Source organism: Chitinophaga sp. NPDC101104 (genome assembly GCF_050277495.1).
Taxonomy (GTDB): domain Bacteria; phylum Bacteroidota; class Bacteroidia; order Chitinophagales; family Chitinophagaceae; genus Chitinophaga.
This window is the reverse complement of sequence record NZ_JBNNSF010000001.1, coordinates 1-229,187: the sequence shown is the minus strand read 5'-3', so window position 1 is coordinate 229,187 and position 229,187 is coordinate 1. Positions and strand designations below refer to the sequence as shown.

Here is a 229,187-nt window from a genome sequence, read left to right as displayed (position 1 = left end):
CCTGTGAGCGCGTTCCCCAGGGTGGGCGAGGAACTTTTGCTCAGCTCGGTGCCTTTCACGCTGGACACGGAAGACGTCATGTTCTTTTTCGACTGCCGTCCGTACCCGACAACAACGGCTTCGTTCATATCGATGGAGCGCGATTCCATGCGGATGTTCAGCACATCGCCGGAAGGCACTTTCACCTGGTTGGATAAATAACTCATGTGCGATACGAGCAGCACGCCGCTGTTGCCTTTGAGGCGCAGCTCGAACTGGCCGGCGAGGTCGGTCACCGTTCCGTTCTGCGTGCCCTTTTCCTGGATGGTGGCGTTTACCACCGGCTCGTTGCCGGCGTTCACGACGGTGCCTTTCAGCACTTTCCCGCTTTGTGCGAGCAGCCGTGCGCCGCAGAGCGAAAGGATAAATATGATTAAAGCGATCCGCTTCATAACATTCGAATTTTAGGTGGATTACCAGTTGGGATTTTGACCGAGTGCGGGCGTTTTCTGCACTTCCGACAGCGGTACGGGATAGCGGTACATGCGGCGCGCATCGAAGGAAACGGTTTGAATGGCCGTGCGCTCGTAGGTAAGCGCACCGTCTGCCGCTTTGGTGATTTTCATCCCGTGCAGCGATCCGTTCAATACGTTCTCGGCGATCTTCCACCGGCGGATGTCCCAGAATCGTTGCTCCTCGAACGCCATTTCTATCCGCCGTTCATTTCGGATGAATATGCGCATGGCGGCTTTGTCGGCCACGTCAGGAACACCGTACTTTCCGTCGGCGCCCGCTTCGATGCCGCCGCGCCTGCGGATGTCGCGGAGCAATGCGAACACTCTTGCCACCGGGCCCTGGGCTTCGTTGGTAGCCTCCGCGCAGTCGAGCATCACCTGCCCGTACCGGAAAATCGGGAAGTTGTGGTTGGCGTTGGAATAGGAAGACGCGCTGCCCGACGAGGTCATGAATTTCCGCATGTAATAACCGGTCCGCGTAGCGGCGATACCGTTGCCCGGCTTATCGCGCCCGCCTTCGAACGTTTCGATGGGCCGGCCCAGCCAGCTCATTCCGTTGTGGAAAACCGTGAGGTAAAAACGGGGATCGCGGTCTTTGTAGGGATCGGAGGCGCTGTAATTGGAAGCCGGGTCCGAAATCGGGAGACCGTTTTTCATCGGGAACGCGTCCACCAGTTCCTGGGTTGGACTGGTAATTCCGCGCCCGCCACGCTGGTAGCCGATCGGCTCGTTCTGTCGCTCGACGTTCGAGTTGGCCGCCTGCTGATATGCGAGAATGATCTCGGGGCTGTTGCGCGTGAGGAATACGTCGCTGAATTTAGCTTCCAGCCGGTGTTGCGGAATGGCAAGCACTTCCTCCGCCGCGCTGGCCGCGGCCTGCCACTGGGCGGCGCTGGCGGAAGGGTTCATGGACGGGCTTGCCGCGTACAGCAAGGTCCGCGCTTTCAGTGCCAGCACGGCGGCTTTGGTGATGCGGCCGAGGTCTACGTCGTAATACAGTTGCGGGCGAACGAGATCTTTAATGGCGTCGCATTCCTTCGTGATATAATCGGCCACTTCTTCCGCGGCATTGCGCGGTATGTTGAAATTGTCCGTGGTCTGGAGAACGCGGTCGCCGAGGAGCACCGCGCCGCCGTACCTTTTGTACAGCTCGAAGTAGCTCATAGCCCGCAGGAAGCGGGTCTCGGCCTTCCAGTACCGGTTCAGGGAATCGGCAACCGGCACCACGTCGATGTTGGCGAGGAAAATATTCGCCTTGCGGATAACGGCGTACTGGCGCGCCCAGGTATCGTCCGGGTTGTTGTTATTGGTCAGTCTTCCCGTTTTGAAATATTCGATGGTGGCGTTCATTTCGGAAGACATGGCATCGTCCGATCCGGCATCCAGCACATCGCCGCCGATGCGGTTGTATCCGTTGGGCAGGTAGGAGTAGAGGTCCGAAAGGTAGGAATTGGCGCGCTGGCCGAGGGGATCGGTTTTATCGAAGATGTAATCTTCCGTCAGCAGTTCCAGCGGCCCGTCTTCCAGCGACTTTTTGCAGGAAGCGAAGCCCAGCGCCACACAGGCCAGGCCCATCCATATATATTGACTGTTCCTTTTCATCATGATTGTTGGCTTTGGCGATTAGAATTTGATGTTGAGGCCGGCGTTGAAAACGCGCATGTTCGGATAACCGAGCAGGTACGATTCCGGGTCGAGCTCTTTCAGTTTGGAAGAAGTGAGGAGATTGTAGCCGGAGAGGAAAAGGCGGGCTTCCTTCAGTTTCACGGCACGAAGCCAGGATTGCGTGAAGGTATATCCGAGCTGGAGGTTCTTCAGGCGGACGTAGTCGCCGTTCTTGATCCAGAAGGAAGAAGCCGTGTGATTATTGGGATTGGTGCCGGCGGAAAGCCGCGGATAACTGGCCGTGGCGGCCGTTTCGGGCGTCCAGCGGGAAAGGTGCTGCGCGAAAACGGGCGACCCCGCGCCCTGGAATTCCCAGTAGGTACCACGCCCCATATTGAGCGTGCGGTTTTGCGTTCCATACAACACCGCGCTCAGGTCGAACCCTTTCCAACCCAAACCGATCGTTATGCCATAATAATATACGGGCTTCAAACGGTCGATCTGCACCTGGTCGTCTGCATCTATGATGCCGTTCCCATCCTGGTCCTTAAATTTCAAATCGCCGGGAACGGGCGTGTAACCCGCTACGGTAGGTGCTTTCGCTGTAATATCGGCTTCCGTCATGAAACCGACGGATTCGTATCCGAATTGGGAACCAACGGGTTTGCCGGTGCGCTCCAGCCAGGGATACGGCCGGGCGATCTCGTCCTGGAAAATTACTTTCGAACGTTCGGAATACAGGTTGGCGGTAATATTATAATGCACCGCGCCGGCATTGTTCCTGTAACCGGCGTACGCCTCGAATCCGCGATACTCGTTGCGGCCGAGGTTCATCGGCGGCCAGGTATTGCCCAGCATCGCGGAACTGTTGCCCGGCAACTGGATCAGGTCTACATACCGGTGGATGAAATAATCGGCCCCCAACTGGAAATGCTCGTCAAAAAAACTTCCATCGATGCCGATATTGAATTTCCGGCCGATCTCCCAATCGCGCCGCGGGTTCGCCAGCGTGCCTTCCGTTACGCCGCCGGATGTTACGGGCGATTGACCGAACGTATATCCGCCGGTAGACACGTACGACTGGTTATAAGCGAAATACCCCGCATTCGCATTGGCCGTAAGCCCGTACGCCACGCGCGGCTTCAGTTGGGAAATGATATCATTCCCCATCCAGCCCGTCTTCATCACGTCCCACGCAACGGAGGCCGAAGGCAGGAATACGCGGCGCGTCACGGACGGGAGGTAGTTGTAGCTTGCCCACATGGCGTTCAGCTGTACGTACAATTGTTCCTTCCAGTTATAATCTCCCCGCGCACCGTACTGCCACATTTCGGAAGGCAGCTCCGTGCCGTTGGTGTTCTGATCGCGGTGGGCGAGCAGCAGCCCGGAAATGTTGTGTTGGCCGATGGATTTATCGTACCCCATCATGAACTGCGTGAAAAACTGGCGGTTCACCAAAACCACGTCCGGGTTCTTTTGCTGCGCCGTCTGATCGCCGAATTTCTGGTAAGTGGTGTCTCCCGCGCTGCCGATGTCCATTTTGAACACGGGGAAATTCTTGCTGAAGTTCACGTTTTCGAAGTAGGAAGAGAAGAACGACACGTTGGCCGCTATGTACAATCCTTTGGTAATGAAAGGCAAATATCTTTTCACGCGCCCATCCACCGCCAGGTTCCGCGTGCTGCCCGTCCGGTAGCCGGAGCGGTTGACCTGCGCGAAGATGTTGTTACGGAAATCGCTGTTCCCGCCGAGCGAACCGTCCGGGTTGAAAATAGGGTACGCATTGGGCGGGGTACCGGCCATGTTCTGAAAGAGCTGCCCCGTAAATGCGCCGGGCTCCTGGGTGTTGCCGAGGTTCCCCAGCACGTTGATCCCCACTTCGGTATCGCGGTCCAGCTGAATATCGAGCCCGGCCGTGAGGTTATAGCGTTTGAAATTCGCGTTGGTATTGTAGGTGTTGGACCCGTCGGTCTTGAAAATTCCCGCCTGGTCGAGGTAGCTGAGCGATGCGAAGTACGATGCCTTTTTCGTGCCGCCGCGCATGTTGAGGTTGAACCGGGCGAACGGCGCGGAACGTTTCAACACTTCATCGTACCAGTTTACGTCCGGGTACCGGTAAGGATCGCTGTGGGTGCGGTAAGCTTCCAGTTCCTCGCCGGAATACAGCGGCGCACGCCCGTCGTTCCGCAGGGCTTCGTTGTACAGGGAAGCGTAGTCGTAGGCATTGAGGAGCTGCGGCAGTTTGGTGGGTTCCTGTACGCCGTATTGCGCCGTGAACGAAACCACGGGCGGGGCATTCACGCCGCGCCGGGTCTTGATCAACAACAGGCCGCCCTGCGCCCGGGCGCCGTACAAAGCCGTTGCCGCCGCGTCTTTGAGCACGGTTACCGACTCGATGTCGTTCATGTCGATGTCGGTAAAATTGCGGGGGATGCCGTTGACGAGGATCGTGGGCTGCTGTCCGCGGAGACTGAAAATGCCCACGTCGAACCCGGGCTGGCCGGTGCTTTGGAGGAGATACAGCCCCGGGAAGCGCCCGGAAAGACTGTTGGTGACGTCTGCTACGGGCGCCTGTGCCAGCACCTGGCCGGCCACGGAATACCCCGAAAGCGTAGCCGTCTGCCGCAGCAGCAGATCGGCCGTGTCGAGGTGAATGACGCCGGCCGGGGGAAAGAGGGTGTCCGGCTTCCCGCCTTCATAGGCATAGGCGGCCGTGCAGAATCCCATACCTGCCAGGCAGCATAGCGTAATGCTTTTCATTTTTACCATTGTTAGTTTGTTCTTCCTTGGTTAAAGTTTGCGTGGATGCAATTGAAGTCGTTCCTGCATTTCAATCGATTTCAGAGTAGCTGGTGAAGCGTCACTTTGGTTGATACGCCGATTAGATTTGTCCCCTGTCTGTTGTGGAATGATGATCGTTGCTGGTTGACTACATACGTCCGGTTGCCGGGAGTAAATTTAGCCGGGATGAATGGGGAAGATACCGGTGGGAAAGATCAAAAACACCCGGGAAATGTAACTTCCTGCAGGTGGAAAGGGTGATCCATATAACAGAACTGATATTTTTATTTAGCTGATGGACAGCTAATTGCTTCGCCCGCATTGAAAAAAACATCAAAGCAGGTGAAAATCGGCCTGCCGCTATGAACAAGCGTGGCGAATGATTAATTTAGGCGGACTATGATCATACTTATTCAATCGAAAGACCGTGTTGGCCTGGTGGCGGATGTATCGGCGATACTGGCCGGGGCAGGACTGAACATCGTGTCTTTGCGGGAGTTCGTAGACAAATCGGACAACCGTTTTTTCATGCGGATAGCGGCCGACAATGAAACGGACCCTTTGGCCCTGGAGTCCGCCATCCGGAAGGTGCTTCCGGCAGACGCGCTGGTGAGCATCAATCCCCGGCCCGATAAAAAGATCGTGGTGCTGGTAACGCGGGAGTACCATTGCCTGGCAGACATCCTCGTCCGCAATCAGTTCAACACCCTGGGCGCGACCGTTCAATGCGTTATCGGCAATCATCCCCACCTGGAAAATATCTGCAAGCGGTTCAATATACCCTTTCACCTCGTTTCCCACGAAGAGGGCGACAAATCCCATTTCGAAAGCAGGATCCGGGAACTGATCGACGCGGAAGGGCCGGATTTCATTGTGCTGGCCAAGTTCATGCGGATCCTCAGCCCGGAGTTCGTGGCTGCTTATCCCGAGCGGATCATCAATATCCACCACTCGTTCCTCCCGGCGTTCGCGGGCGGGCATCCTTACCGGCAGGCATTCGAAAGAGGGGTGAAACTGATCGGCGCTACCTCGCATTTCGTGACCAACCAGCTGGACGAAGGGCCTATTATCGCGCAGCAGGTGATCCCTGTCAATCATAATTATACGGCCGCAGACATGATGAAAGCCGGAAAGGAAATCGAAACGTCGGTACTGGCGCATGCGCTGCAACTGGTGTTCAGCGACCGGGTGTTCGTGTATCACAATAAAACCGTGGTATTCGAATAAAAAAAGGCCGGATCGCTCCGGCCTGCCGGCGATGGCGGGCGCCGTGGAATAATTTTCCCCGCCAACCCATCCCTCCCGCGGCGATTGCGGCAACTGCGGGCAGGACGGGGGCAGGGATGGGAAAGGGATGATATCTTAAGCTACAGGGATAACGGGATGGTAGGTATCTGTCGTAATGCCGGCGGGTTGGGCGCTTCTTCTATTTTCGTAATACCACTGCCGCAGTGGATGGGTTTGTAAGCGATCACCACCAGCGTATCCAGGCGATAGTCCTTTCGCGATGCGCTTATTCCCCGGGCGTTTCTTTCACTTTTTCTGCAGGCGCTTTCACCGGCAAATGGGGCGGCGGTGGCGGAGGGATTTCCCGGTTATGCTCGTCGTCCGGGTCTGCGATGCCGGAAACTTTCTTGCCGGCGGCAGGCTTCTTAAATTGGACGGGAGGCGGCGGGGGCGGGATGTCCTTCACTTCCTTCCCGTTTTCGTCCAGCACTTTTCCACCGCCGGACGCGTCTCTCACGAACGTCACTTTTTTCGTTCTGGGGGATATTTGCCCGGTGATGTCTTTGTTGTTCGCATCATACACTTTCACTTCGCCGGTGGCTTCATTCACTTTTACCTTTTTGATGATGGATTTCTTTTGCTGCCCGTCTTTCCGGACCACGGGCGGGGTGAATTTCACGACCGGTTTGCCGTCCAGCTTGTCCCGCTCTATTTCTGCGGCGGATTTCGGGGGAGGCGGGGGTGCAAATTGCACTTTCGGAGGATGGGAAGTATCTTTTTTCTGCTGCTGATAGCCGCTGGCGGCGGCGATCTGTGCCACTCGGACTTCGCGCATGGCAACCTCGCGGGCGTCTTCTGGCCTTGCCGGAGCGCAGGCGGTGAGCAGGCCGGCCAGGATCACAGGAATGTATTCTTGCATAACGGGGAGGATTTGAAGCTAAGATGCCGCGTCCCCCCGGATTCCATAAAATCCGGCAAGGAAATTTCTTCCGGCAGCGTTATCTTTGTCGGCTATGGAGCCAATCGTGCAACAAATAGAAGCTTATAAACAGGAAATTGCGGCTTTCCGCCCCGAAAACGCGGAACAGCTGGAGCAGTACCGTATCAAATTCCTCGGCACCAAAGGGATCGTGAAGGCCCTTTTCGGGGAGATGAAAAACGTTCCGAACGATCAGAAGAAGGAATTCGGGCAGGTCCTGAACGCTTTCAAACTGGCAGCGGAAGCGAAATATGCCGAATTCGAGCAGTTGAAGGATGAAGTGGGAAGCGCGGCCGACCAGCTGGACCTTACCCTTCCCGGCGAGCCTTATCGCCTGGGTACCCGCCATCCCATCAGCATCGTCCGCAACAAAGCCATCCGCATCTTCGAGCGGCTGGGCTTCACCGTTGCCGAAGGGCCCGAAATCGAGAACGACTGGCACAACTTCACCGCCCTTAACCTCGCAGAAAACCATCCGGCCCGCGATATGCAGGACACTTTCTACGTGCACAACAACCCCGACTGGCTGTTGCGCACCCACACCTCTTCCGTTCAGGTAAGGGTGATGGAAGAAGGAAAGCTTCCCATCCGCATCATCTGCCCGGGCCGCGTATACCGTAACGAAACCATCAGCGCCCGCGCGCACTGCTTCTTCCACCAGATCGAAGGGCTGTACGTGGCCGAAAACGTTTCGTTCGCCGACCTCAAGCAAACGCTGTATTACTTCGTGCAGGAGTTCTTCGGCGAGAATTTCAAAATCCGTTTCCGCCCTTCGTACTTCCCCTTCACGGAGCCCAGTGCGGAGATGGACATTTCCTGCCTCATCTGCGGCGGCGAAGGCTGCAGCGTGTGTAAACATTCCGGCTGGGTGGAAATCCTCGGTTGCGGGATGGTGCACCCGCAGGTGCTCGAAAACTGCGGTATCGACTCGTCGAAATACACCGGCTTCGCGTTCGGCATGGGCATCGAAAGGCTCACGATGCTGAAGTACCAGATCAAAGACCTTCGCCTTTTCTCCGAAAACGACCTGCGCTTCCTGAAACAGTTCCAGGGCGCACGATAAACATATCGCAACACGGCCGCTCCACTCCGGGGCGGCCGTTTTCTTTTTCGCTACGCTCCCCAAAACGATCTTCCTTATGTTACAATCCGTATCCGACATCAGACAGATAGCAGTTTGCGGCGCCGGCACCATGGGAGCCGGGATAGCACAGGTTTCCGCCGCAGCGGGGTTCCCCACTTTGCTTTTCGACGTGAAGCCCGAAGCCGTTTCTGCGGGGATGGACATGGTCCGCAAAAACCTCGGCAAAGCCGTGGAAAAAGGCAAGCTCAAAGCGGAAGACAGCGACGCCACGCTCCAAAGGCTCACGCCCTGCCACCAAATCGCCGATTGCCGGGCCGATCTCATTATCGAAGCCATCGTGGAAAAGGTGCCCGTGAAAGTTTCGCTCTTCCGCGAACTGGCGCAACACAATCCCGCTACCACCATCTTCGCCTCCAATACCTCATCCTTATCCGTTTCCGCTATCGCCGCTGAAATTCCCCATCCGGAAAGGGTGGCCGGTATGCACTTCTTCAACCCCGCGCACCTGATGGCGCTGGTAGAAATCGTGTCGGCCGGCCAAACGGATCCCGCCATCGCGCAGCTGTTGTACCAACTCGTGCAACATATGGGAAAAACGCCCGTACATGTAAAAGACGCGCCCGGTTTCATCGTGAACCGCGTGGCCCGGCATTATTACCTGGAAGCGATGGAGATCGCGCAATCGGGCACGGCAGACCTGCAAACGATCGACCGCCTCCTGGAAGCCGCGGGCTTCCGAATGGGGCCATTCGCGCTGATGGACCTTATCGGTAACGACGTCAACTTCGCCGTTACGAAATCGCTCTACGAAGCCTTCCATGAAGCACCGCGGTTCAAGCCCGGCGCCCTGCAGGCAGCACTCGTGGAAAAAGGGGAACTGGGCCGCAAAACCGGCCAAGGATTTTACAAGTATTGATTTACATTTGTGACTTCATTCACAATTCATTCTACATGATCCTTGTCACAGGCGGAACGGGTTTTCTGGGAAGTTATCTGCTGCGGGCGCTGGTGAAGGCCGGGAAACCGGTGCGCGCCCTCTATCGCAGCCGCATACCCGGCCAGGTGCAGGATATTGCCGACAAAGTAGAATGGTTCCAGGCCGATGTGCTCGACGTTTGCGCCCTCGAAGACGCATTCGCCGGCATTACAGAAGTCTATCACTGCGCCGCGGTAGTTTCCTTCCAGCCCGATAAGCGCGATGCCATGATGAAGAGCAATATCGAAGGCACCGCCAACGTCGTGAACATGGCCATCGACGCCGGCGTTCGCAAGCTCGTTCATGTCAGCTCCGTAGCATCGCTGGGCCGCGCAAAACAAAACCAGGAGCTGTCGGAAGACGCGCAGTGGGAAGAAAGCGCCAACAACAGCAATTACGCCATCAGCAAACATCTCAGCGAGATGGAAATCTGGCGCGGCATCGCCGAAGGGCTCGACGCCGTCATCGTAAACCCTTCCATCATTCTCGGCAGCGGTTTCTGGCACGATGGGTCGGGGATGCTGTTGAAAAATGCGTGGAAAGAGTTTCCGTATTACACTGAAGGCGTGAACGGGTTCGTGGATGTGGAAGATGTGGTGGAAGCGATGGTCAGGTTGATGGACAGCGATGTTTCCGGTCAGCGCTTCATCCTCAACGGAGAAAACTGGCCGTACCGGCAACTCTTCAACGAAATGGCCCGCCACCTCGGCAAAAAGCCCCCGCATATCGCTACCAAACCCTGGATGGCGGCGCTCGTGTGGCGGGTGGAAAAAATCCGCGGCATGATCACCGGCAAACGGCCGCTGCTCACCCGCGAAACCGCCCGTACGGCACAACTGAAAGTCTACTACGACAACAAAAAGATCCTGGGAGCACTCCCCGGTTTCCGGTTCCGCCCCCTGGCAGATACCATTGAGCACATCTCGCTCGCCTTCCTCCGGGAAAAAGAATCCAACCCTTCCTGACGTCGCATTACTGCGGCCTGAACAGCAGGCCGAGCATCACTGCCGCCAGCGTTTCGCGCAACGCGGGATCGAGCTCTTTCTGCAGCCAGACGCGCTGGTCTTTCCCGGTCAGCACCGCCGCCACGGCGATCCCTTTCCACTGGAATTCATAACAGATTTTGTCTGCGCTGTTCACCGCACCGTAACGGTTGTGCGCCGTCACTTTCAGCTCATCGGTAGGGGAGCGGAGGACGCCGGTCACTTTATTGTCGTTCAGCTCCAGGAACGCGATGTTCCTTTTCACGATCAGCTCCCAGCTTTTGAGGGGGTCTGCCGCGGTAGCGCCCACATGAACGTACCAAAGCGGGGCGTCGCTGCCCATGTTCGGGAACCAGCCGGGAAAATTGCGCGCAGAGAAGGTGATCCGCGGCGTGCTCAGCACCTGCACCGGCACTTGCGAACTGCCATTCTTCACCGTGAAATAATAAGCATCGGAAACGTTTTTCCATTGTTTGGCGGGTGCGCCGGAAGGGATGCCGTTCGTTCTCGACGAAGTCGTGAAATCGCCGATGGAGATCGTTTTGGCGGAAAACCATCCGTCGTCGGTTTTCACCGCAAGTTCGTTGGCGGAGGTATATAGGCCTGTCGGGGAAGCAGGTTTCGTAACACCGCAGCCAGCCAGGAGAAGGCAGGCTGCGGCGAACCCGGTGAGGGATTTTATCATGACTTGGAAATTATCCTTTGAGTTTGTTCCACATTTCGGGGATCCTTTTGATCCAGGCGAGCTCTTTCATCTTGGTGCGCGCTTCTTCCACCGGCGAACCGAAGTAGTTTTTCCCGCCTTCGATGGAATCTTTCACGCCGCTTCCGGCGAAAACGACAGCTCCCTTCCCGATGGTCAGGTCTTTGTTCACACCTACCTGCCCCCAGAGGATGACGTTGTCTTCGATGATGGCTTTGCCGCCTACGCCCACCTGGGCGGCGAAGAGGCAGTTGCGGCCGATGATGGTGCCGTGGCCGATGTGGACCATGTTATCGAACTTGGTGCCCTGCCCGATGATCGTATCGCCACTCACACCTTTGTCTACGGTGCAAAGCGCCCCGATCTCCACGTCGTTTTCGATGATGACGCGCCCGCAGCTCACGAGTTTGTCCCACATCACTTCGCGGGTTGCCCGTTTCTTGAAGTAGAACGCATCCGCCCCGATCACGGTGCCGGAATGGATGATGACGTTGTCGCCGATCTCGGTATGTTCGTAAATGGTGACGTTGGGGTGGATGACGCAGTTGCGGCCGATGGTGACATGGTGGCCCACCACTACGCCGGGAGAGATGACGGTCCCTTCCCCGATCACCGCGCTATCGCTCACGGCCTGCGTTTGCGGAACGAAGGGGCGGAAGCGTTTTACGAGGCCCACGTACGCGGAAAACGGATCGTCGGTAACGAGGATCGCTTTGCCGGGAGGAACGTCCACATCCTTGTTGATGATGATAATGGTGGCCGCCGAGTTGAGGCAGGCGCTGTAATACTTCTCGAAGTCCACGAACGAGATGTCGCCCGGTGTAACTTTATGTATCTCGTTGATGCCCGTAGCCATCAGCGTTTCGTTGCCTTTCAGCGTTGCGCCGGTAAGCGCTGCTATTTCCGTAACCGGTATCGGTGTGTCAAACTTCATATGTACATCGTTAAATCGAAGCAAAGTTAGGGGGCGTTATCCACAATTTTTTTTTGCTTGTGAATAAAATTTCTTGTAAAATTTTTCTTTTGTGATGAAATTCTTTTTAATATTGTGTAGGGAAATTTATTTCCCTGTACTTACTAACCCATTCAAATACTAAGAAAGTCTGATTGTTCTCGCAGTCAGACTTTTTTAATTCCCCCTGAAAGCCTTTCCACCACAGCGTTTCATCAATCACATCAACACACGTGCATCAACTTGCGCCGGTTTACGGGGCGTTATATTTCGCGTTCCGGACGTGGATGGGTAGATAGTCGGCGGGACGGGTTTCCGTTCATTTTCGGCTTTTAAATGCCTTTTGCGGTCAAAACTTCGGGATGTAAGGGAATCAATCCTGGAGATTCGCCATTTTGATGAGTTGCTGCAGGCGGAGGATGCGGATTTTTTTCCCGGCGAGGTCGATCACTTTCTCTTTCCTGAATTCGGAGAGGAGGCGAATGGCAGATTCGGTAGCGGTGCCCACGAGGTTGGCGATCTCTTCCCTCGACAGCATCACGTTGATGGTTTGCTCATCGTCTTCCAGCCCGTACGTTTCCTTCAGCGTGAGCAACGTTTCGGCGAGGCGCTCACGGACCGGCTTCTGCGCCAGGTGCGTGATCTTCTGCTCCGCTCTCCGCAACTCGCTCGAAAGGATCTGCATCATGCGCAACGCAAGCGTGGGATCTTTCTGCAACAGGCCGAGGAATACTTCCCGCGGGATGAAACAAACCGCGCTGTCTTCCAGCACGGTAGCCGTAGCCGTATATGGTGCATTGCTAATGAGCGCCTTATACCCGATGAGATCGCCCGGCTTCACCAGGCGTACGATCTGCTCGCGACCTTCGTCGCCGCTGTGCGACAACTTCACTTTACCCGAATTCACGAAATAGATGCCGTAAGGATGCCCGCCTTCCTGGAATATGTCTTGCCCTTTACGGTAGATCTTGCAGGTTTTGGCGTTGGAGATCTCTTCCACATGTTCAGGCGTGGCGGCGGAAAAGATTTCGCCCAGGTATTTGCCGCAGTACGGGCAGGGAGATGGTTCGCTTAACATGTCATATGCCATAAAATCGCTAAGGATGCGGCAAAATTACTAATTTACAGGCCCTTAACCAAAGCAGTGCGCGTGAGCCTTTCCTATTTTGCCGTTTACAAGCCGTTCCAGGTATTGACCCGTTTCGGGAAAGAGGGCGACAAAGCCGTTTTGTCCGATTACTTCGACGTGCCCAAAGACGTGTACCCGGTAGGGCGCCTCGATTATGACAGCGAAGGGCTGCTGATCCTGACGAACGACAAATCCCTCAACCAACGCCTGCTCCATCCCGCACAGGCACATGAACGGGAATATTGGGTGCAGGTAGACGGGGCGATAACGCCCGAAGCGGTCCGGCAACTGGAAGCAGGGGTGACGATCACGGTGGATGGGAAACCCTTCCGCACAAAACCCGCGAAGGCATCGATATTCACCACACCGCCGGAAGTGCCCGACCGCAACCCGCCCATCCGTTTCCGGCAGCACATCCCCGCGCCCTGGATACGGCTCGTGCTCAGCGAAGGCAAAAACCGGCAGGTACGGAAAATGACCGCGGCAGTGGGTTTCCCCACGTTGAGGCTCATCCGTTACCGCATCGGCCGCATCAACGTCAAAAACATGCAGCCCGGCGATATGGTCATGATGGGCAAAAAAGAGATCGAAGCCGCACTCTTCCGCTAACACGCTGGCCCTCCGGCCGAAATATGACAATAATTGACTAGGTTTGTCACATTAAACAGATAATATGCTGAAATCCATGACCGGCTTCGGCCGTGCGGAAGTAACCCGGGGAGAAACAACCATTGTGGCCGAGATCAAATCGCTCAATGGAAAGCAGTTCGAAGTGAACCTCAAACTCTCTCCCTTACTGAAACCCTACGAATTCGACATCCGTAACATCCTCCAGCAGGAGTTGCAGCGCGGCACCCTCGACGCCACGATCAACATCAAACAGAACGGCGCCACCCGCCCCGTTGTCATCAACACCGAACTGGCGCGGTATTATCATGAAGCCATCTCCGGCATGGCGCGAGACCTCGCCATCCCCCAGGAAGACATGCTCAACGTGCTCATGAAACTCCCCGAAGTCGTGTCTCCCGCCAGCGAACAGATCACCGAAAATGAATGGAACGAAGTAGCCGCCATCGTCCGCAAAGCCGTCGCAGAAATGGACGCCCACCGCGTAGACGAAGGCCAGATGCTCGAAAAAGACCTGCTGCTCCGTATCGATAATATCCTCCTCTACACCGAGAAAGTCCGCGAACTGGACCCGCTCCGGAAAGATAAAGTGCGCACCCGCCTCGAAACCCTCCTCGCCGAATACGTAGGCAAAGAGAATGTAGACGGCAACCGCATGGAACAGGAACTCATTTTCTATTTGGAAAAACTCGATATCTCCGAAGAGCTCGTTCGCCTCCAGAACCACTGCCGCTATTTCAAAGACATCCTGGGCGAAGCGGAACCCGCCAAAGGCAAAAAACTCGGCTTCGTGCTCCAGGAAATCGGCCGCGAGATCAACACCACCGGCTCCAAAGCCAACGACGCAGGCATCCAGCAATGGGTGGTAATGATGAAAGACGAACTGGAGAAAGCCAAAGAGCAGGTGCTCAACGTACTCTAATACAGCATATGACCGTAAAGACGATATCTCGCTTCGCCTGCCTCGCCTTCGGCCTGCTCGCCTTCGCCTGCAAGCCACCGAGGCTGGATACCTTCGAAAAAAACAGGGACATCCCGCAATCCAGCTGGAACAAGTCCTTCAAACCACAATACGAAGTAACGCTTGGCAATGAAGACACGGCGTACTATTACAACCTGTACGTGAACGTCCGCCACAAAGACGCTTACCCGTACAACAACATCTGGCTGATCGTCAGCACCCAATTGCCGGGCGACAGCCTCCCGCAATCCCGGAGAGTGGAGCTGCCTTTGGCAGACAGCTACGGCAAATGGCTGGGCAGCGGCCTCGACGATATCTTCGAGCACCGCATCCCCATCCAGCAGAACGCCATCCTCCCCAGGGCCGGCACGTATCGTTTCACTTTCGAGCAGAACATGCGACAGGACCCGCTGCCCGATATGCTCAGCGTTGGCCTCCGCGTGGAAAAAGCCGCTCCGCGTAAATAAGGCATGAAGAAACAGTCGACCACAGCAGCCCTTCCGGGCAAAAAGACGGTCACCGCCATTTACATTTTCGTACTGGCATATACCGTGGTCCAGCTTTTCTGGTGGGGCATCCTGCTACACCAGCAATCGAAGGAGATCGCCTATTACGAACAGCTGGAACTGACGCACCGGGTGCACCTGTTGCGAGAACCGTCCGAATTCATGCGGGAGATGCAGCGCCATCATCACGAACAGCGCATGCGCACCCTCAAGTACATCGGCGAAGGCACCATTTTTCTCATCATCATCCTCGCCGGCGCTTCCATCGTATACCGCGCCGTGTGGAAACAGATGCGCCTGCAGCAGCAACAGCAGAATTTCATGATGGCCGTCACCCACGAGCTGAAAAGCCCCATCGCCATCGCCAAACTCAACCTCGAAACGCTCCGTAAACATAAGCTCGACGAAGAAAAAGAGAAGAAACTGCTCGACGCCACCATCCGGGAAACGAACCGGCTCGACCAGCTCTGCAACAACATCCTCCTGGCGTCGCAGTTCGAACATCAGAACTCCCAGCCCTTCCTGGAGCCGCTGGACCTGAGCCAGGCCCTGGGCAATGCGCTGCAGGAGCTGCGCGACCGGATACAAAGTCACGACATACTGGCAGACATTGAGCCGGGGATCGGGATGGAAGCGGATAAATTTATGATCACGCTCATGCTGAACAACCTCGTAGAGAATGCGGTGAAGTATGCGCCGAAGGGGACGAAGATCGAAGTGAGCCTGAAGACGGAGCAAAACGACCTGCTGATGCGGGTTTGCGACGAAGGAAGCGGCATTCCGCAGGAGGAGAGAAGCAAGATTTTCATGAAGTTTTACCGCATCGGGAACGAGAATACCCGGAAGTCGAAGGGCTCCGGACTGGGCCTCTACCTCACCCGGAAGATCGTGGAACAGCACGGCGGGACCATCTCCGTGCGTGACAACTTGCCGAAAGGCACGTGTTTTGAGATCAAATGGCAGGATTATTCCCTCCAACCTGTATAAAATTAACCGGTTGTACGTAATTTTATAGGCAATAACCGGAAAAGCATTTTACCGTTCACCATTCACCCAATGCATTTATGAAGGAAGCGACGAAAGCATCAATTTTGTTGGTAGAAGACGAAGAGAACCTGCAGGAGGCATTAAAACTCAACCTGGAGCTGGAAGGTTATGAGGTTACGGCGGTAGATAACGGCACCAGCGCCCTCAAAGCCGTCAAGAACGAATATTTCGACCTCATCATACTCGACATCATGCTGCCCGAGATGGACGGCCTGGCGGTTTGCGAGAACATCCGGATCCAGAACAACGAAGTGCCCATCCTTTTCCTCAGCGCCAAGAACAGCAGCGCCGACCGCGTGCTGGGCCTCAAGAAAGGGGGAGACGACTATATGACCAAGCCTTTCAACCTCGAGGAACTGCTTCTCCGGGTAGAAAAGCTCATCGTCAAAAACAAAAAGATCCAGGATAAGGACAGCGTGCCCAACGTATACCGTTTCGGGAACAATATGATCGATTTCGCCGCGCAGGAATGTGTGGGCAAAGACGGTAAGCACCACGAACTGTCCAAAAAGGAGACCATGCTGCTGAAGCTCCTCATCGAGAACAAAGGCGAAGTGGTTACCCGCGAAAAAATACTCCAGGTGGTTTGGGGCTACAACGTATATCCGACCACCCGCACGATCGACAACTTCATCCTCAATTTCCGCAAATACTTCGAGGAAGACAGCCGCAATTCCCGCTATTTCCACTCCGTCCGGGGCGTTGGCTACAAGTTTACCGACGGCTGATAAAGCCTTTTGCCAGATAACCCCGCTGTGCCGCCGATTTTCCGGCGGCGCCCGCCAGCTATGACTTCCCTCTTTTCCGGAGCCGGGCCGCAGATTATATTTGAGCGGACTAGAACTCGATATGATTAACCCCGCTAATGCCACGGTTCAATCGCATGCTTATCCAACGGTTGCCGCGCCGGAACCATCGTTTTTCCCGGGTACCGCTGTATCGCTGACCATCCTTTTCTTCCTCGCAGGAGCCCTCGTGGCAGGTGCGTTCTGGTGGCGGGAAAGAAGGATGCGCCGCCGCATGCAGGCCCAATACCACCTCCAGGGCGGCAAAGCCTCGCTGGAACTTCACACCATCCAGACGCAGATGAACCCGCACTTCATCTACAACAGCCTCAATGCCATCCATAGCTTCATCCTTTCCTCCAGCACCGACATGGCCTCTTCCTACCTCACCCGCTTCAGCCGCCTCATGCGCATGACGCTGGAACACAGCAGCCGCGAATGGATTTCCCTGGAAGAAGACCTCGAAACCCTCGATCTCTACCTCCAACTGGAATCCCTCCGGTTCGACGGTCAGTTCGAATACGACATCCGCCTGCTGCCCGGCCATCCGCCCCTCAACGTCCTCATCCCCCCGTTCCTCATCCAGCCATACGTACAAAACGCCATCTGGAACCGCCTCCTGCAGCGCGAAGAAGGCAAAGGATACATCCAGGTCGAAATCGGGAAAAATGACGACGGCATGTTCGTCAGGCTGGAAGACAACGGCATCGCCCGGCATGGCGCGTTCCATCTCCATCAACAGAAAACGCCCGCCATCGCCGTAGCAGGGGAGCGGCTCCACTGGATCAACCACCGGTACCATACGCATGCCAACATTACTTCCGGCCACCGGTACGACGAGCATCACCAACGCATCGGCACCTATACCCTCATCCGCCTGCCAGACGTGACCTACGACGAGGTGGCGCATGAAGAAAGGATTTTTAAGTAAATTTGGATACCCCGAAGTTGACCGGAATACACACCGCCATATCTGTACCCCCATGAAAACGATCATTATAGACGACGAAGAGCACTGCCGCGAAGTATTGCGCATGCAATTGAACCGATACTGCCCGCAACTGGAAATCGTTGCCTGCAGCGGATCGGCGGAAGAAGGGCGCGCCGCCATCGAGCGCAGCCAGCCCGATCTCGTGTTCCTCGACGTGGAAATGCCCGGCGCCGACGGTTTCTCCGTCCTCGAAAACTGCTCCTGGCACCGGTTCTCCGTCATCTTCACCACCGCGCACGACCGCTACGCCATCAAAGCCATCCGCCACAGCGCGCTCGATTTCCTCCTCAAACCCATTGGTAAGGAAGAATTGGTACAAGCCGTGAACAAAGCCGCAGAACTTCACCCTGCGGCCCAGATGCAGGCAGACACGGTCCTGCGCCTCCTGCGCGAACAAATGCCGCAGTTCGGGCGCGTGGCACTGCCTACCTTCGACGGGCTCCGCATGATCCCCGTGAAAGATATCCTGTATTGCGAATCGGAAGGAAGTTACACCCGCATTTTCCTGCACGAATCCCCCAAACCGGTCATGATTTGCCGGCCACTGCGGGATGTAGACGATACGCTGCGCGACAAGGGATTCTTCCGCACGCATAACAGCTTCATCATCAACCTGTCCCACATGTTCAAATACATCAAGGGCGATGGTGGGGATATCGTAATGGCCGACGGGCGCACCGTGCCGCTGGCCCGCAACCGCAAACAGGAATTCCTGGAAAAGATCGAGAAATTATAACCGCTTGATCTCGTTCACCGGCACCCAGCCGGTTTTCCCGTCAGACAGTTGCACTTTACCAAACTGGCTGGTGGCGTCGAGCACTTTTACCTTCATGCCTTCCTTCAGCTCAAACAGGTCTTTGGCCCCATCGTCGGGTGCGGATTTGGCCTTCACCGAATTGTTCATCACGATGGCGTCGTTGCTGTTGAAGGATTGGCTGTGCATCCACGCGGCCATGGAAAAATAGCCGACGAGGAAGATGCCGGTAACGGCGAGCGCCCAGCGGATGTATTTTTTTCCCGGAACGGGAAAGAAGAAGTAAGCGATGATGAGCGCGGAAAATATCCAGCTCCAGGCGATGCTCCAGTTGGCCCATCCTGCGGGCGTGTGCAGCTGCTGCCATTGCAGCCACCACCGCTCAAAGAAAAGCAGCGGAAGCGTTTCCACGTTGCTGCCGACCTTCTGGTTGGCCAGGGCAAGATTGTGCTCGATGGCTTCGTCGCCGGGCTGGAGGCGGAGCGCTTTTTCGAAGCTGTAAACGGCCATGGCCGTCTGGCTGGATTTGTAGTAAGCGTTCCCCGCGTTGAAATACAGGTCTGCCACCTGGAACCCGGAATCGATCACTTGCTGGTATTTGGCGGCGGCTTCGGCGAACTGCTGCTGTTCGTAGAGCCGGTTGGCTTCATTGAAGGCGGCGGGCTCCTGGGCTTTGACGGCAGTTGCGGCAAGCAGGAAGACGAGGAGGAGGCGGGCGCAGTAAGAAATGAATGGTTGCATATAACTGTTTTTCCGGCGTGGTTTACGCCCGTCCTTTGATTTCGTTTTCGATATTGGTGATCACTTCAACGGCTTCCTGGTAAGCGCCCTGGCGCAGTTCCACAGAGTCTCCCGGCGCGTAGAGCGCCCGTTCGCAACGGTCTGTCAGCGCGAAGAGTTTTTCTTTGGCGGCATCGCTGAGGCGAAGTTTCGTCAATTTATCATCCACCCGCTGTTTCGACATTTCGGCCATGGGGATGCGGAGCTTATGGCTGAGGTAGCCCCACAGCGCGCGCGACGTTTCTTCGTAGAAAGCCTTGTCTTTTCCTTCCTTCAGATAACGTGCCGCCAGCTCCAGGCGTTTCAGGGCCACCTTGTTGGCGTGTCGATGGCGAAGCAGCGCGGCATTGTTCGTGTTGTACTGCTCGCGGCGGCGGTAATACGCCACCCCGGCAATGGCCAGCACCGGCAGCAGGAACAGCACCCAGAACAGGGGCTTCCCGAAAAAGAACGGGCGCTGCTTGCTCCATTTCGTACCACTGGTACGGATGCCCGCCAGGTCTGTTTGTCCGCCGAAATCGGCTTTTTCTTTCTTCACTTCCTTCCCTTGCACCACATGAACGCTGAACGGCGCGGATGTGATGGTTTTATAAGCTTTCGCCGCGGGATCGAAGTAGGAAAACTCGACCGGTTTCAGCGTGTAATCGCCTTTCTGCTGCGGCATGAGCGCATATTGGAACGTGCGGCTGCCGCTGAGGGGATTGCTGTTCTTTTCGATATTGTCGGTAACGGTAGGATCGTATTTTTCGAATGCGGCCGGAATGTCCAGCGGCGGAGCGTTCAACAGGTTCACGTTGCCACGCCCGCTGATGGCCACTTTCAGCGAAAGTGCATCGTCGGTGCTCAGTTGGTCCTTATCCAGCGTAGCGTTCATGGTGAATTGCCCGACGGCGCCATTGAAACTGGCCGGTCTGCCTTCCGCCGGCAGCGGCTTCACCTGCACTTTCACCACGGGGCTCTGGATCCTGTAGGGAACGATCTCGGCTTCAGGTTGGTCGAAGAAGGGATCGTCTGCGAATAAATCCTGGAACGGATCGTTGGTTTGCGCGCGTTTGCGCTGGCCGCTGCCGCCTACTTTCACGAAATGGACCTGGTTATCCACTTCCGCGGGGTCCAGTTCCAGCTCGCCGGATTGCAGGGGGAACAGTAACGTTTTGCGGATCACGAACACATTGAAAGGCACGCCGTTCACCATTTCTTCGGTTGGCCGCGGCGGATTGGGAATGTCCATGTCTTTGGCGGAAAACCCTTTGAACGCGGGCACTTTCGTAACACTGGAGTTCGTCGGCAGCCGGGTATACAATTTATAGGTGGCGGTGATCTGTTCCCCTTCGAATACGTTCGTTTTATCTACTTCCACCCGCACGAACACGTTTTTTCGCAATTGTTCCCTGGCATCGTCGCCCGGGCGGAGCACGCCGGGATGCGCTTCTCCGGGATACCGGCGCTGCGGGTAATTCGGCTGTACGGGTTGCTGCGCCTGCGGCTTCACGGGCGTTCCGGCTTTCGTCACTTCGATGGAAACGGGATTGCTGCGTACCGTTCTTCCATCCACCCGCGCCGTGGCGCCGGGAATGGTGAAGTTGCCGGGCTGCGTAGGGGCCAGGGTGTATGAAAATGCATAATAGGTGGTGACACGCCCGTTGTCGTTAGACATGCCCTGCTGTTGCGAAGGCCCCTGCACCACTTCGAAGCCCTTGAACGAGGGCGCCTTGAATTCGCTGAGGTTCGTGGGGTTGATGAGCGTAAACTGGACTTGCACATATTCATCCTGCGCAATCACGTTGGTGTTGACTTGCGCGGTGAAGCGGAATTCCTGGGCGCTGGCGCCTGCCGCCGTCAGCAGTACGGCGAAGAGCAAAACGAGATTTTTTCTCAATCTGGCGATATAAAACTTCATCTATGACAAATTTAACCAATGCCTGGCCGGCCTTTGCCGCGGACAAGTTAAAAGTAAGTTAAAAAAGCAGCTTGAAAATGGCTACAGTAAAGGATTTGGGGGTCATCCCACATTTACCCGAGGTCCCCGAGCTGAGGGCGCATCAGGATGTCTTCGATCACCGCCTGGGCGCTGAGGTTATATGCCGCCCAGAGCATGGACGCCACGTCTGCCGGCTCCATGAGCCGGTCTTCCGGCCCGTCGAACCCTTCCCAGGAAGCGGTGAGAACGGGGCCCGGGCTGATGGAGGTGACTTTCACGCCGTGGGGCTTCATTTCTTCCCGCAGGTTTTTCGAAAACCCGAGCAGGGCGAATTTGGTGATGCTGTACGACCCGCCGTTGGGGTACGCCTTGTGGCTGGCCGTGGAACAAAGGTTGAAAACATGCCCTTTCTTCGCCGATTTCATGGCGGGGATGAAGGCACGCGTGAGGTGATAGGCGCTGTAAAGGTTCACGGCCATCATTTTTTCCAGGTGACCGTCTTCCTCCTCATGCACCGCCCCCGGCACGAAGATGCCCGCATTGTTGACGAGGATGGCCGGTGCGTCGCCGAACTCGCGGCGAACGGCGTCGGCGAAAGCCAGCACAGCCTGCTTGTCGCCCATGTCCACCGGCAGCGCCAGCACCCTGGCAGCGGGACTTTGCTCCCGGATGCCGCGCGCCGTTGCTTCCAGCTCCTGCACGCCCCGGGCGCAGATCGCCACGTCAAACCCTTCCGCCGCCAGCTTTTCCGCTACCGCTTTCCCGATGCCTTTGCTGGCGCCTGTGATGATTGCATACATACCCTTGTGTGTCTTGTTGTTAATACGCTTTTAATACGGCAAAATAAGGGAAAAATGGATTTGTCGTACCTTTGCCTTTCACCACTTTAGCCAACGAACGGACCCATCATGAGATATAAACATATTTTTTTCGACCTGGACCATACCCTTTGGGATTTCGAAGCCAACTCCAACGCCACCCTGCAGGAACTTTTTTACGAGCATAACCTTGCCGGCAAAGGCATTTCCTCCTACGCAGATTTCTTCGTGGTGTATTCGGAAATCAACGATAAACTGTGGGACCGCTTCCGCAAGGGCTTCATCAACCGCAACGAGCTGCGCATCAAACGCTTCACGCAAACTTTCCTCGCGTTCAAGCTGTGCGACGACAAACTGTGCCAAACCCTCAGCGAGCGGTTCCTGGAAATCCTCCCCACCAAAACCGCGCTCTTCCCCGACACGGTCGAGGTACTGGACTACCTGCGCGATAAACAATATCCCCTCCACCTGATCACAAACGGGTTTGAGGAAACGCAGAAACTGAAGCTGCAGCACTCCGGGATCGGTCATTATTTTACGCATATCGTGACTTCCGAGAGCGCGGGCTCGCTGAAGCCGCACCGCGAAATTTTCGATTATGCGATGAAATTGTCGAACACCACGGCGGCAGACAGTATCATGATCGGCGATACGCTGGAGGTAGACATCCTCGGTGCGCAGCAAGCGGGGATGGACCAGGTGTATTTTGCGCCGAACCTCGTACAGCAGGGCGTTTCCCCGACTTACACGATCAAAAACCTTTCCGAGCTGAAGAACATATTGTAGGCACAAAAAAATCCCGGTAACGTAATGCTACCGGGACTTCCCAATATAATGGCTGCAAAAAGTCAGCTTTTGTCCGCAGTTTTCTTTTTGGCGGCCGAGGCTTTGGCGGCGGCTTGCGAGCGGGAGGGCATCGGCATGCAGCAGGATTTGCCTTTGGCGGCGGTCTCTTTTTGGCAGCAGGATGCGTCTTTACCCTTGTGGCAGGCTTCCTCTTTATTGGCGGGAGCCTTTTTCGTCGCAACAGGCTTTTCCTGGGCGAGTGCCGGGCCGGCGAGCAGTGCTACGGCGGAGAGCGTCAAAAAGAATTGTTTCATGCGGTGTGTCTTTGTATGATTGAAGATACGGTTTCCCTTTTGAAAAGAAACGTTAAAATCATCAGGCCAATTCAGCGATCACGGTTTGGCCGCCGCGGACGATCTGTTCGAGGTTCACGTTCACTTTGGTGCCGATGGGCAGGTACAGGTCTACACGGGAGCCGAATTTAATGAATCCCATTTCGGTGTTCTGCTTCACGTCCATACCGGGTTTCAGGTAATTGACGATGCGGCGTGCGAGGGCGCCGGCGATCTGGCGCACGAGGATGTCGGTTTTGCCGTTGCCGATCACGACCGTATGGCGTTCGTTCTCCGTAGAGGCTTTCGGGTGCCAGGCCACGAGGTATTTGCCGGCGTGGTACTGGCTGAGTTTCACGCTGCCGCTGATGGGGTTGCGGTTCACGTGCACGTTGGCCGGGCTCATGAAGATCGACACCTGGAGGCGCTTGTCTTTAAAATATTCCGGTTCGTAGGTTTCCTCGATCACGACGATCTTCCCGTCTGCCGGGGCGATCACCTGCCGTTCGTCGAATTTCATTTCGCGGGAGGGGATGCGGAAGAAGGAAACGATGAACAGGAAAAACACGATGGAAATACCCAGCAGCGTATAGCACAGTACCGGCGTATCGAAAAGGAAATAGAACACTGCGATGTTGAGCAGCGCCAGTACGGCGAATGTTAGGGCGATGGTAGCGGTGCCCTCACGGTGGATCGTCATGATTCAGTAGATTTTATCTGGCCTTTTTAATAGAGGCGGTACGAAGGTATGAAGAAAAATGTTTATCAGAAGAAGAGCCGCATGTAGATCCAGGCGATGGGGGCGGCCACGAGCAGGGAATCGAACCGGTCGAGGAAACCGCCGTGCCCCGGCATGATGCTCCCCGAATCTTTTACGCCTGCCAGCCTTTTGAGCCGCGATTCCAGCAGATCGCCCGCCGTCCCGAAGACTGCTGCGATGGCCGCGAAGGCGATCCAGTGTTGTAACGGCATCCACTGATACCCCCAGAAATGACCGAACACGCCGGCTGCCGCCACCGCGAGGATCATCCCGCCAACCGTCCCCTCGATCGTCTTTTTCGGCGAAATGGCCGGGGCGAACGGGGTTTTCCCGATGAGGGAGCCTACGATATAAGCCATGGTATCGTTGATCCAGATGGCGCAGATCAGGGTGAGGGGGTACAGCCAGACGTACTGCTGGCCGAAACCAGGCACTACGTCCTGTGAAAAGCTCATATCCACCAGCATCCCGAAGGGGACGGTCACGTACAACAGCCCCAGCAGCGAATATCCGATCGTTTTCAGCGAAAAGTTCTTGCCCATGAGGATTTCCCCCAACGGCATCACCAGCAGGAAAATAAACGTCAGCACCCAGCCGATCTCGCCCAGTGAAAACCCTTCGTACCCGAACCGGTCGCCCGCAATGGACATAAACAATGCACATCCCGCCACCAGCACACCGTTGCGATGCCAGGGCGAAATTTCCGTGTAGTCGGGATCGATATGGCGCACCAGGCTAGCATATTCCCGCAGCGCAAAGAAATTGATGATGAAAAACAGGGCGAAAAAGGATAGTCCCGACCATAAAATGCCTCCCAGCATGATGGCCACGAAAAACAGGGCGGTGATGGTCCGCGTAATGAAAGTCTTCATGTGTTGATTTAAGTTGAACCGGTGGTTCCCGGTTTATTCCGTTTTCCCGGGCTCGGGGCGGCTTTCTGCGATGAGCTGTTTGGCCTGCGCCTCGTTGGAGACGTGCACATATACTTCGTCCATTCCCGGAAGCATGGTCACGAAAGATGAATCCTGCCGGGGGACGATCACGGCTTCGATCCCGTTTTCGTCGAGCATCCCGCGGATGATCTCGGATTCGTAGGCGATGTTGCTTGCGTACACTTTTACCCAGTCTTTTTCCATAATGTTAGTTTTTTGGTCCCGCCAATGCCGTTTTCCAGTTGTACCCCGCCTGTTTGGCGCGCTGCTGGAGCCTCCAGATGAGGAGCCCCGTGATGACGGCGCTGAAAATGGCGAGATACAAGGGCACCGTTTCGTCGGCGGAAGGGTCTTTGCTGATGAGTTTGTTCTGGTAAAGATAAAACAATACCACCTGCATGCCGTTGTTGAGAAAATGGGCCGCGATGGCCAGCCAGAGGTTCCCCGTTACAAGGAACACCGCGCCGATCGCGAAGCCCAGCACTACACGGGGCAGGAAGGTGAGGAATTGGAAATGAAAGGCGGAAAACAGGATCGCGGTCACGATAACGCCCAGCCAGGCATTCCGCAACAGCTTCTGGATCAAAGGCTGCATACACCCGCGGAAAAATACCTCTTCGGCGATGGCCGGCATTAGCGCCATCAAGAACAGATTCCGGACCAGCGACCAGGAATCATCCATCTGCACGAGGTATTTCGTGAGCTTTTCCTGCATTTTTTCCATATCATGGAACCGTTGGGGGAGGGGAATCGCTTTATTCCATTCGGCCGAAGCCGCCACCAGCTGCAGCGAACAGAGGAGGATCAGCAAGGCCAGGATCAACTGGAGGAAAGGTATATTCCGCTTTAACCCAAGAAACTGCCCCGGCCGGCCCATAGCCCAGGCGAACAGGAATCCGGGAACGAGGAACAACCAGAACGTATAGAAAAATTGCATTATCCGAAAGGCGGATGCGACGGAAGGTATTGCCATAACAGCGGGGTCCTGGGCATGCATTACCGTATAGCCGCCGCTGATAGCCGGGAAGACCATCAGCATCACCACACTGTACCCCAGGTAGCAGACCGACATCAATCCCAATAAAATCGCCAGTTGTCCGAACGGGGACGCCTTCCGTATAAAGTCCATCATACTTTCGCTGTGCTAAATTTGCGTAAATTTACAGGGCATTTATCAGTTTTGTCAGAATAAATTCTAACCGGCAGCAATTATATGGTGAAAATTGGAGATATAGAACTGGGTGAGTTTCCGCTTTTGCTGGCCCCCATGGAAGATGTGAGCGATCCGCCGTTCCGCGCGGTATGCAAGCGCGAGGGGGCAGACCTGATGTATTCCGAATTCATTTCCTCGGAAGGCCTCATCCGCGACGCCATCAAAAGCCGGATGAAGCTGGACATTTTCGATTTCGAGCGCCCTGTCGGCATCCAGATCTTCGGGGGAGACGAAGAGCCCATGGCCATGGCCGCCCAGATCGTGGAAGCCGCCAACCCCGACCTGCTCGACATCAATTTTGGCTGCCCCGTGAAGAAAGTCACCTGTAAAGGCGCCGGCGCCGGCATTCTGAAGGACATTCCCAAGATGGTCCGCCTCACCGAGGCCGTCGTAAAGGCCACCAAGCTCCCCGTTACCGTCAAAACCCGCCTGGGGTGGGACGATGATACCAAAAACATCGAGGAAGTGGCGGAGAGGCTGCAGGATGTGGGCATCAAGGCGCTGACCATCCACGGCCGCACCCGTACGCAGATGTACAAAGGCCATGCAGACTGGACGCTCATCGGCAAAGTCAAGAACAATCCCCGCATTAACATTCCCATCTTCGGCAACGGAGACATCTGCACGCCCGAACAGGCGGTGGCGGCGCGGGAAAAATACGGGGTAGACGGGGTGATGATCGGCCGCGCGGCCATCGGGTACCCCTGGATTTTCAATGAGATCAAGCACTTCATCCGTACGGGCCAGCACCTGCCACCGCCCACGGTTTCCGAGCGGGTAGACGTCTGCAAGGAACACCTCCGCCGGTCGATCCAGTGGAAAGGGGAAGTGGTCGGTATCCTCGAAATGAGACGGCATTACACGAATTACCTGAAAGGTCTGCCGCACATCAAAGAATTCCGTGCACAATTAGTAACTTGCACTACGGCCCCCAAGATCGAGGAGGTCCTGGATGCCGTAGCATATCAGTACAAAGATCATATATTTGAGAGGACGATGGCCCCAATGGCTGGCATAGAAGCAACAGCGAATCATCCGGAGAGAGAACTGAGTTGTGAAGTTCCGGACTGAACCCCAGAAATGAACCATATAAATTGCTTTCACAATGGCCACAATCAAAAACTTGAAAAATGAGGTCTGGAAAGACTTGCAGATCAAAAACAAATCTGCCCTGCGTAAACGCTACGCGGTTTCCAATATGGGAAGAGTGATGAGTTACCAGGAAAGCAAGGAAGACGGGAGGCTGCTCAACGGCTCTACCGTGGAAGGCTATACGGTGCTCAACATCAAGCCGGCCGACACGTACCAGTCGCTCTACCTCCACCGCGAAGTGGCGCGCCTGTTCATCCCCAAAACCAGCCGTTCGCAGAAATACGTCATCCATCTCGATTACGACAAAAAGAACAATAAAGTCTCCAACCTCCGCTGGGCCACCAAGGAGGAAATGGAGCAGCACCAGCAAAACAGCCCGGCGAAGCTCGCTTACAAGGAGCAGCAGCGCCACCGTACCAAAGGCCTGAAGCTGAACATCGCCAAGGTGAAGAGCATCAAGCGCCTGTTGCACAAGCCGGGGCGGAAAACGATGAAGCAGATCGCGGAGCAGTTTTCCATCAGCGAAATGCAGCTGTACCGGATCAAAAGCGGCGAAAACTGGAGCCACGTAACATTGGATTAACGCCTGAGTCATCAGGAATGGTCATATTTTTTGATGTTGTCTGACGAAAGTCTCCGGCTTGCCGGGGGCTTTCTCATTTTTGGCGGGGTTTGCAGGAACGGGGGTTTTACCGTACCTTACTCTTCCAAATCAGTAGACTATGTCAGGCAAGAAAATCGCCATCATCGGCGGCGGCAACCTCGGTTCCGCCATCGCGGAAGGCCTCCTCAAAAGCGGGTTCTCCCAGGCCGGAGAAATCACCGTCACCAAGCGCAACGTCGCAACCCTGGCCGCATTGCGCGAGCAGGGCGTTCATGTGGAATCAGATAACGCCAAAGCCATCCGCGAAGCAGACGTGGTGGTAGTGGCCCTCAAACCATATAACGTTAAGGAAGTCCTCACCGAGCTCCGCGCCAGCTTCGATGCGGATAAACAACTCCTCATCTCCGTGGTGACCGGCGTACTGCTCGACGATCTCGAAAAGATCACGCTGCCCGGCCTCCCCATCTTCCGGGCCATGCCCAACACCGCCATCGCCATCCAGGAGTCCATCACCTGCATCTGCGGCCGCAACGTCACCGAAGAACAGACGGCCTTCGTGAAGGAAATGTTCGACCAGCTGGGCGTTACCGTTTCCATCGACGAAAAGCTCATGGACGCCGCCACCGTGCTCGGCGCCTGCGGCATCGCCTACGCCCTCCGTTTCATCCGCGCCTCCATCCAGGGCGGCATCGAGATCGGGTTCGACGCGGCCACGGCCAACCTCATCGCCGCGCAAACGGTGAAAGGCGCCGCCGAACTGCTCATCAAAGGCAACCGCCACCCGGAAGCCGAGATCGACAAGGTAACAACCCCCAAAGGCTGCACCATCGCGGGCCTCAACGAAATGGAACACCAGGGCTTCAGCTCCTCGCTCATCAAAGGGATCACCAGTTCGTACAACAAGATCATCAAGGGCTAAAACCCCTCACATACTTGCATAAAAAACCAAGGCCGGGATAAGATTATCCCGGCCATTTAGTTAAACCTACAACTGTTACACTGTTTGTAACACTATTATCACTTATGCAAGTATTTTATCAGTTCATCATCGAAGCGGATTGCAGGTCGCGCGCTTCGATCTCCTGTTCCGTAGGCGCAACCATCCGCTGGCGGATGTAACGTTTCTTGGAAATACGTCCCATACCGAACTTCGCCATCGCCTTGTCTACCACATAATAAATGACGGGCACCACGATCAGCGTGAGGAACATCGAGGTGATAAGACCACCGATGATCACCCATGCCAGGCCGTTCTTGGTCGAGGCCACACCACCCGTTGCCAATGCGATCGGCAACATACCGATCACCATCGCGATGGTGGTCATGATGATCGGACGGAGACGGGCGTGGTTGGCGTGGATGAGCGCATCGTACGTGCTCTGGCCTTCTTCCTTCATCTGGTTGGTAAAGTCGACGAGGATGATCGCGTTCTTCGCCACCAGACCGATCAGCATGATCATACCCAGGATGGTAAAGATGTTCAGCGTATTGTTGGTCAACGCCAGCGCCAGCAAGGCACCGATGATGGCCAGCGGGATGGAGAACATCACCACGAAAGGATAGATGTAGTTGTCGTACAGCGCCACCATGATGAGGTACACCATAATAATGGAGATGAGCAGTGCCACACCGAGGGTAGAGAACGAGTCGCCCTGGTTTTCGGCGTCGCCGCCCAGCACAAAGCTTACGCCCATGGGTTTCGGCAGCTCGTTGAGCTTTTTCACGAATTCCTGGGTTACCGTACCTGCGGGCTTGCCCATTACCTGGCTCTGGATAGACACCGAGGTGCTTTTGTCGCGGCGCTCGAGGCGGCTCGGGCCGGAACCTTCGGTGATGGTGGCGAATTGCGCCAGCTTCACCAGCTCGCCTTTGTCGTTCTTGAAATCGATATTGGAAACGTCCTGGATGTTGCGGCGGTTGAAGTCGCCGAAACGGATGTTGATGTCGTATTCATATTCTCCCTGGCGGAATTTCACCTTCGAGTCGTCGGCCGTACCGCTGAACGCGGTCTGCATCGTACCGCCCACGTTTTCGAGCGTGAGGCCGAGTGCCGACATCTTGTCGCGGTCCACCTGCACGTTGATTTCGGGGTTTCCTTCTTCCACAGACAGTTTCACTTCTGTAGCGCCTTCGATCTTCTGCAGCTCTGCCATGCCCGCTTTCGCGAATTTGAACACCGAGTCGAGGTCGGTACCCATCACGATCACGTCGATGGGTGCACGCTCTGCCGTACCCATGATGCTCACGGAGGTGGTTTTCACCTTCACGCCGGGGAGGGCCGCTTTCAGCTCTTTCTTCACGCGGGTGGCGATGAGGTCTGCCGCTTCACGCTGGTGCAGATCTACCAGTTGAACGGTGATTTCCGATTTGTAGGCGGTAGACTGGGAAGTACCGAAACCGTCTTCCGAAGTCTGGCCCACGGTGGTGATCAGCGAAGTCACTTCCGGTTTTTTCTCCAGGAAGGCTTCCGCTTTCAGGGTAGCCTGGTTGGTTTGTTCGAGGGATGCATCTTTTGGCATTTCGAGCATCACGATAAACTGGCCGCGGTCGCCTTTCGGGATGAACTCGCCGCCGATGTACCCCCGGCCCACGAGCTGGAAAGAAGCCAGCAGCAGCACAACGGAACCAACGAGGGTGATCGTTTTGTGTGCCAGTGCCCATTTCAGCATGCCGGTCATCCAACGGGTGAATTTATCCAGCTGTCTTTCAAACCACAGAATGAATTTCTCGAAGAAGTTCTTGCCGGTGAGATGCGTGAGCTTACCGAACCGGGAAGCCAGCAAAGGCACGATGGTGAACGATGTCAGCAGCGACAGCATGGTCGATATCATCACCACCACACAGAATTCGCGGAGGATCTTACTTACCAGTTCGTTGGTCAGCGAGATCGGGAGGAACACCACCACGATCACGAGGGTAATGGAGGTTACGGTGAACCCGATTTCCTTTACCCCGTCGAACGCCGCGCGCACTTTGTTTTTGCCCATCTCCATGTGACGGTAGATGTTTTCGAGCACCACGATGGCGTCGTCCACCAGGATACCTACTACCAGCGAGAGGCCGAGCAAAGACATGAGGTTGAGCGAGAAGCCGAACAATTTCATCCCGATGAACGTGGCGATGAGCGACGCGGGGATGGAGATCATTACGAAAATGGCGTTGCGCAGGCTGTGGAGGAAGAGCATCATCACAGCGGCCACGAGGAGCACGGCGATGATGAGGTCATGGATCACGGAGTCGGCAGACTCGAGGGTGAACACGGAGTTGTCGTTCGCGATCTTGATCTTCAATCCGGCCGCTTCATATTCCTTTTCGATTTTGGCGATGGATTTGTGGATCTCTTCGGAAACGGTCACGGCGTTGGCGTCTGATTGTTTCTGGACCATGAGGGCGATAGACGCGTTGCGGTCTACCCGCGCCAGGCGTTCCGCATCTTTCTGCGCATCCTGCACATCGGCCACGTCGCCCAGGCGCACTTGTGTGCCGGAGGCGGTGGTGGTGAGCACGAGGGCGCGGAGCTGGTCTACGTCTTTATATTTACCGGCCAGGCGAACGAGGATCTGCTGATCGGTGGTTTTAACCTTACCGGTCGGGAAGTCGAGGTTGGCGTTGGTGACGATCTGGCGTACCTGCATGATGGAGAGCTTGTACGCTTCGAGTTTTTTCGGGTCGATGTTGATCTGGATTTCCCTTTCCTGGCCGCCGATCAGGGAGATCTGGGCCACACCGGGCAAGCGGGACAGCATGGGCTGGATGCGCTTGTCGATCAGGTCGAAGAATTTCCGGTCGTCCATTTTCGCCGTGGCGGCGAGGGTCATGATCGGAAGGTCGTCGAGGGAGAATTTGTTGAGGGACGGCGGTTTGGCATCGCCCGGGAGGTCGGCCAGGATGGCGTTCACCTTCCTTTGCGCGTCTTGCAGGCCGATGTCCTCGTCGGCGTCGTTATTCAGTTCCACCGTAACCAGGGAGAGGCTTTCGGAGGATTTGGAGGTCAGTTTCTTGATGTTTTCCATGGAGGCCACGGCGTCTTCAATTTTCTTGGTGACGGTGGATTCCACTTCCGAGGGCGAAGCCCCGGGGTATACGGTGGCGATGGTCACGATGGGCGACGAGAACTTGGGCAGCAGCTCATAGTTGAGCGCCTTGTAGCTCATGAGCCCGAGCAGCGTCAGGATGGTGAATAGCACCACCACCACCGTTGGCCTTTTTATCGATACTTCTGTAATCTTCATTGTGTCGGTTTGTTAAGTCAAGCAAATCGTTACTGTGCCTGCACGGCTACTTTGGCTCCGTTGGTCAGGTTGATCTGGCCGCTGGTGATCACGGTTTCACCGTCCTGCAGGCCTTCACGGATTTCGACTTTATCGCCGAAGATGCGGCCGGCGGTCACTTTGCGCAATTTGGCCACGCCGCCTTCCAGCACATAGATCTGGTTGCTGTTCACACCGCCCACGAATGCGTTGCGGGAGATGAGCATGGTGGGTTCCTGCTTCGGCATTTCGAAGTTGGCGGTCCCGTACATGCCGGCTTTGAGTTGCTTGCCGTTGATATTGGTCACTTCCATTTCTACCGGGTAGCTGAGCGTTTGGTCGCCTTTGGCGGCAATGAAGGTGATTTTTCCGGTATACTGGATCTCGGGGTATACGTTGGTGGTCACGTTCACTTTGTCGCCCAGGTTGAGGTTGACAACCTGCATTTCCGGAACGGTAACGCGGAGTTTGAGGCGGCTTACGTCTACGATGTCGAACATTTTGGTGCCGGCGGAGAGGTAAGTTCCCTTTTCCACGTATTTGGCGTTGATGAACCCGGAGATGGGGGCTTTCACGTACGTATCGTTGACTTTGCGGCTGGCGGCTTCGTAGCGGCTAACGGCAAGGTCGTACTGGAGGCGGGCGTCGTCCATTTGTTTCTGGGTTACGCCGCCGGTCTTGAAAGCGGACTCATACCTGTCTTTATCTACTCTCAGTTGTGCGAGATTGGCTTTTGCGGAAGCCAGGTCGGTACCTACGATCTCATCGTCGACCCGCGCCATGATCTGGCCTTGTTTCACGTAGCTGCCTTCGTCTACGAGCAATTGATTGATGCGGCCGGAGGCTTCAGCGAGGTAGGTCAGTTCCTTGAACGGCTCGAAGTTGCCGTTGGCGGCGAAGTGTTGATCGAAATCCACACGGGTCGCCTTTTCGGTGAGCACGGGAATTTCGCCGGAGTTGCTTTGTTTCACGAATTCCGTCTTGGCGACGTTGGCTGCCTTGTTGGCGTTGAGTTTCCAGACGATGGCCGCGAGGGCTGCTATAGTTAAAGTGCCGTAGATTAAAACTTTCTTCATGGCTTGCATTAGTTTAAGAGTGAGGGCAGGTTACCGTGTGATTTGATGAGGTCGAGCTCTGCGAGTTTGTACTGGAGCAGGGCTTCGTTATAGCTGTTCTGGGCTTCGGCGAGGGAGGTCTCCGAGTTGAGGAGGTCCGTCAGGTTGGCGAGGCCCAGGTTGTAGTTATTTTGGGTGGATGCGTACACCTCGTCGGCGAGGGCTACGTTTTCCTTTTGCGACTTGATGGTACTGAGGCTGTTCAGCAGGCTGAGCCTTGCGTTCTCGAACGCGGTGGTCAGTTCCATTTTGTTGGCATCCAGTTTTTTGGCGATCTGCTCCAGGGTGTAATTGGCCTGGTTCACGCGGCTGCGGCGGGCGAAGCCGTCGAAGATGGGGATCTTCAATGTCAGCCCGATGGAAGCCATGCCGAAATTATTGGCGGTGCCGTTGTTGCCTTTGAACATGTCGAACTTGTCGCTCAGGCTGTTATAGGAATACCGGCCGTTGAAGGAAAGGCTGGGGAAGTATTCGGCGATGTACGCTTTCTTCTGGAATTGTTGCAGCTCTTCGTTTTTCTTCAACAGTTTGTATTCGGTACGGTTAGACAGGTTGAATTCCCCGAAATCCGTCGTCACCGCGGCTTTCTGTTCGATATCGCTCAGGGCGAGGGGAGGGAACTCGAGGTCTTCGGTTACCGGCATGCCCATGGCTTGTTTCAGCTTGTTCTCGTCCACTTTCAGCTGGTTGATCAGCTGGCTTTTCTGGGTCTGGTAGTTCACCAGGCTCACTTTGATGCGGTCGAGATCGATCCTTTTGGCCAGGCCGTTATCGAGCTGGCTTTGGGTGGTTTCGACGAGTTTGGTCATCTTGTCGATATTGCTTTGCACTACGTTGAGTTTTTCCTGTTTTACGAGGAGGCTGTAGTAAAGCGCCGAAACATTATAGATGACAACTTCTTTCGTTTGTTGCGTTTGGAGGGTGTAATATTCTTCACCGGAGCGGGCGGCCTGGAGGCCGGTGAAAACGCTCTGGTTGAACAGTTGCTGGTTCAGTTCAGCGGTGGCCGAAGCGTTCCAGGTGGTACCTACGGGGAGCGCCACCGGTTTGCCGGGCTCGTCGCGGTTGAATTCTCCGGGGAGCACCATCACCTGTTTCTTGATGTTGTCGGTGATGTTGGCGTTACCGGTGATCTGGGGGAGGGCCTGGGCGCGGACTTCCAGGGTTTTCTGCTTGCCGATCTGCTCTTCCAGGCGGCTGACGGCCAGCTGCTGGTTATGATCCAGCGCAAAACGGAGGGCCTCCTGCAGCGACAGCTGTTTCGTTTGTGCGTAAACGTTCGTGGTCCAGGCGGAAGAGAGGAACAGGAACGGTATGATCCATTTTTTCATGCTGTGTATTGTGACGATAGTGTTATGCGGTGATAGCGGAAGGAAGGTATGTTTCCAGCAGCGCCTGTCCTTCCGGGGTGGCGATGCCGTTGATATAATGAACGGTGAGCTGGTACATGACGTCGTGCAGTTCGAACTGCGCGGCGGGGAAATGCATCGGGTTGAAGAGCGAATCCATCTGGAGGAGCCGCAGGTGCACCATGATGTCTGTCCGCAGGTTGTGCCGGTAGAGCCCTTCGCGGATGCCTCTCTCCAGGTTGCCGAGCACGGTGGCCGCCATTTCATCCTGTTTGAAATGCTGCACCCGCTTCCAGGCGGAGGGGTGGTATTTCTCCAGTTCGAAGAGGAGGATGGGGTTGGTGCTCCGCGCCATGTGCTCGGTGTGGTTGATAGACATCACGAGCTCATCGATCGCGTTCTTTCCGGCGTTGTGACATTCGGCGAGCCGGTCGCGGTAGGTGTCGGTCATATAGCCGGTCACTTCGTCGATCAGTTCGTTTTTGTCGGAGAAGTGTTCGTAAACTGTTTTCTTGGAGATACCGCATTCCCGGGCGATGTCTTGCATCGTGATGCTTTTCACCCCGAAAGTTTTGCACAAGCGCAGCGTTGTTTCCAGAATCCTGTCTCGCATCTTACTTTTTTAATGAATTGATGAATATGTCGGCCAGTTGCACCTGCCACTCCCGCACCCTTTCAAATTCCTCGTCACTGATCTCTTCACTTAAATCCTTGCTAACCAGTGACAGGCGCAAGCCGATCATAGCATGCATATACAAGGCGGCGACCTTTGCCGGGTCTGCGCTTACCATTTCTCCACGGTCGACGCCTTTTTCGATGATGTTTGTGATGATACCTATTTCCCGGTCGCGCGCGGCTTCGAAGGCTTTGTTCGCGATGCGCACCAGGTGTTTGTCTTTCAACACTTTAAACAATTCGAGCCGGCAAAACCTGCGGGCGAATTCGTGCCTGGTGGCGATGAGCTCCATGAAGGCCTGGCGGGCGGTTACGGCCTGGTCGGCTTTTTCCTGGAGATCGTGGAAATAGGTTTCCCCGGCTTTTTCGAGCACGGCTACGTGCAGTGCCTGTTTGTCGGGGAAATAGTAATACAGGGATGCTTTGGAGCAATGGAGGTCTTCCGCGATTTCGTTCATGGTCGTTTTGGAGGCGCCATAATACGTGAACCGTTTCAGTGCCGCATCGATGATGCGTTCCCTTGTTTCATCCCTGTTTTCAGTTAACATTAACTTTCTGACTTTTTTAGTTATAAAGTCAAAATTAGAAACTTCTGTTGAATTTAGTAAGCACAGTTGACCATTTAACGCATTTTTAACGATTTGGTGACAGATGGGAGTTTAGGGAGTTTCCTGGGTTTGAGGGGATTGCAAGTGTTTGAGGATGAATTGGACGGAAACCGGTCGAAAATCAATTTAAATTGATAATCAACAACTTAATATATTATTAGCCATTTTACACAAAAGACGCTTTTTAAATTACGCATTAAAACCTTTTGTGTAAAAGTGTAATTAATAGGGTTTTAGGCGATTTGAGGCGATGCATAACGATATGGGGCTGCCTATCAGTTAAAATATTTTACCCGACAAAACGGGCTGATTTTCAATCGGATTTTTCCGGAAGGCGATGGATAATTTATGTGGGCATTCCGGTGGAGCTTTCATTTTCCGGGAAAACCTGTCCATCGCGCTTTCAGTTTTCCGCAATTACGCATTAAAAATATTTGTGTAAAATTATCATTAATAGCGGTTTAAGCTGCATGAATGCCTGTCTAACGTGCAGGGTGGCCATATCAGCGAAAGTTAAAAGTGATTGATTTTCATTGATTTGCATGTTACACTAAAGCCGCGCCGGGTTAAAAAGAAACGGCCCCGGTGTGGAGCGCACCGGGGCCGGGTATTGTTACCATTATATATATGGTATGGCTTATTTCAGTTTCTCAAGCGCAGCTTTGAGGGCGCTCAGCATTGCGGGGATCTCTTCCTTCACGCAGGTACCCACGCTCAGGCGATACCAGGGAGAAGTACGGTCGGACCCGAACGCGTAGAACGGAACTACCGCCAGTTTCGCCTCGTCGAGGATGTAGCTGGTAACGGCGCCCTGGTCTTCCAGCACTTTCCCGTCGGCAGTGGTTTTGCCTTTCAGGTCGAGCTTGATGGTCAGGTAAATCGCTGCCTGGGGAGCGATGGCGTCTACGGCGTGGCCGGCTTTCTTCAGCGCGTCGAACCCTTCGTAGATTTTCACGAGGCGTTCTTCCACTTCGCCTTTGAAAAGAGCGAGGTATTTATCGACGTTTTCTTTCTGCACGAGGTACTTGGCCGCGGCTTTCTGTTCTGCCATGGGGCTCCAGGCGCCAACGTGGGAAAGGATGGATTTCATTTTGCTCATCACGTGCTTGGGACCGAGTGCCCAACCCACGCGCACGCCGGTACCGGCGAAAGCTTTGGACATACCGTCGATGAAGATGGTATAATCCTTCATTTCCGGACGGAGGGAAACGGGGTTGTAGTGCTGCGTATCGCCGAAAGTGAGTACCCAGTACATCTGGTCGAACAGTACGTAGAGGGGTTTTTCACCGGCGGAGCGGCTTTTATTTTCTTCCAGTACCATGTCGCAGATCTCTTCCAGTTGTTTTTTGGCGAAGGTGGTGCCGGTCGGGTTCTGGGGAGAGCAGAGGGCGAGGAGGGTAGCGCCTTTGAGGAGGGGCTTCAGTTCGGCCGCGGTAGGCATGAAGTCGTTTTCCACTTTGGTTTCGAGCACCACGTGCTCGCCTTCCAGGAAGTGGGTGTAGTGGTTGTTGTTCCAGGACGGGGTAGCGTAGATCACTTTCTCGCCGCGGTCAACGATGGTGCGGTAAGTTGCGTAGATGATGGGGCGGCCGCCGCAGGAGATCACGATCTCGCTCAGCGGGTCGTAATCGAGACCCTCGCGCTCGCTGATAAACTGGCCTACCGCTTTGCGGAGCTCCAGGATACCGTCTGCCGGAGGATAGTTGGTGTATTTATCCCGGTATGCCTGGCAGATTTCGTTTTCGAACTCCAGGGGGATGGGGAAAACCTTGGGATCGAAATCGCCAATGGTGAAATTATAGATCTTTTCACCCTTAGCCTGCTTTTCCTTGATCTCTCCTGCAAGTTTGATTATTTCGGAACCTATCAGCGTTTCGGCTAAATGAGACAGTTTCATATCCCTTGATTTTGATTTTAATGAAATGATGTTTTTTGCGCCCGCAAAATTAACCGATTTGACAATAATTTAAAAGAACCGGTACATTGTTTTCAATATTTTCAATATACAGGCATTTTCCCGGATATTTATTCAAGAAATGACGATTTAACTGCATTTTTGACAAGCAGCATTCGTCTTTCGCATTTTTGTTTGTTGCCATGCGATGTGGAAAAGCCGAGGGTGGATCATTGGCGAAACTTTCTATCTTTGTTTGCCTTACATTTGCAACAATTATTAAGTAACCTTATGAAGTTTATCGTTTCTTCCTCCACTTTACTGAAACAATTGCAACAGATCAGCGGCGTGATCAACTCCAACACCGTGCTGCCCATTCTCGAAGATTTTCTTTTCCAGATCGAAAAGAATGAGCTGACCGTTGTGGCCACCGACCTGGAAACCGTGATGAAGGTGAAACTGGAGGTAGAGGCCAAGGAAAGCGGCCGCATCTGTATCCCGGCCAAGATCCTCATGGATTCCCTGAAGAACCTGCCCGATCAACCGCTGACCTTCAACATCGATCTCAATTCCTTCGCTGTCGAAATCACTTCCGACAACGGTAAATACAAGGTGATGGGCGAAAACCCGGAGAACTTCCCGAAAGAGCCCGCGGCAGAAGACGCCACCAATTTCACCATGATCTCCTCTGCACTGCTCACGGCCATCAACAAAACGCTGTTCGCCGTTAGCAACGACGATCTCCGCCCACAGATGACCGGCGTGTTCTTCGAGCTCCACCCGGACAATATCACTTTCGTGGCTACGGACGCGCACCGGCTGGTAAAGTACGTTCGGACGGACGTGAAATGCCCGCAGGACGATACTTTCATCGTCCCCAAAAAGCCGCTGAACCTGCTGAAATCCGCTATTCCCGATAACGAAAGCGAGATCCGCATCGCCTACAGCAGCAACCACTTCTTCGTTTCCCACGAGAACGCACAAATGATCTGCCGCCTGATCGACGCGCGTTTCCCCGATTATAAAGTGGTGATCCCGAAAGACAATCCGTACCGCCTCACCCTCGTGAAAAGCGATTTCCAGAACGCCCTGAAGCGGGTGAGCGTGTTCGCCAACAAGAGCACCAACCAGGTGGCGCTGAGCATCAGCGGCTCCGAGCTGCAGCTTTCCGCGCAGGATGTGGACTTCTCTTTCGAAGGTAACGAGCGCATGAGCTGCCAGTACAGCGGCGAGGACATGCAGATCGCTTTCAACGCCAAATTCCTCATCGAAATGCTGCACGCAGCAGAGGGAGACGAAATCACCATCGACCTGAGCGCGCCGACCAAGGCCGGCATCCTCCGCCCGGTAGAAAAAGCCGAAGAGGAAGACCTGCTCATGCTGGTGATGCCCCTGCTGATGAACAACTGATCATCGAACGAATCCGCATAGAAAAAGCCGCCCGTCAAAAGGCGGCTTTTTTATTTCCCATGGAAAACCATTATATATTAAACAATTCCGGCATTCTTCTCCCAAACCCCATTTTCTCTCCACGCTTAATTTTTTCTTGTTATATAAATAAATCTATGAATGAAAACCTTCCTTCAGCCGTAAGAAATATATGGGCTGAAACCCGCCACTATTGGGCAAAATGTCGTAATTTCTAAGTGATAACAACCGTAAGGATTCATAACTGGTCCGCTTACACGACCCGAAACGCTGGTACGAATGATGGAGTTTTTCGAACATATACCATCACACTACCGCACCGCGATGCTGGTAGCTGGGCTGGTGCTCCTCTGGGTGATCGAAGGCGTGATCCCGAGGATGCGGTTCCGGAATAACCGGTTCAAACATGCGGGCACGAACCTGTTTTTCACGCTGACCACGGCGCTGGTAAACCTGGGGTTCGCTTTTTTGATCGTAAGTGTGTCTGACTGGACGGCCAGCAAGCCCTTCGGGCTGTTGTACCTCTTCGGGATGCCGGTTTGGCTGCATTGCCTGCTGGCGGTAATGATGATGGATTTCATCGGGGCCTGGCTGGTGCATTGGGTACAACACAAAACGGCGTGGATGTGGCATTTCCACAAAATCCACCATACAGACACGGCGGTAGATGCCACTACGGCTTTGCGGCATCACCCGGTGGAGAGTGTTTTCAGGGTGGGCGCGCTGCTGTTGGCCATTTTCACGATGGGCGTGCCGATGTGGATGGTGATGTTTTACCAGTCGCTCTCCGCATTCATGAGCCAGTTCAACCACGCCAATATCCATTTGCCGCAGGCGGTGGACAGGGCGCTGAGCTGGGTGATCGTTTCGCCGGACATGCACAAGGTGCATCACAGCCGTTATCAACCGGAGACCGATTCGAATTACGCCAATATATTTTCTATCTGGGACCGCCTATTTGGCACGTTCGTGACCGTGAAAGATACGACCCGTCTTCGTTATGGGTTGGATGAGTACCTGGATGAACGATATCAGCAGATCGGGCCCTTGCTGAAGACACCGTGGGAAGATGTGCCGGTCGCGGACCCGCAACATCAACAGACAGGATTGCACCAATAGCCAATTTTTTGATCACTTATAATTCGTACACAATGCACCACCCAACAAGTCTGCCCAAGATTGCAGGTTTTGCATCCATTTTCATCGGCGTAGTTGCCGCTGCGTTCGCTTTCATCACTAAATCGCCCGAAGCATCGGTTTACATGGGCTCGGCGGGAGTTGCGCTTTGCGTGGTTTCGGCCGTTATTGCCCGCAAGAATATTGATGAATTGCAAATGACCGTTGCCGGTTTGTTTTTAGCGATCGTAGCCACTGCGATCGGGATCTGGCAAATGTATAACCTGTAAACAGCGCAAGCTGGACCGCAAGTTCCTCTCTTAGGCGATGGTGAAAACCATACCCGCCTGATGAAGAACCTCCCGAATCCTGAACGGGGAACTTGCGTTACTATCCTGTTGACTCCCTGGCCGAAGCGACCCTTTGTAACCCGAAAGGCCGGTCCTCCTATCCCGATATCCATGAAACAACGCTGATGATGCAGTCGCCACCTGGAAAGGTAGCCGGCGGATGATTTTCTTTCCTTTTACGGGCAAACGGAGCATTTCCGGCGAAATTTTCGCCGGAAGGGGTTGTTCTTTGCTTTTGCGTCCCGTTGCCCTTAATTCCTGCTTTCTTGCTGCCAAACGCGGTCAACTTCCCCTGAAAACCTTTACCATGGCTGATCCATCCAATCCCATCCTGCATTGCGCGGGAAAGACCGGCCTGGGTTTGCTGACCTTTTACCGTTCCGATGCATAAATGGATTTGCGTCACTTCGCCCTAAAACCAGCGGGGAGGATTTCCCGGAAAAATGTTTTTGGCGGAATTTGCAGAAAGCTTGCTGGCGTGGTGTTTCCGGGAATTAAGCTGGTGGTTACCTGCGTTTTTTGGAACCGGTGGAGGTTTGGCGTTTGAACGTTTCGATATGGCCTTCTGCGGCGTTTACGGGGTGGACGCGGAGGGCGGTATCGGAGAGTTCCCGGATGAGGAGGGTGTCTGTCTGCAGGAAGATAGTGTCTGCTTTGGAGTATCCGGCGAGGCCGTGGAGGAGGAGGGTGTCGTTATGGATGCTCCAGGATTGGTATTTGAGGGATTCCAGCTGGATGGAGGAGGCTTTGCCTCCTTTTTTGAGTTGAAACCCGAGGAGGAGGGTGTCTACCCCTTCGGCGGGCTGTACCCAGCGGCCGGGGAGAAGAGTGGAATCGACATGAACAGCATCCAATGCCACGGCGGGCTCCAGCGGCCGTTCGATGAAGATGGTGTCGCTTCCGGTAACGGCTACACTGTCTTTATGCGCCTCACCTTCGCCGTTGTTACAAGCGGCGGCGAGGAGGAGGATCGCTGGCAGGAGGATGCGGGTCATACGAATGGTTGTTTAATGTATCCTATCAAAGATAATGCTAAACAGGTGGTTGTGTCCCGATCGCGCGAATAATCCGTGCAGGATTGCCGCCGACCAGAGTGTTCGGGGGTACGTTTTTCGTCACCACCGCTCCTGCGGCTACTACCGAGTTTTCACCGATCGTTACTCCCCCGATGATGATGGCGCCTGCCGCGATCCAGACATTGCTCCCGATCACGATGGGTTTCCCGATGGTGATGGCGCGGCGGGCTGTGGGGTCTACGGGGTGGCCGGTGGTAATAATGCTGACGTTTGGCCCGATCATGACGTCGTCGCCGATATCGAGGCCACCGAGGTCATAAAACGTACAGTTCTGATTGATGAAAACATTGCGGCCTACGCGGATTTCGTTCCCTCCGGCGGTGTAGAAGGGCGGGATGAGGATGAATTTTTCGTCGACCGTCTGCCCGATCAGCTGACTGAACAGTTCGCGGACCTGGTCGGCGTCATTGAACGTTAGCCGGTTGATGGCTGCGGTGAGGGTCATGGCGCGGCGGGTGTTGGCTACCATCGCGGAAGATTCCGGAGTTTGCCGGTGAATGATCTTGACTTCGGCGTTATTTAATGCTTCCATAGGGATAAAGTTAGTGGAATGATGGATGTTGATGCCTTTACCGGAATACTTTAATTATTCCCAATAGTTCGTTCGGTTAAATGATGGACCGTCCCAATACGCTCCATGAAGTCCATGGCCATTTCCGGGAAACGATGCTTTCCTCTATCGACAAGGCTCTTGGCAAATTGGGCAAATACTGATTTTGGTGAATGCCAATGGTGAAAGTTTTTACGAGTGCTTTTTTCTATTGTTTTTGCCTATGAAAAATTTATCGTGGTTTTTAGATTGCGTGGGGAACTTTTATGTTTTGCGCTTCTATTCAAAACGGATGAAGCTGACACGAGTTTTACATACCATGAACATCATCCGTGTATCGGTGTGGACAACTTCTCGTCAAATTCGTATTAATATCGTTACAAGTTCGGCTTTCTTTCTCCGGAACTAGGGTGCCAGGGCGTGCTTTATTTTGGAAGGATCGGCGACTAAGGAATTTCAAAGAGCATTCTCACTGTAGCGATGCGAATTTCGCGTCATATGAATGTGTGTGTTTTATCCAATTTGGAAATTGGCCCTTCATCGCTTAGATTTGTAATCACTTTAGGGGTGTTTTCCCGGAAACGGGAAAACTGAGATGATACCCTCAGTACCTGATGCAGTTCACACTGCCGTAGGGAAAAGTAATACTGAACTCCTTCTCTCACATCCTTAAAGTTTATTGTTTCACTTAAATTCCTTGCAAACATGGAAGTGCTTGTAAACAATAAACTTTATGCGGTGCAGCCGGAAACCTCCGTTACTGCGCTCTTACAGTTTATTCAGCTTTCAACCGGCAAAGGTATCGCCGTAGCGGTGAACCGAAGGGTCATACCCAGGCCAGACTGGCCCAGTACCCTGCTTGTGCCAGACGATCAGGTGACCATTATCCAGGCCACCCAGGGCGGATAATGGGGACTGCGTCAGCGATGCGCGCTATTGGTACGGTTTTCATTTCGAGATCCCAGACGGTTTCGCGTTCAGTGGGCAGGTTCCGTTTGATGCCTGCATACTCCGGAGCACAATCAATCACCCTCACATAAAATGACGGTGTTGAATGGTTCAACCGGCAACACTTTATAACGTGTTAAATCGTCGTTCATAGATTGAAATTGATTACGCATCATCACTGCCGGTCATTGGCAACGGTGACCAGTGTTGCTTCCATGTTCCATTGCCGGGAATTGCCGGGAGACCAGGCAGGAATACGCGCCTTTGTTGGCAATAACGTCTGGCTACCACCAGATTGCTTTCCAACGAAGCCATCCACCATCGCTGACTGACACAGGAATCCGCATCGTCATCGTCCATTAACAAAGACGAAGGCGCAACAACGCTTCCGGCGTAGCTGCCCGCAATCGCTGATCACGGCACATCAATTATTATTTACCGGCATCCGCACCAATCACAAGGAGCCGGACGAGCTTTTGCGCCTCCCGGGGACGTAAGGCCCTCTTCATGCCCATTCGTAACCTTTTATCTTTTTCAACATGCAACACCGTATTACCCGCACGCCATTTCCTGCCTCACAGAAGATCTATGTCGAGGGTTCCAGGCCAGACATTCAAGTAGCCATGCGCGAAATCTCCCAGACAGACACGCGCGCTCATGGCCGCCAGGGCGCTTCCACACCGAATCCTTCCGTTACGGTGTACGATACCAGCGGCCCTTATACCGACCCTTCCATTTTCATAGACCCCGCGAAAGGGCTGCCCCGATTCCGCGAAAACTGGATCGACGAAAGGGGAGACGTTCTTACGCTGCCAGCCCTGACTTCCGACTACGGCCGCGCCCGCCTCGCAGATCCTGCCCTGGCGCACCTCCGCACGGGTGAACCGCCGCTGCCGCGCAAGGCGCGCGCCGGCTCCAACGTCACCCAACTGCACTACGCCCGCAAAGGCATCATTACTCCTGAGATGGAATACATCGCTATCCGGGAAAATCAACGGGCAGACGTCGCTTTCCGGGACGGAGACCCGCTCTGGCAACAACATCGCGGTACGGGCAATGCGCCCAGGCTTATAACTCCGGAGTTCGTCCGCAGTGAAATCGCCGCCGGCAGGGCCATCATCCCCGCCAACATCAATCATCCGGAAAGTGAGCCCATGATCATCGGGCGCAATTTCCTCGTCAAAATCAACGCCAACATCGGCAATTCCGCCGTCAGCTCGTCTATCGAAGAAGAGGTGGAAAAGGCAGTATGGGCTTGTCGCTGGGGAGCAGATACCATCATGGACCTCAGTACCGGCAAAAACATCCATGAAACCCGCGAATGGATCATCCGGAACTGCCCTGTCCCCCTCGGGACCGTCCCTATTTACCAGGCGCTGGAAAAAGTGAACGGCAAAGCCGAAGCCCTTACCTGGGAAATCTTCCGCGACACATTGATCGAACAGGCCGAGCAGGGCGTCGATTATTTCACGATCCATGCCGGTGTGCTGCTCCGCTATGTTCCGTTGACCGCCAAAAGGATGACGGGCATCGTTTCGCGCGGGGGTTCCATCATGGCGAAATGGTGCCTCGCCCATCACCAGGAAAACTTCCTCTACACGCATTTCGACGAGATATGCGAAATCATGAAAGCGTACGACGTCTCCTTCTCCCTGGGCGACGGCCTCCGCCCCGGCTCCATCGCCGATGCCAACGATGCGGCTCAGTTCGGGGAACTGGAAACCCTCGGCGAACTGACCCACCGCGCCTGGAAGCAGGATGTGCAGGTAATGATCGAAGGCCCGGGACACGTGCCTATGCACCTCATCAAGGAGAACATGGACAAACAGCTGGAACATTGCCACGAAGCGCCTTTCTATACGCTCGGCCCCCTCACTACCGACATCGCCCCGGGATACGACCATATTACTTCCGCTATCGGCGCGGCGATGATCGGCTGGTATGGCACGGCCATGCTGTGTTATGTTACACCGAAGGAACACCTGGGCCTCCCCGACCGGGATGACGTAAAACAGGGCGTGATCACCTACAAACTGGCGGCACATGCGGCAGACCTGGCGAAAGGACATCCGGGCGCGCAGCACCGGGACAACGCTCTCAGCCAGGCGCGCTTCGAGTTCCGTTGGGAAGACCAGTTCAACCTATCGCTCGACCCCGATACTGCCCGCAGTTATCACGACGCTACACTTCCGGCGGAAGGCGCGAAGGTGGCGCATTTCTGCTCCATGTGCGGCCCGCAGTTCTGCTCCATGAAGATTTCGCAGGAAGTCCGCGAGCACGCAGAAAGAGATGCTGCCATGGCCGAAAAAGCAAAAGATTTCACCGCCAGGGGAGGGGAGATCTACGCATGATCTGGCTCATCACAGCACCGGAGTTTCCTTTGCCGGAAATGTACCAGGAGCAGGAAAGGTTAACAACGCACCTCCCTGAATCGGCCGGGCACTCGATGCCTGGGCACGAGGTAATTACCCGCGATCAGGAAGAACATACAACACCATTCCCAGGATCGGCCGGGCACTCGATGCCTGGGCACGAGGTAATTACCCGCGATCAGGAAGTGCGCACTACACTATTCCCTGGTTCGGCACAACGCTTCAAGTCTGGGCACCAGAGAATTCCCCGCAATCAGGACGTGCGCACAACACAATTCCCTGAAGCGGCCGGGCACCTGTTGCCTGAACACGAACTAAACCTCTGCGATCAAGCATCTCGCAAAACGCCGTTCCCTGAAGCCGCCGGCCACATGCTGTCTGAACACGAAGTCATCCAATCCGCGTTCGATGCAGGATTGGAAACCCTCCTGCTCCGTAAACCCGGCTGGAACGAAAGCGACTACGCCCGGTGGTTGGAGGGCCTGCCCAGTCAACATCGCGCCAAAGTTATCGTTGCTACTTTCCCTTCGCTGGTGGAAACGTTTATGCTGAAAGGCGTTCACCTCAGCGAAGATGCCCGTGCTAAAACTGCGCCCTACGAAATCCGGAAACTCCGCGAGGCGGGCAAATGGGTCAGCACTTCCATTCACCACGATTCAACGGTCGTTTCCGGATTCGATTTCGTGCTGATGGGCCCCGTGTTCGACAGTATCTCCAAACCCGGCTACAATGCACGGCCCTGCCAGTCGATCCCTCCGAACGCCATTGCCATCGGCGGGATCCATGCAGGGAATATCGCAGCAGCCCGGGCAAAAGGGTTCTGCGGCGCAGCCGTATTGGGCGCGGCCTGGGGGGAACCCGAACGCATGAGCGAAATAATTTCCACTTTGATAACCGCATGGCCTTCTTCAAAAAATTCAATTCACCCATTTAAACCCGACTCACCATGCCTTTTGCCATGAGCCTCGCCGGCCTCGACCCCTCGGGAGGAGCAGGCCTCCTCGCCGATATCAAAACCTTCGAAGCCTGGCACCTCCGCGGGCTCGGCGTTTGCACCGCACTCACCGTTCAAACCGACACCGAATTCCTTGGCGTGGAATGGGTCAGCGCCGATAATATCATCGCCCAGGCATTGCCACTCGTGCAGCAATACCCCGTGGATTATTGTAAAATCGGCATCGTTTCGCACCCCGAAACGATCGCGGAAGTAATTGCCGCACTGCGCGCCGTCCGGCCCGGCATCGCATTCGTGCTCGACCCCGTGCTGCGCGCCTCGGCTGGTTATGTTTTCCATAACGCCATTCACGCACATTGGGCGTCCGTACTTCCCTCGCTTACTTTGCTCACACCGAATTACGATGAAGCCGTAGCCATGAGCGGCCTTCCCGATGGAGAAGCCGGCGCCAAAGCAATGGCGCATCATTGCGCTGTGCTGCTCAAAGGCGGCCATCGGCCCCTCAAACCCGGTGTAGATACCCTCTTTCACCAGGATTCCGCAACAGACTTCGCTCCGCCCGCCAGCAATGCCTTCCCGAAACACGGCTCCGGCTGCGTGCTCTCCGCCGCCATCACCGCCGCCATGGCCAGCGGATTACCATTGAAAGCCGCCTGCAGCGCGGGAAAGGATTACACCTACCGCTACCTGATGAGCAGCCCGGAACTGGTAGGATGGCATGCGCCGGAACGAAAGCATATTAGTCAAATTCCGGATTGAAAAATCAGGGGCGTGTTCGTGCTCCGAAAAACGGAGGTTACCATAATACCCTTGAAAACAAACGCAGAACAGGGTTATAAACATTCCGCCCGATAACAAAAACCGAGAAATTCTCCGAAAACATGATGAAGTTGGAACGACTACTTTACATTTCGCAACAAACCGCCACCGCATCGCACGCCGATAATATCCTCTCCGCCTGCGAAGCCGGCTGCCGCTGGATACAGCTCCGCGTGAAAAACGGCGACGCTTCCGCAGCGGCATTCCAGGCCATGGACATCTGCCGCCAATACGGCGCCACGCTCACCATCAACGATCATCCCGACATCGCAAAAGCCGTTGGCGCACATGGCGTCCATGTTGGATTGCAGGATATGCCCGTTGCCGAAGCCCGCGCCATCGCCGGGCCACAGGCCATTATCGGCGGCACCGCCAATACACCCGAAGATGCGCTCGCTCACGCGGCAGCCGGCGCGGACTACGTCGGATACGGCCCCTTCCGGTTTACGACCACCAAAGAAAAACTCAGTCCAGTCCTCGGTTTGGCCGGATACAACAGGCTGATGGCCGCCCGGCCCAACGTGCCCGTCATCGCCATCGGCGGCATTTTATTGACAGACATTCCCGCGCTGCTCGACACGGGCGTTTACGGCATCGCCGTATCCGGACTCATCACCCACGCACCGGATAAAAAATCCCTCGTACAACAAATCCTCGATAGCATATGGACGAACTCATAATCGCCGGCCAGGCCTTCACCAGCCGCCTCTTCACCGGCACCGGAAAATTCGGCGACCTCTCCAGCATGGAACAAGCCCTCCTCGCATCGGGCTCCCAACTCGTGACCGTTGCCCTCAAGCGCGTAGACGCTGGCCATCAGCCCGACAACCTGCTCGCACACCTCCGTCACCCGCAATTCCGGCTGCTGCCCAACACTTCCGGCGTCCGCAACGCCCGCGAAGCCGTGTACGCCGCCGAACTTGCGCGCGAAGCACTGGAAACCAATTGGTTGAAACTGGAGATCCATCCAGACCCGCGCTACCTCTTGCCCGACCCCGTTGAAACCCTCGCCGCTACGGAAGCCCTCGCTGCCAAAGGTTTCATCGTACTGCCCTACATCCATGCCGACCCGGTGCTCTGCAAACGCCTGGAATCTGCCGGGGCCGCAGCCGTGATGCCGTTGGGAGCGCCCATCGGCTCGAACCGGGGGCTGCGGACGAAAGATTTCCTCGAAATCATCATCGAACAAAGCAACGTGCCGGTAGTGGTAGACGCGGGCATCGGCGCGCCCAGCCACGCCGCCGCCGCCATGGAGCTCGGCGCGGATGCCGTGCTCGTGAACACCGCCATCGCCGTGGCCGGAAACCCCGTGGCCATGGCAGCCGCTTTCGCAGCGGCAGTCCAGGCGGGAAGGAGCGCATACCTCGCCGGACTGCCCGCCGCCGGTACCCGCGCACAGGCCAGCAGCCCGGTCCTCGCGTTCCTGGATGAATCCGTAGAAAATAACGTAGCCGACTAAACGATGCAAACACATTCTTTCGAAAATATTTTCCGGCAATACGATTGGGACACTGTTAAAAACGCCATTTACGCCAAAACGCCGGCCGACGTGGAAAATGCCCTGAACAAGCCCCGCCGCGGGCTCGACGATTTCATGGCCCTCGTGTCTCCCGCCGCCGCGCCTTACCTGGAACGGATGGCCGCGCTCAGCATGCAGCTCACGCAGCAACGCTTCGGCAAAACCATCCAGCTGTACGCACCGGTCTACCTTTCCAACGAATGCCAGAACATTTGTACGTATTGCGGTTTCAGCCTGAACAACCCCCTCCGCCGCAAAACCCTCACCGGCGCCGAAATGCTCCGCGAAATAGAAGCCGTAAAAGCCATGGGGTTCGGGCATGTGCTGCTCGTGACCGGCGAAGCCTGGCAAACCGTGGGCATGGATTATTTTTCACGCGCGCTTCCCGTTTTCAAACAGCATTTCCCGCAGTTATCGATCGAAGTGCAGCCGATGGAAGAGGAAGACTACCGTGCGCTGAAACCCCTGGGCCTGCATTCCGTGCTCGTTTACCAGGAAACCTATCACGAAGAAGATTATAAAAAACATCACCCGAAAGGACGGAAATCAAGCTTCGGATGGCGCCTCGAAACACCCGACAGGCTCGGGCGGGCTGGCATCCATAAAATCGGGCTGGGTGTGCTGATCGGGCTGGAAGACTGGCGGACCGACAGTTTTTTCACCGCGCTGCACCTCGATTATCTCCAGCGGACGTACTGGCAAACCCGGTACAGTATTTCGTTCCCGCGGCTGCGGCCCTTTTCCGGCGGGTTGCCGCCAAAATCCATCATGAGCGACCGGCAACTGCTGCAGCTCATCTGCGCCTACCGCCTTTTCAACCCGGACGTGGAATTAAGCCTTTCCACCCGCGAAAGCCCCCGCTTCCGCGACCACCTCGTTCCCCTCGGGATCACCACCATGAGCGCCGGCAGCAAAACCAACCCGGGAGGTTATGCGGTAGCACCCTCGTCGCTGGAACAATTCGAGATTTCGGACGAGCGCAGTCCAGCCGTGGTGGCCGATATGATCAGGAGCCACGGCTACAGCCCCGTCTGGAAGGATTGGGACGACTTTGGGGCGTGAAAAGCGGGGCGGTCGACAATTTTCTTTGACAATCGGTTGGAATTGCTTCGCGGAGGCTAACTTTGCGGTATGGATCAGTCGAGTGGGAAGATTTACACGCTTCAATTCGGGTTGCTTTGCCTGAGCAACCTGCTTTTCTCCGCCAGTTTCAACATGATGATCCCCGAATTACCGGCCTACCTGACCAGTTTGGGCGGCGCCGACTATAAAGGCTACATCATCGGGCTTTTCACGCTCATGGCCGGTCTGAGCCGGCCTTTCTCCGGAAAACTGACAGACACTATCGGCCGGATCCCCGTGATGGTTTTCGGTTCCGTGGTGTGCGTGATCTGCAGCCTGTTGTACCCGCTGGTGAGCAGTGTGGGCGCTTTCCTGCTGCTGCGCTTCTTCCACGGCTTTTCGACCGGCTTCAAGCCCACCGGCACATCGGCCTACGTGGCAGACATGGTGCCTTTCAACCGCAGGGGCGAGGCCATGGGCATGGTAGGACTGGCCAGTACGATCGGGCTTTCACTGGGGCCTTCCATCGGCGGCTCCATCGCCAACGCCTGGGGCATCGTGACCATGTTCCAGATTTCGGCGGTTTTTGCGTTATTGTCGGTCGTGATCCTCATCGGTATGAAGGAAACGCTGCACAACCGGCAGAGCTTCCGCCCGGCGCTGTTAAAAATTTCCCGTCACGAGATATTCGAACCTGCCGTGATGGCGCCTGTGGTCATTACTTTCCTCACTTATTTCAGTTACGGCGCGTTGCTGACCATTATTCCGGATTTCAGCGCATTCCTGGGCTTGCAGAATAAGGGGCTTTTCTTCACTTTCTTTACCGCCAGTTCCATCGGCATCCGGCTGCTGGCCGGCAAAACCTCCGACCGGTTCGGCCGTGTCCCCATATTGAAAATCTCGGCCACGCTCATGGCCATTTCCATGGTGGTGATCGGCGTGGCGCATACGCCGGCGGTGCTGTTGACGGGCGCTTTGCTGTACGGGGTTTCGCTGGGATTGAATTCTCCGGCCGTTACGGCCTGGACGATCGACCTGGGGCTGCCCGAGCACAGGGGCCGCGCGCTGGGCAGCATGTACATCGCCCTGGAAGCGGGCATCGGGCTGGGGGCGTTCTTCTCCGCCGAATGGTACGGCAACGATCCTTCGCACTTCTCCAAAGTATTCTACATCATGGCCGGCGTCACTTTCCTCGCCACAATTTACCTGTTTCTCGTCTATCGCAACAAATACGTCCGTTTCGCGCGGAAATCCATCAAATCACATTACCGCAACCGCTAAAACCGGACGGCCGATTCCGAAACCCGCTGCAGCACGAACTTCACTTTATCCACCACATCGCCTTCGCGGCAGGCGTCGATATGCACGGGAATTTGAGCGGGAACGGCCGCCAGGCCGAGCTTCTTCAATTGCCCGGGGTCTGGCCTAACGATGTAATCGCCGGGCGGCAAGCCGAGGAAATTGTAGAAACCGTCCTGCTCAGACAGTACCGATGTGAAAACGGTCCCGTCTTCCCGGAGGAAATCCACACGGATACGGCCCATTCCCCGGCGCCGGTCGTGGTCCTGGAACAAAACATGCCCCGTCACTTCACCCACCACCACCACGGGCACCTCTACCAGCTTCACCTGGTTAGGCTCGGCCATGACGCTGATGATGGGGTTCCTGATCTTCCAGGAAATATTGTCGAAACTGCTTCTGCCGAGGTCCATCACGTACCGCGCATAGGGTTCCATTTCCATAATGAGCACCGCCGTGTCTTCCAGCCGCGGGATGAGCCTGCCGCCGTTCACAGACATCCGGAGCCCCTGCACGCGCGGCTCCCCGTTATCCCTTTTGCTGTTGCCGTTCAGGTCGAGGAAAGCGCAGAGGAGCAGGCCGCCCGTCCCCACCTGGCTGCGGTTGCTGAAAGCCGTGTAGCCCGTTTTTCCTTCGTGCACGAAGCTTCCCCGCATCGATGCCACTCCCGTAGTGGATTTATTGCCTTTTAAAATGGACAGGCCCATCTGCCCGAAAGCAAAATCCCACCGCAATCCCGCCTGGAACAGGCGAACGCCCCCTCGGAAATTCTCTTCGTACGCCACGTTGAGATATCCCCGCCTGAAAATGTAACGGCCTACTTCGCAACGCGCGGAAATGAACCTGCCGTCGGTATAGCCATACTGGACCTGCGGCATCACCAGCAAATTGCCGGGCAGCCGGAGCGAAAGGCCGAAGTTGCTGTATATGAAAGGATCGGTATCCCGCACCCAAACGGCGTAGTTCGAAACGCTCACGCCCACTTTCCCTACTGCGCCGGAAAGCAGCAGCTCGGTCGTGGAGTAACGGGTATATTCTGAAATAAGCTGGTTGAAAGTGAAGCGCGAAAAAATGGACATGCCTTTCGTGAAAAACGGCTTCGCGACCGAGAGCTTCCTTTCCTCCCGGAAATTGTAAATGATCGCGCGCTGGTCTTTTTTGTAGCGCGTATATTCCGCGTCTATCTGGATATTGGCGGGCAATCGCCACGACAGCAGGCCTTTTCCGCGCACTTCATGCGCATATTCCCCGCTCAGCAGCAGGTTGTTGGCCAGCCGCACCGAGGTGGTCACGAAGGGGATGGTATTGTTCCCGGGAATGGTGCTTTTGTATTCCACGCCCGCGCCCATCGTGAGGAACTTCGTGACGCCATATCCGCCCTGCGCGCGGGTGAGGAAACTGTGGACGGAATCTTCCACATATCCCGCGCTGGCAGTGTATTCGAATTCGTTTTTGGGAAGGAAGCTGAAGGGGATGCTCACGTTTTCTTCCAGCATCCTTTCCTCGCCCCAGGGGCCGTAAAAACGCAGCCTCACCTGCGAATTCCCGTACACGAGCGGCACCTGGAAGGAATATAATCCATTGGCATCGGCGGTCGTGTAATCCACCAGCGCGTTATTGACGTACAGCTCCACCGTCCAGCCGGGTTCGGTGACATTGGAAAGGGTATACGTACCGAAAGAGCGGCGGTAAGTGGTGGGCGCGTTCGTCACCTGCACGCCGACCACGGGGTCGAACAGCGAGGAAATGGTGGGAATGAATATTTTGCCCAGTATCACCTGCCGCAGGGCGCGCTGGTCGTTGTCTACGTACCGCCAGCGGTAATATTGCTGCCGGTGGTCGAAGGGCTTGATGATGTTGCTGTTTTTGAAATCGTCGCCCTGTTGCTTTGCGTAGTTGTTGTAATTGAGCGAAACGGTGGCTTCGCCGCCGGCGACCGTTGCGCCCGCGCGGAGATTAAGCCAGGTGTCGTTGCCGCCGGGGTCTCGCTGGTTGGTGATGACCGACCAGTCGGCCATTCCGAACCGGAACAGGGGCCACGACCGTTTGATAACTGTATCCGCCTTCAGCTCGCCCCGCAACTGCCGCATGTTTTCGCGCATCTGCTTTCGCTTGAGCTCCCTCACGGCCGGCAGCTCCACCGTCGCGTTCATGTGAACGGAAAGGTTGCGGAAATTGAATTTCGAGGGAAGGCCGAACACGGAACCGAAAAACTCGAGCCGTAAATAAAAACCGGTTTCGGAGCGGATCACGTCGTATTGATGAAGAAGGAAATGTTTGTCCTGGTAATGGATCCGCTGGCCGGTCATATCGATGACGTAGGGATTGTTTTCCGCGACGAAATATCCCATCAGAGAATCCCGCATCGAAGAATAACCGTGTTTGACCTTGAGAAAATCGAACACGTCGGTAACGGAAAGGTAGGCGGTGTCTTCGTTCACCAGTGCCGGCACTTCTATCCCCCCGATCCCCTGTACCACCAGGTAAACAGACGTTTCGTACAGCACTGGAGGGTCGTCTTTCCCCTTATCCCTTGCCGCCGCCGGCGATGCGAGCCATATCGGAAGCAGGAGCCCCAGGCACCGGAGCGCCCTCAGCAGCAAAACGATATGACGGCATCCGGTCATTCCTGGATAAAGGTTAATTGAAACGTTCCGCTGTAGGCGCCAACCGGGTTGGCCGACGGGCTGCCCACGGTGAGGATGCCGCCTACCCGCACAAGGTTCCTCGTTGGCGGCTGCGCCGTTGTGATGAATTGATCGCCGGTACTGAGCGTGCCGATCCGCATCGTCATGGTACCGCCGTTACTGCCGGTAAGAATGGCGTCTGGCCCGCGCATCACCTGGATGAGCGTTCCCTGGTTCGCGAGCACTTCGAAGATGGCCGGAGAAAACGGGTATCCCAGGTTAGCGCCCACGATGCTGCCCATGATCACCCGCGAGCCATCCGGGTTGATGGTGACCGTTCCGCCGCTCGCGCCGAGGAAGAACGCGCCGAAGATGAGCCCCTGCCCGGGTTCCACATGCACGGAAATGGGCCGCGGCGGCGGCTCCTGCGCCCGCGCACCCGCCATCATGGCCAGTTGGGCCGCCATGATCGCGATCGCGGTAAACAATTGCCGTATGTTGCCGATTGCCCTTTTCATGCCGGTCATTTTTTGATCATTACTTTTCTGTTCTCCGTTCTTTCGCTTGTCCAGAAACTGACGATGTACATCCCGCCGCTGTACCCGCTGCCTAACGCGTGGCGGCCTGCGCCGGAAAGCTCTTTCCGGTACAGCTCCTGGCCCAGCATGTTCGTAACGGTAACGGTACAACGGTCTCCCGGCGCATGGGAGAAATATCCGAACAGCTGTCCGCCGGAAACATAAGCGTAATAAACTCCTTCCTGTTCGCCCGTCCCCACTGCGCCCCGCGGCGCGAACACCAGGTAAAAACGTTCTTTATGGTCGCCCGAAGGCAGATCTAGCCGGTACTGCGTGCCAGGTACCAGCTGCAGACTTCGTTTCATGGCCGAATCGTAGAGATAGATGTTCCTGCCGGCCGGCATCCGTTCCAGGTTTTCGACGCGGAAGGTGATCATGCCGCTTCGTTCGGTAACGAGCCGCAGCGCGATCACGTCTGCCGTATCGATGAACACGGGCCAGGATTTCACGGAAACTTCCCGCTTGTCTGCCATCTGCACGAACAGGTTGGGCACGCGCTTGTCGGTATTGTAAATCTTGAGCGCGTCCTGTTCTTTGTCGAACCCGCGAACGCCGGCCGTATCGAAATACAGGACGGCCGGGTCAGACGGCTGCCCTTCGTCGGCAAAGCCGGCCGACAGCCGCAGCAACGGTGCGTTTTTCGGGTATTTCCGATGGAATACGGGCGTCAGGTTGTTGATCCTCACCGCATTGGTGGTGCCCAATGTCCCCGTCACCGGAAAAGTTCCGTCGGTGACATGCACGAAGAAGCCCTGCATGGCGGGGATCACATTGTTCGCCACCCCATCGCTGGAAATCCCGTTGATGAACGAACTGTACGTTCCGCCGTACTGATCGGTGGCGCTGGCGTTGAAGTAATAAATCGCATCGTCGATATTGGTTTTGGTCCATCCTGTAGCCGCATTCCAGTCGATAGGCGAGGGGTAGGGATTGCCGGCGAGCTGGAACCCTTTGGTATATGGCCGGTTGTTGTTTTGCAGCGTAAGGCTCACCGCGCCGTTGTTCACCGTTCCCGCCACATCGATCGTAACGGGCGAGGCAGACGTTCCGAGATTGGCGGTATACCCGCGCATCGGCACCAGGGGCGATGCGGCGGTCGTATAGGCCGTCCAGCCGGAAGAAGTTTTATTCTCATCGTACCGGTACAGCAACGGGAATGTGGACGCGAGGTTCACTTCGTCGGCCAGCTCATTGACGGTAGCATTCTGGAAGGGCGATGCGAGATATTTGTAACCGAAGCCGGTTGGCACATACCGGAGCATGGTAACGGTGCCGGTAACCTGCCCGCCGCCCGACCCGTCGATGAGCGCCGTCCTTGCCGCGGTAGAACCGAGCGTGAGGAAGCTGCCGGCGGAAAGTTGCCCGGTCGTGATTTTCAGGATACCGTTGACGAGGAGCGTTCCGCCGAGGGAAACGCCCGCGGCATTATTGACCGTCAGGTTCCGGATTTCGTTGCCGGCGAATATGCCTGCAGGGATAGTTTGCGCCGTGGCCCCGTTCAACTCGATGCTGCCGTCGTTTACGGAGAATGTTCCCGAAGAAGTCATCGCGCCGCTGATCCGCAGCAGCCCGGAGCTTACCGTCACGGACGCCCCGGTTTGTATGGACAGATCGTTCGCCGTGGCGGTGCCGGTGGTAATATTCGGATAATTGGGCCTGCCAGCAGGAATTACGACGTTGCTCGTTTGCAGGGGCACCACCCCGCCCGTCCAGTTGCCGGTGGTGTACCAGTTGGTGCTGAGATCGCCCGACCAGTTGATGCTGGCGATCAGTTCCGCCACGGCCATCGTTCCCAAAGCCCCGATGCCAGACACGGCGATAGACGTGGTGGTGGCCGAGTTAACTACCGGTAAGGTGCGCGATGCGCCGGCCACGTTCGTTACGCGCAGGTTCGCTGCATTAACGCCCGCGTCCACATCGGCGGTGTTCCAGTTCAGGGTTGCGGCTACCGAGGTGAAAACGGTGCCCGCGTTCGTGAAAACCCAATACCGGTTCACGCTCTTCGCGGCGTCCATACCGGAAAGGTTCAGGTCCGGCAGGTCCGCGCCCACCGTTTTGGCGGTTACCGTTCCTGCCGTGCCCACGCTGGCGAAAGTGAGCGTTGCGGGGGCGTACCGGAGACTGTCGCCCACTTCGAGCGTGCGCGCTACGCCGGTGCCGGTTGGTACCGGTTTCCGCAGATTGCCGAAAACCCAGCCCGTGGCCTGGGCGGCGCCGGTAACGTTGCTACCAGTGGGCATAATAACGGTCATGTCTCCCGTCCGGATGTTTTTCGCCAGGAAATTCAGTGTTCCGTTCACCGTGACGTCAGTCGCCAATTGCACGAACCCGGCCGCTTTATTCACCGTGAAATTGTTGAATGGCGCGATGGTAGACACCTGTTGCGTTCCCGTGCCGGCGAACACCATGGTAGACCCGGTATTGGTGAACGTTCCGCCAGACATGGTCCAGTTGCCGCCGATGGTATCTGCGAAAGCCCCGGGAATGAAGGTGCCGGCCGTCAACGTAAAATCGTTCATGATATGGAGGATGGCGGAAGCTGTTTTGTTACCGGCCGCGGAAATCACAAGGTTGCCGTATTCGGTGGCGGAAGATATCGCCTGTGTACTGCCCGCGTACTCCACGGTACTGAGCGTATCTACACTGTAATCCGTAAATGCCGGTAGCGAGTTGGTGCCACGGATAATGAGGCGGCCGCCGTCTTCCAGCGTCATCAATCCCGCATTTTCAGTAATGGTATTGGCGCCGATGTCGAAAATCCCCTGCGACACGTCCATCGCTACAACGCCCGTCAACGGTTTGCCGAGGGTGACGATGCCGCCGGGGTCTTTCAGGATCGTAAAATAAGCCAGGTCGAAAGACGCGAGGGAAGCGCTGGTGATGGTACCCGTGACAGGGCCGGTCATGGTCAGCGTACCGGGCTCTCCATTGTAGGAGCCGTTATTGGTAAAGTTATGGCTGACGTTGTAGTCCGATTCGGCGGAAATGGTCCCGGTGATGACGAGGTCGTAAAAAGTGGTACCGGGCGAGCCGGATATATTGCCTTGTCCGGAGGTGGAGGTCATGTTGAAAGTGGACGTTCCGCCGTTGAGGGTGCCGTTGCTTTCGATGTCTTCGCCCACGGTGAAGGTATAGCTGCCTGCATTGAAGATGGCGGTGTTGGCGATCTGGAAGCTTCCCGTCATGCTCCAGTTGGCAGACGGCGTTACGCCGCCGGGATTCGAGATAACGACGTTGTTCATCGAAGTGGGCGATCCGGTTACGCTGGTGGCGCCCGTACCGCCGAATACCACGGTGCCGGTGCTGGAGAACCCGGTGCCGGATAATTGAATGGTACGCGGCACGGCAGGCAGGAAATTGATCGTGCCGCCGCTGGTCACGGTGCCATTGTTCGTAAAGCTGCCGTAAATGTTGTGCGTGCCGCCGCCCGAGTTCCAGGTGGCGCCGCTGGAGATGTTGAAGGCGACGAATACGTCCCACCCCACGCTCGCCGTTACGCCGGCCGTGTTGTTGATATTGAGCGTTGCGTAGGAGGGCCGGCTGGTGGAATTTAATACCGGCGCTACGTTGCCGTTAAAATTGATGATACCGGTGGAATTGGATGTAACGGCGTTGATGAACCGGATCGTCTGCAATTGGGTGCCGGAGAAAGTGGTAGTACCGTTGCTGACGAGCGATCCGCTGTTCGTAAGGTCTCCGTTAACGATGGCGGTTCCGCCGCCGGCGTCGTAGGAGCCGGTGGCAGTGATGTTGAGCAATCCGTTATAGGTGATATCTCCTCCGGCCACGGTATAGCTGCCGTACACGGTTACGCGGTTGAAAACGTTGTTCCCGGAAATGGTTTTGCCGGCGCCGTTCAGGGTAAGCGTGCTGGTACCGGGAGTGAAGGTGCCGCCATTGATCCAGTTCCCGGAAAGGTTGATGGTATAGTTACTCCCGGCAAGGGTGGCCCCGCTGTTGATCGTCAGGTTCCCGCCCACGGAAATGGTATTCTGTAACGTCTTGGCCGCGCCGCCGCCGTTGCTGAACAGCAGGTTCCCGTAAGTGATGTTCCCCGCCACGCTTTGCGCTACGGCCCCATCGTACGTCACGGAGCTCGCCGCATTCAGCGCGTAAGAAGAAAATCCGGACGGAAAATTGTTCGCACCGCCGGCATTCAGCGTAGTGCCGCTGGCCATGGTCATGGACCCGCCTGCGGCGGTCCGGTTGGCGGTAAACGTTCCGAGGACGAGCCCTCCGCTAGTAATTGCAAGATTTCCGCCCAGGGTGATGTTTCCCGTCAACGTCGCAACGCCGGAAGACTTACTGACCGTAAGATTATTGAAGGCCGTCGCCGAAACGTTCTGCGGATTGGCGCCGGAGAGCACCACCGTTCCCGACCCGGGCACAAATGTCCCGGAGTTGCTCCAGTTGCCGGAGGCCGTGATGGTGGAGGTGCTTCCCTGTACGGTGGCGCCCGAGGCGATCGTTACGTTGCGCGCGGAGAGGTTGAAACCGCTCACGTTGAACTCCCCGGAACTGACCGCCAGGTCGCCCGTCATGGTGGAAGCCGCGGCCAGCAACGCGGCACCCGCCGGTTTCTGGATCGTGAGGTTATTGTAATTCAATCCCGCAACGGTTTGCGTGGCACTACCGTTGTATGTCACGGTCCCGCTCCCCGCAGAGAACGTTCCTCCGGAATAACTATAATTCCCACCGATCGATATATTGCCGCTTCCGGTAACGGTCACCGCTGCATCGCCGGCCTGCGTAACGCCGCCCGTCACCGCCAGGTTGCCATTGCCGACATTCATGTTGATGGAATGACCGGCCGTACCGTCAGACAACTGAAGATCGCCGTTCACGGTGATGTTCTGGTTTCCCGCATTGATGGTGTGTGTCGCATTGAGCGTCCAGACGCCGGCGATGTTGCCGCTTGTGGTCAAAGATCCGCCCGTCATATTGATGGTGGCCGCTTTTACGCTGCCGAAGTAAAGCCCCTGTACGCTTACCGCTGCCGAAATCACCGGCTGGTTGACGAAAGTGGTGTCGCCCACCACCGCGATATCGTTCGGGCCGGGCGGTAATGTAGGCGTACCTTGCACCACCGACCAGTTGCCCGCCGTATGCCAATCGCTGCTGATTTTCCCGTTCCACCGGGCGATGTTCACGGAGCCGGAAAGCGTGTAACGGCCGTTCAGCGTCAGCAGGCTGGTCTGCTCCACGTAATTGCTCGTGGTGCTGTTGCTGCTTTTTCCCAGTGCCGCCCAGGTGCCGGCGTTATTCCGCCAGATGCCCAGCCCCGCTTCGGGGTTGCCGTTCAGCTCATCGTCTTCGTAATGCAGCCGCATGGTCACCAGGGCAACGTTGAGCAGTCCTTCGGAAGTGACGGTGTATTCGCGGTTGACGCTCGCACCGGCGGGGAAGTCGGATACAGTGGTGCGGCGGACGGTTACGGTGATAGACGTAAGGGAATTGACGCCGGTCAGGGTGATGAGGTTGTTCGGGCTTTCGAAGGCGTAGGCCGTTCCGATCGCAAAACTATGCAGCCGCTTGATGGAGCCGAGGATGATGCCGGAATTGTTGCGGGTTGTGGTGATCGTGACGGTGTTGGCGCCGGTATTCATCCAGCCGCTTGTCATATTCAGCGTTGCCACGGTCGTGTTGCTCAGGAGGTTGACGGCCGTGGTGGCCGCGGCTTTGTTGACCGTGAGGATGTTGAACGTATTGTTGCCGCTTACGTCTGCAGGCTGCGTGCCGTTCAGGGAAACGGTGCCGCTTCCGGCGGTGAAAGTTCCGAGGTTCGACCAGTTCCCGAAAACCGTGTGCGTATTGGCGCCGCTGCTGAAGGTGCTGCCGGCGAGGATGCTGAGGTTCCCGTTGGCCGTGGTGGCGCCCAGCGCCGTCTTCGTTCCCCCGCCGCCCAGCGTCAGGTGATGATAGGTACCGGCCCGTACGTTCTGTGCGCCCGTTCCGTTATAAATTACGGTATTGGGTATGTTGGTGGTCACGTCCACCGTTCCAGCGGTTACGGTGTATGCGCCAGCCACGCCCAGCACGGCGTTGGAGTTCATGGTGAAAGATGTGCCGTTCACCGTAGCGTTGAAAAGGTTCGCCGTGCCGCGCAAACTGCTCGCTGCCGCGAAAGTGACTGTTCCTGCTGTAGCCGTAAAAGTTCCGCTCACGTCCAGCGCGGTGTTGACGGTAAAGGAGATGGCGGTGGAAACGGTACCCGATGGAGAAAGGCTTCCGAAAACGATGGTGCCCGTTCCCGCGATGGATTTCGACGCGCCCGACATAATGATGTTGCCGCCCGTTCCCGTGAACGTCCCGTTCACCGTCATATTGCCTCTCACTTCTATGGTTGCGGCGCTGCTGACGGAGCCCGTCACGGAAAGGTTGTCGAAAATAAGGTTGGGGCCGGTGATCGATTTGCCGGTGCCCGACATGGTAAAAGTGCCGCCGGTAGCATGCGTGAAAGCGCCCGGCTCCACGCTCGTCAAATCCCCCGAAACATTCACCGCCGCCTCGGCCCCGGCGGTAATGCCCGTTGCCGCGAAGGTGAGGTTGAAATAATTATGCGTGCCCGCTCCGCCGATCACACCGCCGGCTCCTGCCATCCGGATGGTACTGGTACCGCCCGTCAACACACCCGTCACCGTCAGATTTCCTGAAAAATTATGGATGAAGCTACCGCCGTTGAAAGTGGTGCCTGTTCCGATACTTACGCTTCCGTTCACCGTAATGGCCGATGCGGCGGTAAAACTCACCGATGTGGCCGTGCCCTGTGTGCTGGTAAGATTCCCCTCCACCGTGAAAGCCGTGCCCGGCATCGTTTTGACCGCCGCGCCGGAGTTGCCGGTCAGCGACAGGTTACCATAAGTTTGGGCCGACACGGTTTGCGCCCCGCCGTAATATTCCACCGTGCTCGTAATCCGCAGATCGTTCGCCGCGAAACCCGTCGGGTAGTTCGAAGCGCCCGATAACCGGAGCGTCGCGCCGTTGAACAACAGCAGGCTTCCACCGGCCACGGTCGTCCCGCGGTTGGCGGTAAAAGTGGACAGGTCCAGCGTGCCCGACTGCACCTCGATGCGCCCCGCCGCCGAAGTGGTGGCGTTCAGCGTATTGAGGTTCCCCGCCAGCGTTTTGACGGTGGATGGGCCGATGATCCGTAATGTGGAATACGTCAAATTGTTCCGGACGGTCTGCGCGCGCGTGGTGGCGCTGTAGGAAACGACGGACCCCGCAGCCAGTGTTGTGGTGCCCGTATTCGCATAATTGCCCGCGTAGGTAGCCGCTGTAACGTTCAGGATGCCGGTAGCATCTACCGTCAGCGTGCCGCTACCGGAAACCACCGGGGGCGTGGCCTCCGCGGGCGTGAAAGTACCGCTGACCGTCATGGCGACATTCACCGCGATGTTCGACTGAAGGGTGACCGTGCTGCCGGCGTTGATACTCAGTCTGCGGAAAGTAGGGGTAACCGTGGCGCTGATGGTTTGCGCCGTTCCGGCGAAATTCACGCGGGAAGACGTGGATGTTCCCGTATACGATCCCCCGTTCGTCCAGTTGCCTTTTACCGTAAGCGTAACGCCGCGGTGCGACACCGATCCGCCTGAATTGATCGTCAGGTTCCCGTTTACCGTCAATGCTTTGGCGATCGTCAGAAGGGGTACGTTCGTGGCGCCGATCGTGAGGTTTTTCGTGGCGGCGCTGGAGCTGATGTAAGGGTCCCACAGGCCGGTGAAGCTCGCATCCCCGATCACTGCATCCGTAGTGGCGTTGGGCACACCGTTCGTCCAGTTCGCGGCGTTCGACCAACTGGTGCTGACCGTCCCTTTCCAGCTGGTGGTTTGCGCATGGGCAATGCGCGGCCCTGCCATTGCGGCTATGAGTATGATCGCTAAAACTACCTTATTGTAAACGGTTTTCATTCCATGGAGTTAATTGCCGGCAGGCGGGCCGCACAGCCGTCGATACTATCTCAGGGGAAGCGCCGCCCGCGCCAGCGGCGGGTCCGTGGTTTCTTCCGGTCCATAACTTATTTCCAGCCGGCCTTTCGTGTAATCGGGCCCTTTTTTGAGCGGCAACAGGATGCTCCGCCGCTCGTTCGGCGTATACACCGCCACACCTTTGGCGAGACCGGCGCTGCTGCGCTTCCCGTCCGGACTGATATGTTCTACCCGGATGTCGCCATACACGGAAATGTTCCCGCTTCTTTTGAAAGTGACTTTCAATTTCGCGGTATCGCCTTTCCCGATCACGCCCAGGCTGTCGATCGATACATCCGCATGCTGATCGCCGTTCCGGACGATGACGGGGATGGAAATACCGAATACCGGCGTCAGTTTGATGGAAATCCCTTCCGGATCGGCCGGCGGTTCGTCCGGCTCGCCAAGGGCGGGCTGGTTGGGCTCTGCGCGCAAATAGAGATGGGAACGGTATTCGCCATTGTCCAGTTCGCTGGTATTGTACAATTGCAATTTTACGACCTGCGCTTCGCGGGGCGGGAGTACAACACTGCGGGGGAAAAAGCGGATGAACGGGCTGGCGAACCGCTGTCCCGTATCGGCGCTGGTGATCTGCTCGAACGTTCCGTTATCTTTCATGCGGATTTCGATCAGTGAAATCAGGTACCGTGCGGTATCGTCGCCTGTATTGGCGAGGTTCACTTCCTGCACTTTCTTTTTACCGTCAAATACGATGCGCATCGGGGTGATCAGGAGGTTGCCCTGGGCCCGGAGCGCGGGGGGAAGCATAAAAATGCAGGAAAACAGACCTGCGAAAAATAAGCGCATAGAGATTTGGTGATTGTTGTTGGACATTCATTCCCGGGTTTAGAAAATGCAAGGCCCTGACCGGCGATATGCGGCCACAGGTTTTTCAAAGACGGTTCGGTCCTGTTATAGGCTGGCTGTTAACGGAAAGGATCAATCATAATTCACCGTTACGGCGAAAGGGGTTGCGGAAACATAAGTTCCAGGCGCTTGCGCGGCGGTCACGTTCAAGGTGGCGCCAACGGTGAGCGTTTCCGATCCGCCGGTCAGCGTTCCCTGGCCGGAAGGGGAGCTCGTGAAGGCTGTCACGGTCATCGTGTTGCCGCCGGTATTGGTGATCGTTACCGGAGCCGTGGGCAAGGTGATGCTGTAGGTGTAGCCATCCACGCCCGTTACGGTAAAAGATGCAGCGGCTACGGTACCTGTGGTGGTCGGGAGGGTTACTCCGCCCGTGGTACTCCGCACGCCCGCAGGGGTCATGACCACTGTGCCTCCGGTGGACGACTGCACGGCCACGTTCCCGAAATTCATGTCGATATCTTTCGTGATCGTGATCGGCGCAACGATCGTAGCTGTTACCGTGGCGGTAGCCGATTCCTGCGCGCGGGAGGGCAGGGAAAGGACCGCAATGGCTGAAATGGTGAATAAAAGCGTGGACGTTTTCATAATTCCAGTTTTTCGGTTAATACATGAGGATAATAGTAAGGGAAACAACCAATCCGTTGTTGTCAGAGAATAGTTGATCTTATTTCCATTAACAATAGATTCCGGGGAAAAGTTGCATACGCAAAAATGCTCTGTTCCGGACAAAAATACCCCTCAATCTGCGGGCCAAATTGCAGGATGAAAACGGCTGGGCACAGGCCGGGAGATGGGAAAGTGGTCAGAACAACAATGGCAAAATAAGCCTGTTGCTCATATAACAAAAGTAACTAAATTGATAAAATAAATATACACACGGCAGGGGTTATCAAATCTAAAGTGTGGTTAAGTGTGTAAAAGGGACACGTTATTCCCTGAAAATCCCTCGTTCGAAACGGATTTTCCCTAAAAAAATCTGGGCGATGGATGCGCCTTTCACTTTGGCGGTGGATGCGCGCGGCCCCCGGAACAACGAATCCACGGTACCATGCCAAAGCCCCACCCAACGTTCGAAATGCGGCTGGTCTACCGGCAGTGTGCGGTGCTTGGCGTAGGGCGCCCCGAAATATTCCTTTTCCCCGAGCAACTGCGTGCCCCAGAATTTATACATCGTTTCCAGGTGCGCGGGCCAGGCATCCGGAGCGATGCGCTCGTTGAAGATCGGCCCCAGCACTTCATCCAGACGGATCTTGTCGTAAAAGCTGTTTACCAGCAGCTGGATATCGGCTATGCTTCTGATGTCTTCCATATCGCAAAGTTCGGTCAACAGGGGAGATTAAACGATGACGAAGGTCAATCCCGGTGGCGGATAAACCCGATCTCGTCCCGCGCATCATCTTCCCACTGGATCATTTCATCGAGGAACTTGCCGATGAAACGGTCGATCGCTTCGGGAATAAGTTCTTCAGGCTCAATGGTTTCCAATGTTTCGTTCCGCGGTTTTTCTTCAGACATGCCGTCGATGAACGGGAAGCTGATCCACACTACGATCTGCCCGTTCCGGGTTTGGGAAAACGATAAAAAGCCACCGATTTTCATTTTCTGTACCACGCTGAAGGGCGACTGTTCCACGATGCCGCTGGGCTCATGATCGAACACGAGGTACACGGCCTCGAGGCTTTGCATCATTTCATTGGCGCCGGCTTTCCACTTGAGGGGGAAGCGGGCCGTTACTTCGTTCAGGTACTGTATGAGGAACGGCTTGGCCTTCTGCTGCCAGGCGGCGCGGCGTTCTTTCACTTTTTCCAACACGGCGGCATAATCCTGGGTGAGTTTTTCGAGTTTGTCCATGTGTTCGGGTTTTGAAAAAAGAGGCTGCATCGCCGGAGCGTCTGCAGCCTCTCTGGATATACTTTCGCTCGCGCAGCTTACAGTTTTTCGTACAGCTTGCGCAGGCGGTCGCGGGTCATTTGTGTTTGCCAGTCTTTACCCAGTGCGTTTTCCCAAAGCGGCGCCAGGCCCATGGATACGTCGATCATCGTTTCGAAATCGGCGTCGCTGAGGCCTTTGGTGATGTGCTGCGGGATTTCCACCTGGTGTTTGTCTACCATCTGCTTGAATTCTTTCACACCAGCGGGATAGAATTCTTCCAGTTTGTCGAACACGATGCAGTTGCCCACGCCGTGTTTGGTGCCGAGGAGGTAGCTGAGGCCGTAGCTCACTGCGTGCGCCACGCCTACCTGCGAGTATGCGATGCTCATGCCGCCTGCGTAGGAGGCCATCATGAGTTTTTCGTCGGAGTCTTCGTCCCAGCGGTCTTTCTTCAGGTAAATTTCCTGGCAGAGCTCCAGTGCCTTTTCACCGTAAGAACGGCTGAAAGCGTTGAGGAACGTGCCTTCCAGGGATTCGATGCAATGGATGTAGCAATCCATGGCGGTATAGAAACGCTGGTTCACCGGTGCGTTGTGGATAAGCGCAGGGTCGAGCACGATCTGGTCGAACGGTGTGTAGTCGGAATTCATGCCCAGTTTGCGGGTAGGCCCGGTGAGCACGGTGGTCCGGCTTACTTCGGCGCCGGTGCCCGACAGGGTGGGGATGCCTACTTTATAAACTGCTGGCTGTTTCACGAGGTCCCAACCCTGGTAATCGGCCGAAGAGCCGGGGTTGGTCATCATGAGGGCCACGGCTTTGGCCATGTCCATGGTAGAACCGCCACCGATGCCGATGATGCCGCTCACTTCGCCGAACTCGGCCTTCAGCTCGTCGCGCAGGCGGTCTACGTAAGTGGTTTTCGGCTCATGGGTCACGTCTATGAACACGATCTTGTCCTTCCCGCGCAAGGGGATGCGGGAAAGGAAAGGCTCGTTGCCTTCGAAGAAATGGTCCACAAAAAATATCATCGGCGCATCGCCTTTGCGGCGCGGCGCAATGATCTCGTCGAGCTGGCTGAACGCTCCTCGTCCGAAAATGACGTATCCTACCAGTTTAAAATTTCTGAATTTCATGTTATATCCCGGATTTTTTGTGTTTACGGTTGGTCCAGCAGGCGGGAAGCTCTTTCGAGGTCTTCCGGCGTATCGATTTCCACGCCCATATAGTCGGTTACGACCATCTTCAGGGGGATTCCCATTTCAAGATATCGCAGACATTCTACTTTTTCGGCGGCTTCGAGCGGCGTCATGGGCGTTTGCGTGAACCGGAGCAGCGCCTGGCGGCGGAAGGCATAAATGCCGATATGCTCGTAGTACACGGTAGGCACGTTTTTGTCGCGCGGGTAGGGGATCACGGAGCGGGAGAACATGAGCGAGTTGAAATCCTTGTCTACCGCAACTTTCACGAAGTTGGGGTCTTCAATGTCTTTCCAGTCTTTCAGTTCCTGCATGAGCGATGCCACCTGCACCTTTTTTCCTGCTTCCCCTTCAAAAACCTGCAGGAGTTTTTCCAGCGGCTCTTTCCGGGTGAAAGGCGTATCGCCCTGAACGTTCACTACGATTTCCACGTCGTCCATATCTTCCACGGCTTCGGCGATGCGGTCAGACCCGCTTTCGTGCTCGCGCTTGCTCATGATGGCCTTTCCGCCGTTGCGGGTGATCTCTTCGAAAATGACTTCACTGTCGGTCACCACCATTACTTCGTCGAACACACCGGTGTCGCGGGTAGACTCGTATGTCCGCCAGATAACGGTTTTACCTGCCAGCACTGCCATCATTTTGCCGGGAAACCGGCTGGCGGCGTAGCGCGCCGGGATCAATGCGATTTTCTTCATGACGGGAATTTGTGATTACAGTACGCTTTTCACGGCAGTCGCCAGTTTTTCGGCACGTTCGCGCACGTCCGCGTCAGTCCATGCGAGGCTGATGGGGAACGAGATGCAGCGGCCGATGATGGCGTCGGAAGCGGGGAATTGTTTGGTTTGATAAGCGGCGAGGTCTTTCGCGAGTTGTTCGGGGAACTTCGAGAGCGTAGCGCCCGATTGCAGGTGATGCCACTTGCGGAAGTAATGCCAGTTATTGTCGAACCAGTGGAACGCGGGCAGGCCGGCGGCTTTCATGGCCTTGGCGGCTGCGCGTGCGGTATCCAGGTCGGGGAGGAAGAAGGAAAGATGGGTGCAGCTGTCGCCCGAGGGGTCGGGTATCCGGCGGAATTCCACCTGCGGAACCGCTGCCAGTGCTTCTTTCACGATGTCGTAATTGTTGCGCAGGATCGCGAGGAATTTATCCAGCTTGCGGATCTGTGCAAGGCCTACGGCGGCGTGCAGTTCGGAGATACGGAAGTTGAAGCCCAGGTGCGGATGGTCGTCTGCACCACGGTCTGCCCCGCCGAGATGGTCGTGCCCATGGTCGGAGTAAGCGTCTGCTTTCGTATATACGTCTTTATCGTTGGTGATGATCGCCCCGCCTTCTGCGCAGGTGATCGTTTTCACGAAGTCGAAGGAGAAAGTGCCGGCGTGGCCGATGGAACCGAGAGCCTGGCCTTTGTAGGTGGCACCGGTAGACTGGCAGGCGTCTTCCAGCAAAATGAGGTTATGCTCGCGGCAGATGTCCATGAGCGCATCCATATCGGCCATGGAGCCGCACATATGAACGGGCATCACGCATTTGGTGCGCGGGGTGATGGCGGCGCGAACGGCGGCCGGGGCCAGCGTCAGCGTATCGTCCACATCCACCAGCACGGGCGTTGCGCCTACAGACAGCACCGCTTCGAAGCTGGCCACGAATGTAAAAGTGGGCATGATGATCTCGTCTCCCGCGCCAATGCCCAAAGCGGCCATGGCGGTCGTGAGCGCGGTGGTACCGCTCGATGTCAGCTGCGCGTATTGCACGTTAAAACGCTCGCAAAGCGCCTGCTCCAGTTCTTTCGCTTTATAGATCCCTTTGCGGGGACCGTCGAATCCGTAACGCATGTAAATTCCTGTCTCGAGGACGTCGTTCACTTCCTTTTTTTCTTCGGCGCCAAATAGTTCAAATCCGGGCATAATGCAAAATTTTTGTAGTCGTGCAAAGGTAGAACAATCCCGGAATGGAATTTCGATAAAAACCGTTAAACTTTTCGGGCATGAGATATTACGGAATTGGATGATTTATATATGAATATCAATTGCTTATATAGATTTTTAATCCGGAAACCGCGGAAACCCGCCACAAAAAAGCCGGAACCTCCCGCCGGGGATTTGCTTATTTTCATGCCATTAACAACCATCACATGCAAAAACTCTTCCTGGCCACCGCCATTCTCCTTTCAACCGCCGCCTCCGTTTCCGCGCAAGATCCGGCCGAAACCCGCATCCGGCAAGTCATGCAAACCCAGCTCGAAGCCTGGAACCGGGGCGATATCGTGGCGTTTATGGACACCTACTGGAAATCCGATTCGCTGCTCTTCATCGGCAGTAAAGGTTTGACGTACGGATGGCAGGCTACGCTCGACAATTACAAAAAAGCCTATCCCGGCAAGGAAGGCATGGGGCAGCTGGCGTTCAAACTGCTCGAATTCAAAAAACTGGCGAACGATGCTTATTTTGTAGTAGGCAAGTGGCAGCTCACGCGCACCATCGGCAATCTCGACGGGCATTTTTCCATCCTGCTCCGCCGCATCAACGGCGAATGGAAGATCGTGGCAGACCACTCCAGCTAAACCCGGAACCATGAAAAGAAAACTGCTCCTTCTCCCCCCACTGCTGGCCGCATTGGCCGGCCGCGCCCAATCCGAAGCCGATATCCTCATCCGCAATGCGCGCATCGCAGACGGTACCGGCAACTCCTGGTATTACGGCGAAGTGTCGGTGAAAAACGGGCGCATCCTCGCCGTGACGCGGCTTCCGCAAACCCTCAGCGCCGCAAAGGTCATAGACGCCGGCGGGCGCATCGTAGCGCCGGGGTTCATCGATGTGCATACCCATATCGAAGACGATGAATTCAAAGTGCCCACGGCCGAAAGTTTCCTTATGGACGGCGTTACGACCGTCATCACCGGGAATTGCGGCTCCTCCAATACCGACCTCGCGCATTACTTCCATCAGCTCGACAGTATGACCATTTCCATCAACGTGGCATCTTTGATCGGGCATAACGACGTCCGGCGAGCCGTGATGGGAAGCACCAACCGCCCGCCCACAGCGGAAGAGCAGCGGAAAATGGAATCCCTCGTCGAAAAGGCGATGCAGGACGGCGCGGTAGGCCTCAGCACAGGGCTTATCTATGTACCCGGCAACTACGCGCAAACGCCCGAAGTAGTTGGCCTCGCCAAAGCCGCCGCGAAATACGGCGGCGTTTACGCCACGCACATGCGCAACGAGGGCGATGCCGTGGAAGCCGCCATCAACGAGGCGCTCACCATCAGCCGGGAGGCCAATATCCCCGTCGAGATCTCGCATTTCAAGATCGGCGGGAAACAAAACTGGGGCCGCTCCACCGTCACATTAGGCATGATCGAGAAAGCGCGGCGCGATGGACTGGAAGTCACCATCGACCAATACCCCTACACCGCCAGCAGCACCAGCCTCAAAACGATGCTGCCCGACTGGGCGCTTTCCGGCGGGCACGATTCCGTCGTGTATCGGCTCACGACGCCCGGTATCCGGAAAAAGATCGTGGGGGAGATGACGGGCATCTATAAAAAACGCCGCCTCAAAAACCTGGACTACGCCGTAGTGGCGTATTTCGAGGCAGACACGACGCTCAACGGGAAGAACATTTCCGAAATCAATAAGTTAAAAGGGAAGAAAAGCACGCTGACCAACGAAGTGGAAACCATCCTCGACCTGGTGCAGCAGGGCAGCGCGGGCATGGTATTTCACGGGATGAGCGAGGAGGACGTGAAGCGGATCATGAAATATCCTTTCAATATGTTCGCGTCAGACGCCAGCATCCGCGAATTCGGTGTGGGCGTACCGCACCCGCGGGGCTACGGCACCAACGCCCGCGTGCTGGGCAAATACGTGCGGGAAGAAAAAGTGCTGGGGCTGGAAGAAGCCATCCGCCGGATGACTTCGCTGCCGGCACAGAAATTCAGACTGGCGCAACGGGGCCTGCTCGTACCGGGCTACGCGGCAGACATCGTGATTTTCGACCCCGCCACCGTCAAAGACCTGTCCACCTTCACACATCCCCACCAGTATTCCACCGGTTTCAGCCATGTGATCGTAAACGGCGTGCTGACGATCGAGAACGGGCAGCACAACGGCGCCCGCAAGGGGCAGGTGGTGCGCCTGGGCCGGTAAGGATCAGTCTACACGGTCTTCGGGCCCGAGCGACATCATGAAACTGCTGATGAGCGACAGTACCACGCTGAACAGGAGCGCCCACCAGAAGTTGTCTACCTTGAAACCTTTCACCAGGCTGCTGGCCCACAGCACGATCAGCGCGTTGATCACGAGCAGGAAAAGGCCGAGGGTCACCACGGTCACGGGCAGGGTGAGGATGACGAGGATAGGCTTTACGATCAGGTTGAGCAAACCCAGCACGATAGCGAGCAGCAGGGCCGTCGTAAAATCCTGGAGCTTGACGCCCGGTAAAAGGTACGCGGTCAACAGTGCGGCGAGCGCCGTCACGAGGATCCGGATAAGAATTCCTAACATTGGATAATTTGTTAGTGCTTTTACAAAATACACAAAAAGCACGCGGAATGTTTAGCCGCTGCGGTATCAGATCACGATCAGCTCATAAAAATCTTCCGGCACCAGGTACAGGCGCGCCATCTGCTGCAACTCTTCCGCGGATATGGTTTTGATCGTACGGATGTTGTTGTAGAAGTAATTTTCGTCGAGATCGTTGAGGATAAGGTTTTTCCACCGCTGGATCACCTGGAAGGCGCCGTCGAGGTCGCCCAGGATAGACCCGATCATGAAATTCCGCACCAGGCTCAGTTCTTCTTCCGGGATCGGCTCTTCGCGCAGCCGGTTCATTTCAAGATAAATTTCCGCGATCGCTTTTTCGCAAACATCCCGTCCGGCTTCGGTCTGGATGTTGAGCGCGCCCGCCTGCCTGAAATTATAGAGCTGCGAATGGATGCCGTAAGTATAGCCTTTCTCTTCGCGGATATTGCTCATCAGCCTCGAGCCGAAATATCCGCCGAATATGGTGTTCAGCACCAGCATCTTCGGAAAATCGGGATGGTAGCGGTTCGGGAACGCTCTCGCCACGCGGATGCTTCCCTGCACGCCGTTTTCATCGTTGAAGATGCGGTATTTCTTTTCTTCCGCAGGCAGGATCGGCATTTCCGGACGAATATTATGCCGTTCGCCGTTCCATTTCGTGGTCCCGAAATACTGGTTCAGCAAAGGAATGATATTGTCTGGCAAATTGCCCGCGAGGAAGATCCTGCAATTATTGTAGGTATAATGCTGTTGATAAAACCCGCGCAAACTCTCGGTCTGCAGCGCATCGTAGGCCATCATGCTGCTCACGCGGCCGTAGGGATGGAACTCGCCGAAGAGGTATTTATCGATGTGCCGGTTGGCGACGAACTCGCTTTTCTGCAGGTTTACGGCCAGCTTCTGCTTCATGTTCTGGGTGAAGATCGCCAGTTCCTGTTCCGGGAACACCGGGTCCTGGATCACTTCCTGGAGCGTGGGCAGCAGCTCGGTGATGTGCTTGCTGAGGCAGTGGAGCGTGTAGGTGGCGTTTTCATGGAAGGCGCCACGGTTGAGATAAGCGCCATGGTACTCGATCATCTCGTTGATCTCGAGCGCGGAATGCGCCGAGGTGCCGTTCTTCATGAGAAAGTTGGTGGCGGAGGCCACGAGGTTCTCCGATTCGTACCAGCTGCCTGCCGGGAACACCAGCTCCAGCTGCAGGGTTTCCTGCTCGGAAGAGCGCACCACGTATACGGGTATGCCGTTGTCGAGCCGGAACTGCTCCAGCGGCTTGAGTTGTATGTCGAAGTTTACTGCGTCTTTTATTGCGGGTGCCTGTCTTCTGTTGATCATATTCTTAATTTCCTGCGTAATAATGGATCGTGTTGGCGTTGGCGGGAGAGAAGATCGCCTTCGCCTGCTCCTGGATGTCGGCCACGGTTACCGCCTCGTATTTGGCGAACTCCGTATTCATATCGGCGGCATCGCCGATCAGTTCATAGAATGCGAGGTTGTTGGCGCGGGACAGCAGCCCCATGTCCTCGAATGCCAGCATGCTTTCCACGCGGTTCTTCACTTTCTGCAATTCCCGCTCGGAGATGAGCTCGTTGCGGAGTTTGTCCAGCTCTTCTTCCACGGCTTTTTCCGCGTCTTTCATCTTCACGCCCTTCACCAGCTTGCCTTCGATGGCCATCAGGCCTGCGTCCAGGCTACCGAAGTGATAGCATTCGATGTTGCTGAAAAGTTTCTTTTCCTTTACCAGCGCCTGGTGCAGGCGCGAAGAACCACCACCGCTGAGCACATCGCTCACGAGGTCGGCCGCATAATACTTCGGATCGATGCGGGAAGGCATGTGGTACGCCTTGTACAGCGCGTCCAGCGGCACTTTCGACTTGATCTCCAGGAAATGCGGCGCATCCTGTACCGGCTCCTGCGGCAGATGGCGGACGTACCGCTCGCCGCTGGGAATGTCGCCGAACCATTTCTGGGCCAGCTCCTTCACCTGCGCTTCCGTCACCTTGCCCGCCACCACGAGGATCGCGTTCTGCGGGCGGTAATGGCGGAAGAAGAACGACTTCACGTCTTCCAGCTTCGCGTCTTCGATATGCTTCAGCTCCTTGCCGATGGTCATCCAGCGGTAGGGATGCGTGGAGTAGGCCAGTTCGCGCATTTTATGCCAAACGTCGCCGTAAGGTTTGTTGATGTAATGTTCCTTGTATTCTTCCACGACCACTTTCCGCTGTACTTCGAGCGATTTTTCGGAGAACGCCAGGGAAAGCATGCGGTCGCTTTCCAGCCAGAATGCCGTTTCGAGGTTTTCGGCGGGCAGCTCTATATAGTAATTGGTAAGGTCGTTGGTCGTGTATGCGTTGTTTTCGCCGCCTGCCATTTGCAGGGGCTCGTCGTACTCGGGGATATTGACGCTTCCGCCGAACATGAGGTGCTCGAATAAATGCGCGAAACCGGTCTGGCGGGGGTCTTCGTCCCTCGCGCCCACATCGTACAGCACATTCACCACCGCCATGGGCGTGGTGGCGTCTTCATGCACGATCACGCGCAACCCGTTATCCAGCGTAAACTTTGAAAAATGAACCATATGCCGAATATATAAAAATAATTGCCGGCAACCGCCGGAGTGGCGGGCCGAAACATGCAAATCTACGACAAAAGCCGTTCCTTACAATATGCTGCGGATGGGCAGCTGCTTTACCATGAGCTCGTTGTTGCGCATGAGCAGCAGTTTCGGGCGGGTACCGATGTTCTTGAGAATGTCGCGGTAGAGCTGAAGATTGGTGGAAAAATTGTTGTTGATGGCCAGGATCACGTCTCCCACCTTGAACCCGGCTTTTTCCGCCGGCGAATTGCGGATCACGTCCGTCACCTCGATCCGGTTATCGATCAGGTAAATGATGAGGCCGGTGTAGGAATAGTCGAAATGATCGCGGTAGTGGGTGTTGGGGATGAGGTGGATTTCCTTCTTGGCGTAATTGAGGGTAAGATTGAAGCGCCGCAGCAGGTCATTGCCGATCATCCCCGCCAGCGAAGGGTAGGAGGTGATGTTGGTGATATCGTCGAACAGGTAGGTGGGCACATTCCGGAAAGTATAGTTCCCGATGCGGAATTCGTTCATGGTGGTGATGTACATCTGCATCTTTCCGCCGAGGCCCTGCGCTTCGGTGGGGATCACTTTGGCTTTGCGCTTCACGAGCAGGGAGCTGTCTTTCACGAACTGCGTGGTGAGCAGCAGGCACATCCCGGCGCCGGTATCGAAATAATACCGGTGGTTCACGTTGCGCTTGCCGCTGCGGAGCGGGGCGCCCACCACGGGGATGAAGGTCAGGTTGGGCTTGAGGATTTGTCCGCCGCGGGGATATTTGAACGCGCCGTTAGACCACATGGCGATTTCTTCCTTGTCATAATCCACCTGCATGATGTAGCGGTGGAGGAGGCTGTAACCGATGATGCCGTCTATCTGGATGCCATATACCTGGCTGATAAGCTCGTAATTATTGATATGGAAATCGAGGCTGTCTACGCTGAGGCCGGGCAGGTGAAGGGTGTTGTCTGCCGCATAGGAGATGTTCTTGCTGGCGGCGAGGCCGCGGACCACTTTATCCGACGGGGTTACTTTCAGGCCGAGGCGCACGCAGGTGGCGGTGTCCAGCGAAATGCCGGCGCTGCCGGTGTCCAGCAAAAACTGGAGGGTGTCGGGATGATCGTTGAGGCGGGCGGAAACGACCACAACGCCTCCGTAGTACTGCTTGAAGGGAAAGCGGGTGATGAGCCGGGCTTCAGGCTCGTGGTGGGCGGTTTCGGCTCCCTGTGCGTAGGTTTCACACGGGGCATACAGCAGGCTCAGGATCAGGATGATAACGTGAAAAATGGATTTGGCTCCCATATAAGTTTGCGGAACGGACGGGCGACCGCACCCGTCTATCCCAGTTAAATTTAACATTTCCTCCGATACCCCGCGCTTCGAAATCTTACAAGCGGCAAAATAATTTATGGGGATACCCTACCTTTGCTGACAAGATGCAATTACAGGATTTATACAGGAAAGCACAGCAGTTTGAATTTCTCACGGCGGAAGAAGGCGTTTTCATGTTCCAGAACGCGCCCCTGGCCGAATTGATGGAAATCGCCAACGAACTGAGGAAGCAACAGGTACCCTCCGGCAAGGTGACCTGGCAGATAGACAGGAACGTGAATACCACGAACGTATGCACCGCCAATTGCAAGTTCTGCAACTTCTACCGGATCCCCGGGCATAAGGAAGCCTATATCACTGATATTGAAGAATATAAAGTCAAAATAGAAGAAACCTTCAAATACGGCGGCGACCAGCTCCTCCTGCAGGGCGGCCACCACCCGGAACTGGGGCTAAAGTTCTATGTAGACCTTTTCCGCCAGCTTAAACAGCTCTATCCCCACCTCCGCCTCCACACCCTCGGCCCCCCGGAAGTGGCGCACATCACCAAGCTCGAAAAAAGCACGCATATCGAAGTGCTCCGCGCCCTCAAGGAAGCCGGGATGGACTCCCTGCCCGGCGCAGGCGCCGAAATCCTCAACGATCGCGTCCGCCGGCTCATCTCCAAAGGCAAATGCGGCGCAGCAGAATGGCTCGACGTGATGCGCGCAGCTCATAAGCTCAACATCGCATCCTCCGCCACCATGATGTTCGGCCACGTGGAAACCCTCCTCGAAAGGTTCGAACATTTGGTAGACATCCGGCAGGTACAATCCGAAAAACCGGAAGGGCACTACGGTTTCACCGCCTTCATCCCCTGGACGTTCCAGGACGTAGACACCCTGCTGGCGCGCATCCGCGGCATCCATAACACGTCTACCGCAGAAGAATACATCCGCATGATCGCCATGTGCCGCATCATGCTGCCCAATATCAAAAACATCCAGGCATCCTGGCTCACCGTAGGCAAACAGGTAGCGCAACTCTGCCTCCATGCCGGCGCCAACGATTTCGGGTCGATCATGATCGAAGAAAACGTAGTGAGCGCCGCCGGCGCACCGCATAGGTTCACCTACAAATCCATGCAGGAAGCCATCCGCGAAGCCGGTTTCGAACCGCAGCTCCGCAACCAGCTCTACGAATACCGCGACATCCCCGAATCCATCCAGGAACAGGTGATCAATTACTAATTATCTCGAAAAGAATATAGCAACTGCCGGCCATCGCGCCGGCAGTTTGCGTTAGGGAGCCCGCTAACGGAAAACACGCAGTTTTATTGTGTCAAATCCTTGTATGACAAGCATTTACAATACCTTAACAGTTCGGTGAAAAGAATGTTAAATCGGGGCATCGCGTGTATCATTTGGTCCTCATCCAACGTCTAACAGGTACAAAAACACCAAACGATGAAGACCAAGATGAAACTTTTGACCGCAGGGATATTGACCGGACTGGTGTTGTTCCTCGGAGCCTGTTCCAGCACGAAAGTGACCTCTTCGTGGAAGGAACCGGAAACCTCACTGCAGAAAGACCAGAAAATCATGGTGCTCGGCCTCGTGAACGACCGCGAAGGGAGATTGCGTGGACAAATGGAAAAAGAAATGGTACTGGCACTCAAAAAGCAGGGATACCAGGCAGTTTCCGCATATGATGAATTCGGGCCCAAAGCATTCAGGGGGCTGAAGGAAGAACAGGCACTGAACAAACTCCGGAAAGGCGATATCGACAAGGTACTCACGATCGTGATGCTCGATAAATCGAAAGAAAAAAGCTACGTGCCCGGCAATAACTTTTACGGACCGTTCGGCGGCCCATACTACGGCCGCTGGTGGGGATATTACAACTGGATGTACGGCAGGGTATACGATCCCGGCTATTACACCACCAATACCCGCTATTTCCTCGAATCGAACCTGTATAGCATCAGCGATAAGCAACTGCTCTACTCCATCCAGACAGAAACCTTCGACCCCGCGTCCGCCGAGCGGATGGCAGTGGTGTACACCAACAAGGTTGTGGCTGATATGACCCGGCAGCAGCTGATCGGCAGAAATTAAGTGTAGTACAGTACCGTCATAATCAAATCAACAGGTGACTTACCTCCGGGTGGGTTGCCTGTTGGTGTTTTAGCCGGTTTTTTATTATGTTTACCTGCCCGACCATATGCTAGAGATACCTGTCAACACCGAAATCCGGCTGCGCCAGCTGCAAACGGACGATGCGCCGGCCCTGTTCCGGCTGATCCATGATTCCCGCAAAACGCTCCGGCGCTTTCTGCCCTGGGTCGATTACAATACTTCCGAAGAACATTCCCTCCGGTTCATCGAACTGATGCTCCAAAAGGCAGACGAGCAGGAAGCCGTCGCTTTCGGGATATGGTACAACGATGCGCTTTGCGGCGTGATCGACCTTCACGGCTGGGACCACATCCTCCAGAAAGCTGAAATCGGATACTGGCTTGGCAACGTCCACCAGGGAAAAGGCATCGTCACGGAAGCCTGCCGCGGCCTCGTAGCCTATGCCTTCTCGACCCTCCGGCTCAATAAACTGGAAGTCCGCTTCGTCCTCCAAAACGAAAAAAGCGCGCAAATACCCATTAAACTGGGCTTTACGCGCGAAGGCATTCTACGGGAGAGCGCCAAGCTGCATGGGCAGTATGTAGACATGGTGGTGATGGGGATGTTGCGCCACGACTGGCAAAAATCCCGCACCTGACCTCCCTTATACGTCACAAATCTGAACGCCCTGGCGGAGGGACGCCAGTTTGTCTGGCCGCTTGGGCACAAACTCCTGCGCCACGAAACCTTTGAAACCGGTATCCACTATGGCCTGCATGATGGCGGGGTAGAAAAGTTCCTGGGTTTCGTCGATCTCGTTGCGCCCCGGCACGCCACCGGTATGGTAATGCGCGATGAATTGCTGGTTTTCCCGGATGGTGCGGATTACGTCGCCCTCCATGATCTGCATGTGGTAAATGTCATAGAGCAGCTTGAAGCGGTCGGACCCCACGGCCTTGCAGAGCTCCACGCCCCAGTTCGTATGATCGCACTGGTAATCTTTATGGTCCACCTTGCTATTGAGCAATTCCATCACCAGCGTTACTTTTTTCTTTTCGGCATAACCGATCACCTGTTTGAGGCCTTCTGCGCAGTTGATGATGCCCTGCTCGTCGCTGAGGCCGTTGCGGTTGCCGGAGAAGCAGATGAGATTGGTGAACCCGGCGGCGGAGGTTTTGTCGATCAGGTCGCGGTAGAATTCCACCAGCGGCGCATGATGCTCTTTCCGGTTCCAGCCCCGGGAAATGCCCCAGTCTTTGGAAATAGATCCCACCATCGCACAGGTGAGGTCGTACTTCTTGATGGTTTCGAACTGTTCGGGCGAAATGATCTCGATGCTTTTGATGCCCATGTCTCGGGCCGCCTGGCTGAGGTTTTCCAGCGGAATGCCGCCGTAACACCAGGCGCAAACGGAGTGGTTCACTTTGCCTTTGAGGGCGGTACCCACGGCGCTTTCGTGTGCGGAAACGCGCTCGCTGAGGGAGGAAAGGGCTGTGCCGGCCAGTGCCATAGTCGCTACTTTTTTGATCGCATCTCTGCGGGATGAAGGTGTTGTCATAACGTGGACGATTTTACCGGACATGAAAATATGGCTTTTCCCGACGGAATGCAAGTTTCGGACGGGCTGCGAAAGGATGGCGGTGCGCATCCAAATGACCAGTCGCATTCGTATATACATGCAGCAGGGGCAAGCGTTTAGGAGAAAAACGGGGGATGATGGCACCCTGCCATGTAACTTTTTGGCGGGTAATTTGATTATATAGATATAAACCCGTGCGTATGGAAAGAAAATCTACTCCCAGTCTGATCGTTTGCGTGGTGATGGACCTCATCGGCCTCGCCAGCTATGCGGTGCCTTTGCTGGGGGAGGTGAGCGATGTGATCTGGGCGCCAATTTCGGCGGTGGTGTTCTACCGCCTGTTCGGTGGCCCGGTAGGCCTTTTCGGCGGCGCCTTCAACTTCATCGAAGAGCTGTTTCCCGGTCTGGACTTCATCCCTACCTTCACCATTGCGCGGCTCGTGGTTTACCTTTCGAACCATTGGGCGGCGCAGGGCAAAAAACGTGTGGTTAACGATTTGAAAGGCGCCAGACGAGCTTAAGGGCAGACCAGCCCGCGTCTACGGCGCAGACCTTTACATCTACCAGCCCCAACCCCAGGGCCACATCCCGGACCACGTTTTCCGACACGTCTGAGGGTATCCGGGAAGATTTTTTCGGCCAGCTTACCCAAATGCTGCCGTTTTTCGGGATTTCGTTCGCCAGTTCCGGCAATTCCTTTTCCAGCAAAGATTTTTCCTGGTAAAACGCATGAATGACGTCCGCATTCCGCTGCACGATCTCTGCGGTGGCCGGCATGCCGGCGAGCAGTTCCCGGTAATGGGGAGGCGCGTGCAGCGGCCGCAATCTTGTGTTTTCGCGGATGCCCAGTTTTTTGAAGAGCGGTGTGCCGGAGTAACCTTCGGTCATGCGTTCAGATTTCAGGGAAGATAGGATTTTTCCGGGCCGTCAGCGGATGATCGGGGGCGGGGGAGCACCGTTTTGCCCGCCGAACCGGTTGAAAATCCAGGTGAAGGAAAGCATGAAATAGCGGCGGAGCACCATATTCCGGGTGTCTTCGATATAGTTGTCGGCCACCGTCCGGTTGACGCTCACGCTTTGATTCAGCAGGTCGTACACATGCAACCGCAGCACACCCTGGCGCCGGGGCAGGAATGTTTTGGCGATAGACGCGTTGATGCGGGTAAACTGTTGGTCAAACCCTTCTCCACGGCCCGTTGTAGCGGTATATAGCGTCTGTGCGTTCACCACCACATCCCAGGGCAGGGTAACCGCTCCATCGAGGCTGAGATCATAGTTGAAATATTTCGCATTGTTCTGCGGGCTCGCGGAGAAACTCGCATCGTTGAACGTTACCCGGGCTTCTGTTCCCAGATACAGCTTGTCCCGCATATTAAAATTGAAATTCACTACTTGCCCCAAAGTCAGGTTGTTGGCGAAATTTTTGGCGCCATTCACGAGACTAGGCTCCTTGCGGTAACCCGCTTCCGTCGTGAAGTTGAAGGCCGCTTTCTGGGATTTGGCCAGCGGCAGGCCGATCACCGAAAACGCATTCAGGTTGTAGCTCCCGTTCATGTTCACCGGTTTCGTTACCTGCACGCCGTCCTGGCGCAGCGTAGTCCCGTTCACGATTTTGTTGAGGTTGACCATCCCCGTCATCCCCAAAAACCAGCTCCGGTAATTCTCCTTGTTGAACGTATTGTAGGAAATGTTGAGCATGTTTTGAAAAGAAGGCTTGAGATCGGGGTTTCCCTGCCTGATCAGCAATGGGTTCGAGAGATCGGGAACGGGTTGCAACTGGTCGAGCGAAGGCTGGGAGGTATTGCCCCGGTACGTCATCTTGAACCGCTTGTTCTGCGAAAAATTATACGCGAATTGCGCCGTGGGCGAGAAGTTGGTGGTTGCCTGGGCGATCGTTTCCCCTTTCGTCAGGTTACGGCTTTCCAGCATGTTCCGCTGCACGTTGAAGCCGACGGTATAGTTGTATTTCAGCTTCTCCGTGCGCAGGTTGAGGCCCGCCTGGTGGTACTCCGTGATGTTGTTGAAATGATTGGTGAGGCTGTCGTTCAGCAGATCATATTCCCCGCCGGGCTTGCTGCGGTCCCAGGTGTAGCGGTCAGACGAGCTCAGGCCGTTATTGTACGTATAATTGACCTCCAGGAACCGGTTGCGGAAAACAGGCTCGGTATAGGCGAGCCGGATGTTGTACTGCCGCGACGAATTTTCGGATTGCACTTTCTGGTCGATCGTGTCCAGCCGCGATTGCCCGTTCAGTGAAAACCGGGTGTAGGCTTCGTTGAAACTGGTGACGTCGCTGTTATTGTAATTGTAGGTGAGGTTGGCGCTGAGCGTACGTCCCTTTTTCCTGAATTTCCGGCGAAGCAGGGCATTGGTGGAAATGTTCGGCGTTTTGGACGAAGCGATCGTACTGCTACGGTTGGTGTTGACGGTGTCCCGGTCATTATCGAGCGTGGTGCTGAAGCGTTGGGAGTAACTGTCGTTGTTGGAGTACACGACGTTCGGCGTTACGATGAAGGAGTAAAACGAATCGATATCTCCTTCCAGCCGCATATTCATATTGTGTGTGGTGGCCGTGTTGAGGCCGTTATTCGCGTCCTGGACGTAGCTCGATGAATCTTTCCGGAAAATATTTTGGCGGCTGCCGTTGGATTCCGTTTCCGTTCGCCCGTCGTTGACGTGATAGCTGCCGTTGACTTTGAGTTTCTGTGAGGTGCTGTTGTTGTATTGCACTCCGCCGAACCAATTCCGGGAGATGCCCGTTGACCCGCCCATGTTGCCCAATCCGCCTTCGGGATTGCTGGTGCCGTTGGTGTTGTTGGCGCTGCCGATGAAGGAATACTGTTTATCTTTCCGGAAGGCGTTGATGTTGGCGTTGCCGGAGAACCGATTATCGGTACCGTATCCCGCCGTTGCCCGGCCGAAGAACCCTCTGCGCTTATTTTCCTTCACGGTGAAGTTCAGCACCTTTTGGGTTTGACCGTCGGGGATGCCCGTAAATTGTGCCTGTTCGCTTTTCTGGTCGATGAGCTGCACTTTTTCCAGGATATCGGCGGGCAGGTTGCGCGTGGCCATTTTAGGATCGTTGCCGAAGAAGGGCTTCCCGTCCACCAGCACTTTCGAGACCGTTTCGCCACCGGCTTTGATGGTACCATCGCGCTCCACGGTGATGCCCGGGAGTTTTTTCAGCAGCTCTTCCACAACGGCGTTTTCCTTTGTTTTGAACGAGCTGGCGTTGTATTCGATGGTGTCTTCTTTCAGGGTGATCGGTTGGCGGAACCCTTCCACATCGATCCGCGCGAGGTTGATGCCTTTCGGTGCCATGGCGATATTTCCTGCAGAAATGGAGGTAGCGGTATCCGACACCTGGAGCTCGCGGGTATATTGCGTGTATCCCATGTAAGCGATCACCAGCCGCAGGGAGCCCCGCTGGGTAGCCGTAAGGGTAAACCGCCCGAGGGAGTCCGTCACGGCATGGGCGGCCGTCACGGAATCCTTGCCCAGCAGGGCCACGGGGGCATTAGGGAGCGCTTCGCGGGTAGCCTGGTCGGTAATGCGGCCGGTTACACGGAATTCGCGTTGCTGGGCGCGGGACGCGGTGGCAATCCCGAGCACCAGCCATATGGTCAACAGGCATATCTGACGGATCTTCTTCATGAGGGGCGCTGTGTCTTTTCTAATGGGTTAATTATTCCGCTTCCTGTAATTTTTTCAGTTGTTCGTTGTGAAACGCTTCCATGATGCTTCTTTGTTTTTCTTTCAACTGCACCGCCGTCAGCTTTTCCGCGCCCGCGGGCAACGAAGGCGCGTCGGGCAAGGGCTTCAGCTCCACTTTCTTCGCCGTATACGAGCGTTTCTCGCTTTCCAGCGCCAGCACCACGCCCTGCGGCGGCCAAACCCCGTTCACCGGCGAAAACAGCATCGGGATCTCGGTGGTGTACCAGATCACGAAAGATTCTTCGCCCACAACGGCCGTAGCCCGCTGGCAACGGAACCCCGCGATGGTCTTCGTTCTCCCGGAGGTTTTTATTTCCGCGGCAGGTTTGTAATCTTCTTCCGAATACCAAACCCCGGCCACCACGCTATCTTTATTTTGCGTGAGGACCGACAAATACCGCTTGTTTAGCAAGTCAATATACGTTGCGTTGGTGACAGGGGGGCGCAGTGATGATGACCGGCCAACCGGCCCGGGAGCCGCCATCGCCCCGGCTACACCTGCCGAAACGGAAACTCCGCCCGGAGGCCCGCCGCCGGCAGGGAGGCCCAATGTCATTTTCCGCATCATATTACCGCCGTTCTCCGTTTCCAGCTTACCCATCCCGCCGGCAAAGGTGAACGTCTGGTTGAAAGTGATGAGGTTCGGCATGTCGGGCGGAGGCGTGTTGCTCGTGGTCACCGACCCGTCGGCACTGCGCATCACCATCTTGAACTGGCCCAGCTCGATCTTGGAGTTCACTTCGTATTCGATCACGCCAGACGGCTGCTGCGCCTGTACGGCAGCGGCGGTCAACAGTCCGGCACAAAGAATCAGGTACGTTTTCATGGCTTTTTTCCGTAAAGATGACGCAGCCGGCCCGGGAAAAGGGTTAACCACTCATAACGTTTGTTAATTAGTGTTAAGCGTCTCGCGGCTGTTGGATCAGAATGAATAGCTTTACATCATGCGCAACCGCATCAGAAACATACTCGTGCTCATGACCGCCTGCATCCTCGGCATCCTCACGCTCCAGGGGTACTGGCTGTACCAGGCGTACCAGATCCGCCTGCAGGAATTCCAGCGCGATATCAACGACGCCCTCCGCACGGCTGTTTTCCATAAACAGTTCGGAGACGCCGGCAAAGTGCTCGGCCTGTCCAAATTCAACCTCACGTTCACCTCCACCATGCCAGACAGCGTCTCGCCCATGGGCCAGGTAACCCGCATCGTGAGCGACCTGGATTCCGCCGCAACTGCTTCCGGCGCCGTGGTCAAGAACGCATACTTCTTTGCAGGGCCCGCGCGCCGGGCGCTTCCGGCCGACGAATTCGGGATCCCGCCGGAAGGGGAGAACGTCGAATTGCACATGGTGCGCCGCGACACCCAGATCCGCCAGCTGACGGATACGCTGTCCCGGAAAATTTCGGAAGTGCTCGTGAGAAGGGATTTTTATCGCACCTCGCTTACTATCAACCAGTTAGACAGTCTTTACCGGATAGAGCTGGGTAACCGGGGGATCAATACCGGCTTCCAGCTGGATACGCTCGCGCTCAACCACGAAACCCTTCAATCCCTCCCCAAATCGCCGTTCCGCACCACCATCATCCCTTTCAATCCCATCAACAACATCTTTGTTACCGCTATTTTCGCGAGCCCCATGCCGCATATTCTCGGCCGGATGACCGGGAGCCTCGCCGCCACGGCTGTTTTGCTGCTGCTGACGGTCGGCTCGTTCCTGTATATGCTTCGCACGATCCTCCGGCAAAAAAGACTATCGGAAGTCCGCAACGATTTCATCAATAACATGACCCACGAGCTGAAAACCCCCATCGCCACCGTATCCGCGGCCGTGGAGGCGCTCGAGCGGTTCAACGCCCTGGCCGATCCGCAGAAAACCGCCAATTACCTCCGCATCTCCCGGCAGGAGCTCCAGCGCCTGGGCGACCTCGTCGAAAAAGTGCTCCACATCGCCGCGGAAGAAAAGGAGGATGTGATGCTCCAACCCGAAATGGTGGACCTTAATGATATCATCGCCGACATCATTTCCAACCACCGCCTCAAATCCGGTAAAAAAATCGATTTCAGCTATACCCTGCTCGCCGACCCGCTCGTGCTCGCCGATCCCACCCATCTTTCCCACGCCATCAACAACCTGGTCGACAACGCCATCAAATATTCCAACGATCCGGCTGAAATTTCCGTGCATGTGGCCCGCCGGCCGGGATGGGTGCGCATTTCGGTGAAAGACAATGGTATCGGCATCCCGCATGGTTATCACAACAGCATTTTCGATAAATTCTTCCGCGTACCGTCCGGCAACCTGCATAATGTAAAAGGTTTCGGGCTTGGATTGAGTTATGTGAAGAAGATCGCCGAGAAACACGGCGGTAGCATCAAAGTAAAAAGCGAGCCCGACAAGGGCAGCGAATTTCAACTGGAAATCCCCGCAGCATGAGCCCATCCCAACCCGTCATATTACTCATCGAAGACGAATGGCAACTCGCACAGATCGTGAAAGACAGCCTCGAAACCCGCGGTTTTAAAATGATCTGCGCGGCAGACGGCGTGGAAGGCCTTCGCCTGTTCCGCCAGCACAAACCGGATGCCATCGTGATGGACGTCATGATGCCCAACCTCGACGGATTCTCGCTCACCACCGAAATCCGGAAAACCGACAAGCAGGTACCCATCATTTTCCTCACCGCCAAATCGCAAACCGCGGATGTGGTAAAAGGATTTGAATCCGGGGGGAACGATTATCTGAAAAAACCCTTTAGCATGGACGAGCTCATCGTCCGCATACGCTCGCTGCTGGCCCGTTTTGGCGGACACGCGGCACCGCCTCCGCCGTCCGAAGACGAAATCCTCATCGGCCAGTTCCTTTTTCAGCCCTACAAGCAGACACTCACGCGGAACGGATACACGGAGTACCTCTCGCACCGCGAGTCCGAAGTACTGCTGCGCCTTTGCCGGCACAGGAACCAGGTGATGGAGCGCCGGCCGGTATTGCTCGATCTCTGGGGCGACGATAATTTTTTCAACGCCCGCAGCATGGACGTTTTCATCACAAAATTGCGCAGGTATCTGAAAGACGATCCGAAAATCCAGATCGTCAATATTCGCGGGGTGGGGTATAAGTTGATTAGCTGAAGAGGTAGAGCACGTCTTCTTTCGTGAGTTTTTTGATGAAGCCGGAATCGTCGGCGATGATGTCTTTCACCAGTGATTTCTTCCGTTCCTGCAGTTCCAGGATTTTTTCTTCCACGGTGTCTTTACAGATCATGCGGTAGGCGAAGATGTTCTTCGTTTGCCCGATACGGTGCGTCCGGTCGATGGCCTGTTGTTCCACCGCGGGGTTCCACCAGGGGTCTACGATGTAGACGTAGTCGGCCGCGGTGAGGTTGAGACCTACGCCGCCGGCTTTGAGGGAAATGAGGAACACGCGGCATTCCTCGTTGTTCTGGAAGTTCTGGATGGCTTTTTCGCGGTCCATGGTGCTGGTGGAGCCATCGAAATATTCATACGGTATCTTCTGATGGGCGAGGCGGTCTTTAATGAGGCCGAGCATGCCGAGGAATTGACTGAATACCAGCACTTTGTGATTGCTGATGTTTTCAGAGATCTCGCGCGTCAGCTCATGCAGTTTCACGGAGTGGTTGGGATATTTTTCCGCTTCGTTGAGGATGGCGGGCGAGTCGCAGATCTGGCGGAGCTTCATGAGGCCCTGCAAAATCGTGAGCTGGCTGCGTTCCATCCCCTGATCTTCGATGACGCCGAGGATCTTGGAGCGGTAGGAGTTGCGGTAGGCGTCGTAGATATGGCGCTGTTCCGGGTCCATTTCGCAGAAGATGACGGTCTCGATTTTCTCCGGCAGGTCTTTGGCCACCTGTTCCTTCGTTCTGCGGAGAATGAAGGGATAGATGAGTTTTTTCAGGTGCTCTTTCCTTTCCTCGTCCTGGAACTTGTCTATCGGTGTGGCGAATTCGTTGCGGAAGAAGTCTACGCTGCCGAGCATCCCCGGGTTGAGGAAGTTCATCTGGGCGTAGATATCGAAGGTATTGTTTTGCATGGGCGTACCCGACAGCGCGATGCGGTTGCGGGTGTTCAGCAGTTGCGCGGCCTTGGTCACCTTCGACTGCGGGTTTTTGATCGCCTGCGATTCATCGAGGATCACATAATCGAAATCGATCTTCATGAGCAGCTGCACATCGCTGCGCAGGGTGCCGTAGGTAGTGATGATGACATCGAAAGCCCCCAGCTCCTCCGAAATCCGGAGGCGTTGCGGGCCGTGATGGATGTGATAGGTGATGCCCGGTGTGAATTTCTTGATCTCGTTCTCCCAGTTGTAGATCAGCGTGGTGGGGCAAACCACCAGCATGGTGCATTGTTCGTGCTCGTTCTTGTAGTGCTGGATGAACGTAAGCGCCTGCACGGTTTTACCAAGACCCATATCGTCCGCCAAAATCCCGCCCCACTTCACTTCGTCGAGGTAATTGAGCCACTGGAAGCCGCTTTCCTGGTAAGGCCGCAGGTTGGCGTTGAGGTTGCCGGGCAGGTCTACGCTGCGGATCTCGTCGAACTGGAGCAGTTTGCGCCGCTTTTCGTCGAGCTCGACAAGGATGGCTTCGTCGTCGATGAACTCATACAGCTCGTCGATCACCGAGAAGTTGTATTTGCTCAATTTGAGGCCGGCGCCTTTATCTTTTTCTTCCCCGATCTTGAAAAGCAGGGAATATTTTTTCAGCCATTCTTCCGGCAGCAGGCCCAGGGAGCCGTCTGCCAGCTGCACGTAATTCTGTTTATTGGCGAGCGCGCGCTTGATGTCGCGTATCCCGACTTTCTGATCGCCATATACCACTTCCACCTGCGCGTCGAACCAGTCGATGCCGGAGCTGATCTGCAGGTTGGTGACGGGTTTCTGCGCCGAGAAGCGGAAGTTCCGCAGTTGCTCGAAGCCGAAAACGCGTACGTCCATTTCCTTCAGCGCATCGAAGAAGAGGAAGAACCAGTTGTTCTTCAGGGCTTCTTTTGCGCGGAGGAAGAAATAGTTGTAGTTGCTGTTGACGGAGAAGTTGGTGTGCAGCGCGCGGATGCTGTTCACGAAATTATCTTCCGCTTCCTTGTTCCGGTGGATCACCAGTACTTTATTGCCTTCCTGAACGGTGATGCGGGTTTCCTCGTTCCATTCCACGTCGTGCCCATGATAGGAGAACGCGGGCTGGATCACGAATGTTTCGCCCATTTCTTTCAGGTAGACGCGGTTTTCGGGGATCACGTCGTCCACTTCCGCCAGCAGCGACGCATCGTACTGAACGGCGTATTCCCTGCCCAGCGGGAGGATGGATTCCTTGAGGAAATCCTGCCACTCGTTGGTAGGCACGCGCACGGCGTTATGCTCCTGGTATTGCAGGAGGTGGATGGAATCTTTCGGATTGTTGAAGTAATGCAGGGTGTTGTTGTAAAGGAACAGCAGCGGGCTGGCCCACTGGTTGGCCGATACGTTCACGGCTTCGCCGTCGATGTCTACCCAAGCGGTCACTTCTATATGATCGCCGCCGTTGCCGGCTTTGAAGTAAGGTTTGAGGGGATATCCGGATACCTGGATCTGTTGCAGGTTCTTGGTTTTGAACAACTGCCCGTCGCGCAGGAGGAACACGAGCCGGTGATCGGTCAGCAGCGGGAACAGCTTGGCGAGTTTGGGCTGGAGGTATTCCACGATGAGCTCCATGGTTTCCATGGGCAGGCCGCTTTCGCTTTCGTGCATGATGTTTTCCCAGATGCCGGCGAAGGGGGAGTTCTTGTTGAGGAACTTGTTGACTTCGGTGTGCTGCAGCTTGCGGATAGGCGAAATGAGGTCGCGGTCTTTCTCCTTGAAAAGGTAAAAGTCGACGTATTTGCCCAGGTCGATACGGTTTACCAGCGACACGAATTCCGTTTCTTCTTCGTTCGCGTCTCCGCTCACCAGTTCCATCTGGAAGTAGGGGAACAGTTTGTCGTTGGCATTGAGCACCACGCCCAGTCGCCTGGATACAGTGAGCGTTTCTTCCGGTTCCGGGGCCGATTCGGATTTGGCGGCGGCAACGGTCTCCACTTTTTTGATGGTGGGGTCGAGCACGCGCAGGAAGGGTTTCCCGTTCATGTAGGAGAACGCGAATTTGCCTTCGAGATCGTCGCTGAGCGAATAACCGTAGGAGGAGAGAAGTTTGTTCTTCTCTTTGTCCCAGTTACGGAGCGTATCGAAATAGAAAGGCCCGTGAGCGGTGAGGAGCTGCAGGAACAGCGCAGTTTTGTGGACGCAGAGCGGATGCTCGTGCTCGTCGCAGGTACAATGCGTGTCGAAATTGCGTTCTTCGTTCCGCTGGAGGATGAGGGGATATTTCTTCCCTTCGGTCCGCAGTTCGGCTTCCACTTTCTCGTCTTTGGCGGATTTGATGACGGCCTGCGTTTTCCGCAGAATGCGGTCCGCTTCGGAGATGATGGTATTGGAAGTAAGGAGTTTGATGGTCTTCAGATCGATCGACTTCATCTTGATCAGCGTGTGTTGCTGGTCGTATTGCGTGTCGAACGCATCGAAATGGTTCCTGTCCAGCATTTCCTGGAGCTGGAAGAGGGCGGCGGCTTCGTGGCGGCAAATGTCTCCCAGGTTATAGGGGCATTGGCAGCGCACGCTCATCGTAGCCGGCTCGTTGTATTTGCTGATGGTAACTTTATAGAAATTGGCATGCGTATCGCTCTTCACCCGGAACGAGGCCGAGCGCAGTACGGGATCGCCTTCGAGCAGCTCTACGCCGCCGGTTGCGAATATGCGTTTCCCCCTTCGGATCACCTCGTCGGTGCCGTTATTATATACGTATTTTAATAAATGGGGTAGCGACATGCTTTCCTTGTGATGCCTTCTTTTGTTTGAGCCGGGGTTTTATGACATTTGGCGCTGTCGGGATCTTCACTCGATTCTTCTGTTTTTCTTCGTTATTCCATACAATGACGGCTCAAAAAAAGGCAATCCACAAAAGTAAGCAAAAAAATCCAAAAAGAATCGCTGAAACGGGTCCTAAATCCTGCCGTACCCGCAAAAAAATGTACACCTCAAATGGAAAAATATCCATTGAGTACCGGGGGGCTCCTGCTGTACTTTTGTATAAAATCTTTCTATGGGAAACACCCTTTCTATCAGTAATTCTAAAGGCCAGGACCTCGGCCTTACCATTCTCCGCGTTGGCGTGGGCTTATTGTTCTTCTACTTCGGCTGGCAAAAGCTGGCCGGTGGTGCGCAATTGTGGGCCATGATCGGCGGGGCCATGAATTTCCTCGGCATTTCGTTCGCACCCACCTTTTTCGGGCTGCTCGCTACCATAGCCGAATTCGCCGGCGGATTGCTCCTGGCGCTCGGCCTTTTCACCCGCTGGGCTTCCTGGTCGCTCGTGATCACGATGGTCGTGGCAGTGATCCTCAAAGCCAATACCGGTAACGGGATGGTAGATGTAGCCTCTCCGCTCTTCGCCCTCCTCATCACCCTGGCGTTTGCCCTGGGCGGCGGTGGCGCATGGTCGGTAGACAATCTGCTGAAACAAAAGAGATCTTCCGGCGCGCTGGCTTAAAACCCATCGCCCGGACCAACCAAAAAGGGTGAGTTTTCATTATGAAACTCACCCTTTTACGTGTATGCGTAGTCGCAATTACTTCTCTTTTATCAATTCGCCGTTCTGCAGGATGGGCAGCACATTGGCACCATCGGGCGTAAGGCAGAAGCGGATATCTTCCTCCAGGCCGTAACGGGCCAGCCGCTGGAAGTGCGACGCCTGCTTCATGAACCCGAAAAGGTCGCCCTTCGCGCTATGGTAGAGGGTTTCGGCGGCCAGTGCGGAATCGCAGTTGACGTCGAAATGCTCCTTGATACGGCTAACCACCGCACCGGCGAACAGCGTATCTTCCATATTTACCCGGTCTTTCCACGCCGCGCATCCCAAAATCACGTTCTGACCCTGTGAGATGAGGTATTCGCACACGGAAGAAATGTTCGGGAACGATCCGGTGATGATCTGCACAGCGTCTTTGGCCATGTGCAGCAGCTTGGTACCGTTGGTGGTAGTCAGCACCAGCACCTTTCCGTCGATAAACTCAACCGGGTATTCGAAAGGGGAATTGCCGTGCAGCAGCCCGTCCGCAATCTTGCCGTCGCGCTCGCCCGCCGTGATGGCGTTGAGCTGGCGGCCGATGTTCACGCATTCTTCCACCGTAGCCACGGGTATCACTTTGGCGGCGCCGTTATGGAGCGCGGTACAGATAGTGGAGGTGGCCCGCAGTACGTCGATGATCACCACGATGCTGTTCTTTACGTCGAACAGGTGCAGCAGTGCGGGAGACAGGCATACTTCCAGCCTGGGTTTGTTAATCTCGCTCATTCTTTCTTTATATATTAATCAAGGATCACACGCCACTTTTCGCTCTCTGCGTATTCCTTGATGATTTGATTGCGTAATTCCAGCAGGCGGACCATGTATTTCCGCAGGTACAGTTTTTCGAGCCATTTCCCGAAAACGCCGTAAGGTACGCCAAACTCGAAAACGTCGATCATCACCGTTCCGTTCCCGATTTCCCTGAAAAAATGGTCGTGTTTCATGTGGGTGAAATCGCCCTTTTCCATTTCGTCGGTAAAGTGCCCATGTTTGTCCATGGCGGTGATCCGGGTGGTCAGCTCCCTGTTTTTACCCAGGTGCCGGGCGCGCCAGGTCACGGTTTCGTCGTACTCGATCAGCCCGTTGGTCCGCCCTCGTATGGCTTCCTCTTTCAGGTGCGACATACTTCGTTTGTGCAGGGTAATGCTCCGGCTCAGGTCGAAGACCCTTTGCAACGGCGCATGAATGACCGTGGTCAGATGAATACTTGGCATAGCGGTTATACAGTTTAAAGATATGGTCGTCTTGGGTGTGCTGCTGTAACGCTGCGCCGGGCAGAATTGGTATGCGTTCCGCGGAATTATCCGAGGAAGGGCACTTTCACCACTTTTGCCTTCAGCAGTTTATCGCGCACAGCAATATAGATATCGGAATCCAATGCTGCAAACGCAGTTTTTACATATCCGAGGCCGACAGCCTTCTGGAGGGAGGGAGATTGGGTGCCGGAGGTAACCCGTCCGATCACATTGCCTTCCGCGTCCTTGATTTCGTAGTCGTGACGGGGGATGCCTTTGTCCACCATTTCAAAACCGACCAGTTTCTGCTGTACGCCTTCGGCTTTCTGTTTTTCGAAGATCGCGCGGGAGGGGAAGTCTTTGGTAAACTTGGTGATCCATCCCAAGCCGGCTTCCATGGGGCTGGTACGGTCGTCGATATCGTTCCCGTATAGGCAGAAGCCCATTTCGAGGCGGAGCGTGTCGCGCGCGCCGAGGCCCACAGGCTTGATGCCTTTGGATGCACCCGCTTCGAAAATCGCGTCCCAGATCTTGTCTGCCGCGCCGTCTTTGTCTTCGAAATAAATCTCGACCCCGCCAGCTCCGGTGTAGCCGGTGGCGCTGATGAGCACGTTTTCCACCCCGGCGAAGGTCCCCTTCGCGAAGGTGTAGTATTTCATATTGACGATGTCCACGTCCGTCAAAGTCTGCAGCACGCTCGTGGCGTTGGGGCCCTGGATGGCCAGCAGGCAGGTTCTGTCGGAAATGTTCTCCATGTCTACGTTATTGGTATTGAACTGGCTGATCCAGTTCCAGTCTTTCTCGATATTGCTCGCGTTCACCACCAGCATGTAGGTCTTGTTCTCCTCGATGCAATACACGAGCAGGTCGTCCACGATCCCGCCTTCGTTGTTCGGCAGGCAGGAATACTGCGCCTTGCCGGCAGTGAGCTTCGATGCGTCGTTGCTCGTTACGCGCTGGATGAGGTCGAGCGCATTTTCGCCCTTGAGGATGAATTCGCCCATGTGGCTGACGTCAAATACGCCTACACTGTTGCGCACGGCGGCATGTTCATCGTTGATACCCGAATAGGAAATGGGCATGTTGTATCCCGCAAATGGGGCCATCTTGGCTCCCAGCGCAATGTGTTTGTGCGTAAATGGCGTGTTTTTCATGTGTTTATTCATTTTTTTGTTGTAACCGGCTTTCGGGCCGGGCAAATTTAGTACATAATTTATGGATTGGACAATCGGACGCTTCCCGTCAGACAATCCCATGATAAATAATGAGTTCATCCCGGCTATTCGTCTTATTTTTGCCCCAAAATCCCCCCGGAGTGAAAAAGCTTTATCTCATCCTGCCCCTGGCGGGTATGGCCCTCACGGCCTACCCCCAGAAAAAAGCCGACAAGAAAACGCTCGGCAACCTCCAGGCGCATGTAGCCTACCTCGCCTCCGACAAGCTCGAAGGCCGCCGGACCGGCACCCCGGGCGAACAGCTCGCCGCCACCTATATCGCCGGCCAGATGCAGGCGATCGGGCTCAGCCCGAAAGGGACCGACGGGTTCCTGCAACCGTTCCTCGTCCGCGAAGGACTGGAATCCGGGCCCAAGGCGCGCTTTTCCATCAACAGCCAGGCCCTCAAAGCCGGCGACCAGTTCCTTCCCCTGCCGTTTTCCGCCCGCAAAAGCGCCAAAGGCGAGGTGCTGCCGGGGGTGAACGAGGTCGATAACGTATGGCTCATCAATGTAAAAGATGCGAAAGATGAAATAAACCCCCACGGCGCTCCGCTGGATTTCTATATTAAAAAGACCAAAGAAGCCAGGGAGAGCGGCGCCACCGGCATCGTGTTCTTCAACGGCGGCGAAGACCTGCAAACGGTCAGCAGCTGGCTCGACCTTCCCCACGAAACCCTCGCCATCCCGGCGATCTGGGTAGGGGAGGAAGGGAGCAAAACCCTCTCGGCCGACGATGCCAACGGTTTCCAGATCGAGCTGGAGGCAGACCTGGTGCCGTCCAAACGCACGGGCACCAACGTGGTCGGCTTTATCGACAACGGCGCACCGGCCACCGTAGTCATCGGCGCACATTATGACCATCTGGGATACGGGGAAGACCATAACTCCCTCGCGCCCAATGAAAAAGTGGTGCATAACGGCGCAGACGACAACGCTTCCGGGACGGCCGCGCTCCTGGAAGTGGCGCGGTTGCTGAAGGAATCCAAACTCAAAAATGCCAATTACGCCTTCGTCGCCTTTTCGGGCGAGGAGCTGGGGCTTTTCGGCAGTAAATATTTCGCGGAAAAAGGGCCCGTTCCCATGCAGCAGGTGAATTTCATGCTGAATATGGACATGGTAGGCCGGCTTTCTGCGGAAAAAGGGTTGCAGATCGGCGGATACGGCACCTCGCCCGTTTGGGGCGAAGTGGTGCCGGGTGCGGTACCGAAAGGGCTGAAGGTGAGTTACGACTCCTCCGGACTGGGGCCTTCCGACCATGCTTCGTTCTACCTGAAAAACGTGCCCGTGCTGTTTTTCTTCACCGGCACCCATGGCGATTACCATAAACCCGGCGACGATACCGAAAAAATCAATTTCGACGGGGAACTGACCATCGTGAAACTCGTATACGGCATCGTCGAAAAAACGAACGGCCGCCCGAAACTGGCGTTCACCCGCACCAGTGATCCGCCGCCGATGTCAGGGACCGGGTTCACGGTGACTTTGGGCGTTATGCTCGACTATACGTTCAAGGGCGGTGCGAAAGTGGAATCCGTCAGGGATGGGAAACCCGCCAAGGCCGCAGGTGTGGAAGCGGGAGATGTGATCGTTCGGCTTGGGGATTACGCCGTGACCGATGCCATGAGCTATACCAAGGCGCTCGGCACTTTCAAGAAAGGCGATAAAACCTCGGTGAAGGTGAAACGCGGGTCCGAAGAGAAAGTATTTGACATCCAATTTTAAATCCTTTATTTATAACTTGCGCCATGCGTTATTTAATTATGGCCGCGGCCCTGCTGGCAATTGCGTGTAACCCGGTTCGTGAGCGGACGGATACTTCCAATTACCAGGTGATCGGGGAAAAATGTTATGTGCTGCGCCAGCAACCGATGCAGGACAGTGCGGTGAAGATCGCCAAAGACAGTATCGTTCAATTCCTGGAAGGGAAGGGGTTTGCCGCCAAATTCATCGAGAAAGACAGTCTGATGTTCCGCCGGGCCAACGGCCTGCAGGTGGAGATCGTGCTGCCGGCCGTGCAAAATGCGTGGGAATCCAACGCGATCATCGTTTTCGATCCGCAGAAGAATCCCTTCTTCGTGAACCTTCACAAGGGCACGTCGCAGGTACGGCAATACGTGACCGGACAGTAAAATCCCTCGAGACAGACAGTAACAGACAGTAGCCGACTTATTAATCCTTAGAATATCCTAATCCCTGACCATGCATCAACACATCCGTGTGACGGCGGAGGCCGTCGTGCTCCGGTACTCATCCAAAGAAGGCATGATGGTGCTTCTTACCAAGCGGACCATCCCGCCGCACATATTCAAATGGGGCCTGCCGGGCGGATTCGTTCATAACGATGAGGCTTTGGAGGCTTGCGTGCATCGCGAACTGAAAGACGAAACCGGCCTGAAGGCCAATTACCTCGAACAAATGAGCACCTGGGGCCATCCGGAACGCGATCCCCGCGGGCGGGTGCTTTGCGTGGCGCACCTGGCGCTTATCCGCCATTCGGCCAGCAAGATCGTGTTGGGAATGGGAACGAAGGAAGCGAAGTGGTATCCCGTCCGCGAGTTGCCCGTTACGGCGTTCGACCACGCGGAGATCGTTGCGGCGGCTATCGAGCATCTGCGGGTACGGTTGCATACCGAACCGCTGGCGTTCGAGATGCTCGACGAAAAGTTCCCGGTTTCGGAGTTGGAGAAGTTGTACGAATGGGTGTACGACCGGTCGGTCGACCGCCGGAATTTCCAGAAAAAGATCAACGGGCTCGGGTTGCTGGCTGCCCGTCCGGAGAAATTGAAGCACCCTTTGCAGGGGCGCCCCGCTCAATTATACAGCTTCAACCGCGACAAATTCCGGGAATTGAAGGAAAGCGGATCGCCAGTGGAGATTTTCTCATAATGCATTTACAATCAATTTAAATGGTTTTATACACAAATTAAAAATTACGATCTTTCGAAATATCGTTGTTTTGTGTATGATTTACGTAAATAGTTATTGATGCCTTGCCTGCAGCGGGTTTCAAGGAAAAACGCCAAAACCAAAGGAAACGTGCCGAAAATGCCTCGTCCTTATGTATTGACCGGGATATTGATGACCTTGTTCCTATTTCACTTTTTCATCTTCGGGTATTCTCCGTTGTATGAGCCTGGCCCGGCGGTAATAAACAACTTATGGCTGATCGTGATTTGGCTCGGTGTCTGGACCCATATTTTGTACCTCGACCGCAAGGCCAATTACATACCTTCCTGGGCGCTGAGATTACCGTATTGGTATGCCGGTATGCGGGCGATAAGCTTTACGCTTGTGATAAAGGCTGAGTTTTCTGTTCCGGGACGTTGGAGTATGCTGGTGTTCAATCTGTTATTTCTTGTATCGAACGTGCCGATGTTCATCTGGTGGGGCGTCGTTTTCTATTACCAGCGCCGCCAACGGGCGATAAGGGCCCGGCGGAGGGCAAATCAGGTGAAACGATGACCATGCTCAGTGGAGAATTGTGACGAGCGCCGTAACTTTATGACAATACGATTTAAATCCCTATTCATGCGTACCGCTCGCAACCTTCCGTTTTTCTTCCGTCCGCACATCCAATTATTACTGCTGGCCCTGGCTTGCTTCGCCTGGGGAAATTTTTTCGCTTCGCGGGAAGCGTATATCACTGATTGGGGCACTCACTGGTACTGGCCACACGTTTATATTTATATGGTCGTGGTGCTGATCGGCGAAACGATTGTGTACAGGCTGGTAACCCGGTTGTTGTGCTGGCCCTGGCTGTCGCACATCCACGTGGCGTCGATGTACTTTTTTGCCATGGCGATGTGGGTGATCGAAGTGTCCGGCGACGTGCCGGGAGTCAGCATGGGCCCGCTTTCCCATGGTTTGCAGTGCTTTTCGGAGTACTTCCTGCTGGCGGGGCATCTTGCTTTCTTCGCGCATATCTCGATCGGCGTTTTTGTGGGCGCGAGGCCGGCCGCATGATTTTTCCACTGTGAAAACTTTGGAGGGGTGGTTGAACGTTCAGGCGATCGCGTTTCCCTATTTTTGCGATGCCTATGAACCGCCTGAACAAAATTTCCCGGTATCTCCGTCCGGAAACGCTATTGATTTGCATGGCGTTCTTCCTTTTCATCATCGATCTCGTACGTGTGCTCGACGGTAGCCCAGTTGGTTACCACGACAGCAGTTTTTACCTCCCACCCGCGCTGTGGCCGCGTTTCGGGGCGGTAGTGCTGCTCGTTATGGCGGCGGTTTACCGTTTTACCCGGCGTTACCGCCAATGGCCGGCGCTGCAGTATTTCCATGTGGTCAGCTACCTGGCCATTCCCCTGATCATTTGGCTGGGCGACCGGTTGATGGACGTTCCCTATCCCGGCAATCCCGTTGTTTTTTATTACAGTCCGGCCACAGAAATGTGGATCGGTATTTTGACGATAATCCTCGTGATGGGGCAGCTCGCGTTCGTTGTGAACGTGGTTGCCGGATTTATGCGCGGCAGAAAAAATTTCCAACATGTATAGTTTGAAGTTGAATCGACTCCTCCGGCCGGAGGCGCTACTTTCCTTACTGGCGGCCCTTTTCCAGGTGAAACACTGGAGCCTCGAAAGCCATGGGCTCCGCCTCCGGGGAGATACCTCCGATTATGTGACCACGATCGTTTTCGACAGCTGGTATGCACCTTTTTCTGTGGTGGCGCTGCTGTTTGCGGGGGCGTTCTGGCTGGCGCGGCGGTTCCCGGAAAGGGGGCTGATGCCGTATGTGTGTTTTGTGAGCGTGTTGGCGGTGCCGTTAATTACATATAAGGTGGCGTCAATTTATCGTGTGACGTATTTTACGGGGAATCCTTCGTGTTACATCGCGGGAACGGAATTCTATAAGACGTTGCTGAATGCCTTGCTGATGGCGGTTTTCGCGGCATTCGTAGTTGGACGGATAATTTATCTGGTGAAACTGGCGGCATCCTATGTGAAAGACGTTACATTCAATGCATGAAAGTTCGTTTCAATTTCCGGTGGTTTTTGCGGCCGGAGGGGTTGCTGGTGTTGATGGCGGTTTTCTGGGCCTGGGTGCATGTGATGATTACCGGGTTCGGGTATGACATGAGCATTTTCTGTGCAATCCCGATTTTCTGGCCGGGAGAAATGATCCTGATGCCGGTGGTGTTCCTGGTTTTCGCCGGGCTGTATCATTTTACGCGGAAATACCGCCAATGGCCGCTGCTGGCGGGTATCCATATCGCCAGTCTGTTCGCTATACCAGCGCTGGTTTATTTATGGTCACCAAGATTAAGTACGATCTTGTATGAATTTTCCAGTTTCCCGGATAAGCCGATGCAGGAGGAATGGATCCGGCAGGTAAACCGGTACAACGCGTTCCTTGATTCCGCCATAAAGCCCATCGGGGTTTTCATCATCGCGGGGCAAGTTGTTTTTATCGTAAATTTCATTGCGGGATTTGTACGCGGTAAAAAAGTCGTAGCATGAAACTTCCTTTCTCTTTCCGGTGGTTTTTGCGACCGGAGGGGTTGATCACGTTGATGACCGTTTTCTGGTTGGTGGTCTATGGTATTAATTCCTCCCTGGGATACGATTACTTCGGTATCTGGCCGGAACCGACGCTGCTATGGCCTTTGGTGTTGTTTGTATTTGCTGCGATGTATTATTTTACGCGGGGATTCCGGCAGTGGAGTGGTTTGCAGTATTTCCATGTGGCGAGTTTGGTCATTTTCCCGGTGTTGATGTTTCATTGGGCGGCATCGGTGGGCGATATGCCGGAGGAGTCTTATGTTTTTCCCGATCTCGCCAGCCGGCATAGATGGGAAGCGTACCAGGCGATGGTGGATGTGTTGATTTTGCCGGCAGCGATTTTCGTTTTTATAGGGCAGGTTGCTTTCATCGTAAATATCATTGCCGGGTTCATCCGGGGTAAAAAAACACTTGCATGAAAAAGCCGAATGTTTTCCGGAGGTTCCTTCGGCCGGAGGTTATCCTTATCCTGCTGGCGCTGGTCCTGGCTACGGCTGCGCTCTTCCCATTGGATACCAACCAATCGATCGACATCCACCTGCATGACACTTATTATGTGATCGCAATTTCACACCTGTGCATGCTACTGGCCATTCCGCTTGCTTTCACCGCGGTGGTTTATTTTCTGACGAGGAATTTCCGGCAGTGGGCCGTATTGAAATACTTCCATCTACTGAGTTTTGGGATGATCCCGGTTTTGCTATACTTTCTTTCGGCGGATTTCCAGATGAGTTATTACCGGCAGGAAGCCGGGTTCGATCGCTTCAATTCCATCAATATGCTCACGCTTGCAGTAGTCCTCATTTTCGTTCTCGGACAAGTGGCATTTCTCGTGAACCTCACCGCCGGGTTCATCCGCGGCAAAAAAAGCCCCGCCCCCGTACAATAACGCAATTGCGCCGCGGTGTCCGATTTTTTTGCATCTTGCGGGCCTATGCGTAAAGTTGTTTTTGCCCTGTCATTGTGCTTACTGGCTTCCGGCCTCCAGGCCCAGGATGCCCCGATAGATTCGCTACTGGCCGCAAGAAGGCGATCCTTCCTGCCCGTCCCCATCCTGGGATATTCCCCCGAAAAAGGACTGGAATTCGGTGTAGTGGCGCTGTACAGCTATTACGGCGACAAAAAGAACCCGGCGCCTACCACCCGCAACTCCACGGCCAGCCTCCTTTCCACCTTCACCACCAACAGCCAGTTCAAACTCGACCTCCGCTTCGAAAACTGGACGCGCGACAACCTCTGGCATATCCGCACCAATTTCCGGTACCACGATTTCCCCATGTATTTTTTCGGGATCGGCGATACCACCCATTACGATAACCGCAGCCTGGTCGGCAACCGCCGGTATAAGGTGTCTGCCGAAGCGGAACGCCGCGTTTCCCGGCACTTCTACGCCGGGATGTCGCTGCTGTTCCAACACGATACATACGATTCCGATGACCCGAAGGGCGTGTACCCCGTGTCTAACCTGATCGACAAAGAAGGCGGATACTATACGTTCATCGGCGCCACCGCGATATTCGACAACCGTGATAACCAGAACTATACGACCAAAGGCTCCTTCGTTCGCGTGAACATCTCCTGGGCGCCGCAATTCATCAGTACCCGGAGCCTCTGGCGCCTCGAGGGCAAGGCCAGCCACTTCATTCCCCTGTCCAGAAAAAGTACGCTGGGCCTCAACGGCTACGCCGTGTCTACCCAGGGCGATGTGCCTTTTTACATGATGGGAGAAATGGGGAACGATAATATCATGCGGGGATATTATACCGGGCGGTACCGCGACAAAAACTACATCGCCGCGCAGGCGGAATACCGGTATTTCCTCGACCCGGGGATCCGGATCAAGTTCTGGTTCGTAGACATGCATCCCACCTTTGCGCTGGCGGGTTTTGCGGGAGCGGGCACCGTTTTCTCCAACCGCAATATCGATATCAATCCCAAACCGAACTACGGCGCCGGCATCCGCTGGTTCTACGACAAAACCTCCCGGCTCACCGTGCGTCTCGACTATGGGATCGGCGAAAAACGCGCGGGAGAGAAGCGGCAAGGCGGCTTCTACCTGTCGATCGCGGAAGCTTTTTAACTGATTATCAGGATATTATGCGAATAAAAAAGGCAGCCTCCTCATCGGAAGCTGCCTTTTTGTATGTAGCGTTTTGATTCTTCGGGGAATTACGGTTTCACGTATTTCACCATCGCATACAGGAACATCAGACCAAACAGGATGATGAAAAACCACGCGCCAAAATGGCCGATCTTATTACCGATCTCGTAAAAGGAATTAAGGAAAACAGTCATCAACATGATATACAGTTTTAAGATTTCGACGGCAAGTTAGGGCATATTCCCCGGTTTTAAAAATTTCGGGCGGCGTTTATGACGAGAATCAGCTATTTCGCTTTCTCTTTTTTCACGGTTTCCACAAGCTTGTACGCATACGCGCCTACGTCTTGCCGCGGCGGATCGTGGGGGATGCGGCTCACTTTCAGCTGGTATACATTCCCTTTCTCGAATTTGAAACCTTCGATTTCGCCCATGAGTTTTTCCCAGGATGCGGGATCGTCCTGCAGGCGGTCGCCGTATTGTACGTCGTAACATTTCACTTTGCCGAATCCCGGGCCGTTTTCACATTCCCCTTCCGATTTCACCCACACCAGCAATTCTTTGGCAGCGGGCGCGGGAGCGGCTTTCTTCGTGAGCGTGAGCCCGTCCGTCCCGTAATCTGCCCCCAGGTACACGAGCGATTCACCGTCTTGCCGGAAGAGGAGCGAATCTTTTTTCGGATTGCCGCTGCCGACGGTCACGAGCGTGATGAGGACCTTCCCGCTGTCGAGCGTGCTCCAGTTGCCCATTTGCACGATTTCGGGGGTGAAGTTCATATAGTCGGTGGTCATCTGCGCGTCGTTGGCAGGCCGCAACGTGAGGCCAACGAGGCGGCCGGGCGAGGAGGCGGCGGGCATACTGGCTTCGTAATATCCGTCCAAAACCACACTGGTGGCCGCCGTAGCCGTAGAGTCGGCCGCCGGTGGCTTACTGCTGTTCTGACAGGCCGACATGGCCAGTGCGCCAGCCATGAACAGGATGATGTGTGTTTTCATGCAACTGATTTTATGCAAATAACAACGGAAAGCGGTTTGGGTTGAGTGATTTTATTGGGTGGGAACGGATTCCAGCAGGCTGCTGTTGAACAGATCGCCGGGGGAAACCATCTTTTCGCTCAACGGCGCGTTTTTCCCGTAACGCTTTTCCATCGTGGCTTTCACGATGGGATGGGAGAGGTCGTAGGATCGGAGGGGCTTCAGTTCGCAGAGGTCGATGCCCACGGCGTGGTATATTTTCCAGACGAGCTCGGAGCAATAGATTTCCGCGTCCGACCAGTTGAAATAGATATCGTAGGGCTTGCCGAGGTAGGTTTCTCCATGCGATTTCATTCGATCTATGACATTGGCGGTGAGGATGCTTTTGCTGTTTTTGAGGCGTTTGACGGCGAAACGATGCTTGTTGCGGCGTTTCCACAGTTCGAGGGTGGTGACGCTGACGGGCTGAACGGCTTCGAGGACCATCCAGGCGCCGTTGTCTGCGCGGTAGAGCATGCCGCAGTGCGACCAGGGGGAATGCGTGGCGCGGCGGATGGCTTCGCATTGCGGGGATTGGCTGTCCTGGAAAACGATATCGCCTTCGCGGAGGTTTTGCTGTGCGGAAGCGGGGCTTCCGGGCAGGAGCGCGGCAAGGATCAGCAGGCGGAAGAAATGCATACGGGATATTTTTTTAATGGCCGGATTTGGAGTGAAATTAAAGAGAAAGGGTGAAGCCGGAATTCCCGGAAATCACGATGGGGGTGCATTTGCGCCGGGCACTCCGGAAACCGCGGCGCCGGTTTTCATCCGCCGGCGTACCGTCTTCAACGCGCATTAACAACCGGGCCCCGTCACCGCTCTGCTTCAACAAATTCCATATTACAGCCATATTCACAACGATAAAAATACGTCCATCCCTACACGATCTTCCATCCCCTCCCAACTTTAACATTTTCAATAATTCAAATTCGTACAATTACACTTAATAATTAAATTATATGTTTGTTTTCCAGAACGAAAGATAACCGGAAATACCTATGCGACATTGAAAGACCTATACCGTATGGCCGAAAGGATCATCTTTACATCTCATTAACAATCAATTCGTTAACAATTTTTTTACGGGCGCTGATGTGAGATTTCTCACAATCAGCAGTAATTTTGCGTTCGAAGTTATTAACCCGGATTCGCGCCTACTTTCCCTTAACCGGATCCCTTGTGGTGATTTTTGACCGCATCCCGAGAAGCCAGCTTTTTTTGACGACGTAAACCATTATCAGACTATGTCAAGACACATGATGCATCCTGCATTGGCGGGAGCGTTGCTGCTATGCCTATTGGTGGCGGCATGCACGAAAGAACCGTTGGAAACGATCACACCACCGCCTCCGATCCCGGTCAAAGACACGACGTTCGCCATGAACAATCCCGTGAACGCAGCCTTACTGCTCAGTCTCGTGAACGATGTCCGTTCCAGGGGCTGCAATTGCGGCGATACTTTCATGGCCGCAGCGCCGCCCATTTCCTGGAACAGGGCACTGGAGCGCGCCGCCTACCTGCACAGTAAAGACATGAAGGATTTCAATTACTTCAGCCACCAGGACCGCGAAGGCCAGATGGCCGGCTACCGCATCTCCAGCATGGGTTACACCTGGGCTGCCTGGGGCGAAAACATCGCACTGGGAAAGCTCACCGAACAAACCGTGGTGAATGGATGGTTCAATAGTGTAACGCATTGTAAAGTGCTCATGAACCCGCGGTTCACCGAGATGGGCGTGGCAAAGGTCGGCAATTTCTGGAGCCAGGAACTGGCAGTGCCCAAGTCCGCCAAATAACCGCGTTCATATACAGGTTTTCCGTCATAGCGCACTGATTATTAATTTATTAATTTCGTTAACATAATTTTTGCATGGATTTGCAGGGGAGGATGTATTTTTGGGTCCTGTTTGATTTTTAGCCCTTCCTCTGAAAAAGCCAACGTGCTTTAACCTCCTCCTATTAAAAGCCCAGTACCGAACCATTCAAACTGGGAAATTATGTTACCGAAACGGGTCCGTTATATACCTGTATATGCCGCGGCATGCCTGTTGCTGACCGCCTGCTCCAAAGACGTTGCCGTGCAGCCGGAAGCCCCCGGGCCCGGAAAGCCCGGCGATCCGCCCACGGCCGTAGTGGTCGAAAACCGCGCGAACAAAGACCTCGTGCTCCAGCTCGTCAATTCCGCACGCGCCAAAGGCTGCCAATGCGGAGACACCTGGATGCCCCCGGTTTCGCCCGTGGCCTGGAACACCCTGCTGGAGCTCGCCGCAGCCAAGCATAGTAAAGACATGCTCGACCGCCAATACTTTTCACACAATAGCCCGACCGGCGCTACGCCTGCTCAGCGCATCACCGCAGCCGGTTACAACTATAACTGGTGGGGAGAAAATATCGCTTCCGGCCCCAAGTCCGAAGCGGAAGTCGTGAACGGTTGGCTGAACAGCCCCGGCCACTGCAAAAACCTCATGAGCGCCAATTTCCGGGAAATGGGCGTGGGCCGCACCGCCGACCTCTGGACGCAGGTTTTTGCCGCGCCCGCCGGCCGCTAGCCCATCATGGCGGCGGCATCTTTTTCCGCCACATGCGCCACAGCAGGTACACGAACCCAGCGGCACTCAGCACCAGCCAGGTGTAGAATATGCCCATGAGCAGCGGGGTAGATACTTCCGGGTCTGCCCATCCCAGGTACAACCCGAAAAAAATATTGATCATCAGCCAGAACATACCGTAGAAAACGGTCCTCATGATCTTGATAAGGAACTTCATCAACTGCCAGTCGAACTGATTGCGGGAATCGTCTTCCATGTATTAAAGTTACGGAATGCAGAGTTTTCGCAGCGCGGCACTGTCGCCGCGGAATACGTTGAAATCCACCATCGTCCGGATCCCGTTCACCCTCCCGATGTCGGAATGCTGCCAGAACACCCAGTTGCGGGCGCTCCGCGGCCGTTCCTTCTGGTAATAATGCGCCACCCAGAGCGGGTAATCGTCGAATTCCTTGCCGAGATACGTTTCGTAAAAGTGGATATTGGTATAGATGATCGGTTTTACGCCATAGGCCTTTTCCATTTCCTCGAGCCAGATGCGGGCCGTGCTGCGGATCACGGCGGGCGACTGGTTATTGTGCACCTCGATGTCGAGCACCGGGGGCAGATCTCCCGACTCCAGCTGGACCACATTTTTAAAGTTGATCGCTTGCTTGAGGGGGTCGCGGGTGGAGTAGAAGAAGTGATAGGCGCCGCGGATGACGCCGGCATCGCGGGCTTTTTCCCAGTTGCGGCGGAAGGTAGCGTCTTGCCGGGTGATGCCTTCGGTGGCTTTGATGAATGCGAAAGAGATCTTGATGTTATCGACTTCCATCTGCTTTACGGCGCGCCAGTTCACGTTCCCCTGGAACTTGGAGATATCGATGCCGTGGACCGAGTAATTGACGGGAATGTCTATCCCGAATTCTTCGTACCTCACGAAGTTTGCGGGCCCTTGCTGCCGGAGGAGCCACCATACGCCGGCGGTAGCGGCCAGCGTCAGTATCGAGACGATCAGGAAAAACGCGCGCAGGCGCTTCCGGTTCTTTTTAGCCAATGTTTGGGATATTCTTATCGGTTGTTCCTTGAAAAATCAGCAGCAAGTATAGGTCAATTTTCGCAAGCTTGCATGAAAGCCGTTTGGTTGTCGTATTTTTATCGGCCAAACGGGCCCCTATTATGCCGAAACCGAATATCAACGACGCGCTCAATTTCCTGTCCAAGTTCACGCTCCGCAGAGCCTGGAACGCCGGGAAAGTACTGGGCAGCTTTTATTATAGCAAATTGCGCAGGAAGCCCATCCAATGGGGCTATCCCATCTCGATCTCCTTCGAGCCCACCACTTCGTGCAACCTCCGCTGTCCGGAATGCCCCAGCGGGCTCAGGGCCTTTACCCGCCCCACCGGTATGCTCGACAACCAGTTTTTCCGGCAAACGATAGACGAGCTGCACAAAGACCTCATGTACCTCATCTTCTATTTCCAGGGAGAACCGTACCTCAACACCGCGTTCCTCGACATGGTAAAATACGCGTCTTCCAAAGGAATATATACCGCCACCTCCACCAACGCCCATTATCTGACCGACGCGAACGCGAAAAAAACGGTGGAATCCGGGCTGGACAGGCTCATCATTTCCATCGACGGCACTACCCAGGACGTATACACGCAATACCGGGTGGGCGGGCATCTGGACAAGGTGATCGCCGGGGCGAAGAATATCGTGAAATGGAAAAAGGAACTGAATTCCAAAAAGCCTTTCGTGTTTTTCCAGTTCCTCGTCGTGAAGCCCAACGAGCACCAGATCGAAGAAGTGAAAAAGCTGGCGGCGGAAGTAGGGGTGGATGAAGTGCGGTTCAAAACCGCCCAGGTGTACGATTATGAAGAAGGCAACCGCCTTATCCCCACGATCGATAAATATTCCCGCTACAAAAAGAACGACGACGGCACTTATACCATCAAAAACAAGATGGAAGACCATTGCTGGCGCCTCTGGCATTCGCCCGTTATTACCTGGGACGGCCTGGTGGTGCCCTGTTGTTTCGACAAAGACGCCACGCACCGCCTCGGCGACCTGAAGCAGACGGATTTCAAGACCCTCTGGCACAACGAGCAATACGTCAACTTCCGCACCCAGATCATCAAGGGCAGGAAGCATATCGATATTTGCGCGAACTGCAGCGAGGGCACCCAGGTCTGGGGCTGATCCTCACATAAAAATGGAAAGGGGAACGTCGGGCATAGGGGCGGGGAAATTATTCCCCGTCGGCCTCGGGATCTGCCGAATTTCTTTTTCTCCGGTGTCTTCTGTTCCGGATTTTGTCTACCAGCTTAATGCCCAGCTTTACGCCGATGAACTCGAGCGCGCCGATGAGCACGCTGTTCAGCATCGATTTGCCGGCGCCGGATTTGAAGGCCGTTTTGGCGATGCCGCCCACCACGCCCAGGAATCCGCTGTTGGCGATACCGGGCACTACGGCGTTCATGGCCATGGAGCGGTAATTATCGCGCAGATGGTCTGCCCGTGCGCCCAGCTCTTCTTCCAGCCGGCGGCTCCTGCGTTTGAGGCGTTCCACCTCACGGTCGAGCATTTCGATGTCTTTGATTTTAATTTTCGCCATGGTGGAGGGAGTAGTGATTAATCATTCGCGGCCTGTTTTCTTGCTTCTCTTCTTTCTTCCGCGCGTTCTTCCATTTCTTCGATCTCTTCAACCAGTTCGGCCGCCAGCATATTGGCGAGCGGGCGCTGGATGAGGGATTTGCGGGCAACGAGCAATACGACGAACAGGAGCACGAATGCGCCTGCCGCGCAGGAAAACCCGAGGGTCATGCTCCCGGTCTTTTCGCCGATCCAAAAGCCCAGTACCATCCCGAGAAATACGACTACGAAGAAAAACAGCAGGAAAGCCATGATGAGCGAGAAGAACAATCCCATCGCTTTTGACAGCTTTCCTGCAGCCTGCAGTTTGATAATTGCCAGCCGGGTCTCAAGGTAATCCTTGGCCACCTTGCCGGTTTCCGAGAAGTAGTTGGAAAAGTTATCTTCCATGCAAAGTTTTTTTAAGCGCTGGGGCTTAGGTTAATTCGTTTTCGAGGGCGTCTTCGAGCTGTTGCTTTTTGTTGCGGAATTTATCCTTCAGCTTGTCTGCCTGGTATTTCAGTTTACCTACCCATTCCTCTTTCTTGTCGGAATTGAGGAAATAACCCACGGCCACGCCCACGGCGGCGCCCACGATGAATGAAACGACTGCTTTTGAATTTCTGCTCATGGTCTAAGCGTTTTTTAGTGAAGAAATCGGGTTCCATGGAGCTGGGGTGCCTATGCTCCAATTTGCTTTAAGGTTACAAAATTTGTTCCACAATTGTTCACACCAACCGGCAATTTGGTTAAATCAGCATTATTATTGCTTAATTCCCCACGGCGGCAGACTTTGCAGTACTGCCAAAATGCCGTAGGTTTGAAAAACACCCCCGATAATATATGAGTTACATCGACAACGACCGGCTGAAACAGATCGTTTTCCTCCTGATCATCGCCTTCCTTGGCATCATCCTGTTCAAGGAACTGTATGCATTTTTCCCCGGGTTCCTCGGCGCCGTGACCCTCTACGTGCTCTCGCGCCGCTGGATGTTCCGCCTCGTGGAATCCCGGAAATGGAAACGCCCCCTCGCCGCCACCGTCATCATGGTACTATCTTTCCTCGTATTCCTGCTGCCCATCGGCCTCCTCGTCAACATGCTCACTTCCAAGATCGGCTGGGCCATCAGCCACTCGTCTGAGCTCATCGCCGGCCTGAAAGGCATGAACCAGCAACTGGAATCCGCTACGGGGATCAATGTCATGGCAGACGGGCGGCTCGCCAAATTGCAGGAATATATCACCAATGTGCTGCCGGGATTCCTCGGTGCTACGTTCAACACGCTCACGGCCGTGGCCATCATGTACTTTATTTTGTATTTCATGCTGGTGAACGCACGGGAAATGGAAGAAGCCCTGTACGAATACATTCCGCTCAAAGACGAGAACGTGGAACTGCTCGCCAGCGAAATGAAGAATATGGTCGTAAGCAACGCCATCGGCATTCCGCTTATCGCGCTCATTCAGGGTGTCGTGTCTTTGATCGGGTATTTGCTGTTCGGGGTGCCGGAGCCGGTATTCTGGTTCGTGGTAACGAGCTTCACGGCCATGCTCCCCGTGATCGGTGCGGCGGCCGTCTACGTTCCGATGGGGATTTATCTCCTCGCCATCGGCAACACCTGGCAGGGTATCGCCGTGCTGGTATACGGATTCGGGGTGGTAGGTACCTGCGATAATCTCTTCCGCATGCTGCTCGCCAAAAGGATCGGGGACGTGCATCCGCTCATCACCATCTTCGGCGTGATCATCGGGGTGAGCTTATTCGGTTTCGTGGGATTGATCTTCGGGCCGCTGCTCATCTCGCTCTTTATCGTCCTCATCCGCATCTATTCCAACGAGTATCTCGTCAAGAAGCGCGAAGTGAAAATCGTGAAATCGCATCACACGAAAGAGAAAGTGATGAAGAAAGAGGAATAGCCCGTTTATTTATAGTAATTATTCTCCTGGATATATTTCCACACAGCGTCCGGCACCATGTACCGGGCGCTTTTTCCTTCTTTAATGAGCGCCCTGATCCGGCTGCTCGATAAATCCAGCATCGGCGCGTCCACGATCTTGCAGTGGCCGCCGAAAGTATCCGTGACCGGGTGGCCGGGCCGGTTATAGATATATATCTCGTAATTATCGAGCAGCTGCCGGTAATTCTTCCACCGCGGAATATTCTGGAAACTATCGCTCCCCATGATCACGGCGAATTGCTGCGTGGGGAATTTTTCGGTGAGATAGGTGAGGGTATCGATGGTGAAGGAAGGCCGCGGGAGCGTGAACTCGATGTTGGTAACGCGCAGTTTCTGCTCACCGTCTACCGCCATCTCGGTAAGATGCAGCCGGTGATGCTCGTTCAGCAGGGATGCGGATTCCTTCAGGGGATTGTGGGGAGACACCACCATCCAAACCTTGTCCAGGTCCGTATTGTACGCCATGTAATTGGCGATGATCATATGGCCGGTGTGCACGGGATTGAAGGACCCGAAGTATAAACCGATTTTCATACCGGCAATATACAAGAAAATGCCATTTTACCCGAGCGGTTTGAAATGCTCGAAAACATATCCGCAATTCCTGCAATAATGAATGGCCCGGCACAACGTAGAGCCGAATGGGGAGCGGAGATAGGTGTTTTCCGAGTCGCAATGCGGACAGGCCGTGTGCAGCTCGATCTCTGCATTTTCTTCCCCCTGCCGCATCTGCGGCGGCGCGATCCCGAAGTTCTTCAGCTTTTCATGCGCCCCGGCGGCCATGCGGTCGCTGTTCCAGGTAGCTTCCCGGTCGATCTCCACCGTCACTTTCGTATCAAGCGCCTTTTCCAGCGCGGTACGGATGTTCTGTTTGATATAATCTACCGCGGGGCAGGCGGAGAAAGTAGGGACCATCTTCACACGGACCCCTGCTTCCTCCAGGCTCACCCCGGTGATCATGCCCAGGTCGATGACGGACAACACGGGGATTTCCGGGTCCATCACCTCCTCGAGGGCTTTATAAATATCTGATTCACTGATCGTCATAATTACCAAATGGCCTGCGGGTCTGAGCGGAAAACGGCGCCCATTTCTTCCAGCAGGGGTTGTAAATATTCGGTATGATATCCTTTCCGGCCGCCATAGACGGGCGTTACGGCATCTTCCGCCGGGAGGTTGAGGCCTGCGGCTGCGCAGAGGTTATAGATCCGGTCTATCCACATTTCCTTCAACTGCTTTTCCCCGGGATAAACGCCTTCGGCCATCAAGATCGCTTCGGCGGCTTCGTCCGGCTCAAAAATGCCGAGGGCGAGGGGGAAGCAGGTGTTGAGGGCGGATTGCATGCGGGCGTAGCTTTCTTCGCCGGCGCGGCAAAGCTGCGTGATCCAGGCGTTGGCGTGGAGGGTGTGGTATTTGATTTCGCCTTTCAGTTTTTCGGCCAGCGGGCGCAGCGGCGCAAACGAGCTGTTGCGCAGTTGCTGGTAGCGGATGGCCTCCGCATGGTCGAACAGGAAATGGCGCATGAGGCTGAAGTCGTATTCCCCGTTGGGATGCTCCACGAAGTGGCAGCATTTGTAATCTTTTTCGTTGCGGAGGAACGCGAATGCGTCGGGGTCCTGGCCGCCGAGGTCTTCCTGGAGAATCCGGTACAACGCCCATGCGTGACCGATCTTGTCCTGCGCCATGGACGAGAAAGCGATGTCTTCCTCCATGATGGGCCCGAGGCCCGTCCATTCCGAGTTGCGGTGCCCCTGGATCAAGGCATCGTCGGCCATGGCGGTGAGCATCCGGGCGAGGGCGTCATTTTTTGTCATTCGTGGATTTTTTGAACTGGTTGATTTTTTCCATCACCTTGAATCCGCTGGCATCGCGGTAGGTCTTTTCGGCGTTGTTGGCGAACATGTCTTCGTCTTCGGCATTGAACGCCAGGATATCGGAACTGCGCACCACCCAGAGGTTGACGCATTTCTTCCGCCGGGCGAACTGTTCTTTGGCGAAAACGAGGGCCAGCTGGGCGTTGGGGGCATGCACGCAGCCAACGTGCTCGTGGTGCGCGCCGCGCTTTTCCTGGTGGAACACTTCGAACGAATTCCAGTTTTCGCCTTCCTTCACTTCCACCGGTTCCCCGGACTCGGGGAGTTGCAGCCGGTTCACGCGGGGGTCTAAAGAATGATGTGGTTGGTCCATAGTTGTGCGGTTGTGTGAATTAGGCAACGGGGGCTACTTTCGCGGCGTTCGGGTTCATGAGCGCCTTGCGCACCCATCGCCCATGCTCTTCCGCCCACTGGCGCACCTGCAGGCGCTCCGCGTTGCAGGGGCCGCCGCCGTTGATGACTTTCTTGAAAAGGTCCCAGTCGGGATCCGTATAGCTCCATTTCCCCGTGGCTTCGTCTTTCTTCAGTTCCGGATCGGGCAACGTCATGCCCAGTTCGCGGATCTTGGGAACGTACATGTCGAGGAACTGGTTCCGCATATCGTCGTTGCTCGCCATTTTCACTTTCCATTCCATGAGTTTCTGGCTGTGGACAGACGCCTTGTCCGGCGGGCCGAAAAAGTGCATGATGGGCTGCCACCAGCGGTCCAGCGCGTTTTGCAGCATCTGTTTCTGCGCCGGCGTGCCGGTCGCCAGTTCGATAAACGCATCGTGCCCCTGTTTGAGATGGAAGCTTTCTTCGTAGCAGATGCGCTCCAGGGCGCGGCAATACGGGCCGTAAGACCCCTTCGCGTTGGCCACCTGGTTCACGATGGCGGCCGCGTCGATGAGGAAACCGATCACGGTCACATCCGCCCAGGTTTCCGCCGGATAATTGAAAACGTTCGAATATTTGGATTTTCCGCTCAGCAGGTCGTTGATCATGGCTTCGCGGCTTTTGCCGAGGGTTTCGGCGGCGTTGTACAGCAACTGGCCATGGCCGATCTCGTCCTGCACTTTGGCGATGAGCGCCAGCTTCCGCTTGAAGCCCGGCGCCCGGGTGATCCAGGTGCCCTCGGGCAGCGCGCCGATGATCTCGGAATGCGCGTGCTGCTCGATGAGCCGGATGAGCTGCCGCCTGTATTCCGAAGGCATCCAGTCGCCCGGTTCGATCTTTTCCCCCCTTGCGATGCGGGATTCGAATTCGGCCAGCTTAACGGGGTCGTCGTGCAATTGCTCTTCCTTCAACTGCCGTTTGTTCGGTTCGTCGAAAATGTATCCTCCACCGTACATAATGGTGATTGTTTTGGTCTACCGTAAATTACTGATTTCCCCAGAACCCACCAATTTCCTTTCCCGTAGCGGATTTCCGGATTTTTTGAAGTCAAATTGATTTGCGAACTTTAAGGAATATGCGCCCTTTTTCCGCCCTTTTCCTCCTCGCAGGCTGGGCCGCCTGGCCTCCGCCTCCCGACGCTCCCGCGCCGGCGGGCCCGCCGGGCCCGCCGGAAGTGCTGAAGGTCGTATTCACGGAGGAACAGCGGCCGCTGGACCCTTCGTCCGACACACTTTTCTACCACCAGCGCCACGCCACCGCCGAAGATTTCCGCGGGTCCCCGGGCATCGGAGCCCGGTCAGACGCCGTCAGTTTCACCAGCTTCGGGTTCGACGGCTCCACCCGCCGCTTCCGCGACACCCTCGAAGTCCGCCTCGTGCTCCAGGTGTTCTGGGTCCGCTCCGCCTCCTGGACACGCATGCAGCCCCCGTCCCGGCACATCCTCGTCCACGAACAGCTGCATTTCGACATCACCCGCCTCGTAGCGGAACGGTTCCGGAAAAAAGTACTGTCCATGCCGCTGACGATCGACGACCACGACAGCCGTATCCAATACGAATACCTCGAATCTTTCCGGGAAATGAACCAGCTCCAGGAAGCGTTCGACGACGAAGCGCACCACGGTGCCGACGGCCTCGCCGAAGCTCGCTGGCAACAGCGCATCCACAGCGCTCTCCGCGAAGAAGGCGTTATTCCCGCCCAACTTCCCTGAGCCGGCGGTAACGCTTCCGCGCCGTTTCCGTATCTTTATGCATATCACCCATCAACCCAACTTATGACCAAGCTCCAGACGCTCTGTGCCTGCCTCGCGGCAGGTATCGCACTTTCAGCCTGCAAAAAAGACCGGAAAACCGACGACCCGGGATCCGCCAACCAGAACAAATATGTGAACGACTGGATTTACAAGAACATGAAGGAGGTCTATTACTGGACCGGCAACATCCCCGCCAATCCCGACAGGACCGTTTCGCCGCCGGAGTTTTTCAGTTCGTTGCTGAAGCGCCCGGAAGACCGGTACTCCTGGATACAGGATAATTTCGAAGAGCTGCTGGCGAGCCTTTCCGGCGTGTCGAAGGAATCGGGGATCGATTACGATCTTTTCCTCGTAGGCGGTAACCCGTATTACCTCGCGGGGATCGTGGAATATGTGAAGAAGGGAAGCCCGGCCGAAGCGGCGGGGATCGTGCGGGGCGATGTTTTCGTCGATATCAACGGCCAGCCCGTCCGGTATACTGGCCTCCAATCGGAAGTGACCAAGTTCGTGGAGGCGCTCGGCCAACCCCACAGCCTGGGCATCCGCAAAGTGGTAACGGGGTCAGACGGGAAAGACAGTCTGACCGATGCCCGCGCCGTGCAGCTGTCTGTCGTGGAACTGGCGGAAAACCCGCTGTACCTCGATTCCGTGTATACCATCGAAGGGAAGAAGATCGGGTATTTCGTGTATAATTTCTTCGCGCCGGACAAAGGCGATAATACCAATGCGTACGACAACCAGGTGGATGCCGTGTTCGGCCGGTTCAAAAGCGCCGGCGTGCAGCACCTCATCCTCGACCTGCGCTACAACCCCGGCGGCGATTCCCGTTCCACGATCAACCTGGGCAGCAACATCGTCAAAGGGCTCGATCCGAATAAAACGTTCTTCTACCGCAAGTTCAACGACGCATACCGCGATGCGCTCATCAAAGCTTACGGCGAATCCATCGTCACGTCGAAATTCACGAACGAGGCCAACAATATCGGCAACCAGCTGACGAATTTCATCGTGCTCACGTCATCTGGTACCGCATCCGCCAGCGAGCTGATCATCAACGGTCTCCGGCCTTATATGGAAGTGTATCTGATGGGAGACACCACGGTGGGTAAAAACCTCGGCTCCATCTCGATCTACGAAGAAAACGACCGGAACAACAAATGGGGCATGCAACCCATCGTTTCGCAGGCGTTCAACTCCGCCGACCAGAGCGATTATACCGGCGGCTTCCGCCCGCTGCCGCAGGATGTTTACCAGGAAGGTTTGCGCCTCGGCACCCTCGGCGATATCCACGAACCGTTACTTGCAAAAGCCCTTACCCGCGTGCTCGGGCATGCGCCCGCCGGCCGCAAAGCCGCGCCGGAAGGCTATCGTACGGTGATCGACAAAATCGCGACGAGCCGGAGCTTCAAAGCCTACAGCGGCCACTTCATCGATCCGCTCCCGAAACGGAACTAACATTTCCCTCATAAAAAAAGGCGCCCGATACGGCGCCTTTTTCTTTATTGCTGGTCGATCCATTTCAGGACATCGAGTACCGTATTGGCCGCCTGGTAAAAAAACGACGGCTGGATGCGGGAAAATTCGTCGCTGACCTTGTGGTAATCTTCATGATCTTCCACCCCGAAATAAATAAACGGCACCTGCTGTGCATGGAACGCACCCTGGTCGCTCTGGTTGGTCCAGTTCTGGCTGCCCTCGTCGGGCCGGTCGTGCCCCGTGAGCAGTTTGATCTTCGAATTGGCGGCGGCGGCGGTGATGGCGGGTTTGAGGTGGGGATTCTGAAACGTTCCGCAGGCGTACAATTCATTTTTACCATTGCGGCTTACCATATCGAGGTTGATATTGGCTTTGATTTTCTTCAGGGGAACGGGCGGGCGCGACACGAAATCCCTTGCGCCGCGGAGCCCCATTTCCTCCCCGTCGAACGCCGCGAAAATAAGGGTGTGGCGCGGCGGATGTTTGGCGAACCAGGCCGCAATGCCCAGGATGGCCGCTACGCCAGACGCGTTATCGTCTGCCCCGTTGAAAATACTGTCTGTCCCGTTGCCGGGCCCCACGCCTACGTGGTCGTAATGAGCGGATATAACGATCACGCTGTCGGTTTTGCCGGGGATATATCCGAAGAGGTTGGTGCCCATGATGCGCTTGTCGCCGCTCGTGAAATAGAACGGTTGTTCGTAAGTGCCTGCCCAGGGCTGGATACCTGCTTTTTTGAAACGGTCGAGGAGGTAAAACTGCGCCATCCGGTTGCCTCTGGAGCCCGTCTGGCGGCCCATGAACTTGTCGGCGCTGAGGGTTTCCACGTCTTTCAGCAACTGAACGGAATCTACCTGTGCCATGGCAGCCGGGGCCAATGCTGCGCAGCATATCAGCGTCAGGAGTGTCTTCATCTGGTTTCGTATTTACCCAAATGTAGGCAATAACGCCTGCTAAACCTGCGCAGTTGGCACAAAAAAGCCGGCTGCCCGATAAGGCGCCGGCTTTGCTATGTTTGGATGCATTGTTATTGGAAAAGGTGGAACACGCCCCAGCTGCAGACGTAGGCGAGCAGGGTCATGTACACGAACTGGATGAGGGGGTATTTCCAGCTTTTGGTTTCGCGCTTTACAATGGCGAGCGTGCTCATGCATTGCATGGCGAAGGCGTAGAAGATCATGAGCGAAAGCCCCGTGGCCAGGGTGTACACGGGCCGGCCGTCGGGCCATTTTGCCATGGCCATTTTCTCACGCAGCGTGGCGTCGCTTTCTTCGGCGTCGCCTACACTGTACAGCGTGGCCATGGTGCCAACGAACACTTCGCGCGCGGCGAAGGATGTGATCAGCGCGATGCCGATTTTCCAATCGTACCCCAGCGGTTTCACCACCGGTTCGATGGCATGACCAAGGATCCCGGCGTAGCTGTTGGCGAGTTTGGCGGAAGAAAAGTCGCGGTTCAGTTGTTCGATGGCGGCACTGTCTGTCGCAGCGGCGATCTGCGCTTCATATTCCTTGTGAACGGCGTCCATTTTTCCCGACGGACCGTAAGACGCCAGGGCCCACAATATTACCGAGATCACCATGATGACTTTACCTGCGTCGGTGACAAATATTTTCGCTTTCTCGATCATGGTGGTGCCCACGTTTTTCCAGCGGGGGGCGCGGTATACGGGGAGTTCCATGATGAAGTAGCTTTTCTCCTTTATTTTGATGAAAAGCTTCATAACAGCCGCCACGACGAACGCCATCACGAACCCGAGCAGGTACAGCACCATCATGGCGAGGCCCTGCAGGTTGAAGATGCCGAGCACCGGTACGTCGGGGATGACGAGGGCGATCATGATCGTATAAATGGGCAGCCTGGCCGAGCAGCTCATGAGCGGGGTGATCATGATGGTGATCAGGCGCTCTTTGCGGTTCTCGATGTTGCGCGCGGCCATGATGGCGGGAACGGCACATGCCACGCCTGAAATGAGGGGCATGACGGATTTCCCGTTCAGCCCCACCTGGCGCATGAGCCGGTCTGTGAGGAAGCTGATGCGGGCCATGTAGCCGGTATCTTCGAGGATGGTGATCAACCCGAAAAGTATCGCGATCTGCGGAATGAACACCGCGATGCCGCCAAGGCCGGCCACGATGCCGTTCACCAGGAGGTCTGTCCAGTTATTGTCTGGCAGCACGCCCGTCAGCCATCCGCCCAGGGAGCCGAAGCCGGCTTCGATGAGGTCCATGGGGTAGGAGGCGAGCCAGAAGATGCTTTGGAAAAGGAGGAACAGCACGCCCAGCAGGATGAGGTAGCCCCAAACGCGGTGCAGGAGGATGTTATCGATCCTTTCCGTCTGGAGTTGCTGCTGGAGGGGGTCGGTTTCCACCACCGTGATGTTCATGATATGTTTGATGCGGGCGTATCGCTGCATGATCTCTTCCGCCTGCACTTTCGTTTTGTTGAAGTTTTGCGCTTTCAGCAGTTCGCGCAAACCGCGTTGCTGTGTTTCGGGGATGAAAGTCAGCTCGTCGTGATTGGCGGCCACGTGCAGCGCCGCGTAGTCGCTGGAAACGGGGAAAATCTGCTTCACACCGTCTATCACCGCCGGGGCGAGCAAACGGTTTTCGATGAATTCCCGGGCGGGGACAACGAATTTCTCCTGCGCCACGAGCTCGATATTCTTTTTCAGGGGTTGCAAGCCCTTGTTCTTGCGCGGGTTGATGGCCACTACCGGCACGCCCAGCTCACGTTCCAGCCCGGCCAGATCGATCTCGATGCCTTTTTTCTTGGCGATGTCCATCATGGTGAGCCCGATGATCACGGGCATTTTCAGGTCGATGATCTGGGAGCAGAAGAGGAGATTGCGCTTGAGGTTGGATGCGTCGGCGATGATGATGACCATATCGGGGCGGTCGGCATTATCGGGTTGGAGGAGCACGTCGTACGTCACATATTCGTCCGCGCTTTTCGGGTACAGGGAGTAAGTACCGGGCAGGTCGATGATGTTCGCCTCCAGCGTCGGCGAAATGCGGGCGCTGCCGGTTTTTTTGTCGACGGTAACGCCGGGGAAGTTGCCTACTTTCTGGTTTAATCCTGTCAGCGCGTTAAAGAGCGAGCTTTTGCCGCTGTTCGGGTTGCCGACCAGCGCAATGTTGATGGGTGCCTTCATCCTTATCTGATCCTCCGGTTTTTTGAATATGCAAAACTAGCAATTAAATAGGGAGGGCAATGATCGGATCGGGAAAAATAGGACAGGCGGCGCTTTCCGAAAATGAAAAAACCGCGGTAAACACCGCGGTCTCTCAGGTTTTAGAAACTAAACTTATTGTGACGAATTGCTATATCTTATGCGATGGGTTTCGGTAGGCTGAACAGGAAACCGACAAACCGGTTCGCTGCGGTGGTTTTGGCGGGCTGAACGGAATCCGTTTTCCTTTCGGGTTGCGGATTATCGCGGTCGGGGCCCTGGTAGCGGTAGTTGCGGTCGAGGGAGTCGCGGAACTGGCGGTCAGACCCCGGGGCCGGCGGCAGATCCCTTCTTTCCCAGTCACCGTTCTCCTTCATTTTCAACTCCATACGTTCGTTTTCATCCCAATCGTGCCCTTCATCCCACCAGCGGCCGCGGCGGTAGCCGTCGAAAATGAAGTGGTTGCGCGCTTCCCGGTCAACGATCACTTCCTTGCCTGTGGGAACGAATACCGTGAGGTAAACCCGTTGGAGGCGGTATTTTGAATCGCGGGGGATGGAAAATCCGCTGGGCAGGAACAGGACCGAGTCGCGCTGGGAAAACTGGAACTGGATCTGGCTGGCCAGTTTGCGGGCTTCGGCGCTGGTGCGGCCTTTGGATTTCTTCGCTACGGCCACGCTGAATTTATCGTCCAGGCTTTTTTCGATGTTGATGACGATGTGCCCGATCACCACGGTGTCGTCGGAGATGCGCACATGATCGTCGAACATAAAGTGGTCGTCGATATCGAGCAATTCATCGGCGCGGGAGATGATGAGCCTGCCGTTGGAAGGCTGCTGGATGGAAATCTCTTCGCGGATCCCGTTTTCGGTGGTGAAATCGCGGGAAACGGATACGGCGAGGGAAACGGCGCATACGATGCCGAGGATCCAGAAGAAGCCGAGCGTCATGCCGGCGTATTTGTTCGGCATCCGGTTACCGGTGATCTTGCGCACGAGGAAAAGGATGAGCCCGAGGATGGGGATACCGATCAGCAGGGCAACCGTGGGCCAGAAAAGCATCGTTTGGGTGCCATCGGCGAAAATGAGGTGTTTGATCGGCAGCAGGACCGCGGAAAAGGAGGCAGCGGCGATCAGCCCCACTACCAACACGAAGAGCAGAACGAAGCCGAAGAAGACGAAAAACCCCTTGGCGATCCAGGCGATGGCGTTACCCAGCCCCCGGAAGAACGACTCTATCGCAGAACCGGCATCTCTACCGAACTGTTTCCCGCGGCCCGTGGAAAAATTTCGCACATCGTCCCCCATTCTTTCCATGCGGGCGCGGATCTGGTTCATTTCTTCCTGAACGGTCGCTTTAATATTGTTGACGTCTACACGCTCCCCCCGCATTTCCAGTTTTTCGGCGGCGGTGTCCGCTTCGGGCGTGGCAAACCAGAGGATGAGGTATACGAGGATACCGCCACCCCAGAAGAGGGCTGTGATGACGAAGAGGATGCGCATGATCACGGGGTCGATGCGGAAATACGCCGCCAGGCCGGAGCAAACGCCGCCGATCACCTTGTGGTCGGAATCGCGGTAGAAGCGTTTACGGGGGCGGATATACGGGTCGAACGCCTGTTGCTGGCTTTGCTGTTGCGATTGGGACGAAGAAGCGTTGCCGTTGGCAGGCTGCTCGTCGCCGAACTGCTCGGGCGTGCCCATGGATGCCTTGATATCGATCACGTCCTGGTCGGTAATGCAATGCGCGCCTTTGCGGATTTTATCCTGGAACACTTCGGCGATGCGGCTTTCGATATCGCTCACGATCTCGTCTGCCCCCTCTTCCTGCGAGAAATATCGCTTCAGGCTGTCCAGATACTGCCTGAGCAGCTCGTAGGCCGAGTCCTCGATGGGAATCAGGCGGCTGGAGAGGTTTATGTTGATAATCTTTTTCATCTCTGAATCTGGTTTTTAGGTTTTGGATGGGTATTTACTGATTTGATTCCGGTTGCTGGGTGAGTTGGTGAACGGCGTTGGCCAGTTCGTTCCAGGTGGCCTCCAAAACTTTATAAAAGGATTCCCCTTTATCGGTCATGGAGAAATATTTGCGCGGGGGGCCGGAGCTGCTTTCCACCCAGCGGTAGGTGAGCAATTCCGCGTTCTTGAGGCGTGTCAGAAGCGGATATAACGTCCCTTCCAGGATATCCAGCTTCGCTTCTTTCATTTTTTCGATAATGTCTGAAGGATAAGCCTCGCCTTGCTTGATGATGGACAGGATGCAGAATTCGAGCACCCCTTTTCTCATCTGTGATTGTGTGTTATCTATATTCATGGCAAGTGAGCTTTTGATGTTGGGCTGATACTTTCAGCTTGACGATTCAAAGATACAAACAATTTACTACTATGCAATACACAATACCCTTTAATGCAAAATAACTGGCGAAGAACATTACCGGTATTTTCCGTATAACTACCTGATTTAGTTTGATTTATGGGTGGAATTGGGGTAGGGGAGGGAAGGAAGGGAAAATGATGAACGGTAAATGGGCGGGATGGGCTATATGGCTATTATTAAACCGTAAGTTGCAGATTTATAGCAGCTTACCGGTTATTTAACATTTTTTTGACCCGGAAAAATAGAATTTATGGATTGCCGGGGTTATTTTTGCTCCACATTGGAGTGTGAAACTTACAATTCATGAAAAAATTAATCAGTGTTTTCCTAATCAGCCTGATGTGCATTCAGGTGCTTCCTATCAAGGAAGTGGGGAAACTATTGTTTAATAACCAGATTGTAGAGGAACACGTCGAAGGGAGCTGCGGGGCTAAAGGCGGTGTCAAACTGCTGGCCGATCTGAATTGCCATAAATATGGCGATGATGAAACCGCGATGGACCCGGCATTGTTCCTAACTTCTTACACTTACCGTTTATTGGAAGACGTTCCTGCCGGTCCTGTGCAGGAGATCCAGACCCCTCCTCCGAACGTGCTTGCTTAATTGCCGTTCGCGCCACCCGTTCCGGGCATGGCGCATTTGACTTTTCATTTTTTATTTTCTCTCCACGGACGACGCATTGCAAAGCCATCCTGAGGCTGTTCGACGTTTCCGTTCATGTGCTGCTCCGCGGGCGGTGGATGTACGGTGGTGATCGGAACGGGCCCGCGGTTCTGGCGACCAGCATTCCGGCATGGCTTTAATGACTGCAGCCCGGCCGGCCTGCGCGATGCCGTTGGTCCGTATAAAATCAACGCTACATGAGCAAGCAAATTCCTGCTACGTCCAATATGAAAGGCGACCTCTCTGCGGGGCTGGTGGTATTCCTGATCGCGGTGCCCCTTTGCCTCGGCATCGCCCTGGCTTCCGGCGCGCCCCTGTTTTCCGGCCTCATCGCGGGTATCGTGGGTGGCATCGTCGTAGGTTTCTTTTCCGGCTCCAACCTGAGCGTCAGCGGCCCGGCCGCAGGCCTCACCGCTATCGTGCTCACCGCCATCGGCAAACTGGGCGCATTCGAAGCTTTCCTCCTCGCCGTGGTACTGGCAGGCGCCATCCAGTTCCTGCTGGGGCTCATCCGCGCGGGGGTCATCGCCAACTATTTTCCGTCTAACGTTATTACCGGTATGCTCACCGCTATCGGTATCATCATCGTCTTAAAACAGATCCCCCATGCTTTCGGGTACGACGAGCATGCAGAAGGGGAACTTGCTTTCATCCAACACGATGGGGAGAATACTTTCACCTCCATCCTGAGCACCATTAATCATATACAGTTGGGGGCAGTGATCATCACCGCGATTTCCATCGCGATCCTGCTGTACTGGCAGAAAATCCCCAAACTGAAAGCCATCCCGGCTCCGCTTGTGGCCGTGCTCGCCGGCATCGGCCTCAATGCCCTGTTTATCGCCTCCGGCTCCACGCTGGCCCTGGAGCAAAGCCACCTGGTTTCGCTCCCCGTTGCCGCTTCCGCAAGCGAATTCGCCGGCCAGTTCACATTGCCCGACTTCAGCAAGATTCTCAATGCCGACGTTATCACCGTTGCGATCACCATCGCCGTGGTAGCTTCCATCGAGACCTTGCTGAACCTCGAGGCAACAGACAAGCTCGACCCGCTGAAACGTTACTCGGACCCCAACCGCGAACTGCGCGCCCAGGGCCTCGGCAACATGGTCAGCGGCCTTATCGGCGGCTTGCCCGTGACTTCGGTGATCGTCCGTTCTTCCGCCAACATCAACGCCGGCGGCCGCACCAAGATCGCCACCATTTCACATGGCCTGCTGCTGCTCGTTTGTGCGGCCCTCATCCCCACACTGCTCAACATGATCCCGCTGTCTACCCTCGCAGCCGTGCTGCTGGTAACCGGTTTCAAGCTGTGCAAACCCGCCATCTTCAAGCAAATGTTCGCCAAAGGCAAATACCAATGGATCCCCTTCGTGGTAACCGTGGTTACGATCGTGATGACGGACCTGCTCGTGGGCGTGGCCATCGGCCTGGGCGTGAGCGTGCTGTTCCTCCTCTGGGGCAACATGAAAAGCCCGTATTTCTTCCGCAAGGAAAAATACCGCACCGGCGATATGTTCGTGCTCGAGCTCACGCAGGAAGTTTCCTTCCTCAACAAAGCCAACATCCTGCTCACGCTGGATAAAATGCCCGTCAAGAGCACCGTGATCATCGACGCGGCCAAAACGCTGTACATCGACCAGGACGTGCTCGACATCATCCGTGAATTCGCGCAGATCAAGGCGCCGCAAAAGCAGATCAAGGTGGTGCTGCGCGGTTTTAAAGACGCTTATAAAGTGAATAATACCGACCATCTCTTCATGGACGGAGAGAAAGAACCACAGGTGGTCGTGTCTCACTCACAAGGCACCCACAAGGAATTATTGAAAGAACTATCAGTTAATTAAAAAAAATGATCCTGAAAATGAGAACACACAATAAACTCTCCCAAAGCAATACTACGCCCGAAATGGCGCTGGAAATCCTCAAAGAGGGGAACGACCGCTTCGTGAGCAACCTGCGCATCAACCGCAACCTGCTCGGTATGGTCAACGATACGAAAGAAGGACAGTGGCCGGTTGCGGCGATCGTGAGCTGTATGGACTCCCGCACTTCCGCCGAGCTCATCTTCGACCAGGGCCTGGGCGACATCTTCAGCATCCGCCTCGCCGGCGCAGTAGTGTCCGACAACGTGCTCGGCAGCCTCGAATACGCCTGCAAGGTTGCGGGGTCCAAATTCATCGTGGTGCTGGGCCACACGCATTGCGGTGCCATCAAGGGCGCGTGCGACCATGTGGAAATGGGCAACCTCACCGGCCTGCTCGGCAAGATCCGCCCGGCCGTTTTCCAGGAAAAAACCATCACGGAAAACAGAAATTCAAAAAACCACGAATTCGTGGAAGCCGTTACGAATATCCACACCGACCGCTCGGTGCAAGCCATCCTGGAGCAAAGCATCATTCTCGCAGAAATGATCGATAACGGGGAAGTAGGCATTATCGGAGCCATGTATGATGTCGAAACAGGTGTCGTTACTTTTCATGAACACACGAAGCGGATCGGAAAGCCGCTGCAGGTTGTAGAAAAAACCGCCTGACCCTGAAAAGTCAAAAGCCGGAAGAGCAGTCACTTCCGGCTTTTTTTATGTCTTGACCTGATGTTTCTTTACATGAATTTGTCGCCCTTGTGACGCTTCACTTCGGCCACGTATTCCTTGATCTGCTGTTCGTTTTGCTTTTTGCAGATGAGCAGCACATCGTTCGTGTCGATCACGATCATATCATCGAGCCCCTGCAGCAGCACGAGCTTATCGTTCGGCGCCTTCACCATGCATTTGGTGGCGTCTATCACCATCACGTTCTTGCCTTGCACGGCGTTGCCGAGGTAATCCTTCTCCAGGTTTTCGTAAGCCGAGGCCCAGGTGCCGAGGTCGCTCCAGCCGAAGTTGGAGGGGATCACGTACACGTTTTCCGCTTTTTCCATAATACCGTAGTCGATGGAAATATTGGTGCACTGGGTATATATCCGTTCGATCGTTTCTTTTTCCTTTGCCGTGTTGAGCACGCCGGCCGATTGCACGAACAGTTCGTCCATTTCGGGGAGATAAGCGGCCAGGGCCAGGAGGATGGATTTGGAGTTCCAGACGAAAATGCCCGCGTTCCAGAGGAAGTCGCCGCTTTTCAGGAAGGTTTTGGCCAGTTCCAGGTTGGGTTTTTCGGTGAAGGTTTTCACCTTGTAGACATTGTCGGCCACCTGTTCCGTTTCGTACTGGATGTACCCGTAGCCGGTGTCTGGCCGGGTGGGCTTGATGCCGAGGGTGAGCAGGGCATTGTTTTTCTGGGCGAACAGGAGGGCGTTGAGGCAAGTGCTGGTGAAAGACGTGGCGTCCATGATAAGATGGTCTGCCGGGGCGCAGATCATACTGGCCTTGGGGTCTTTCTTGTGGATTTTGTGGGAAATATATGCCACACAGGGTGCGGTATTTTTCCGCGACGGTTCGCTCACGATGTTTTCGACCGGCAGATTGGGCAATTGCTTGGCCACAGTGTCGGCGTAGTGATGGTGAGTTACTACGTAAATATTTTCTTCCGGAATGAACTGCGTGAACCGTTCATAGGTCCATTGCAGGAGGGTCTTGCCTGTATTGAGGATATCCAGGAATTGTTTAGGATAATCCGTGCGGCTGTAAGGCCAGAAGCGGCTTCCGATTCCGCCGGCCATGATGGCCACATAAAAATGGTTATTCAACGGTGTCATCTCTCAGATAATTCCTTCTCGGATTAAGTCGTGTAAATGTATAATTCCATGATACTGATCACCTTTCATGACCAGCAATTGGGTGATATCATAAGTTCTCATCATATCCAGCGCATTGACGGCGAGCTCATCGGCGTCGATGGTTTTCGGGTGTGTGCTCATGATGTCTGCCGCGGTGACGCCGGCGGCGTTCATGTTTTTTTCGAGCATACGCCTGAGGTCGCCATCGGTGATGATGCCCCGGAGCTGGTTATTTTCATCCACAACGCCGGTGACGCCCAGCATTTTGGAGGATATTTCCACGATCACTTCGCGGAGGCTGCTGCCGAGGCTTACCTTGGGCACCTGGTGCTGGCGGCTGAGGTCGCCCACCTTGAGGTAGAGCTTTTTGCCGAGGGTGCCGCCGGGGTGGAACCGGGCGAAATCTTCGGCGGTGAAGCCTTTCATCTCGATGAGGCAAACGGCGAGGGCGTCGCCCATCACCATTTGGGCCGTTGTGCTGGAAGTGGGGGCCAGGTTATTGGGGCAGGCCTCCTGCGATACATATGTATTCAGCACAAAATGTGCCGATTGCGCGAGGTAAGAATCCGCCTTGCCCACGATCGCCACGAGCACGTTGCCGAGGTTGCGGACGAGGGGGACGAGGACCTTTATCTCGGGGGATTCCCCGCTTTTCGAAATGACCACCACCACATCGTCCGGGGTGATCATCCCCAGATCGCCATGGATGGCGTCTGCCGCATGCATGAACAAAGCCGGCGTACCCGTAGAATTGAACGTGGCCACGATCTTCTGCGCTATTATAGCGCTTTTGCCGATGCCCGTGATCACCACACGCCCGGTACAGGCCGCCATCAGCTCCACCACACGCTCGAAATCCGCATTGATGTACTGTTCCAGGCTCCCGATCGCCGAAGATTCCAGCCTGATCGTCCTGATCCCTGTTTCCCGAATATTAACCGTTGTCTTCTGTTTCATGCGACAAACACAAATTTATCAATTTTTTACCCAAGCCCCACGATCCTGTAAATTATATTGACACAACGGGGTTTTTTAAGTAATTTCGTGTCCCCCAAAATTATATATCAATAATATTTCATCTATCGTCAGCGTTTTTTCGCTGCATATACTCGGATCTAACTAAATTAAATGTGATGGCTGTTGCAAAGGTAAGTTTGTTGGATGCATTACACGAACATTTTGGGTTTGATTCTTTCAAAGGGAATCAGGAGAAAATTATTAAAAGCATACTTTCCGGAAAAGATACATTCGTGATCATGCCAACCGGCGGCGGCAAATCGCTTTGCTACCAACTGCCGGCCCTGATGAGCCCCGGAGTTGCGCTCATAGTAAGCCCGCTGATCGCGCTGATGAAAAACCAGGTAGACCTGGTCCGTTCCTACAGCAGCAAAGACAACGTGGCCCACTTCCTGAACTCCACCCTGACGAAAGCGCAGATCAAGAAAGTTCGTACAGACCTGCAGTCCGGCAAAACAAAAATGCTTTACGTAGCGCCCGAAACGCTCACGAAACAGGAAAATATCGACTTCTTCCGCGAACTGGAGATTTCCTTCATCGCTGTGGACGAGGCGCACTGTATCTCCGAATGGGGACACGATTTCCGTCCGGAATACCGGCGGTTAAGGGAAATGATCGAAATGATCAGTCCCAACCTGCCCATCATCGCCCTCACCGCCACGGCCACGCCTAAGGTGCAGAGCGATATCGTCAAAAACCTGGAGCTCCGTTCCCCCGAAATCTTTATCTCCTCCTTCAACCGCCCGAACCTCTATTACGAGATCCGCCCGAAGCGCAAAAAGGAGCAGACCATCAAGGAAATCGTCAAGTTCATTCACCAGCATAAAGGCAAATCCGGCATCATCTACACCCTCAACCGTAAAACCACGGAAGAGCTCGCAGATATGCTCGTGGCCAACGGCATCAAAGCCGTAGCCTACCATGCCGGCCTCGACGCCACCACCCGCGCGCAGCGGCAGGATATGTTCCTCCTTGAGGAATGTGAAGTGATCGTGGCCACCATCGCCTTCGGGATGGGGATCGACAAGCCGGACGTCCGCTTCGTTATCCACTACAACATCCCCAAATCGCTGGAAAACTATTACCAGGAAACCGGGCGCGCCGGCCGCGATGGCCTCGAAGGCAACTGTATCTGCTTCTATTCCTACCAGGACGTGCAGAAACTGGAGCACCTCATGCGCGACAAGCCCCTTTCCGAGCGCGAAATGGGCGCACAGCTCATCAACGAAACCGTGGCTTACGCCGAAAGCGCCGTTTGCCGCCGCAAAGTGATCCTGCATTACTTCGGTGAGAAATACGACACCGAAGACTGCGGTAAATGCGACAACTGCCGCAATCCGAAAGAAAAGATCGAAGTCAAGAACCGCGTCGTGATCGCCCTCAAAGCCATTTCCTCCCTCGAAGAGCGATTCGGTACCGATTACGTCGTGAATATCATCACCGGCAAATCCAATCCCCAGATCACCACTTTCCGGCACGATAAGCTGGACGTGTTCGGGGAAGGGAAGGAGTTCGACGCCCATTTCTGGAATTCGCTCCTCCGCCAGATGATGCTGGAAGGGCTTATTGAAAAGGATATCGAAGAATACGGGCTTTTGAAGATCACCGAGAAAGGCCGGAAATTCATGAAAAAGCCGTACCTCATCCACGTGGCTCTCAACCACCAGTTCGAAGAGGAAGCGGCCGAAGAAGAAGAGAACGCCGCCGCGGAACCGCAGCCCACTGCCGACCCCGTGCTGTTCGAAATGCTCAAAGACCTCCGCAAGAAGGTTGCTCGCGAAAAGAACCTGCCGCCGTTCGTCATCTTCCTCGAAACTTCGCTCGAAGATATGGCCACCCAATTCCCCACCACCACCCAGGAACTGGAAAAGATCCAGGGCGTGAGCAAGGGAAAGGCCATCCGCTACGGCAAACAGTTCATCGACGTTATCGCCAAATTCGTGGAAGAGAACGATATCGTGAAGCCGGACGACTTCGTGCTGAAATCCGTCGTGAACAAGAGCGGGCTGAAGGTGTTCATCATTCAGAACATCGACAAGAAAATGCCCCTCGAAACCATCGCCCGCAACAAGGAACTGTCGTATTCCGAACTGCTCGACGAAATGGAGACCATCGTGGCCAGCGGTACCAAGCTGAACCTCGACTACTGCATCGACGAAGAGCTGGACGATTACGCGCAAGACGAGATCCTGGAATATTTCAAAGGCTGCGAAACCTCGAGCCTGGCGCTGGCGAAGGAAGAACTGGAAGAAGGCAACTATTCGATCGAACAGTTGAAATTAATGCGTATCAAGTTTTTAGTGGTTTATGGGAATTAATGAAGTAAAGAAAGAGATCGCCGGTGTTCGCGCGCAGATCGTGACACACCCGCTGTACGGACAGTTGCAGTCGATCGAAGACGTGCGCCGGTTCATGGAGCACCATGTATTTGCCGTATGGGATTTCATGAGCCTGCTGAAAGGACTGCAGCGTGCGCTCACTTGTGTGACAACGCCCTGGGTGCCAGTGGGCTCTCCCGAAACGCGGTTCCTCATCAACGAAATCGTGACCGGCGAGGAAAGCGACGTAGACGTTACCGGTACCATGCACTGCAGCCACTTCGAACTGTACATCCAGGCGATGGAGCAGGCCGGAGCCGATACGAAAAGGATCAATAGCCTGCTGGCGGGGATTCGCGGCGGGCAAACGTTGAGCGCTTTGCTGGAGGGTTTTCCGCCGTCCGTAAAAGGATTCCTTGAGTTTACCTTTGAAGTGATCGCTACCGATAAACCGCACATCATGGCGGCCGTTTTCACTTTCGGAAGAGAAGATCTTATTCCCGATATGTTCTACGCATTGGTGAAAGACCTGAACGAACAGTTCCCCGGAAAATTCGACATTTTCATTTATTACCTCGAGCGCCATATCGAAGTAGACGGCGATCATCACAGCAAGCTCGCGGAAAAAATGGTGGAAGAATTGTGCGGGAACGATCCGGAGAAATGGTCGGAAAGTGCCGCCTATGCTGCGAAAGCGCTGGAGTGGAGAAATAAGTTGTGGAACGGGATCAATGCCAAAGCAGAAATTTTCGAGTAATTCTTTGGAATTTTCAAGAAATATCCTACTTTTGCATTCCCCTTCAGACAAAGGGTAACAAAAAAAGTTGGTGCGGTAGCTCAGTTGGTAGAGCAATGGACTGAAAATCCATGTGTCGCCGGTTCGATCCCGGCTCACACCACGGAAAAAGAGATCATCGAAAGATGGTCTCTTTTTTTTGTGCCCCATCCATTTCCCTACTCATTTTTAAGTATTGTTCCCCCACTTCCGATCCCGCAAATTTGCAGACAGGATCAACAGCTGTTTGCCCGCAAACCGCCGCTGCGGTACAGGCGCATCCGCTGTACCAGTTTCCAATTTACCTCCTTGACGCCCAGACAAGCACCGGCGCGATATTTTTAGCGCCGCGGGAAGGGCTAATTTCTCATTACCCGCAAAACACGTTCTAATAACTACTGAAAATGATGAAAATAACAAAGGCTTCCCTTCCGGGGAGCTTTTTTATCATCAGGGGTAAAAGGTATACTTCAGCGTCCGCTGTTCAATAGTTGTTCCGTCTTTCCGGATACTGGTGATCCCGGTTAATAATCCTCCGGGCCGCAGGTAAGTTTCCTGTGTTGTTTCCTCATTGATGATAAACAGTTCCCCTCTTTCAAACATGGATGTTTCAATCACCGTCCTCACATTCCCGTTCCCACGCATCAACCATTCCGTCCGGATATTACGCTCCAACATGCAGCCGATAAGCCCTTCATCCTGCCACTGCACGATCCGGGATATTTGGCCATTCCTGCCGTAATAAAAACTATCGACCTTCAGCCACATGGGATTTCCGATCGATTCCTTCCGAAGTAGCAGTTTTCCTTTCTTACCGTACGTATAAAAATATTCCTGGATGAGGGCCAACGCAGGCTGGGGCACATTGCCCTCCAGGTATTCCACCAATTTATGATCGGTATTCTGGAACACCTGCTGGCTGGTGATACGGCCGTGTTTGTCGTACCGGAAGCTGCGTTTGATATGCCGCACGAAAAGCGTGGTGTCGAATTCCGGGAACCGATGGAGCCAGGCCGCTACTTCCGTACTGCCGCATTCCAGCAAGCGGCCTTTCCTCGAAAACACATAATAAGGCCGTCCCGGCACCGGTCCATTCGCTGGATTTCCGCAGAAAAGCGTGTCACCTTTTTGGACGTAAATATACCGGGTGATACTTCCGCTGCTGTCTCCCTCCGGATCCCCGGAGCTGATCAGAAGGCCCTTCTTATCATAGGTACGGACGGTCGTCATTCCGTAATAGCTCTCCGTGACAGATTGTACTTTCATTCGTCGGAACATTTCATTGTACGGCGAAAAATCCTCGACCGGATAGTTTTGTGCGAAAGCTGAAAATGTGGAAAATAAGAGGATGAAGGCAATCGGGATGCGGAACATATGGTATTCGGGTAAAGGTTCGGGGGAAGGAAGTTGCTTTTATTGATGGAATTCCTTCCCCTGAAAATAAGAAAAATAACGCCGGATTCCGCAATGAATGGATTTCCGGTTGGACATAATCCCCGCTCGTCCCTCCTTCAAACGTTGTAAACGGGCTTTCCGGCGGTAAAAGGGCACTTCGGGTTGGAAACCGCCGATGGGTTGCCTATTTTTAGGCAAAGGGGCATTCCCCTCCGCGAATTCCACAGTCAATCAATCTCTTATGAAAGTAAAAAGCTTCCCCGCCCGGGGGATTTTGTTGATAAGCTGCCTGTTCCTCCTCACCGCCTGCGCATCCCAACGTGCCCCGCAAGGCTCCGTGAACTGGAAACAAAAGAAAGTGCTCGTTTTCACCAAAAACGGGAAAGGATACGTCCACGACAATATCCCCGACGCAGCCGCCGCTTTCCAAAAAATGGGCGCCGATCATGGATTCGCGGTGGACGTGACGGACGACGCTTCCGTATTCTCCGAATCCCGCCTCGCCCAATACGACGCGCTGGTTTTTACTTCCACCAATAACGACGTGTTCGACACCGACGCGCAGAAAGTGGCGCTCATGCGGTACATCCAGTCGGGTGGCGGGTTCATGGGCGTGCATTCCGCCATCGGCACAGAACGGAAGTGGGACTGGTTCAAACGGATGATCGGCGGCACCTTCGCCTGGCACGCCAAATTCCAGCGGTTCCGCGTGGTAGCGGTAGACCCGGCGCACCCTTCCCTGAAAGACGTGCCGAAGGTCTGGGAGCGCGAAGACGAATGCTATTTCTCGAAAGAGATGTACGGCGGCATCCATCCCATTCTCGCCCACGACGTCAAAAGCCTGCAAGACGTGAACGATACCGTACTCACGAAAAACCAAGGCTCGTTCGGGAATTATTATCCCGCCGCCTGGTACCAACGTTTCGACGGCGGCTTTGTTTGGTTCACATCCTTAGGGCACCACAAGCGCGACTACACCGATCCCGTTTTCGTGAACCACCTTTACCAGGGGCTCCACTGGCTGGTCGGCCAAACGGCCCGCCGCAACCCGTCCAAAGCATACGCCACATCGCCCGGAACACCGGTCGATTATCAACGTTAATATGAGCAACATGAAACAATACCGTTACAGTTACCTGCTGGGCGCCTCGCTGCTCATGGCAGCCTGCCAGCCCGGCCAACCGAAAGAAGCGCAAGATATGGTTCACCTGATCACCCTCGCGCCCGGCCACTTCCACGCCGCGCTCGTCCAAAAAACCGCCACGCCGGGAATCGACAGCGTCGTGCATGTATATGCTCCGCAGGGCCCCGAGCTGGAAGCCCACCTCAATCTCATCAAACAGTATAATGAACGGCCCACCGATCCCACACACTGGAAAGAAGAAGTCTACTCCGGGGCCGACTGGCTGGAAAAATTAAAATCCGAGCGCAAAGGTTCCGTAGTGGTACTCGCCGGCAATAACCACGATAAAACCCGTTACATCGATGCCGCCGTTCAGGCAGGTATGCACGTACTGGCAGACAAGCCCATGGCCATTACCGAAGCGGACTTTACATCGCTGCGGAAAAGCTTCGCCGATGCCGGTGCCGCCAAAGTGCTACTATACGATATCATGACCGAACGTTCCGAGATCACGAATATCCTCCAGAAAGAGCTGCTCCGCGATGCTACCGTGTTCGGGGAAATGCAGCCCGGCACCCCGGAAAAACCGGCCATCGAAATCGAAAGCATTCACCACTTCTATAAAATGGTGTCGGGTAAACCGCTCCGCCGGCCCACCTGGTTCTTCGACCCCTCGCAGCAAGGCGATGCGCTCGTAGACGTGAACACCCATCTCGTAGACCTTACCCACTGGATGCTGTTCGATACTACCGCGCTCGACTATACGAAAGATATCCAGCTGAACAAAGCCGTGAAATGGAAAACGCCGCTGACGCTCGCGCAGTTCTCCACCATCACCGGCGCAGAAACGTTCCCCGAATTCCTGCAGGCTTACGTGAAAGACTCCGTGGCCGGCATCGCCGCGAATGGAACCGTGGATTATACCGTGAAAGGTTTCCACGTCCGCCTGTCGGCACTTTGGAATTTTGAAGCGCCTGCCGGCGGGGGCGATACGCATTTCGCCATTGCGCGTGGGAGCCGCAGCAACATCGTTATCCGCCAGGGCGCGGAGGAATCCTGGAAGCCTGAGCTGTTCGTGGAGCCCGTCGCAGCCGATACCGCCTTCGCCGCAACTTTGGATGCAGCCGTGAAGCGCCTTTCCACGAAGTATCCCGGTATTTCGGTGGAGGCGCGGGGCAAGGAATTCCATATCGTCATCCCGCAGGAATTGAAAACCGGCCACGAAGCGCATTTTGCCGAAGTGCTCCAGCGCTATCTCGGTTTCCTCAAAGCCGGCGCCGTTCCCGCCTGGGAAGTGAAAAACATGATCGCCAAATATTACGTGACCACCGCCGGACAAGCGATGGCCAAAGAGATCATCAAATAATGACCATGCACGACTTCGATCTGTCAGGAAAAAGAGCCTTGATAACGGGCGGCGGCTCCGGTCTCGGGCTGGCCGTTGCCCGCGCTTTCGCCGAATATGGTGCCGAAGTGATCATCGCCGGGCGGCGTGCCGATGTGCTCGATGCCGCCGCCGCCGAAATCGGTGGAAATGTGCGCACCATCGTTTGCGACCTCGCGCAGCTGGATATGATCCCCGACCTGGTAGACGGGATAGAATCGGCGTACGGTCCGCTGGATGTGCTCGTCAACAACGCCGGCATCCATCTCAAAAAAGATGCGCTCGACGTGACCGATACCGAATTCGAAACCGTGCTCCGCACTAACCTGCAGGCCGTTTTTGCACTGTCGCGCGAGGTAGCGAGACGGATGACGGAGCGGCGATCGGGCAGTATCATCATGATCAGTTCCATGGCGGCGAAGTACGGCATCCCGAAAGTGATCGCTTACACGGCCGCCAAAGCCGCGGTGGAAGGGATGACGAAGGCGATGGCGGTGGAATGGTCGGCCAAGGGCGTACGGATCAACAGCATCGCACCGGGTTTTATCGAGACAGACATGTCGGCCAAAGCGTTGAATAATGACCCCGACCGGAAGAACCGCGTACTGGGGCGAACACCCATGCAAAAATTAGGCAAACCGAAAGACGTAGCCCTCGCCGCCGTGTTCCTCGCTTCGGCGGCGGCCGGTTTCATTACCGGGACCAGCCTGGCGGTAGACGGCGGCAATTCCATCGGATTCTGATCACCCTCAATCATATTCCACATGCGACCCAAAAACAACGCCGGCGGCAGATCGCGCCGGAACTTCCTCAAAAACGCGATCACCGGTGCTGCCGGCACGGTGGCCCTCGCGCACATCCCGATGATCGTTCCGGCACACGTGATCAGCGGGCCACTGGCACCCAGTAACCGCATCAACGTAGGCGCCATCGGCAACGGGCGCATCTCCCGAGAACACGATATGCCCGGCGTCTGGAAACACGATGCCGCCCGCATCATGGCCGTTTGCGACCTCGACAGCAACCGCCTTGCCAGCGCGCAAAAATTCGTCAACGATTACTACACGAAAAAAACCGGGAAGGCAGACAACAGCGTCAAGGCCTATCACAATTACCAGGAGCTCCTGGCCGATAAAGACATCGATGCCGTCATCATTTCCACGCCAGACCACTGGCACGTGATCCCCGCCGTGGCGGCGGTGCGCGCGGGGAAAGACGTGTACATGCAAAAACCCGCGTCGCTCACCATTTCGGAAGGGCGGTACCTCAGCAATGAGGTCCACAAAACCGGGCGCATTCTCCAGATCGGCAGCCAGCAACGTTCCATGCCGCAGTTCAAAAAAGCCTGCGAACTGGTGCGCAACGGCCGGATCGGGAAAGTACATACCGTGTACGTGGGCCTGCCCATCGACGATCCCTCCCAGAGCACACCCGAAAAGGAAATGCCCGTTCCCGCAGAACTGAATTATGAAGCCTGGCTCGGAGAAACGCCCTTTGTGCCGTATACCCTTAAGCGCGTGCATCCCACGAACGATTTCAGCCGGCCGGGATGGCTCCGCTGCGAACAGTTCGGCGCGGGCATGATCACCGGCTGGGGTGCGCATCATTTCGATATCGTGAACTGGGGATTGGGATACGAATACACAGGCCCGATCGAGGTTTCGGCGAAAGCGGAATTCCCCGCCGCCGGGAACCTCTGGAACGTACACGGCCCTTTCCAGTCGGAAAATATTTATGCAGACGGCGTGAAAGTGCTCGCCAGCAACAGCTATCCCAACGGTGTGAAATTCGTAGGCTCGGATGGATGGATTTTCGTTTCCCGCGGAAATTATTCGGCAACCGCCAACGACCCCGCCGGCCAGGCGAAAAACAGCAAAGCCCTCGACGCTTCCGATCCCAAAATCCTTTCCTCGATCATCGGCGAAAACGAAATCCGGTTCGTAGACAGTCTCGACCATCACGGCAACTGGCTGGAAGCCGTTCGTTCGCGCCGGCAACCGATCACGCCGATCGAAGTGGGGCACCGCGCCTGTACGGTTTGCCTGCTCAACCACACCGCCATGAAACTGAAACGCAAACTTTTCTGGGACCCGGTGAAAGAACGTTTCCAAAACGACGACGAAGCCAATGCCACACTCACTCGGCCGCAACGCTGGCCGTATCTGCTCGACTGATATTCGAAGGCGGCTCCGGCCGCCTTTTTTTATGTTGTTTGCAAAAAACAGAAAATCCGGCCGCTTACAACCGGCGGGAACCGCATGTCTGGTTTCTTCAGGCGCCGGACCGAAGCCGCTGCAGCCTAATTATTCCGGGCCCCCTTTCCAACAAGCGGCTTTTTCTTATTTTCGGAAAATGAACCCGTCCGCCATCCTCGCCACCCGTCTCGAGCGACAGTTTTTATCCAGCCCTTCCATTGAAACGCCGGCATCCGTTGTTGCGCACATTTGCGCCATGCAGGCGCAGGATTTTGCGGGGGCTAAGTGGTCGCTCGGGATGCGATGTAAAAACCTGACCGATGATGGTGTGGAAAAGCTCCTGGAAAAGAGGGAGATCATCCGCATATCGAACCTCCGCGGCACGTTGCATTTCGTGCATCCGCAGGATGTGCGCTGGATGGCGACGCTCGTGACGCCGCGGGTAAAAATCCAGGGTGGCAGCCAGTGGAAAAAGCTGGGGCTCGACGCAGATTCCTTTTCGAAAGTCTACAAGATTTTCCGCCAGGTGCTGAAGAACGGGGAGGCGCTTTCCCGCAATGAACTGAAAACCATTCTCGATAAAAAACGGATCGATACTTCCGATCACCGCATGAACCAGTTCCTCACCATGGGCGGCCTGGAGCAGGTGATCTGCTGCGGCCCGCGACGGGGAAAGGAATTCACGTACGTGCTGCTCGACGAATGGCTGCCTCAAATCCCGTATCAACTTTCTCACGGCCCACTAACGGAGTTGGCTATACGCTATTTAAAAAGCCGCGGCCCGGCTACGCCGGAAGATTTCTCGTGGTGGTGCGGATTTCCGGTAACGGCGTGCCGGCGGGCGTTTGAAGAGGCGGGCAGCGCATTCGAAAGTTTTTCGTCCGGCGAAAAGACGTATTACCTCACACCTGGCGAAACGGCGGTGCGGCCGGATACGAAAGTCCGGTTACTGTCGGGATTCGATGAATATCATATCAGTTATGCGGACCGGTCGATGGTAGCGGATGGCGTGCCGGCGGGTGTGCTTTCACCGCCGAACGGGATTTTGCCGAACCTGGTGATTTCGAAAGGGAAGATCGTGGGGACCTGGCGCCGGGAGATCCGGAAAAACGGGGTGGAAATGGTTTATATACCTTTTGAAGGGATTTCGATCGGGGAGGAGCGGCTAGTCACGGCCGCGAACCGATATGGAAAGTTCATGGGTTTGCCGGCGGCGTGGGTTTCATGACCGGAATTCCCCGGGCCAGAGCCTGTTCATCCGCTCCACGAGGTAATTCAACTTCCGGTTCCGTTCCCCCTGCGCTTTTCCCAACTGTTGCCGAAAGCGGGTCAGCTCTTCCGAAAACATCCTGATCCGCAGCTGCTGGCGCGCCCATTTCCGGCGATGCCGTCTTCTTTTTCTCATGGTCCGAATTTCGTTTTTTTGTCGAATCCGGGGGTAAAAGGTTTGTTAAGAAAAGGATGTCCGGGAAATATTTATTTTTGATTTATGACCACCAATTCCATTCCGCGTGAAGCCACCACCGCGTGGCGTTTGAAAGCAATCTTTACCGGCTCTGTCGGCAATCTGGTGGAATGGTACGATTGGTACGCCTATTCCGCCTTCGCGATTTACTTCGCGCCGGTCTTCTTTCCGTCAGATAATCCAACCGCGCAATTATTAAACACCGCCGCCATTTTTGCCGTGGGTTTTCTCATGCGTCCCCTCGGCGGATGGCTCTTCGGAACGATCGCCGACCGCCGCGGCCGGAAAACTGCAATGACCTTGTCGGTTTTGTTGATGTCGCTCGGTTCCTTGCTCATCGCCTGTACGCCTTCTTTTACCAGCATCGGCGTAGCCGCGCCGGTATTGCTTTTGCTGGCGCGCCTCATGCAGGGGCTCAGCGTGGGCGGCGAGTACGGCACTTCTGCAACGTACCTCAGTGAAGTGGCGGACCCCTCGCGCAGGGGTTTCTTTTCCAGCTTTCAATATGTAACGCTAATCGGTGGACAAATCCTCGCGCTCGGCGTACAGATGCTGCTGCAGCGGGTTTTCCTCACGCCGGAACAATTGGCGGAATGGGGATGGCGCATCCCGTTCATCATCGGTGCCGCACTGGCCATCACGGCATTGTATCTCCGCCGGAACATGCACGAATCCGTAGATCTCGACACGAAAAAGAAGGAGCGCGGCTCCGTGAAAGCGCTTTTCCGCGATCATCCCCGCGCGGTGCTTACCGTGGTGGGATTGACGATGGGAGGAACGCTCGCGTTTTACACCTATACCACCTACATGCAAAAGTTTCTCGTCAACACCGTGAAACTGTCCAAAGAAGAATCCACGCTGATTTCGTTTTTCCTCGTGCTGATCTTCGCATGCATCCAGCCGCTGTTCGGTAAACTGTCCGACAGAATCGGGCGAAAGCCCTTACTGATCGGCTTCGGCGTGTTGGGTACCCTCTTAACCGTTCCGTTGCTTACGGCCATCAGCCATGCCGGATCCGTTTGGAGCGCGTTCTTTCTCATACTCGCCGCGCTTGTGATCGTGAGCGGCTACACGTCTATCAACGCCGTTGTAAAAGCGGAAATGTTCCCGGCGGAAATAAGAGCCCTCGGCGTGGGATTCCCATATGCGTTAACGGTGGCCCTTTTCGGCGGAACGGCCGAAACGATCGCGTTCCAACTCAAAGTGATCGGCCATGAATCGTGGTATTACTGGTACGTGACCATCTGCATTTTCATTTCGCTGCTCGTGTACGTTTTCTCGCGCGACAGCCGCAAGGATTCCTACATGGACCGGGAGCAACTATAAACGGTCGGGTGACGGACGCCCCGTGATTTTTAATTATTTTTGCCATTATGTACCTCACCATCAAGGCGCTTCATATCATTTTCATCGTGACCTGGTTCGCCGGGATGTTTTACATCGTGCGGCTGTTCGTGTATTTCACGGAAGCGCAGGAGATGGAAGAGCCCCGTCGCAGCATCCTCCAGGATCAATACCGGATCATGATGAAAAGGTTGTGGTTCGGGATCACCTGGCCCTCGGCCGTGCTGACGTTGATCTTTGGGCCATGGATGGCGCTTTTGCTGGGCAGCATCCCGGTTTGGCTGTGGATAAAACTGGCATTCGTGCTCGGCCTGTATTTTTATTTCTTTTTCCTTCATGGCATTTACAAAGACCTCCAGGCCGGGGTCATCAAACGCAGTTCCACGCAACTCCGCGTCTGGAACGAAGTAGCCACGATCTTCCTGGTGGCGATCGTTTTCCTGGTAGTCCTGAAAAGTTTTCTGAGTACGGTTTGGGCCCTGGCCGGACTGGCCCTTTTTACCGCCGCGCTGATGGTGGCGATCAAGGTGTACAAAAACATCCGCGAGAAGAAAAAATAATCCGCTTTTATTTTTTACCCAAGGTGAGCTGCAGGCTGACGCCGGCGGAATACAACTTCACTTTTCCTTCCCCGACGCCACCGGCCGGGATTTTCACATAAGGTTGCAAGCCCCAGTTCAACCGACCTTTCGTGTTCTTCTCCCAACCAGCGCTGAGGTTGATGACGGAAAACCAGTGTTGGTTTTGGTTGTTATATACGCGGGTCCGTTTGGGGTAGTTGGTATAGTAATAATCATACTTTTCGCGCAGCATGAAATACGTGGATGCGCCTGCGCTCACGTTCCATCTGCCGGTCGGGCGTTCCGCAAAAACGTAATGTATATTGAGCGGTACGTCGATCACGTCGCAATCCGCGTCGATGTCTGTGTAGTATGCAGGGCCATTGACTTTGTATTCGTCGGGCGAAGCGCCGTAGATTTTTTTCGTGTAGGCGGCGCCGGTACTAATGAACCAACGGTTATTCACATGGTACCTGAGCAGGAGGCCGCCGGTGAACCCGATCCTGGTGCCAACGAAAGATGCGGTGGCGTTCACGTCTGGCCCGAGGAAGATACCTCCTTCGAAACCCTTCCTGCGCGGGGCTTTCCAGGGACCGGGGGTTGATTGTGCCGAGTCTGTTTTCGTTTCGGTGGAAGGATTATTCGATCCTGGTGTTTGTGCAATTCCTGTGCCTTTATCCACATCCGTTTTTTTGCCGGACTGATTTTGCGGAGGAAGGATCGCCGGTGTCGGTTTATTCACATCCGGATGGGGATCGTTCGTTTTTTGATCGATGATTTTTGATGAGCCGGTCAATTTATTCACATCCGGATTTCCCGTTCCATCATTCTGAGGGATGTTGGCGGAAGGAGCCGTTGCATTATTCACATCCGGATTTCCTTTTTCAGAGATCAACGATGAACCGGTCACTTTATCCACATCGGGAATTTCGTTGTTCCGTTTTTGCGTGGCGATGTTTGCGGCGAGGTTGTTTTTTCCAACCCGAAATTTCGGGTCGTTATTTTTTAACGAAGAGGAAGGGGAGTTGGCAGCCCCTTTATCCACATCATTCGAACTTTCTCCTTTTGAAATGAAATTGGCGGAAGGAGATGCGGACGATTTTGATGGTTTATCCACATTCGATTTCCCATCGTCCGCGGATGGAAGTTTTGCGGTTCCGGAAGCGGGAGTGTTATCCACCGTTTCGTTTTTCCCTTCCGGATTGGTCAATTGGTTTTCGGAAATAATATTGTCGTCGGAAGTTGCGCCGGCGTTTTCCACATTTTGTTGCGAGAAGAACCACCAGCCGCCAAGCCCCAGGATGAGCACGAGCCCGCTCAGCCACCACCAGATGGGGCGGCGGCGGTTAGGCTCGTCCAGCAGTTTTTCCATCCGCTCCCAGGCCATGGGCTCGAATGGAATTTCTGCGTCCTGCAGCTTTTTCCGGATATTATGTTCAAACTGTTCGCTCATGACGGTTGGGCGGCACCGATGGATCCCGGGCCGGAAATATTCATAGATGTGATGGCTTCGATTTTTTCTTTGAGTATCCGCTTCGCCTTAAACAAATTGGATTTGGATGTGCCTTCCGAAATTCCGAGCATATTTGAAATTTCCTGGTGCTGAAATCCTTCGAGCACATATAAATTGAAAACGGTCCGGTAAGCGGGAGGGAGGTGTTGTACCAATTGGAGAATTTCTTCGTATGACAATTTACTGATCGCATATTCGTCGGGCATCCCCAAATCGTACACCTGTGTGATGTCTTCCGTAAAAACGATTTTCTTCCGGCTGCGCAAATGGTCGATAGCGGTGTTCGCCATGATTTTGCTCAACCAGCTTTTGAAAGGTCGGGACGTATCGTAAGAATCGATGTGGTGAAAAATTTTCAAGAAACCGTCGTTTAAAATTTCAATCGCCTCCTCTTTGTTATTCGCATATCGCAAACAGATAGCCATGGCATATCCAAAGAATTGCCGGTAAAGTGCTTCCTGACTGGAACGGTTCCAGTTCCTGCAGCCCGCTATGATTGCTGATATGTCCTGCACTGATTTTTTAAAATTCGGGTTTCCCGAAACCGCGGGAATACGGATGGCTAAAATTTTTTTTCGGGCGTTACTACAGTATGTACGGTTTTCAATTCTCGCAGGTTGCCTCGGTCCAAAAATTTTGTTGATTTTCCTTCCGTTTTTTCTTCAAAAATGCCCCATTCAAAGATAGCCCACTTTTTAGCCCGGATTTTCGTTTTTTATCGTTTTTGATACCTAGCCCTCAGCCATGCCGAGATCATCGAAATTTGGAGACGTTTTTAATTAGTTGATTTTCAATTGTTTATGGTTTTTCGGATGAAATTGCCATTTTCCACGTGGAACATAAAAAAAGAGCGGCCGAAAAAACCGACCGCTCTTTTTCCTGGGAAAAATATTTTCCTACCGGCCCATGTAGACCATAAGAATTTGTACGTCGCTGGGATTGACGCCGCTGATCCGGCTCGCTTGACCGAGGGTCCGCGGTTTGATGCGAGAAAATTTCTGGCGCGCTTCGTTCGATAACGAAACGAGTTTGGAATAATCGAACGATTCGGGGATCATCAGATCTTCGAGTTGACTCATTCTTTGCACCAGTTCATTTTCCTTTTCGATATACACGTCGTACTTCACCTGGATTTCTACTTGCTCGAGCACTTCCTTTGAATAATTTTCGAGTGCTTTTTCCACTTTCGGCAGATGCTGTTTCATGGAAAAAATGTCGATGCCCGGGCGCAGCAAAATTTGATGTGCGCGTTGTTTTTGGGTGAGGGGAGCAGAGCCGCTGGCTTGCAACCAGGCGTTCGCTTCTTCGGGTTCGAGCGGTAATTCTTTCAGGATGGATTTTATCTTTTCTACACCTTCCAGTTTTTCGCGGGTGCGGGCCATGCGCTCGTCGGTCGCGAGGCCGAGGGCGTGGCTGCGTTCGGTCAACCGGAGGTCGGCGTTGTCCTGGCGAAGGAGGGTCCTGAACTCTGCGCGTGAAGTAAACATGCGGTAGGGTTCGTCGGTCCCTTTGTTGATGAGGTCATCGATTAGTACGCCGATATATGCTTCGCTGCGTTTCAAAACGAGCGGGGCCTGTTCGGCAACTTTCAGGTGCGCGTTGATACCGGCCATCAAACCTTGACATGCGGCTTCTTCGTAGCCGGTAGTTCCATTGATCTGGCCGGCAAAAAACAGGTTGGCGACCTGTTTCGTTTCGAGGGAAAACTGCAGTTGGGTAGGCGGGAAGTAATCATATTCGATCGCGTAACCGGGCCGGAACATTCTCACATTTTCGAATCCGGCCACCATGCGCAGGGCTTTCAGCTGTACATCTTCGGGGAGGGAAGTTGAAAATCCGTTGACGTAGATTTCAACGGTGTTGAATCCTTCCGGTTCTACGAATAACTGGTGGCGTTCGCGTTCGGCGAAACGGTTGATTTTATCTTCGATGGAGGGACAGTAGCGCGGCCCGATTCCCTGGATTCGTCCCTGGAACATGGGGGAGCGATCAAACCCGGTCTTCAGAATTTCGTGTACATTTTCGGAAGTGTAGGTGATCCAGCAGGAGCGTTGTTGTTCCGGGCGGATCTTTTCAACGTCCATATAGCTAAAGCCAACGATTTCTTCGTCGCCTTTTTGTTCTTCCATTTTGGAGTAATCGAGGGAGCGGCCGTCGATACGGGGAGGTGTCCCGGTCTTTAGGCGGTCGCTTTCGAAACCGAGGGATACCAATTGTTCGGTGATACCGGTGGCTGCTTTTTCTGCAACGCGGCCGCCGCCGAACTGTTTATCGCCGATATGGATGACGCCATTGAGGAATGTGCCATTGGTGAGGACGACAGCTTTCGCGGATATTTCGTGTCCGAGGCCGGTGATTACGCCTTGGCAGACACCGTTTTTAATGATGAGTGCTTTCACCATATCCTGGTAGAAATCTACGTTCGGGGTATTTTCCAGGGCTTCGCGCCATTTGGCGGCGAAGAGCATGCGGTCGTTTTGTGTGCGGGGGCTCCACATGGCGGGACCTTTGCTACGGTTGAGCATGCGGAACTGGATCATGGACTGGTCGGTCACGATGCCGGAGTAGCCTCCGAGGGCATCAATCTCACGAACGATCTGGCCTTTGGCGATGCCACCCATAGCGGGGTTGCAGCTCATTTGCGCGATCGTCTGCATATTCATGGTAACGAGGAGAACCCGGGAACCCATATTGGCGGCGGCAGCGGCGGCTTCACAGCCTGCGTGTCCGGCACCAACTACAATAACATCGTAAACAGGGAACATATTTGAATTTTGAAAGTGCAAAGTTAAGTCAAAAGATTGATGGACAGGGTAGAAGTTGGGGGGAAGTGATCGGATATGGTCTTTGTCTGACTTTCGATTCGAAAGGGAATTTCTTTTTCTGAGATGTGTGATGCTACTTGTTTGGTTTCCCGGTGTTGGTGGTGGTTAGATAGATTGTTACGGGTTTTAGTACGGGAATTGGAAGGGGTAGAAAGCTGAAATACTCCGATTGTATACTGTAACTCCGGATACCGGTAGGTTGAAAAGGGTGCGAAATCGCAGGGAGGTTATCTTTTCTAAGTCTTCGATTGTTTCCCGGGGGCTTTAATTTTTATTGGGCTTTTATACTGTCTGCCCTGGGGGTAATCAATGGTGTTAGTGATAGATTACTGGTATGGAATTGCAAACGTCCGCATTCCGCATGCATTGCTTCTAAGCTAGAAAGACAATTCCCAGCCTCAGAAAATCCGTTCATTGGGCGAGGAGCTCCAGGGATATTTAGGGCATATAATATAAGTAAGAGGTCAATGCCGATATAGTTAGCGGATCGGCTAGGGGAAGTAGGAACATAGTATTCCTAATTCATCTCTCCGAGCATGAGTAAACTAAGTTCCTTGGAGGGAAAGGGAGGGAGATGGGAACATAGTTACTTTGTTTCTCCTTTTCGAGGGAGAAAACTAAATCCTTTAAGAAAAAATAGCGAGTAAAATCTTTGGACGTGGGCACGAGTATTCATGTTTCTGCTCTTCATTGGTGAGTAAGCTTATTCCTTTTAGAGGAAATAGAGAGTAGGCTCTTGGGAAGGGGAGACATGGTTCCTTCGTTTCTACTCTCCAAGGCGGAGGGAACTAAATCCTTTTAGAGGGAATAGAGAGTAGACTGATGAGAAATGGAGACATATTTCCTTTGTTTCTAGTCTCAAAAGGGGGAGGAAACTTAATCCCTGATAGGGAAAACGTAGTAGAAGTAGGACAGCGCTCCTTTTCAGCTCTCTAAGGGTGAGGAAACTATGTCCCTTGGTTCAAAAAGGCAGCAAACTCTTTGGAGGTGGGGGATTTCATTCCTTTGTTTCAATCATTCGTGTGGAAAAACCCTCCATATCCATTAAAACACTCAGAAAGTTAAAAACTTCCGGGGTTCAGTAGGCCCAGGATGCATCTAGCATATCGGAATTACCATCCTGCTTCTCCATAAAGCAACCTGCAGATGCGCTTTAAAAAACGCTGTAGGGAAGGAACTTTGTTTTGGCCACATCTAGGTGTAGATTAGAGGGCGTACCTTCCAAGTAGTCCATACGCTAAATCCAAAAATCTTTTCCTCCAGTACCTCAATCCAGTCCAAAAGCACCTGTCTAACCTATATTAAAGCGTTTAAGCTGTATGTTCCACGTGGAACACGCGGTTCATTTTTCTTTTTAACGGCCCGATTAACTCAAAGTGCAAGCACCAAGTTTCTCAACATACAACCAATCATGTTCCACGTGGAACATTCAAGTCTTCAATACAAAACACACCTAATCAGGGGAGATCGCCGTTCGATTACGCATGAATTGGTTTAAAGTGGGCTAAATTGATATCCTACCTGCACGAATGGTAATAAAAGAGCCATGAACGATAAAAGTTCCTCCGAATAATGCAACCCTGACCCCCTTTCAACTCTATAATGCGTATTTGCAGGATAAATATGGCGGCCTAAGTAGGAAAAGTCCACCGGCGAAACAACTTAGTTATTTAAAACCAGTCTACCTGGGCAAATAACTACCAAAACAAACAATCATTAGACGATAATAGTAGAGTAAACAAGCTCCAGTATGTCCTGACGAAAGAAAAAAAGGCTCTAAAGCAGCAGAACTCCGCAAGAAGGCATGCTTTCCCCCCAATACCGTCTAAATGTATCCTTATACCATTAGAAATAGTAAGAATTGTCGTTAACCCAGTAGCTAGGACGGCTCGTTCCCGGGAGTAATTCGTCAAGACTGTCCAAAAAGGCCATTATCAAACCTATTCCACACTAAGACCCTCCCAATAGCAATCAAAAACCTGAAAATCAATAAAATCGACCTTGAATTCATGCCTTTGATATTATAACCCGATTAATGTTCCACGTGGAACACTTAAACCAGGCATCCTATAAACAAATTCATCCGTGATGAACCAACCTGTACGTCAAAAGATCCAGGTGGAAGCGGTGAACCAAAGCAAATCCGGCTTTTTACGATAGTCCAGTCACATTTACCAGCTTGAGAAGGTCATAATTGCCAGCATTCAAAACAACGATCCATATACTAAGCTTGAAATTGAATTCAACACTTCATATTTCTAGGGATAACCCATCTTGATCAACGAAAAAGCAGGTATGTTCCACGTGGAACATACATCATACCCCCATTAAACCACCAATACTAGCATATTGAACGGCAGTATAGCTTATTCATTCATTTAAAGATAGGAATCAACCGAGGGAAATGGCGGGTTCCCCATCGGAATAACCCATTTTTCTCCAATACTTCCGAATATGGAGTATAAACAATATCCTAATAGAGCTCAGAATGAATAGAAGGGCAGAAGAGGCCCTCTTTATTACCAAACCATTAAAATAAAGCAAGCAAGAAGTATGGTCCTTCCTTCATTCTATATATCAAAGGCCGCACAGTGCCTTAGCTATGCACATTTTCTTGGGAAATCACGCTAAATAGGAACTTTTCCGGCCGTTTTTGTACGCCTTTCTACCGATTCGCACGTTGCAATGGGTAGTGCGATTCCTAACTGAAAGAAAAAAGCCGTTCGATGGCCGTAGGCTGGTACTTTTCAGCCCATCCCGTTGTTTTGAAAGGTTATTAGTGAATTAGAGGGGCTGGCCAACTATTCTCAAACCAAAAATCAAAGAAAAGGGATCCGCCGAACCGCAAATAGCTATAAACCCAATATCAGGTTATCCTAAAAGATATTATACCGGATTATACCGTTTCAATTATACCTGGCCAAAGAATCAAAAGGTAAATACTCGATCAACCATCTATAAATAGAACATAAAAGCTTGAATGCAGAGATTTCCTTCTATAATCAACTATAAACCTACAAACGAGAATTAATCGAGATAATCAGAGTACAACAAACCCAAAAGAAATGAACCTCTCATCAGAAAAGCCAAAGGTTACAATTGAAACTAGTACCAGAAAACAGCTTTAACCTACAAAACACATAGTCCGTCCCTTGCAGCAACTGAAAGAAGGGTTGGGGCACATCAAAACATTCAATTAGCCGGATCAGGAAACTACCCAAACCGTAAAATCAACTATAACACAAGGAGCGCAACTGAACTCAATGGAATCAAACAGCAATAAAAGAGGAAACTTCTGCTTTTTCAAGCATTGAAGATTGAAAACTACGAAAGTAGCGTCTCAATGTGCGATTTTGAAGCAAACCCCATGGTCGATACCTCGGACCTCAGGGCTTACTGCATAAAAAAAGCTCCCAAATTGGGAGCTACATGCCTATAAGCGGATGTTCCACGTGGAACATGGCAACGGTGTTAAGATTCAAAGTACAGTTTCAGGTTCTCATCCTCCTTTTCCCGCATAATAGCTTCTTCTTTCCTGGATTTATCCCGGAAACCACATAAATGCAATGCCCCATGGAAAATTACGCGGTGCAGCTCATAGTTTTCCGACACCTTGAACTTAACCGCATTCTCACGGACTCTATCTATAGAAATGTAAATCTCTCCCTCCGTAATATCCGGGTTTTCCGAAAGCTCAAAAGTGACAATATCTGTGTAAGTATCGTGCTGCAGAAACTCCTGATTGATCGTTAACAGGTACTCGTCCGAACAAAAAACATAATGCAGGTTCTTTAAACCCTGTCCCTCACGCCTAAAAAGCTCTTTCAGGAATGCCTTCAGCCGGGTACGCTCTTTCAGCTGGACTTTCACCTCGTGTAATGTAAAATTGATTGCCATTGTGTAAAATTATGGTGAAAAAGCCTTTCAGCAGTGGCCTTTTTTTGCATTATGGCCGTTGAGCGGTACCTTTGCCCCGTAATAGCTGGGACAGCAGTCACAGATTGGTTTTAACTCGCTCAACAAGAAAATATGATTAAACTTTCTTCCCTCACCCTTGGTAAAAGTGCAGTAATACGGGAATTCGAGAAAAGCGACCTTCATATAAAACTCATGGAAATGGGATGTGTTCCGGGGGAAACAGTAAAAGTAGAAAAGATCGCGCCGCTGGGAGATCCAATTTGCATCATCGTTGCCGGCTACAATCTTTCACTCCGTAAAACCGAAGCGGATCATATCTGGGTTGAAGAAGTTGCCGTATAAAATATCTCCACCGTTAAATAAGATCTTTGGCCATCTCAGTGAGATGGCCTTTTTATTTGGAGTAGGGGAAAAGCAGACTAAATATATAATGGAGTGATGATCCCACAACCTATTTTATAAATGCAGCAAGCAATGGAAGTAATACATCTAATAAATACATCGCGGAAATTCTCTTTCAGAAAAAGTATTTCATGTTAGAAGCTGTCACTTCCAAATCCCTCATCGAGCTGGATGTACAATATATTATTTTGTAACCTTTCTACTCAAAATTCCTAGACCCGGAATTCCCATAACAGCTTTCCAAAGAAATTCGACTATATATTATTATGTACCCCTAATCCAGCAATCCCTGCCGAATATTGTCGCATTATACAAACCAGGAGAAAATACACCTATATATTATTATGTGTATTCTCCAGCATCAATATATCAATCGTGCGACAATCCGACGAATATTCCATTCGCTTCAAAGATCTTTACGGAAAGGAAAATCTACTGAAAAAGAAAAAATCAATTCAAACTTGCCACCTCACAAATAGACAATACATCCCCAGTCCGAAATTCCTTCCAGAAAAAATTCCCCTTTTCCCTGAATGTATCCGGCAGCAGAAAATCCATCAACCGAAATCAGAAACCGTAATACTATACGAAGTATCTAAAGAAACAGTCACTGCTCCGGAAAGACATAACTTCCCCGTTCCGAAATTCATTCAGAAAAAATTCGCTTTCCATCCAGTCAAATTCAGCGGAATATAATCCATCCCACCCCGATCCCAGGTGTATGCATCTATCACTACACAACCCCGGCATAGGAGAGGAGATCTAACTACTCCATCCCGAAAATGCTTTCAGAAAAATCCCATATGTCCTGGAACCATTCCAGCGGAAAAATCCTCCCGGAAATCCATCCCTCATTTCATGCGTCTATCACCACACAAAACGGAACACCCATCCGAAAAAGAAATTATTCTCCATCCTGAAATAGCTCCTAAAAATCTGTTCCCGAAAATAAGCCCGGCAAGGAAATCCCATCGATCCGCAATCGTCGTCCATATATATAATGAACAGGCCAACGATCACAACAGGACATAAAATCCCCTACCCGAATTACATTCAGAAAAAGCCATCGCCTGAAAAATTCTCCGGCGGAAAAAATCTACGCAACCAAAAACCAGTTCATACATCTATCACTATACAAACAGATCTTCATTCACGAAAAGAGATCACTCCTCCATCCCGAAAAACATTTCAGAAAAACCGATCCCCGAAAATCATCGGCGGAAAAATCATTTCATCACAACCATCACCTGGCAGAAACATCTATCACTGATTCTACCATGCATATCACCTGAAAAGACATCCATCTCCATCCCGAAAAATTTCCATCGATCTTGTGTTCCTTTCAAAAATCCGTCAGCGGATCATTCGCCTTTGTTTCAACCGATCACACGGTCAATGAATCTATCACTCCATTAACCAGTCACCAGATTTGAAAAGACATACCTTCTCCAGTCCGAAAAAACTTCAGAAAAAAACTACGACCCTTCAGCGGCATCCAGTCCTCCGCGATCCACTTCAATTGCGCATGAATCTATCACTTCATAAAACGCAAATACGCGATCACAAAAAGACATAGTTTCTCCATTCCGAAAAGTCTTTCAGAAAAAACGGCCCTTCAAAAACATCATCGGCGGAAAAATCGTTCGTGCATTCGTCCTGGTGCGTGCACGCATCAAAACCTGTAACGCATTCACAAACGAACATACCTTCTCCACCCCGAAAATGCTTTCAGAAAAACACAACGGAAAAATCCCCGGCGGAAAAAAATCCCGCGAAACAAAAATCAGTGCATGAGTCTATCACCTCATCCACCGAAAACCTTCGTCCCGAAAAGACATAATTTCTCCATCCCGAAAAATCTTTCAGAAAAAATTACCCGGCTCCGGACACCGGCGCGTTCCGGAAATCCTGCAACCCACTCCCTAAGAAGCGATTACGGAATTTCCGAAGCGGCAAATGTATCTGATCCCGCGGCTGGACAAAAGGAATAGTTATTCATGTGGAAAAATCCTCAGACATTTTGACGGAAAATCCGCCATGCTTTTTCAAAAACCGCTACAGCAGAGGAGTCGTAACATGTATAAAATTGTTATTCAAATCCGTGCAGACAAAAAAAAGCCGCATTTCCATGAAATGCGGCTTTCTGAATGCGGTACGGAACTTACAACCCCGCCTGTGCACTGATCTCCAGCATTCGGTCGATCGGGCGCTTCGCCGCAATACGCAGCTGCTCGTCCATCGTGATCTCCGGCTGCTCGTACTCCATGCAGAGGTACAGCTTTTCCAGGGTGTTGAGTTTCATATGCGGACAATCGTTGCAGGCGCAGGCGTTGTTCGGCGGCGCGGGAATGAAAGTCTTGTTCGGATTTTCCTTTTGCATCTGGTGCAGGATCCCGGTTTCGGTCACCACGATATATTCCTTCGCATCATCGCGCTGGGTAAACTTCAGCAAGCCCGTCGTAGACCCGATGAAATCCGCGATCGCCAGCACCGGCGCTTCACATTCGGGATGCGCGATAATCTTGGCATTGGGATGGCGCACCTTCAGTTTGGTGATCTTTTCCAGGCTGAAAATCTCGTGCACCATGCAGGCACCGTTCCACAAAACCATGTCGCGGCCCGTTTTCTTCACGAGATAGGAGCCCAGGTTGCGGTCTGGCGCGAAAATGATGGGCTGGTCTTTCGGAACCGCCTCGATGATCTTTTCGGCGTTGGAGCTGGTGCAAATGATGTCAGACAGGGCTTTGATGCCCGCTGAGCAGTTGATATACGAGATGACGAGGTGGTCTGGGTATTGTGCTTTGAAGCGCGCGAAGAGCTCCGGAGGGGCGCTGTCGGCCAGCGAGCAGCCGGCTTTCAGATCGGGGAGGAGCACTTTTTTCTGTGGACTGAGGATTTTTGCCGTTTCGGCCATGAAGTGAACACCGGCGAAAACGATGATGTCCGCATCGGTTTTGGCGGCCTGCTGGCTGAGGCCCAGGCTGTCCCCGATATAATCGGCCACGTCCTGGATATCGGGCTCCTGGTAGTAATGTGCCAGGATGATGGCATTTTTTTCCTTTTTGAGCCGGTCGATTTCAGCGAAGAGATCCAGGCGTACGTCCACCTCCATATCCAGAAATCCCTTTTTCTGCAAATTTTTTTTTGCTTCCGTTAACTCCGTAAACATAGCTATAGATTAAATTTTCTTTTTAAAAAGAAGAAAAAGCCCACTACTATTAGGGGTGTGAATTTGGGGGAAACTTGTTTTTCCCTCCTGATACAAATGTAGTTGTTATTATTTTCCTGTGCGCTATCCACACGAAATTAACAACCGTAATCCGCGCCCCTGCTGAATTTGACCTCGTTTATCCACAGTGTTGACAACAGTTTTGCTGAATATCTTTTTTGACGGCCGGGTATTAAGAAAGTGTTAAAACAACCGGGTTTTTCACATCGGTTTTTCCCGGACCGGAGTTGGCCAGAAAAACAAATTTAGTTTTACCTCCGTCCAACGGTGGCTTTTCCCACAAAAAACAGCCTTAACAACAGGTTTATACACAGGTTTTGTGGAAAAAGAGGCCTCTTTTTCTGAAATCGCGAAAACCCCGAAATTTTCTTGTGTTTTCAGTTTTTGGGGTCGATTAATACACAATTTGTTGTGGATTATATCGATGTATTCCTTATTTTGTGGATAACCGCCACCTCCGTTCCGCGAAAAAATTCTCCCGAAACTGTACATCAGCGGCCGTCTAAACCTGATTGATAACAACCAATACCTGTGCATTAAAACTTTAGGAAATGTGGATAATGTGTGAATGAAGGATAAAAACCACCCCTCCTTGAATCGCTCAAACCCTTTACTGTATTGGCTTTTGGGGGAATAAAAGCTATTTTGCAGTTACAATTAAATTATTCTATTTTTGCTACCTCTTAAAATCAGACAATATATTATATGTCAGTTATTCAGAAAATCAGGGACAAATACGCTGTCTGGATCATCGTATTGATCTGCCTGGCCATCGTGAGCTTTTTATTGCAAGACGTATTCTTTGGTAGGACCGGCATGGGCCAGTCTAATGTAGTAGGCAAAGTAAACGGTGTGGAACTGACCAACACCGACTATCAGCGCCGTATCGAATTCACGACCGAGCAGATGCGCCAGCGTATGCCGGGCCAGACTTTCGATGAAGAAGCGCAGCAGTATTTCCGCGAAGAGGCCTGGAACGGCTTCCTCCGCGAAAACATCATGTCCGAGCAGTACGAAGCCCTGGGCATCACGGTTACTGATGCGGAAGTGGTTGACGCGTTCAACGCAAACAACCCGCACCCCCTGGTCCGCCAGCAATTCGCCAACCGCGAAACCGGCGAATTCGATCCCTCCGTTATCCAACAGTTGAACCAGGCCGCCAAGCAGGACCCCAACATGCGCGCGCAACTCCTGCAGTTCGACCAGGCTATCGTGGAGTATCAGCAAAATCTGAAATACTATTCCTTAATTAATAAAGGTATCTATTATCCCAAGTGGCTGGCCAAACAGCAACAGGAAGATGCCTCCAAAGTAGCCAACATCGGTTACGTACAGGTGCCGTACTCCACCATCGCGGACAGCACCATCAAACCCTCCGACGCAGAACTCAACAAATACATCCAGGATAACAAAGGGATGTTCGAAGTTCCGGAAGGCCGCAAGCTGGAATACGTTTCCTTCGACGTAATCCCCACCGCTGCCGACTCCGCCGCCGCTCTGGCCGATATCCAGAAGCTGAAAGCGGAAATGGACACCACCCCCGATGTGGCTCAATTCGTAAAACTAAACTCCGAGTATAACCAATACGACGGCTACGTTTCCCGCAGCGCCATCCAGGTGCCGAACAAAGATTCCATCATCGACCTGCCCAAAGGCGCGACCTTCGGTCCTTACCTCGACGGCAACATGCTGGTTTACGCAAAAATGATCGACCGCAAAACAATGGCCGACACCGTGAAACTTCGCCAGGTACTCATCTTCGCTCAACAGGGCGCGGATTCCATCGCCAAAAAACGTGCAGACAGCGTTGAAGCCGTAGTTCGCGGCGGCGGAGACATCGCAGCCATCGCCACCACCATCAGCCAGGACCCCAACGCCAAACAAACCGGCGGCGAAGTGACCCTGGCCCCCCACACAGATATGCCCGCCGAACTGGCCGAGGTGAAAACCTTCGCGTTCGACGGTACCACCGGCGCCGTGAAAACGGTGAAACTCCCCATCGGTTACGCCGTGGTTAAAATCATGGAACAAAAGAATGTAGGACCGGCCCTCAAAATCGCTTACCTCGGTAAACGTGTAGACGCCAGCTCCGCATCCAGCAACGATATGCTGACCGCTGCCAACGAATTCGCTTCTGCCAACACCAGCCGCGACAAATTCGAAAAAGCGATCCAGCAGAAAGGACTGAACAAAAAAATCGCTGAAAACATCCAGCCGATGGATTTCGTACTGCCCGGCCTCGGCTCCGCCCGCGAAATCGTTAACTGGGCTTACAGCGCCAAAAAGAATGATGTCAGCCGCGTGTTTTCCCTCGAAGACCGTTTCGTAGTGGCCGTACTGACCAGCATCCGCGAAAAAGGGACCGCTCCGCTCGACGAAGTTCGTCCTACCGTAGAAGCTGAAGTTCGCAAGCAGAAAAAAGCGGACCAGATCATCGCTAAAATCGGCACACCCGCCAACCTGGACGCAGCTGCCAAAGCTACCAACCAGCCGGTGCTCACCGCCGAAGGCCTGAACTTCTCCTCTTCTTACGCACCCGCGCTCAACTTCGAGCCCCGCGTAATCGGCGCAGCGTTCAACAAAGCATGGGGCACCGCTAAAGTTTCGGCTCCCATCCAGGGCCAGGCCGGCGTGTTCGTGATCCATGTGAACAACTACACCGAATCCGGCATCGGCAACCTCGACTATGGCCAACAGAGCCAGGCTTTCGAAGGCGCCATGCAGCAACTGGTACAACAGCAGCTGTTCCAGTCTGTACTGAAGAAGAACAGCAACGTGAAAGACAACCGCGCAGAGTTCTTCCGCTCCAACTGATTTTAGGAAATCCTTGATAGGAAAGGCCGGGCCGCAAGCCCGGCCTTTTTTTGTGCATGAAATCCAATACAGGAGCGGATTTTGGCTAACGCATAAGGATTTTTACGCAGGTTTGGGCGTGCCTTCGCCAAGGAACGGGCTTCCCATAAAATCCGTAAATTTGCAGTATGGAAGAAATAGTAAATAAAGTAGCGCAAAGCGCGCTCGTCACCATAGATCTCGAACAATATTATCCCAAGGAAGAAATCACCGTTTTCGACCTGAAAGATTACCTGTTCATGGAGCTCATCCTGAAAGAAAAGGATTACCGCGCCGCACTGCAGGCACATGATTGGGAACAATACCGCGGAAAAGCGGTGACCATCACCTGCACCGCGGATGCCATCATCCCGTTTTGGGCGTACATGCTTCCCGCCGCCTACCTCGAGCCCGTTGCGGCCCGCGTGGCTTACGGCGACGAAACCTCGCTCCGCAACACGATTTTCCTGGAAAAAGTGGCGGCGATCGACGCCAGCGAATTCAACGATCTGCGCGTGATCATCAAAGGTTGTGCGGATAAAGCCGTGCCCGAAGCCGCGTATGTGGAAATCACGCGGAAGCTCCGGCCGGTCGTGAAAAGCCTCATGTACGGGGAACCCTGTTCCACCGTTCCGGTCTATAAGAAAAAATGATCAAAACCATCCGCGCTTGCGGAAGAAAAGGATCATCCCCACAAATATGCAAAGCATCGCCCCAATGGTTATAAAGTAACCGTTGGGGTTTTTTAATTCCGGCATGTGCTCGAAGTTCATCCCGTAAATCCCCGTGATCACCGTCATCGGCGCAAGGAGTGTAGTCACCACCGTTAGTACCTTCATCACTTCGTTCATCTTCTGGTTCATCTGCGCATGGTACAGCTCCTGCAGGTTGATGACCATATCGCGGTAACTCTCGGCAAGGTCTACCGCCTGGATGATGTGGTCGGAAACGTCTTTGAAGTATTTCTCCGTATTCTCCTCCAGTAAAGTGTTTTCGGATTTCAGCAGCCCGTTCATGAGGTCGCGGACGGGCGCAATGCCGCGCTTGAATTCCATAAGCTCGCGGCGCAGGTAATTGACGCGGGCGAGCGTGCGGTTGTTGGGCTGGCGGGGAATGATATCTTCCATCAGCTCGATGCGGTCTCCCAGGTGGTCCATCACCACGAAGTAATTATCGACGATGACATCGAGCAGGGCGTAGAGCAAATAATCGGAGCCGGAAAGGCGGAGCTTGGTGCCATCCGTGCGCAGGCGCTCGCGGATGGGATTGAAGACGTCGCGGTTGGGATCGTCCTGGAAGGAGATGACCACGTTTTTTCCCAGCACCAGGCTCACCTGTTCGATTTCCACCGCCGAGCTTTCCGTTTTGAAATAGCACATGGGCAGCAGGCAGAACAGGTTGTTGCCGATTTCGTCCATCTTGGCGCGCTGGCCTTCGCTCATAATATCTTCCATGAGGAGGAAATGGACATTGAAATGCCGGCAGATGGATTCCACTTCTTCGCGCCGGATGCCGTCTACATTTATCCATTTTTTGGTGTCGGTTTCGGCGAAGCGGAAACAATCGGATACGGTGTCGGTGGTTTCTTCGTGGAAATACCCGCTGTCGTATTCGAATACCGTGATCCGGACATGGTCGACAGGTTTGCGGGAAGAAACGGCCGTTACGGGATTGAAGTTCATCAATCTTTTTTTGCGGACCTTGAAAGGATTGATCGCGTCCGCAATCGGCAGTATCGGGTTTTTGGCCATACCGGGGGAATTTCCGCTAATGTACAATTTTTGAAAAGGATGAAAAAAGAACGGCCGCCGAAGTGAGTGACACAACGGCGGCCGGGAAGGATTACCAACATCGATCAACCAATTCAATCTTCGTCGGTCAGCAGGAAAATCTCTTCGACCGGTTTGGAAAAAACTTTGGCGATCTTCAGGGCCAGAATGGTGGAAGGCACGTATTTATTGGATTCGATGGTATTGATGGTTTGACGGGAAACGCCCGTCAGCCGCGCGAGCTCGTCTTGCGTGAGGTTCATCCGCGCCCGTTCTACCTTGATAATGTTTTTCATGCCAGTGACTTTTTTTGACGATAGATCAGGAAGTTAAAGCGGATGATGAAAATGACCAGTACGGTAAACATGTTGTAGATCATCACCGCCAGAAAATCGAGCCAGTGGAAAACGAGCGTGGCGATGATCAACAGTATGTAATTGATGATGACCGCGAGTTGCAGCGATTCGAGACGGAGCCGGCTGATGTATTCGTCTTCGTCTTTTTCCCGGCTGAACGAAATCAGCAACAGACCCACGAAGATGGAGATCAACCCCACTTCTTCCGTGGCGTCGCCCAGAATATTCCGGATTTTTTCAGATGTCGACAGCCAGTCGCCCAACTCCGAAGTTGCGCATAAAGTGAATAGTATTGCGGGAATGGCAAGCCACCAGCCGATTTTTTTGTAGACATGCGGTAAGAGATACTTAGGTTTCATAATGGGAGATTTATGAAATGAAGTTAAGTACTTTTTACATAAAGTCAAGTATATTTTACATTGTGACAAGTTTATTTTACGTTTTCAGGCGTAAAAAAGCCTCCGATTAGGAGGCTTTTTCTATTTAAAATGGTTGATTATCAGAATTTTGGAAGGTCGATTTCGGGCGCTTTGCCAAGTGCGGGGCGCTCGAAATTGTCGCCCAGTTTGGCATCGGCGGGTTTGAATCCGGCCGTCCAGAGGTAGAACATTCCGTTCTCGGAGCCGCCGCCGAAGTCGAGGCGGTCTTTGGCGCGGGCGGTAGCGTCGTTGGTGAAGCGCGCTTTCGTCAGCTCGATCCATTCTCCCTGGGGCGTTTTGATCCAATGGTTGCCGTAATAGCCTTTGCGGTATACGTGGCCGTTCTCGAAGCTGAAGTTTTCGAGGAAGGAATAGAGATGGCCCATGTATTTGCCGTCTTTCGGCGCGCGGAACGAAGCGATGAGCTTCCATTCGTTGTGCTCCGGAACGAAGAAGTACGCGGAATACTGCGTGGTAGTGCCTTTGGGGACGGCGTGCATGAGGAATTTGTAAGTCTGGCCGGCCTTCCAGTCGTACACCCAGTGGCTGTGGCCGCCGGTGCCTTCGCCGCCGAAACCGTGCGCGATCACGGAGTCTCCTTTGGCGAGGAGCGTCACCTGGTCTTCGTAAGCCACTTTATCGCGGCTTTCGGGCTCTTTGCCGGAATCCCATACGGAGAAAATGATCCTTCTTTCATCTGGACCGTTTACCTGCATCCCGAAATAACCGCGGTGCCATCCGCAAGACATGAAGTAGGTACCGATTTTGTCCTGGCCTTCGGGAACTTTGATTTCGCCGTAGAACCATTCCACGTCTTTGCCTTCGGGAGCCGTGTAGTTGAGGTGGACGGAAGCAGAACGGCGCCAGGGTTTGGGATTGAACTGGATGTCTTTCGTGGCAGGGCCTTCGAGGGTAACGCCTTTCACGTCGGCATACACATTACCTTGTTTGGAGATGCCTTTGAGGGCGATATCGTAAAATCCGGGTTTCTTGAGTTTGGTAGACAGTACGGGGATATCCGCGAAATCCGCTCCGGCAGGCACTTGTACGGTTTTTTCCGTACCGTTGACGGAGATGCGCAGGGTGGAGGGGGCGTCAGCTTTTGCCTGGAGCCCCAGTTTCAGGGAGCCGGTGTTGGCGGCGTGGAACCAGAAATGGACGGCGTTGGAACTGTCTGTCCACCGTACAACCCCGTTCCTGCCCGAGATATCCACACCGGTTTCGGCGGGGTCGGCATAAGCCGTGAAGCCCGGCAAAACCACCTGGGCGTTTTGCGCCATCGCGGGCGCGGCTGCGGCGAGGGCGCAGCAGAGGAAAGAGTAGCGTATCATTTTCATAAAACAAATAAAAAAACCACGGAGCCGGGATGCAAGTTTGTTCGTCAAAATTGACAAAACACAGACGCAGCGGGGGATTGGGAGGGAAATCATTTTTTCATTTCCACCAGCACGATCTCGTTCCCGTACAAATCCAGGAAATGGAGGAACCACGCTTCATCCGTGTACACCGCGGGTTTGGAGATGATCACGCCGTTTTGTTCCAGCCTGGATTTGAGGGTTTCGAATTCGGTGGTGTACATGACCATCGCCGGCTCGCCGTTCGTTTGCCGGCCGGTGTGGCCGGGGGAGCGGAGGAACCAGATGCCCGCGCCGCCTTCGTCGAACCCGATATGCAGGTAGCGCTGCGGGCCAACGGTATAGTCCACGATTTTGCGGGCGCCGAGGTTTTGCGCGTAAAATTGGAATGCATCGTCGTAATCCTCCACCAGGATCACGATGCGGCCGAGTAAGATCGACATATGATTACGGTGTTATGATGATACAATCACACCAATCTACGAAAACCAAGGAAAACTGCCGTACGATGCGCGGGATCTCGTACCCGGCCCACGACGTGGCATCGCAAAGGGCGAGGGATTTGACGACCCCGTTTTCTTCTGTGCCGTAATAACATCCGCCGCGGGAAGTAATGGCGAAGCCGGTTTTGACGAACCCGGGATGTTGATGTATGGCAATAGCACCGAGCGTGTCGGAGTTAAGGAAGGAGCGAAGCTCGAAAAGGGGAATGAAAAGCTCGGGAGCGCCAATACTGCGGCGGACGTGCACATTGTCGAACGCACGGATGCCTTCCGCCATTTCGCGGCTGTGATTGATATGGATTTCCTTGATTTCATCCACTTCCTCGCCGACCAATTTCAGCTTGGAAATATTGACGAACTCTGCCTGTCGCCAGTTATCGCCGGAAAGGGTTACGGTAAAATCCGGGTAAGCGGGCAGGTTGGTCATTGGAGGGAGTTCATTGGAAACTGTAGGTATGGGGAACCAGTAGTCCATAGTTGAACACAACACTTTACTCTAATATATGACGAAAATTTGTTAAAAGAAAGCGAAGCCTTATCCTTTGGGTTTTTTATACTTAATCTTAACGTTCGCCACGCCGGAATTGACCATTCCGAGTTTTTTCGCGGCTTTTTTGGAAAGGTCGATGATGCGGCCGGCAACGAAGGGGCCGCGGTCGTTGATGCGGACTTTGATGGTTTTGCCGTTATCGAGGTTTTTGACTTTGACTTTGGTGCCGAACGGGAGGGTTTTATGGGCGGCGGTCATGCGGCTTTGGCGGAAAGTTTCGCCATTGGCGGTTTTGCGGCCCTGGAATTTGTCGGCGTAGAACGAGGCTTTTCCGGACTGGGAGATCTGTCGGGCGCAGGAGCTGAAGCACAGCAATGCGGCCGCGGCAAGCGTTGGCAGGAGGTGTTTTCGTTGGATCATATTCCGCTTTACAGTTTCTTGGTCATAATGGCGTCGTTCATGAAAAATCCGTCGCCGATGTCGATATCTTCTTCGCCCGTTTTCGTAAACCCGTTCCGTTCGTAAAAACCGGCTGCTTTATTGTCGCGGTTTACGTTGAGCGAAAGTTTTTCCATACCGGCTTCCCGCGAAATGCGTTCCACTTCCGACATGAGCGCCTGGCCTACGTTTTTCCCTTGCATCGAAGGCAGCACGTATATCTTGTGCAATTTTGATACCGGTTCTTTTTTATAATGCAGCTCGTAGCCGGCAAATCCGCCGAAAACCCCGTCCACATTGGCCAACAGGAAAACAACGTTCTTCTTTTCCACGGATTCGGTCAGCACGTCCAGGTCGTACATCATCTTCAGCATATAATCGATCTGCTTCGGAGAAAGGATGCTGCCAAACGTATGCGGCCAGGTTGCATAGGCGATCTGCTGCACAATGGCCAATTGTTCAGGCGCTGCTGTCGTAATCGTGATCATGATCTGCGGTTAAATGGTGACGTTGCAATTTAAGGCATATCAACTTTACGCGACAGATTTTTGTTATGTTTGGAAAAAAACACATGCGCGCTATCTTGTGGGCCCTCGCGGCTATGTTGGCCCTGCCTGTGAAAGCCCAGCTGAAAGCGGGTTTCGACGCCAACGAGTACAAAGATCTCCTGAATCTGCATTTCGACGGAGACACCTCGAAATCCGTCAATCATCCGCCGGCCTATCGCCTGCTTTATACTTCTCCCGAAGTGGGGTTTTATAATAAATGGATGATGTGGGAAAGGGCGGATGGTATAGACGTGATCCAGGTACGCGGTACCATCGGCAAACTCGAAAGCTGGCTTGCCAATTTCTACGCCGCTATGATCCCCGCCAAAGGCACGCTCCGGCTGAACGACAGCACCACCTGGGACTACCAGCTGGCCGCCGATACCATGAAAGCGTATGTGCATGTGGGTTGGACGGCCGCCGTGGGCTTCATGTCCGCAGATATCATTTCACATATTAAAGAACGCTACGCCCGCGGCACCCGCCAGTTCATCGTAACCGGCCACAGCCAGGGCGGCGCCATCGCTTTTCTCCTGCGCTCGTACCTCGAATATCACCCCGGCCTTCCTAAAGATATTATCTATAAAACCTACGCCAGCGCCGCGCCAAAACCCGGCAACCTTTTCTATGCGTACGATTTCGAAAATATTACCCGCGACGGATGGGGATTCCGTGTGGTGAATTCGGACGACTGGGTGCCGGAAACGCCGCTGTCATTGCAGACGGTGGAAGACTACAATATGCCGAACCCGTTCATGAACGTAAAAGGAGAATTGAAGAAGCAGAAATTTTTCGTGCGGCTTTACGGCAACCTAATCTATAACCGCCTCACCCGCACTACCAACCGCAGCGTGCGCCGGTTCCGCAAAACCCTCGGCAACGGTGTATTTAAACTGGCGAAAAGGCACCTGCCCGAAATGCAGCAGCCCAACTACGTTTTCAGCAACAATTACATGACCTGCGGCACGCCCATCGTGCTGATGACAGACGCGGAATACCACAAAAAGTTCCCGTTCAACGGCAAGAACATTTTCGTGCACCACATGATGGAGCCCTATCTCTGGCTATTGAACAAGCATTATTCCGTTTCGGACTGAACGGCGTAGAAAAGCCCGGGGTAATCGATCACCAGCCCGTCTTCGTCGGTGATGATCTCGCGCTTGAAATCTTTCAGCACGCCTTCGTAGAGGAAACGGTTTTCATCTAACCGCGTATAAAACTGTGTGACGGGTTTGATCTCGTTTTTCAGCACGTTGATGTACAGCGCATCAATCTGCGTGCGCTCGCCGGGCTGCAGGCCGAGGCGGCGGATGGGGAGGGTATTGGTAAACGGGGTGAGGGAAATGTCGACATCGATGCAATGGTCCCACTCGTCGCGGGTGTGCCCGGTTTGCGTCCATTTACCGTTGATATCGCGGTGGAGGGAAATCCAGGAACAATCGCCGTCCCGCTCGATCGCCATTTCGAGGCCGGACATTTGCCAGGCGCGGTCCGTAACGATATCATAGGAAACGGAAAACGGCACATCCTCCCCGAAACCCACGATGGTCCCGTTTATCCGGATATCCGTCCCACTGGCGTCAATACTGCAGTATTCCATCATTTGATAATAAAGTCCTTTCCAGACGATCTGTCTTTTCATTGTGCGCTGTTGAATGTGTCTCCCTGGCGGATGTCGCCGGTTTCGAAACCTTTTTTAAACCAGTACATGCGCTGAGCCGAGGTGCCATGGGTGAAGGCGTCGGGCACCACGTACCCGCGCGACTGTTGTTGCAGTCTATCGTCGCCGATGGCGTTTGCGGCGTTGAGGGCTTCTTCGATATCACCGGGCTCGATGAAATCGGCGACGCCTTTCATATAATGTGCCCAGAGGCCGGCGTAAAAATCGGCCTGCAGCTCGAGCTTCACGGATAATTTATTGTATTCCGCTTCGCTGAGGCGGCTGCGCATGGACTGTACTTTCTCGGAAATTCCCAGCAGGTTCTGGACATGGTGCCCTACTTCGTGGGCGATCACGTACGCCATGGCCATATCGCCGGGGGCGTTAAGGTTGTTTTTAAGTTCGTCGTAAAACGACAGGTCGATGTATACCTGGTGGTCTGCCGGGCAATAGAAGGGGCCGGAGGCGGCAGAGGCCTGTCCGCAGGCGCTTTGAACGGCATCGGTGAACATGACGAGGGTGGGTTCCTGGTATTGTTGGCCCATATCGCGGAAAACCTTGTTCCAGACGTCTTCCGTTTCGGCCAGTACTACTTTGGTGAAGGAGGCGGCTTCTTTCTGCTGGGCTTCCTGCTGCGGGGAAAGCTGGCCCTGCTCGGTGCCGGATTGCTGCTGCATGTTCACGACCTGGGAGGGATCTCCGCCGAGGAAATATACCAGCAGGGCGATTACGATCGTCCCGATACCGCCGCCTACTACTAGGCCTCCGCGGCCGGAGCCCCTGCGGTCATCTACGTTTGTGCTTTCTCGGCGTCCTTGCCAGCGCATATGGTTCTCTTTTGGTTAGTGCTATAAATTTAGGAAATAAATGAGTGCGCCGCTGTTTTTCGGCCGTTTGGCGGTATGGTTTTGGAACGGAGAAATGCTTTATCTTTAGGGAGAACCCGTCCTAAGCAATTGTCATAAAGATACCGATGCCCACATCCACCCACGGAGGTACATATGAACATTGCAATCATTCAACAGTTCCGGCGATTTTTATTCCAGCAGGTGTTGGAAAGCGTAGCTGTATGCTTCGCGGCTATTCCGCCAGCCCAGGACAGCGGGCATCAAAACTCGGGTGGCGACGGCTCGCCGGGAGGCCAGATCCTGTTCAGGGATTTGAAAGTGGCGGTTGCGGAAGACGATGAGTTGAACGCGTTCGTCCTGTCCCGGATGCTCACGCAGAGCGGGGCAAAAGTGTTCCTGAGCAGGAACGGACTGGAATTACTGCACCTGGTACCCCACCATCAGCCGCATATCATCATCCTCGATCATCACATGGAGCTGCTGGATGGTGAAGAAACGCTCATCCGCCTCAAACGGCAGGCTTCTACCCGCAATATTCCCGTGATCCTCATAACCGGCGATACGGATGAAGAAGTCCGAAAATCGCTGGATGCTGCAGGCGCGGTCGCAGTTTTAGGGAAACCCGTCGATTTCCGCGCGCTCGCCGATGTTTTTCAAACGATACTCAACAGGTCTGTATAAAATATACGAAAACTCCCGCGCAACCGCACGGCGGTAAAAACGTAAAGGCCGGGTAAAAACCCGGCCCGGCTGAAGGTTACAACAAAATCTAAACCTGCTTATGAGAAGACTTAAGATTCAAGGATCAGATGGAAAGGTATACCAAGGAATCGTCCTTGCTTTCCAGTTGGGAGGCGCCCATCAGAAACTCGTCCACTTTTCTTGCACACTCTCGTCCTTCACTAATGGCCCATACCACGAGTGATTGGCCACGGCGCATGTCGCCGGCAGCAAATACTTTCGGGATGGATGTCTGATATGCTTTTTCGGTGGCTTTCACGTTGCCGCGCTCGTCCGTTTCGATGGACAGGTCTTCCAGCATGCCTTTGAATTGCGGATGGAGGAAGCCCATAGCCAGGAACGCGAGCTCGCAGGGAACGGTCCTTTCGGATCCGGCCACTTCCACGAAGCGCCCGGGGCGGCCGTCTTCACCGAAAGACCAGGTAAGGTCCACCAGTTTAAGGCCGGTAAGATTGCCTTTATCGTCGCCGATGAATTCTTTGGTTGCGATGGCCCAGTGGCGGTCTGCCCCTTCTTCGTGGGACGACGACGTTTTGAGGACCATCGGGTAAGTAGGCCAGGGCATGTACGGGGTACGGTCTGCCGAGGGTTTGGGCAACAATTCCAGTTGCGTGATGCTTTTGGCGCCGTGGCGGTTGGAGGTGCCCACGCAGTCGGACCCGGTGTCTCCACCGCCGATCACTACTACGTTTTTACCGGTGGCGAGGATGTCGTTGCCCTGTACTTTGGATTTGCCTACGCGTTGGTTCTGTTGTTTCAGGAAGTCCATGGCGAAATGAACGCCGTTGAGCTCCCGGCCCGGGATGGTAAGGTCGCGGGGGATGGTGGACCCGCCGGCCAGCACCACTGCGTTGAATTCGCGGAGGATGTCGTTGATACTAACGTTCACACCCACGTTCGCATTGCACTGGAAGGTTACGCCTTCTTCTTCCATGAGGGCCACGCGGCGGTCTATCACCCATTTCTCCAGTTTGAAGTCGGGGATGCCGTAGCGGAGGAGGCCTCCGGGCTTATCGTCGCGCTCGAAAACGGTTACCAGGTGCCCGGCGTAGTTGAGTTGCGCTGCTGCGGCGAGGCCTGCGGGGCCGGAGCCGATCACGGCAACTTTTTTGCCGGTGCGCACGCGGGGGACCTTGGCTTTCACCAGTCCTTTATCGAATGCAATTTCAATAATATGTTTTTCGATTTCCTCGATGGCCACGGGCGGCTGGTTGATGCCGAGCACGCAGGCGCTTTCGCACGGCGCGGGACAGATACGGCCGGTGAATTCGGGGAAGTTGTTGGTGGAAGTGAGCACTTCGTACGCTTCCTGCCAATCTTTGCGGTATACCGCATCGTTGAATTCGGGGATGACGTTGCCGAGGGGGCATCCGCTGTGGCAGAAGGGCACGCCGCAGTTCATGCAGCGGGCGGCCTGCTCGTTGAGCTTGTTCTCGGGGAATCGCTCTACGAATTCGTTATAATGTTTCACGCGGGATTTCACGTCTGCCTTTCCGGGCAACTCCCTTGTAAATTCCAGAAATCCTGTTGGTTTACCCATATCTGTCTCTGCTTGGTCGCTTAGATAATTAGTTAGTTACGCTTTGCTTTTCACGCCTTTGGTGGCGGCAGCCTTGAGGGCGGCCTTGTATTCTTTCGGGAATACTTTCACGAAATGGCGGAGCTGATTTTCCCAGTCGCTGAGGATGAATTTGGCCACGGTGCTGTTGGTGTACGCATGATGCTTGGTGATCAGGTCGTGCAGCTGTGCGGCATCTTCTTCGCCGAGCGGGTCGAGGTCGATCATTTCCGGGTTGCATTGTCCGGCGAAAGTGCCTTTCACGTCGTACACGAAGGCGATACCGCCGCTCATGCCCGCGCCGAAGTTGCGGCCTGTTTCACCGAGGATCACTGCGCGGCCGCCGGTCATGTATTCGCAGCCGTGGTCGCCCGTTCCTTCGGTTACCACGGTGGCGCCGGAGTTACGAACGCAGAAGCGCTCACCGGCTTTTCCGCGGATGAAGGCTTCGCCGGAAGTTGCGCCGTAAAGGGCCACGTTGCCTGCGATGATGTTCTCCTCCGCCTTGAATCCTGCTTCCGTAGACGGATAAAGGATCAGTTTGGCGCCGGAGAGGCCTTTGCCGAAGTAGTCGTTGGCTTCGCCTTCCAGTTCGAGCGTCACGCCTTTGGTGTTGAAGGCGCCGAAGCTCTGGCCGGCGGAACCGTTGAATTTGAAATGGATCGTGTCTTCCGGAAGCCCTTCGCTCTTGTAACGTTTGGATATTTCGTTGGACAGGATCGTGCCCAGGGTACGATCGGTGTTTTTCACCTTGTACGTGCCGAATACGCGGGTCTTGCTTTCCAGCGCATCTTTGGCGGCTTTGAGCAGCTGCCAGTCGAGCACTTCGGCCAGGCCGTGGTCCTGCTCTTCCTGTTTGTACAGGCCGGTTTCGTCGGAAGCCGGTTCGCGGTACAGCACAGGAGAAAGGTCGAGGTTCTTGAATTTCCAGTGAGAGATGTTGTCGCGCACTTTCAGCACTTCCACTTGTCCCACCATTTCCTGCACCGTACGGAAGCCCAGCTCGGCCATGATTTCGCGGAATTCGGCCACGAGGAAGTGGAAGAAGTTCACCACGGCTTCAACGGTACCGTTAAAGCGTTTGCGCAGATCGGGATCTTGCGTGGCAACGCCCACGGGGCAAGTGTTCAGATGGCATTTACGCATCATGATACAGCCTTCCACCACGAGAGCGGCGGTAGCCACGCCCCATTCTTCGGCACCCAGCAGGGTGGCGATGGCGATGTCGCGGCCGGTTTTGAGCTGACCGTCCGTCTGCACCACTACGCGGCTGCGGAGTTTGTTGCGGACGAGGGTTTGATGCGTTTCCGCCAGCCCCAGTTCCCAGGGAAGCCCGGCGTGTTTGATGGAGCTGATGGGGGAGGCGCCGGTACCGCCGTCGTGGCCGGATACCAGGATCACGTCGGCATGCGCTTTCGCAACACCAGCGGCGATGGTGCCCACACCTGCTTTCGACACGAGCTTCACGCTGATGCGGGCCGCGCGGTTGGCGTTTTTCAGGTCAAAGATCAGCTGCGCCAGATCTTCGATCGAATAAATATCGTGGTGCGGCGGCGGCGAAATAAGGCCTACTCCGGGCGTGGCGTGGCGGACCTTCCCGATCCACTCGTCCACTTTATGACCGGGCAACTGGCCACCCTCACCGGGCTTCGCGCCTTGCGCCATTTTAATTTGCAGTTCGTCGGCATTGGTCAGGTAATAGCTCGTAACGCCGAAACGTGCAGACGCAACCTGTTTGATGGCCGAGCGCATGGAGTCGCCGTTGGGCAGCGGCTCGTAACGCATTTCGTCTTCCCCGCCCTCGCCGGTATTGCTTTTCGCGCCGATGCGGTTCATGGCGATCGCGAGGGTGGAGTGGGCTTCGTGGCTGATGGAGCCGAAGCTCATCGCGCCGGTAGCGAAGCGTTTGAGGATGCTTTCCGCAGATTCCACTTCTTCGATGGGCACCGGGTTGCGGTTCCGCTTGAAAGTGAACATGCTCCGCAGCGTAGCAGCTTTCTCGCTCTGGTCGTTTACGGCTTTCGAGTATTTCTTGAAGATGCTGTAATCGTTCTGGCGGGTAGAATATTGCAGCAGGTGGATGGTGGTGGGATTGAAAAGGTGGAATTCGCCTTTCCGTTTCCATTGGTACACACCGCCCGTGGTGAGGCGCTGTACCGGGGTTTCCTTGCGGCCGTAACCCATCCAGTGCTTCGCCAGCGTTTCCTGTGCGATCTCGTCGAGCCCCAGCCCCTGAATGCGGGACACGGCGCCGGTAAAGTATTTGTCGACTACGGATTTGTTGATGCCGAGGATCTCGAAGATCTGGGCGCCCTGGTAAGACTGCAGGGTCGAAATGCCCATTTTGGAGAACACTTTCAGCAAACCTTCACAAACCGCTTTGATGTAGTTCTTTTTCAGTTTGTCCACATCCAGCTCCGTCTGCAACTTGCCGCGCAGCCGCAGGTCGCGGATGGTGGAAAGGGCGAGGTACGGGTTGATGGCGGTGGCGCCGAAGCCGAGGAGCGCGGCGAAATGATGTACTTCCCAAACATCGCCTGCTTCCACAACGATACCTACCTGGCCGCGGTAACCCTTGCGGATGAGGTGGTGATGCACCGCGGAAACGGCCATGAGGCTCGGGATCGCAGCGTGCTCGGAATCGATGGCGCGGTCGGAAAGGATGATCACTTCAAAGCCGTCTTCCACAGCGTCTACCGCATAACGGCAGAGGCGGGCGAGGCCTTTTTCAAGGGAGCCGGGCTTGCCGTCGGCCTTGAAATAAGTATGTAAGGTCTTGGCCTGGAAAATACCGGTGTCGATGCTGCGGATCTTTTCCAGTTCGTAGTTATTCAATACCGGGTGCGGCAGCGCCACGGAGTGGCAGTGCAGCGGATCTTCATCCAGCAGGTTGCCGTTGTTGCCGAGGAAGGTAGCCAAAGACATGACCAGTCTTTCCCGGATGGGATCGATAGGCGGATTGGTCACCTGGGCGAACAGCTGTTTGAAATAGCTGCTGATGTGCTGCGGCTGATCGCTCAAAATAGCCAGGGGAACGTCTGTGCCCATGGAGCCGATGGGCTCTTTGCCGTCGATCGCCATCGGGGAGATGATCGTTTCCAGGTCTTCGGTGCTGTAACCGAAAGCGCGCTGGTATTTGAAGATCTGTTCGTGCTCGAGGTGCGTGAAGGTGACGCGGGGCTCGGGCAATTCATCCAGCCGGATCTTGTATTTATTGAGCCATTCGGCGTAGGGCTGTGCGGAGCAGATGGACTGCTTCAGCTCTTCGTCGCCGATGATGCGGCCCTGGTCCATGTCTACGATGAACATTTTACCGGGCTGCAGGCGGCCTTTTTCTTTTACGTTTTTCGGATCGATGGGAAGCACGCCGGCTTCGGAGGCCATGATCACGCGATCGTCTTTCGTAACAACGAAGCGGGAAGGGCGGAGCCCGTTCCGGTCGAGGGTGGCACCGATGATTTTGCCGTCGGTGAAGGAGATCGACGCGGGGCCGTCCCAGGGTTCCATGAGCGAGGCGTGGTATTCGTAGAAGGCTTTCTTCACGGGGTCCATGCTGTCGTTGCCGTCCCACGCTTCGGGGATGAGCATCATCATGACGTGGGGGAGCGAGCGGCCGGTGAGGTTCAGCAGTTCCACCACGTTATCGAGGCAGGCGGAGTCGGATTGCCCTTCGTCCACGATGGGCGAGAGCATTTCCATTTCCTCTTTGGTGAAATATTTGGTCAGGAAGGAGCTTTCGCCGGCGCGGAGCCAGTTGAGGTTGCCTTTCAGGGTGTTGATCTCACCGTTGTGGGCGATGAAACGGAAGGGATGCGCGAGCTTCCAGCTGGGGAAGGTGTTGGTGGCGAAACGGCTGTGGATGAGGCCGAACGCGGAAACCATGCGCTCGTCGCGAAGGTCCGGATAATAATGGCCAACCTGGTAAGTGGTGAGCTGGCCTTTATATACGACGGTTTTATGGGAGAAGGACGCGAAATAGATTTCGGCCTTTTCTTTCGGGATGGAGCAACGCACCGTTTTGGTGATGTAGTTGCGGAGCACGAACAGTTTACGTTCAAATTCTTCCGGATCGGAAATATGATACGGGCAGGCGATGAACAGTTGTTCGATTTCGGGCTCTACGGACAGGGCCGTTTCGCCGATGCCATCGGGGCGAACGGGTACTTTACGGTAACCGAGGATTTCGAGGCCCACTTTTTCCGCGCAGCGTTGAATGATCTCGCGGCACTCTTCGCGCCAGCGGGGCTCTTTGGGGAAGAAGACCATCCCTACACCGTATTTTCCGGCATCCGGAAGGCGGATGCCCATTTTGAGGCATTCTGCATACAAGAATTCATGCGGCATCTGGATCATGATACCCGCACCGTCGCCGGTGGTGCGCTCGCACCCGCAGGCGCCGCGGTGTTCCATGTTTTCCAGCATGGTTAACGCGTCGCGGATGATCTGGTGTGATTTCCGACCCTTGATATGGGCGGTAAAGCCCGTACCACACGCATCGTGCTCAAATTCCGGACGATATAAACCTTGTTCTTGGCTCACAATTCGCATTGGCTGTTAAAATTTTCCTTTTTATCCTTATCAGATACACTACGCCCACAGGCAACAAAGCCCTGGCTCAGGTACCGTATTTTGCTTTGGGAACGGTTTAAAGATACTAATAGAATGCGGTTTATTTTACAGAAAGTTTGATTAAACCGCTAAAATTTAGAAAAAATTAAAATCGGCCGCCGGTTCATTTGAAAAACATAAAAATTGAACCCCGGGAAAGGGCAGGATGGGGTATAAAAAAGGCCGGGAATTTTCCCGGCCGTGAATAAATTGTGAAAAAACTATCATTTTCAGGGGGCAAATTCGAATTTCACCGACCCATTCACCATTTCCACCCGCATCGGATCGCTGATCATGCTCTCATTGTGCATACGGTCCAGCGCGGTAACGATATAAATATAGGAGCGCCCTTTAATATATTGGCGGTCCAGGAAAACGGGGTCCGGCATCTGCGGCACCATCGCGATGATCTTCGTCGGGTCGCTCACATTGATCACCTGCCCCTCCTCGAACCGGTATAATACATATTGATGCGTCTGGTGCGAAGTGTCGTCGTCCGCCCAACGGATCTCCAACCCGCCGTCTTTCTCGAATGCGTCCGTGAAATAAGGCGCCAGCGGGGCTATATTGTCTATCCACGGCATCGTGGGCACCAGGGCCGGGTATTTATACAAATGGTTGCGCAGGGAATCGTTGATGCCGAACGGGTTACCGTCGAAAGAGCGGCTGCTGAAAAACGCGCTCCCGTGAATATTGCTGTAAGCCCGCGTAGCCGCGATCTGGTTGGGCAATTCCCGCGGGTTCCGCCAGGCGGCGTTGCTCCCGAGCCGGTAAGTTCCATGGCCGATGTACATATGCCGGCCATAGGCGTGCTTCGACCACCAGTCTACCAGCACTTCGTACGCCACCAGCCGGTGCCCGAACTCCCAGTACAGCTGCGGTGTGAGGTAATCGATCCAGCCGAGGCGCTGCCATTTGATGACATCGGCATACAGATCGTCGTAGTTCGTAAGGCCCGCCCGCGTGGGGGAACCGCTGAAATCCTTGTCCTGGTTGCGCCATACGCCAAACGGACTGATCCCGAACTTCACCCAGGGCTTGGTTTCCTTGATGGCGCCGCTGAGCATCTGGATGATGGTATCAACATTGTAACGCCGCCAGTCGTCGAGGCCGCGGCCTTTACCGTAGAGCCGGAACGAGCCCTGGTCGGGGAAATCCTTGCCGGGAAGACGGTAAGGGTAAAAATAATCGTCGAAATGAACGGCGTCGATGTCGTACCGTTTCACTACGTCGCGGATGAGCTCGGTCACGTAAGAGCGGACTTCCGGGATGCCCGGGTCGAAATATTTTTTGTCGCCGTACGTCACGAACCACTGTGGCCGGGTGCGGGTGATATGATTGGCGGCGATGCTGCTGCCGCGGGTGTTGGCTACGGCGCGATAGGGGTTGAACCAGGCGTGGAATTCCATTCCGCGTTTATGCGTTTCCGTGATCATGAATTCCAGCGGATCGTAATACGGGATGGGCGGTTGGCCTTGTTTTCCGGTGAGGTATTCGCTCCAGGGCTCGTACGGGGAAGGATAGAACGCATCTGCCGCAGGCCGCACCTGCAGGATGATGGCGTTCATCCCGTTCCGCTGGTGAAAATCCAGCAGCTCGATAAATTCAGCGCGTTGCTGATCGGGCGGCAACCCTTTCCGGGAAGGCCAGTCGATGTTTGCTATCGTTGATATCCATACCGCCCTGAACTCCCGTTTGGGGGGCTGCTGCGCCTTTGCGGGATGCAGAAAGCTGCCGCACAGTAGTAGTCCGGTCAATAAGTGCTTCACCATTTCCTGTTTCGGTTTACCGTAAACTGCGAAAATAAAGTTCCGAAGGTCAAATGCCAAATGCGGAGAGGATTTGTATTTTGTAAATAGAATCCACGCCCATGAAAACGCTCATCATTCCCATCTGTTTATTTTTCAGCTGTGTTTGCGGGAAAGCCTATCCACAGTCCAAACTTCCGGCCAAAGCCACCGCGCGAACGTTGGAACAAGCGGCGCAGGATCTGTTTTTCGACCTGGGGAAGGAAAAACTGGCGAAGATGACCGCTCCGTTCGACGGGGAACAGCGGACCGAGTGGCATTTCGTGCCGAAAGACCGTTTCGGCCTGCGCCTGAAAGACATGACGCAAACCCAGCAGGAGAAGGCTTTTGCGCTGGTTAGCCTTTGCCTGAGCAAAGACGGTGCCCGCAAAGCGAAAGGCGTGGTGGAGCTGGAAGCCATCCTCCGGGAAGCGGAAGGCCGCGCCATCAACGATACTTACCGCGACACGGGGAATTTCTACTTCGCCGTGTTCGGAAGCCCTTTCGCCGGCAAGCCCTGGGGCCTGCGCATGGAGGGGCATCACGTGTCCCTCAACTTTACCATCCTCAATAACCACGTGCTGTCTGCCGGCCCGGGGTTTCTGGGCGCCAATCCCGCGCGGGTGGCGGATGGTCCGCATAAAGGCCATCAATTGCTGAAAGGGGAAACCGACCTGGCGTTCACGCTCGTCAACGGGCTGAGCGAACAGCAGCGCAAAACCGCCATGGTAGCGGAAAAAGCACCGTCAGACATTATCTCGGGGAACAAGCGCCGCGCCTGGCAGCTCGATCCGCCGGGGATCGGTTGGGCATCGCTGCAGCCTGCGCAGCAACGGCAGCTCCGCACGCTGATCGACGAATATATTGGCCGGTATACGCGGCTGATGAAGGATATTTTGTGGAAAGAGATCGAAACGGCGGGACTGGACAGTATCCGATTCGCCTGGGCGGGCGCCACCAGCTGGGGCCAGGGTCATTATTACCGCATCCAGGGGCCAACGTTCCTCATCGAATACGACAATACGCAGAACAATGCGAACCATGTGCATTCGGTGTTCCGGGAACTGAAAAATGATTTCGGGGACGATGCGCTCAAGCGCCATTATGACACCGATCACCGGTGATTTTCAATGGATTATGTTGAAGGAATAGGGCGCCCGGTTGTTCTGAAAAGACAGGAACGGCAGGGTGGAATTTGCCTTAAAATGAAGCCTGCGGCGGATTTTACACTTTCCGGCCGAGGTATTGGCTGTAATCCGGGAGGATGACGTTGTATTCCTGGTGCATCAATGGGGAGGTCATGAGGAAATCCGCCGAAGCCCGGTTGGAGGCCATGGGAATGTTCCAGACCACGCCCAGCCGCAGCAGGGCTTTGATGTCCGGGTCGTGGGGCAGGGCTTCCATGGGGTCCCAGAAAAAGATGATCACGTCTATCCGCCCTTCGGCAACGGCCGCACCGATCTGCTGATCGCCGCCCAGTGGGCCGCTAAGCAGCTTGCGCACGGAAACGTCGAGCGCCTCTTCGATGAGCTTGCCGGTGGTGCCGGTGGCGTACAGCTCGTGGCGCACGAGCACCGTTTTGTTGTACGTGGCCCATTCCAGCAGTTCCGCTTTTTTGTGATCGTGGGCGATCAGTGCGATCCGCTTGCGGGCATGCAGGGTTTTAGTCTGTAACATATTGCAAAAATATACCTGTTTCCGGAGACTCCAAGTTAGGGCCGGCATTCTCGCCAAATTTTGTTAATTTTGGCGGAGATAAAATTGGACTAATAATGATCAAAACAGGAAATCCCATCATCAGTATCTATACGGAAATGACGCCGAATCCGGAAACGATGAAGTTTGTGGCGAACAAGCTCCTGTATCCGAATAAATCCATCGATTTCCCCGATGCGGCCAGCACCGGCCCGAGCCCGCTCGCAGCCGAGCTTTTCACTTTCCCCTTCATCCGCGGCGTATTCATCGCCAGCAATTTCGTGACGCTGACCAAAACCAACGATACCGACTGGGCAGACGTGATCCCCACCATCCGCCAGTTCCTCAAGGAATACCTGGAAGATAACCGCGCGGTGATCAATGAAGACGAAATCAAAGCGGCCCCTGTGATGAGCGGAGACGACAGCGATGTGGTAACCCGCATCAAAGACCTCCTGGAAAACGCCGTGAAACCCGCCGTGGAAATGGACGGTGGCGCTATCCAGTTCAAAAATTACGAAGACGGTGTGGTTACCGTGATCCTGCAGGGTTCCTGCTCCGGTTGCCCGTCGTCCATGATCACCCTCAAATCCGGCATCGAAGGCATCATGAAACGCATGATCCCCGAAGTGAAGGAAGTGGTGGCCGAATCCGAATAAGCCATAGTTGAATGAATGATAGTGTTAAAGCGCGGTTTTCATAACTGCGCTTTTTTCGTTTTGTTATGTAGCTTTGGTGCTTTGCAACAAAACAGTGAACGATGAAAGGAATGCTATTCGGATGCGCGATGGTGCTGGCTTCGGCATCCATATCCGCGCAACAGACCGAGGCCGTGGTTACCTACGGCTTCCGCAATAACGGGAAAGAATCCCGCGGCGAACAAACCCTCCTGATCCAGGGGAAACGCGCTGCTGTTGGGGCTTCTGGCAGACAAACGGAACAACAGTTCCTCAGTTATGCAGACAAAGCCACCTTCCAGCTGCTGCAGTCCAAAAACGGGACTTTCACCCTGAAAAAGCCTTTCGGCGAATACATCAAGCCCGAGCTGCTCCCAGGAATAGACACCGTAGCCGGTATCCCCTGTAAAAAAGCCAAAGCCATCATCCGGTCCAACACCATCGAAATCTGGTACACCGACGCGCTGGCCATTAAAGGAACACCGCAGATCTCCATCGCACCGGGACTGGGCCTCATCCTCAAAATCGTCCGCAACGGCAACAGCGAAACCTTCGCCAAGAAGATCGAATATAGAAAAGTGACGAACGAAGAACTGAAATGGCCCGCATCCTGGGGGAAACTCGTGTCCGAGCCCGCGTACCAGCGCCAGGTGATCGACAGCCGGTATGCCATCGTTCCCATCTTCCAAAGCGAACAGATCAGCTGGGGCAACAAAATCGATAACCCGCAAGGCTATCCGCTTAATGCCACTTATCATTTCGCCGGCGGCACCGTAGTGCTGAAAAAAGTGAATCTTCCCGAACTGAAATCCGGCCAGCGGCTCTTCGCCGAACTGGTACAATATTCGAACGGAGATGCGTACGACCGTACGGGCTCTGTGTTCGTGGTGCCGACAGACAAGGCCCGCAGTTTCCTCGAAGGCCTGGAAAAAGGCGCGAACGTGCTGCCCGCTTTCAAAGGCCGGAACGGAAAAGCTTACCAGGGCTACGTTTCGACCGACGATTACAATGCGCCGCTGGAAGTGATGCGCTTCTTCACGCCGTTCGGTGTCCGTCATTTCAATAAGCAGGTACAGATCGAAGGGTATCCCTGGGCGGATTCCGCCGTTTTCAAACAAGACATCTCCGACTTGGCGCCCCGCCTGCAGGGCGATGTGTATATCGGCATCTACATCGGGAATTATGATAAAGGCGGTCATAAGGCCAGTCTTTCGTTCAAATATTATCCCGGGTACGACGGTGAGGGCAAGCCCGAACCGAAGAAATGGGTGCAGCCGGTCTTCAATTCCACCAACCTTATGGAAATGGCGGGACAGGAATACGCGACCTTCTTCGACCAGGATTCGCTGACGGTGACGGTGAACGTTCCGCAGGGCGTGAAAAACCTCAAGCTGCGCTACATTGCCACCGGCCATGGCGGCTGGGGCGGCGGCGACGAGTTCAATCCCAAGCTCAACGAGATCTATGTGGACGGCCAGCGTGCGTATCACTTTATTCCCTGGAGGGAAGATTGCGCCACCTATCGCCTGCTCAACCCGGCTTCGGGGAATTTCGGGAACGGACTTTCCTCTTCCGACCTGAGCCGCAGCAACTGGTGCCCCGGAACGCTGACGCTGCCGACGGATATTCCGCTGCCGCAGCTCACGCCCGGGAAACATACGATCCAGGTGACGATCCCGCTGGGCAAGCCCGAAGGCGGAAGTTTCAGTTTCTGGAATGTGTCCGGCGTATTGATCGGCGATCAGGAATAACTACTTTTACAGTAAGGGCCGCCGGCTTGGCGGCCTTTTTTATTTTGTATATGGACGGATTTATTCAGCAGGTGATAGACGGATTTCTGCAGATGTCGTGGCAGGAAGCTACCGGCGTGATCTTCGGTATCGTGAGCGTGTTTTGTTCGCGGGCCAATAGCGTGTGGGTGTACCCGACGGGGCTCGTCAGCACGGGGTTTTTCACTTACCTGTTCGCCAAACCCGGCGTGGGCTTGTATGCCGAAGCCGGGCTGAACGCATATTATTTCATTATGAGCGTGTACGGCTGGTATAACTGGACGCGGCAGAAAGACGGGCACGATGCGGTGGGGATTTCGTGGATGAGCCGCCGCGACTGGCAGATCGCGCTGGGGATCGTTGTGGTGGGATGGGTTTTCATCTGGTGGGTGTTGCGGTCTTTTACCGACAGTACGGTCCCTATACTGGATGCGCTCGTGTCTGCCACGGCCTGGAGCGGGATGTGGCTGCTGGCGAAGCGGAAGATCGAAAACTGGGTGATGCTGAACGTTTCGAACTTCATCGCGGTGCCGTTGCTGCTGTATAAAGGGCTTGCGCCGACTGCGGTATTAACCGTAATTTTGTTCATCGTGGCCGTCAACGGATATTTCCACTGGCGCCGCATCTACCGGGAACAACTAAACGAACAGGCGTGAAGAGAATCGTAGTCATCGGTCCGGAATCCACGGGCAAAAGTACCCTCAGCCAGCAATTGGCGGCCTTCTACAAAACGGAGTGGGTCCCCGAGTTCGCGCGGGCCTACCTCGAATCGCTGGGCCGGCCGTATGAAAGGGAAGACCTCTGGCACATCGCGCAGGGGCAGCTCGCGGCGGAAGATGAAGCCGCCGCCCGCGGGAAGGATTTCATCGTCTGCGACACCGATCTTTACGTCATCAAAGTCTGGAGCGAAGCGAAGTACGGAGAATGCGACCCGCGCATCCTCGAACAGATCGCCGTCCGGAAATACCACGGCTACCTGCTCACGTATATCGATATTCCCTGGGAAGACGATCCCCTCCGCGAACACCCCCTCCCCGAAGAACGGCTGTATTATTATAATATCTACCGCGATATCGTCATCAATTCGGGCGTTCCCTGGGCCGACGTCCGCGGAGATCATAATCAGCGGTTGGAAACATCGGTGGCAGCCATTCCGGAGATGCTGGGATAACGCTGCGGATCTCTTCTGCCATCAAACCCGCGTCAGCAGGCTTTTTGGCGATTTGACACAAATCGCAGAAATTTTCAAAATGCCGCTAAAAAAATTAGGGGAAGAAATACACAAATACGGTATTGCAGCCGATTAAGGCTATTTTTCGGCTTCTTTCGAGGATAATTTAACCGTTTTCGGCTCCGTGATGAGCTCGGAAATGTCGGGATCTCCGGCGAGGTTGCGCATTTGCTGGAGGATGCGTTTCTGTCGCCAGGCGGTGATGCGTGCGGGGGGATTAACCGTGTATTTGACGGGGTTAGGGAGGCATGCGGCGATCATGGCGGCCTCTTCGCGGTTCAGGTTGGATGCCGGTTTTTTGTAATACACCTGCGCTGCGGCTTCCACACCGAAGATGCCTTCACCGGTTTCGGCCACGTTGAGGTACATTTCCAGGATGCGCTTTTTGCTCCAGCACAGTTCGATCATGAAAGTGAAGTAAACTTCCAGTCCCTTGCGCACCCAGCTCCGGCCCTGCCAGAGGAAAACGTTTTTGGCGACCTGTTGGCTGATGGTGGAGGCGCCGCGGATCTTTTTGCTTTTCTGGTTATGCTTGAGCGCCTTTTCGATGGATTTGAAATCGAAACCGTCGTGATCCGGGAACAACTGGTCTTCGCTTGCGATAACGGCCAGTTTGACATGTTGCGACATTTCGCCGAGGTCCACATAATCGCGATGAAAAGATTTATCGGTACCGATGAGGGAAAACCAGCTGCCGATCATGGTCATGGTGACGGGCGGGTTCACCCATCGGAGCATGACGATGTATAACAGTTGTGCTACAAAGAGAATAAGAAAAACCCTTTTGATGATTTTCCATGTTCTCGGGACGATTCCTTTTAATTTCATCCGGTTTGATTTCGAAACAGGGCGGAAAGTTAGCAAGATTATGGATACGGTTGTAATTTACCCGCCAACATTGATCCGCGAAAGATTGTTAATAATAAAAAGGAAGGCCCATGAGACTAGAACTGCATCCGCAAAATCCGAATCCCCGGAACCTGAAAACGATCATCGAATGCCTCCGCGACGGCGGCGTGGTGATTTATCCGACAGACACGGTATATGGCATGGGCTGCGACATTTTCAAGCCCGAAGCGGTGGAGCGGATTGCGCGGATCAAGGGGATCGACCCTAAAAAATCGCATTTTTCCTTCATCTGTTACGACCTGAGCCATCTTACGGACTATACCAAAAGTGTGGATACGCCGCTGTTCCGCATCCTGAAGCGGGCGTTGCCGGGGCCGTATACCTTCATTCTGCCGGCCAGCAAACAGGTGCCGAAGCTCCTGAAAACGAAGCGCGACACGGTCGGTATCCGCGTTCCGGACAATCTTATTTGCCGGACGCTGGTGAAAGAGCTGGGGAACCCGGTGATGAGTGCGTCGTTGCCCATCGACGAATACGTCGAAGAATATACCGATCCCGAAATCATCCACGACAAATTCGGCAAGCTGGTGGATATCGTGGTGGATGGCGGTCCTGGCGGTGTGCTGATGTCTACCGTGGTAGACTGTACCGGCCCGGAGCCGATGGTGGTGCGCGAGGGCGCGGGGGATTGGGAAGCCGTTAGCTGACGCGCGATCTCCGATTTTCGGAGAAATTCTCGGTAAAATAAATCGCTGTAAAAAAGTTTCGTATTTCGGCAATCGCGTTATTGCACGAAACGAACTTTCATTGACTGTTGACCCGTACAAATTAATTCCGCGCGGCGGAAATCAATTTGATTTTGAGAGTGAAGGGAGCCGGGGCTCTGTTCGCAAAAGTGTGGAATTCTACCATACGCATGACCAGTATTATAATGTTGGCTTCGGGGATATCGGAGATGACGGCTACATAGACGATTTATCCGAGACGAATAACGGAGATCTTTTGCGGGTATTTGCTACCGTCATAAAAGTGATGGAGGATTTTCTGGTAAGGAGCCCTGGTGCTGTGTTGTATTTCACGGGGAGTACGCCGCAACGCGTCCGGATATACAGCATGATCCTCACAAGATATTTCCATCGATTCTCGGAAAAATACGAGATCAGATGCGTAAAGGTTGTAGGCGAAGTTAGGGTAGAAACACCATTTGTTCCCGGCAATGGAGAAGAACCGGACCGATTCATTGTTTATACTAAAAAGAATCTATCTAATGAGAAGAAATGAAAGACGAAAAAGCCGGAGGCTGGCGCTTCCCAAATGGGTAGTAGCATTGGAAAGGGCGAGAGGGACTTTGTTCCGCAGAAAGCATGCCTATGCAATGAAGTATTTCAGGGTTTTCGATTTGGGAAAGGGAAAGGTTACATCGAGGTTGCTGCGTGAATCGGCCCGTAAAAACGACCGGCAGGTGCCTGCCGCTCAGATTGAGAATTTAGGTTGCCAGTTACTGAAGGCAATGGCGTGACGCAAAAGGCGCCCCCATCCGGAGGCGCCCTGTAAAAAACTACGTTGCTGCTATATAAGGTAATTAAATGCCCATTTTCTTCGCGATCGCGGCAGGGATGGCTTTTTTATTCACCATGAAGCAGGTGGTCTTGTAGGCGAAATAAGGAACGGAAGCGTAAAAGTAGCCGCCGCAGCCGTTATTGGCGCCCCAGGAATTCTTCACGATGAAGTAGTTCTTGCCTTCCTGGTCTTTGGCCAGGCCGGTAATGTGCATACCATGATCGTCCTGCGTTTCGAAATTGTCGAAACCGAGCTGGCGGTTTTCCTGCGTGATGGTTTTTTCTTTCGCGGGCCTGGTGAACAGCGCCTGGCGCTCGGCGTCGGAATAGTCGGCCCAGTCTTTTTCAGGTACGATGGCGAGGCCATCTTTGAAAGAAAATCCTTTTTCGCTCACATCGGCTGCCCATGCGAGGGTGTAACCGTTGAGGACGGCTTGCTCGGCGATCTGGGTGAATTCGTTCAGGGGAACGTTGTAAACTTTTTCCCAGTTCCAGTTGTCGGGCACTTCCAGCACGAACTGTTCGTAGAACGGGTGGTGGCTGAAGGAGGAAACGATCACGTAATCGTCGGCATTGAGGCCGAGCTCTTTGGCGAAGGTTTGCGGGGTATAGCTTTTGCCTTTGTACTGGAACTGTTCGGGTGTGGCGCCGATATAGGCGTCGAGCACGCCGGTGAAGGCTTTTTGCCAGTTCGGGTTCACCGTTTTGGCGTCGCCGAGGGTTTTGACCATGCCTTCGAGGAGGCCCAGCATTTCAGCGTGGTTGTAAGTTTTGTCGCGGTTGCCGTCGTACGCTTCCTGCGGTACGAGACCGAAATTCCGGAGGCAGAGCAGATCGTCGGGGAAACCGCCGCCTTCGCCGAAGTTGGCTTTTCCGTGCATGCGCACGTAATTGGCGGCTTTGAGGGGATACATTTTGCGGACCACGAACATTTCGCTGAGGTTCAGGTCTTTGCCTTTACCGGTGCGGAGAAGTTCGGATTCGAAAAAGGAGAGGCCGGAAAAAGACCAGCAGGTACCGGTTTGCCCCTGGTTTTGTACCGCGAAGGCATCCTGGCTTTTGAGGATGGTGAATTTGTATTCGCTGCCCGCTTTGTTGGTGAGCGGCATTGTTTGCGCCATGACGGAAGTGCCGGCGAGCATCGCCGCCCCCATCATCCAGTTCTTCATGCTCATGTTGATTGCAGATTTAGGCGACAAATGTAGGGGATCGGCGGGAAACGGCGCTGCGCGGTATGGATGAGCGGTCAGCCCCCCAGGTATTGCTCCCGGGAGATTTCCCAGCGCCAGAGCTCCCCGGCCTCCCGGCCGTTGATCTCCCCGGCGAAGCGAAGCCCCGATTTCTGCAACACTTTCACGGCGGCATTATATTCCTCTTCCGTATGCGCGATCACCTTCGACACGTACGGATGGCTGAATGCAAAACGGATAAGGATTTCCGCCATTTCAGTGGCGTATCCCTGCTCGCGGTAGGGGCCGGAGACTTCGTACCCGATTTCCACCGCGCCATCCGTATCCGGCCGGCCCTTGAAGCCCGCGGTGCCGATCAGGCGATTGTCGGCCTTGTGGACCGCCAGGTAAAAGAACCAACCCAGTAAGGAAGGATCGTTGCGCAACTTGTCGTAGGCCACCAATACCATTTCAGGGTATTCTGTCCATTGTTCCGGCACATCTATTCCCAAAATCTGGGCTAATGCTTCATTCCCATGCAAAAGCGCTTCAAAATATTGCAACGTGCAGGGTAACAATTGTAACCTTGAGGTTTGGATCATAAGTGAAAACTAGTAAACGATTCGCTGATATGCAAGGGGTGCGGCCTGCATGCAGGAGCAGGGCGACGTTGCTGTTTTTTTGTTCACTGTGGCCGGTACGGAACGCCGTTCCGTACCGGCTTTGTATTAGTTAGGTCTGCTGATTTTTCAATATGGGTCAATGCGCTTCGAGCCAGTTCCTGCCCGTCCCGATCTCGGCTTCGATCGGCACGCTGAGCGGCATGGCGTTGCGCATTCCTTCGATGATGAGCGGTTTAACGAGGTCTACCTCGTCTTTATGCGCGTCAAACACCAACTCGTCATGCACCTGCAGGATCATCCGCGAACGGAAATTATGTTCCCGGAAGGTTTTGTGCAGCGAGATCATCGCCAGTTTGATGAGGTCCGCCGCCGTACCCTGGATAGGCATGTTGATGGCGTTCCTTTCCGCGAAACCACGCACCACGGCGTTGGAGGAATTGATGTCTTTTAACCAGCGCTTCCTGCCCATGAGCGTTTGCACGTAGCCGGTCCGCTGCGCGAATTTCACCTGGTCTTCCATATACTGCTTGATGGCCGGGTATTGCGCGAAGTAGTTGTCGATCAATGCTTTGGCCTCACTTCTCGGGATGCCCAGGTTCTCGCTGAGACCGAAGGCGCTCTGGCCGTAAATGATACCGAAGTTGACGCTTTTGGCGTTCCGGCGCATGTCTGACGTTACGTCCGCCAGTTCCACGCCATATACTTTGGCCGCTGTGGCGGTGTGGATATCCAGGTTGTTGCGGAATGCGTCGCTCATGTTCTGATCGCCGCTGATGGCTGCGATGATGCGCAGTTCGATCTGCGAATAGTCGGCGGAAAGAAGGGTGAATTCTTCGCTGCGGGGCACGAACGCCTTGCGCACTTCGCGCCCTCTTTCCGTGCGGATGGGAATATTCTGCAGGTTGGGATTGTTGGAACTGAGGCGCCCCGTCACGGCCACCGCCTGGTTGTAGGAGGTATGCACCCGGTTGGTGCGCGGATTGATCATCGTCGGCAGCGCGTCTACATAAGTAGATTTGAGCTTGCTCAGTTCGCGGTAGACGAGGATATTTTCCACGATGGGGTGCTTGGCGGAAAGTTTGGCCAGCACGTCTTCGCCGGTAGCGTATTGCCCTGTGCGGGTTTTCTTGGCTTTGGGATCGAGCTGGAGCTTTTCGAACAGCACTTCGCCGAGCTGTTTGGGCGAACCGAGGTTGAAACGGACCCCTGCCTGCTGGAACACGCTTTCTTCCGCCTTGCGGATCTCGGTTTCCAGCTCGCGTGAATAATCGGCGAGGGCTTGTGTATCGATCTTCACCCCTTCAAATTCCATATCCGTCAGCACCTGCACGAGCGGCGCCTCGATGTCGTAAAACACGTTGGCCACATTACGTTCGCTTAACAGCGGCTCGAAGCTGGATTTGAGTTGAAGAGTGATGTCGGCGTCTTCGGCAGCGTATTCCTTGATCTTTTCGATCTCGACATCGCGCATATTGCCCTGGTTCTTGCCTTTCTTGCCGATGAGCGTTTCAATGGAAACCGGCGCGTATTGCAGGTATTGGGCGCTGAGGAGGTCCATCGAGCGGCGGCCCTCAGGCTCTATGAGGTAATGTGCGAGCATGGTGTCGAACAATTTCCCTTTCACTTCGATGCCGTACCATTTGAGGACGATCATGTCGTATTTCGCGTTCTGCGCCACGAACTCCGCGTCCGTCCGTTCAAAAACGGGGCGGAACGTTTCGAGGATCTGCAGCACTTCGTCGCGGGCAGGCGGCAGGGGAATGTACCAGCCTTCGGCCGGTTTCACGGAGAAGCTCATCCCCACGATGTCTACCGCATTTGCGTCTGTGCCGGTGGTTTCCGTGTCGAAGCTGATGATGGGTGCTTTCATCAGCTGGGCTACCAGTGCGGCATGCTTTTCGGGCGTATCGGCGAGGTGGTAGGTATGCGGTGTGTTATCGATATTTTTATCGGCGACGAGGCCCGGTCCTTCGATGGCTTCCGCCTGTTGCGCGAGGGCGCTTCCGGCCTGGGGGGCCTCGGTGGGATTGCCGAAGAGATCTTGCTGGGCGGGCTTTCCGGGATCACCGGCCAGGGCGTTGAACGAATCGCCGAGGATCGTTTTGCCGAGGCTTTTGAATTCCAGCTCGGAAAAGATTTCCGTGAGTTTCTCCTTGTGGATTTCCGTGCAGCAGAAGTTTTCTTCATGGAATTCGACCGGCACATCGGTGATGATCGTCGCCAGTTTTTTGGACAGGATGGCGGAATCGGCGCCTGCACGCACTTTTTCACCGAGCTTTCCGGGAATTTTATCGGCGTTGGCGATAACGTTTTCGAGGGTGTTCCATTCGGAAAGCAGCTTGGTGGCGGTTTTCTCGCCTACACCGGGAATCCCCGGGATGTTGTCTACCGCATCGCCCATCAACCCCAGGATATCCACGACCTGGGCCACATCGTTGATGCCCCAGCGTTCGCAAACTTCCTTCGGGCCCATCACTTCTTCCTTGTTGCCAAGCGCGGGCGGCTTCCAGATGAAAACATTATCTTTTACCAGTTGGCCGTAATCCTTGTCGGGCGTAACCATGTATACGGAATAGCCCTGGGCCGCGGCCTGCCAGGCAACGGTGCCGATGATATCGTCTGCCTCGTACCCGTCGAGCTCCAGCACGGGAATGTTGAATCCCTCAATGATCCGCTTGATGTCGGGCAGGGCCGCGAGCAGGTCTTCAGGCGCATCTTCGCGGTTGGCCTTGTAGTCGGCGAAATCAGTATGCCGCTCCGTAGGCGCGTGCGTATCAAAAGCCACGGCGATGTGCGTGGGTTTTTCCTTGTTGAGGAGGTGGATTAACGTAGTGGTGAACCCGAACTGCGCGTTGGTGTTCTTTCCCTTGCTGGTGAGCCTCGGGTTCCGGATCAATGCGTAGTAGGCGCGGTAAATAAGCGCCATTGCGTCCAATAAGAAGAGTTTTTTGCTCATTCGTCAAAAGTAATCAATTCCCATAATTCCTAATTTTACGGGATGAAGAAGATTTATTACCTGTCGACCTGCAGCACCTGCGCCCGTATCCTCGAAGAAACGGCAGCGGTGGCGAAAGGAGCGGAATTGCAAGACATCAAGAAGGAAAAAATTACGCCGGAACAACTGGAAGAAATGCACGCGCTGGCCGGCAGTTACGAATCGCTGTTCAGCCGCCGGTCGATGCAGTACAAGGCGCGCGGCCTGGCAGGAAAGGAGCTGTCGGAAAATGACTACCGCGATCTCATCCTCGAAGAATATACTTTTCTGAAACGACCGGTGGCGATCGTGAACGGTAAAATTTTTATCGGGAACGACGCGAAGACCGTGGCGACGCTGAAAAGCGCGCTCTGATCCGTTAATCGGTCACAAATTATACATTTCCCTAAAGTGATTCTGCGAAGCGGCGGACGATCGATTTGTACGCGTTCATGTCTTCCGGCCGGCCGAAAGTGCGGAAGGGGAATGTTTTTGCGTCGTTGAGCGCCTGCTGGAGCCGGAACCGGTGTTGCGGTACGCTGATGAAATAGCCTTCCTGCATGAGGTGTTTTCCCAGGTATTCCTGTTCGGATTGGCCGGGGGTGGGGATGAGGATGGCTTTTTTGTTCAGCTTGGCGAGGTCCATCAGGGTGGTGTACCCGGACCGGGAAATGACGATATCGCTGGCCTGCATGGCGGCGTTGAGGTCGGCCGCGCCCAGGTGGCTGACCTGGGAGATCCCCGGCGCGGTGGCTTCTTCGCTGGCCTGGTCGGGTTTTCCGCTGACGATGAGGGCTTTGATGCCGGGTATCTGGCGGAGCTGTTCTTTCAGGATGGTTTCCAGCTGGGTGCGTTGCGGTTCGGGTCCGGAAATGAGGGCGAGCACGTCGTATTTCCGGGAAACGCCCGGCTGTGGCTCAAAGCGGGAGAGGCAGCCCAGGTAGGTGGTGTTATTGGGCAGTTCGGCAGGGTGGGCCAGCACGCCGCTGAGGTTGTGCGTTCCGGGGAAGTCGGGCACCCAGCAGGCGGAGTATTTATTGATATACCGGTAATTGATGCGCTGGAGAATGCGCTCGGTGACACCGCCGAAGGGCGTCTTGATCAGCAACTGGTGGGAGATGAAGACGCAGGGGATGTCTGGATGGTAAAGGCCGAACCGGTTGTCGGAGATGACGGCGGAAATGCCGTGCTCGGCAACGGTTTTGCGCAGCCAGGCCTGTTCGTGGCGGACGGCTTTCCAGATCTTGGGGACCTGGCGCAGGATTTTGACGCCGAAAAAGAGGCCTTTTTTGCTATATGTGATGTGGTATCCGGGAAGGGGGAGGATGGTGATTTCCGGGAATTCCCGGGAGAGCAGTGCGGCGTGCTTTCCTTCGGCCGCAATAACTACCACGCAACCAGCGTTTAAGAGTTCACGAATCAGCGGAATGTCGCGCGTGGCATGGCCGAGGCCCCAATCGAGGGGTACCACCAGCACTTTTTTTTGCACAGTGGGATTTGTGGACAAATATTTCAGAATTTATTGCGAAATTAGTTTAATTTAGAAATGATCATTGTTAAGAAAAGGTAAACTTCCCGCCCGACTGACTAGCAATTTTGACGAGCATTTTAATTTTCGATGATGAAAAGGATTTCCTGGATTTTCATTTTCTTGACGATGGCCAGTTTAACGTGGCAAGGTTGCAGTGTGCTGAAGAAAAACGATTGCGGCTGCCCGCCGATGCAGAAGGGGCGGATGCGGCACTAGCGAATATCTCACCTATACCTTTACCTTGAAGCACATCTTACCATGTGCGCACGTTATTGAAAACATGGATGTCAACAACAGCGAAAACAATCAAACCTAATTAGCATGAAGCCTGTAGAGAGGGATTTACTCATTTTATTGCACGAAGACCGCTATAATGAGCAAGAGATCCAGCAGGAGGTGAAGCAGATCAGCGATATGCTATCACTGGTAGAAACGATGGATTTCCTGGCTGCCGCCACCGAAGTGGCGGACTGCAACAAGCATCGCGTTACCAGTAAGCGCAAAGTGCTGGAGCGCGCGTTCTTCCGCAAGGAGCCGAAGGCATTTGAGTTCATTATCCACAAAAATTAAGGGCACGTATCCAGCCCGCCACTCCGGAAAGGCCTTCCTTCCCCGGCCAGATCATCAACGTTCATCCCGTTGTTCAGTAGTAAGTGAATACGCAGAGAGTCATCTTCGAACCGGTCCGCAAAACTGTCTCCGGTAACTATTTCCACCTCACTATTTCATTTCCAGGACCGCCTCACCGGCGGCTCCCCGTCCTGCCCATGCCGTTCATGAACTGAACAGCGCCACCGCACGATTTGTAAAATTCTTGTTGTAGGTTTGCGCACAAATAATATCCGTTGTGATGATAGACTTTTCGCACCTGCAAGATTACCTGTCGCCCGTTTCCAAATCGGAACTGAACGAAGATGAAGAATATGACGACCTCCAGGTCGGGAACATCATCGACAGCTACGAACAAGGCCACCTCCCCAACCTCGACGCCGCCGATGTCATTTTCCTCGGCGCCGGCGACGAACGGGGCAACGGACGGAGCAACTCCGCCACACCCGCACCCGACGTTATCCGGAAAGAATTCTACCGCCTCTTCCTCTGGCACCGCGATCTCCGCATCGCCGATGCCGGAAACCTCCTCCCCGGGCGCTCCCAGGCCGATGCCTACGCCGCCCTCAAAACCGTGCTCACCGAACTGATAGACGCCGGCAAAACCATCGTCATCCTCGGCGGCAGCCACGACCTCACCTACGCGCAATACCAGGCCTACGCCTGCAAAAAGTATATCATCGAAGTCAGCGTAGCCGATGCCCTCATCGACCTGCAGGAAACTTCTCCCATGAAATCGCAGCGCTTCCTGCTCGATATGTTCATGGAACAGCCCAACTACATCCGCCACTACAACCACATCGGCTTCCAGAGCTATTTCGTGCAACCCCGCATGCTCGAAACGCTCGACAAGCTCCGGTTCGATTGCTACCGCCTCGGGAAAGTGCGCGAAAATATCGAAGAGATCGAGCCCGTGCTGCGGAATACAGACCTGTTCTCGGTAGACGTCTGCATGATCAAACATACCGACGCACCGTCGCACTCCCTGTCTCCCAACGGATTCACCGGCGAAGAAGCGTGTGCCCTTTCCCGTTATGCGGGGATGAGCAACAACCTTTCCACCTACGGTATTTACGGATACGATCCTTCCCGCGACCGCGACAACCTCACGGCCAAGCAGATCTCGCAAATGCTCTGGTATTTCCTCGACGGGCGGCATGTGCGCAACAAGGAAGCCCAGCTCAACGAGCGCGAAGCTTTCCTGGAGTTCCACATCGCCGGCGCCGATATCAGCACCGTGTTTTTGAAGAGCAAGAAAACCGGCCGCTGGTGGATGCAGCTGCCCGACAAGAATTTCGTTCCCTGCGCCTATTCGGATTACCTCATGGCCAGCAACAACGAGCTGCCCGAGCGTTGGCTCCGTAGCCAAGAACGCCTGTAATTCCTTATTTTTAGGGTAACGTTCAAGCAAATCATGTGACGCATCCCCGCAGAGCCAGGCTCGCCCGCATCAATATCATCCAGAATGCGCAAGACGCCACCCTCATCGCTATCGGCGTATTGCTGGCCGCCATCGGCCTGAAAGCCTTTTTGCTGCCCAACGGGTTCCTCGACGGCGGCGTAACGGGTATTTCCCTGCTGGTAAACCGCCTTTCCGGTTGGTCGATCTCCGTTTTGCTGATCGTCATCAACGCGCCTTTCATCGTGCTGGCCTACAAACAACTGTCGCGCCTCTTCACGCTAAAAACCATCGCGGCCATCGTAGGGCTCGCCACGGCGCTGGCGCTCATCAAAGTTCCGGTACTGACGCAGGATAAATTACTGATCGCCATTTTCGGAGGGTTCTTCCTCGGCGCCGGCATCGGCATGTCTATCCGCGGCGGCGCCGTGCTCGACGGCACCGAAGTGCTCGCCCTGTGGATTTCCCGGAAAACCGTACTGTCTATCGGCGAAGTGATCATGTATTTCAACGTCCTCATCTTCGGGGTGGCCGCCGTGCTCATCAACGTGGAAACCGCGCTGTACGCCATGCTCACTTACCTGTCTGCCTCGAAAACAGTGGATTTCGTCATCCAGGGTTTTGAAGAATACATCGCCCTGACCGTCATTTCCCCAAGAGCGGAATTGATACGTAAGACGTTGACACTCAAACTGAAAAAAGGCGTGACGGTTTTTAAAGGGAAAAGCGGGTACGGAAAAAGGGGAGAAGTGGACAATGAGATCGAGATCATTTATACCGTTGTGACCCGCCTGGAAGTGCATAAGGTCATCGACGAGATTGAAAAGATCGACGAAAAAGCGTTTATTGTGCAACATAATATCAACGACACCCGCGGCGGCATGATCAAGCGCCGGGCGGGCGCACATTAAACGCGAAACATTCCACGCATGAAAAAGTCACTCATCGCCGCCATGCTTACCATCGCCGCCATCAACGCCACCGCGCAGGAACGCATCAACCTGTACCCGGACCATCCGGAATGGAAGATCCTGGGCGGAAAGGAAATCAACGACGTTCCCCACATCGAATATTATCCCGCTCCGGGCGACAAGAAAAACGGCGCCGCCGTGCTCGTCTGCCCCGGCGGAGGCTACACCAACCTGGCCCTGGGCCACGAAGGGAAAGACGTAGCCGAATTCTTCAACGCCAACGGTTTCGACGCCATCGTGCTGCATTACCGGCTGAACGGCGGTCCGCAGCCCGGGTCCACTTTTCCGGCGCAGTACAACGATGTGACGTTGGCGATGCGCATCGTGAAAAGCAAAGCCAAATCCTGGGGCTTCGATCCCGAAAAGGTGGGCGTGCTGGGCTTTTCGGCAGGAGGGCACCTCGCATCGATGCTCACTACGATGCACATCGCGCCCGATCCGCAGGGGAAAGCGGCGCATGAGCGGTTCGGCTCGCGGCCCGCGTTCTCCGTGCTCGTGTACCCGGTGATCTCGCTCAGCGAAAGCTTCCGGCATGCGGGCTCCGCCAATAATTTACTGGGAGCGGGCGCGCCGAAGGAAAAACAGGATTCGCTGTCCACCCAAAACCGCGTCACCGCCGAAACCCCGCCCACCATGCTCATCCACGCCAGCGACGATAAAGGCGTGCCGGTGGAAAACAGCCTCGTTTTCTACAAAGCGCTGCTGCAGCACAACATTCCCGCCACCATGCATATTTACGACCATGGCGGACATGGGTTCGGGATGGCCCCGAATGACCCGGTGCTCAACACCTGGCCCGGCCTCGTGGTGAACTGGATCAACGGGATGCTCTTCAAAAAGTAAACTTCCATTCGCGATAGAAGCCCTCACAGCCTGGCTGTGAGGGCTTTCTTTGTGGATAAAGGCAAAAAAACGGTTTACCGGAAGGCATTTACTGGCTATTGGCGGACGCGCATAAAAAAATCCCGGCCTGCCGAGGCAAACCGGGACGTTATAAACCAATTCACTAAAGATCACAGGAAATTGTCCGCATCGCGGTACGCTTTGATCAGTGCGGCTTCCCCTTCCTTGCCGGGTTTGGCGTTGCCGTGCTCCATGCCCATCACCCCTTTATAGCCTTTTTCGTGGAGGTGTTTGAACACGTTGCGGTAGTTGATTTCTCCGGTGCCGGGCTCGTTGCGGCCGGGGTTGTCCCCGATCTGCACATAAGCGATCTCGCTCCAGCAATGGTTGATCATGTTGATGATATTGCCTTCGTTGCGCTGCATGTGGTAGATATCGAAAAGGATTTTGCAGGACGGGCTGTTTACCGCACGGCAGATCTCGTACGTTTGGTCGGAGGTGCGCAGGAAGAGCTCGGGCGTATCGCTCAGGGGCTCGAGCACCATGGTGAGACCGCCTTTTTCGAGGATTTCGGAGCCGGCGCGGAGCGCGTCGATCACGTTGCCGGTCTGAACACCGATGGGCGTGCGGCGCTCGAAGAAGCCGGGAACAACGGTGGCCCATTTGGCGTTGACGCGCTTGGCGAGCTCTACGGAGCGTTCGCAGGCTTTGAGGAATACGTCGAGATGTTCTTTTTTACCGGTGGTGAGCGAAACTTTCCAGTTTTCGCCGCCGTCGATCACGAACACGCCCATGCGCATGCCCAGTTTGGCGAGGAGGTCGCCGATCTTGTTTTGCTGGGCGGTGTCGCGGCCGAGCATGCCGTTGTCTTCGATCGACCTGAAGCCCTGGTCGTGCATGAACCGGATCTGGTCGAGGAAATCTTCGCCGCCGGAGTTTTTGAACATCCCCTGGTGCGGTGCGTAATCGAGATTGAAAGTTTTACCCGCGGCGGCGGTGTTGTCTTTTTCGGCCCCTTTGGCGGAGCCCGCCAGCGCGGTAGCGCCTCCGAAGGTCAGGGCGGAGATGCCGGCGAGGGTCGACTGTTGTAAAAAGCTTCTTCTTTCCATAGCGTGTATTTTAAAATGACTTAGCGAAGGCGAAATTTATAGCTTTTAATAAGGAAATCCATATGTATTGAATAAAAAATAGATGAACGGGGATTTCATTCGATTTCATGCAACGCCTATCTTTATTTTTTGACGTTCATAAAATAAATATTGCATTCCCGCCCCTAAATCGATAAATTCACACGCTTTTATTGTAATCCAACTAGATGAAAAGGACAACCGCGTTATTCCTGATCGGGGGCCTCTGTTCTGCCGCCGTTCATGCACAAACTACACCTTTCGAGGCCTACGATCAGAAGATCGAGGGCAGCGACGTTACCATCCGCATGGTGCCGGTGAAGGCCGGAGAATTCCTCCTCGGAAGCCCCGCTTCCGAAAAAGGCCGTAACGCAGACGAAGGGCCGCAGAAGAAAGTGAAGATAGATGCTTTCTGGATGGGCGCTTATGAAGTGACGTTCGACCAGTACGACCTCTATGCGGACAAAGACAAGGACAAGGCCCCGCTGCCCGATGGCATGACCCGGCCCAGTCCGCCCTACATCGACCTGACCCTCGGTATGGGCAAGTCCGGCGGATTCCCCGCCAACAGTATGAGCCAATACGGCGCGCTGATGTATTGCCGCTGGCTGTACAATAAGACCGGCGTTTTCTTCCGCCTGCCCACCGAAGCAGAATGGGAATATGCCTGCCGCGCGGGTTCCAAGACCGCTTATCCCTTCGGTGCCGATGCGTCGAAACTGAAGGAATATGCCTGGACGGCCAGCAATTCCGAAGATAAATACCACAAGGTCGGTGAGCTGAAACCCAATGCCTGGGGGCTTTACGATATGCTCGGCAATGTGGGCGAGTGGACGATGGACCAGTACGAACCGGAGGCTTACAAAACCGTTGACGCTGCCAATCCCTGGCTGAAACCGACAGACAAAACCCCGCGTACCGTACGCGGCGGTAACTATATGGATGCCCCCGCCGCTACGCGCAGCGCCTCCCGCCTGATGTCCGACATCGCCTGGAACGACCGCGACCCGCAGATCCCGAAAAGCAAATGGTGGAACGCGGATGCGCCTTTCGTAGGGTTCCGCATTGTGCGCCCCGTTCAGCAGCCGACCAAAGAAGAAGCGGAGAAGTTCTTCGCCGAAATGATCGACCAGTTCGTAGGCGCGCGCTGATCCGTCAAATCTCTGTCACCACATGGATTTTCGCGGGATAATCCGTACTTTATAAGGCTATTGTCTATTTCATTATACTTTTTCACCAACGGCGCCGGCAGGCGTCCGGTAAATTACCAAACATGGAAAAGGAAACACGCTCTTCATTCCACGATCAAACTCGCAGAGACTTCGTAAAGAAATCCTCTATCCTCGCAGGCGCCGCCATGGCCGCGCCTTACCTGTCGCAAGCAGCACAGACCAATTATTTCTCAGGCTCCGCCGGTGTCATCAAGATAGCCCTGATCGGCTGTGGTGGCCGCGGAACGGGCGCCGCAGTGCAGGCGCTCAGCACCAAACAGAACGTTCAGCTCGTTGCCATGGCCGACGCTTTCCGCGACCGGCTCGATGGTAGCTACAACGAGATCGTGGAGTCCATGAAAAAAACGCCCGAGCGCGTTAAAGTGGCCGAAGCCGATAAATTCGTTGGGTTCGACGGATACAAACAAGCCATCGCCAAGGCGGATGTGGTGATCCTCACCACGCCTCCCGGCTTCCGCCCCATCCACTTCGAAGAAGCCATCGCACAGGGTAAGCACGTGTTCATGGAGAAACCCGTGGCCACAGACCCCGCCGGCATCGCCAAAGTGCTCGAAACCGCGGAAAAGGCGAAAGCGAAAAAACTCAATGTGGTTGTTGGCCTCCAACGCCACTACATGACCTCTTACCGCGAATTGTACAAGCGCCTGAAAGACGGTATGATCGGGGACATCACCTCCATCCAGGTTTGGTGGAACCAGGGCGCCCTCTGGGTGCGCGAGCGCAAGCCCGAATACACCGAAATGGAATACCAGATGCGTAACTGGTACTATTTCAACTGGCTCTGCGGCGATCATATCGTAGAACAACATATCCACAACATCGACGTGGGCAACTGGTTCATGGGTAAAACGCCCGTAAACGCCGTAGGTATGGGTGGCCGCGCCATCCGCACCGGTCCGGAAGCTGGGGAAATCTTCGACCACCACTTCGTGGAATACCGGTACGACAATGGCGTTGTCATGAACAGCCAATGCCGCCACTGGAAAGATTCCGTGAGCAAGGTAGACGAGGAGATCGTAGGCACCAAGGGCCGCATCTTCTGCGACCGTGGCCAGATCGTTGACCATAAAGGAAAAACGCTTTACCAGTTCGACCGTAAAATGCACAATCGTCCGTACCAGGCAGAGCACGATGAGCTGTTCGAAGCCATCGCCGCCGGCCAGTATAAATTCCAGGACGCGCAACGCGGTGCAGAAGCTACGCTTTCCGCCATCATCGGCCGTATGGCCACCTATTCCGGTCAGCTGATCGAGTGGGACAAGGCGCTGAAATCCGGCATCAACCTGCAACCCGCCAAATATGCGTTCGACGCGCCGCCGCCGGTACTCCCGGATGCAAGCGGCCACTACGCATACGCGAAGCCCGGTATCACCCGCTATTTCTCCTGATCACGCAAGTGAAAAGGCTGCGATATCTGAAAGGCGCACCCATGCCGGGTGCGCCTTTTTCTTTTGCGGTCCGCGGGTAAAATGGAGGCATGTAAATAACGGTTCCGGTTACGGAAACTGTCCATCCATGGAAAGCGATCCTTCTTCAAATTGATTATATTCAGGACATGAAATCGTACCTCACGGGAGCCATCGCCCTGTTGCTGAGCCTCGGCGCAGTGGCGCAACCGAAGAACCTGCGCGCCTGGGCGCAGGAAGATATTTTGCTGATCAAAGAGCTGAAGAGCGCGCATGTAGGCATCAGCATTTACGATCCGGCCACAAAGAAATACTGGCTGCAATACCAGGACGATAAATTTTTCGTGCCCGCGTCGAACACGAAGATCTTCACGCTGTTTGCGGGTTTGCAGTTGCTGGGGGATTCGTTGCCGGGGATGCGGTACGTGGAAAACGATACGGCGCTGTATGTCCAGGGAACGGGCGACCCCTCGTTCCTTCATCCCGATTTTACCGCCCAGCGCGTGCTGGACATGCTGTCCCAAACCGGGAAGAACATCTGGCTGCAACCCGCCGTCATCAAGAATAAACGTTTCGGGCCGGGATGGGGCTGGAGCGATTATGCGGATTATTACCAGCCCGAGCTCAATGAATGGCCCATGTACGGCAATGTTGCCCGCATCCGGATGAAAGGCGCCAGTTATTCCATGACGCCCGAATTCCCCACAGAGCTCATTTACGAACGCCCGCCCGCGGAAGCGCTGGCCGACCGGGAAGAGCGCGAGAACCTCTTCACGCTGCACATCCGGTCGGATGTGCACGCGGAGCAGACTTTCGAAGTGCCTTTCATCACCGGGAATATTTCCCAACTCGCCCGCCGCCTGCAAGACACGATCCGCAAGCCCGTCCGCATCATGGCCACCACCGCGCCTTTGAACGGAACGGTCCTGAAATCCATCCCTACAGATACCCTTTTCCAACCCATGATGCACCGCAGCGATAACTTCTTCGCGGAGCAAATCCTCATGATGGCATCTTCCCTCAAATACGACGCGATCGATTCCCGGAAACTGATCGGGTATTTGCTGGACTCACTGCTTTCCGACCTTCCGCATCCGCCGAATTGGGTAGATGGTTCGGGCCTGTCGCGCTACAATCTTTTCACGCCCCGCGACTTCGTTACCGTGCTCGATAAAATGTATAAAAATCATTCGAAGGAACGGCTCTTTCCGCTGTTTCCCGCCGGCGGAAAAGGCACGTTGAAAAATTACTACCAGGCGCTGCCTAACCGGCTCTATGCCAAAACCGGTACGCTCAGCGGCGTGGTGGCACTCAGCGGATACCTGATCACCAAGTCGGGTAAGACGCTCATTTTCAGTGTGCTCGTCAACAACCATAACGCAAATTCTTCTGCTACGGTGCGCCGCGCGGTGGAAAAATTCCTCGTGCGCACGGCCAACGCCGGCTGACGCATTCCCGGAAAACAAAAATCCCGGCAAACGTTACGCTTGCCGGGATTTTTTATGTTCGGAACGGAAATCCTATTTCACGATTTTCAGTTCGTTGATGATGTTTTTGGCACCACCCAGTTTGTCGATGCACCACAGCACGTAGCGGATGTCTACGTTGATGGTACGGTTGTAATTTTTATCGAACTGGATCTTGTGGCTGAGCGCTTCGTAGTTACCGTCGAACGCGAGGCCGATCAGTTCGCCGTTGGCGTTGAGTACGGGCGAGCCGGAGTTGCCGCCGGTAATGTCGTTGCCGGTGATAAAGCCAACTACGAGGGTTTTACGCTTCGCGTCGATGTACTGGCCGAAATCTTTTTTCTTCACGAGGTCGATGAAATTCTGGTGCAGATCGAACTCGTAATCGCCGGGTTTATATTTCTCCATCACACCGTCGATCGTGGTTACGTAATCGTAAGCCACGGCATCGCGGGGGGAGTAGGGTTTCACCTGGCCGTAAGAAAGGCGCATGGTGAAATTGGCGTCCGGGTAGCGGTTCGCGTTGGGCGTGCGCTGGGCTTCGCCTTTCAGGTAGAGGCGGCCGAGCTCGTTGTTTTGCGCGGTGAACTGGGCGTAGATCGGCGCGTATTTAGAGGCGTAGTTCTTCACGAAGGCGGAAGCGTAGGCGTATGCCGGGTCTTCCTGCAACGTAACGGCATCGGGCTGGCTGATGAACGTTTTCCATTTCGCGTCGTTGAAGATGATGGTGTTGTTGAACACGTTGGCGGCCCAGGTGCGATAGGTTTTTTCGTCGTTCAGGTCGCCGAAAGATTTCAGGCCTTCGTAGAAACCGATGGGGTGCTGGTCTTTCGGGATATCCTGGTAATAGCGCATGGCCATGGCGGCGAGGATTTTCTGATCGGAGGGTTTGTTCTCGTCTTTCAGGAAATTGGTGCGGGCCTGGTCTGCGGCGTTGGCGGCGGCTTTGATGTCACCATTTTTGAGGATGGTGCTTTCGAGCTGCGCGAGGGAGCTGGCGTAAGCGGCGAGGGGCGAGCCGAGGATGCCTTCCATGAGGTAGAGGCGGACTTTTGCGTAGGGAGACCATTTCTTGTAAATGTCTTCATACTGCGCAAACACGGGCTCGAACTCGGATTTGCCTTTGGCCCATTGCTGGAAGGCGGCCTCGTTCTTCAGTTTCTCTTCGTACACGTGGTACTTCAGCAATTGGGCGGTTTCGCCGTCGAAGAATTTCCAGTAGTTGGCGATGCCGGCGTAGGAAGATGCGAGTTGCAGCTTCACGGCGGGATCTTTCTTCATTTCTTCGAACATGTATTTGAGGCGGATGTCGCGGAGGCCGACGATGGAGGGGTTTTCCACATCGGTCTTCAGTTTCACGCCATAGGACGTTTCGTAACGGTTGGTGCCGCCGGGGTACCCGAAGATCATGGCGTAATCGTTTTCTTTCACGCCTTTGATGGAAACGGGCAGGAAGTGTTTCGGTTTGAGGGGAACGTTGCCGGCAGCGTATTCAGCCGGTTTGCCGCTGGCGTTGCCGTATACGCGGAACACGGAGAAGTCGCCGGTATGGCGGGGCCATTCCCAGTTATCGGTATCGCCGCCGAACTTGCCTACGTTTTCGGGAGGGGTTCCTACGAGGCGAACGTCGGTGTAACGTTCGTACACGAAGAGGAGATATTGGTTCCCTTTGAACATGGGCACCACTTTGGCTTCGTAACCGTTGCCGTCGGTGGCGGCTTTCACGATATCACCGTAAGCAGCCTGGAGCTTAGGGTTGCGATCGGCCAGGGTAGTGCCTTTGATGGCTTCTTCCACTTTGGCGGTCACGTCTTCCACACGCACGAGGAACTGAACGGAGAGCCCTTTGGCCGGGATCTCTTCCTGCTTGCTGCGGGCATAGAAGCCGTCGCGCAGGTAATTATGCTCCACCGAACTGGCAGACGCGATGGCGCCATAACCACAGTGGTGGTTCGTAAAGATCAGCCCTTCATTGCTCACGATCTCTCCCGTGCAACCTCCACCGAAAATGATAATGGCATCTTTAATGGATGATTTGTTGATGCTGTACAACTGGTCTTTCGACAGCTTCAATCCTTTCTTCACCATGTCGGCATAAGTTTGCGGCCCCAGCAAGTAAGGGAGCCACATGCCCTCGTCCGCTCTTACCAGCTTGACAGACAGCAAAAGCAGCAACAGGAATAGATTTTTCTTCATATGTTAGATTTTGTAAGGGCCCAAACCTACCGATTTTTTTCATAATAGCCTTTACCGGCCATGGAAGTCAACAATTGAAGGCGCCGCCGCGTTAAAATGGCTTGATGATTGATAAGAAAAACAAATACACCATAAAACCACTATCATGAAACAGTTACTGCTTCCCGCCTTTGCCGCCCTCGCCATTTTGGCCGCCTGCCAGAGTTCCCAACAACAATCGGGTACCGATTCCGCCGCCGCGGCAGCCGCCGTTACGACAGACGGGGCGCCCGCATGGCCGCTTTCCGGCACCAAATGGGTGTTGAAGGAAATCGTGAACGGCCCCAAAGACACCAGCAACTGGGGGAAAGAAATTTATATGCAGTTCGTGGATTCCTCGTCGCAGGTGCGCGGCCATCTGGGCTGCAACGGCTTCGGCGGCAAATTCGTGGCCACGCCCACCGGCGAGCTGGCCGTGTCCGACATCATCTCCACCCAAATGGCCTGCCCGGCCCTGAACGTGGAAAACGCTTTCAGCCAGGCGCTGCAGAACACCAATAAATACACCATCGAAAAGGATATCCTCAGCATTCAGCGCGGAGATTCCGTTTTAGCGACGTTTACCGCGGTAAAACAATAATAATCACTTAAAAATCAACGTATATGAAGAAAATCCTCATCGTCCTCGGCGTTGCCGCCATCTTCGCGGCCTGCCAGAACAAAACTGCCGCCACCGGCGAGGATACTTCCGCCAACGCGAAGATCCACGAAGGGGTAGACTCCATCCAGGAGGGCATCGAACAGAAGGCGGATACCGCCGGCGCCTGGTTCCAGCGGCAGAAAGACGAAGCTTCGGCCTCCATCAAGGAAAAAATGGATTCGCTGGACGTACGCATCGAAGAGCTGAAAAAAGACGGCAGCGCGAAAAGCAAAAAAGCGCAGGCCAAGCTGGAAGCCGCCCGGGCCGATCTCGCCAAAGCGGCGGACGACGTGAAAAACGCCACGGTGGATGCCTGGGACAAAACGAAGGAAGGGCTCGATAAATCGCTGAAGAAAGCCGACAGCGAATGGCAAGAGTTCAAGCGCGATTTCAAGGAACTGTTCCGTTAGGACAAGTAGCGTATCTATAAGAAAAAAGGGCGCCTCCGGTCGGGGGCGCCCTTACTATTTCGTAAAAATTGCTTACACACCGAGCGTCCAGCCGTCGCGATAGGTACGCTTCACGAACTGGTTGGCTTCGTCGAAGTTGGTGATCTTCATGTTCGGGCCATCCCACAACAGTTTGATGTAGCGGCCGGGATAGTCGAAACCTTTGCCGTCGGCTTTGGGTTTGCGGATATCGTAGCTGCGGATGGCGAGGTTGCCCATAAGGATGGTTTCGGTGAGCGGGCCGGCGATCTCGAAGGGGGCCGACAGTTCTTTCTTACCGTAACCGGCGATGCACGCGTTCACCCACTGTACATAGTGGCCTTCAGGCACGCGGGCGATGGTTTGCTTCACGTTCACTTCCGCATTGCGTTTGGAAGGCAGCAGCGAAGGGTACATACCATACGTTCCGCACATCATTTTGCCTTTCGTGCCTTCGAAAATGGCGCCGTTGCCGCCGTCGCCCATTCTTTCGTTGGGGCCGAGCTCTTCGGGGCGCGCGGGTTGGATGCCACCGTCCATCCAGTGGAGTTTCAGCGGACCGCGTTTCGTTTCGAAAGTCATGATCACGTGGGAAGACGGGGGGCAGCTTTCCGGGAAATAGCCCTGTTTGAATTCGTCTACATACACGCTGCCTACGCTGGCTTCCGCGGAAACGGGGTAGCCGAGGCCGAGCACGCGGAAAGGAGGCTCCACGATATGGCAGCCCATGTCTCCGAGCGCGCCGGTACCGTAATCCCACCAGCCGCGCCAGTTGAACGGAACGAGCTTGTCGACGTAGTCTTTTTGCGGAGCGGTGCCCAGCCAGAGGTCCCAGTCGAGGTCGGCCGGTTTGGTGCCGGGCTGTGCAGGCCAGGGAATTCCCTGCGGCCATACGGGGCGGTTGGTCCAGCAATACACGGTATGAACATCGCCGATGAGGTCGGCATTGTACCATTCCATGAGCTGGCGGACGCCGTCGCCGGAGGCGCCCTGGTTGCCCATCTGGGTGACTACTTTATATTTTTTCGCGGCCTGCGTGAGCATGCGCGCTTCGTAGATGTCGTGGGTGAGGGGTTTTTGAACGTATACGTGCTTGCCGAGCTGCATGGCGGCCATGGCTTGCACGGCGTGGTTATGGTCGGGGCTGGAAACGGTTACTGCGTCGATGTTTTTGTGTTCTTTGTCGAGCATTTCGCGGTAATCCCGGTAGTATTTCGCTTTGGGGAAGCGTTTTACGGACCCTGCTGCGCGGCTGTCATGAACGTCGCACAGTACGACGATGTCTGCCGGGCCTTTCGAAATCTCGCTCAGATCGCTGTCGCCTTTACCGCCGACACCGATGCCGGCAACGCGAAGCCTGTCGCTGGGCGCGGTGTAACCCGGCCCTCCCAATACGTGACGTGGAACGATCATAAAACCTGCAGCGGCGGTAGCGCTGTTGGTTAGAAATGATCTACGTGAAATCTGGTTTCTTTTATTATTTTTTCCCTGAACCATGATTTGATAAATTTTCGTTCAATATAATAGAAAAATTTATAGAAAAAGCAATAATCTCTATGAGCGGCATCCTGTACTGTCCTGTGCTAAATCGATTTTTTCAACCGTGAATTGTTGTTGGGATGGGATGGGCTTACCGTCTGTCGGCAATGTTGGGGCGATGAGGTTTTTTATCCTGTTTTTAGCCGTCTCAAACCTTCTGTTGCGACGTGCCGGCCAACCGCAAACGATATCAATCAGCCACTTACTGTTCCTGTTTGTACTAAATCGATTTTTTCAACCGTGAATTGTTGTTGGCATGGGCATACCGTCTGTCGGCAATGTTGGGGCGATGAGGTTTTTTATCCTGTTTTTAGCCGTCTCAAACCTTCTGTTGCGACGTGCCGGCCAACCGCAAACGATATCAATCAGCCACTTACTGTTCCTGTTTTTGCTAAATCGATTTTTTCGATTGTGAATTGTTGTTTGAGTAGGATGGGCCTTACCGTTCGTCGGGAATGTTGGTGGCGATGTGGTTTTTTATCCTATTTTTAGCCGTCTCAAACCTTATGTTACAACATGTCGACTAACCGCAAACGATATCAATAAGCCACTTACTGTTCCTGTTTTTGCTAAATCGATTTTTTCGATTGTGAATTGTTGTTTGAGTAGGATGGGCCTTACCGTTCGTCGGGAATGTTGGTGGCGATGTGGTTTTTTATCCTATTTTTAGCCGTCTCAAACCTTATGTTACAACATGTCGACTAACCGCAAACATCCGGTAGCCTTACCGTTTTTATTCTTTTCCGAGATGTGGGAACGATTCGGTTTCTACCTGCTGCTCGCCATTCTGCAACTATACCTGACAGACGCCGAAAAGGGCGGTTGGGCCATGGACCGCCATGCAGCGGTCGATATCTTCGGCACCTTCATCGCATTCGTATACCTCACCCCGTTCATCGGCGGGCTCCTGGCCGACCGTAAAATCGGTTACTCCAAATCCATCATCATCGGGGGCATCCTCATGGGGATCGGGTATTGCGGACTGGCCGTCAAAGATTTAACGGTTTTCTACTGTTCGCTGGCGCTCATCTGCGTGGGCAACGGCTTCTTCAAACCCAATATCTCCACGCTGCTGGGCAACGTTTACAACGACCCCCGGTACATCGAGCGCAAAGACACCGGTTATAACATCTTCTACATGGGGATCAACATCGGCGCCTTCATCTGCACCTTCTTCGCATCGTACCTCCGCAACAACATCAACTGGGGCGCAGCGTTCATCGCAGCAGGCATCGGCATGTTCCTCGGTGTCATCATCTTCGTAGCCGGGCTTAAACATTACCGCCATGCAGACGTCCTCAAGCCCGTCCAACCCGGCGATATGCCCCTGGGCTCCATCTTCGCGCAGGTTTTCGTTCCCGTACTGATCGTAGGCTGCATCGGCTGGTTCATCCCCGGCAATATCTTCGGCACCGATTCTACGGACGCGTTCATCTTCGCCTGCCTCCCCATTATTTATTTCTTCGTGAACCTGCTGCGCAAAGCTTCGGGCACAGACAAGCAGCCCGTAAAGGCCCTGCTCGCCGTTTTCGCAGTGTCTATCATGTTCTGGGCGGTATTCAAACAAAACGGTACCGCGCTCACCACCTGGGCGCAGTTTTATACGGACCGCGAACTGTCTGCCTCGCTGACCGGCCCCGCCAACGCGCTTTCCCTCGCGGAAACCACCACCAACCAAACCGGCGAAGTGGTAGCGTACGACCATGAATTCCGCGTTATCAAAGATGAAAACGGCAAACCGGTAAAGGAGATCGGAAAGCCCGTTTACTTTAAGAACGTGGCGCCCGAGAAAATGCCGGCGGAAGGAACCACCATCAGTCTCGTCAACACCGAACAATTCCAATCCATCAACCCGTTTTTCGTTATCATCCTCACGCCGCTCGTCGTCGCATTATTCACCTTCCTCCGCAAACGGAAGAAAGAACCGACCACGATGACCAAAATCGCGTGGGGGCTCGTGATTTCGTCGCTCTCCACTTTCTGTATGGTGGCGGCCGTCATGGTTTGCGATAACGGCGCAGTGAAAGCAGCACCCTGGTGGCTGTTCGGCAGCTATGGCATCATCACCGCGGGAGAATTGCTCCTCAGCCCGATGGGCCTGTCGCTCGTATCGAAGCTCAGTCCTGCCCGCCTCACTTCGCTGATGATGGGCGGCTGGTTCCTGGCCACGTCTATCGGCAATAAACTGTCGGGCGTGTTGGCCGCGATGTGGGACCAGTACGACAATAAAGTCAATTATTTCCTCGTGAACTTCCTGCTGCTGGGCGTTGCCGCGGGCACCATCATCCTGATGCTGCGCTGGTTGAACCGTGTGTTTAAGGAACATGCGCACTGATCCGCCGGGGAAAATAAAAAAAGCGACGTCCATTACGGGCGTCGCTTTTTTTTATGCGTTTCAGACCGGGATCAATCGTCCCAGGTCATGAGCTTGGTGCGGTCTTCCTTTTTCAGGCAAACGGCCAGCATTTTTTCGTCGTACGCAAGATTGTACTGTTTGAGCACATCGTCCGGAACGCCGTCCCATTCATTGGGCCGGTTGCCGGCGTACCCCATGTCCTTGATGCCCATTTCGCTGGTGAAGAACCCTGTGGCGGTGAGGTTGCGCATCAAGCTGAAGAACGCAACGCCCTGGCTCATTTCCGGCGCCGCTTTTTCGGGGAACGCGATCTGGTCTACCATGGCCAGGCGTTTGTCGGGCTCCAGGTCGGTGAAGATTTTGCCGTACTGTTTCTGGCATTGCACATCGAGCCAGCGGAGACCGCCGCGCATGGGCAGCTGGTGCTTGGGCTGGTCTTTCACGATGAAATCGATGAACTCCGGCACCTTGGCGTCTGTGGCCGATCCGGAAGTTTCATCTTTCGGGATGATGATATCTGCGAGCACGGTGATGGTTTTCATCTCCGCGTCCGTGAAGAATTTTTCTTTTTTAAGCGCCTCGTCGCGGAGTACTTCTTCGGGCGTACGGCCGTAGAATTTCCCGGTTTTTGGCGCTTTGTCAGCCTCTTTGGTGCTGGTTTCGCAGGCGCTGAGGATAACGCCGGTGGATACGGAACCTATCAGGAGGGCTTTGAGCGATTCTCTTCTGTCCATGATGATCAGAGATTTTGTTTTTTCAATTCGTCCACGATGTAATTCGATGCGCGCAGCGACAGCGCGAGGATCGTCCAGGTCGGGTTTTTATCTGCCTGCGAAACGAAAGCGCCGCCATCCACTACAAATACGTTTTTGGCGTCGTGGGCCTGGTTGTATTTATTGAGGACGGAGCGTTTGGGATCGTTGCCCATACGGGTGGTGCCCACTTCGTGGATGATCCGGCCCGGGTTTTCGAGACCGTACATGGTTTCTTCGCCGGGTTTGGTGCCGAGGGGAATGCCGCCCATCTGGTGGATGATCTCTTCGAACGTTTCGTGCATATGCCGCGCCTGTTTGATCTCGTGCTCGCTCCATTTGTAATTGAAACGGAGAACGGGAATGCCGAATTTATCCACGACGTTCGGGTCGATTTCGCAATAATTATCTTCCCGCGCGATAGCTTCCCCGCGACCGGCGAACCCGATCGTGGAGCCGAAGAACCGGCGGTAATCGTTTTTCAGGCTGGCGCCGTATCCGCCGGCGGGAGCACCGCCGCGGTTGGGGTCTTTCATATGCATGCCTTCGATCCCGAAACCGAAACCGTAAGCCGGCATGCCCATACCGCCCCAGAACTCGATGTGGTAGCCACGGGCGAAGTCGAGCTTCTTATTGTCGAGCCACCAGGGAATGTACATATGCATCCCGCCTACACCGTCTTCGTTATACCGTTTCCGGTCCATGAGCGAAGGCATGAACGCCCCGCGCGAAGCGCCGGTGGAATCGTGCAGGTATTTTCCGACCAGGCCGCTGGAATTGGCGAGGCCGTTCTTGTGCATGGGAGATTTGGAATTCAGGAGCAACCGCGCCGATTCGCAGGCGCTCGCAGCCAGCACGATCACGCGGGCGTCGATGCGGTATTCCTGCATGTCGGATTTATCGACATAGCTCACGCCCGTTGCTTTACCGGACGCGTCCGTCACAATTTCCCGCGCCATGGCGCCCACGTACAAATCCACGTTACCGCTTTTCATGGCGGGTTTCACGAGCACGGTGGAGGAGGAGAAGTCGCCGTGAACGGTACATCCGCGGCTGCATTGCGAGCAGAAGAAGCACGCGCCGCGGTCTTTGTTCACCGAGCGGGTGAGGATCGACAGGCGGGAATGGATCACCGGGATGCCGAGCTTATCGCCGGCCTGTTTTACCATCAGCTCGTGGAGGCGCGGTTTGGGAGGAGGGAGGAAATAACCGTCGGGCTCGTTGTAAATGCCTTCCTTCGACCCGAAAACCCCGATCATTTTGTCTACCTGGTCGTACCAGGGCTTTACTTCATCATACCCGATCGGCCAGTCGTCTCCATGCCCGTCGAGGCTATAATGTTTGAAATCGTTCGGTCCGAAACGGAGGGAAATGCGGCCCCAGTGGTTGGTGCGGCCGCCTAACATGCGGGACCGGAACCAGTCGAATTTGCTGCCGTTCTTTTGTGTGTAGGGCTCGCCTTCGATTTCCCATCCGCCGTAAGCGGCGTCGAAATCGCCGAAGGGCCGGGTGGTGTTGGCGCCCCGCCTGGGCGATTCGTAGGGCCATTTCAATTGGGTCTGCTGCTCCGGATCGGCTGGGTCGTACTTCGGGCCTGCTTCGAGCAGTGCCACCTTCAGCCCCGCGTCTGACAGCACTTTGGCCGCCATTCCGCCACCAGCGCCAGATCCGATGATGCACACGTCGTACGCTTTCGCTTGTTTTTTTATCTCAAATGCCATTGTAAGTACGTGGATTTTTGTAGCGTGATTTAACCTGAAAGATTTTAAATCTATAAATTAAATACGGAAAATGAAAGGGGTTTTTTACTTTCGGGTTCTATTCTATGACGACAAAATCACCATATATCCTCGGTGTAGACATCGGAACGGGGAGTGCGAAGACGATCGCGGTGACCACGGCGGGGCAGATCCCCGCATCCCGCAGACAAACTTATCCCACCTTGGAGCCGGTTCCCGGGTTTAGTGAGCAAGACCCTGAGCAAGTGCTCGCCGCTATCATCAAGACCATCCGCGAAACCGTCGCAGAAATGGGATACGCCCCCGCGGCCATCTCGCTGAGCAGCGCCATGCACAGTCTGCTGGCCGTAGATGCCGACGGCGAGCCCCTCACGCCCGTGATGACCTGGGCCGACAATCGCGCCGAAGATTATGCCGCCGCCCTCCGCAACACGCCGGAAGGAAAAGACATCCACCGCGCCACGGGCACGCCCATCCACCCGATGTCTCCGCTGTGCAAAATCCAGTGGATCCGCGAACAGCAGCCCGAAATCTTCGAACAGGCCGCCTGTTTCGTAGGGATCAAAGACCTGTTCCTGTTCCGCTGTTTCCACGAATTCATCACCGATTATTCCCTCGCCTCATGCTCGGGGCTTTTTGATATCCGGGCGCTCGACTGGTACGGCCCCGCGCTGAAACTCGCCGGCATTACAGACGACCGCCTGCCCATCCCGGTAGAGACCACGCGGCTCCTCATCGGCATGGACCCCGCCATGGCACAGGCTATGGGCGTTCCCGACGGTACGCTCATCATGGCCGGCAGCAGCGACGGTTGCCTGGCGCAGCTGGGCTCCGGCGCCGTGGAGCCCGGGCATGCTGCGCTCACCATAGGCACGAGCGGCGCCATCCGCGTGATGTGCCCGAAGCCCGCCGATGATCCCGGCGGAAGGATTTTTTCATACGTGCTCACGCCCGAACATTACGTTTGCGGCGGCGCGATGAACAACGGCGGCGTGGCTTTGCAATGGTTCTCGAAAGCATTCCTGCCCTGGTCCGACTATAACGATTTCCTGAAAACGGCCTTCACCGCGCCAGCCGGCAGCGATGGACTGCTCTGTTTGCCCTACATGCTGGGCGAGCGCGCCCCGGTGTGGGACAGCCGCGCATCCGGCGCGTTCGTGGGCATGCGCCAGCACCATGGTTCGCCGCATTTCCAGCGGGCGCTGGTGGAAGGGATTTGCTTCAACCTCCTCAGCATCGGCGAAGCCCTCGAAAGCGTGACGGGCGATATTCGTGAAGTAACGGTGAGCGGTGGATTTACCGCGTCGCCGTTGTGGATCCAGTTGATGGCGGATATTTTCCGCAAGCCCATGCTACTGCACCAGGACGAAGACGCCTCCGCCCTGGGAGCCGCCATGCTGGCCTGGCACGCGCTGGAACAGGTAGACGCGTGGCAGTTCAATTCCGCCGCCGCCGCGCGCGTTTTTGAGCCCAACTCGGAACATGCGCCGGTTTACGAACGCAATTACCGCGCGTTTTCCATGTTATATGAACGTTTGAAAGACGTCACCGACATTCTCCGGGAAAAATAAAAGAAGACAGCCGCCTCGAAAGAAGCGGCTGTCTTTTTTATGGAAAGATGGAAATGTTGGCTGATGGAAATGGAACGGATGAAACCCCGGGCGGTTTATTTCGCCAGCAGGCCGAACAGTTCGATCACGAGCGAAATCAGCCAGAAACGGGACATGGAACGCTCCTTTTTCGAAGCGGTCGACCGCGCAAAGAATGCGTATTGGGGACCGGTTGTTGGATGTTTTTTCATGGCCGTTCAGTTTGGATATTATGAAGATACCGAAAAATATATGGCCTAGAACCCCCTGTCGAACATCTTCTCCAGGTCATTCAGTTTAAAAGAGATGAACGTGCCTCTGCCGCCCGGGGAAACATTGGGCATCGAACAGGCGAACAGCTCGTCGATGATATTCTGCATCTCGCGGGAAGTCAGCGGTTTACCGGACGGGATGGCGTTGTTGCGGGCCATGCTGCGCACGAGGCGCTCCCGGCGGTTGTGCTTCAGTTCGGTACTGAAATTCTTGAACTGCTCGAGCAATCCTTCGATGCTGGCCTGTTCGTTGCCGGATTGGATGTCGGCCGGCGTTCCGCGCACCACGAAAGTATGCTGGCCAAAAGGTTCCAGGTCGTAACCGAGCGCCTGCAGGTCGGGCAGCATTTCGTGGACGATGATCGCATCCGCAGGCAACAGTTCTAGCGTTTGCGGGAAAAGGCTTTGCTGGGTAGCGATGGGTTTCTCGGCGAGGGCGCGGAGATACCGTTCGTACAAAATACGTTCGTGCGCCGATCGCTGGTCTACCAGAATGAAACCCGATTTGATCTGCGAAAGGATATACTGCTGATGCACCTGCACCGGCCCTTTCTGGTCGTGCGCCGCTTCCTGCCAGCGTTCGTCGATGACGGAAGCGGTAGAAGTGGGCGCCGCCGGGAATTCGGAAGGTGGCGGCAAGGGAAAATCGTTGTCGCGCGCGGGCGCCGGGCCGTACAGCTCTTTCCAGTGCTGGAGGTTGCTGCTGGCCGTTTTATCGATCACGTGCGCCTGGTTGGCGCTCGTAAAGGTTTTGTAGATGGAAGTGCCGGTCGACTGCGCTTTCTTCTCTTCGGTGAAAGGCTGCGTGAGCGCGTCGAGCTGCTGGATGCCGGGGTCGAGGTCGAAATCGAGCGCGGGCGTTACGCTGAACTGCGCCAAAGCGTGTTTGATGGCCGATTGCACGAAAGCATACAGGATGCGCTCGTCGTCGAACTTGATTTCCTGCTTGGTGGGATGCACGTTGATGTCCACATGCGCGGGATCGAGGTCGATGAAGAGCACGTACAGCGGGTAGCTGTCTGTCGGGATCGTTTCCGCGAACGCGTTCATCACGGCATGGTTCAGGTAGCTGGATTTGATGAACCGGTTATTGACGAAGAAGAACTGGTCGCCGCGGGTTTTCTTGGCCGTTTCCGGTTTCCCCACAAACCCGTGGATGTTCATATAATCGGTGCTTTCCTTAACGGTGACGAGTTTGGAGTTGTAGTGCTGGCCGAGGATGGAGACGATCCTTTGCTTGAGGGAGCCTTTCTCGAAATGGAACATCTGCTGCCCGTTGCTGTTCAGCGAAAACTGGAGATGCGGGAAGGCGAGCGCCACGCGGATGAATTCATCGACGATATGGCGCATCTCGGCAGCATTGCTTTTCAGGAAGTTACGGCGGGCCGGCACGTTAAAGAAGAGGTTCTTCATGGCGATGCTCGTGCCCACGGGCGCCTGGCAGGGCTCCTGCCGGCGGATGACGGAGTTGTCGATCTCGATGAAAGTCCCCAGCTCATCGTCCTGCCGCTTCGATTTCAGTTCTACCTGCGCTACCGCGGCGATGGAAGCCAGGGCTTCGCCCCGGAAACCCATGGTCCGGATCTGGAAAAGATCGTCGATCGACCTGATTTTGGAAGTCGCGTGCCGTTCGAAGCACATCCGTGCATCGGTGTCGCTCATCCCGCTTCCGTTATCGATCACCTGAACGAGCTCTTTGCCCGCATCTCTTATAATGAGTTGGATTTCAGTGGCGCCGGCGTCCACCGCATTTTCCAGTAACTCCTTTACCGCCGATGCCGGCCGCTGGATCACTTCGCCCGCTGCTATCTGATTCGCAATATTGTCCGGTAATAAATTGATGATATCCGCCACTTACCTGCCTTTTGGCGTAAAGTTAGGAAGAAAAAATATTGTTAAATACATGAAGGCGTACAATCCATACAGTTGTACGTTTCGTACCTTTAAGGTGCATAGACGGAACTACACATATCCAGATTAATAATTTATAAATAATTATGTTCCGTAGGTATTGTGCATATTAAAACTGAAGCCATGAGGACATGGACCTACCTATTATTAGTTGTAGCCATGACAGTCAGTCATTGTTCCTACTCACAAAACGGGACTAAAAAATCATTTATGGAAGAAAAAAAGAGCCCGGTGTATTCCCGCACAGACACGGGCAAAGTCAACCTATCAGATGCAGAGTGGAAAAAGATCTTACCCAAGGATGTGTACGACATTGCCCGTGAAAAGGGCACTGAGTGGGCATTTACGGGAAAATTCTGGAACAGTAAGGAGCACGGGACGTATTATTGCGCGGCTTGCGGCAATCCGCTGTTCGTTTCGGACACGAAGTTCGAGAGCGGCTGCGGATGGCCGAGTTTTTATCAGCCTGTCAGTAAAACGAGCGTGATCTATACGCCCGACAATTCTCACGGCATGCAGCGCACCGAAGTGCAATGCGGCCGGTGCAAGGCGCATCTGGGGCACGTGTTCGACGATGGCCCGCCGCCGACGGGGCTTCGCTACTGCATCAATTCGGTGATCCTGGATTTCGAGAAGGCGCAGGACGCGGAAAAGAAGTTCAACGGGAAAGAAAAGTAATTCACATCCAAAAAACCTGACTGTATGCTGCCGGTGCAAATTCCTTTGCGCCGGCCTTTCCAATGTAACGGGTTTCCAACCGCCGGAAAAATTCGGTAAATTGTGGAAAACCAGCTATCCCTTTGAGAAAATTCTACTATTACAGTGCCTGGGTGATCGGCATGGCCATGGCTTTACTGGCAATCCTGTTGCTGGTGGCCCCCACGCATGTTCACATCGAGCAATCGGTATTTATTCACGCGCCGCCTGCCGCGGTGTGGGACCAAACCGCCCGTTTCGACCGTTATAATCAATGGAATACCCTCAAGGAAAGGGAGCCCGGCGCGCAATTCAGGATAGACGGGGTAGATGGTACGGCCGGTGCGTCTACCACCTGGACCGGTAAAAAGATCGGCTTCGGCCGCCTGCGCCATCTTTCCCTTACGCCCCATACAGAAATCCGCCAGCAGCTGGAGTTTTTCGAACCGCTTGCCTCCATTTGCGATATCTCCTTCAAATTTGCCGATTCCGCCGGCGGCACCCGCGTCTCGTGGAGCATGGACGCCAAATATCCCCGCCCGCAGAATATCCTGGGCATGTTCATGAAAGACAATCTCGAAACCGATTTCCGGAAAAGCCTCCAGCGCCTGAAATCCGCTGCCGAAGCCAACGTTTCTGCCGGCAGGAAATAAATTATAGCTTGATAATCAATCGTTTGATGGAAAAGTAATCCCCGGTCGCGGTAGCGCGGCTGATCGCATTTTGAGTAATCGTTCCGGATGAAAGGGGATGCCGGGCCAGGGAGCCGGCAGGTGTGAGCTGGATAAGTTGGTTAGTGGGTGGTTGTTTGAAAGGCGGATCAGGAGCTGATGCCGGCCATCTCGAAAGTATTCGGCTCGAATTCGATGATGTCGTAAACGGCCAGCTGGAATTTGTCCATCGGGTCTTCCGCCAGGATGGCTTCCACTTCCCTTCGGCTGCCGGCGCGGCAAACGATGATGGAGCCCGTGCGGGGCTTGCGCCTGCCGGTGAGGATGAAGCGGCCTTCGCGGACCTGCTTTTCCAGGAAGACGTTGTGCGCTTCCATATAGTGCTCGATAGCCGCCAGCGGGCGGATGTACTGTAGGAGGATCAGGTACATAAAGGTCAGATATGGTCTTTCAAAAAAATGGTTAAAATCCTGAATATCTGCCAAAGGTATGTAAATTGCGCAAAGTAATCGAGCCAACGCCCGCCAGGGAACAAATTTAGACGCATTAGCAAAAAAGCTTGTATTTTTGCCTCTAATTTTCAAATCCATTTTTCTTAACATCTCTTTCTTTATGAAACGATCGATCCAAAAAGCGCTCCTCTTTATGACGGGTGCGGCGCTTATTCTGTTAGCCTCGTGCTCCAAAGCCCCGGAATCGGGAAAGCATATTCCTAAAAATGCCGCCATCGTTTTCGGATTCAAATCCAAACAAATCCAGGACAAACTGGCCAAAGACGGTCTCACGATCGACAAGATCTTCGAAACCCTCCAGCAGTCCGACACCTCCAATAACTACGCGAAAGCCCTCGCCGACGCGAAAAACTCCGGTATCGACCTCCAGGGCGACGTATTCTTCGCCATGGTCCCCGGCGAAGCCAGCGGCAACATGAGCATGATCGTAGTGGCCGACGTTTCCGATGCAACGAAACTCGAAGCGTTCGTGAAGGAGAAATCCAAAAAAGAAGTAAAAGCCGGTAAGGACTTTAAATATGTAGAAGACAATAACAGCGTGGTTGGCTTCACCGCCAAAACCATGATCGGCATCGCCACGATCGACCAGGGCAGCCGCTACTTCGACAGCGAAGATTCCGCCAAGCCCGCAGCCGCTACCGGCGCCGCGCTCCTCGAAAAACTGTTCACCCTCAAAGCAGACGAATCGGTTGCTACCATCGCGTCTTTCAAAGACATCAGCAAGGAAAAAGGCGACATCCTCTTCTGGATGAGCAGCGAAGCCCTTTATAATATGAACGGTGCCAACGCTTCCGGCATGGGCGCCCTCATGGCTTCCAACATGAAGAAAATCACCGAAGGCGCTTTCACCACCGGTTCCGCCAACTTCGAAGCCGGCAAGATCGATTTCGACGCATGGTCTTACACCAGCAAAGAGCTCGCCGCCATCATCAAAAAATACCCCGTTGAAAAAGTCAACGTAGCCGCTATCGAACAATATCCTTCCGATAACATTTTCGGTTATGCAGCCGTTAACTTCGACCTGCGCATCATCGGCGAACTGCTGAAACTGATGGGCATGGACGGTTTTGCCAACATGGGCCTCTCCGAAGCACGCATCACCCTCGACGATCTGCTGCTGGCTTTCAAAGGCGAAATGACCCTCGTTGGTTCCGACTTCGCTGCCGTTCCCAAACCCACCGAATGGGACAGCACCGCTACCAAACCCGAAGCAAAATGGATCTTCAGCCTGAAAGTGGGCGACAAAGCCGCTTTCGAAAAAGTAATGGCTTCCCCCATGATCGCACAGTCGCTCACCAAACAGGGCGATGAATATGTTCCCAACATGCCCCTCGGCGAAGTTTCCCTGTCGATCAACAGCAAGCGCGTGCTCGCTGCTTCCGATGCTGAACTGCTGAAATCTTACGATGCAGGTAAAGGCAAAGCGAAACTCGACGGAGATGCGCTCGACAATGCGAAAGGCAGCTATGGCGCTTTCTACGTTGACGTGGAAAAAATCATGAACGCTATCCCTTCCAAACAAATGGAACTGCCCGATAGCATCAGCACCGACCTGAAATCCCTGCTGAAATCCATTTCCGCGAAATCCGAACAGTTCAGCGGCGAAAAATCCCATTCTTCCGGCGTGGTACTGTTTAAAGACCAGTCGAAGAACGCGCTCAGCCAGCTGTTCCATTTCACCAACAAAGTGTACAACTACACCAACGCCAAGCGTAAAGCCGACGAAGCCATGTGGGGCGAGCCTTCTACCGAAGCGGTGGCCGTAGACAGCGCCATCGTTGAAGATGCCGCTACCGCAGCGCCTGCAGTAGAAGAAAAATAATCGCATATCGATACCGATATTTCCGAAAGCCGCCCTTTTCCAAAGAGGCGGCTTTCTTTTTTTGCCTATATTTAAGCCTAACATCCATTTCAACATGCAGATCGAGCTTTCAGCCGTGGTGCCGGTTCCCCTGCGCGACAGGATCCGGCAGCGGCCATCGGACATCTGGGACCGGGAGGTCGCCTTCCAGCCCGGGCAATTCGTCAAGATCAAAGCCCCCTCCGGTACGGGCAAAACCACGCTCGTGCATTATCTCTACAACATCCGATACGATTATACCGGCATTATCAAAGCCGGCGGAAAGCCCTGGGCAGATTATTCCGCCGCACAACTCGCCGCCATCCGCCAGGATAATATCTCCGTCGTGTTCCAGGACCTCCGGCTGTTCGACCAGCTTACCGCCGAAGAAAACATCGAACTGAAACGGGTCATGAACAACAAACCCCTGTACCCGGCAGAGAAAATCCGCGAATTCGCCGAACAGCTGGGCGTGACGCATGTGCTCGGCCAGAGCGCCGCCACGCTTTCGTATGGCGAACGGCAGCGCATCGCCATCATCCGCGCCCTCATGCAGCCGTTCCAGTGGCTGATGATGGACGAGCCCTTCAGTCACCTCGACGAAGGCAATACCGCCAAAGCCGCGAAACTGATCGATCAGGAATGCCGCGCGCGCAACGCCGGGTTCATCCTCACCGATCTCGACCACGATCAACATTTCAATTACGACGTAACCTATCAGCTATAGCATGCAATTCAACCGGATTTTAAAAAAGATCATCCGCACCGGCGTCGGCAAAAGCCGTTACTGGATGGCCATCATCGGCCTCGGCGTAGCCATGCTGCTGATCCTCGTAGCGCTCCAGGTGCATACGGATTTCAATGAACTGCTGCATGGCAGCCGGAACCAGAACGAACGGGCCGATTATCTCGTGGTCAACAAAATGATCACCAACGATATGATGGGCAAGCCGGAAAAAACGGTATTCACGCCCGAAGAACAGAAAGATTTTGCCGCACAGCCTTTCGTGGAAGCCTTCGGCGCCATCACCGCCGCGCAGTTCAATGTGCAGATGCAGGCCGACCAGCTGGGCTTCCAGACGCTCGCGTTCTTCGAAGCCGTGCCGGATACTTTCCTCGATGTTAAATCCGACGAATGGAAATGGCGGGAAGGCGACCAGATGCTGCCGATCGTGGTACCGCGCGATTTCGTGAACATGTTCAACTTCGGGTTTGCGCTGGGGAACGGCATCCCGCAATTCTCCGAAACTTCCATCAAAAGCCTTACGCCGGAAGTCATCATTTCCAACGGCATGCAGCAGGGGCAGTTCAGGGGAAAGATCGCGGGATTTTCCGATCGCATCTCCACCGTGCTCGTACCGCAGTCGTTTATGGACTGGGCGAACGCCCGCTACGGGAAAGGAGAGGCCAAACTGCCGTCGCGCGTCGTGATCCGCGTGAAAGACCCCAGCAGCATCGAACTGAAAAACTATCTCGAGCAACATAATTATTCGACCGATTCCGAGAAAACGAAATACAACAAGATCCGCGGCATCGTGCAAACGATCGTGAGCGTGGTCGGGTTTTTCGGCGGTGTGCTGCTCATGTTCGCGCTCCTCGTTTTCAGTATGTTCATCCAGCTCGTCATATCGTCGTGCAGGAAGGAAATCCGGTTGCTGGTGACGTTGGGGACCGCGCCGAAGCGGTTGCAGCGTTACCTGCTGGGCCAGCTGGTGCCGGTGTATTTCGTGACGGGCGTGATCGCGCTGATCGTAGTGTCTGCCGCGCAATGGTGGGCCAGCGGCGTCCTGGCGAAGCACGGGATGTTCGTGGCGCCGTACCCCGGCATCATGACCATTATCGCCACGCTGGGGATCCTGGCGCTGGTGTATATCGTGAACCTGGTGACGGTGCGCAAGGAGATCCAAGCTCATACCTGACCAACATATGAAATCCATCCTGATCCTTTTCCTGGCCATCGTCTGCGCCGGCAACGCCTTCGCACAGCGGACCATCCTGCATTGCGGCACCCTGATCGACGGGGTGCTCGACAAGCCCCGGCAAAATATGTCCGTCATCATCACGGGCAACAAGATCACCGCGGTCCAATCCGGGTTCACGGCGCCCGCGCCCGGAGATAAAGTGATAGACCTGAAAAAGCAAACGGTCATGCCCGGCTGGATGGACATGCACGTGCACATCGAGTCCGAAACGAGCAAGTCCGCCTATTCCGATAAATTCACGCAAAACCCTGCAGACCTGGCTTTCCTGAGCGTCCGCTACGCGGAAAGGACCTTGATGACCGGGTTCACCACCGTCCGCGACCTCGGCGGAACGGGCGTCAACATCGCCTTGCGGAACGCCATTGCGAAAGGGCTCATTACCGGGCCGCGGATTTTCACGGCGGGCAAATCCATCGCCACTACCGGCGGGCATGCCGATCCCACAAACGGTTACAACCGCGCGCTCATGGGCGATCCCGGGCCGGAAGCCGGCGTGGCCAACGGGCCTGACGAGTGCCGGAAAGCCGTTCGCCAGGCTTATAAATTCGGGGCAGACCTGATCAAGATCACGGCAACCGGCGGTGTGCTCAGCGTGGCGAAAGACGGCAGCAGCCCGCAGTTTACCGATGAAGAGCTGGCCGCCATCATCAGCACGGCGAAAGATTACAACATGAAAGTGGCCGCCCACGCACACGGGACCGAAGGCATCAAACGGGCCATCCGCGCGGGAGTTAACTCCATAGAACACGGAACGCTGATGGACGATGAGGCCATGGCGCTGGCGATCAAGCACGGTACCTGGTATGTGCCTACCATCACGGCTGGCAGGTCTGTGGCCGACTCCGCGAAAATTCCCGGTTATTATCCCGAGATCGTGAAGCCGAAAGCGGAAGCCATCGGCCCGCAAATCCAGAAAACATTCGCCAAAGCCTGGAAGAAAGGCGTGAAAATCGCTTTCGGAACAGACGCGGGCGTTTACCAACACGGCCGCAACTGGCTGGAATTCGTGTATATGACAGATGCCGGCATGCCCGTGATGGACGCCATCAAATCGGCTACCATCAAGGCCGCGGAACTGCTGGGGGAAGAAGCGCGCCTCGGCAGCGTGGAACCGGGCAAACTGGCAGACTTCACCGCTGTGGACGGAGACCCGATGAAAGACGTTCAGGCGATGGGCCGGGTGAGCTTCGTCATGAAAGACGGCTTGATTTTTAAACAAGGAACCACTAACTTGTCTGTCCAAAATCAAACGGCCATGTCATCACAAAAATTCGTGCACGTAGTAAATTTTTATCTGAAGCCCGGTCTCACCGCAGCGGAAATCAAGACATTTGAGGAAGGCGTGAGCTCGCTGGAGAAGATCGAGACGCTGAAAGTATTCAACGTCGGCAAACCCGCCGGCACAGACAGGCCGGTGATCGATAAAAGCTACAGCTACTGCCTGTTGACCGTTTTCAACGACGAAGCCGGGCACGACATTTACCAGGAACATCCCATCCACCTGGCGTTCATCGAAAAATGCAACGCACTTTGGGAGAAAGTGGTCGTCTTCGACTCCGTAACTATTCCACAATAACCCTTACGCGAAAGGGAGCCTGCTGGCTCCCTTTTTTATTACGATTCTTTGTTGAAGTCGAAATCCGGGAGCTCGTGGTCGACCAGGCTGGGGTGCGGCAGCACGAAGGTTTCCTTTGATCGGGTGGAGTTTCTCAGGTACCTGACGATCAGCGAGGTAATGAGAATGCCAATTATTATAGCGAGGATCTGTACCATAAACAGGCGCGCCGGCAAACCATCGAACGGGATGGCTGAAAGCTCCACCAGAATAGCGGTCAATCTGATAATACAATTAACGGCGGTGCTGATGATGATGTAATAATTCATCATTTTCGGAGCGATATCCCGCCGTTTAAAAAAAAGTATAAGGGAAAAAAAGCCGAAAGTCAGGATGAAAACGATGTTCAACGCATCTAAAACCTGCAGCGACAAGGTTAAGTATGATTCCGGATTTTGGAAATAGACGGTCCAGAAACCCTCCACCCAGATACTCAGGTCGAAAAGTTTGAAGAAGCTCGAGCTCAAGGAAAGGATCACCAGCGCCGCGATCACGATCAGCCAACCGCCGATAGCAATGGGCCTGGGAGTGGGGTAGACCGGCGGCAGCGAAGCATTGTTCAGCCGCAGGGCCATCAAGCCGAAAACGACGAACGCAGACGCGATCAGCAAGGCGGAAATCAAAAAGTCGGTTTGAAGAAAGTTCATGTTAACGGGTTGTAGGTACAGATATATTGATAGGAAGCGTTTAAAATCATGGGCGCCCGTGATCCACCAGACTGGGATGCGGCAACACGAAAATCCGTTTCACCCTGCCCGAGGTGTTGAGGTACCAAAGGACGAACAACACCAAAGCTACGTTCAGCGAAATCAGCTGGATTTCCTCCACATCAAATTGAAAGCCGCCCGTCAATATCCATTTTTCCACAACTACCGCCACGCAATACATGCCCGTGTTGATATGCAGGAACCAGGTGAATACTTTCGGGAAAATGTCGCGCTTCCGGAGCAGCAGTAGCAGGCAAAACAGGGTGCCACACAGCGTAAAAATAACATTCAGGGCAGAATACAACTCCAGACCCCTGTTAACCGGCTCGTCTGCATCTGGAATATTGTTCGACCAGAACCCTTTTTTCCAGATGGTAAACTCCGGGATTGTCGTGACCCATGTCAGCAAACTGAATATCAGCAGCACCATAATCAGGATAATCCCGAACGAAAATCTTTCCGGTAACGGCGTGGGATAGGAGGGCGGTAAGGAATAGGCATACAGTCGCCGTGAGGCGAAGTAGCAAGCCGCAATAACGATCAGTACCATTGCGAGCGAAAAGAAAAAATCAGGACTGCCAGGCATGGATAAATATTCGATCAGGGTTGTTCTCCTTTGAATGGAAGGGCGAAACCGGGACGAAAGATACCTCGTCCGTGTCAGTTTTTCCGTTGATTTTTGTGGGTTTATTCCACGGTGAGCGCGTACACGGCAAAAGTAGCGAGCCAATGCTCGCCTGCATAGTCGCCGCTCGCCACGTGGGGCAATGCCGCCCGGAGATGCTGCGCGGCCAGTTCGCGGATGGCGGGCGCATGGCTCCCTGCGTGCCGGGCGATGCCGTACAGGCACCAGGCGCGGGAGAGGTTGAGGCCGTCGAGGTGAACGAGCTTCCCGTCTGTCCGGTCGTTGACCATGGCGGTCTTAAACAGCGGTTCCTGTTTGAAAAGCCCCGGCAGGAAGCGTTTTAGCCAAATCTTGTATTCCGCCGCCGGAAGGATGCGCCACATAAGATCGGCTTCTTCGAGGCAGGGCGACAGGAAATCGTAGCCGCCGGGTTCCCAGCTGGCGGGGCAATCCGCGTCTGCCGCGTAAAACCGCATGGCGGTGCTACGGATGGAAGACTGGAGCGCCGTATCTTTTGCCGTGGCCGCGTAATCCCATGCCAGCCGCAGCCCGAAAGCGAGGTTGGTGTGCTCGCCGACGCGGATGGGGTAGGCGATCTTTTTGAGGAAATCGCGCCAGGCCACGCTGAAATAACGGGCCATGGGGGCGATGTTGCGCGAAAGCTCCCGGGCGAAGGGATCGTTCCAGGTCAGCAGTTCGTTTTGCAGCTGGAGCAGCCAGCTCCAACCGTAAATCCTTTCGAACCCTTTATTTTCCTTGTTGGCGAAGAGCAGCAGTTCTTTACGGATATTCTCGGCCGTGAGGTTTTGCGACAACTTCTCGCGGATGAGCGCGGCATTGGGGAGGTTCGGGTATGTTTTCAGCAGGCGGACCAACATCCAGTGGCCGTGAACGCTGCTGTGCCAGTCGTAACACCCGTAAAATGCAGGATGGTACGCGATGGGTTTTTCGATGAGGGTGGAATCGGAGAACACGATGCCCGTTTTATAGGGAAACTGGTGCTGCATGCATTTCAGCGGGAGGCCAGACAAATGTTCGGCCCCGGCCTGGGTAAGGCGGAGGATGCCGTCTTGCTCGTCGTAAAATTTCGTTTGTGCGCTAACGTTTGAGATCGCCAGCACCCCGGCCAGCAGGAATATCGCTCTCGTCATAGGTTTACCGGTTCAGAAGCAGTTTGATGTAGAAGGAAGGTTTGGTGAGTTTTTTCCGGAGGTCCACTTCGTAGAACATGCTGGAAATCACGTCGCGGAGCTGTTTGTTCCGGGTGCCGGCCCGCATGAGGAGGTTGAACAGCCGCGGGTAGCGGACGAGCTGCTGCAATTTGGTGCTCAGCCGCAGTTCCGGTCCCAGCACGCGCTGGATAGACGCATCGTACGCCAGTAATGTTTCCGCCGAAAAATCGCCGGACTGCAGGCATTCCGCCGCCTGCTTCGCTGCAATGGCGCCGCTGTAAATGGCGTTGCCGATCCCTTCGCCGGTAAAAGGATCGATGAGGAAAGCGGCATCGCCCACGAGCATCCAGCGTTCGCCGGAGAGCCTCCGGGAGCGGGAGCCGAGCGGCAGGCCGTAGCCTTCCACGGCGCTGACGGGTTGGGCAGCACGGAACCTTTCCGCGAAAACCGGGTCGGATTGCAGGGTTTCGTGGAGGAGGGTTTTGAGGTTCACCTTGCGGCGGCGCATCGTGTCGGAAGGCATATCGATGCCCACGTTCGCTTCGCCGTTGGGCAGCGGGAAGATCCAGAGGTACCCGGGCAGGAGGTTCTTCAGGAAATGCAGCTCGATGTAGCTGTGGTCGTGCATGCCCGTCACCCCGGTATAATAAGCCCTCACGCCTGCGGCGTAATGCTTGGGTTCCATCCGGATACCGGCCACGTCTTTGGTGAATGCCGAATGCGCGCCGTTGGCGACGATGATGATCTTTGCATGGACCTGCAAAGTCCCTTTCGCGTCGCTCAGTTCATATCCGTCCGGGGCCGGTGTATATCGATCGATGGATTTCCCTTCGATCAGCTGCACGTTTTTGCATTGTTTCAGCTCATCCACCAGGAAATTATCGAAATGTATCCGCTTGCAGACGAAGCCGATGGGCGCGTCGTTGGCAGGATCGTAATTCGGTTTGTAGGGAACGTCCATCCCCGTGCGGCCGGGGGCTACGAACGTTACGCCCCAGCTGTTTTCCTTTTCGGCGAAAGCCTGCAACCGCTGGCCGATGGCCGGGTCGATCCGGTTCAGCCCGGCGATCACTTTACCGCTGAGGCCGTCGCCGCAAACTTTGTCGCGCGGGAAAACCGCTTTGTCGACTACCACGCAGGGAATGCCCAGCCTGTCGAGCTGGAGGGCGGCCGCCGCTCCGCCGGGGCCGGCGCCGATAATGCAAACATCCGTCATGATCATATCCGGCAAGTTACGTATTCTGCCGCCGCCGGGGAAAATATATCTTTGCGCAAAACGGTATCATATGTTTGGAGATTTGTTCGGCAAGCTGCAGGAAGCGCAGCAGAAAATGCAGGAAAGCAAAGAGCGCCTGCGTCATATTACCATTGAAGGGGAAGCGGGCGGCGTCAAGGCGCTGGTGACGGGCGGCCGTGAAGTGAAGAGCGTGGAGATCGATCCGGAATTGCTGTCGGCAGACAGGAAGGAGGAGCTGGAAGACCTGCTCATTACGGCGTTGAACCGCGCGCTGAAACAGGCGGAAGAAACCTGGGAAGCCGAAATGAAAGGCATGGCGGGTGGAATGCTCGGCGGCATGGGCATTCCCGGGATGTAAGGATAAAAAAAGAACCGGGCTGTTATGGCCCGGTTCCGTATCCTTCTAATGTTAGTTCTTTTGATTCATCAGTTCACCTCTTCAGCTTTCAACATCTTCTGGAATTTCTTGCGTTCTTCTTCGTCAAGGATGGTTTTGCGCATACGGATGTGGTTCGGAGTAACTTCGATGCATTCGTCCTGCTGAATATACTCCATACATTCTTCAAGCGTCATCAGGATCTTCGGCGCAATATTGGTAGCCGCGTCGCTTCCGCTCGCGCGCATGTTGGTTAGTTTCTTGCCTTCGTTCGGGTTTACCACGAGGTCACCGGGTTTGTTGTTTTCACCGATGATCATGCCACGGTAAACTTCTTCTCCCGGGTCCACGAAGAATGATCCGCGGTCCTGCAGTTTGTCGAGCGAGTAACCGGTAGTGGTACCGGCTTCTTTTGCCACGAGTACACCGTTGTTACGGCCGGGGATGGGGCCTTTCCAGGGTTTGTAATCATTGAAGCGGTGTGCCATTACGGCTTCGCCGGCGGTGTTGGTCAGCATTTGGGTACGCAGACCGATGAGGCCGCGGGAAGGAATTTCGAATTCCAGGTGCTGCATTTCACCTTTGGTTTCCATGATGAGCATTTCACCTTTGCGGCGGGTAACCAGGTCGATCACTTTGGAAGCGAATTCCTGGGGAACGTCTACCACGAGGGTTTCATAAGGCTCGCATTTCTTGCCGTCGATGTGTTTCAGGATTACCTGCGGCTGGCCAACGGTCAGCTCGTACCCTTCACGACGCATGGTTTCTACCAGTACGCCGAGGTGGAGGATACCGCGGCCGTACACCAGGAAGGAGTCGGCGGAGTCGGTGTCAACCACGCGGAGGGCGAGGTTTTTCTCGGTTTCTTTGATGAGGCGGTCGCGCAGGTGACGGGAAGTCACGAATTTGCCGTCTTTACCGAAGAAGGGAGAGTTGTTGATGCTGAACATCATGTTCATGGTAGGCTCGTCTACGCTGATAACGGGCAGTGCTTCGGGATTTTCGAAGTCGGCGATGGTGTCGCCGATACCGAAATCTTCCAGGCCTACCACCGCGCAAATGTCGCCGGGGTATACTTCGGTCACGCGTTTTTTACCGAGCGATTCGAAGATGTACAGTTCACGAACACGGGATTTCTTGATGGAGCCATCTACCTGTACCAGTGAAATGGGCTGGTTTTCGACGATGGTGCCACGGGTCACTTTACCTACGGCGATACGGCCGAGGAAGGTGCTATAGTCGAGAGAGGTGATTTGAAGCTGGAGGGAGCCTTCTGCGATCTTCGGTTGCGGAACGTGTTTGAGGATACCGTCGAGCAGGGGCAGGATGTCTTCACGGGGCGTGAGCGAATCGTTGAACCAGCCGTTCTTGCCGGAACCGTAATAGGTCGGGAAGTTCAGCTGTTCTTCGGTTGCGTCGAGGTTGAAGAAGAGTTCAAAAACGGCGTCATGCACTTCGTCGGGGCGACAGTTCGCTTTGTCTACCTTATTAATTACAACGATGGGTTTCAGGTTCAGCTGGAGGGCTTTCTGGAGTACGAAGCGGGTCTGCGGCATAGGGCCTTCGAAGGCGTCCACGAGCAGGATCACACCATCCGCCATTTTCAGTACGCGTTCCACCTCACCACCGAAGTCGGCGTGGCCCGGAGTATCGATAACGTTGATTTTCACTCCGTTATATTCAACCGACACGTTTTTGGACAGGATCGTGATACCGCGTTCCTTTTCCAGGTCGTTGTTATCCATGATCAGCTCCCCTGTTTCCTGGTTGGCCCGGAACACGTTGGTAGAATGTAAGATCTTGTCTACCAGGGTCGTTTTGCCGTGGTCTACGTGCGCGATGATAGCGATGTTTCTGATTTGCATGACAATGTTTTTAGCCGTTTCCGACCCCTTCCTGATAGCTCTGAAAAACCGGAAGAATCCGAAATGAAGGCGCAAAGGTACGAATAATCATGCGAATTTGGTGCCGACCATTTTTAAATAACCCGGAAATAACAGAATCCGGACATTTGCCCAAATAGTTGTTATATAGATTGTTATAAATGTGATATGACAAACATGTGTGAGAGTCATTGAGTGTTGGAAGTCCCGCCCAGCGCGGCTTCCAGCTGCCGGAAGGCCTGCTGGTTGGCCGGGTTGTCGAGCGCCCGGGCGATGTCCAGTTTTTCCCGCGGCGTGAGGTGCCAGCTCAGCGCCGCCGCCTTGTCTGCCTGCTGCGGAACGTACTGGAAGATCAGCCGGGTAAACTTCCCGGGAAAGCATCCCTCCATATAATTAATAAGCTGGTCCTGATCGAAATCCTGCATGCTCGTCCAGTGCCGCTGCATGGAAAACAGGGGCTCGAAGATCAGATCTCCCAGGTCTTTTTTCTGTTTGATGGGGCTCACATCGTTTTTCCGCGAATCGCGCAGCTGCAGGAAAATCACGCCGGCGGTATTGGCATTGATCCATTCCCGGAAATTATACAGGAACCGGAGGCTCGTTTCCTGCCCGAAATTATCGCTGATGCCCGCGTCCATCACATCGATGATAGGGCTGCTCGGTAGGAAAACGTTCGGCAGTACATACGGGAAAGTGGCGCTCATCCGGATGGCGCTCGTGACCCGCAGCTCCTGCGCGTCCTGGTTGGCGAAAAACTGCGCGAAGTCCACCCCGTCCACATCCCGGACGCTCCTCGTCGGGTACCGGTACTCGGGCGCGCAGAGGTAACTTACCGGTTGGGGCGACATATACAGCCGGCGCCCGTCTGCATTGATGCTGGCGCACCAGATCAGCATGGGGATCCGCGCTTCGAATTCCGCCTCCCGGTATTCGCCGAGTTTTTTATTGAGGATGTGATCGGTGTTCAGGTTCAGTTGCATCTCGAAGGCATACCCGCGGTCTTTCGCGTAGGCGTTGTCGCCGATCTTGAAATGCCGGAACGGGGTGATGAAATCGTTGACGGCGAACGAGCTGAACACGGAGTTCAGCAAATCCCTGGAAATCTTTTCGCAGTACGAACTGTCGTACAGGTTCTGCGACGCCGGCAGCCGGTGCTCCTGGCGCCGGAGGTACAGCTCCCGGAAATACGTGGCCCCGAGCATCCCGCCGGAGGCGCCGGTCATGAGGAAGGTATGGCGGAGCATTTTTCCTTTGAGTAGGCTGTCGTACCGCTGGAGCACGTTCATCGTCCACGCCGCGGAACGGCTCCCTCCACCGCTGGTGTTCAGTACGATCAGCGGGGGCTTGCTGCCTGCGGGGAATTGCTTTTTCCAGTTTTCGAGGATCTGCAGGGTATGTTTCCGGTCGGCTTCCGCGCGCGCTGCCGTGAAGAATTCCTGCAGGTGCGGCACGCTGTAGGCGGGGCGGTCTTTTTTATTGTTATAGTTAAGTCCGTACGCTTTGTTGCGGTTGTCGAGCCACTGGTTTTTCACCATCCAGTTGAGGCTGATGATGATGCCGATCAGTATGGGGATGGCCCAGCTTTCGAGCAGGTACGCGTATGCGCCGGCCACGCCGATGAGGAACGCGAAGAAGATGAGGACGCTCGCGCCCGCGGGGATGCGGAACGCGGGATAATCCATGAGGTAGGCCATGATGACGAGGAACACCAGCGCCAGGCCTATCGTGATCATGGCCGCGAAATGATGCTGGCGGAAAATGTTATCGAGGTAATGTTTGTTGTAATGCCCGACGTTCCTGGCCCGGCGTACCCGCCATGGACTGGAGAAATAATTCAGTACGGGGATGGCGTTTTCGTCGTGCTCCTGGTTGGGGATGAGGATGGTGCGGAGGAAATTGCGCGGATTGCCGAATTTGCGCATCAGCCGTTTCCCGATATTTTTATCCGCGTTGAAGAAATAGAAAAATGAGACGAAGAGGATGGCGAGGTAGCCGCAGATAAAACCTTCCGCCAGCAGCAGGATCTGCGGAACGGAATTGAGCTCCTGCCAGCGTTGGTACTGCCATCCGCGCCAAAGCAGCATGAGCAGGAAGGCGGCGGGAATGATCGAATTGTTGAGGCAATAGCGCGAAAAGGGTTGGGATGTGGTGGCGAGGAATTTAAACCGGCCGCTGTGCAAGATGAACGTGGTGATGTTCCAGCTCATGGTAAAGATGGCGGTGGCCACGCCCATCACGGTGGTGCTGTAGAAATTCACCTTTCCCATGTATTCGGGCGCCAGGTACAGCGCATCGCCGCCGTACAGCTTCGCGAAGCCGCCGTTGATGGTGCTGAACAGGATCGCCCAGAATATCAACAGCACCTGGTACTTGCGGAAATGCAGCAGCAGCAGCTGAATAGGGAAGGAGTAGAAGAATCTTGACCAAAATCTTTTCACCTCAGTAAATTAAGGAGAAAATCGGCAATGAAAAATTAATAATATGTCAGCGGTGCGCCGGCAGCGTCAGGAATCGCGCCCATACCATCACCATGAGCAGGCCCATACCCACGAACTGGTGCGCCAGCGCGAATGCCAGCGGTATTTTCACGGAGCTGTTCAGCACGGTGAGCACGCCGAGGAACACCTGCAGCAGCACGGTGAACAATGCGGCGGCGCGGGCGCCCTGCAGCTGCGGGAACCGGTGCGACTTCACGTACCATACGGCGATCAGTATTATTAATATATAGGCAAGCCCGCGGTGGATGAAATGGATCGTGATGGGATTGTGCGTGGCATCGGCCCAGAACCCTCCCTGCGCAAACATCCCCGGCGGAACGGCGAACCCGTTGACAGACGGCCAGGTAGGTGCGGAAAGGGCCGCGTGCAAACCTGCCATGAACGCGCCATATATTAGTTGGAGGACCAAAACCCCCAGGATCCAGCCGGAAAGCCGGCGGAGCCCCGGCGCTTCGGCGCGGCCGGAAGCGGGAACGCTCAGTTTCAGGGCGAACCAGAGCACGTACCACAGCAATCCCAACGCAGCGATAAAGTGCCCGGCTAAACGAATATGGCTCACGTAAAGGTCTTCCTCGTTCAGCCCGCTCTGCACCATGATCCAGCCGATCCCGCCCTGGAGGCCGCCTAGCACGAAAAGTACCACCATGGGCCAGATCATGCTGCGGTCGATGATCTTTTTCAGGATGAAATAGATAAAAGGGACGAAGAACACGATGCCGATGAGGCGCGCCCAGTTGCGGTGGAGCCATTCCCAGAAATAAATCCATTTGAAATCGGTCAAAGTAAAATGACTATTGATATATTTACTCTGCCCGATCTCCTGGTATTTCGCGAACGCCTCCTGCCAGGCGGCTTCGTTCATGGGCGGAAGGGCGCCGAGGATAGGCTTCCATTCCGTGATGCTGAGCCCGCTGCCCGTCAGCCGCGTAATGCCGCCCAGCAATACCTGCACGATGATCATGGCCACCCCGGTGTATAACCAGATGACGATGGCCCGGTTCCCTTTTGTTTGCTGCATGTCCATAACCCGCAAATTTATGGGGAAATTACCGGCACCGCGGATGATTTTTATCAATTCCGGAATCATTCGGCCGGTTTTTGTAATTTTAGCGCCAACTAAACCAGTAACCTTGCTGCTGCCTTATTTTCAGGACGAACTCACGGAAGCCGGATGCGATGAAGCCGGAAGGGGATGCCTCGCAGGCCCCGTGTTCGCCGCGGCGGTTATTTTGCCGAGAGATTTCAGCCACCCGTTCCTCAACGATTCCAAACAAATGACGGAATCCGACCGGTTCGAACTGAGGACCATCATCGAAGCCCGGGCCCTGGCCTTCGCCGTTGCCAGCGTCGATAATGAGGAAATTGACAGGATCAATATCCTGAAAGCCTCGTTCAAAGCGATGCACATCGCTTTGGCACGATTATCGCTACAGCCCCAGTTGTTACTCATCGATGGTAACCGGTTCACTCCCTATGGCAATATCCCGCATACCTGCATAATTCAGGGCGACGGAAAATATGCTTCCATAGCTGCAGCATCGGTGCTGGCCAAAACCTATCGGGACGAATACATGCAAAACCTGCATGAACAATTCCCGAACTATGGCTGGAAAGACAACAAAGGTTATCCGACCCGCCAGCACAGAGACGCAATCCGTAACCACGGCGACACGCCCTTTCACCGAAGGTCGTTCCGCTTGCTTCCGGATCAATTAAGCCTGGACGGAGAGGACAAGTGGTAAAAAGGAACGAGCCATGTTAAAGCAGACCCAACAACAGAAATTATTACAGAAACTGTCGCCTCAGCAAATTCAGCTCATGAAACTGCTGCAGGTACCTACTGCCAATCTGGAAGAGCGGATCAAGGAAGAACTGGAAGAAAACCCCGCACTCGAATACAGTGAAGACGGCTCCTCTCCCGACGACGAAATGGAAAAGCCCGCCGAAGAGTTCGAGGCCGGTTCCGAAGACGAATTCGAGCCCGATGGCAGCGAAAGCGAATACGATAATATAGATATCTCCGAATACGTGTCTGAAGGCGACGACGAAATCGCCGATTACAAACTCCGCGACGATAATTATCCGGACCCCGACGAGCAGCGCACCATGCCCATCCGCGTGGAAACCACTTTCCACGACCACCTGCTTGATCAGTTGGGGCTGCAGTCGCTCGACGAGCGCCAGCGCCGCATCGCCGAACAGATCATCGGCTCGATCGATGACGACGGGTACCTCCGCCGCGAGGCTTCCGCCATCGTAGACGACCTGTCCTTTTCCCAGAATGTGGAAACCGACGAGGAAGAAATCCGCCAGATGATCAAAATGATCCAGACGTTCGACCCCCCGGGCGTTTGCTGCTCCGATCTCAAGGAATGCCTCCTGCTCCAGCTGCGGAGAAAACCGCAGGACGATGAAGGCGTCATTTACGCCACCCGCATCCTCGACGACTACTTCGACGAATTCACGAAAAAACATTACGAGAAAATACAACGCGCCCTGAACCTTACGGACGACGATCTCCGCGAGGCCATCGGCCAGATCATCAAGCTGAACCCCAAGCCAGGCGCCAATTACAGCGTGCTGAACAAGGCGGAAAGCTATGTGATCCCGGATTTTTTCATCATGAACAACAATGGCAAACTGGAACTGTCCCTCAACAGCAAAAACGCGCCCGACCTCCGGATTTCGGAAGGTTACCGTGAAATGCTGAAGGAATACGACCGGGGAGATAAGAAAGATAAGCGCCAGAAAGAGGCGGTGTTGTTCATCAAACAGAAGATCGATGCGGCCAAATGGTTCATCGACGCCATCAAGCAACGCCAGCATACCCTGCTGAGCACCATGGAAGCGATCCTGAACTATCAGCACGATTTCTTCCTGACCGGCGACGAAACCACGATGCGGCCCATGATCCTCAAGGATATAGCGGACATCACCCAGCTCGATATTTCGACGGTGAGCCGCGTGGCCAACAGCAAATACGTTCAAACCGAATTCGGCACCTTCAAGCTGAAATTCTTTTTCTCCGAATCGCTCAGCACGGACAGCGGTGAGGAAGTATCGACCCGCGAAGTGAAGAAGATCCTGGCCGACATGATCGGCGGGGAAAACAAGCGCAAGCCGCTGAGCGACGAGAACCTGACCAAGATGCTGCAAGACAAGGGTTACAACATCGCGCGGCGCACCGTGGCCAAGTACCGGGAGCAGTTAAATATACCGGTGGCGCGTTTACGCAAGGAATTATGATGACATTCATGGAAGAGCAGAAACCGACTTTTTCGCCCGTGACGAGGGCTTTGGCGAACGTATTCTCGTACGTTCTGCATCCTTTATTTATCCCGCTGCTCGTGACTTTCCTGTCCGTAACGGCGCTGCCCGAATTCTTTACATCGTTCCGCAGCAACAGTTTCCGCTGGGATTACGACGTGCTTTTCATCCGCGTGGCGGTGGCGAGCGTGCTGTTCCCCATGCTGGTGGTGTCTTTATCGAAAGCCCTGGGTTTCGTGGGGAGCATTACGATGAAAGACCAGAAAGACCGGATCATTCCTTATGTAGCCTCTATCATATTTTACTTCTGGGCGTTTTATACCTTCAAGCGCGAAGGGGCGGCGCCGGCATTTTATAATGCGTTCTGGCTCGGTGTTTTCATTGCCGTGGTGATCTCCTTCGTGGCCAACAGCTTCGTGAAGATCAGCATGCATACCGTGGGCTGGGGGGGCGTTGTGGGCTACCTGGTCTGCCTCATGGCCGGCATGGGCATGAACGTCGCGGTGCCGCTGGCGATCGCCATTGTGCTGGCCGGCGTGGCGGGCACGGCCCGCCTGGTGCTGGATGCGCATACGCCTGCTGAGGTGTGGACGGGCTTCTTCGTAGGGCTCGTGGCACAGGTGGGCGCTTATCTCATTTTGGGGTAGGTGCAGGGGGAAGCCGGCGCTGGCAGGGCTTTTGGGCCGCCGTTGCGTCGCACACTTCCGCTTTTTCCTTCTTTTTTCAACTTTTTTCCGGGAATTTTTTCACTGCGCAGATCCCATGCGTAGCGGCGCTGCAATTTTGTATCGTGAACGGAAGGGAACATACTATTAAAATTAGCATTGGAAAGAAATTGCTAATTTTTTTAGGATAATATCTGAAAATAGTTTTACCTTGCAGTACCAAACCGGGAATGAAAAAAACGAAAACAAACCTAAATACTGACTCATTAATTCAAACTGATATGTCAAACGCCAATACAGAAAAGCTGAAGGCCCTTCGCCTTACCATGGACAAAATCGAGAAGGATTTCGGAAAGGGATCCGTGATGATGATGGGAGAAAAAGCGGAAGCGCCGATGGAGGTTATTTCCACGGGCTCGCTGGGGCTGGATATTGCCCTGGGTATTGGCGGTTTCCCGAAAGGCCGTATCATCGAGATTTACGGGCCTGAATCTTCGGGTAAGACGACTGTCGCGATCCATACGATTGCGGAGGCGCAGAAAAAAGGTGGCATTTGCGCCATCATCGACGCCGAGCACGCATTCGATAGCTCATATGCCCGCAAGCTGGGCGTGGATGTGGATTCTCTCCTGATTTCACAGCCAGACCATGGCGAGCAGGCCCTCGAGATCGCCGACCGCCTGATCCTTTCCGGCGCGGTAGATGTAGTGGTGATCGACTCCGTGGCCGCCCTCGTACCGAAAGGCGAGCTGGAAGGGGAAATGGGCGAAAGCAAAATGGGCCTCCAGGCACGTCTGATGTCGCAGGCGCTCAGGAAACTGACCGCCACCATCTCCAAAACGAACTGCTGCTGCATCTTCATCAACCAGCTGCGCGAAAAGATCGGCGTGATGTTCGGCAACCCCGAAACCACGACCGGCGGTAACGCCCTCAAATTCTACGCTTCCGTACGCCTGGATATCCGCCGTATGAGCCAGATCAAAGACGGCGACGAAGCAGTAGGTAACCGCGTGAAAGTGAAAGTGGTGAAAAATAAAGTGGCGCCTCCCTTCCGGATGGCCGAATTCGATATCATCTTCGGCCTCGGGATCTCCAAAGTCGGTGAATTGATCGACATGGGCGTGGAATACGGGATCGTCCAGAAAAGCGGTAGCTGGTTCAGCTACGAAGGCAACAAGCTCGGCCAGGGCCGCGATGCCGTGAAGCAATTGCTGCTCGACAATCCGGAAGTAGCTGCCGAAGTGGAAGCCAAGATCAAAGCGAAGCTCGCCGAAGCCGCAGCTACCGCCTAAGATTGGGTGCGCCACACTCCGGAACCGGGACTGGAACGCACGAATCCCCCTTACAGGATCAGTATTCCAGCCAGAAGTTCCGGCACAACAAAAAGAAATTCAAGATTTTACATACGTTTTTTAAACGTTTGTTTGGGTTAGTTTAGTAGAAGGTCCGTTTTCTAACGGACCTTTTTTTATGCTCCAGGTGCTTTTTATACTCCGATGCTCTTCATGCGCCGGATGTTTCTTTATGCACCGGTGCTTTTTATGTTCCGGATGCTCATTGCCGCGGAGCCCCCTTTCCTCGGATTGATTTTTCCAAACATCCTTTTCCCGGGCGTCGCCGCCTCGATTGTCTTGCTTCGGCATGCTGTAGTGCCGGTTCCATCATTCTTCTGCCAAAAGCGATTATCACGGTTATTACTGATCCCCGGCGATCCTTCGCCACCATCATTCTCCCGCCAAAAACGATTATCAGGGCTTTCCTGATCCCGGACAATCCTTCGGCGCCTCATTCTCCTGCCAAAAACGATTATCATGGATTTCGCTGATCCCAGGCAATCCTTCGCCACTATTATCATTCCACTTATTGATTTATATCAAAAAGATCGCCCGTCACTTTGCTGAATTTTACACCCATGAAATCGAAGAAAATCCTCGTGATCCTGGGCCACCCCGATGCAACCAGCTTCTGCGGCGCTTTGGCCGATGCCTATGCCAAAGGGGCCGCTGCAGCCGGGCATTCCGTTCGCCAGCTGAAACTCGGAGAGATAACTTTCCAGCCCGACCTTCATCATGGCTACCGCCAGCGCAGCCCCTGGGAGCCCGCCCTGGAAGCCGCGTGGGCCGATATCCAGTGGTGCGATCACCTGGTTTGGGTTTACCCCACCTGGTGGGGAACGTACCCCGCGCTGATGAAAGGCTTTATCGACAGGGTATTCCTTCCCGGCAAGGCCTTCAAGTATCGCGACAATTCCCCGCTATGGGACAAACTGCTGAAAGGGAAATCGGGCCGCCTCATCACCACGATGGATAGCCCGCTTTGGTATAACTGGCTCGTCTACCGCAACGCGGGCCACCGCGCCATGAAGCACGCCACGCTTGAGTTCTGCGGCATCAAACCGGTTAAGGTCACCGCCTTCGGAAAGCTCCGTTGGCAAAAACCGGATCATCTCGCCCGAATGCTACGGTCGGTGCAAAACCTGGGAAGCCACGGAAAGTAACGCAATATGGCCGGGCCGCGCTTCGCCCGCTGCCGGTAAATCATAATAAGTCACTTCAGCAGGAACACTGCCGTAAGCATACCGTGAAATTGATGAGATTCGCAAAAAAATGGTACTAGAGGAAGGAAAATAAATAGGGGCAACATCAGAACCTTTCTGTTTTCATGTTGTTATGGTACCGTCCGCCAGGAAGGAATTTTTGCTTTTGAGAGTCCGGTAAAACCAATGAACCCCGCAGGCAATCGCCCTGCCAATTATCAATAAGCTTTTGAGAGTCATTATATTAGATGCGCCGTGCAAACATTCCTGACCGGAGTGTTTGCGCGGCCCTTTTTGTTGCGCTACCCACGGATACGGCTCAACGTTTCCGCAGACATGCCCAGGTACGACGCCACAAACTGCAGCGGTACCCGTTGCAATAATTCCGGTTGTTTTTGCATCAATTCCTGGTAGCGCTCCCGGGCGGAAAGGAACCGCTGCGACCGCAAGCTCTGGTCCTGCTCCAGGTAATATTGGCTGATCATGAGCCTGCCCAGTCGCTCAATCTCGTGGAACTCGCTGTACAGGCGTTCCAGGTCTGCATATGAAATGGAGATGATGTCGCTGTCTTCCAGTGTTTCGATGCTGTAATAGGAGGGGCTTCCGCTGAGGAGGCTGTCCATCGCGCAAACGATGCAGCTTTCCATTCCCAGTAGCAGGGTGATTTCCCGGTTATTGTGTTGATAAAAGCTGCGGACGAGGCCTTTGGCGACGATGAATAAATGTGTTGCCGGCCGTTTCGCCAGTTGGAAACAGTGCTTCCTGGGAAAGGAATCGAGTGCCATGCAATGACTGAGCGCATCGCGCGCGGCGGCGGACAGGGGAGAAACGGAGGCGAAGAAATCGAGTGCCCGGCCGATGTCGGTCGAGTCGGAAGATGTGGTTTCCATGGATATGAAGGTAGCATAAATGCGGATCGGGGCTTGATCCGGGCGGGAATTATCGATGACTGATGCAGCGTCATTTTTCCGTTTTCTATATATTAATAAGTACTGTGCACGATTTTGAAGGAAAGGGAGGCGTTTGCGCAAGTTTTTTTCAAAAGTTGCCACTTAAAATTTTGCTGTAATCTGAAAACATTCTATCTTTGCAATCCGCTTGAAAGGAACGGGAAAATGTTGCTCGATCCGAAGGGAAAAGCGCACTTCACTATAAAGAATGTTACCTGCATAAGTAGTTGAGGATCAGAAAAATAAAAAATAAAATTTCTGACCGAAAATTTGGAAGAAAGAAAATAATCACTACCTTTGCACTCCCTTCGAAACACGGTCACTGAAACGGTGGCGCACGAAAGAAGGAAAACGAAAAAGTTCTTTAAGATGTAATGATGATATTGGCTTTAAGGCCTGCAGGTTCGCAACCTGGATATCGCCCACGAGTAGTTCGCCTGTCACTGCAGTAATTGCAGCGGTGGTGAAACGAAAGATCTTTGAAAGTTTGGAAACAACAGCACGTTACAGAAATGTAACAAAACACAGGTAATGTTAGCGACAACATTAAATTGAAACGTCTGATTTTCGAGAGAAAATTTAGTCAGTTCAAACAACTTCTTTACA

Annotated in this window: 209 protein-coding genes, 1 tRNA gene and 1 riboswitch (1 of these 211 running past the window's edge); of the genes, 102 read left to right on the top strand and 108 right to left on the bottom strand. The window is 54.5% G+C overall.

The genetic code is table 11. The annotated features are described in order from the left end of the window. The 3 genes in view from ACQKLP_RS01050 to ACQKLP_RS01040 are tightly spaced (at most 21 nt apart) and all read right to left on the bottom strand, a layout consistent with a single transcriptional unit that may run on beyond the window. Positions 1-431, bottom strand: partial view of a SusC/RagA family TonB-linked outer membrane protein gene (locus tag ACQKLP_RS01050; protein ID WP_427319230.1) — the start only. 2,623 nt of this gene lie to the left of the window's left edge; the window shows 431 of its 3,054 coding nt (coding positions 1-431); its start codon is at positions 429-431; the stop codon falls past the left edge of the window. A 21-nt stretch (positions 432-452) separates the two neighbouring features. Further along, positions 453-2,099, bottom strand: a complete 1,647-nt coding sequence (locus ACQKLP_RS01045) for a RagB/SusD family nutrient uptake outer membrane protein (RefSeq protein ID WP_427319228.1) — start codon at positions 2,097-2,099, stop codon at positions 453-455. Positions 2,100-2,117: 18 nt separating this feature from the next. After that, positions 2,118-4,859 carry a SusC/RagA family TonB-linked outer membrane protein gene (locus ACQKLP_RS01040; protein WP_427319226.1) on the bottom strand — a complete coding sequence of 914 codons (2,742 nt, stop codon included), beginning with the start codon at positions 4,857-4,859 and terminating at the stop codon, positions 2,118-2,120. A gap of 420 nt (positions 4,860-5,279) precedes the next feature. Between ACQKLP_RS01040 and purU the strand changes: the two genes are divergently transcribed. After that, positions 5,280-6,107, top strand: coding sequence for a formyltetrahydrofolate deformylase (gene purU, locus ACQKLP_RS01035; RefSeq protein ID WP_427319224.1), 828 nt, complete (start codon positions 5,280-5,282; stop codon positions 6,105-6,107). A 286-nt stretch (positions 6,108-6,393) separates the two neighbouring features. On the opposite strand, the gene ACQKLP_RS01030 is transcribed toward purU, so the two are convergent. Continuing rightward, the gene (locus tag ACQKLP_RS01030) at positions 6,394-7,026 is read right to left on the bottom strand and encodes a hypothetical protein (RefSeq protein ID WP_427319222.1); all 633 of its coding nucleotides are present in this window, start codon (positions 7,024-7,026) and stop codon (positions 6,394-6,396) included. Between the two features lie 94 nt (positions 7,027-7,120). Between ACQKLP_RS01030 and pheS the strand changes: the two genes are divergently transcribed. From pheS to ACQKLP_RS01015, 3 genes are all read left to right on the top strand, one after another. Further along, positions 7,121-8,149, top strand: coding sequence for a phenylalanine--tRNA ligase subunit alpha (gene pheS, locus ACQKLP_RS01025; RefSeq protein WP_427319220.1), 1,029 nt, complete (start codon positions 7,121-7,123; stop codon positions 8,147-8,149). A 76-nt stretch (positions 8,150-8,225) separates the two neighbouring features. After that, positions 8,226-9,086, top strand: coding sequence for a 3-hydroxyacyl-CoA dehydrogenase NAD-binding domain-containing protein (locus ACQKLP_RS01020; RefSeq protein WP_427319218.1), 861 nt, complete (start codon positions 8,226-8,228; stop codon positions 9,084-9,086). A gap of 35 nt (positions 9,087-9,121) precedes the next feature. Continuing rightward, on the top strand, positions 9,122-10,111 hold the full coding sequence (locus ACQKLP_RS01015; protein WP_427319216.1) for an NAD-dependent epimerase/dehydratase family protein: 990 nt from the start codon (positions 9,122-9,124) through the stop codon (positions 10,109-10,111). Between the two features lie 7 nt (positions 10,112-10,118). Here ACQKLP_RS01015 and ACQKLP_RS01010 read toward each other — a convergent pair whose 3' ends face one another. From ACQKLP_RS01010 to ACQKLP_RS01000, 3 genes are all read right to left on the bottom strand, one after another. Further along, complete coding sequence (locus tag ACQKLP_RS01010; protein ID WP_427319214.1) at positions 10,119-10,814, bottom strand: hypothetical protein; 696 nt, start codon at positions 10,812-10,814, stop codon at positions 10,119-10,121. Positions 10,815-10,824: 10 nt separating this feature from the next. Continuing rightward, the gene (locus tag ACQKLP_RS01005) at positions 10,825-11,766 is read right to left on the bottom strand and encodes a UDP-3-O-(3-hydroxymyristoyl)glucosamine N-acyltransferase (RefSeq protein WP_427319212.1); all 942 of its coding nucleotides are present in this window, start codon (positions 11,764-11,766) and stop codon (positions 10,825-10,827) included. Positions 11,767-12,157: 391 nt separating this feature from the next. Continuing rightward, a complete protein-coding gene (locus ACQKLP_RS01000) occupies positions 12,158-12,862 on the bottom strand; it encodes a Crp/Fnr family transcriptional regulator (protein ID WP_341842188.1) in 705 nt (234 codons plus the stop codon). 72 nt (positions 12,863-12,934) lie between these two features. On the opposite strand from ACQKLP_RS01000, the gene ACQKLP_RS00995 reads away from it, so the two are divergent. The 7 genes from ACQKLP_RS00995 (at position 12,935) to ACQKLP_RS00965 (ending at position 18,566) form a co-directional block, all read left to right on the top strand. Further along, positions 12,935-13,522 carry a pseudouridine synthase gene (locus ACQKLP_RS00995; protein WP_427319210.1) on the top strand — a complete coding sequence of 196 codons (588 nt, stop codon included), beginning with the start codon at positions 12,935-12,937 and terminating at the stop codon, positions 13,520-13,522. Positions 13,523-13,586: 64 nt separating this feature from the next. Then, positions 13,587-14,462 carry a YicC/YloC family endoribonuclease gene (locus ACQKLP_RS00990; protein ID WP_427319208.1) on the top strand — a complete coding sequence of 292 codons (876 nt, stop codon included), beginning with the start codon at positions 13,587-13,589 and terminating at the stop codon, positions 14,460-14,462. 8 nt (positions 14,463-14,470) lie between these two features. Beyond that, positions 14,471-14,968 carry a gliding motility lipoprotein GldH gene (locus tag ACQKLP_RS00985; RefSeq protein ID WP_341842185.1) on the top strand — a complete coding sequence of 166 codons (498 nt, stop codon included), beginning with the start codon at positions 14,471-14,473 and terminating at the stop codon, positions 14,966-14,968. A gap of 3 nt (positions 14,969-14,971) precedes the next feature. Beyond that, positions 14,972-15,994: a sensor histidine kinase gene (locus tag ACQKLP_RS00980; protein ID WP_427319206.1), complete on the top strand. Its 1,023-nt coding sequence runs from the start codon at positions 14,972-14,974 to the stop codon at positions 15,992-15,994. A 77-nt stretch (positions 15,995-16,071) separates the two neighbouring features. Further along, positions 16,072-16,782 (top strand): response regulator transcription factor, encoded by a 711-nt coding sequence (locus ACQKLP_RS00975; protein WP_109695708.1) that lies wholly within the window; start codon positions 16,072-16,074, stop codon positions 16,780-16,782. A 121-nt stretch (positions 16,783-16,903) separates the two neighbouring features. Further along, on the top strand, positions 16,904-17,770 hold the full coding sequence (locus ACQKLP_RS00970) for a histidine kinase (protein WP_427319204.1): 867 nt from the start codon (positions 16,904-16,906) through the stop codon (positions 17,768-17,770). Between the two features lie 52 nt (positions 17,771-17,822). Beyond that, complete coding sequence (locus ACQKLP_RS00965; RefSeq protein ID WP_427319202.1) at positions 17,823-18,566, top strand: LytR/AlgR family response regulator transcription factor; 744 nt, start codon at positions 17,823-17,825, stop codon at positions 18,564-18,566. Here ACQKLP_RS00965 and ACQKLP_RS00960 read toward each other — a convergent pair. The 3 genes from ACQKLP_RS00960 to ACQKLP_RS00950 all read right to left on the bottom strand — a co-directional run bounded on the left by ACQKLP_RS00960 (position 18,561) and on the right by ACQKLP_RS00950 (position 22,085). Then, positions 18,561-19,325, bottom strand: a complete 765-nt coding sequence (locus tag ACQKLP_RS00960; RefSeq protein WP_427319200.1) for a tetratricopeptide repeat protein — start codon at positions 19,323-19,325, stop codon at positions 18,561-18,563. The genes ACQKLP_RS00965 and ACQKLP_RS00960 overlap by 6 nt on opposite strands. A 22-nt stretch (positions 19,326-19,347) precedes the next feature. Beyond that, positions 19,348-21,264 carry a BatD family protein gene (locus tag ACQKLP_RS00955; protein WP_427319198.1) on the bottom strand — a complete coding sequence of 639 codons (1,917 nt, stop codon included), beginning with the start codon at positions 21,262-21,264 and terminating at the stop codon, positions 19,348-19,350. Positions 21,265-21,377: 113 nt separating this feature from the next. Next, the gene (locus tag ACQKLP_RS00950; protein WP_427319196.1) at positions 21,378-22,085 is read right to left on the bottom strand and encodes an SDR family oxidoreductase; all 708 of its coding nucleotides are present in this window, start codon (positions 22,083-22,085) and stop codon (positions 21,378-21,380) included. A 108-nt stretch (positions 22,086-22,193) separates the two neighbouring features. On the opposite strand from ACQKLP_RS00950, the gene ACQKLP_RS00945 reads away from it, so the two are divergent. Beyond that, positions 22,194-22,889, top strand: a complete 696-nt coding sequence (locus ACQKLP_RS00945) for a YjjG family noncanonical pyrimidine nucleotidase (protein WP_427319194.1) — start codon at positions 22,194-22,196, stop codon at positions 22,887-22,889. Positions 22,890-22,951: 62 nt separating this feature from the next. Here the strand turns inward: ACQKLP_RS00945 and ACQKLP_RS00940 are convergent, their stop codons facing one another. The 5 genes from ACQKLP_RS00940 to ACQKLP_RS00920 all read right to left on the bottom strand — a co-directional run bounded on the left by ACQKLP_RS00940 (position 22,952) and on the right by ACQKLP_RS00920 (position 26,045). Then, complete coding sequence (locus tag ACQKLP_RS00940) at positions 22,952-23,203, bottom strand: hypothetical protein (RefSeq protein WP_427319192.1); 252 nt, start codon at positions 23,201-23,203, stop codon at positions 22,952-22,954. Between the two features lie 61 nt (positions 23,204-23,264). Beyond that, positions 23,265-23,921 carry a phosphatidylserine decarboxylase family protein gene (locus tag ACQKLP_RS00935; RefSeq protein WP_341842175.1) on the bottom strand — a complete coding sequence of 219 codons (657 nt, stop codon included), beginning with the start codon at positions 23,919-23,921 and terminating at the stop codon, positions 23,265-23,267. A gap of 65 nt (positions 23,922-23,986) precedes the next feature. After that, on the bottom strand, positions 23,987-24,853 hold the full coding sequence (locus ACQKLP_RS00930; protein WP_427319189.1) for a phosphatidate cytidylyltransferase: 867 nt from the start codon (positions 24,851-24,853) through the stop codon (positions 23,987-23,989). A 33-nt stretch (positions 24,854-24,886) separates the two neighbouring features. Further along, complete coding sequence (locus ACQKLP_RS00925) at positions 24,887-25,117, bottom strand: putative signal transducing protein (protein WP_341842173.1); 231 nt, start codon at positions 25,115-25,117, stop codon at positions 24,887-24,889. Between the two features lie 4 nt (positions 25,118-25,121). After that, positions 25,122-26,045, bottom strand: coding sequence for a CPBP family intramembrane glutamic endopeptidase (locus ACQKLP_RS00920; RefSeq protein WP_427319187.1), 924 nt, complete (start codon positions 26,043-26,045; stop codon positions 25,122-25,124). An 81-nt stretch (positions 26,046-26,126) separates the two neighbouring features. Here ACQKLP_RS00920 and dusB point away from each other — a divergent pair, with 81 nt between their 5' ends. From dusB to proC, 3 genes are all read left to right on the top strand, one after another. Beyond that, positions 26,127-27,197, top strand: coding sequence for a tRNA dihydrouridine synthase DusB (gene dusB / locus ACQKLP_RS00915; RefSeq protein ID WP_427319185.1), 1,071 nt, complete (start codon positions 26,127-26,129; stop codon positions 27,195-27,197). A gap of 34 nt (positions 27,198-27,231) precedes the next feature. After that, entirely contained in the window at positions 27,232-27,801 is a 570-nt protein-coding gene (locus ACQKLP_RS00910; RefSeq protein ID WP_341842170.1) for an HNH endonuclease, read from the top strand. Between the two features lie 139 nt (positions 27,802-27,940). Then, on the top strand, positions 27,941-28,741 hold the full coding sequence (gene proC / locus ACQKLP_RS00905) for a pyrroline-5-carboxylate reductase (protein ID WP_427319183.1): 801 nt from the start codon (positions 27,941-27,943) through the stop codon (positions 28,739-28,741). A 118-nt stretch (positions 28,742-28,859) separates the two neighbouring features. Here the strand turns inward: proC and ACQKLP_RS00900 are convergent, their stop codons facing one another. From ACQKLP_RS00900 to ACQKLP_RS00875, 6 genes are all read right to left on the bottom strand, one after another. Beyond that, entirely contained in the window at positions 28,860-32,054 is a 3,195-nt protein-coding gene (locus ACQKLP_RS00900; RefSeq protein ID WP_427319181.1) for an efflux RND transporter permease subunit, read from the bottom strand. Positions 32,055-32,083: 29 nt separating this feature from the next. Then, positions 32,084-33,148 carry an efflux RND transporter periplasmic adaptor subunit gene (locus ACQKLP_RS00895; RefSeq protein ID WP_427319179.1) on the bottom strand — a complete coding sequence of 355 codons (1,065 nt, stop codon included), beginning with the start codon at positions 33,146-33,148 and terminating at the stop codon, positions 32,084-32,086. An 8-nt stretch (positions 33,149-33,156) separates the two neighbouring features. After that, positions 33,157-34,518 carry a TolC family protein gene (locus tag ACQKLP_RS00890; protein WP_427319177.1) on the bottom strand — a complete coding sequence of 454 codons (1,362 nt, stop codon included), beginning with the start codon at positions 34,516-34,518 and terminating at the stop codon, positions 33,157-33,159. 22 nt (positions 34,519-34,540) lie between these two features. Continuing rightward, positions 34,541-35,149 (bottom strand): TetR/AcrR family transcriptional regulator, encoded by a 609-nt coding sequence (locus ACQKLP_RS00885; protein WP_427319175.1) that lies wholly within the window; start codon positions 35,147-35,149, stop codon positions 34,541-34,543. 1 nt (position 35,150) lies between these two features. Then, a complete protein-coding gene (locus tag ACQKLP_RS00880) occupies positions 35,151-35,759 on the bottom strand; it encodes a TetR/AcrR family transcriptional regulator (protein WP_427319173.1) in 609 nt (202 codons plus the stop codon). A 697-nt stretch (positions 35,760-36,456) separates the two neighbouring features. Then, entirely contained in the window at positions 36,457-37,716 is a 1,260-nt protein-coding gene (locus ACQKLP_RS00875; protein ID WP_427319171.1) for a pyridoxal phosphate-dependent aminotransferase, read from the bottom strand. A 288-nt stretch (positions 37,717-38,004) separates the two neighbouring features. On the opposite strand from ACQKLP_RS00875, the gene dnaN reads away from it, so the two are divergent. The 3 genes from dnaN (at position 38,005) to ACQKLP_RS00860 (ending at position 40,547) form a co-directional block, all read left to right on the top strand. Beyond that, positions 38,005-39,123, top strand: coding sequence for a DNA polymerase III subunit beta (dnaN, locus tag ACQKLP_RS00870; RefSeq protein ID WP_126246035.1), 1,119 nt, complete (start codon positions 38,005-38,007; stop codon positions 39,121-39,123). A 297-nt stretch (positions 39,124-39,420) separates the two neighbouring features. Beyond that, on the top strand, positions 39,421-40,260 hold the full coding sequence (locus ACQKLP_RS00865; protein ID WP_427319169.1) for a sterol desaturase family protein: 840 nt from the start codon (positions 39,421-39,423) through the stop codon (positions 40,258-40,260). An 8-nt stretch (positions 40,261-40,268) separates the two neighbouring features. Continuing rightward, positions 40,269-40,547 (top strand): hypothetical protein, encoded by a 279-nt coding sequence (locus tag ACQKLP_RS00860; protein WP_427319167.1) that lies wholly within the window; start codon positions 40,269-40,271, stop codon positions 40,545-40,547. 157 nt (positions 40,548-40,704) lie between these two features. On the opposite strand, the gene ACQKLP_RS00855 is transcribed toward ACQKLP_RS00860, so the two are convergent. The 3 genes from ACQKLP_RS00855 to ACQKLP_RS00845 form a co-directional block, all read right to left on the bottom strand. Beyond that, on the bottom strand, positions 40,705-41,013 hold the full coding sequence (locus ACQKLP_RS00855) for a hypothetical protein (RefSeq protein WP_427319165.1): 309 nt from the start codon (positions 41,011-41,013) through the stop codon (positions 40,705-40,707). Between the two features lie 100 nt (positions 41,014-41,113). Beyond that, positions 41,114-41,602, bottom strand: coding sequence for a lipocalin family protein (locus tag ACQKLP_RS00850; RefSeq protein ID WP_427319163.1), 489 nt, complete (start codon positions 41,600-41,602; stop codon positions 41,114-41,116). Positions 41,603-41,639: 37 nt separating this feature from the next. Continuing rightward, entirely contained in the window at positions 41,640-42,215 is a 576-nt protein-coding gene (locus tag ACQKLP_RS00845; protein WP_427319161.1) for a sugar O-acetyltransferase, read from the bottom strand. Between the two features lie 571 nt (positions 42,216-42,786). Then, positions 42,787-42,888: riboswitch (TPP riboswitch) on the top strand. A gap of 50 nt (positions 42,889-42,938) precedes the next feature. Here ACQKLP_RS00845 and thiS point away from each other — a divergent pair. The 8 genes from thiS to ACQKLP_RS00805 all read left to right on the top strand — a co-directional run bounded on the left by thiS (position 42,939) and on the right by ACQKLP_RS00805 (position 51,189). Beyond that, entirely contained in the window at positions 42,939-43,142 is a 204-nt protein-coding gene (thiS, locus tag ACQKLP_RS00840; protein ID WP_126249216.1) for a sulfur carrier protein ThiS, read from the top strand. Between the two features lie 578 nt (positions 43,143-43,720). Then, positions 43,721-45,532 (top strand): phosphomethylpyrimidine synthase ThiC, encoded by a 1,812-nt coding sequence (thiC, locus tag ACQKLP_RS00835; protein WP_427319158.1) that lies wholly within the window; start codon positions 43,721-43,723, stop codon positions 45,530-45,532. Further along, on the top strand, positions 45,529-46,515 hold the full coding sequence (locus ACQKLP_RS00830) for a thiamine phosphate synthase (protein ID WP_427319156.1): 987 nt from the start codon (positions 45,529-45,531) through the stop codon (positions 46,513-46,515). Before thiC ends, ACQKLP_RS00830 begins: the two co-directional genes overlap by 4 nt. Next, entirely contained in the window at positions 46,500-47,267 is a 768-nt protein-coding gene (locus ACQKLP_RS00825; protein ID WP_427319154.1) for a hydroxymethylpyrimidine/phosphomethylpyrimidine kinase, read from the top strand. Before ACQKLP_RS00830 ends, ACQKLP_RS00825 begins: the two co-directional genes overlap by 16 nt. A 125-nt stretch (positions 47,268-47,392) precedes the next feature. Continuing rightward, positions 47,393-48,007, top strand: coding sequence for a thiamine phosphate synthase (locus ACQKLP_RS00820; protein ID WP_427324350.1), 615 nt, complete (start codon positions 47,393-47,395; stop codon positions 48,005-48,007). Beyond that, positions 47,992-48,786 carry a thiazole synthase gene (locus ACQKLP_RS00815; RefSeq protein ID WP_427319152.1) on the top strand — a complete coding sequence of 265 codons (795 nt, stop codon included), beginning with the start codon at positions 47,992-47,994 and terminating at the stop codon, positions 48,784-48,786. Before ACQKLP_RS00820 ends, ACQKLP_RS00815 begins: the two co-directional genes overlap by 16 nt. A 3-nt stretch (positions 48,787-48,789) precedes the next feature. Further along, positions 48,790-49,908: a 2-iminoacetate synthase ThiH gene (gene thiH / locus ACQKLP_RS00810; protein WP_427319150.1), complete on the top strand. Its 1,119-nt coding sequence runs from the start codon at positions 48,790-48,792 to the stop codon at positions 49,906-49,908. A gap of 69 nt (positions 49,909-49,977) precedes the next feature. Then, positions 49,978-51,189: an MFS transporter gene (locus ACQKLP_RS00805; protein WP_427319148.1), complete on the top strand. Its 1,212-nt coding sequence runs from the start codon at positions 49,978-49,980 to the stop codon at positions 51,187-51,189. Here ACQKLP_RS00805 and ACQKLP_RS00800 read toward each other — a convergent pair. The 10 genes from ACQKLP_RS00800 to ACQKLP_RS00755 form a co-directional block, all read right to left on the bottom strand. Further along, the gene (locus tag ACQKLP_RS00800) at positions 51,186-53,834 is read right to left on the bottom strand and encodes a hypothetical protein (protein WP_427319146.1); all 2,649 of its coding nucleotides are present in this window, start codon (positions 53,832-53,834) and stop codon (positions 51,186-51,188) included. The two genes, ACQKLP_RS00805 and ACQKLP_RS00800, sit on opposite strands and share 4 nt — an antisense overlap. After that, on the bottom strand, positions 53,831-54,352 hold the full coding sequence (locus ACQKLP_RS00795; protein WP_427319144.1) for a DUF4402 domain-containing protein: 522 nt from the start codon (positions 54,350-54,352) through the stop codon (positions 53,831-53,833). Before ACQKLP_RS00795 ends, ACQKLP_RS00800 begins: the two co-directional genes overlap by 4 nt. A gap of 5 nt (positions 54,353-54,357) precedes the next feature. Continuing rightward, positions 54,358-62,322 carry a hypothetical protein gene (locus ACQKLP_RS00790; protein WP_427319142.1) on the bottom strand — a complete coding sequence of 2,655 codons (7,965 nt, stop codon included), beginning with the start codon at positions 62,320-62,322 and terminating at the stop codon, positions 54,358-54,360. 45 nt (positions 62,323-62,367) lie between these two features. Further along, a complete protein-coding gene (locus tag ACQKLP_RS00785) occupies positions 62,368-63,186 on the bottom strand; it encodes a fimbrial biogenesis chaperone (RefSeq protein WP_427319140.1) in 819 nt (272 codons plus the stop codon). A 132-nt stretch (positions 63,187-63,318) separates the two neighbouring features. Beyond that, entirely contained in the window at positions 63,319-63,831 is a 513-nt protein-coding gene (locus ACQKLP_RS00780; protein WP_427319138.1) for a DUF4402 domain-containing protein, read from the bottom strand. Positions 63,832-64,174: 343 nt separating this feature from the next. Continuing rightward, positions 64,175-64,555 (bottom strand): group III truncated hemoglobin, encoded by a 381-nt coding sequence (locus ACQKLP_RS00775; RefSeq protein WP_427319136.1) that lies wholly within the window; start codon positions 64,553-64,555, stop codon positions 64,175-64,177. Positions 64,556-64,599: 44 nt separating this feature from the next. Then, a complete protein-coding gene (locus tag ACQKLP_RS00770) occupies positions 64,600-65,097 on the bottom strand; it encodes a hypothetical protein (protein WP_427319134.1) in 498 nt (165 codons plus the stop codon). A 77-nt stretch (positions 65,098-65,174) separates the two neighbouring features. Then, complete coding sequence (locus tag ACQKLP_RS00765; protein ID WP_427319132.1) at positions 65,175-66,251, bottom strand: iron-containing alcohol dehydrogenase family protein; 1,077 nt, start codon at positions 66,249-66,251, stop codon at positions 65,175-65,177. 23 nt (positions 66,252-66,274) lie between these two features. Next, positions 66,275-67,012: a 3-deoxy-manno-octulosonate cytidylyltransferase gene (gene kdsB / locus ACQKLP_RS00760; protein WP_341842145.1), complete on the bottom strand. Its 738-nt coding sequence runs from the start codon at positions 67,010-67,012 to the stop codon at positions 66,275-66,277. A gap of 15 nt (positions 67,013-67,027) precedes the next feature. Then, the gene (locus tag ACQKLP_RS00755) at positions 67,028-68,221 is read right to left on the bottom strand and encodes a DegT/DnrJ/EryC1/StrS family aminotransferase (RefSeq protein ID WP_427319130.1); all 1,194 of its coding nucleotides are present in this window, start codon (positions 68,219-68,221) and stop codon (positions 67,028-67,030) included. A gap of 227 nt (positions 68,222-68,448) precedes the next feature. Between ACQKLP_RS00755 and ACQKLP_RS00750 the strand changes: the two genes are divergently transcribed. Both ACQKLP_RS00750 and ACQKLP_RS00745 read left to right on the top strand, forming a co-directional pair. Then, entirely contained in the window at positions 68,449-68,877 is a 429-nt protein-coding gene (locus tag ACQKLP_RS00750) for a YybH family protein (protein ID WP_427319128.1), read from the top strand. A 10-nt stretch (positions 68,878-68,887) separates the two neighbouring features. Next, positions 68,888-70,462, top strand: a complete 1,575-nt coding sequence (locus ACQKLP_RS00745) for an N-acyl-D-amino-acid deacylase family protein (RefSeq protein ID WP_427319126.1) — start codon at positions 68,888-68,890, stop codon at positions 70,460-70,462. 3 nt (positions 70,463-70,465) lie between these two features. On the opposite strand, the gene ACQKLP_RS00740 is transcribed toward ACQKLP_RS00745, so the two are convergent. The 4 genes from ACQKLP_RS00740 to ACQKLP_RS00725 all read right to left on the bottom strand — a co-directional run bounded on the left by ACQKLP_RS00740 (position 70,466) and on the right by ACQKLP_RS00725 (position 74,714). Beyond that, positions 70,466-70,819: a phage holin family protein gene (locus tag ACQKLP_RS00740; RefSeq protein WP_126249236.1), complete on the bottom strand. Its 354-nt coding sequence runs from the start codon at positions 70,817-70,819 to the stop codon at positions 70,466-70,468. 66 nt (positions 70,820-70,885) lie between these two features. Further along, positions 70,886-72,169, bottom strand: a complete 1,284-nt coding sequence (locus ACQKLP_RS00735) for a M16 family metallopeptidase (RefSeq protein WP_427319124.1) — start codon at positions 72,167-72,169, stop codon at positions 70,886-70,888. A 4-nt stretch (positions 72,170-72,173) separates the two neighbouring features. Beyond that, positions 72,174-73,412: a M16 family metallopeptidase gene (locus ACQKLP_RS00730; RefSeq protein ID WP_427319122.1), complete on the bottom strand. Its 1,239-nt coding sequence runs from the start codon at positions 73,410-73,412 to the stop codon at positions 72,174-72,176. Between the two features lie 81 nt (positions 73,413-73,493). After that, complete coding sequence (locus tag ACQKLP_RS00725) at positions 73,494-74,714, bottom strand: aspartyl protease family protein (protein ID WP_427319120.1); 1,221 nt, start codon at positions 74,712-74,714, stop codon at positions 73,494-73,496. Positions 74,715-74,848: 134 nt separating this feature from the next. On the opposite strand from ACQKLP_RS00725, the gene mqnC reads away from it, so the two are divergent. The 3 genes from mqnC to ACQKLP_RS00710 all read left to right on the top strand — a co-directional run bounded on the left by mqnC (position 74,849) and on the right by ACQKLP_RS00710 (position 77,498). Further along, positions 74,849-75,973 carry a cyclic dehypoxanthinyl futalosine synthase gene (mqnC, locus tag ACQKLP_RS00720; protein ID WP_427319118.1) on the top strand — a complete coding sequence of 375 codons (1,125 nt, stop codon included), beginning with the start codon at positions 74,849-74,851 and terminating at the stop codon, positions 75,971-75,973. Between the two features lie 216 nt (positions 75,974-76,189). Then, positions 76,190-76,840: a hypothetical protein gene (locus tag ACQKLP_RS00715; RefSeq protein WP_427319116.1), complete on the top strand. Its 651-nt coding sequence runs from the start codon at positions 76,190-76,192 to the stop codon at positions 76,838-76,840. Between the two features lie 106 nt (positions 76,841-76,946). Beyond that, the gene (locus ACQKLP_RS00710; RefSeq protein WP_427319114.1) at positions 76,947-77,498 is read left to right on the top strand and encodes a GNAT family N-acetyltransferase; all 552 of its coding nucleotides are present in this window, start codon (positions 76,947-76,949) and stop codon (positions 77,496-77,498) included. A 6-nt stretch (positions 77,499-77,504) separates the two neighbouring features. On the opposite strand, the gene ACQKLP_RS00705 is transcribed toward ACQKLP_RS00710, so the two are convergent. Beyond that, complete coding sequence (locus ACQKLP_RS00705; RefSeq protein ID WP_427319112.1) at positions 77,505-78,398, bottom strand: hydroxypyruvate isomerase family protein; 894 nt, start codon at positions 78,396-78,398, stop codon at positions 77,505-77,507. 221 nt (positions 78,399-78,619) lie between these two features. On the opposite strand from ACQKLP_RS00705, the gene ACQKLP_RS00700 reads away from it, so the two are divergent. Then, entirely contained in the window at positions 78,620-78,940 is a 321-nt protein-coding gene (locus ACQKLP_RS00700) for a hypothetical protein (RefSeq protein WP_205687108.1), read from the top strand. Here ACQKLP_RS00700 and ACQKLP_RS00695 read toward each other — a convergent pair. From ACQKLP_RS00695 to ACQKLP_RS00685, 3 genes are read right to left on the bottom strand one after another with little or no spacing between them, the layout of a single operon-like run. Continuing rightward, complete coding sequence (locus ACQKLP_RS00695) at positions 78,909-79,307, bottom strand: hypothetical protein (RefSeq protein WP_427319110.1); 399 nt, start codon at positions 79,305-79,307, stop codon at positions 78,909-78,911. The genes ACQKLP_RS00700 and ACQKLP_RS00695 overlap by 32 nt on opposite strands. A gap of 39 nt (positions 79,308-79,346) precedes the next feature. Further along, positions 79,347-82,073: an outer membrane beta-barrel protein gene (locus ACQKLP_RS00690; RefSeq protein WP_427319109.1), complete on the bottom strand. Its 2,727-nt coding sequence runs from the start codon at positions 82,071-82,073 to the stop codon at positions 79,347-79,349. Between the two features lie 31 nt (positions 82,074-82,104). After that, positions 82,105-82,959, bottom strand: coding sequence for a hypothetical protein (locus ACQKLP_RS00685; RefSeq protein WP_427319108.1), 855 nt, complete (start codon positions 82,957-82,959; stop codon positions 82,105-82,107). Positions 82,960-83,077: 118 nt separating this feature from the next. Between ACQKLP_RS00685 and ACQKLP_RS00680 the strand changes: the two genes are divergently transcribed. Both ACQKLP_RS00680 and ACQKLP_RS00675 read left to right on the top strand, forming a co-directional pair. Further along, entirely contained in the window at positions 83,078-84,568 is a 1,491-nt protein-coding gene (locus ACQKLP_RS00680) for a sensor histidine kinase (RefSeq protein WP_427319106.1), read from the top strand. Then, positions 84,565-85,263, top strand: coding sequence for a response regulator transcription factor (locus ACQKLP_RS00675; RefSeq protein ID WP_427319104.1), 699 nt, complete (start codon positions 84,565-84,567; stop codon positions 85,261-85,263). The genes ACQKLP_RS00680 and ACQKLP_RS00675 overlap by 4 nt, the downstream gene beginning before the upstream one ends. On the opposite strand, the gene ACQKLP_RS00670 is transcribed toward ACQKLP_RS00675, so the two are convergent. Then, positions 85,256-88,990, bottom strand: coding sequence for an SNF2-related protein (locus ACQKLP_RS00670; protein WP_427319102.1), 3,735 nt, complete (start codon positions 88,988-88,990; stop codon positions 85,256-85,258). The genes ACQKLP_RS00675 and ACQKLP_RS00670 overlap by 8 nt on opposite strands. A 274-nt stretch (positions 88,991-89,264) precedes the next feature. Between ACQKLP_RS00670 and ACQKLP_RS00665 the strand changes: the two genes are divergently transcribed. After that, entirely contained in the window at positions 89,265-89,711 is a 447-nt protein-coding gene (locus ACQKLP_RS00665) for a DoxX family protein (RefSeq protein WP_427319100.1), read from the top strand. Between the two features lie 78 nt (positions 89,712-89,789). Here the strand turns inward: ACQKLP_RS00665 and ACQKLP_RS00660 are convergent, their stop codons facing one another. From ACQKLP_RS00660 to gcvT, 3 genes are all read right to left on the bottom strand, one after another. After that, entirely contained in the window at positions 89,790-90,515 is a 726-nt protein-coding gene (locus ACQKLP_RS00660; RefSeq protein ID WP_427319098.1) for a 2-phosphosulfolactate phosphatase, read from the bottom strand. Between the two features lie 14 nt (positions 90,516-90,529). Further along, positions 90,530-91,003: an SRPBCC family protein gene (locus tag ACQKLP_RS00655; protein WP_427319096.1), complete on the bottom strand. Its 474-nt coding sequence runs from the start codon at positions 91,001-91,003 to the stop codon at positions 90,530-90,532. A gap of 86 nt (positions 91,004-91,089) precedes the next feature. Continuing rightward, positions 91,090-92,178, bottom strand: a complete 1,089-nt coding sequence (gene gcvT, locus ACQKLP_RS00650) for a glycine cleavage system aminomethyltransferase GcvT (protein WP_427319094.1) — start codon at positions 92,176-92,178, stop codon at positions 91,090-91,092. A gap of 161 nt (positions 92,179-92,339) precedes the next feature. On the opposite strand from gcvT, the gene ACQKLP_RS00645 reads away from it, so the two are divergent. From ACQKLP_RS00645 to ACQKLP_RS00595, 11 genes are all read left to right on the top strand, one after another. Further along, the gene (locus ACQKLP_RS00645; RefSeq protein WP_427319092.1) at positions 92,340-93,962 is read left to right on the top strand and encodes a M20/M25/M40 family metallo-hydrolase; all 1,623 of its coding nucleotides are present in this window, start codon (positions 92,340-92,342) and stop codon (positions 93,960-93,962) included. A 23-nt stretch (positions 93,963-93,985) separates the two neighbouring features. After that, on the top strand, positions 93,986-94,369 hold the full coding sequence (locus ACQKLP_RS00640; protein WP_427319090.1) for a hypothetical protein: 384 nt from the start codon (positions 93,986-93,988) through the stop codon (positions 94,367-94,369). A 70-nt stretch (positions 94,370-94,439) separates the two neighbouring features. Beyond that, a complete protein-coding gene (locus tag ACQKLP_RS00635; protein WP_427319088.1) occupies positions 94,440-95,126 on the top strand; it encodes an NUDIX hydrolase in 687 nt (228 codons plus the stop codon). A gap of 99 nt (positions 95,127-95,225) precedes the next feature. Continuing rightward, positions 95,226-95,702, top strand: a complete 477-nt coding sequence (locus ACQKLP_RS00630; RefSeq protein ID WP_427319086.1) for a hypothetical protein — start codon at positions 95,226-95,228, stop codon at positions 95,700-95,702. A 66-nt stretch (positions 95,703-95,768) separates the two neighbouring features. Beyond that, positions 95,769-96,203 (top strand): hypothetical protein, encoded by a 435-nt coding sequence (locus ACQKLP_RS00625; RefSeq protein ID WP_427319084.1) that lies wholly within the window; start codon positions 95,769-95,771, stop codon positions 96,201-96,203. Positions 96,204-96,277: 74 nt separating this feature from the next. After that, a complete protein-coding gene (locus ACQKLP_RS00620; RefSeq protein ID WP_427319082.1) occupies positions 96,278-96,742 on the top strand; it encodes a hypothetical protein in 465 nt (154 codons plus the stop codon). A gap of 1 nt (position 96,743) precedes the next feature. Further along, on the top strand, positions 96,744-97,214 hold the full coding sequence (locus tag ACQKLP_RS00615) for a hypothetical protein (protein WP_427319080.1): 471 nt from the start codon (positions 96,744-96,746) through the stop codon (positions 97,212-97,214). Continuing rightward, positions 97,211-97,705, top strand: coding sequence for a hypothetical protein (locus tag ACQKLP_RS00610; RefSeq protein ID WP_427319078.1), 495 nt, complete (start codon positions 97,211-97,213; stop codon positions 97,703-97,705). Before ACQKLP_RS00615 ends, ACQKLP_RS00610 begins: the two co-directional genes overlap by 4 nt. After that, the gene (locus ACQKLP_RS00605; RefSeq protein ID WP_427319077.1) at positions 97,702-98,166 is read left to right on the top strand and encodes a hypothetical protein; all 465 of its coding nucleotides are present in this window, start codon (positions 97,702-97,704) and stop codon (positions 98,164-98,166) included. Before ACQKLP_RS00610 ends, ACQKLP_RS00605 begins: the two co-directional genes overlap by 4 nt. Beyond that, complete coding sequence (locus tag ACQKLP_RS00600; protein WP_427319075.1) at positions 98,163-98,636, top strand: hypothetical protein; 474 nt, start codon at positions 98,163-98,165, stop codon at positions 98,634-98,636. Before ACQKLP_RS00605 ends, ACQKLP_RS00600 begins: the two co-directional genes overlap by 4 nt. Before the next feature lie 45 nt (positions 98,637-98,681). Then, complete coding sequence (locus ACQKLP_RS00595) at positions 98,682-99,827, top strand: BamA/TamA family outer membrane protein (protein WP_427319073.1); 1,146 nt, start codon at positions 98,682-98,684, stop codon at positions 99,825-99,827. A gap of 89 nt (positions 99,828-99,916) precedes the next feature. Here ACQKLP_RS00595 and ACQKLP_RS00590 read toward each other — a convergent pair whose 3' ends face one another. The 3 genes from ACQKLP_RS00590 to ACQKLP_RS00580 all read right to left on the bottom strand — a co-directional run bounded on the left by ACQKLP_RS00590 (position 99,917) and on the right by ACQKLP_RS00580 (position 101,499). Further along, on the bottom strand, positions 99,917-100,048 hold the full coding sequence (locus ACQKLP_RS00590; protein ID WP_262707091.1) for a hypothetical protein: 132 nt from the start codon (positions 100,046-100,048) through the stop codon (positions 99,917-99,919). Between the two features lie 86 nt (positions 100,049-100,134). Beyond that, on the bottom strand, positions 100,135-100,842 hold the full coding sequence (locus ACQKLP_RS00585; protein ID WP_427319071.1) for a DUF4377 domain-containing protein: 708 nt from the start codon (positions 100,840-100,842) through the stop codon (positions 100,135-100,137). A 51-nt stretch (positions 100,843-100,893) separates the two neighbouring features. After that, positions 100,894-101,499 (bottom strand): YiiX family permuted papain-like enzyme, encoded by a 606-nt coding sequence (locus ACQKLP_RS00580; protein ID WP_427319069.1) that lies wholly within the window; start codon positions 101,497-101,499, stop codon positions 100,894-100,896. 605 nt (positions 101,500-102,104) lie between these two features. Here ACQKLP_RS00580 and ACQKLP_RS00575 point away from each other — a divergent pair. Both ACQKLP_RS00575 and ACQKLP_RS00570 read left to right on the top strand, forming a co-directional pair. Continuing rightward, positions 102,105-102,656, top strand: coding sequence for a CAP domain-containing protein (locus tag ACQKLP_RS00575; protein ID WP_427319067.1), 552 nt, complete (start codon positions 102,105-102,107; stop codon positions 102,654-102,656). A 201-nt stretch (positions 102,657-102,857) separates the two neighbouring features. Continuing rightward, positions 102,858-103,409, top strand: a complete 552-nt coding sequence (locus ACQKLP_RS00570) for a CAP domain-containing protein (protein ID WP_427319065.1) — start codon at positions 102,858-102,860, stop codon at positions 103,407-103,409. 4 nt (positions 103,410-103,413) lie between these two features. Here ACQKLP_RS00570 and ACQKLP_RS00565 read toward each other — a convergent pair whose 3' ends face one another. Both ACQKLP_RS00565 and ACQKLP_RS00560 read right to left on the bottom strand, forming a co-directional pair. Beyond that, entirely contained in the window at positions 103,414-103,665 is a 252-nt protein-coding gene (locus tag ACQKLP_RS00565) for a hypothetical protein (RefSeq protein ID WP_427319063.1), read from the bottom strand. A gap of 9 nt (positions 103,666-103,674) precedes the next feature. Continuing rightward, entirely contained in the window at positions 103,675-104,442 is a 768-nt protein-coding gene (locus ACQKLP_RS00560; RefSeq protein ID WP_427319061.1) for a glycoside hydrolase family 25 protein, read from the bottom strand. A gap of 122 nt (positions 104,443-104,564) precedes the next feature. On the opposite strand from ACQKLP_RS00560, the gene ACQKLP_RS00555 reads away from it, so the two are divergent. Continuing rightward, complete coding sequence (locus ACQKLP_RS00555) at positions 104,565-105,590, top strand: radical SAM/SPASM domain-containing protein (protein WP_427319058.1); 1,026 nt, start codon at positions 104,565-104,567, stop codon at positions 105,588-105,590. A 49-nt stretch (positions 105,591-105,639) separates the two neighbouring features. On the opposite strand, the gene ACQKLP_RS00550 is transcribed toward ACQKLP_RS00555, so the two are convergent. From ACQKLP_RS00550 to ACQKLP_RS00540, 3 genes are read right to left on the bottom strand one after another with little or no spacing between them, the layout of a single operon-like run. Beyond that, positions 105,640-106,005, bottom strand: coding sequence for a hypothetical protein (locus ACQKLP_RS00550; RefSeq protein WP_341842106.1), 366 nt, complete (start codon positions 106,003-106,005; stop codon positions 105,640-105,642). Positions 106,006-106,022: 17 nt separating this feature from the next. Next, a complete protein-coding gene (locus ACQKLP_RS00545) occupies positions 106,023-106,433 on the bottom strand; it encodes a hypothetical protein (protein WP_427319056.1) in 411 nt (136 codons plus the stop codon). Positions 106,434-106,458: 25 nt separating this feature from the next. Further along, positions 106,459-106,653 carry a YtxH domain-containing protein gene (locus ACQKLP_RS00540; protein ID WP_126249386.1) on the bottom strand — a complete coding sequence of 65 codons (195 nt, stop codon included), beginning with the start codon at positions 106,651-106,653 and terminating at the stop codon, positions 106,459-106,461. 212 nt (positions 106,654-106,865) lie between these two features. Between ACQKLP_RS00540 and ACQKLP_RS00535 the strand changes: the two genes are divergently transcribed. Beyond that, entirely contained in the window at positions 106,866-107,939 is a 1,074-nt protein-coding gene (locus tag ACQKLP_RS00535) for an AI-2E family transporter (protein WP_427319054.1), read from the top strand. Positions 107,940-107,944: 5 nt separating this feature from the next. On the opposite strand, the gene nadD is transcribed toward ACQKLP_RS00535, so the two are convergent. The 5 genes from nadD to paaA are packed head-to-tail and all read right to left on the bottom strand — an operon-like array spanning position 107,945 to position 111,185. Beyond that, entirely contained in the window at positions 107,945-108,514 is a 570-nt protein-coding gene (nadD, locus tag ACQKLP_RS00530; RefSeq protein WP_427319052.1) for a nicotinate (nicotinamide) nucleotide adenylyltransferase, read from the bottom strand. Between the two features lie 27 nt (positions 108,515-108,541). After that, positions 108,542-109,027, bottom strand: coding sequence for a 1,2-phenylacetyl-CoA epoxidase subunit PaaD (paaD, locus tag ACQKLP_RS00525; protein ID WP_427319050.1), 486 nt, complete (start codon positions 109,025-109,027; stop codon positions 108,542-108,544). Positions 109,028-109,029: 2 nt separating this feature from the next. Continuing rightward, on the bottom strand, positions 109,030-109,794 hold the full coding sequence (gene paaC / locus ACQKLP_RS00520) for a 1,2-phenylacetyl-CoA epoxidase subunit PaaC (RefSeq protein ID WP_427319048.1): 765 nt from the start codon (positions 109,792-109,794) through the stop codon (positions 109,030-109,032). Continuing rightward, on the bottom strand, positions 109,781-110,167 hold the full coding sequence (locus ACQKLP_RS00515; protein WP_427319046.1) for a hypothetical protein: 387 nt from the start codon (positions 110,165-110,167) through the stop codon (positions 109,781-109,783). The genes paaC and ACQKLP_RS00515 overlap by 14 nt, the downstream gene beginning before the upstream one ends. Before the next feature lie 19 nt (positions 110,168-110,186). Beyond that, complete coding sequence (gene paaA / locus ACQKLP_RS00510; RefSeq protein WP_427319044.1) at positions 110,187-111,185, bottom strand: 1,2-phenylacetyl-CoA epoxidase subunit PaaA; 999 nt, start codon at positions 111,183-111,185, stop codon at positions 110,187-110,189. Positions 111,186-111,304: 119 nt separating this feature from the next. Here paaA and ACQKLP_RS00505 point away from each other — a divergent pair, with 119 nt between their 5' ends. Both ACQKLP_RS00505 and ACQKLP_RS00500 read left to right on the top strand, forming a co-directional pair. Next, complete coding sequence (locus ACQKLP_RS00505; protein ID WP_427319042.1) at positions 111,305-111,940, top strand: DUF922 domain-containing protein; 636 nt, start codon at positions 111,305-111,307, stop codon at positions 111,938-111,940. A 63-nt stretch (positions 111,941-112,003) separates the two neighbouring features. Beyond that, a complete protein-coding gene (locus ACQKLP_RS00500; protein ID WP_427319040.1) occupies positions 112,004-113,437 on the top strand; it encodes a S41 family peptidase in 1,434 nt (477 codons plus the stop codon). Between the two features lie 44 nt (positions 113,438-113,481). Here ACQKLP_RS00500 and ACQKLP_RS00495 read toward each other — a convergent pair whose 3' ends face one another. The 4 genes from ACQKLP_RS00495 to ACQKLP_RS00480 form a co-directional block, all read right to left on the bottom strand. Next, positions 113,482-114,372 (bottom strand): M20/M25/M40 family metallo-hydrolase, encoded by an 891-nt coding sequence (locus tag ACQKLP_RS00495; protein WP_427319038.1) that lies wholly within the window; start codon positions 114,370-114,372, stop codon positions 113,482-113,484. A 113-nt stretch (positions 114,373-114,485) separates the two neighbouring features. Further along, on the bottom strand, positions 114,486-116,612 hold the full coding sequence (gene feoB, locus ACQKLP_RS00490; RefSeq protein WP_427319036.1) for a ferrous iron transport protein B: 2,127 nt from the start codon (positions 116,610-116,612) through the stop codon (positions 114,486-114,488). Between the two features lie 176 nt (positions 116,613-116,788). After that, positions 116,789-118,567, bottom strand: a complete 1,779-nt coding sequence (locus tag ACQKLP_RS00485; protein WP_427319034.1) for a PspC domain-containing protein — start codon at positions 118,565-118,567, stop codon at positions 116,789-116,791. Between the two features lie 34 nt (positions 118,568-118,601). Next, positions 118,602-118,916, bottom strand: a complete 315-nt coding sequence (locus ACQKLP_RS00480) for a PadR family transcriptional regulator (protein WP_427319032.1) — start codon at positions 118,914-118,916, stop codon at positions 118,602-118,604. Positions 118,917-119,309: 393 nt separating this feature from the next. Between ACQKLP_RS00480 and ACQKLP_RS00475 the strand changes: the two genes are divergently transcribed. The 3 genes from ACQKLP_RS00475 (at position 119,310) to ACQKLP_RS00465 (ending at position 122,202) form a co-directional block, all read left to right on the top strand. Next, positions 119,310-119,609: a hypothetical protein gene (locus tag ACQKLP_RS00475; protein WP_427319030.1), complete on the top strand. Its 300-nt coding sequence runs from the start codon at positions 119,310-119,312 to the stop codon at positions 119,607-119,609. A gap of 257 nt (positions 119,610-119,866) precedes the next feature. Next, positions 119,867-121,513, top strand: a complete 1,647-nt coding sequence (locus tag ACQKLP_RS00470) for a SulP family inorganic anion transporter (protein ID WP_427319028.1) — start codon at positions 119,867-119,869, stop codon at positions 121,511-121,513. A 17-nt stretch (positions 121,514-121,530) separates the two neighbouring features. Further along, positions 121,531-122,202, top strand: coding sequence for a carbonic anhydrase family protein (locus tag ACQKLP_RS00465; RefSeq protein ID WP_423736980.1), 672 nt, complete (start codon positions 121,531-121,533; stop codon positions 122,200-122,202). 68 nt (positions 122,203-122,270) lie between these two features. On the opposite strand, the gene ACQKLP_RS00460 is transcribed toward ACQKLP_RS00465, so the two are convergent. Next, entirely contained in the window at positions 122,271-123,362 is a 1,092-nt protein-coding gene (locus tag ACQKLP_RS00460) for a mannose-1-phosphate guanylyltransferase (protein ID WP_427319026.1), read from the bottom strand. A 3-nt stretch (positions 123,363-123,365) separates the two neighbouring features. Further along, complete coding sequence (locus ACQKLP_RS00455) at positions 123,366-124,340, bottom strand: KpsF/GutQ family sugar-phosphate isomerase (protein ID WP_427319024.1); 975 nt, start codon at positions 124,338-124,340, stop codon at positions 123,366-123,368. A 176-nt stretch (positions 124,341-124,516) separates the two neighbouring features. Between ACQKLP_RS00455 and recQ the strand changes: the two genes are divergently transcribed. From recQ to ACQKLP_RS00440, 3 genes are all read left to right on the top strand, one after another. Continuing rightward, positions 124,517-126,718 carry a DNA helicase RecQ gene (gene recQ / locus ACQKLP_RS00450; protein ID WP_427319022.1) on the top strand — a complete coding sequence of 734 codons (2,202 nt, stop codon included), beginning with the start codon at positions 124,517-124,519 and terminating at the stop codon, positions 126,716-126,718. After that, complete coding sequence (locus tag ACQKLP_RS00445; protein WP_427319020.1) at positions 126,708-127,475, top strand: DUF3050 domain-containing protein; 768 nt, start codon at positions 126,708-126,710, stop codon at positions 127,473-127,475. Before recQ ends, ACQKLP_RS00445 begins: the two co-directional genes overlap by 11 nt. Positions 127,476-127,544: 69 nt before the next feature. Beyond that, positions 127,545-127,617: transfer RNA gene (locus ACQKLP_RS00440), tRNA-Phe, on the top strand. Between the two features lie 326 nt (positions 127,618-127,943). Here ACQKLP_RS00440 and ACQKLP_RS00435 read toward each other — a convergent pair. Continuing rightward, on the bottom strand, positions 127,944-128,759 hold the full coding sequence (locus ACQKLP_RS00435; RefSeq protein WP_427319018.1) for a hypothetical protein: 816 nt from the start codon (positions 128,757-128,759) through the stop codon (positions 127,944-127,946). A gap of 370 nt (positions 128,760-129,129) precedes the next feature. Here ACQKLP_RS00435 and ACQKLP_RS00430 point away from each other — a divergent pair, with 370 nt between their 5' ends. The 5 genes from ACQKLP_RS00430 to ACQKLP_RS00410 all read left to right on the top strand — a co-directional run bounded on the left by ACQKLP_RS00430 (position 129,130) and on the right by ACQKLP_RS00410 (position 134,818). Further along, the gene (locus ACQKLP_RS00430; RefSeq protein ID WP_427319016.1) at positions 129,130-129,990 is read left to right on the top strand and encodes a ThuA domain-containing protein; all 861 of its coding nucleotides are present in this window, start codon (positions 129,130-129,132) and stop codon (positions 129,988-129,990) included. 10 nt (positions 129,991-130,000) lie between these two features. After that, positions 130,001-131,377: a putative oxidoreductase C-terminal domain-containing protein gene (locus ACQKLP_RS00425; RefSeq protein WP_427319014.1), complete on the top strand. Its 1,377-nt coding sequence runs from the start codon at positions 130,001-130,003 to the stop codon at positions 131,375-131,377. A gap of 5 nt (positions 131,378-131,382) precedes the next feature. After that, positions 131,383-132,138: an SDR family NAD(P)-dependent oxidoreductase gene (locus ACQKLP_RS00420; RefSeq protein ID WP_427319012.1), complete on the top strand. Its 756-nt coding sequence runs from the start codon at positions 131,383-131,385 to the stop codon at positions 132,136-132,138. Between the two features lie 21 nt (positions 132,139-132,159). Beyond that, positions 132,160-133,569, top strand: coding sequence for a Gfo/Idh/MocA family protein (locus ACQKLP_RS00415; RefSeq protein WP_427319010.1), 1,410 nt, complete (start codon positions 132,160-132,162; stop codon positions 133,567-133,569). A 178-nt stretch (positions 133,570-133,747) separates the two neighbouring features. Further along, on the top strand, positions 133,748-134,818 hold the full coding sequence (locus ACQKLP_RS00410) for a winged helix DNA-binding domain-containing protein (protein ID WP_427319008.1): 1,071 nt from the start codon (positions 133,748-133,750) through the stop codon (positions 134,816-134,818). Here ACQKLP_RS00410 and ACQKLP_RS00405 read toward each other — a convergent pair. Then, positions 134,813-134,995 (bottom strand): hypothetical protein, encoded by a 183-nt coding sequence (locus ACQKLP_RS00405; RefSeq protein ID WP_427319006.1) that lies wholly within the window; start codon positions 134,993-134,995, stop codon positions 134,813-134,815. The genes ACQKLP_RS00410 and ACQKLP_RS00405 overlap by 6 nt on opposite strands. Positions 134,996-135,079: 84 nt before the next feature. On the opposite strand from ACQKLP_RS00405, the gene ACQKLP_RS00400 reads away from it, so the two are divergent. Both ACQKLP_RS00400 and ACQKLP_RS00395 read left to right on the top strand, forming a co-directional pair. Beyond that, on the top strand, positions 135,080-136,381 hold the full coding sequence (locus ACQKLP_RS00400) for an MFS transporter (protein ID WP_427319004.1): 1,302 nt from the start codon (positions 135,080-135,082) through the stop codon (positions 136,379-136,381). A 47-nt stretch (positions 136,382-136,428) separates the two neighbouring features. Then, complete coding sequence (locus ACQKLP_RS00395) at positions 136,429-136,959, top strand: CopD family protein (RefSeq protein WP_427319002.1); 531 nt, start codon at positions 136,429-136,431, stop codon at positions 136,957-136,959. Positions 136,960-136,966: 7 nt separating this feature from the next. Here ACQKLP_RS00395 and ACQKLP_RS00390 read toward each other — a convergent pair whose 3' ends face one another. From ACQKLP_RS00390 to ybeY, 4 genes are all read right to left on the bottom strand, one after another. Further along, on the bottom strand, positions 136,967-138,412 hold the full coding sequence (locus tag ACQKLP_RS00390) for a porin family protein (RefSeq protein ID WP_427319000.1): 1,446 nt from the start codon (positions 138,410-138,412) through the stop codon (positions 136,967-136,969). Beyond that, complete coding sequence (locus tag ACQKLP_RS00385; RefSeq protein ID WP_427318998.1) at positions 138,409-138,987, bottom strand: RNA polymerase sigma factor; 579 nt, start codon at positions 138,985-138,987, stop codon at positions 138,409-138,411. The genes ACQKLP_RS00390 and ACQKLP_RS00385 overlap by 4 nt, the downstream gene beginning before the upstream one ends. A gap of 381 nt (positions 138,988-139,368) precedes the next feature. Then, a complete protein-coding gene (gene mnmG / locus ACQKLP_RS00380) occupies positions 139,369-141,237 on the bottom strand; it encodes a tRNA uridine-5-carboxymethylaminomethyl(34) synthesis enzyme MnmG (RefSeq protein WP_427318996.1) in 1,869 nt (622 codons plus the stop codon). 3,531 nt (positions 141,238-144,768) lie between these two features. Continuing rightward, positions 144,769-145,194 (bottom strand): rRNA maturation RNase YbeY, encoded by a 426-nt coding sequence (gene ybeY, locus ACQKLP_RS00375; RefSeq protein WP_427318994.1) that lies wholly within the window; start codon positions 145,192-145,194, stop codon positions 144,769-144,771. Between the two features lie 132 nt (positions 145,195-145,326). Here ybeY and ACQKLP_RS00370 point away from each other — a divergent pair, with 132 nt between their 5' ends. Then, on the top strand, positions 145,327-145,557 hold the full coding sequence (locus tag ACQKLP_RS00370) for a FeoA family protein (RefSeq protein WP_126248549.1): 231 nt from the start codon (positions 145,327-145,329) through the stop codon (positions 145,555-145,557). Positions 145,558-147,778: 2,221 nt separating this feature from the next. On the opposite strand, the gene nadA is transcribed toward ACQKLP_RS00370, so the two are convergent. Then, complete coding sequence (gene nadA, locus ACQKLP_RS00365; RefSeq protein WP_427318992.1) at positions 147,779-148,786, bottom strand: quinolinate synthase NadA; 1,008 nt, start codon at positions 148,784-148,786, stop codon at positions 147,779-147,781. Positions 148,787-149,551: 765 nt separating this feature from the next. Between nadA and ACQKLP_RS00360 the strand changes: the two genes are divergently transcribed. Continuing rightward, positions 149,552-151,660 (top strand): SurA N-terminal domain-containing protein, encoded by a 2,109-nt coding sequence (locus tag ACQKLP_RS00360; RefSeq protein ID WP_427318990.1) that lies wholly within the window; start codon positions 149,552-149,554, stop codon positions 151,658-151,660. A 167-nt stretch (positions 151,661-151,827) separates the two neighbouring features. Next, positions 151,828-152,331: a DUF2480 family protein gene (locus ACQKLP_RS00355; RefSeq protein WP_427318988.1), complete on the top strand. Its 504-nt coding sequence runs from the start codon at positions 151,828-151,830 to the stop codon at positions 152,329-152,331. Here ACQKLP_RS00355 and corA read toward each other — a convergent pair whose 3' ends face one another. The 8 genes from corA to ACQKLP_RS00315 all read right to left on the bottom strand — a co-directional run bounded on the left by corA (position 152,332) and on the right by ACQKLP_RS00315 (position 157,496). Beyond that, entirely contained in the window at positions 152,332-153,429 is a 1,098-nt protein-coding gene (corA, locus tag ACQKLP_RS00350; protein ID WP_427318986.1) for a magnesium/cobalt transporter CorA, read from the bottom strand. It lies immediately after the preceding gene. Between the two features lie 113 nt (positions 153,430-153,542). Next, on the bottom strand, positions 153,543-153,743 hold the full coding sequence (locus tag ACQKLP_RS00345; protein WP_341842067.1) for a helix-turn-helix transcriptional regulator: 201 nt from the start codon (positions 153,741-153,743) through the stop codon (positions 153,543-153,545). Further along, a complete protein-coding gene (locus ACQKLP_RS00340) occupies positions 153,740-154,162 on the bottom strand; it encodes a hypothetical protein (protein WP_427318984.1) in 423 nt (140 codons plus the stop codon). Before ACQKLP_RS00340 ends, ACQKLP_RS00345 begins: the two co-directional genes overlap by 4 nt. 140 nt (positions 154,163-154,302) lie before the next feature. Then, on the bottom strand, positions 154,303-155,559 hold the full coding sequence (locus tag ACQKLP_RS00335; RefSeq protein ID WP_427318982.1) for a DUF3472 domain-containing protein: 1,257 nt from the start codon (positions 155,557-155,559) through the stop codon (positions 154,303-154,305). A gap of 89 nt (positions 155,560-155,648) precedes the next feature. Continuing rightward, on the bottom strand, positions 155,649-156,020 hold the full coding sequence (locus ACQKLP_RS00330) for a VOC family protein (protein WP_427318980.1): 372 nt from the start codon (positions 156,018-156,020) through the stop codon (positions 155,649-155,651). 4 nt (positions 156,021-156,024) lie between these two features. After that, positions 156,025-156,507: a hypothetical protein gene (locus ACQKLP_RS00325; RefSeq protein WP_427318978.1), complete on the bottom strand. Its 483-nt coding sequence runs from the start codon at positions 156,505-156,507 to the stop codon at positions 156,025-156,027. A 108-nt stretch (positions 156,508-156,615) separates the two neighbouring features. Beyond that, positions 156,616-156,990, bottom strand: coding sequence for a septal ring lytic transglycosylase RlpA family protein (locus tag ACQKLP_RS00320; protein ID WP_423736999.1), 375 nt, complete (start codon positions 156,988-156,990; stop codon positions 156,616-156,618). 8 nt (positions 156,991-156,998) lie between these two features. Further along, complete coding sequence (locus ACQKLP_RS00315; RefSeq protein WP_427318976.1) at positions 156,999-157,496, bottom strand: N-acetyltransferase family protein; 498 nt, start codon at positions 157,494-157,496, stop codon at positions 156,999-157,001. A gap of 83 nt (positions 157,497-157,579) precedes the next feature. Here ACQKLP_RS00315 and ACQKLP_RS00310 point away from each other — a divergent pair, with 83 nt between their 5' ends. Further along, positions 157,580-158,653, top strand: a complete 1,074-nt coding sequence (locus ACQKLP_RS00310) for a lipase family protein (protein ID WP_427318974.1) — start codon at positions 157,580-157,582, stop codon at positions 158,651-158,653. On the opposite strand, the gene ACQKLP_RS00305 is transcribed toward ACQKLP_RS00310, so the two are convergent. After that, positions 158,635-159,198 carry a putative glycolipid-binding domain-containing protein gene (locus ACQKLP_RS00305; RefSeq protein ID WP_427318972.1) on the bottom strand — a complete coding sequence of 188 codons (564 nt, stop codon included), beginning with the start codon at positions 159,196-159,198 and terminating at the stop codon, positions 158,635-158,637. The two genes, ACQKLP_RS00310 and ACQKLP_RS00305, sit on opposite strands and share 19 nt — an antisense overlap. Further along, entirely contained in the window at positions 159,195-160,043 is an 849-nt protein-coding gene (gene ypfJ, locus ACQKLP_RS00300; protein WP_427318970.1) for a KPN_02809 family neutral zinc metallopeptidase, read from the bottom strand. The genes ACQKLP_RS00305 and ypfJ overlap by 4 nt, the downstream gene beginning before the upstream one ends. Positions 160,044-160,217: 174 nt before the next feature. On the opposite strand from ypfJ, the gene ACQKLP_RS00295 reads away from it, so the two are divergent. Then, positions 160,218-160,745 carry a response regulator gene (locus ACQKLP_RS00295; protein ID WP_427318968.1) on the top strand — a complete coding sequence of 176 codons (528 nt, stop codon included), beginning with the start codon at positions 160,218-160,220 and terminating at the stop codon, positions 160,743-160,745. A 124-nt stretch (positions 160,746-160,869) separates the two neighbouring features. Here ACQKLP_RS00295 and ACQKLP_RS00290 read toward each other — a convergent pair whose 3' ends face one another. From ACQKLP_RS00290 to ACQKLP_RS00280, 3 genes are all read right to left on the bottom strand, one after another. After that, positions 160,870-162,345, bottom strand: coding sequence for a glutamate synthase subunit beta (locus ACQKLP_RS00290; protein WP_427318966.1), 1,476 nt, complete (start codon positions 162,343-162,345; stop codon positions 160,870-160,872). Between the two features lie 36 nt (positions 162,346-162,381). Then, on the bottom strand, positions 162,382-166,911 hold the full coding sequence (gene gltB / locus ACQKLP_RS00285) for a glutamate synthase large subunit (RefSeq protein WP_427318964.1): 4,530 nt from the start codon (positions 166,909-166,911) through the stop codon (positions 162,382-162,384). A 290-nt stretch (positions 166,912-167,201) separates the two neighbouring features. Next, complete coding sequence (locus ACQKLP_RS00280; RefSeq protein WP_427318962.1) at positions 167,202-168,743, bottom strand: family 10 glycosylhydrolase; 1,542 nt, start codon at positions 168,741-168,743, stop codon at positions 167,202-167,204. A 98-nt stretch (positions 168,744-168,841) separates the two neighbouring features. On the opposite strand from ACQKLP_RS00280, the gene ACQKLP_RS00275 reads away from it, so the two are divergent. Then, positions 168,842-169,882, top strand: a complete 1,041-nt coding sequence (locus tag ACQKLP_RS00275) for a DUF3500 domain-containing protein (RefSeq protein WP_427318960.1) — start codon at positions 168,842-168,844, stop codon at positions 169,880-169,882. A 100-nt stretch (positions 169,883-169,982) separates the two neighbouring features. Here the strand turns inward: ACQKLP_RS00275 and ACQKLP_RS00270 are convergent, their stop codons facing one another. After that, the gene (locus ACQKLP_RS00270) at positions 169,983-170,435 is read right to left on the bottom strand and encodes a methylglyoxal synthase (protein ID WP_341842053.1); all 453 of its coding nucleotides are present in this window, start codon (positions 170,433-170,435) and stop codon (positions 169,983-169,985) included. Between the two features lie 95 nt (positions 170,436-170,530). On the opposite strand from ACQKLP_RS00270, the gene ACQKLP_RS00265 reads away from it, so the two are divergent. The 4 genes from ACQKLP_RS00265 to ACQKLP_RS00250 all read left to right on the top strand — a co-directional run bounded on the left by ACQKLP_RS00265 (position 170,531) and on the right by ACQKLP_RS00250 (position 174,070). Beyond that, entirely contained in the window at positions 170,531-171,112 is a 582-nt protein-coding gene (locus tag ACQKLP_RS00265; protein WP_341842052.1) for a NifU family protein, read from the top strand. A 101-nt stretch (positions 171,113-171,213) separates the two neighbouring features. Then, positions 171,214-172,881, top strand: a complete 1,668-nt coding sequence (locus ACQKLP_RS00260; RefSeq protein ID WP_427318957.1) for a PNGase F N-terminal domain-containing protein — start codon at positions 171,214-171,216, stop codon at positions 172,879-172,881. A gap of 50 nt (positions 172,882-172,931) precedes the next feature. Beyond that, entirely contained in the window at positions 172,932-173,555 is a 624-nt protein-coding gene (gene pnuC / locus ACQKLP_RS00255) for a nicotinamide riboside transporter PnuC (RefSeq protein WP_427318955.1), read from the top strand. After that, positions 173,552-174,070 carry an AAA family ATPase gene (locus tag ACQKLP_RS00250; RefSeq protein ID WP_427318953.1) on the top strand — a complete coding sequence of 173 codons (519 nt, stop codon included), beginning with the start codon at positions 173,552-173,554 and terminating at the stop codon, positions 174,068-174,070. The genes pnuC and ACQKLP_RS00250 overlap by 4 nt, the downstream gene beginning before the upstream one ends. A 138-nt stretch (positions 174,071-174,208) precedes the next feature. Here the strand turns inward: ACQKLP_RS00250 and mtgA are convergent, their stop codons facing one another. Further along, positions 174,209-174,958 (bottom strand): monofunctional biosynthetic peptidoglycan transglycosylase, encoded by a 750-nt coding sequence (gene mtgA / locus ACQKLP_RS00245; RefSeq protein ID WP_427318951.1) that lies wholly within the window; start codon positions 174,956-174,958, stop codon positions 174,209-174,211. 110 nt (positions 174,959-175,068) lie between these two features. Between mtgA and ACQKLP_RS00240 the strand changes: the two genes are divergently transcribed. Next, complete coding sequence (locus ACQKLP_RS00240; RefSeq protein WP_427318949.1) at positions 175,069-175,686, top strand: L-threonylcarbamoyladenylate synthase; 618 nt, start codon at positions 175,069-175,071, stop codon at positions 175,684-175,686. Positions 175,687-175,786: 100 nt separating this feature from the next. After that, the gene (locus ACQKLP_RS00235) at positions 175,787-176,260 is read left to right on the top strand and encodes a DUF6934 family protein (protein ID WP_427318947.1); all 474 of its coding nucleotides are present in this window, start codon (positions 175,787-175,789) and stop codon (positions 176,258-176,260) included. A gap of 301 nt (positions 176,261-176,561) precedes the next feature. Here ACQKLP_RS00235 and ACQKLP_RS00230 read toward each other — a convergent pair whose 3' ends face one another. The 3 genes from ACQKLP_RS00230 to polA form a co-directional block, all read right to left on the bottom strand. After that, complete coding sequence (locus ACQKLP_RS00230; protein ID WP_427318945.1) at positions 176,562-177,713, bottom strand: aminopeptidase C; 1,152 nt, start codon at positions 177,711-177,713, stop codon at positions 176,562-176,564. 71 nt (positions 177,714-177,784) lie between these two features. Then, positions 177,785-178,309 carry a GNAT family N-acetyltransferase gene (locus ACQKLP_RS00225; RefSeq protein WP_427318943.1) on the bottom strand — a complete coding sequence of 175 codons (525 nt, stop codon included), beginning with the start codon at positions 178,307-178,309 and terminating at the stop codon, positions 177,785-177,787. Between the two features lie 157 nt (positions 178,310-178,466). Then, positions 178,467-181,286, bottom strand: a complete 2,820-nt coding sequence (gene polA, locus ACQKLP_RS00220; protein ID WP_427318941.1) for a DNA polymerase I — start codon at positions 181,284-181,286, stop codon at positions 178,467-178,469. A gap of 42 nt (positions 181,287-181,328) precedes the next feature. Here polA and ACQKLP_RS00215 point away from each other — a divergent pair, with 42 nt between their 5' ends. Then, a complete protein-coding gene (locus ACQKLP_RS00215; RefSeq protein WP_427318939.1) occupies positions 181,329-181,679 on the top strand; it encodes an arsenate reductase family protein in 351 nt (116 codons plus the stop codon). Between the two features lie 31 nt (positions 181,680-181,710). On the opposite strand, the gene ACQKLP_RS00210 is transcribed toward ACQKLP_RS00215, so the two are convergent. Further along, a complete protein-coding gene (locus tag ACQKLP_RS00210; protein WP_427318937.1) occupies positions 181,711-182,793 on the bottom strand; it encodes a glycosyltransferase in 1,083 nt (360 codons plus the stop codon). Positions 182,794-182,900: 107 nt separating this feature from the next. Here ACQKLP_RS00210 and ACQKLP_RS00205 point away from each other — a divergent pair, with 107 nt between their 5' ends. The 5 genes from ACQKLP_RS00205 (at position 182,901) to ACQKLP_RS00185 (ending at position 186,657) form a co-directional block, all read left to right on the top strand. Continuing rightward, positions 182,901-183,080, top strand: a complete 180-nt coding sequence (locus tag ACQKLP_RS00205; RefSeq protein ID WP_427318935.1) for a hypothetical protein — start codon at positions 182,901-182,903, stop codon at positions 183,078-183,080. A gap of 76 nt (positions 183,081-183,156) precedes the next feature. Next, entirely contained in the window at positions 183,157-183,405 is a 249-nt protein-coding gene (locus tag ACQKLP_RS00200) for a hypothetical protein (RefSeq protein WP_126248486.1), read from the top strand. Between the two features lie 280 nt (positions 183,406-183,685). Next, complete coding sequence (locus tag ACQKLP_RS00195) at positions 183,686-184,825, top strand: formimidoylglutamase (RefSeq protein WP_427318933.1); 1,140 nt, start codon at positions 183,686-183,688, stop codon at positions 184,823-184,825. A 35-nt stretch (positions 184,826-184,860) separates the two neighbouring features. Beyond that, on the top strand, positions 184,861-185,754 hold the full coding sequence (locus ACQKLP_RS00190) for a YitT family protein (RefSeq protein WP_427318931.1): 894 nt from the start codon (positions 184,861-184,863) through the stop codon (positions 185,752-185,754). A gap of 18 nt (positions 185,755-185,772) precedes the next feature. Beyond that, the gene (locus ACQKLP_RS00185; RefSeq protein ID WP_427318929.1) at positions 185,773-186,657 is read left to right on the top strand and encodes an alpha/beta hydrolase; all 885 of its coding nucleotides are present in this window, start codon (positions 185,773-185,775) and stop codon (positions 186,655-186,657) included. Positions 186,658-186,827: 170 nt separating this feature from the next. Here ACQKLP_RS00185 and ACQKLP_RS00180 read toward each other — a convergent pair whose 3' ends face one another. Further along, entirely contained in the window at positions 186,828-187,766 is a 939-nt protein-coding gene (locus tag ACQKLP_RS00180) for a hydroxypyruvate isomerase family protein (RefSeq protein WP_427318927.1), read from the bottom strand. Positions 187,767-187,972: 206 nt separating this feature from the next. On the opposite strand from ACQKLP_RS00180, the gene ACQKLP_RS00175 reads away from it, so the two are divergent. The 3 genes from ACQKLP_RS00175 to ACQKLP_RS00165 all read left to right on the top strand — a co-directional run bounded on the left by ACQKLP_RS00175 (position 187,973) and on the right by ACQKLP_RS00165 (position 191,870). After that, positions 187,973-188,935 (top strand): formylglycine-generating enzyme family protein, encoded by a 963-nt coding sequence (locus ACQKLP_RS00175; protein ID WP_427318925.1) that lies wholly within the window; start codon positions 187,973-187,975, stop codon positions 188,933-188,935. A gap of 122 nt (positions 188,936-189,057) precedes the next feature. Next, complete coding sequence (locus ACQKLP_RS00170) at positions 189,058-190,404, top strand: Gfo/Idh/MocA family protein (RefSeq protein WP_427318923.1); 1,347 nt, start codon at positions 189,058-189,060, stop codon at positions 190,402-190,404. 167 nt (positions 190,405-190,571) lie between these two features. Beyond that, on the top strand, positions 190,572-191,870 hold the full coding sequence (locus ACQKLP_RS00165) for a D-alanyl-D-alanine carboxypeptidase/D-alanyl-D-alanine-endopeptidase (protein WP_427318921.1): 1,299 nt from the start codon (positions 190,572-190,574) through the stop codon (positions 191,868-191,870). A gap of 72 nt (positions 191,871-191,942) precedes the next feature. Here ACQKLP_RS00165 and ACQKLP_RS00160 read toward each other — a convergent pair whose 3' ends face one another. Beyond that, complete coding sequence (locus ACQKLP_RS00160; protein WP_427318919.1) at positions 191,943-194,084, bottom strand: S46 family peptidase; 2,142 nt, start codon at positions 194,082-194,084, stop codon at positions 191,943-191,945. 145 nt (positions 194,085-194,229) lie between these two features. Here ACQKLP_RS00160 and ACQKLP_RS00155 point away from each other — a divergent pair, with 145 nt between their 5' ends. Both ACQKLP_RS00155 and ACQKLP_RS00150 read left to right on the top strand, forming a co-directional pair. Continuing rightward, positions 194,230-194,703, top strand: a complete 474-nt coding sequence (locus ACQKLP_RS00155) for an META domain-containing protein (protein ID WP_427318917.1) — start codon at positions 194,230-194,232, stop codon at positions 194,701-194,703. A gap of 23 nt (positions 194,704-194,726) precedes the next feature. Further along, on the top strand, positions 194,727-195,173 hold the full coding sequence (locus ACQKLP_RS00150) for a hypothetical protein (protein WP_427318915.1): 447 nt from the start codon (positions 194,727-194,729) through the stop codon (positions 195,171-195,173). Between the two features lie 72 nt (positions 195,174-195,245). Here the strand turns inward: ACQKLP_RS00150 and ACQKLP_RS00145 are convergent, their stop codons facing one another. Next, entirely contained in the window at positions 195,246-196,688 is a 1,443-nt protein-coding gene (locus ACQKLP_RS00145) for a Gfo/Idh/MocA family protein (RefSeq protein WP_427318913.1), read from the bottom strand. Between the two features lie 736 nt (positions 196,689-197,424). On the opposite strand from ACQKLP_RS00145, the gene ACQKLP_RS00140 reads away from it, so the two are divergent. Beyond that, positions 197,425-199,065: a peptide MFS transporter gene (locus tag ACQKLP_RS00140; RefSeq protein WP_427318911.1), complete on the top strand. Its 1,641-nt coding sequence runs from the start codon at positions 197,425-197,427 to the stop codon at positions 199,063-199,065. 71 nt (positions 199,066-199,136) lie between these two features. On the opposite strand, the gene ACQKLP_RS00135 is transcribed toward ACQKLP_RS00140, so the two are convergent. Continuing rightward, positions 199,137-199,820 (bottom strand): gluconate 2-dehydrogenase subunit 3 family protein, encoded by a 684-nt coding sequence (locus ACQKLP_RS00135; protein WP_427318909.1) that lies wholly within the window; start codon positions 199,818-199,820, stop codon positions 199,137-199,139. 5 nt (positions 199,821-199,825) lie between these two features. Further along, positions 199,826-201,559, bottom strand: coding sequence for a GMC family oxidoreductase (locus ACQKLP_RS00130; protein WP_427318907.1), 1,734 nt, complete (start codon positions 201,557-201,559; stop codon positions 199,826-199,828). 104 nt (positions 201,560-201,663) lie between these two features. On the opposite strand from ACQKLP_RS00130, the gene ACQKLP_RS00125 reads away from it, so the two are divergent. Next, complete coding sequence (locus tag ACQKLP_RS00125) at positions 201,664-203,148, top strand: gluconokinase (protein ID WP_427318905.1); 1,485 nt, start codon at positions 201,664-201,666, stop codon at positions 203,146-203,148. 95 nt (positions 203,149-203,243) lie between these two features. Here the strand turns inward: ACQKLP_RS00125 and ACQKLP_RS00120 are convergent, their stop codons facing one another. Then, complete coding sequence (locus ACQKLP_RS00120) at positions 203,244-203,378, bottom strand: hypothetical protein (RefSeq protein ID WP_427318903.1); 135 nt, start codon at positions 203,376-203,378, stop codon at positions 203,244-203,246. 45 nt (positions 203,379-203,423) lie between these two features. Continuing rightward, positions 203,424-205,292 (bottom strand): DNA mismatch repair endonuclease MutL, encoded by a 1,869-nt coding sequence (gene mutL / locus ACQKLP_RS00115; protein ID WP_427318901.1) that lies wholly within the window; start codon positions 205,290-205,292, stop codon positions 203,424-203,426. A 267-nt stretch (positions 205,293-205,559) separates the two neighbouring features. On the opposite strand from mutL, the gene msrB reads away from it, so the two are divergent. Both msrB and ACQKLP_RS00105 read left to right on the top strand, forming a co-directional pair. Beyond that, positions 205,560-206,027, top strand: a complete 468-nt coding sequence (msrB, locus tag ACQKLP_RS00110) for a peptide-methionine (R)-S-oxide reductase MsrB (protein WP_341842024.1) — start codon at positions 205,560-205,562, stop codon at positions 206,025-206,027. 122 nt (positions 206,028-206,149) lie between these two features. Continuing rightward, positions 206,150-206,698, top strand: a complete 549-nt coding sequence (locus ACQKLP_RS00105) for an SRPBCC family protein (protein WP_427318898.1) — start codon at positions 206,150-206,152, stop codon at positions 206,696-206,698. Positions 206,699-206,865: 167 nt separating this feature from the next. Here ACQKLP_RS00105 and ACQKLP_RS00100 read toward each other — a convergent pair whose 3' ends face one another. Continuing rightward, positions 206,866-207,147: a YciI family protein gene (locus ACQKLP_RS00100; RefSeq protein ID WP_126248448.1), complete on the bottom strand. Its 282-nt coding sequence runs from the start codon at positions 207,145-207,147 to the stop codon at positions 206,866-206,868. Positions 207,148-207,328: 181 nt separating this feature from the next. Between ACQKLP_RS00100 and ACQKLP_RS00095 the strand changes: the two genes are divergently transcribed. The 4 genes from ACQKLP_RS00095 (at position 207,329) to ACQKLP_RS00080 (ending at position 212,626) form a co-directional block, all read left to right on the top strand. Further along, entirely contained in the window at positions 207,329-209,050 is a 1,722-nt protein-coding gene (locus ACQKLP_RS00095; RefSeq protein ID WP_427318896.1) for a DUF4836 family protein, read from the top strand. Between the two features lie 94 nt (positions 209,051-209,144). After that, the gene (locus ACQKLP_RS00090) at positions 209,145-209,795 is read left to right on the top strand and encodes an ATP-binding cassette domain-containing protein (protein ID WP_427318894.1); all 651 of its coding nucleotides are present in this window, start codon (positions 209,145-209,147) and stop codon (positions 209,793-209,795) included. 1 nt (position 209,796) lies between these two features. After that, positions 209,797-210,987, top strand: coding sequence for an FtsX-like permease family protein (locus tag ACQKLP_RS00085; protein WP_427318892.1), 1,191 nt, complete (start codon positions 209,797-209,799; stop codon positions 210,985-210,987). A gap of 7 nt (positions 210,988-210,994) precedes the next feature. Continuing rightward, positions 210,995-212,626: an amidohydrolase family protein gene (locus tag ACQKLP_RS00080; protein WP_427318890.1), complete on the top strand. Its 1,632-nt coding sequence runs from the start codon at positions 210,995-210,997 to the stop codon at positions 212,624-212,626. A 38-nt stretch (positions 212,627-212,664) separates the two neighbouring features. Here the strand turns inward: ACQKLP_RS00080 and ACQKLP_RS00075 are convergent, their stop codons facing one another. The 4 genes from ACQKLP_RS00075 to ACQKLP_RS00060 form a co-directional block, all read right to left on the bottom strand. Then, complete coding sequence (locus tag ACQKLP_RS00075) at positions 212,665-213,312, bottom strand: DUF2569 family protein (protein ID WP_427318888.1); 648 nt, start codon at positions 213,310-213,312, stop codon at positions 212,665-212,667. Between the two features lie 46 nt (positions 213,313-213,358). Next, positions 213,359-213,958 (bottom strand): DUF2569 family protein, encoded by a 600-nt coding sequence (locus ACQKLP_RS00070; RefSeq protein ID WP_427318886.1) that lies wholly within the window; start codon positions 213,956-213,958, stop codon positions 213,359-213,361. A 101-nt stretch (positions 213,959-214,059) separates the two neighbouring features. Further along, a complete protein-coding gene (locus tag ACQKLP_RS00065) occupies positions 214,060-215,148 on the bottom strand; it encodes a DUF2891 domain-containing protein (RefSeq protein ID WP_427318884.1) in 1,089 nt (362 codons plus the stop codon). A gap of 4 nt (positions 215,149-215,152) precedes the next feature. After that, positions 215,153-216,391 (bottom strand): NAD(P)/FAD-dependent oxidoreductase, encoded by a 1,239-nt coding sequence (locus ACQKLP_RS00060; RefSeq protein ID WP_427318882.1) that lies wholly within the window; start codon positions 216,389-216,391, stop codon positions 215,153-215,155. Between the two features lie 64 nt (positions 216,392-216,455). Between ACQKLP_RS00060 and ACQKLP_RS00055 the strand changes: the two genes are divergently transcribed. Then, positions 216,456-216,764, top strand: a complete 309-nt coding sequence (locus ACQKLP_RS00055) for a YbaB/EbfC family nucleoid-associated protein (protein ID WP_126248432.1) — start codon at positions 216,456-216,458, stop codon at positions 216,762-216,764. Between the two features lie 68 nt (positions 216,765-216,832). Here ACQKLP_RS00055 and typA read toward each other — a convergent pair whose 3' ends face one another. The 3 genes from typA to ACQKLP_RS00040 form a co-directional block, all read right to left on the bottom strand. Further along, positions 216,833-218,647: a translational GTPase TypA gene (gene typA / locus ACQKLP_RS00050; protein ID WP_427318880.1), complete on the bottom strand. Its 1,815-nt coding sequence runs from the start codon at positions 218,645-218,647 to the stop codon at positions 216,833-216,835. A 206-nt stretch (positions 218,648-218,853) separates the two neighbouring features. Further along, the gene (locus tag ACQKLP_RS00045) at positions 218,854-221,103 is read right to left on the bottom strand and encodes a patatin-like phospholipase family protein (protein ID WP_427318878.1); all 2,250 of its coding nucleotides are present in this window, start codon (positions 221,101-221,103) and stop codon (positions 218,854-218,856) included. 46 nt (positions 221,104-221,149) lie between these two features. Then, positions 221,150-222,187 carry a COX15/CtaA family protein gene (locus ACQKLP_RS00040; RefSeq protein WP_427318876.1) on the bottom strand — a complete coding sequence of 346 codons (1,038 nt, stop codon included), beginning with the start codon at positions 222,185-222,187 and terminating at the stop codon, positions 221,150-221,152. Positions 222,188-222,200: 13 nt separating this feature from the next. On the opposite strand from ACQKLP_RS00040, the gene ACQKLP_RS00035 reads away from it, so the two are divergent. From ACQKLP_RS00035 to ACQKLP_RS00025, 3 genes are read left to right on the top strand one after another with little or no spacing between them, the layout of a single operon-like run. Continuing rightward, positions 222,201-222,905, top strand: coding sequence for a ribonuclease HII (locus tag ACQKLP_RS00035; RefSeq protein WP_427318874.1), 705 nt, complete (start codon positions 222,201-222,203; stop codon positions 222,903-222,905). A gap of 13 nt (positions 222,906-222,918) precedes the next feature. Beyond that, positions 222,919-224,409 (top strand): RNA polymerase factor sigma-54, encoded by a 1,491-nt coding sequence (rpoN, locus tag ACQKLP_RS00030; RefSeq protein WP_427318872.1) that lies wholly within the window; start codon positions 222,919-222,921, stop codon positions 224,407-224,409. Further along, positions 224,406-225,077, top strand: coding sequence for a hypothetical protein (locus ACQKLP_RS00025; RefSeq protein ID WP_341842009.1), 672 nt, complete (start codon positions 224,406-224,408; stop codon positions 225,075-225,077). The genes rpoN and ACQKLP_RS00025 overlap by 4 nt, the downstream gene beginning before the upstream one ends. Here ACQKLP_RS00025 and ACQKLP_RS00020 read toward each other — a convergent pair. Further along, a complete protein-coding gene (locus tag ACQKLP_RS00020) occupies positions 225,059-225,238 on the bottom strand; it encodes a hypothetical protein (protein ID WP_427318869.1) in 180 nt (59 codons plus the stop codon). The genes ACQKLP_RS00025 and ACQKLP_RS00020 overlap by 19 nt on opposite strands. 138 nt (positions 225,239-225,376) lie before the next feature. Here ACQKLP_RS00020 and recA point away from each other — a divergent pair, with 138 nt between their 5' ends. Together recA and ACQKLP_RS00010 are read left to right on the top strand one after the other, a co-directional pair. Continuing rightward, positions 225,377-226,387: a recombinase RecA gene (gene recA, locus ACQKLP_RS00015; protein ID WP_205687083.1), complete on the top strand. Its 1,011-nt coding sequence runs from the start codon at positions 225,377-225,379 to the stop codon at positions 226,385-226,387. 620 nt (positions 226,388-227,007) lie between these two features. Beyond that, positions 227,008-227,592: an NAD(P)H-dependent oxidoreductase gene (locus ACQKLP_RS00010; protein ID WP_427318867.1), complete on the top strand. Its 585-nt coding sequence runs from the start codon at positions 227,008-227,010 to the stop codon at positions 227,590-227,592. Between the two features lie 341 nt (positions 227,593-227,933). Here ACQKLP_RS00010 and ACQKLP_RS00005 read toward each other — a convergent pair whose 3' ends face one another. Continuing rightward, positions 227,934-228,521, bottom strand: coding sequence for a Crp/Fnr family transcriptional regulator (locus tag ACQKLP_RS00005; protein WP_427318865.1), 588 nt, complete (start codon positions 228,519-228,521; stop codon positions 227,934-227,936). Positions 228,522-229,187 lie beyond the last annotated feature (666 nt).

Excerpts from the sequence above, each read along its gene's own strand:
- ACQKLP_RS01045 (WP_427319228.1), bottom strand. The coding sequence starts at position 2,099 with ATGATGAAAAGGAACAGTCAATATATATGGATGGGCCTGGCCTGTGTG.
- ACQKLP_RS01040 (WP_427319226.1), bottom strand. The coding sequence starts at position 4,859 with ATGAAAAGCATTACGCTATGCTGCCTGGCAGGTATGGGATTCTGCACG.
- purU (WP_427319224.1), top strand. The coding sequence starts at position 5,280 with ATGATCATACTTATTCAATCGAAAGACCGTGTTGGCCTGGTGGCGGAT.
- ACQKLP_RS01030 (WP_427319222.1), bottom strand. The coding sequence starts at position 7,026 with ATGCAAGAATACATTCCTGTGATCCTGGCCGGCCTGCTCACCGCCTGC.
- pheS (WP_427319220.1), top strand. The coding sequence starts at position 7,121 with ATGGAGCCAATCGTGCAACAAATAGAAGCTTATAAACAGGAAATTGCG.
- ACQKLP_RS01020 (WP_427319218.1), top strand. The coding sequence starts at position 8,226 with ATGTTACAATCCGTATCCGACATCAGACAGATAGCAGTTTGCGGCGCC.
- ACQKLP_RS01015 (WP_427319216.1), top strand. The coding sequence starts at position 9,122 with ATGATCCTTGTCACAGGCGGAACGGGTTTTCTGGGAAGTTATCTGCTG.
- ACQKLP_RS01010 (WP_427319214.1), bottom strand. The coding sequence starts at position 10,814 with ATGATAAAATCCCTCACCGGGTTCGCCGCAGCCTGCCTTCTCCTGGCT.
- ACQKLP_RS01005 (WP_427319212.1), bottom strand. The coding sequence starts at position 11,766 with ATGAAGTTTGACACACCGATACCGGTTACGGAAATAGCAGCGCTTACC.
- ACQKLP_RS01000 (WP_341842188.1), bottom strand. The coding sequence starts at position 12,862 with ATGTTAAGCGAACCATCTCCCTGCCCGTACTGCGGCAAATACCTGGGC.
- ACQKLP_RS00990 (WP_427319208.1), top strand. The coding sequence starts at position 13,587 with ATGCTGAAATCCATGACCGGCTTCGGCCGTGCGGAAGTAACCCGGGGA.
- ACQKLP_RS00985 (WP_341842185.1), top strand. The coding sequence starts at position 14,471 with ATGACCGTAAAGACGATATCTCGCTTCGCCTGCCTCGCCTTCGGCCTG.
- ACQKLP_RS00980 (WP_427319206.1), top strand. The coding sequence starts at position 14,972 with ATGAAGAAACAGTCGACCACAGCAGCCCTTCCGGGCAAAAAGACGGTC.
- ACQKLP_RS00975 (WP_109695708.1), top strand. The coding sequence starts at position 16,072 with ATGAAGGAAGCGACGAAAGCATCAATTTTGTTGGTAGAAGACGAAGAG.
- ACQKLP_RS00970 (WP_427319204.1), top strand. The coding sequence starts at position 16,904 with ATGATTAACCCCGCTAATGCCACGGTTCAATCGCATGCTTATCCAACG.
- ACQKLP_RS00965 (WP_427319202.1), top strand. The coding sequence starts at position 17,823 with ATGAAAACGATCATTATAGACGACGAAGAGCACTGCCGCGAAGTATTG.
- ACQKLP_RS00960 (WP_427319200.1), bottom strand. The coding sequence starts at position 19,325 with ATGCAACCATTCATTTCTTACTGCGCCCGCCTCCTCCTCGTCTTCCTG.
- ACQKLP_RS00955 (WP_427319198.1), bottom strand. The coding sequence starts at position 21,264 with ATGAAGTTTTATATCGCCAGATTGAGAAAAAATCTCGTTTTGCTCTTC.
- ACQKLP_RS00950 (WP_427319196.1), bottom strand. The coding sequence starts at position 22,085 with ATGTATGCAATCATCACAGGCGCCAGCAAAGGCATCGGGAAAGCGGTA.
- ACQKLP_RS00945 (WP_427319194.1), top strand. The coding sequence starts at position 22,194 with ATGAGATATAAACATATTTTTTTCGACCTGGACCATACCCTTTGGGAT.
- ACQKLP_RS00940 (WP_427319192.1), bottom strand. The coding sequence starts at position 23,203 with ATGAAACAATTCTTTTTGACGCTCTCCGCCGTAGCACTGCTCGCCGGC.
- ACQKLP_RS00935 (WP_341842175.1), bottom strand. The coding sequence starts at position 23,921 with ATGACGATCCACCGTGAGGGCACCGCTACCATCGCCCTAACATTCGCC.
- ACQKLP_RS00930 (WP_427319189.1), bottom strand. The coding sequence starts at position 24,853 with ATGAAGACTTTCATTACGCGGACCATCACCGCCCTGTTTTTCGTGGCC.
- ACQKLP_RS00925 (WP_341842173.1), bottom strand. The coding sequence starts at position 25,117 with ATGGAAAAAGACTGGGTAAAAGTGTACGCAAGCAACATCGCCTACGAA.
- ACQKLP_RS00920 (WP_427319187.1), bottom strand. The coding sequence starts at position 26,045 with ATGATGGACTTTATACGGAAGGCGTCCCCGTTCGGACAACTGGCGATT.
- dusB (WP_427319185.1), top strand. The coding sequence starts at position 26,127 with ATGGTGAAAATTGGAGATATAGAACTGGGTGAGTTTCCGCTTTTGCTG.
- ACQKLP_RS00910 (WP_341842170.1), top strand. The coding sequence starts at position 27,232 with ATGGCCACAATCAAAAACTTGAAAAATGAGGTCTGGAAAGACTTGCAG.
- proC (WP_427319183.1), top strand. The coding sequence starts at position 27,941 with ATGTCAGGCAAGAAAATCGCCATCATCGGCGGCGGCAACCTCGGTTCC.
- ACQKLP_RS00900 (WP_427319181.1), bottom strand. The coding sequence starts at position 32,054 with ATGAAGATTACAGAAGTATCGATAAAAAGGCCAACGGTGGTGGTGGTG.
- ACQKLP_RS00895 (WP_427319179.1), bottom strand. The coding sequence starts at position 33,148 with ATGAAGAAAGTTTTAATCTACGGCACTTTAACTATAGCAGCCCTCGCG.
- ACQKLP_RS00890 (WP_427319177.1), bottom strand. The coding sequence starts at position 34,518 with ATGAAAAAATGGATCATACCGTTCCTGTTCCTCTCTTCCGCCTGGACC.
- ACQKLP_RS00885 (WP_427319175.1), bottom strand. The coding sequence starts at position 35,149 with ATGCGAGACAGGATTCTGGAAACAACGCTGCGCTTGTGCAAAACTTTC.
- ACQKLP_RS00880 (WP_427319173.1), bottom strand. The coding sequence starts at position 35,759 with ATGTTAACTGAAAACAGGGATGAAACAAGGGAACGCATCATCGATGCG.
- ACQKLP_RS00875 (WP_427319171.1), bottom strand. The coding sequence starts at position 37,716 with ATGAAACTGTCTCATTTAGCCGAAACGCTGATAGGTTCCGAAATAATC.
- dnaN (WP_126246035.1), top strand. The coding sequence starts at position 38,005 with ATGAAGTTTATCGTTTCTTCCTCCACTTTACTGAAACAATTGCAACAG.
- ACQKLP_RS00865 (WP_427319169.1), top strand. The coding sequence starts at position 39,421 with ATGATGGAGTTTTTCGAACATATACCATCACACTACCGCACCGCGATG.
- ACQKLP_RS00850 (WP_427319163.1), bottom strand. The coding sequence starts at position 41,602 with ATGACCCGCATCCTCCTGCCAGCGATCCTCCTCCTCGCCGCCGCTTGT.
- ACQKLP_RS00845 (WP_427319161.1), bottom strand. The coding sequence starts at position 42,215 with ATGGAAGCATTAAATAACGCCGAAGTCAAGATCATTCACCGGCAAACT.
- thiS (WP_126249216.1), top strand. The coding sequence starts at position 42,939 with ATGGAAGTGCTTGTAAACAATAAACTTTATGCGGTGCAGCCGGAAACC.
- thiC (WP_427319158.1), top strand. The coding sequence starts at position 43,721 with ATGCAACACCGTATTACCCGCACGCCATTTCCTGCCTCACAGAAGATC.
- ACQKLP_RS00830 (WP_427319156.1), top strand. The coding sequence starts at position 45,529 with ATGATCTGGCTCATCACAGCACCGGAGTTTCCTTTGCCGGAAATGTAC.
- ACQKLP_RS00825 (WP_427319154.1), top strand. The coding sequence starts at position 46,500 with ATGCCTTTTGCCATGAGCCTCGCCGGCCTCGACCCCTCGGGAGGAGCA.
- ACQKLP_RS00820 (WP_427324350.1), top strand. The coding sequence starts at position 47,393 with ATGAAGTTGGAACGACTACTTTACATTTCGCAACAAACCGCCACCGCA.
- ACQKLP_RS00815 (WP_427319152.1), top strand. The coding sequence starts at position 47,992 with ATGGACGAACTCATAATCGCCGGCCAGGCCTTCACCAGCCGCCTCTTC.
- thiH (WP_427319150.1), top strand. The coding sequence starts at position 48,790 with ATGCAAACACATTCTTTCGAAAATATTTTCCGGCAATACGATTGGGAC.
- ACQKLP_RS00805 (WP_427319148.1), top strand. The coding sequence starts at position 49,978 with ATGGATCAGTCGAGTGGGAAGATTTACACGCTTCAATTCGGGTTGCTT.
- ACQKLP_RS00800 (WP_427319146.1), bottom strand. The coding sequence starts at position 53,834 with ATGACCGGATGCCGTCATATCGTTTTGCTGCTGAGGGCGCTCCGGTGC.
- ACQKLP_RS00795 (WP_427319144.1), bottom strand. The coding sequence starts at position 54,352 with ATGAAAAGGGCAATCGGCAACATACGGCAATTGTTTACCGCGATCGCG.
- ACQKLP_RS00790 (WP_427319142.1), bottom strand. The coding sequence starts at position 62,322 with ATGAAAACCGTTTACAATAAGGTAGTTTTAGCGATCATACTCATAGCC.
- ACQKLP_RS00785 (WP_427319140.1), bottom strand. The coding sequence starts at position 63,186 with ATGCGCTTATTTTTCGCAGGTCTGTTTTCCTGCATTTTTATGCTTCCC.
- ACQKLP_RS00780 (WP_427319138.1), bottom strand. The coding sequence starts at position 63,831 with ATGAAAACGTCCACGCTTTTATTCACCATTTCAGCCATTGCGGTCCTT.
- ACQKLP_RS00775 (WP_427319136.1), bottom strand. The coding sequence starts at position 64,555 with ATGGAAGACATCAGAAGCATAGCCGATATCCAGCTGCTGGTAAACAGC.
- ACQKLP_RS00770 (WP_427319134.1), bottom strand. The coding sequence starts at position 65,097 with ATGGACAAACTCGAAAAACTCACCCAGGATTATGCCGCCGTGTTGGAA.
- ACQKLP_RS00765 (WP_427319132.1), bottom strand. The coding sequence starts at position 66,251 with ATGAAATTCAGAAATTTTAAACTGGTAGGATACGTCATTTTCGGACGA.
- kdsB (WP_341842145.1), bottom strand. The coding sequence starts at position 67,012 with ATGAAGAAAATCGCATTGATCCCGGCGCGCTACGCCGCCAGCCGGTTT.
- ACQKLP_RS00755 (WP_427319130.1), bottom strand. The coding sequence starts at position 68,221 with ATGCCCGGATTTGAACTATTTGGCGCCGAAGAAAAAAAGGAAGTGAAC.
- ACQKLP_RS00750 (WP_427319128.1), top strand. The coding sequence starts at position 68,449 with ATGCAAAAACTCTTCCTGGCCACCGCCATTCTCCTTTCAACCGCCGCC.
- ACQKLP_RS00745 (WP_427319126.1), top strand. The coding sequence starts at position 68,888 with ATGAAAAGAAAACTGCTCCTTCTCCCCCCACTGCTGGCCGCATTGGCC.
- ACQKLP_RS00740 (WP_126249236.1), bottom strand. The coding sequence starts at position 70,819 with ATGTTAGGAATTCTTATCCGGATCCTCGTGACGGCGCTCGCCGCACTG.
- ACQKLP_RS00735 (WP_427319124.1), bottom strand. The coding sequence starts at position 72,169 with ATGATCAACAGAAGACAGGCACCCGCAATAAAAGACGCAGTAAACTTC.
- ACQKLP_RS00730 (WP_427319122.1), bottom strand. The coding sequence starts at position 73,412 with ATGGTTCATTTTTCAAAGTTTACGCTGGATAACGGGTTGCGCGTGATC.
- ACQKLP_RS00725 (WP_427319120.1), bottom strand. The coding sequence starts at position 74,714 with ATGGGAGCCAAATCCATTTTTCACGTTATCATCCTGATCCTGAGCCTG.
- mqnC (WP_427319118.1), top strand. The coding sequence starts at position 74,849 with ATGCAATTACAGGATTTATACAGGAAAGCACAGCAGTTTGAATTTCTC.
- ACQKLP_RS00715 (WP_427319116.1), top strand. The coding sequence starts at position 76,190 with ATGAAGACCAAGATGAAACTTTTGACCGCAGGGATATTGACCGGACTG.
- ACQKLP_RS00710 (WP_427319114.1), top strand. The coding sequence starts at position 76,947 with ATGCTAGAGATACCTGTCAACACCGAAATCCGGCTGCGCCAGCTGCAA.
- ACQKLP_RS00705 (WP_427319112.1), bottom strand. The coding sequence starts at position 78,398 with ATGACAACACCTTCATCCCGCAGAGATGCGATCAAAAAAGTAGCGACT.
- ACQKLP_RS00700 (WP_205687108.1), top strand. The coding sequence starts at position 78,620 with ATGGAAAGAAAATCTACTCCCAGTCTGATCGTTTGCGTGGTGATGGAC.
- ACQKLP_RS00695 (WP_427319110.1), bottom strand. The coding sequence starts at position 79,307 with ATGACCGAAGGTTACTCCGGCACACCGCTCTTCAAAAAACTGGGCATC.
- ACQKLP_RS00690 (WP_427319109.1), bottom strand. The coding sequence starts at position 82,073 with ATGAAGAAGATCCGTCAGATATGCCTGTTGACCATATGGCTGGTGCTC.
- ACQKLP_RS00685 (WP_427319108.1), bottom strand. The coding sequence starts at position 82,959 with ATGAAAACGTACCTGATTCTTTGTGCCGGACTGTTGACCGCCGCTGCC.
- ACQKLP_RS00680 (WP_427319106.1), top strand. The coding sequence starts at position 83,078 with ATGCGCAACCGCATCAGAAACATACTCGTGCTCATGACCGCCTGCATC.
- ACQKLP_RS00675 (WP_427319104.1), top strand. The coding sequence starts at position 84,565 with ATGAGCCCATCCCAACCCGTCATATTACTCATCGAAGACGAATGGCAA.
- ACQKLP_RS00670 (WP_427319102.1), bottom strand. The coding sequence starts at position 88,990 with ATGTCGCTACCCCATTTATTAAAATACGTATATAATAACGGCACCGAC.
- ACQKLP_RS00665 (WP_427319100.1), top strand. The coding sequence starts at position 89,265 with ATGGGAAACACCCTTTCTATCAGTAATTCTAAAGGCCAGGACCTCGGC.
- ACQKLP_RS00660 (WP_427319098.1), bottom strand. The coding sequence starts at position 90,515 with ATGAGCGAGATTAACAAACCCAGGCTGGAAGTATGCCTGTCTCCCGCA.
- ACQKLP_RS00655 (WP_427319096.1), bottom strand. The coding sequence starts at position 91,003 with ATGCCAAGTATTCATCTGACCACGGTCATTCATGCGCCGTTGCAAAGG.
- gcvT (WP_427319094.1), bottom strand. The coding sequence starts at position 92,178 with ATGAAAAACACGCCATTTACGCACAAACACATTGCGCTGGGAGCCAAG.
- ACQKLP_RS00640 (WP_427319090.1), top strand. The coding sequence starts at position 93,986 with ATGCGTTATTTAATTATGGCCGCGGCCCTGCTGGCAATTGCGTGTAAC.
- ACQKLP_RS00635 (WP_427319088.1), top strand. The coding sequence starts at position 94,440 with ATGCATCAACACATCCGTGTGACGGCGGAGGCCGTCGTGCTCCGGTAC.
- ACQKLP_RS00630 (WP_427319086.1), top strand. The coding sequence starts at position 95,226 with ATGCCTTGCCTGCAGCGGGTTTCAAGGAAAAACGCCAAAACCAAAGGA.
- ACQKLP_RS00625 (WP_427319084.1), top strand. The coding sequence starts at position 95,769 with ATGCGTACCGCTCGCAACCTTCCGTTTTTCTTCCGTCCGCACATCCAA.
- ACQKLP_RS00620 (WP_427319082.1), top strand. The coding sequence starts at position 96,278 with ATGAACCGCCTGAACAAAATTTCCCGGTATCTCCGTCCGGAAACGCTA.
- ACQKLP_RS00610 (WP_427319078.1), top strand. The coding sequence starts at position 97,211 with ATGAAAGTTCGTTTCAATTTCCGGTGGTTTTTGCGGCCGGAGGGGTTG.
- ACQKLP_RS00605 (WP_427319077.1), top strand. The coding sequence starts at position 97,702 with ATGAAACTTCCTTTCTCTTTCCGGTGGTTTTTGCGACCGGAGGGGTTG.
- ACQKLP_RS00600 (WP_427319075.1), top strand. The coding sequence starts at position 98,163 with ATGAAAAAGCCGAATGTTTTCCGGAGGTTCCTTCGGCCGGAGGTTATC.
- ACQKLP_RS00595 (WP_427319073.1), top strand. The coding sequence starts at position 98,682 with ATGCGTAAAGTTGTTTTTGCCCTGTCATTGTGCTTACTGGCTTCCGGC.
- ACQKLP_RS00590 (WP_262707091.1), bottom strand. The coding sequence starts at position 100,048 with ATGTTGATGACTGTTTTCCTTAATTCCTTTTACGAGATCGGTAATAAG.
- ACQKLP_RS00585 (WP_427319071.1), bottom strand. The coding sequence starts at position 100,842 with ATGAAAACACACATCATCCTGTTCATGGCTGGCGCACTGGCCATGTCG.
- ACQKLP_RS00580 (WP_427319069.1), bottom strand. The coding sequence starts at position 101,499 with ATGCATTTCTTCCGCCTGCTGATCCTTGCCGCGCTCCTGCCCGGAAGC.
- ACQKLP_RS00575 (WP_427319067.1), top strand. The coding sequence starts at position 102,105 with ATGTCAAGACACATGATGCATCCTGCATTGGCGGGAGCGTTGCTGCTA.
- ACQKLP_RS00570 (WP_427319065.1), top strand. The coding sequence starts at position 102,858 with ATGTTACCGAAACGGGTCCGTTATATACCTGTATATGCCGCGGCATGC.
- ACQKLP_RS00565 (WP_427319063.1), bottom strand. The coding sequence starts at position 103,665 with ATGGAAGACGATTCCCGCAATCAGTTCGACTGGCAGTTGATGAAGTTC.
- ACQKLP_RS00555 (WP_427319058.1), top strand. The coding sequence starts at position 104,565 with ATGCCGAAACCGAATATCAACGACGCGCTCAATTTCCTGTCCAAGTTC.
- ACQKLP_RS00550 (WP_341842106.1), bottom strand. The coding sequence starts at position 106,005 with ATGGCGAAAATTAAAATCAAAGACATCGAAATGCTCGACCGTGAGGTG.
- ACQKLP_RS00545 (WP_427319056.1), bottom strand. The coding sequence starts at position 106,433 with ATGGAAGATAACTTTTCCAACTACTTCTCGGAAACCGGCAAGGTGGCC.
- ACQKLP_RS00540 (WP_126249386.1), bottom strand. The coding sequence starts at position 106,653 with ATGAGCAGAAATTCAAAAGCAGTCGTTTCATTCATCGTGGGCGCCGCC.
- ACQKLP_RS00535 (WP_427319054.1), top strand. The coding sequence starts at position 106,866 with ATGAGTTACATCGACAACGACCGGCTGAAACAGATCGTTTTCCTCCTG.
- nadD (WP_427319052.1), bottom strand. The coding sequence starts at position 108,514 with ATGAAAATCGGTTTATACTTCGGGTCCTTCAATCCCGTGCACACCGGC.
- paaD (WP_427319050.1), bottom strand. The coding sequence starts at position 109,027 with ATGACGATCAGTGAATCAGATATTTATAAAGCCCTCGAGGAGGTGATG.
- paaC (WP_427319048.1), bottom strand. The coding sequence starts at position 109,794 with ATGACAAAAAATGACGCCCTCGCCCGGATGCTCACCGCCATGGCCGAC.
- ACQKLP_RS00515 (WP_427319046.1), bottom strand. The coding sequence starts at position 110,167 with ATGGACCAACCACATCATTCTTTAGACCCCCGCGTGAACCGGCTGCAA.
- paaA (WP_427319044.1), bottom strand. The coding sequence starts at position 111,185 with ATGTACGGTGGAGGATACATTTTCGACGAACCGAACAAACGGCAGTTG.
- ACQKLP_RS00505 (WP_427319042.1), top strand. The coding sequence starts at position 111,305 with ATGCGCCCTTTTTCCGCCCTTTTCCTCCTCGCAGGCTGGGCCGCCTGG.
- ACQKLP_RS00500 (WP_427319040.1), top strand. The coding sequence starts at position 112,004 with ATGACCAAGCTCCAGACGCTCTGTGCCTGCCTCGCGGCAGGTATCGCA.
- ACQKLP_RS00495 (WP_427319038.1), bottom strand. The coding sequence starts at position 114,372 with ATGAAGACACTCCTGACGCTGATATGCTGCGCAGCATTGGCCCCGGCT.
- feoB (WP_427319036.1), bottom strand. The coding sequence starts at position 116,612 with ATGAAGGCACCCATCAACATTGCGCTGGTCGGCAACCCGAACAGCGGC.
- ACQKLP_RS00485 (WP_427319034.1), bottom strand. The coding sequence starts at position 118,567 with ATGAAAAAGATTATCAACATAAACCTCTCCAGCCGCCTGATTCCCATC.
- ACQKLP_RS00480 (WP_427319032.1), bottom strand. The coding sequence starts at position 118,916 with ATGAGAAAAGGGGTGCTCGAATTCTGCATCCTGTCCATCATCAAGCAA.
- ACQKLP_RS00475 (WP_427319030.1), top strand. The coding sequence starts at position 119,310 with ATGAAAAAATTAATCAGTGTTTTCCTAATCAGCCTGATGTGCATTCAG.
- ACQKLP_RS00470 (WP_427319028.1), top strand. The coding sequence starts at position 119,867 with ATGAGCAAGCAAATTCCTGCTACGTCCAATATGAAAGGCGACCTCTCT.
- ACQKLP_RS00465 (WP_423736980.1), top strand. The coding sequence starts at position 121,531 with ATGAGAACACACAATAAACTCTCCCAAAGCAATACTACGCCCGAAATG.
- ACQKLP_RS00460 (WP_427319026.1), bottom strand. The coding sequence starts at position 123,362 with ATGACACCGTTGAATAACCATTTTTATGTGGCCATCATGGCCGGCGGA.
- ACQKLP_RS00455 (WP_427319024.1), bottom strand. The coding sequence starts at position 124,340 with ATGAAACAGAAGACAACGGTTAATATTCGGGAAACAGGGATCAGGACG.
- recQ (WP_427319022.1), top strand. The coding sequence starts at position 124,517 with ATGGCTGTTGCAAAGGTAAGTTTGTTGGATGCATTACACGAACATTTT.
- ACQKLP_RS00445 (WP_427319020.1), top strand. The coding sequence starts at position 126,708 with ATGGGAATTAATGAAGTAAAGAAAGAGATCGCCGGTGTTCGCGCGCAG.
- ACQKLP_RS00435 (WP_427319018.1), bottom strand. The coding sequence starts at position 128,759 with ATGAAAGTACAATCTGTCACGGAGAGCTATTACGGAATGACGACCGTC.
- ACQKLP_RS00430 (WP_427319016.1), top strand. The coding sequence starts at position 129,130 with ATGAAAGTAAAAAGCTTCCCCGCCCGGGGGATTTTGTTGATAAGCTGC.
- ACQKLP_RS00425 (WP_427319014.1), top strand. The coding sequence starts at position 130,001 with ATGAAACAATACCGTTACAGTTACCTGCTGGGCGCCTCGCTGCTCATG.
- ACQKLP_RS00420 (WP_427319012.1), top strand. The coding sequence starts at position 131,383 with ATGCACGACTTCGATCTGTCAGGAAAAAGAGCCTTGATAACGGGCGGC.
- ACQKLP_RS00415 (WP_427319010.1), top strand. The coding sequence starts at position 132,160 with ATGCGACCCAAAAACAACGCCGGCGGCAGATCGCGCCGGAACTTCCTC.
- ACQKLP_RS00410 (WP_427319008.1), top strand. The coding sequence starts at position 133,748 with ATGAACCCGTCCGCCATCCTCGCCACCCGTCTCGAGCGACAGTTTTTA.
- ACQKLP_RS00405 (WP_427319006.1), bottom strand. The coding sequence starts at position 134,995 with ATGAGAAAAAGAAGACGGCATCGCCGGAAATGGGCGCGCCAGCAGCTG.
- ACQKLP_RS00400 (WP_427319004.1), top strand. The coding sequence starts at position 135,080 with ATGACCACCAATTCCATTCCGCGTGAAGCCACCACCGCGTGGCGTTTG.
- ACQKLP_RS00395 (WP_427319002.1), top strand. The coding sequence starts at position 136,429 with ATGTACCTCACCATCAAGGCGCTTCATATCATTTTCATCGTGACCTGG.
- ACQKLP_RS00390 (WP_427319000.1), bottom strand. The coding sequence starts at position 138,412 with ATGAGCGAACAGTTTGAACATAATATCCGGAAAAAGCTGCAGGACGCA.
- mnmG (WP_427318996.1), bottom strand. The coding sequence starts at position 141,237 with ATGTTCCCTGTTTACGATGTTATTGTAGTTGGTGCCGGACACGCAGGC.
- ybeY (WP_427318994.1), bottom strand. The coding sequence starts at position 145,194 with ATGGCAATCAATTTTACATTACACGAGGTGAAAGTCCAGCTGAAAGAG.
- ACQKLP_RS00370 (WP_126248549.1), top strand. The coding sequence starts at position 145,327 with ATGATTAAACTTTCTTCCCTCACCCTTGGTAAAAGTGCAGTAATACGG.
- nadA (WP_427318992.1), bottom strand. The coding sequence starts at position 148,786 with ATGTTTACGGAGTTAACGGAAGCAAAAAAAAATTTGCAGAAAAAGGGA.
- ACQKLP_RS00360 (WP_427318990.1), top strand. The coding sequence starts at position 149,552 with ATGTCAGTTATTCAGAAAATCAGGGACAAATACGCTGTCTGGATCATC.
- ACQKLP_RS00355 (WP_427318988.1), top strand. The coding sequence starts at position 151,828 with ATGGAAGAAATAGTAAATAAAGTAGCGCAAAGCGCGCTCGTCACCATA.
- corA (WP_427318986.1), bottom strand. The coding sequence starts at position 153,429 with ATGGCCAAAAACCCGATACTGCCGATTGCGGACGCGATCAATCCTTTC.
- ACQKLP_RS00345 (WP_341842067.1), bottom strand. The coding sequence starts at position 153,743 with ATGAAAAACATTATCAAGGTAGAACGGGCGCGGATGAACCTCACGCAA.
- ACQKLP_RS00340 (WP_427318984.1), bottom strand. The coding sequence starts at position 154,162 with ATGAAACCTAAGTATCTCTTACCGCATGTCTACAAAAAAATCGGCTGG.
- ACQKLP_RS00335 (WP_427318982.1), bottom strand. The coding sequence starts at position 155,559 with ATGAAAATGATACGCTACTCTTTCCTCTGCTGCGCCCTCGCCGCAGCC.
- ACQKLP_RS00330 (WP_427318980.1), bottom strand. The coding sequence starts at position 156,020 with ATGTCGATCTTACTCGGCCGCATCGTGATCCTGGTGGAGGATTACGAC.
- ACQKLP_RS00325 (WP_427318978.1), bottom strand. The coding sequence starts at position 156,507 with ATGACCAACCTGCCCGCTTACCCGGATTTTACCGTAACCCTTTCCGGC.
- ACQKLP_RS00320 (WP_423736999.1), bottom strand. The coding sequence starts at position 156,990 with ATGATCCAACGAAAACACCTCCTGCCAACGCTTGCCGCGGCCGCATTG.
- ACQKLP_RS00315 (WP_427318976.1), bottom strand. The coding sequence starts at position 157,496 with ATGATCACGATTACGACAGCAGCGCCTGAACAATTGGCCATTGTGCAG.
- ACQKLP_RS00310 (WP_427318974.1), top strand. The coding sequence starts at position 157,580 with ATGCGCGCTATCTTGTGGGCCCTCGCGGCTATGTTGGCCCTGCCTGTG.
- ACQKLP_RS00305 (WP_427318972.1), bottom strand. The coding sequence starts at position 159,198 with ATGAAAAGACAGATCGTCTGGAAAGGACTTTATTATCAAATGATGGAA.
- ypfJ (WP_427318970.1), bottom strand. The coding sequence starts at position 160,043 with ATGCGCTGGCAAGGACGCCGAGAAAGCACAAACGTAGATGACCGCAGG.
- ACQKLP_RS00295 (WP_427318968.1), top strand. The coding sequence starts at position 160,218 with ATGAACATTGCAATCATTCAACAGTTCCGGCGATTTTTATTCCAGCAG.
- ACQKLP_RS00290 (WP_427318966.1), bottom strand. The coding sequence starts at position 162,345 with ATGGGTAAACCAACAGGATTTCTGGAATTTACAAGGGAGTTGCCCGGA.
- gltB (WP_427318964.1), bottom strand. The coding sequence starts at position 166,911 with ATGCGAATTGTGAGCCAAGAACAAGGTTTATATCGTCCGGAATTTGAG.
- ACQKLP_RS00280 (WP_427318962.1), bottom strand. The coding sequence starts at position 168,743 with ATGGTGAAGCACTTATTGACCGGACTACTACTGTGCGGCAGCTTTCTG.
- ACQKLP_RS00275 (WP_427318960.1), top strand. The coding sequence starts at position 168,842 with ATGAAAACGCTCATCATTCCCATCTGTTTATTTTTCAGCTGTGTTTGC.
- ACQKLP_RS00270 (WP_341842053.1), bottom strand. The coding sequence starts at position 170,435 with ATGTTACAGACTAAAACCCTGCATGCCCGCAAGCGGATCGCACTGATC.
- ACQKLP_RS00265 (WP_341842052.1), top strand. The coding sequence starts at position 170,531 with ATGATCAAAACAGGAAATCCCATCATCAGTATCTATACGGAAATGACG.
- ACQKLP_RS00260 (WP_427318957.1), top strand. The coding sequence starts at position 171,214 with ATGAAAGGAATGCTATTCGGATGCGCGATGGTGCTGGCTTCGGCATCC.
- pnuC (WP_427318955.1), top strand. The coding sequence starts at position 172,932 with ATGGACGGATTTATTCAGCAGGTGATAGACGGATTTCTGCAGATGTCG.
- mtgA (WP_427318951.1), bottom strand. The coding sequence starts at position 174,958 with ATGAAATTAAAAGGAATCGTCCCGAGAACATGGAAAATCATCAAAAGG.
- ACQKLP_RS00240 (WP_427318949.1), top strand. The coding sequence starts at position 175,069 with ATGAGACTAGAACTGCATCCGCAAAATCCGAATCCCCGGAACCTGAAA.
- ACQKLP_RS00230 (WP_427318945.1), bottom strand. The coding sequence starts at position 177,713 with ATGAGCATGAAGAACTGGATGATGGGGGCGGCGATGCTCGCCGGCACT.
- ACQKLP_RS00225 (WP_427318943.1), bottom strand. The coding sequence starts at position 178,309 with ATGATCCAAACCTCAAGGTTACAATTGTTACCCTGCACGTTGCAATAT.
- polA (WP_427318941.1), bottom strand. The coding sequence starts at position 181,286 with ATGAGCAAAAAACTCTTCTTATTGGACGCAATGGCGCTTATTTACCGC.
- ACQKLP_RS00215 (WP_427318939.1), top strand. The coding sequence starts at position 181,329 with ATGAAGAAGATTTATTACCTGTCGACCTGCAGCACCTGCGCCCGTATC.
- ACQKLP_RS00200 (WP_126248486.1), top strand. The coding sequence starts at position 183,157 with ATGAAGCCTGTAGAGAGGGATTTACTCATTTTATTGCACGAAGACCGC.
- ACQKLP_RS00195 (WP_427318933.1), top strand. The coding sequence starts at position 183,686 with ATGATAGACTTTTCGCACCTGCAAGATTACCTGTCGCCCGTTTCCAAA.
- ACQKLP_RS00185 (WP_427318929.1), top strand. The coding sequence starts at position 185,773 with ATGAAAAAGTCACTCATCGCCGCCATGCTTACCATCGCCGCCATCAAC.
- ACQKLP_RS00180 (WP_427318927.1), bottom strand. The coding sequence starts at position 187,766 with ATGGAAAGAAGAAGCTTTTTACAACAGTCGACCCTCGCCGGCATCTCC.
- ACQKLP_RS00175 (WP_427318925.1), top strand. The coding sequence starts at position 187,973 with ATGAAAAGGACAACCGCGTTATTCCTGATCGGGGGCCTCTGTTCTGCC.
- ACQKLP_RS00170 (WP_427318923.1), top strand. The coding sequence starts at position 189,058 with ATGGAAAAGGAAACACGCTCTTCATTCCACGATCAAACTCGCAGAGAC.
- ACQKLP_RS00165 (WP_427318921.1), top strand. The coding sequence starts at position 190,572 with ATGAAATCGTACCTCACGGGAGCCATCGCCCTGTTGCTGAGCCTCGGC.
- ACQKLP_RS00160 (WP_427318919.1), bottom strand. The coding sequence starts at position 194,084 with ATGAAGAAAAATCTATTCCTGTTGCTGCTTTTGCTGTCTGTCAAGCTG.
- ACQKLP_RS00155 (WP_427318917.1), top strand. The coding sequence starts at position 194,230 with ATGAAACAGTTACTGCTTCCCGCCTTTGCCGCCCTCGCCATTTTGGCC.
- ACQKLP_RS00150 (WP_427318915.1), top strand. The coding sequence starts at position 194,727 with ATGAAGAAAATCCTCATCGTCCTCGGCGTTGCCGCCATCTTCGCGGCC.
- ACQKLP_RS00145 (WP_427318913.1), bottom strand. The coding sequence starts at position 196,688 with ATGGTTCAGGGAAAAAATAATAAAAGAAACCAGATTTCACGTAGATCA.
- ACQKLP_RS00140 (WP_427318911.1), top strand. The coding sequence starts at position 197,425 with ATGTCGACTAACCGCAAACATCCGGTAGCCTTACCGTTTTTATTCTTT.
- ACQKLP_RS00135 (WP_427318909.1), bottom strand. The coding sequence starts at position 199,820 with ATGGACAGAAGAGAATCGCTCAAAGCCCTCCTGATAGGTTCCGTATCC.
- ACQKLP_RS00130 (WP_427318907.1), bottom strand. The coding sequence starts at position 201,559 with ATGGCATTTGAGATAAAAAAACAAGCGAAAGCGTACGACGTGTGCATC.
- ACQKLP_RS00125 (WP_427318905.1), top strand. The coding sequence starts at position 201,664 with ATGACGACAAAATCACCATATATCCTCGGTGTAGACATCGGAACGGGG.
- ACQKLP_RS00120 (WP_427318903.1), bottom strand. The coding sequence starts at position 203,378 with ATGAAAAAACATCCAACAACCGGTCCCCAATACGCATTCTTTGCGCGG.
- msrB (WP_341842024.1), top strand. The coding sequence starts at position 205,560 with ATGGAAGAAAAAAAGAGCCCGGTGTATTCCCGCACAGACACGGGCAAA.
- ACQKLP_RS00100 (WP_126248448.1), bottom strand. The coding sequence starts at position 207,147 with ATGTACCTGATCCTCCTACAGTACATCCGCCCGCTGGCGGCTATCGAG.
- ACQKLP_RS00095 (WP_427318896.1), top strand. The coding sequence starts at position 207,329 with ATGAAACGATCGATCCAAAAAGCGCTCCTCTTTATGACGGGTGCGGCG.
- ACQKLP_RS00090 (WP_427318894.1), top strand. The coding sequence starts at position 209,145 with ATGCAGATCGAGCTTTCAGCCGTGGTGCCGGTTCCCCTGCGCGACAGG.
- ACQKLP_RS00085 (WP_427318892.1), top strand. The coding sequence starts at position 209,797 with ATGCAATTCAACCGGATTTTAAAAAAGATCATCCGCACCGGCGTCGGC.
- ACQKLP_RS00080 (WP_427318890.1), top strand. The coding sequence starts at position 210,995 with ATGAAATCCATCCTGATCCTTTTCCTGGCCATCGTCTGCGCCGGCAAC.
- ACQKLP_RS00075 (WP_427318888.1), bottom strand. The coding sequence starts at position 213,312 with ATGAACTTTCTTCAAACCGACTTTTTGATTTCCGCCTTGCTGATCGCG.
- ACQKLP_RS00070 (WP_427318886.1), bottom strand. The coding sequence starts at position 213,958 with ATGCCTGGCAGTCCTGATTTTTTCTTTTCGCTCGCAATGGTACTGATC.
- ACQKLP_RS00065 (WP_427318884.1), bottom strand. The coding sequence starts at position 215,148 with ATGACGAGAGCGATATTCCTGCTGGCCGGGGTGCTGGCGATCTCAAAC.
- ACQKLP_RS00060 (WP_427318882.1), bottom strand. The coding sequence starts at position 216,391 with ATGATCATGACGGATGTTTGCATTATCGGCGCCGGCCCCGGCGGAGCG.
- ACQKLP_RS00055 (WP_126248432.1), top strand. The coding sequence starts at position 216,456 with ATGTTTGGAGATTTGTTCGGCAAGCTGCAGGAAGCGCAGCAGAAAATG.
- typA (WP_427318880.1), bottom strand. The coding sequence starts at position 218,647 with ATGCAAATCAGAAACATCGCTATCATCGCGCACGTAGACCACGGCAAA.
- ACQKLP_RS00040 (WP_427318876.1), bottom strand. The coding sequence starts at position 222,187 with ATGGACATGCAGCAAACAAAAGGGAACCGGGCCATCGTCATCTGGTTA.
- ACQKLP_RS00035 (WP_427318874.1), top strand. The coding sequence starts at position 222,201 with ATGGGGAAATTACCGGCACCGCGGATGATTTTTATCAATTCCGGAATC.
- rpoN (WP_427318872.1), top strand. The coding sequence starts at position 222,919 with ATGTTAAAGCAGACCCAACAACAGAAATTATTACAGAAACTGTCGCCT.
- ACQKLP_RS00025 (WP_341842009.1), top strand. The coding sequence starts at position 224,406 with ATGATGACATTCATGGAAGAGCAGAAACCGACTTTTTCGCCCGTGACG.
- ACQKLP_RS00020 (WP_427318869.1), bottom strand. The coding sequence starts at position 225,238 with ATGTTCCCTTCCGTTCACGATACAAAATTGCAGCGCCGCTACGCATGG.
- recA (WP_205687083.1), top strand. The coding sequence starts at position 225,377 with ATGTCAAACGCCAATACAGAAAAGCTGAAGGCCCTTCGCCTTACCATG.
- ACQKLP_RS00010 (WP_427318867.1), top strand. The coding sequence starts at position 227,008 with ATGAAATCGAAGAAAATCCTCGTGATCCTGGGCCACCCCGATGCAACC.
- ACQKLP_RS00005 (WP_427318865.1), bottom strand. The coding sequence starts at position 228,521 with ATGGAAACCACATCTTCCGACTCGACCGACATCGGCCGGGCACTCGAT.